The sequence below is a fragment of the Novosphingobium rhizosphaerae genome (assembly GCF_050920675.1).
GTDB lineage: Bacteria > Pseudomonadota > Alphaproteobacteria > Sphingomonadales > Sphingomonadaceae > Novosphingobium > Novosphingobium rhizosphaerae.
In genome coordinates, this window is sequence record NZ_CP137861.1 from 3,141,283 (window position 1) to 3,371,968 (window position 230,686).

General features: G+C 65.7%; 195 protein-coding genes and 5 pseudogenes (2 of these 200 running past the window's edge). 112 read left to right on the forward strand and 88 right to left on the reverse strand.

Features of this window, described 5'->3' with window-relative positions; genetic code table 11:
• From R9J51_RS14335 to aguB, 3 genes and pseudogenes are all read left to right on the forward strand, one after another.
• Window positions 1-157 carry the 3' portion of a hypothetical protein gene (locus R9J51_RS14335; RefSeq protein ID WP_246865920.1) on the forward strand. 164 nt of this gene lie to the left of the window's left edge, so the window shows 157 of its 321 coding nt (coding positions 165-321); the start codon falls outside the window, past its left edge; the stop codon is at window positions 155-157.
• Window positions 158-288: 131 nt separating this feature from the next.
• A complete protein-coding gene (locus tag R9J51_RS14340; RefSeq protein WP_218843480.1) occupies window positions 289-1,350 on the forward strand; it encodes an agmatine deiminase family protein in 1,062 nt (353 codons plus the stop codon).
• Window positions 1,338-2,200: pseudogene (aguB, locus tag R9J51_RS14345) on the forward strand (N-carbamoylputrescine amidase). Before R9J51_RS14340 ends, aguB begins: the two are co-directional and overlap by 13 nt.
• Here aguB and R9J51_RS14350 read toward each other — a convergent pair.
• Window positions 2,197-2,667 (reverse strand): Lrp/AsnC family transcriptional regulator, encoded by a 471-nt coding sequence (locus R9J51_RS14350; protein WP_168555064.1) that lies wholly within the window; start codon window positions 2,665-2,667, stop codon window positions 2,197-2,199. The pseudogene aguB and the gene R9J51_RS14350 overlap by 4 nt on opposite strands.
• Window positions 2,668-2,843: 176 nt before the next feature.
• Between R9J51_RS14350 and phhA the strand changes: the two genes are divergently transcribed.
• From phhA to R9J51_RS14380, 6 genes are all read left to right on the forward strand, one after another.
• Window positions 2,844-3,731: a phenylalanine 4-monooxygenase gene (phhA, locus tag R9J51_RS14355; RefSeq protein ID WP_179504838.1), complete on the forward strand. Its 888-nt coding sequence runs from the start codon at window positions 2,844-2,846 to the stop codon at window positions 3,729-3,731.
• Between the two features lie 9 nt (window positions 3,732-3,740).
• A complete protein-coding gene (locus R9J51_RS14360; RefSeq protein WP_179504839.1) occupies window positions 3,741-4,043 on the forward strand; it encodes a 4a-hydroxytetrahydrobiopterin dehydratase in 303 nt (100 codons plus the stop codon).
• 277 nt (window positions 4,044-4,320) lie between these two features.
• On the forward strand, window positions 4,321-7,341 hold the full coding sequence (locus tag R9J51_RS14365) for a TonB-dependent receptor (RefSeq protein ID WP_169474551.1): 3,021 nt from the start codon (window positions 4,321-4,323) through the stop codon (window positions 7,339-7,341).
• Window positions 7,342-7,446: 105 nt separating this feature from the next.
• Entirely contained in the window at window positions 7,447-8,997 is a 1,551-nt protein-coding gene (locus tag R9J51_RS14370) for a tryptophan halogenase family protein (RefSeq protein WP_432787500.1), read from the forward strand.
• Between the two features lie 46 nt (window positions 8,998-9,043).
• Window positions 9,044-9,724, forward strand: a complete 681-nt coding sequence (locus R9J51_RS14375; RefSeq protein WP_432787501.1) for an ROK family protein — start codon at window positions 9,044-9,046, stop codon at window positions 9,722-9,724.
• On the forward strand, window positions 9,715-9,963 hold the full coding sequence (locus tag R9J51_RS14380) for a hypothetical protein (protein ID WP_432787502.1): 249 nt from the start codon (window positions 9,715-9,717) through the stop codon (window positions 9,961-9,963). Before R9J51_RS14375 ends, R9J51_RS14380 begins: the two co-directional genes overlap by 10 nt.
• Window positions 9,964-9,995: 32 nt before the next feature.
• On the opposite strand, the gene R9J51_RS14385 is transcribed toward R9J51_RS14380, so the two are convergent.
• Complete coding sequence (locus R9J51_RS14385; RefSeq protein WP_218843481.1) at window positions 9,996-11,186, reverse strand: ROK family transcriptional regulator; 1,191 nt, start codon at window positions 11,184-11,186, stop codon at window positions 9,996-9,998.
• Between the two features lie 226 nt (window positions 11,187-11,412).
• On the opposite strand from R9J51_RS14385, the gene R9J51_RS14390 reads away from it, so the two are divergent.
• From R9J51_RS14390 to R9J51_RS14405, 4 genes and pseudogenes are all read left to right on the forward strand, one after another.
• Complete coding sequence (locus tag R9J51_RS14390) at window positions 11,413-12,108, forward strand: glycoside hydrolase family 3 N-terminal domain-containing protein (protein ID WP_432787504.1); 696 nt, start codon at window positions 11,413-11,415, stop codon at window positions 12,106-12,108.
• Window positions 12,074-12,595: pseudogene (locus R9J51_RS14395) on the forward strand (glycoside hydrolase family 3 N-terminal domain-containing protein); the annotation flags it as partial. The gene R9J51_RS14390 and the pseudogene R9J51_RS14395, both read left to right, overlap by 35 nt.
• Window positions 12,596-12,834: 239 nt before the next feature.
• A pseudogene (locus R9J51_RS14400) lies at window positions 12,835-13,290 on the forward strand (glycoside hydrolase family 3 protein); the annotation flags it as partial.
• Between the two features lie 44 nt (window positions 13,291-13,334).
• On the forward strand, window positions 13,335-14,012 hold the full coding sequence (locus R9J51_RS14405) for a putative glycoside hydrolase (protein WP_432787505.1): 678 nt from the start codon (window positions 13,335-13,337) through the stop codon (window positions 14,010-14,012).
• Window positions 14,013-14,058: 46 nt separating this feature from the next.
• Here the strand turns inward: R9J51_RS14405 and R9J51_RS14410 are convergent, their stop codons facing one another.
• A complete protein-coding gene (locus tag R9J51_RS14410) occupies window positions 14,059-15,402 on the reverse strand; it encodes a sugar porter family MFS transporter (protein ID WP_432787506.1) in 1,344 nt (447 codons plus the stop codon).
• A gap of 161 nt (window positions 15,403-15,563) precedes the next feature.
• On the opposite strand from R9J51_RS14410, the gene R9J51_RS14415 reads away from it, so the two are divergent.
• Genes R9J51_RS14415 through R9J51_RS14425 form a run of 3 tightly spaced genes read left to right on the forward strand, consistent with a single transcriptional unit; the run spans window position 15,564 to window position 21,213 of the window.
• On the forward strand, window positions 15,564-18,995 hold the full coding sequence (locus R9J51_RS14415) for a glycosyl hydrolase 2 galactose-binding domain-containing protein (RefSeq protein ID WP_179504843.1): 3,432 nt from the start codon (window positions 15,564-15,566) through the stop codon (window positions 18,993-18,995).
• Window positions 18,992-20,455, forward strand: a complete 1,464-nt coding sequence (locus tag R9J51_RS14420) for a carboxylesterase family protein (protein ID WP_179504844.1) — start codon at window positions 18,992-18,994, stop codon at window positions 20,453-20,455. Before R9J51_RS14415 ends, R9J51_RS14420 begins: the two co-directional genes overlap by 4 nt.
• Window positions 20,452-21,213, forward strand: a complete 762-nt coding sequence (locus tag R9J51_RS14425) for a GDSL-type esterase/lipase family protein (protein ID WP_179504845.1) — start codon at window positions 20,452-20,454, stop codon at window positions 21,211-21,213. Before R9J51_RS14420 ends, R9J51_RS14425 begins: the two co-directional genes overlap by 4 nt.
• Here the strand turns inward: R9J51_RS14425 and R9J51_RS14430 are convergent.
• Entirely contained in the window at window positions 21,206-22,297 is a 1,092-nt protein-coding gene (locus R9J51_RS14430) for a zinc-binding metallopeptidase family protein (RefSeq protein ID WP_168555072.1), read from the reverse strand. The two genes, R9J51_RS14425 and R9J51_RS14430, sit on opposite strands and share 8 nt — an antisense overlap.
• Before the next feature lie 161 nt (window positions 22,298-22,458).
• Between R9J51_RS14430 and R9J51_RS14435 the strand changes: the two genes are divergently transcribed.
• A complete protein-coding gene (locus R9J51_RS14435) occupies window positions 22,459-22,719 on the forward strand; it encodes a hypothetical protein (protein ID WP_168555073.1) in 261 nt (86 codons plus the stop codon).
• A 44-nt stretch (window positions 22,720-22,763) separates the two neighbouring features.
• Here the strand turns inward: R9J51_RS14435 and R9J51_RS14440 are convergent, their stop codons facing one another.
• Window positions 22,764-23,207, reverse strand: a complete 444-nt coding sequence (locus R9J51_RS14440) for a hypothetical protein (RefSeq protein ID WP_179504846.1) — start codon at window positions 23,205-23,207, stop codon at window positions 22,764-22,766.
• Window positions 23,208-23,490: 283 nt separating this feature from the next.
• On the opposite strand from R9J51_RS14440, the gene R9J51_RS14445 reads away from it, so the two are divergent.
• Window positions 23,491-24,363, forward strand: coding sequence for a hypothetical protein (locus R9J51_RS14445; RefSeq protein WP_179504847.1), 873 nt, complete (start codon window positions 23,491-23,493; stop codon window positions 24,361-24,363).
• 685 nt (window positions 24,364-25,048) lie between these two features.
• Here R9J51_RS14445 and R9J51_RS14450 read toward each other — a convergent pair.
• Genes R9J51_RS14450 through R9J51_RS14460 form a run of 3 tightly spaced genes read right to left on the reverse strand, consistent with a single transcriptional unit; the run spans window position 25,049 to window position 29,320 of the window.
• Window positions 25,049-27,307 (reverse strand): CHASE2 domain-containing protein, encoded by a 2,259-nt coding sequence (locus tag R9J51_RS14450; protein ID WP_432787507.1) that lies wholly within the window; start codon window positions 27,305-27,307, stop codon window positions 25,049-25,051.
• On the reverse strand, window positions 27,304-28,653 hold the full coding sequence (locus R9J51_RS14455; protein WP_432787508.1) for a FecR domain-containing protein: 1,350 nt from the start codon (window positions 28,651-28,653) through the stop codon (window positions 27,304-27,306). Before R9J51_RS14455 ends, R9J51_RS14450 begins: the two co-directional genes overlap by 4 nt.
• Complete coding sequence (locus tag R9J51_RS14460) at window positions 28,634-29,320, reverse strand: response regulator (RefSeq protein ID WP_168555076.1); 687 nt, start codon at window positions 29,318-29,320, stop codon at window positions 28,634-28,636. The genes R9J51_RS14455 and R9J51_RS14460 overlap by 20 nt, the downstream gene beginning before the upstream one ends.
• Window positions 29,321-29,559: 239 nt before the next feature.
• On the opposite strand from R9J51_RS14460, the gene R9J51_RS14465 reads away from it, so the two are divergent.
• Entirely contained in the window at window positions 29,560-31,056 is a 1,497-nt protein-coding gene (locus tag R9J51_RS14465; RefSeq protein ID WP_179504848.1) for a PAS domain-containing protein, read from the forward strand.
• 47 nt (window positions 31,057-31,103) lie between these two features.
• Here R9J51_RS14465 and R9J51_RS14470 read toward each other — a convergent pair whose 3' ends face one another.
• Entirely contained in the window at window positions 31,104-31,793 is a 690-nt protein-coding gene (locus R9J51_RS14470; RefSeq protein ID WP_248291630.1) for a TetR/AcrR family transcriptional regulator, read from the reverse strand.
• 106 nt (window positions 31,794-31,899) lie between these two features.
• On the opposite strand from R9J51_RS14470, the gene R9J51_RS14475 reads away from it, so the two are divergent.
• The 6 genes from R9J51_RS14475 to R9J51_RS14500 all read left to right on the forward strand — a co-directional run bounded on the left by R9J51_RS14475 (window position 31,900) and on the right by R9J51_RS14500 (window position 39,953).
• Window positions 31,900-33,078: an efflux RND transporter periplasmic adaptor subunit gene (locus tag R9J51_RS14475; RefSeq protein ID WP_179504849.1), complete on the forward strand. Its 1,179-nt coding sequence runs from the start codon at window positions 31,900-31,902 to the stop codon at window positions 33,076-33,078.
• 7 nt (window positions 33,079-33,085) lie between these two features.
• Window positions 33,086-36,256: an efflux RND transporter permease subunit gene (locus tag R9J51_RS14480; protein WP_169474560.1), complete on the forward strand. Its 3,171-nt coding sequence runs from the start codon at window positions 33,086-33,088 to the stop codon at window positions 36,254-36,256.
• A 5-nt stretch (window positions 36,257-36,261) separates the two neighbouring features.
• Window positions 36,262-37,695, forward strand: coding sequence for an efflux transporter outer membrane subunit (locus R9J51_RS14485; RefSeq protein WP_179504850.1), 1,434 nt, complete (start codon window positions 36,262-36,264; stop codon window positions 37,693-37,695).
• A 68-nt stretch (window positions 37,696-37,763) separates the two neighbouring features.
• Complete coding sequence (locus tag R9J51_RS14490; protein ID WP_168555081.1) at window positions 37,764-38,042, forward strand: hypothetical protein; 279 nt, start codon at window positions 37,764-37,766, stop codon at window positions 38,040-38,042.
• Window positions 38,043-38,656: 614 nt separating this feature from the next.
• Window positions 38,657-39,208 carry a DUF2141 domain-containing protein gene (locus R9J51_RS14495; protein ID WP_179504851.1) on the forward strand — a complete coding sequence of 184 codons (552 nt, stop codon included), beginning with the start codon at window positions 38,657-38,659 and terminating at the stop codon, window positions 39,206-39,208.
• A gap of 28 nt (window positions 39,209-39,236) precedes the next feature.
• Complete coding sequence (locus R9J51_RS14500) at window positions 39,237-39,953, forward strand: DUF3313 family protein (RefSeq protein WP_218843483.1); 717 nt, start codon at window positions 39,237-39,239, stop codon at window positions 39,951-39,953.
• A 10-nt stretch (window positions 39,954-39,963) separates the two neighbouring features.
• On the opposite strand, the gene R9J51_RS14505 is transcribed toward R9J51_RS14500, so the two are convergent.
• Complete coding sequence (locus R9J51_RS14505) at window positions 39,964-41,052, reverse strand: Gfo/Idh/MocA family protein (protein WP_179504852.1); 1,089 nt, start codon at window positions 41,050-41,052, stop codon at window positions 39,964-39,966.
• A 30-nt stretch (window positions 41,053-41,082) separates the two neighbouring features.
• On the opposite strand from R9J51_RS14505, the gene R9J51_RS14510 reads away from it, so the two are divergent.
• The 4 genes from R9J51_RS14510 to R9J51_RS14525 all read left to right on the forward strand — a co-directional run bounded on the left by R9J51_RS14510 (window position 41,083) and on the right by R9J51_RS14525 (window position 46,724).
• Window positions 41,083-41,991, forward strand: coding sequence for an aldo/keto reductase (locus tag R9J51_RS14510; RefSeq protein WP_179504853.1), 909 nt, complete (start codon window positions 41,083-41,085; stop codon window positions 41,989-41,991).
• Entirely contained in the window at window positions 41,988-43,049 is a 1,062-nt protein-coding gene (locus tag R9J51_RS14515; protein WP_432787509.1) for an LLM class flavin-dependent oxidoreductase, read from the forward strand. Before R9J51_RS14510 ends, R9J51_RS14515 begins: the two co-directional genes overlap by 4 nt.
• Before the next feature lie 80 nt (window positions 43,050-43,129).
• On the forward strand, window positions 43,130-44,374 hold the full coding sequence (locus R9J51_RS14520) for an MFS transporter (protein WP_179504855.1): 1,245 nt from the start codon (window positions 43,130-43,132) through the stop codon (window positions 44,372-44,374).
• A 64-nt stretch (window positions 44,375-44,438) separates the two neighbouring features.
• Window positions 44,439-46,724 carry a TonB-dependent receptor gene (locus R9J51_RS14525; RefSeq protein ID WP_179504856.1) on the forward strand — a complete coding sequence of 762 codons (2,286 nt, stop codon included), beginning with the start codon at window positions 44,439-44,441 and terminating at the stop codon, window positions 46,722-46,724.
• A gap of 78 nt (window positions 46,725-46,802) precedes the next feature.
• Here R9J51_RS14525 and R9J51_RS14530 read toward each other — a convergent pair whose 3' ends face one another.
• The 3 genes from R9J51_RS14530 to R9J51_RS14540 form a co-directional block, all read right to left on the reverse strand.
• The gene (locus tag R9J51_RS14530; protein ID WP_179504857.1) at window positions 46,803-47,144 is read right to left on the reverse strand and encodes a DUF2322 family protein; all 342 of its coding nucleotides are present in this window, start codon (window positions 47,142-47,144) and stop codon (window positions 46,803-46,805) included.
• Between the two features lie 71 nt (window positions 47,145-47,215).
• Window positions 47,216-47,920 (reverse strand): anti-sigma factor, encoded by a 705-nt coding sequence (locus R9J51_RS14535; RefSeq protein WP_179504858.1) that lies wholly within the window; start codon window positions 47,918-47,920, stop codon window positions 47,216-47,218.
• Window positions 47,917-48,381, reverse strand: a complete 465-nt coding sequence (locus tag R9J51_RS14540; protein WP_168555090.1) for an RNA polymerase sigma factor — start codon at window positions 48,379-48,381, stop codon at window positions 47,917-47,919. The genes R9J51_RS14535 and R9J51_RS14540 overlap by 4 nt, the downstream gene beginning before the upstream one ends.
• A 106-nt stretch (window positions 48,382-48,487) precedes the next feature.
• Here R9J51_RS14540 and R9J51_RS14545 point away from each other — a divergent pair, with 106 nt between their 5' ends.
• From R9J51_RS14545 to R9J51_RS14555, 3 genes are all read left to right on the forward strand, one after another.
• On the forward strand, window positions 48,488-49,375 hold the full coding sequence (locus R9J51_RS14545) for a hypothetical protein (protein WP_432787510.1): 888 nt from the start codon (window positions 48,488-48,490) through the stop codon (window positions 49,373-49,375).
• A gap of 2 nt (window positions 49,376-49,377) precedes the next feature.
• Complete coding sequence (locus R9J51_RS14550; RefSeq protein WP_432787511.1) at window positions 49,378-49,737, forward strand: S8 family serine peptidase; 360 nt, start codon at window positions 49,378-49,380, stop codon at window positions 49,735-49,737.
• Window positions 49,738-49,845: 108 nt separating this feature from the next.
• Window positions 49,846-50,574, forward strand: a complete 729-nt coding sequence (locus tag R9J51_RS14555; protein ID WP_179504859.1) for a hypothetical protein — start codon at window positions 49,846-49,848, stop codon at window positions 50,572-50,574.
• A gap of 72 nt (window positions 50,575-50,646) precedes the next feature.
• Here the strand turns inward: R9J51_RS14555 and R9J51_RS14560 are convergent.
• Window positions 50,647-51,550 (reverse strand): annotated as a pseudogene (locus R9J51_RS14560) (LysR family transcriptional regulator).
• Between the two features lie 139 nt (window positions 51,551-51,689).
• Between R9J51_RS14560 and R9J51_RS14565 the strand changes: the two are divergent.
• The gene (locus R9J51_RS14565) at window positions 51,690-52,832 is read left to right on the forward strand and encodes an MFS transporter (protein WP_168555091.1); all 1,143 of its coding nucleotides are present in this window, start codon (window positions 51,690-51,692) and stop codon (window positions 52,830-52,832) included.
• A 7-nt stretch (window positions 52,833-52,839) separates the two neighbouring features.
• Here the strand turns inward: R9J51_RS14565 and chrA are convergent, their stop codons facing one another.
• Window positions 52,840-54,189 carry a chromate efflux transporter gene (chrA, locus tag R9J51_RS14570; protein ID WP_179504860.1) on the reverse strand — a complete coding sequence of 450 codons (1,350 nt, stop codon included), beginning with the start codon at window positions 54,187-54,189 and terminating at the stop codon, window positions 52,840-52,842.
• Between the two features lie 456 nt (window positions 54,190-54,645).
• Between chrA and R9J51_RS14575 the strand changes: the two genes are divergently transcribed.
• A complete protein-coding gene (locus tag R9J51_RS14575; RefSeq protein ID WP_179504861.1) occupies window positions 54,646-56,121 on the forward strand; it encodes an ATP-binding protein in 1,476 nt (491 codons plus the stop codon).
• Window positions 56,121-57,038, forward strand: coding sequence for a response regulator (locus R9J51_RS14580; RefSeq protein WP_168555094.1), 918 nt, complete (start codon window positions 56,121-56,123; stop codon window positions 57,036-57,038). The genes R9J51_RS14575 and R9J51_RS14580 overlap by 1 nt, the downstream gene beginning before the upstream one ends.
• Window positions 57,039-57,075: 37 nt before the next feature.
• Here the strand turns inward: R9J51_RS14580 and R9J51_RS14585 are convergent, their stop codons facing one another.
• On the reverse strand, window positions 57,076-57,285 hold the full coding sequence (locus R9J51_RS14585; protein ID WP_432787513.1) for a Rid family hydrolase: 210 nt from the start codon (window positions 57,283-57,285) through the stop codon (window positions 57,076-57,078).
• Window positions 57,273-57,599, reverse strand: coding sequence for a hypothetical protein (locus R9J51_RS14590; protein ID WP_432787514.1), 327 nt, complete (start codon window positions 57,597-57,599; stop codon window positions 57,273-57,275). Before R9J51_RS14590 ends, R9J51_RS14585 begins: the two co-directional genes overlap by 13 nt.
• Before the next feature lie 271 nt (window positions 57,600-57,870).
• Between R9J51_RS14590 and R9J51_RS14595 the strand changes: the two genes are divergently transcribed.
• The 4 genes from R9J51_RS14595 (at window position 57,871) to R9J51_RS14610 (ending at window position 64,652) form a co-directional block, all read left to right on the forward strand.
• The gene (locus R9J51_RS14595; protein WP_168555096.1) at window positions 57,871-60,402 is read left to right on the forward strand and encodes a TonB-dependent receptor plug domain-containing protein; all 2,532 of its coding nucleotides are present in this window, start codon (window positions 57,871-57,873) and stop codon (window positions 60,400-60,402) included.
• Window positions 60,403-60,540: 138 nt separating this feature from the next.
• Window positions 60,541-62,505, forward strand: a complete 1,965-nt coding sequence (locus tag R9J51_RS14600) for a tetratricopeptide repeat-containing sulfotransferase family protein (RefSeq protein ID WP_179504862.1) — start codon at window positions 60,541-60,543, stop codon at window positions 62,503-62,505.
• 47 nt (window positions 62,506-62,552) lie between these two features.
• Entirely contained in the window at window positions 62,553-63,008 is a 456-nt protein-coding gene (locus R9J51_RS14605; RefSeq protein ID WP_168555098.1) for a c-type cytochrome, read from the forward strand.
• Between the two features lie 156 nt (window positions 63,009-63,164).
• A complete protein-coding gene (locus R9J51_RS14610; RefSeq protein ID WP_432787515.1) occupies window positions 63,165-64,652 on the forward strand; it encodes a flavin monoamine oxidase family protein in 1,488 nt (495 codons plus the stop codon).
• A 56-nt stretch (window positions 64,653-64,708) separates the two neighbouring features.
• On the opposite strand, the gene R9J51_RS14615 is transcribed toward R9J51_RS14610, so the two are convergent.
• The 3 genes from R9J51_RS14615 to R9J51_RS14625 form a co-directional block, all read right to left on the reverse strand.
• The gene (locus R9J51_RS14615; RefSeq protein WP_432787516.1) at window positions 64,709-65,239 is read right to left on the reverse strand and encodes a GNAT family N-acetyltransferase; all 531 of its coding nucleotides are present in this window, start codon (window positions 65,237-65,239) and stop codon (window positions 64,709-64,711) included.
• Between the two features lie 120 nt (window positions 65,240-65,359).
• Window positions 65,360-67,891, reverse strand: a complete 2,532-nt coding sequence (gene ligD, locus R9J51_RS14620) for a DNA ligase D (protein WP_179504864.1) — start codon at window positions 67,889-67,891, stop codon at window positions 65,360-65,362.
• Window positions 67,892-67,894: 3 nt separating this feature from the next.
• On the reverse strand, window positions 67,895-68,779 hold the full coding sequence (locus R9J51_RS14625; RefSeq protein ID WP_168555102.1) for a Ku protein: 885 nt from the start codon (window positions 68,777-68,779) through the stop codon (window positions 67,895-67,897).
• Window positions 68,780-69,010: 231 nt separating this feature from the next.
• On the opposite strand from R9J51_RS14625, the gene R9J51_RS14630 reads away from it, so the two are divergent.
• Window positions 69,011-69,454 carry a TlpA family protein disulfide reductase gene (locus R9J51_RS14630; RefSeq protein WP_432787999.1) on the forward strand — a complete coding sequence of 148 codons (444 nt, stop codon included), beginning with the start codon at window positions 69,011-69,013 and terminating at the stop codon, window positions 69,452-69,454.
• A gap of 30 nt (window positions 69,455-69,484) precedes the next feature.
• On the opposite strand, the gene R9J51_RS14635 is transcribed toward R9J51_RS14630, so the two are convergent.
• A complete protein-coding gene (locus R9J51_RS14635; RefSeq protein WP_179504865.1) occupies window positions 69,485-70,816 on the reverse strand; it encodes a dicarboxylate/amino acid:cation symporter in 1,332 nt (443 codons plus the stop codon).
• A gap of 394 nt (window positions 70,817-71,210) precedes the next feature.
• Here R9J51_RS14635 and R9J51_RS14640 point away from each other — a divergent pair, with 394 nt between their 5' ends.
• The 9 genes from R9J51_RS14640 (at window position 71,211) to R9J51_RS14680 (ending at window position 78,313) form a co-directional block, all read left to right on the forward strand.
• Window positions 71,211-72,446, forward strand: a complete 1,236-nt coding sequence (locus R9J51_RS14640; RefSeq protein WP_179504866.1) for an MFS transporter — start codon at window positions 71,211-71,213, stop codon at window positions 72,444-72,446.
• A complete protein-coding gene (locus tag R9J51_RS14645; protein WP_179504867.1) occupies window positions 72,439-73,152 on the forward strand; it encodes an SDR family oxidoreductase in 714 nt (237 codons plus the stop codon). The genes R9J51_RS14640 and R9J51_RS14645 overlap by 8 nt, the downstream gene beginning before the upstream one ends.
• A gap of 70 nt (window positions 73,153-73,222) precedes the next feature.
• Window positions 73,223-73,648: an EF-hand domain-containing protein gene (locus R9J51_RS14650; RefSeq protein WP_179504868.1), complete on the forward strand. Its 426-nt coding sequence runs from the start codon at window positions 73,223-73,225 to the stop codon at window positions 73,646-73,648.
• A gap of 36 nt (window positions 73,649-73,684) precedes the next feature.
• On the forward strand, window positions 73,685-74,248 hold the full coding sequence (locus R9J51_RS14655; protein WP_168555107.1) for an RNA polymerase sigma factor: 564 nt from the start codon (window positions 73,685-73,687) through the stop codon (window positions 74,246-74,248).
• Window positions 74,241-74,642, forward strand: coding sequence for a hypothetical protein (locus R9J51_RS14660; RefSeq protein WP_179504869.1), 402 nt, complete (start codon window positions 74,241-74,243; stop codon window positions 74,640-74,642). The genes R9J51_RS14655 and R9J51_RS14660 overlap by 8 nt, the downstream gene beginning before the upstream one ends.
• Entirely contained in the window at window positions 74,639-75,082 is a 444-nt protein-coding gene (locus R9J51_RS14665) for a periplasmic heavy metal sensor (RefSeq protein ID WP_179504870.1), read from the forward strand. Before R9J51_RS14660 ends, R9J51_RS14665 begins: the two co-directional genes overlap by 4 nt.
• Before the next feature lie 74 nt (window positions 75,083-75,156).
• Window positions 75,157-76,575, forward strand: a complete 1,419-nt coding sequence (locus R9J51_RS14670) for a DUF1800 domain-containing protein (RefSeq protein ID WP_179504871.1) — start codon at window positions 75,157-75,159, stop codon at window positions 76,573-76,575.
• A gap of 2 nt (window positions 76,576-76,577) precedes the next feature.
• Window positions 76,578-77,741: a DUF1501 domain-containing protein gene (locus R9J51_RS14675; protein WP_179504872.1), complete on the forward strand. Its 1,164-nt coding sequence runs from the start codon at window positions 76,578-76,580 to the stop codon at window positions 77,739-77,741.
• A 305-nt stretch (window positions 77,742-78,046) separates the two neighbouring features.
• Window positions 78,047-78,313, forward strand: coding sequence for a hypothetical protein (locus tag R9J51_RS14680; RefSeq protein ID WP_179504873.1), 267 nt, complete (start codon window positions 78,047-78,049; stop codon window positions 78,311-78,313).
• 46 nt (window positions 78,314-78,359) lie between these two features.
• Here R9J51_RS14680 and R9J51_RS14685 read toward each other — a convergent pair whose 3' ends face one another.
• On the reverse strand, window positions 78,360-78,737 hold the full coding sequence (locus R9J51_RS14685; protein ID WP_179504874.1) for a response regulator: 378 nt from the start codon (window positions 78,735-78,737) through the stop codon (window positions 78,360-78,362).
• Between the two features lie 380 nt (window positions 78,738-79,117).
• Between R9J51_RS14685 and R9J51_RS14690 the strand changes: the two genes are divergently transcribed.
• The 4 genes from R9J51_RS14690 (at window position 79,118) to R9J51_RS14705 (ending at window position 86,417) form a co-directional block, all read left to right on the forward strand.
• Entirely contained in the window at window positions 79,118-83,482 is a 4,365-nt protein-coding gene (locus R9J51_RS14690) for a chemotaxis protein CheB (protein ID WP_179504875.1), read from the forward strand.
• 316 nt (window positions 83,483-83,798) lie between these two features.
• Window positions 83,799-84,323 (forward strand): lipid-binding SYLF domain-containing protein, encoded by a 525-nt coding sequence (locus tag R9J51_RS14695; protein ID WP_179504876.1) that lies wholly within the window; start codon window positions 83,799-83,801, stop codon window positions 84,321-84,323.
• A 76-nt stretch (window positions 84,324-84,399) separates the two neighbouring features.
• A complete protein-coding gene (locus R9J51_RS14700; RefSeq protein ID WP_179504877.1) occupies window positions 84,400-85,512 on the forward strand; it encodes an OmpA family protein in 1,113 nt (370 codons plus the stop codon).
• A 92-nt stretch (window positions 85,513-85,604) separates the two neighbouring features.
• On the forward strand, window positions 85,605-86,417 hold the full coding sequence (locus R9J51_RS14705; RefSeq protein ID WP_179504878.1) for a transglutaminase-like domain-containing protein: 813 nt from the start codon (window positions 85,605-85,607) through the stop codon (window positions 86,415-86,417).
• Window positions 86,418-86,445: 28 nt separating this feature from the next.
• Here the strand turns inward: R9J51_RS14705 and R9J51_RS14710 are convergent, their stop codons facing one another.
• Complete coding sequence (locus R9J51_RS14710; protein WP_432787519.1) at window positions 86,446-87,534, reverse strand: extracellular catalytic domain type 1 short-chain-length polyhydroxyalkanoate depolymerase; 1,089 nt, start codon at window positions 87,532-87,534, stop codon at window positions 86,446-86,448.
• A gap of 457 nt (window positions 87,535-87,991) precedes the next feature.
• Between R9J51_RS14710 and R9J51_RS14715 the strand changes: the two genes are divergently transcribed.
• From R9J51_RS14715 to R9J51_RS14735, 5 genes are all read left to right on the forward strand, one after another.
• The gene (locus R9J51_RS14715; protein ID WP_179504881.1) at window positions 87,992-88,690 is read left to right on the forward strand and encodes a VIT1/CCC1 transporter family protein; all 699 of its coding nucleotides are present in this window, start codon (window positions 87,992-87,994) and stop codon (window positions 88,688-88,690) included.
• Window positions 88,691-88,870: 180 nt separating this feature from the next.
• On the forward strand, window positions 88,871-89,458 hold the full coding sequence (locus tag R9J51_RS14720) for a TetR/AcrR family transcriptional regulator C-terminal domain-containing protein (RefSeq protein WP_179504882.1): 588 nt from the start codon (window positions 88,871-88,873) through the stop codon (window positions 89,456-89,458).
• A gap of 57 nt (window positions 89,459-89,515) precedes the next feature.
• On the forward strand, window positions 89,516-90,541 hold the full coding sequence (locus R9J51_RS14725; protein WP_179504883.1) for a Rieske 2Fe-2S domain-containing protein: 1,026 nt from the start codon (window positions 89,516-89,518) through the stop codon (window positions 90,539-90,541).
• 66 nt (window positions 90,542-90,607) lie between these two features.
• Complete coding sequence (locus R9J51_RS14730) at window positions 90,608-91,555, forward strand: bifunctional helix-turn-helix transcriptional regulator/GNAT family N-acetyltransferase (protein WP_179504884.1); 948 nt, start codon at window positions 90,608-90,610, stop codon at window positions 91,553-91,555.
• Window positions 91,556-91,560: 5 nt separating this feature from the next.
• Window positions 91,561-92,010: a GFA family protein gene (locus R9J51_RS14735; RefSeq protein ID WP_218843484.1), complete on the forward strand. Its 450-nt coding sequence runs from the start codon at window positions 91,561-91,563 to the stop codon at window positions 92,008-92,010.
• A gap of 73 nt (window positions 92,011-92,083) precedes the next feature.
• Here the strand turns inward: R9J51_RS14735 and R9J51_RS14740 are convergent, their stop codons facing one another.
• The 4 genes from R9J51_RS14740 to R9J51_RS14755 all read right to left on the reverse strand — a co-directional run bounded on the left by R9J51_RS14740 (window position 92,084) and on the right by R9J51_RS14755 (window position 98,673).
• The gene (locus R9J51_RS14740; RefSeq protein ID WP_179504885.1) at window positions 92,084-94,486 is read right to left on the reverse strand and encodes an arylsulfatase; all 2,403 of its coding nucleotides are present in this window, start codon (window positions 94,484-94,486) and stop codon (window positions 92,084-92,086) included.
• 107 nt (window positions 94,487-94,593) lie between these two features.
• On the reverse strand, window positions 94,594-95,841 hold the full coding sequence (locus R9J51_RS14745) for an anaerobic sulfatase maturase (RefSeq protein WP_218843485.1): 1,248 nt from the start codon (window positions 95,839-95,841) through the stop codon (window positions 94,594-94,596).
• A gap of 53 nt (window positions 95,842-95,894) precedes the next feature.
• Window positions 95,895-97,439, reverse strand: coding sequence for a S10 family serine carboxypeptidase-like protein (locus R9J51_RS14750; protein WP_432787520.1), 1,545 nt, complete (start codon window positions 97,437-97,439; stop codon window positions 95,895-95,897).
• On the reverse strand, window positions 97,411-98,673 hold the full coding sequence (locus R9J51_RS14755) for an OmpP1/FadL family transporter (RefSeq protein ID WP_432787521.1): 1,263 nt from the start codon (window positions 98,671-98,673) through the stop codon (window positions 97,411-97,413). The genes R9J51_RS14750 and R9J51_RS14755 overlap by 29 nt, the downstream gene beginning before the upstream one ends.
• A 282-nt stretch (window positions 98,674-98,955) precedes the next feature.
• On the opposite strand from R9J51_RS14755, the gene R9J51_RS14760 reads away from it, so the two are divergent.
• From R9J51_RS14760 to R9J51_RS14775, 4 genes are read left to right on the forward strand one after another with little or no spacing between them, the layout of a single operon-like run.
• Complete coding sequence (locus R9J51_RS14760) at window positions 98,956-100,245, forward strand: LLM class flavin-dependent oxidoreductase (protein WP_432787522.1); 1,290 nt, start codon at window positions 98,956-98,958, stop codon at window positions 100,243-100,245.
• A 17-nt stretch (window positions 100,246-100,262) separates the two neighbouring features.
• Window positions 100,263-100,685 (forward strand): YeeE/YedE thiosulfate transporter family protein, encoded by a 423-nt coding sequence (locus tag R9J51_RS14765; protein ID WP_218843486.1) that lies wholly within the window; start codon window positions 100,263-100,265, stop codon window positions 100,683-100,685.
• Window positions 100,682-101,113, forward strand: coding sequence for a DUF6691 family protein (locus R9J51_RS14770; RefSeq protein ID WP_179504888.1), 432 nt, complete (start codon window positions 100,682-100,684; stop codon window positions 101,111-101,113). The genes R9J51_RS14765 and R9J51_RS14770 overlap by 4 nt, the downstream gene beginning before the upstream one ends.
• Before the next feature lie 14 nt (window positions 101,114-101,127).
• Complete coding sequence (locus tag R9J51_RS14775; RefSeq protein WP_218843487.1) at window positions 101,128-101,400, forward strand: hypothetical protein; 273 nt, start codon at window positions 101,128-101,130, stop codon at window positions 101,398-101,400.
• A 10-nt stretch (window positions 101,401-101,410) separates the two neighbouring features.
• Here the strand turns inward: R9J51_RS14775 and R9J51_RS14780 are convergent, their stop codons facing one another.
• The 3 genes from R9J51_RS14780 to R9J51_RS14790 form a co-directional block, all read right to left on the reverse strand.
• Entirely contained in the window at window positions 101,411-103,147 is a 1,737-nt protein-coding gene (locus tag R9J51_RS14780) for a membrane dipeptidase (RefSeq protein WP_179504889.1), read from the reverse strand.
• 71 nt (window positions 103,148-103,218) lie between these two features.
• The gene (locus R9J51_RS14785; protein WP_168555130.1) at window positions 103,219-103,665 is read right to left on the reverse strand and encodes a ferritin-like domain-containing protein; all 447 of its coding nucleotides are present in this window, start codon (window positions 103,663-103,665) and stop codon (window positions 103,219-103,221) included.
• Window positions 103,666-103,741: 76 nt separating this feature from the next.
• Entirely contained in the window at window positions 103,742-104,350 is a 609-nt protein-coding gene (locus tag R9J51_RS14790) for a DUF4142 domain-containing protein (RefSeq protein ID WP_179504890.1), read from the reverse strand.
• Window positions 104,351-104,662: 312 nt separating this feature from the next.
• Here R9J51_RS14790 and R9J51_RS14795 point away from each other — a divergent pair, with 312 nt between their 5' ends.
• On the forward strand, window positions 104,663-104,920 hold the full coding sequence (locus R9J51_RS14795; protein ID WP_168555563.1) for a GlsB/YeaQ/YmgE family stress response membrane protein: 258 nt from the start codon (window positions 104,663-104,665) through the stop codon (window positions 104,918-104,920).
• Window positions 104,921-105,000: 80 nt separating this feature from the next.
• Here R9J51_RS14795 and R9J51_RS14800 read toward each other — a convergent pair whose 3' ends face one another.
• Window positions 105,001-105,591, reverse strand: coding sequence for a TonB-dependent receptor domain-containing protein (locus R9J51_RS14800; RefSeq protein ID WP_432787523.1), 591 nt, complete (start codon window positions 105,589-105,591; stop codon window positions 105,001-105,003).
• Window positions 105,588-107,105: a TonB-dependent siderophore receptor gene (locus R9J51_RS14805; protein ID WP_432787524.1), complete on the reverse strand. Its 1,518-nt coding sequence runs from the start codon at window positions 107,103-107,105 to the stop codon at window positions 105,588-105,590. Before R9J51_RS14805 ends, R9J51_RS14800 begins: the two co-directional genes overlap by 4 nt.
• 132 nt (window positions 107,106-107,237) lie before the next feature.
• Between R9J51_RS14805 and R9J51_RS14810 the strand changes: the two genes are divergently transcribed.
• A complete protein-coding gene (locus R9J51_RS14810) occupies window positions 107,238-109,613 on the forward strand; it encodes a sulfite reductase flavoprotein subunit alpha (protein ID WP_179504892.1) in 2,376 nt (791 codons plus the stop codon).
• Between the two features lie 60 nt (window positions 109,614-109,673).
• Here the strand turns inward: R9J51_RS14810 and R9J51_RS14815 are convergent, their stop codons facing one another.
• Both R9J51_RS14815 and glpD read right to left on the reverse strand, forming a co-directional pair.
• Entirely contained in the window at window positions 109,674-110,441 is a 768-nt protein-coding gene (locus R9J51_RS14815; protein ID WP_246865925.1) for a DeoR/GlpR family DNA-binding transcription regulator, read from the reverse strand.
• A 51-nt stretch (window positions 110,442-110,492) separates the two neighbouring features.
• Entirely contained in the window at window positions 110,493-112,025 is a 1,533-nt protein-coding gene (gene glpD / locus R9J51_RS14820) for a glycerol-3-phosphate dehydrogenase (protein WP_179504893.1), read from the reverse strand.
• A gap of 368 nt (window positions 112,026-112,393) precedes the next feature.
• Between glpD and R9J51_RS14825 the strand changes: the two genes are divergently transcribed.
• The 3 genes from R9J51_RS14825 (at window position 112,394) to R9J51_RS14835 (ending at window position 116,137) form a co-directional block, all read left to right on the forward strand.
• The gene (locus R9J51_RS14825; RefSeq protein ID WP_168555136.1) at window positions 112,394-113,182 is read left to right on the forward strand and encodes an MIP/aquaporin family protein; all 789 of its coding nucleotides are present in this window, start codon (window positions 112,394-112,396) and stop codon (window positions 113,180-113,182) included.
• 50 nt (window positions 113,183-113,232) lie between these two features.
• Complete coding sequence (glpK, locus tag R9J51_RS14830) at window positions 113,233-114,741, forward strand: glycerol kinase GlpK (RefSeq protein WP_179504894.1); 1,509 nt, start codon at window positions 113,233-113,235, stop codon at window positions 114,739-114,741.
• A gap of 199 nt (window positions 114,742-114,940) precedes the next feature.
• Window positions 114,941-116,137 (forward strand): MFS transporter, encoded by a 1,197-nt coding sequence (locus tag R9J51_RS14835; protein ID WP_179504895.1) that lies wholly within the window; start codon window positions 114,941-114,943, stop codon window positions 116,135-116,137.
• A 48-nt stretch (window positions 116,138-116,185) separates the two neighbouring features.
• On the opposite strand, the gene R9J51_RS14840 is transcribed toward R9J51_RS14835, so the two are convergent.
• From R9J51_RS14840 to R9J51_RS14870, 7 genes are all read right to left on the reverse strand, one after another.
• Complete coding sequence (locus R9J51_RS14840; RefSeq protein WP_179504896.1) at window positions 116,186-116,719, reverse strand: nuclear transport factor 2 family protein; 534 nt, start codon at window positions 116,717-116,719, stop codon at window positions 116,186-116,188.
• Between the two features lie 10 nt (window positions 116,720-116,729).
• Window positions 116,730-117,554: an SDR family oxidoreductase gene (locus R9J51_RS14845; RefSeq protein WP_168555140.1), complete on the reverse strand. Its 825-nt coding sequence runs from the start codon at window positions 117,552-117,554 to the stop codon at window positions 116,730-116,732.
• A gap of 55 nt (window positions 117,555-117,609) precedes the next feature.
• Complete coding sequence (locus R9J51_RS14850; protein WP_168555141.1) at window positions 117,610-118,560, reverse strand: VOC family protein; 951 nt, start codon at window positions 118,558-118,560, stop codon at window positions 117,610-117,612.
• 239 nt (window positions 118,561-118,799) lie between these two features.
• Window positions 118,800-119,642, reverse strand: coding sequence for a fumarylacetoacetate hydrolase family protein (locus R9J51_RS14855; protein WP_432787525.1), 843 nt, complete (start codon window positions 119,640-119,642; stop codon window positions 118,800-118,802).
• Window positions 119,643-119,750: 108 nt separating this feature from the next.
• Window positions 119,751-121,763 carry a TonB-dependent receptor gene (locus tag R9J51_RS14860; protein WP_432788000.1) on the reverse strand — a complete coding sequence of 671 codons (2,013 nt, stop codon included), beginning with the start codon at window positions 121,761-121,763 and terminating at the stop codon, window positions 119,751-119,753.
• Window positions 121,764-122,102: 339 nt separating this feature from the next.
• Window positions 122,103-123,536 (reverse strand): aldehyde dehydrogenase, encoded by a 1,434-nt coding sequence (locus R9J51_RS14865; RefSeq protein ID WP_179504898.1) that lies wholly within the window; start codon window positions 123,534-123,536, stop codon window positions 122,103-122,105.
• A 46-nt stretch (window positions 123,537-123,582) separates the two neighbouring features.
• Window positions 123,583-124,437, reverse strand: coding sequence for a fumarylacetoacetate hydrolase family protein (locus tag R9J51_RS14870; protein WP_169474610.1), 855 nt, complete (start codon window positions 124,435-124,437; stop codon window positions 123,583-123,585).
• Window positions 124,438-124,691: 254 nt separating this feature from the next.
• Here R9J51_RS14870 and R9J51_RS14875 point away from each other — a divergent pair, with 254 nt between their 5' ends.
• On the forward strand, window positions 124,692-125,438 hold the full coding sequence (locus tag R9J51_RS14875; protein WP_179504899.1) for a cytochrome b/b6 domain-containing protein: 747 nt from the start codon (window positions 124,692-124,694) through the stop codon (window positions 125,436-125,438).
• A 250-nt stretch (window positions 125,439-125,688) separates the two neighbouring features.
• Here the strand turns inward: R9J51_RS14875 and R9J51_RS14880 are convergent, their stop codons facing one another.
• The 3 genes from R9J51_RS14880 to R9J51_RS14890 form a co-directional block, all read right to left on the reverse strand.
• A complete protein-coding gene (locus tag R9J51_RS14880; protein ID WP_179504900.1) occupies window positions 125,689-126,687 on the reverse strand; it encodes a hypothetical protein in 999 nt (332 codons plus the stop codon).
• Window positions 126,684-127,406 (reverse strand): HupE/UreJ family protein, encoded by a 723-nt coding sequence (locus R9J51_RS14885; protein ID WP_218843488.1) that lies wholly within the window; start codon window positions 127,404-127,406, stop codon window positions 126,684-126,686. The genes R9J51_RS14880 and R9J51_RS14885 overlap by 4 nt, the downstream gene beginning before the upstream one ends.
• Before the next feature lie 111 nt (window positions 127,407-127,517).
• Window positions 127,518-128,867 carry a helix-turn-helix domain-containing protein gene (locus tag R9J51_RS14890; protein WP_218847410.1) on the reverse strand — a complete coding sequence of 450 codons (1,350 nt, stop codon included), beginning with the start codon at window positions 128,865-128,867 and terminating at the stop codon, window positions 127,518-127,520.
• A 156-nt stretch (window positions 128,868-129,023) separates the two neighbouring features.
• On the opposite strand from R9J51_RS14890, the gene R9J51_RS14895 reads away from it, so the two are divergent.
• From R9J51_RS14895 to R9J51_RS14905, 3 genes are read left to right on the forward strand one after another with little or no spacing between them, the layout of a single operon-like run.
• Window positions 129,024-129,797: a c-type cytochrome gene (locus tag R9J51_RS14895; protein ID WP_179504903.1), complete on the forward strand. Its 774-nt coding sequence runs from the start codon at window positions 129,024-129,026 to the stop codon at window positions 129,795-129,797.
• Window positions 129,794-130,693 carry a peptidyl-prolyl cis-trans isomerase gene (locus R9J51_RS14900; RefSeq protein WP_248290333.1) on the forward strand — a complete coding sequence of 300 codons (900 nt, stop codon included), beginning with the start codon at window positions 129,794-129,796 and terminating at the stop codon, window positions 130,691-130,693. The genes R9J51_RS14895 and R9J51_RS14900 overlap by 4 nt, the downstream gene beginning before the upstream one ends.
• The gene (locus R9J51_RS14905; protein WP_168555149.1) at window positions 130,690-131,907 is read left to right on the forward strand and encodes a HupE/UreJ family protein; all 1,218 of its coding nucleotides are present in this window, start codon (window positions 130,690-130,692) and stop codon (window positions 131,905-131,907) included. The genes R9J51_RS14900 and R9J51_RS14905 overlap by 4 nt, the downstream gene beginning before the upstream one ends.
• Window positions 131,908-132,271: 364 nt before the next feature.
• Here R9J51_RS14905 and R9J51_RS14910 read toward each other — a convergent pair whose 3' ends face one another.
• The 9 genes from R9J51_RS14910 to R9J51_RS14950 all read right to left on the reverse strand — a co-directional run bounded on the left by R9J51_RS14910 (window position 132,272) and on the right by R9J51_RS14950 (window position 139,687).
• Entirely contained in the window at window positions 132,272-132,784 is a 513-nt protein-coding gene (locus tag R9J51_RS14910) for a DUF6644 family protein (protein WP_168555150.1), read from the reverse strand.
• Between the two features lie 28 nt (window positions 132,785-132,812).
• The gene (locus R9J51_RS14915) at window positions 132,813-133,298 is read right to left on the reverse strand and encodes a DUF6644 family protein (RefSeq protein WP_169474616.1); all 486 of its coding nucleotides are present in this window, start codon (window positions 133,296-133,298) and stop codon (window positions 132,813-132,815) included.
• A 162-nt stretch (window positions 133,299-133,460) separates the two neighbouring features.
• Complete coding sequence (locus R9J51_RS14920; protein ID WP_179504904.1) at window positions 133,461-133,979, reverse strand: nuclear transport factor 2 family protein; 519 nt, start codon at window positions 133,977-133,979, stop codon at window positions 133,461-133,463.
• The gene (locus R9J51_RS14925; RefSeq protein WP_179504905.1) at window positions 133,976-135,007 is read right to left on the reverse strand and encodes a hypothetical protein; all 1,032 of its coding nucleotides are present in this window, start codon (window positions 135,005-135,007) and stop codon (window positions 133,976-133,978) included. The genes R9J51_RS14920 and R9J51_RS14925 overlap by 4 nt, the downstream gene beginning before the upstream one ends.
• A 32-nt stretch (window positions 135,008-135,039) precedes the next feature.
• Window positions 135,040-135,768 carry a hypothetical protein gene (locus tag R9J51_RS14930; RefSeq protein ID WP_179504906.1) on the reverse strand — a complete coding sequence of 243 codons (729 nt, stop codon included), beginning with the start codon at window positions 135,766-135,768 and terminating at the stop codon, window positions 135,040-135,042.
• A gap of 10 nt (window positions 135,769-135,778) precedes the next feature.
• Entirely contained in the window at window positions 135,779-136,183 is a 405-nt protein-coding gene (locus tag R9J51_RS14935; RefSeq protein WP_168555155.1) for a DUF6152 family protein, read from the reverse strand.
• A 287-nt stretch (window positions 136,184-136,470) separates the two neighbouring features.
• Window positions 136,471-137,820 carry a hypothetical protein gene (locus tag R9J51_RS14940; RefSeq protein ID WP_179504907.1) on the reverse strand — a complete coding sequence of 450 codons (1,350 nt, stop codon included), beginning with the start codon at window positions 137,818-137,820 and terminating at the stop codon, window positions 136,471-136,473.
• A gap of 51 nt (window positions 137,821-137,871) precedes the next feature.
• Complete coding sequence (locus R9J51_RS14945; RefSeq protein WP_218847409.1) at window positions 137,872-138,522, reverse strand: YceI family protein; 651 nt, start codon at window positions 138,520-138,522, stop codon at window positions 137,872-137,874.
• 271 nt (window positions 138,523-138,793) lie between these two features.
• On the reverse strand, window positions 138,794-139,687 hold the full coding sequence (locus tag R9J51_RS14950; protein WP_179504909.1) for an acetoacetate decarboxylase family protein: 894 nt from the start codon (window positions 139,685-139,687) through the stop codon (window positions 138,794-138,796).
• A gap of 461 nt (window positions 139,688-140,148) precedes the next feature.
• On the opposite strand from R9J51_RS14950, the gene R9J51_RS14955 reads away from it, so the two are divergent.
• On the forward strand, window positions 140,149-142,350 hold the full coding sequence (locus R9J51_RS14955) for a TonB-dependent receptor (protein ID WP_432787531.1): 2,202 nt from the start codon (window positions 140,149-140,151) through the stop codon (window positions 142,348-142,350).
• A gap of 214 nt (window positions 142,351-142,564) precedes the next feature.
• Here R9J51_RS14955 and R9J51_RS14960 read toward each other — a convergent pair whose 3' ends face one another.
• Genes R9J51_RS14960 through R9J51_RS14995 form a run of 8 tightly spaced genes read right to left on the reverse strand, consistent with a single transcriptional unit; the run spans window position 142,565 to window position 148,594 of the window.
• Entirely contained in the window at window positions 142,565-143,422 is an 858-nt protein-coding gene (locus R9J51_RS14960; protein WP_179504911.1) for a hypothetical protein, read from the reverse strand.
• On the reverse strand, window positions 143,419-143,931 hold the full coding sequence (locus tag R9J51_RS14965) for a DUF6152 family protein (protein WP_168555161.1): 513 nt from the start codon (window positions 143,929-143,931) through the stop codon (window positions 143,419-143,421). The genes R9J51_RS14960 and R9J51_RS14965 overlap by 4 nt, the downstream gene beginning before the upstream one ends.
• Window positions 143,931-145,568 carry an FAD-binding oxidoreductase gene (locus R9J51_RS14970; RefSeq protein ID WP_179504912.1) on the reverse strand — a complete coding sequence of 546 codons (1,638 nt, stop codon included), beginning with the start codon at window positions 145,566-145,568 and terminating at the stop codon, window positions 143,931-143,933. The genes R9J51_RS14965 and R9J51_RS14970 overlap by 1 nt, the downstream gene beginning before the upstream one ends.
• A gap of 2 nt (window positions 145,569-145,570) precedes the next feature.
• On the reverse strand, window positions 145,571-146,107 hold the full coding sequence (locus R9J51_RS14975; protein WP_179504913.1) for a hypothetical protein: 537 nt from the start codon (window positions 146,105-146,107) through the stop codon (window positions 145,571-145,573).
• Entirely contained in the window at window positions 146,104-146,541 is a 438-nt protein-coding gene (locus R9J51_RS14980) for a c-type cytochrome (protein WP_179504914.1), read from the reverse strand. The genes R9J51_RS14975 and R9J51_RS14980 overlap by 4 nt, the downstream gene beginning before the upstream one ends.
• A gap of 1 nt (window position 146,542) precedes the next feature.
• Window positions 146,543-147,190: a nuclear transport factor 2 family protein gene (locus R9J51_RS14985; protein ID WP_218847408.1), complete on the reverse strand. Its 648-nt coding sequence runs from the start codon at window positions 147,188-147,190 to the stop codon at window positions 146,543-146,545.
• Window positions 147,191-147,222: 32 nt separating this feature from the next.
• Complete coding sequence (locus R9J51_RS14990; RefSeq protein ID WP_179504915.1) at window positions 147,223-148,104, reverse strand: hypothetical protein; 882 nt, start codon at window positions 148,102-148,104, stop codon at window positions 147,223-147,225.
• Between the two features lie 16 nt (window positions 148,105-148,120).
• On the reverse strand, window positions 148,121-148,594 hold the full coding sequence (locus tag R9J51_RS14995; protein ID WP_169474629.1) for a DUF6152 family protein: 474 nt from the start codon (window positions 148,592-148,594) through the stop codon (window positions 148,121-148,123).
• Between the two features lie 311 nt (window positions 148,595-148,905).
• Between R9J51_RS14995 and R9J51_RS15000 the strand changes: the two genes are divergently transcribed.
• The 5 genes from R9J51_RS15000 (at window position 148,906) to R9J51_RS15020 (ending at window position 155,221) form a co-directional block, all read left to right on the forward strand.
• Window positions 148,906-149,910 (forward strand): fumarylacetoacetate hydrolase family protein, encoded by a 1,005-nt coding sequence (locus tag R9J51_RS15000; protein WP_179504916.1) that lies wholly within the window; start codon window positions 148,906-148,908, stop codon window positions 149,908-149,910.
• A 16-nt stretch (window positions 149,911-149,926) separates the two neighbouring features.
• Complete coding sequence (locus R9J51_RS15005) at window positions 149,927-150,589, forward strand: TetR/AcrR family transcriptional regulator (protein WP_179504917.1); 663 nt, start codon at window positions 149,927-149,929, stop codon at window positions 150,587-150,589.
• A gap of 101 nt (window positions 150,590-150,690) precedes the next feature.
• Complete coding sequence (locus R9J51_RS15010; protein WP_218843490.1) at window positions 150,691-153,675, forward strand: molybdopterin-dependent oxidoreductase; 2,985 nt, start codon at window positions 150,691-150,693, stop codon at window positions 153,673-153,675.
• Complete coding sequence (locus R9J51_RS15015; RefSeq protein ID WP_179504918.1) at window positions 153,672-154,517, forward strand: 4Fe-4S dicluster domain-containing protein; 846 nt, start codon at window positions 153,672-153,674, stop codon at window positions 154,515-154,517. The genes R9J51_RS15010 and R9J51_RS15015 overlap by 4 nt, the downstream gene beginning before the upstream one ends.
• A gap of 41 nt (window positions 154,518-154,558) precedes the next feature.
• Window positions 154,559-155,221 carry a VOC family protein gene (locus R9J51_RS15020; RefSeq protein ID WP_179504919.1) on the forward strand — a complete coding sequence of 221 codons (663 nt, stop codon included), beginning with the start codon at window positions 154,559-154,561 and terminating at the stop codon, window positions 155,219-155,221.
• An 8-nt stretch (window positions 155,222-155,229) separates the two neighbouring features.
• On the opposite strand, the gene R9J51_RS15025 is transcribed toward R9J51_RS15020, so the two are convergent.
• From R9J51_RS15025 to R9J51_RS15035, 3 genes are all read right to left on the reverse strand, one after another.
• Window positions 155,230-155,916 (reverse strand): TetR family transcriptional regulator, encoded by a 687-nt coding sequence (locus R9J51_RS15025; protein WP_168555171.1) that lies wholly within the window; start codon window positions 155,914-155,916, stop codon window positions 155,230-155,232.
• A 503-nt stretch (window positions 155,917-156,419) separates the two neighbouring features.
• Window positions 156,420-156,560, reverse strand: a complete 141-nt coding sequence (locus R9J51_RS15030) for a hypothetical protein (RefSeq protein WP_184117312.1) — start codon at window positions 156,558-156,560, stop codon at window positions 156,420-156,422.
• A 131-nt stretch (window positions 156,561-156,691) separates the two neighbouring features.
• Window positions 156,692-157,441 (reverse strand): Crp/Fnr family transcriptional regulator, encoded by a 750-nt coding sequence (locus tag R9J51_RS15035; RefSeq protein WP_179506497.1) that lies wholly within the window; start codon window positions 157,439-157,441, stop codon window positions 156,692-156,694.
• 261 nt (window positions 157,442-157,702) lie between these two features.
• On the opposite strand from R9J51_RS15035, the gene R9J51_RS15040 reads away from it, so the two are divergent.
• Window positions 157,703-159,925, forward strand: a complete 2,223-nt coding sequence (locus R9J51_RS15040) for a catalase (protein WP_179504920.1) — start codon at window positions 157,703-157,705, stop codon at window positions 159,923-159,925.
• Here R9J51_RS15040 and R9J51_RS15045 read toward each other — a convergent pair.
• The 4 genes and pseudogenes from R9J51_RS15045 to R9J51_RS15060 all read right to left on the reverse strand — a co-directional run bounded on the left by R9J51_RS15045 (window position 159,897) and on the right by R9J51_RS15060 (window position 162,743).
• On the reverse strand, window positions 159,897-160,850 hold the full coding sequence (locus tag R9J51_RS15045) for an NAD(P)/FAD-dependent oxidoreductase (protein WP_432787536.1): 954 nt from the start codon (window positions 160,848-160,850) through the stop codon (window positions 159,897-159,899). The genes R9J51_RS15040 and R9J51_RS15045 overlap by 29 nt on opposite strands.
• Window positions 160,851-160,913: 63 nt before the next feature.
• Entirely contained in the window at window positions 160,914-161,444 is a 531-nt protein-coding gene (locus tag R9J51_RS15050) for a hemerythrin domain-containing protein (protein WP_168555176.1), read from the reverse strand.
• Between the two features lie 193 nt (window positions 161,445-161,637).
• Window positions 161,638-161,931 (reverse strand): annotated as a pseudogene (locus tag R9J51_RS15055) (bifunctional methylenetetrahydrofolate dehydrogenase/methenyltetrahydrofolate cyclohydrolase); the annotation flags it as partial.
• 104 nt (window positions 161,932-162,035) lie between these two features.
• Window positions 162,036-162,743 (reverse strand): helix-turn-helix transcriptional regulator, encoded by a 708-nt coding sequence (locus R9J51_RS15060; protein ID WP_179504922.1) that lies wholly within the window; start codon window positions 162,741-162,743, stop codon window positions 162,036-162,038.
• A gap of 103 nt (window positions 162,744-162,846) precedes the next feature.
• On the opposite strand from R9J51_RS15060, the gene R9J51_RS15065 reads away from it, so the two are divergent.
• The gene (locus R9J51_RS15065) at window positions 162,847-163,458 is read left to right on the forward strand and encodes a glutathione S-transferase (RefSeq protein WP_179504923.1); all 612 of its coding nucleotides are present in this window, start codon (window positions 162,847-162,849) and stop codon (window positions 163,456-163,458) included.
• Between the two features lie 86 nt (window positions 163,459-163,544).
• On the opposite strand, the gene R9J51_RS15070 is transcribed toward R9J51_RS15065, so the two are convergent.
• On the reverse strand, window positions 163,545-164,486 hold the full coding sequence (locus R9J51_RS15070; RefSeq protein ID WP_432787538.1) for a GlxA family transcriptional regulator: 942 nt from the start codon (window positions 164,484-164,486) through the stop codon (window positions 163,545-163,547).
• A gap of 122 nt (window positions 164,487-164,608) precedes the next feature.
• Here R9J51_RS15070 and R9J51_RS15075 point away from each other — a divergent pair, with 122 nt between their 5' ends.
• Both R9J51_RS15075 and R9J51_RS15080 read left to right on the forward strand, forming a co-directional pair.
• Window positions 164,609-165,403, forward strand: a complete 795-nt coding sequence (locus tag R9J51_RS15075) for an SDR family NAD(P)-dependent oxidoreductase (RefSeq protein ID WP_179504924.1) — start codon at window positions 164,609-164,611, stop codon at window positions 165,401-165,403.
• A 39-nt stretch (window positions 165,404-165,442) separates the two neighbouring features.
• Window positions 165,443-166,207, forward strand: coding sequence for an SDR family NAD(P)-dependent oxidoreductase (locus R9J51_RS15080; RefSeq protein WP_179504925.1), 765 nt, complete (start codon window positions 165,443-165,445; stop codon window positions 166,205-166,207).
• Window positions 166,208-166,281: 74 nt separating this feature from the next.
• On the opposite strand, the gene bdcA is transcribed toward R9J51_RS15080, so the two are convergent.
• Window positions 166,282-166,995, reverse strand: a complete 714-nt coding sequence (bdcA, locus tag R9J51_RS15085) for an SDR family oxidoreductase (RefSeq protein WP_179504926.1) — start codon at window positions 166,993-166,995, stop codon at window positions 166,282-166,284.
• A gap of 145 nt (window positions 166,996-167,140) precedes the next feature.
• Here bdcA and R9J51_RS15090 point away from each other — a divergent pair, with 145 nt between their 5' ends.
• The gene (locus R9J51_RS15090) at window positions 167,141-168,037 is read left to right on the forward strand and encodes a LysR family transcriptional regulator (protein ID WP_179504927.1); all 897 of its coding nucleotides are present in this window, start codon (window positions 167,141-167,143) and stop codon (window positions 168,035-168,037) included.
• Between the two features lie 26 nt (window positions 168,038-168,063).
• On the opposite strand, the gene R9J51_RS15095 is transcribed toward R9J51_RS15090, so the two are convergent.
• Complete coding sequence (locus R9J51_RS15095; protein WP_179504928.1) at window positions 168,064-169,263, reverse strand: cytochrome P450; 1,200 nt, start codon at window positions 169,261-169,263, stop codon at window positions 168,064-168,066.
• Between the two features lie 92 nt (window positions 169,264-169,355).
• Here R9J51_RS15095 and R9J51_RS15100 point away from each other — a divergent pair, with 92 nt between their 5' ends.
• On the forward strand, window positions 169,356-170,321 hold the full coding sequence (locus tag R9J51_RS15100; protein WP_218843491.1) for a LysR substrate-binding domain-containing protein: 966 nt from the start codon (window positions 169,356-169,358) through the stop codon (window positions 170,319-170,321).
• Between the two features lie 16 nt (window positions 170,322-170,337).
• Here the strand turns inward: R9J51_RS15100 and R9J51_RS15105 are convergent, their stop codons facing one another.
• The 4 genes from R9J51_RS15105 to R9J51_RS15120 all read right to left on the reverse strand — a co-directional run bounded on the left by R9J51_RS15105 (window position 170,338) and on the right by R9J51_RS15120 (window position 174,540).
• Entirely contained in the window at window positions 170,338-171,159 is an 822-nt protein-coding gene (locus R9J51_RS15105) for an amidohydrolase family protein (RefSeq protein WP_179504929.1), read from the reverse strand.
• Window positions 171,150-172,139, reverse strand: coding sequence for an aldo/keto reductase (locus tag R9J51_RS15110; RefSeq protein ID WP_179504930.1), 990 nt, complete (start codon window positions 172,137-172,139; stop codon window positions 171,150-171,152). Before R9J51_RS15110 ends, R9J51_RS15105 begins: the two co-directional genes overlap by 10 nt.
• Window positions 172,136-173,464 (reverse strand): L-fucose:H+ symporter permease, encoded by a 1,329-nt coding sequence (gene fucP / locus R9J51_RS15115; RefSeq protein WP_179504931.1) that lies wholly within the window; start codon window positions 173,462-173,464, stop codon window positions 172,136-172,138. The genes R9J51_RS15110 and fucP overlap by 4 nt, the downstream gene beginning before the upstream one ends.
• Window positions 173,465-173,529: 65 nt before the next feature.
• Complete coding sequence (locus R9J51_RS15120; RefSeq protein WP_179504932.1) at window positions 173,530-174,540, reverse strand: zinc-binding alcohol dehydrogenase family protein; 1,011 nt, start codon at window positions 174,538-174,540, stop codon at window positions 173,530-173,532.
• Window positions 174,541-174,925: 385 nt separating this feature from the next.
• On the opposite strand from R9J51_RS15120, the gene R9J51_RS15125 reads away from it, so the two are divergent.
• Both R9J51_RS15125 and R9J51_RS15130 read left to right on the forward strand, forming a co-directional pair.
• Complete coding sequence (locus tag R9J51_RS15125) at window positions 174,926-177,838, forward strand: TonB-dependent receptor (protein WP_432787542.1); 2,913 nt, start codon at window positions 174,926-174,928, stop codon at window positions 177,836-177,838.
• Window positions 177,839-177,906: 68 nt separating this feature from the next.
• A complete protein-coding gene (locus tag R9J51_RS15130) occupies window positions 177,907-179,418 on the forward strand; it encodes a tryptophan halogenase family protein (protein ID WP_432787543.1) in 1,512 nt (503 codons plus the stop codon).
• A 7-nt stretch (window positions 179,419-179,425) separates the two neighbouring features.
• On the opposite strand, the gene R9J51_RS15135 is transcribed toward R9J51_RS15130, so the two are convergent.
• Both R9J51_RS15135 and R9J51_RS15140 read right to left on the reverse strand, forming a co-directional pair.
• Entirely contained in the window at window positions 179,426-179,755 is a 330-nt protein-coding gene (locus R9J51_RS15135; protein WP_179506503.1) for an L-rhamnose mutarotase, read from the reverse strand.
• A gap of 26 nt (window positions 179,756-179,781) precedes the next feature.
• The gene (locus R9J51_RS15140; RefSeq protein ID WP_179504933.1) at window positions 179,782-181,428 is read right to left on the reverse strand and encodes a DUF5597 domain-containing protein; all 1,647 of its coding nucleotides are present in this window, start codon (window positions 181,426-181,428) and stop codon (window positions 179,782-179,784) included.
• 215 nt (window positions 181,429-181,643) lie between these two features.
• Here R9J51_RS15140 and R9J51_RS15145 point away from each other — a divergent pair, with 215 nt between their 5' ends.
• From R9J51_RS15145 to R9J51_RS15155, 3 genes are all read left to right on the forward strand, one after another.
• Window positions 181,644-183,221: an alpha-L-fucosidase gene (locus R9J51_RS15145; RefSeq protein WP_179504934.1), complete on the forward strand. Its 1,578-nt coding sequence runs from the start codon at window positions 181,644-181,646 to the stop codon at window positions 183,219-183,221.
• A gap of 33 nt (window positions 183,222-183,254) precedes the next feature.
• A complete protein-coding gene (locus R9J51_RS15150) occupies window positions 183,255-185,342 on the forward strand; it encodes a beta-galactosidase (protein WP_179504935.1) in 2,088 nt (695 codons plus the stop codon).
• Between the two features lie 74 nt (window positions 185,343-185,416).
• Window positions 185,417-186,199, forward strand: a complete 783-nt coding sequence (locus R9J51_RS15155; RefSeq protein ID WP_248290342.1) for an IclR family transcriptional regulator — start codon at window positions 185,417-185,419, stop codon at window positions 186,197-186,199.
• Window positions 186,200-186,247: 48 nt separating this feature from the next.
• On the opposite strand, the gene R9J51_RS15160 is transcribed toward R9J51_RS15155, so the two are convergent.
• Window positions 186,248-187,138 (reverse strand): LysR family transcriptional regulator, encoded by an 891-nt coding sequence (locus R9J51_RS15160; protein WP_179504936.1) that lies wholly within the window; start codon window positions 187,136-187,138, stop codon window positions 186,248-186,250.
• Between the two features lie 119 nt (window positions 187,139-187,257).
• On the opposite strand from R9J51_RS15160, the gene R9J51_RS15165 reads away from it, so the two are divergent.
• Window positions 187,258-188,013 carry an SDR family oxidoreductase gene (locus tag R9J51_RS15165; protein ID WP_179504937.1) on the forward strand — a complete coding sequence of 252 codons (756 nt, stop codon included), beginning with the start codon at window positions 187,258-187,260 and terminating at the stop codon, window positions 188,011-188,013.
• A 63-nt stretch (window positions 188,014-188,076) separates the two neighbouring features.
• Here R9J51_RS15165 and R9J51_RS15170 read toward each other — a convergent pair whose 3' ends face one another.
• Together R9J51_RS15170 and hisD are read right to left on the reverse strand one after the other, a co-directional pair.
• On the reverse strand, window positions 188,077-188,862 hold the full coding sequence (locus tag R9J51_RS15170; protein ID WP_179504938.1) for an SDR family oxidoreductase: 786 nt from the start codon (window positions 188,860-188,862) through the stop codon (window positions 188,077-188,079).
• Window positions 188,859-190,190, reverse strand: coding sequence for a histidinol dehydrogenase (gene hisD / locus R9J51_RS15175; RefSeq protein WP_179504939.1), 1,332 nt, complete (start codon window positions 190,188-190,190; stop codon window positions 188,859-188,861). The genes R9J51_RS15170 and hisD overlap by 4 nt, the downstream gene beginning before the upstream one ends.
• Before the next feature lie 207 nt (window positions 190,191-190,397).
• Here hisD and R9J51_RS15180 point away from each other — a divergent pair, with 207 nt between their 5' ends.
• Window positions 190,398-191,447, forward strand: a complete 1,050-nt coding sequence (locus R9J51_RS15180; protein WP_169474654.1) for a LacI family DNA-binding transcriptional regulator — start codon at window positions 190,398-190,400, stop codon at window positions 191,445-191,447.
• Window positions 191,448-191,468: 21 nt separating this feature from the next.
• Here R9J51_RS15180 and R9J51_RS15185 read toward each other — a convergent pair whose 3' ends face one another.
• Window positions 191,469-191,951: an Lrp/AsnC family transcriptional regulator gene (locus R9J51_RS15185; protein ID WP_168555199.1), complete on the reverse strand. Its 483-nt coding sequence runs from the start codon at window positions 191,949-191,951 to the stop codon at window positions 191,469-191,471.
• Between the two features lie 125 nt (window positions 191,952-192,076).
• On the opposite strand from R9J51_RS15185, the gene R9J51_RS15190 reads away from it, so the two are divergent.
• The 9 genes from R9J51_RS15190 (at window position 192,077) to R9J51_RS15230 (ending at window position 206,483) form a co-directional block, all read left to right on the forward strand.
• Entirely contained in the window at window positions 192,077-194,422 is a 2,346-nt protein-coding gene (locus tag R9J51_RS15190; protein WP_179504940.1) for a transketolase, read from the forward strand.
• Between the two features lie 255 nt (window positions 194,423-194,677).
• Window positions 194,678-197,632, forward strand: a complete 2,955-nt coding sequence (locus R9J51_RS15195; RefSeq protein ID WP_218847407.1) for a TonB-dependent receptor domain-containing protein — start codon at window positions 194,678-194,680, stop codon at window positions 197,630-197,632.
• 81 nt (window positions 197,633-197,713) lie between these two features.
• On the forward strand, window positions 197,714-199,009 hold the full coding sequence (locus R9J51_RS15200; protein WP_179504942.1) for an FAD-dependent oxidoreductase: 1,296 nt from the start codon (window positions 197,714-197,716) through the stop codon (window positions 199,007-199,009).
• 40 nt (window positions 199,010-199,049) lie between these two features.
• Window positions 199,050-200,432, forward strand: a complete 1,383-nt coding sequence (locus tag R9J51_RS15205; RefSeq protein WP_179504943.1) for an MFS transporter — start codon at window positions 199,050-199,052, stop codon at window positions 200,430-200,432.
• A gap of 10 nt (window positions 200,433-200,442) precedes the next feature.
• Window positions 200,443-202,149 carry a dihydroxy-acid dehydratase gene (locus R9J51_RS15210; protein WP_179504944.1) on the forward strand — a complete coding sequence of 569 codons (1,707 nt, stop codon included), beginning with the start codon at window positions 200,443-200,445 and terminating at the stop codon, window positions 202,147-202,149.
• A gap of 8 nt (window positions 202,150-202,157) precedes the next feature.
• Window positions 202,158-202,871 carry a MarR family winged helix-turn-helix transcriptional regulator gene (locus R9J51_RS15215; protein ID WP_168555205.1) on the forward strand — a complete coding sequence of 238 codons (714 nt, stop codon included), beginning with the start codon at window positions 202,158-202,160 and terminating at the stop codon, window positions 202,869-202,871.
• A gap of 74 nt (window positions 202,872-202,945) precedes the next feature.
• A complete protein-coding gene (locus R9J51_RS15220; protein WP_218843632.1) occupies window positions 202,946-204,235 on the forward strand; it encodes an aconitase X in 1,290 nt (429 codons plus the stop codon).
• Complete coding sequence (locus R9J51_RS15225; protein WP_168555206.1) at window positions 204,232-204,678, forward strand: aconitase X swivel domain-containing protein; 447 nt, start codon at window positions 204,232-204,234, stop codon at window positions 204,676-204,678. The genes R9J51_RS15220 and R9J51_RS15225 overlap by 4 nt, the downstream gene beginning before the upstream one ends.
• 215 nt (window positions 204,679-204,893) lie before the next feature.
• Window positions 204,894-206,483: a carboxylesterase family protein gene (locus tag R9J51_RS15230; protein WP_179504945.1), complete on the forward strand. Its 1,590-nt coding sequence runs from the start codon at window positions 204,894-204,896 to the stop codon at window positions 206,481-206,483.
• 55 nt (window positions 206,484-206,538) lie between these two features.
• Here the strand turns inward: R9J51_RS15230 and R9J51_RS15235 are convergent, their stop codons facing one another.
• Complete coding sequence (locus tag R9J51_RS15235) at window positions 206,539-208,689, reverse strand: TonB-dependent receptor domain-containing protein (protein ID WP_179504946.1); 2,151 nt, start codon at window positions 208,687-208,689, stop codon at window positions 206,539-206,541.
• Between the two features lie 9 nt (window positions 208,690-208,698).
• On the opposite strand from R9J51_RS15235, the gene R9J51_RS15240 reads away from it, so the two are divergent.
• The 3 genes from R9J51_RS15240 to R9J51_RS15250 are packed head-to-tail and all read left to right on the forward strand — an operon-like array spanning window position 208,699 to window position 211,754.
• Window positions 208,699-209,199: a hypothetical protein gene (locus R9J51_RS15240; protein ID WP_179504947.1), complete on the forward strand. Its 501-nt coding sequence runs from the start codon at window positions 208,699-208,701 to the stop codon at window positions 209,197-209,199.
• Window positions 209,200-209,217: 18 nt separating this feature from the next.
• Complete coding sequence (locus tag R9J51_RS15245; protein ID WP_432787553.1) at window positions 209,218-210,495, forward strand: MFS transporter; 1,278 nt, start codon at window positions 209,218-209,220, stop codon at window positions 210,493-210,495.
• 8 nt (window positions 210,496-210,503) lie between these two features.
• On the forward strand, window positions 210,504-211,754 hold the full coding sequence (locus R9J51_RS15250) for an arsenic transporter (RefSeq protein ID WP_179504948.1): 1,251 nt from the start codon (window positions 210,504-210,506) through the stop codon (window positions 211,752-211,754).
• Between the two features lie 24 nt (window positions 211,755-211,778).
• Here R9J51_RS15250 and R9J51_RS15255 read toward each other — a convergent pair whose 3' ends face one another.
• From R9J51_RS15255 to R9J51_RS15265, 3 genes are read right to left on the reverse strand one after another with little or no spacing between them, the layout of a single operon-like run.
• A complete protein-coding gene (locus tag R9J51_RS15255) occupies window positions 211,779-214,715 on the reverse strand; it encodes a TonB-dependent receptor (RefSeq protein ID WP_179504949.1) in 2,937 nt (978 codons plus the stop codon).
• 49 nt (window positions 214,716-214,764) lie between these two features.
• On the reverse strand, window positions 214,765-215,703 hold the full coding sequence (locus tag R9J51_RS15260; RefSeq protein ID WP_179504950.1) for a FecR domain-containing protein: 939 nt from the start codon (window positions 215,701-215,703) through the stop codon (window positions 214,765-214,767).
• Window positions 215,700-216,251 carry an RNA polymerase sigma factor gene (locus tag R9J51_RS15265; RefSeq protein ID WP_179504951.1) on the reverse strand — a complete coding sequence of 184 codons (552 nt, stop codon included), beginning with the start codon at window positions 216,249-216,251 and terminating at the stop codon, window positions 215,700-215,702. The genes R9J51_RS15260 and R9J51_RS15265 overlap by 4 nt, the downstream gene beginning before the upstream one ends.
• 220 nt (window positions 216,252-216,471) lie before the next feature.
• On the opposite strand from R9J51_RS15265, the gene R9J51_RS15270 reads away from it, so the two are divergent.
• The 4 genes from R9J51_RS15270 to map all read left to right on the forward strand — a co-directional run bounded on the left by R9J51_RS15270 (window position 216,472) and on the right by map (window position 221,729).
• Window positions 216,472-219,279 (forward strand): TonB-dependent receptor, encoded by a 2,808-nt coding sequence (locus tag R9J51_RS15270; RefSeq protein ID WP_432787554.1) that lies wholly within the window; start codon window positions 216,472-216,474, stop codon window positions 219,277-219,279.
• Window positions 219,280-219,375: 96 nt separating this feature from the next.
• Entirely contained in the window at window positions 219,376-220,638 is a 1,263-nt protein-coding gene (locus R9J51_RS15275; RefSeq protein ID WP_179504952.1) for a histidine-type phosphatase, read from the forward strand.
• 91 nt (window positions 220,639-220,729) lie between these two features.
• On the forward strand, window positions 220,730-220,936 hold the full coding sequence (locus tag R9J51_RS15280) for a ParD-like family protein (protein ID WP_169474669.1): 207 nt from the start codon (window positions 220,730-220,732) through the stop codon (window positions 220,934-220,936).
• A gap of 1 nt (window position 220,937) precedes the next feature.
• A complete protein-coding gene (gene map, locus R9J51_RS15285; RefSeq protein ID WP_179504953.1) occupies window positions 220,938-221,729 on the forward strand; it encodes a type I methionyl aminopeptidase in 792 nt (263 codons plus the stop codon).
• A gap of 34 nt (window positions 221,730-221,763) precedes the next feature.
• On the opposite strand, the gene ftrA is transcribed toward map, so the two are convergent.
• Window positions 221,764-222,729, reverse strand: coding sequence for a transcriptional regulator FtrA (ftrA, locus tag R9J51_RS15290; protein ID WP_179504954.1), 966 nt, complete (start codon window positions 222,727-222,729; stop codon window positions 221,764-221,766).
• A 90-nt stretch (window positions 222,730-222,819) separates the two neighbouring features.
• Between ftrA and R9J51_RS15295 the strand changes: the two genes are divergently transcribed.
• From R9J51_RS15295 to R9J51_RS15315, 5 genes are all read left to right on the forward strand, one after another.
• On the forward strand, window positions 222,820-223,428 hold the full coding sequence (locus R9J51_RS15295) for a glutathione S-transferase (RefSeq protein ID WP_179504955.1): 609 nt from the start codon (window positions 222,820-222,822) through the stop codon (window positions 223,426-223,428).
• A 135-nt stretch (window positions 223,429-223,563) separates the two neighbouring features.
• Window positions 223,564-224,184 (forward strand): glutathione S-transferase family protein, encoded by a 621-nt coding sequence (locus R9J51_RS15300; RefSeq protein ID WP_179504956.1) that lies wholly within the window; start codon window positions 223,564-223,566, stop codon window positions 224,182-224,184.
• Between the two features lie 67 nt (window positions 224,185-224,251).
• Entirely contained in the window at window positions 224,252-226,279 is a 2,028-nt protein-coding gene (locus R9J51_RS15305; RefSeq protein ID WP_179506507.1) for a pyridoxamine 5'-phosphate oxidase family protein, read from the forward strand.
• A 33-nt stretch (window positions 226,280-226,312) separates the two neighbouring features.
• On the forward strand, window positions 226,313-226,777 hold the full coding sequence (locus R9J51_RS15310; protein ID WP_179504957.1) for a nuclear transport factor 2 family protein: 465 nt from the start codon (window positions 226,313-226,315) through the stop codon (window positions 226,775-226,777).
• Window positions 226,778-226,875: 98 nt separating this feature from the next.
• On the forward strand, window positions 226,876-227,787 hold the full coding sequence (locus R9J51_RS15315) for a LysR family transcriptional regulator (protein WP_211184737.1): 912 nt from the start codon (window positions 226,876-226,878) through the stop codon (window positions 227,785-227,787).
• 48 nt (window positions 227,788-227,835) lie between these two features.
• Here R9J51_RS15315 and R9J51_RS15320 read toward each other — a convergent pair whose 3' ends face one another.
• Window positions 227,836-228,738, reverse strand: a complete 903-nt coding sequence (locus tag R9J51_RS15320) for a LysR family transcriptional regulator (protein WP_179504958.1) — start codon at window positions 228,736-228,738, stop codon at window positions 227,836-227,838.
• A 94-nt stretch (window positions 228,739-228,832) separates the two neighbouring features.
• Here R9J51_RS15320 and R9J51_RS15325 point away from each other — a divergent pair, with 94 nt between their 5' ends.
• Window positions 228,833-229,708 (forward strand): oxidoreductase, encoded by an 876-nt coding sequence (locus R9J51_RS15325; RefSeq protein ID WP_179504959.1) that lies wholly within the window; start codon window positions 228,833-228,835, stop codon window positions 229,706-229,708.
• Between the two features lie 7 nt (window positions 229,709-229,715).
• Here R9J51_RS15325 and R9J51_RS15330 read toward each other — a convergent pair whose 3' ends face one another.
• Window positions 229,716-230,686, reverse strand: partial view of a LysR family transcriptional regulator gene (locus R9J51_RS15330; protein WP_169474676.1) — the 3' portion only. Its footprint extends 16 nt past the window's final position; only the last 971 of its 987 coding nucleotides appear in the window; the start codon falls outside the window, past its right edge — the gene reads right to left on this strand; its stop codon occupies window positions 229,716-229,718.

Here is a 230,686-nt window from a genome sequence, read left to right on the forward strand (position 1 = left end):
GCCGATGCCGCTGGCCGATCCGCGCCTGGAGGCAGTGCGCCGGTTTGCCTGCGCTACCCGTGCGGGCAAGGCCCCCGATGGCGCGTTGATCGGCGAGTTGCACCAGCGCGGGCTGGATGATGCCGAACTGGCCGCGATTGCCCGGTTTGCCGCGTGACTTGGCGTGAATCCTTTTCACCAAAAGCGTGAAAAGGTCGCGTTTGGCAGCCGGGCTGCCTTGCGCCATGATGGCGATGCACCGGGCCGATAAGCGGCCCTGATGCCATCAACGGCAAGAAGGCAAACCCCATGCGACTGGATATGTCGCCCTATCTTTCGCAAAAATTCCTCATGCCAGCGGAAACCGAACGCCACAGTGCCTGCTGGATGGCGTGGCCTGTCCGTACGGAGCTGTGGGGTGGCCGCCTCGCCGAAGCGCAAGCCGATTTCGCCGCAGTGGCCCGCGCCATCGCCCGGTTCGAGCCGGTCGTCATGGTCTGCCGGGACGCCGACGTGGCGCAAGTGAGCGCATTGTGCGGCGATGCTGTCACGCCGTTCGTGGCGCCGATCGACGATAGCTGGATGCGCGATTCCGGGCCCACGTTCGTGCGGGGCAGCAAGGGGGGCCTGGCCGTGGTCAATTGGGCGTTCAACGCCTGGGGCCAGAAGTACCATCCCTATGCCGCCGATGCCGCGCTCAAGCGGACGATTGCCGAGCATCTGGGCCTGCCGCTGGTCACCTGCCCGCTGACGGCCGAAGGCGGGGCGATCCTTTCGGACGGACAAGGCACGGTGCTGACAACCGAGAGTTGCCTGCTCCACGCCAATCGCAACCTGGGGTTGACCCGCGCGCAGGTGGAGGCCGAATTGCTGGCCGCACTGGGCGCGGAAAAGATCGTGTGGCTGCCCGGCGATGCCGGTGAAGTGGAAACCGACGGCCATGTCGATTGCCTGGCCGCGATCGTGCGGCCCGGCGTGGTGATGATGGAAGATCCGGCCACCGCCAGCGGGCGGCGGGCGGAGACGCTGGCGGCCAACCGCGCCGCGCTTCTTGCCCAGCGCGACGCGCGGGGACGGCCCTTTGCGATCGTGGACTTGCCCGCCGCGCCGACGATCGATGCGCAGGACGCGCGCCACCAGCCATCCTACGTGAATTTCTATATCGCCAATGGCGCGGTGATCATGCCCGGCCACGGTGTGCCCCAGGATGCTGCTGCCTGCGCCGCCGTGGGGGCCGCATTTCCCGATCGCACGGTGGTTCGGCTGGTGTTGCCCACCCTGCCTTATGGCGGCGGCTCGATCCATTGCATCACCCAGCACCAGCCCGCCCCGTACTTCCTGCCCGATGGAGGCCAGCCATGCCCCCAGTGACCGTTGCCGCCACCCAGTTTGCCTGCACGTGGGATCTTGCCGCCAATCTCGACCGCGCAGAAGCGCTGGTACGCGAGGCTGCCGACGAAGGCGCCCAGGTGATCCTGTTGCAGGAACTGTTCGAGACGCCCTATTTCTGTGCCGACGAGCGACCCGGGCACTTTGCCCTGGCCCGCCCATGGGCGGATCACCCGGTGATCGCACGGTTTGCCGATCTGGCGGCGGAATTGGGCGTGGTCTTGCCGATCAGCTTCTTCGAGCAAGTGGGATCGGCCCATTTCAATTCGTTGGCCATGATCGATGCCGATGGCAGCGAGCTTGGCCTCTATCGCAAAAGCCACATTCCCCAGGGCCGGGCTATCGCGAAAAATACTTCTTTGCGCCCGGCGATACCGGGTTCCAGGTGTGGGACACCGCGTTTGGCCGCATCGGCGCGGGCATATGCTGGGACCAGTGGTTTCCCGAATGCGCGCGTGCCCTGGCGCTCCAAGGGGCGGAACTCATCCTCTATCCCACCGCGATCGGCAGCGAACCGGCCTTTCCCGGCTATGACAGCCAGCCGCATTGGCAGCGTGTGATGCAAGGCCATGCCGGGGTCAACATGGTGCCGGTCATCGCCTCCAATCGCGTGGGGTTTGAAACCAACGAGGATGGCGACATCACGTTCTACGGCTCATCGTTCATCGCCGACCAGTTTGGCGCGCTGGTCGCGCAGGCCCCACGGGCGGGCGAAGCCGTGGTCACCGCCACGTTCGACCTGGACGAGATTGCGCCACAGCGCGCGAGTTGGGGGCTGTTCCGCGATCGCCGGCCCGATCTCTACGGGATCATCGGCAGCCACGGCGGCTAGACTGGCAACTGCGTGGTGGCCTTGATCCGCTTGAGCGCGAAATGCGAGGCGGACGTGGCCACCGCCGGATGGCGCAGCAGGGCGTGCATCAGAAAATGCTCGTATTGCGCCATATCGTGCACCACGATGCGCAATTGATAGTCCCACTCGCCTGACATCGAGAGGCATTCCAGCACCTCGTCCCGGTCCATCACGAACTGCTCGAAACTGCCGCGCGCCTGGGCATCATGGGATTTCATCCGCACCTGGCACACGGCGTCGAGCGACAGGCCCACGGCAGCAGGGTCGAGCAGCCGCACCGCCGGCCCGAGGACGCCTGCATCCTCCAGCGCCTTGATCCGTCGCCAGCAGGACGCCGGCGAAGTGCCGACCACTTCGGCCAAAGCCGCGTGGCTGAGATCGGCCTGGCGTTGCAACGCCTGAAGCAGGCGGCGGTCGAGACTGTCGAGTGCGAGCGGGGCGGTCATGCCGGATCTTCAACATCATGTACGGGTCGAATCATGCGGCACATTTTGCACCGCAGCGAACTTTCCGATAGAAATTTATCATAAACACCAGCTTATCGAAATAGATGCTTCATTGCCTCGTAATCGCAGCGGGAATATGAAAGGACATTGCAGGCACGCTGCGTCACACTGCTGCGATGGCCAGCGATCTTCCCACCACGCCGCCGCCTGGCGCCGCCGCAGATTGGACCGTTCCGCAGGATTGGGCGAGCTACACCGCCGCCGACCATGCCACGTGGGACACCCTGTTTGCGCGGCAGGTGCAGATGTTGCACGATCGTGCCGCACCCGAATTCCTTGCCGGCGTGGACATGCTGCGGTTGTCGCGGCCCGGCATTCCCGATTTTGCCGAACTTTCCGACAGGCTTCATCGCGCCACCGGCTGGCAAGTGGTCGCCGTGCCCGGCCTGGTGCCCGATGCGGTGTTCTTCGATCACCTGGCCAACCGGCGGTTCGTGGCGGGGCGATTCATCCGGCGCCCCGACCAGTTGGACTATCTTTCCGAACCCGACGTGTTTCATGACGTGTTCGGCCATGTCCCGCTGCTCGCCGATCCGGTTTTTGCAGATTACATGCAGGCTTACGGCGAAGGCGGCCTGCGCGCGCAGGGGATGGACGCGCTCACCAACCTCGCGCGGCTGTACTGGTATACCGTGGAGTTCGGCCTGGTGCACACGCCCCAAGGCTTGCGCATCTATGGCGCGGGCATCGTATCGTCCCATGGCGAAAGCCTGTTCGCGTTGGACGATCCCTCGCCCAATCGCCTCGGCTTCGACCTGGCGCGCTTGCTGCGCACCGACTATCGCATCGATGCCTATCAGCAGAGCTATTTCGTGATCGACAGCTTTGCCCAATTGCTCGACCAGACGCGCAACACCGACTTCGCCCCGCTCTATGCCGCTGCGGCCGGTGCGCCGGTGCTTGCCCCCGAGACAGTGATCCCGCAGGATCGCGTGTGGCACCGTGGCAACCAAGCCTACGCCCGGCAAAACCGCACGACGGCCCAGCCGCAACCTGCCGTTTGAGGAATCTGCATGCCCCTCGCCCGAACCATCGCCGCGCTGACCGAGCCCGAACTGGCGCAGGCCCTGGCGCTCCTGCCGCAATGGCGGCATGACCCTGCGCGCGCCGCGCTGCATCGGCAGATCGTCCTTGCCGATTTTCCAGCCGCCATGGCGTTCATGGTGCAAGCGGGCTTTGCCGCAGAGCGGATGGACCATCACCCTGAGTGGGCCAATGTGTACAACCGTATCGACATCTGGCTGACCACGCACGACGCTGGCGGCATCAGTTCGCGCGATGTGGCGCTGGCGCAGGTGATCGACAGCCTGGCCTGACAATCTGCCCCAGGACCAAAGACCGCGCCCTCCGGAGTGATCCGGAGGGCTTTTTTGTGCCTGTGCACGGACGCCTGCAACGAATCGAGATTTCGTTGACCGGCGTCGAACGCACCGCGTTATCGCGTCCTATACCTTTGATTCACAATATGAAATTTCGCTTCATTTCAGAAATGTTCAGAAAGCGTTTGACGCAAACCGCATGAGCGGGCAAATAGATAAAACAAAATTGTTTAATCGTAAGCAAAGCCTACGATCTTCAGGAGAGGAAACTTCGATGCGATCCTTTGCGTCTCGTTCCCGCGTGCTGTGTCACGCGGCATCGGTTATCGCGCTCGCCGCGCCAGCGCTGGCATCGGCACAGTCGACCGATACCGCTGCCGCTGCTGACAGCGCTGCCGCCACGCCCGAGGAAGCGATCATCGTCACCGGCATTCGCGCCTCGATCGCCCGCGCGATCGACGTGAAGCGCAACAGCGCCAGCGTGGTGGACGCCATTTCCGCGCAGGACATCGGCAAGCTTCCCGACGTGACGATCTCGGACTCGCTGCAGCGCATTCCCGGCGTGCAGATCCGCCGCGACGCGGGCGAAGGTGCCGGCGTCAACGTGCGCGGCCTGCCCCAGGTCCAGACCCTGCTCAACGGTGAAGCCTATTTGGGCGCCAACTCGATCACCACCACCCAGCCCAATTTCACCGACATCCCCTCGCAGCTGTTTTCCGGCGCGAACGTGATCAAGTCGCCCACCGGCTCGCTGATCGCGTCGGGCATCAGCGGCACGATCGATCTGCTCACGCGCCGCCCGTTCGATTTCAAGCAGGGTCTTTCGGGCGCCGCCGCCGTCGAAGGCTCCTATGGCGACAAGGCCAAGAAGTGGAACCCTTCGGTCAACGGCCTGCTCGCCTGGCGCGGCGATGACGTCGGCTTCCTGGTTTCGGCATCGTACTCCAAGGTTGACCTCTCGAACTCCTATTCGGGCATCCAGCGCGACTACGGCGGCCGCCTCGCCAATGAATCGATCGGCGACGCCACGAGCTATGGCGGCTTCCGCTTCGACGATCCCACGCGCGGTACGTCGATCCTGTCGGGCGGCAACGTCACCGGCGTGGACGTGAACGGCGATGGCGATGCCAACGACACCTATTTCTCGCCCCAGGCGCACACGGGCTGGAACCGCATCACCTCGCGCGAACGCTTTGGCCTCAACGGTTCGTTCCAGGCCCACCTGAACGACAAGCTCGACCTGGTCGCCGACGGGTTCTACACCAAGCAGACCCAGTACGATCGCACCGCCGGCTTCCAATTCCAGGCGGTGAACTGGCAGGCGGCCGATTTCGTGCCGGGCCATTCGCGCGATACTGGCGTGAAGATCAATGGCTACAACTTCAACGTTGTAGACCAGTACAACTACACCCTGCAGAACTTCGACAGCTATTCCGAAACTGGCCGCACCAAGTCGGACTCGATCAACCTCAACCTGGAACTGCGCTATAACAGCGGGCCGTTCAAGGCGACGTTACGCGGCCTTTACGGCAAGGCGCACAAGAACTTTGACGACAGCTATTTCCAGCTCAGCCTGTCGAACGGCAAGCAGTGGTTCAACGGCGTGGGCCACTATCCGGCGGCGCTGGGCGGTGATCGCACGTTCAACCCGCTGGGCTATACCTATAACACCCTGCCGGCCACGATCGACTATCGTGGCGACATGCCCAACTTCAACCTGCCGAGCGCGCTGGCGAGCAACCTGTCCAACCAGGCTGCCTATGGCTTCAAGACCACGTCTTCGGAAAACAACTACCGCTCCAATTCCGACCTCAAGGTCGCGCGCTTCGACGCCAGCTATGAGTTCTCGCCCGATATCTCGTTCGATTTCGGCGCGCGCTATGGCGAACGCGGGGCGGAAGCCTATTACTTCGATCGTGCGGCCCCGCTTTACGGCGGCCAGGGTGCGTCCGACGCGAACGGCTGCTATGTGAAGTGGAAGGCGTTCGACGTCCAGATGAACAACAGTGGCTGTTCGGCGGGCGATGCCAACGGGTTCTACACCGCTGGTCTGACGCGCCTGGGCAATGACGCGACGATTTCCAAGTACCTCAAGAAGTACAACGTGCCCGTAGGCGGCGTCGGCTCGTTCTACGCGCTTGATCCGCACGCGATGGACGATGCGCTCTCGTTCCAGAACAGCTTCTATCCCGGCAACAAGGAATTCGTCATTCCGGGCCGGTCGTACTCGATCAACCTGCACCAGAAGTCTGCCTATGGGCAGCTCAACTGGAACACCGAGATCGGTGGCATGGCGCTGCGCGGCAACGCCGGCCTGCGCGTGATCAACACCACGTTCAACGTGCGCCAGAACATCTCGGGCCCGGGCCAGCCCTACGGCCTCCCGGCCAGCGACGTGGGTGACATCTATACCCACCGCTCGTTCACCGACTGGCTGCCGGCGCTCAACGCCTCGCTCGACGTGACCGAAAAGTTCCGCGTGCGCGCCGCGTTCTCCAAGAACATGACCCTGCTCGATCTGGCGCAGTGGGGCGGTGGTCTTGACCTGAACTATGCGATCGACACCACGTTCAACCCGCCGATCTTCCGCGTTTCGGGTGGCAATTCCAACGGCAACCCCGCACTCGACCCGTGGCGGTCGACCAACTACGAACTCTCGTTCGAATATTACCTGAACCGCACCAGCCTGGTGAGCTTCGGGCTCTATCGCATGGACATCAAGAGCTTCGTCAAGACTGACACCGTGAAGCGGACGGACCTGCCCGATCTTGATGGCGTGGTGCGCAGCACCGTGTTCATCAACTCGCAGGTCCAGGGCACCGGCGGCTATCTCCAGGGCCTGGAAGCGGGCGCCAAGATCGGCTTCGACTTCCTGCCCGGCGCGCTGAGCGGCTTTGGCGTGGACCTGAACTATACGCTGTCGGACTCCAACGCCGGCGGCACCGACCTGACCGGCAAGAAGCTGCCGTTCCAGGACAATTCCAAGCACCAGGTCAACGCCGCACTGTGGTTCGAAAAGTATGGTCTGCAGGCGCGCGTCGCCTGGAACTATCGATCGGCCCGCGTCGAACAGACCAACTTTGCCGGTGTCACCGGGCTTACGCTGATGCAGGCGCCGACCAACTATGTCGACGCATCGGTCTCGTATGACTTCAGCAAGCGCCTGACGATCTATGCGCAAGGGTCGAACCTGACCGGCGAACACGAGCGGTACTACCTCTCGTTCCCCGACCAGAAGGCCTTCAACAACATCTATGAACGCCGCTTCCTGATCGGGGCGCGGACCAAGTTCTAATCTGCTTGTCACACGAGGCTTCATAACCGAACCTCCCGACTGACCCGCCGTCCACTTCCTCCCCGGACGGCGGGTCTTTTCGCTTCAAGCCCACAAGGTGTTGCCATGATCGACATGCCAGCCGCGCAACAAGCCCAGCCAATTCGCCAGATCGTGATCGCGGGCGGCGGCACGGCCGGGTGGATGGCGGCGTGCTATTTCGCCGGGCGTCTGGCGCGCCAGGGCGTGGGCATCACCGTGGTGGAATCGAGCGCGATCGGCACGGTGGGCGTGGGTGAAGCCACGGTGCCGGGCATACGCGACTATTTCCGTGCAATCGGCGTTTCGGAAATCGACGTGCTGCGCGCCACCGGTGGCACGGTCAAACTAGGCATCGAATTCCAGGATTGGGCGCACCCCGGCCACCGCTTCTTCCATCCGTTCGGCTTGTACGGCATGCCTTCGCGCGGTGTTCCGTTCCATCAATACTGGCTCAAGCTGCACCATGCCGGCCAGGGCCATGACCTTGGCGAATACAGCCTGTGCACCCAGATGGCGGCGCGCGGCGCGTTCATGCTGCCGCCCGAAAAACCGGTCAACGATCTGGCGGTGTTCGACTGGGCAGTGCATTTCGATGCCAGCCGTTTTGCCGCGATGCTGCGCGGCCGCGCCGTGGCCCAAGGCGTTCGGCATATCGACGACGTGATCGTTGACGTGGCGCTCGACGGCGAGAGCGGCCATATCGCCCATCTGGTCACGCAGGATCATGGCACCATCGACGGCGACCTGTTCATCGATTGCACCGGCTTTCGCTCTTTGCTGCTGGGCAAGGCGCTGGGCGTCGAATGGAACGACTGGACGCACTTGCTGCCGTGCGACCGCGCGGTGGCCATTCCCTGTGCGGCCGATCCATCGCGCGATTGGCCCTATACCGTCAGCACCGCGCGCGAGGCCGGCTGGCAATGGCGCATTCCGCTGCAGCACCGCGTGGGCAACGGCTATGTCTATTCCAGCGCCATGCTTTCCGACGACGAGGCGACCGCCAAGCTGCTGTCCCGCCTGGAGGGCGAGGCGCTGGCCGAGCCCAACCTGATCCGCTTTGGCGCCGGGCACCGCGCGCGTTTCTGGGCGGGCAATTGCGTGGCGATGGGGCTGGCGGCGGGCTTTCTCGAGCCGCTGGAATCGACCAGCATCACCCTGATCCAGACCGCGATCGAGCGGCTGGCCGATTTCTTTCCCGATGCCCATTTCGATCCGGCGCTGGCTGACGAATTCAACCGTGCGACGCGGCTGGAATATGCCCGCATCCGCGATTTCCTGATCCTGCATTACCTGGGCAACCGGCGCCTGGGCGAACCGTTCTGGGACCGCCTGCGCGATGCCGAGGTGCCCGAGATGCTTGCCCACAAGCTGCGCCTGTTCCGCGCGCGCGGGCGGCTGGTGCGCTATGAATGGGAAAGCTTTCTCGATCCCAGTTGGCTGTCGATGTACGCCGGCTTCGATTGGCTGCCCGCCACGCACGATCCGATGGCCGATCACTTTACCGACGAAGAAATTGCGCAAGCGCTGCGCCGCATGCGCGAAACCGTGGCTTCGGCTGCGGCCAGCGCACGGCCCCATCGCGATTTCATCGCACATATTGCCGCAGGAGAGCCTGTCAGCCCGATTGCGGCCTGACATGGCCCACCGGCGCCCTCCAGCTTGTAAAAAGGACGTTTGAGACATGGTTGAAGTGCGCCTTGCCGGAATCGAATTGGGCGGCACCAAGTGCATCGCCAGCCTGGCCAGCGCCGATGGTACTATTCTCGAGCAAGAGACCCTGCCCACCCTGGCACCGGAACAGACCCTGCCACCGCTTGCCGCCCTGCTGGCCAAGTGGCGCAGCGCCAGGCCGCTGGCGGCAATCGGCGTTGCTTCGTTCGGGCCGGTCGAACTTGATCCCGCAGCGCCCAACCACGGGCATATCACCAGCACGTCAAAACCCGGTTGGCGCGACACCGACGTGCTGGGCGCACTGCGCGCCGGGCACGATGGCCCCTGGGGTTTCGATACCGATGTAAACGCGGCCGCCGTGGCCGAAGGCCGCTGGGGCGCCGCGCAAGGGCTGGCCGACTATGCCTATGTCACCGTGGGCACCGGGGTGGGCGTGGGGCTGATCGTCAACGGCCTGCCCACGCGCGGCCTGGCCCATTGCGAACTGGGCCACATTCGCGTGGCACGGCGCAGCGGTGATGCCTGGCCGGGCGCATGCCCCTATCATGGCGATTGCGTGGAAGGGCTGGCATCGGGCCCGGCGATCAAGGCCCGGCTGGGCGAGCGCGCGATCCACGCCATCGCATCCGATGATCCGGTGTGGGACGAAGTGGCCCACCCTTGGCGCAAATGTGCCACACGATGCTGTTGACCACGGCGCCGCGTCGCATCCTGTTCGGTGGTGGCGTGATCCAGGGACAGCCGCAATTGATCGGCATGATCCATGCGGCCCTGCGCGAAAGCGTGGCGGGATACATGACGGTGCCGGAAGCTGCGGATTTCTGCTGCGCACCGGGCCTGGGCGACAAGGCCGGGCCGCTCGGCCCCGTGGCACTCGCGCTGGCAGCGCTCGACCATCATGCCCAGGCAGGAGCGCGGGTGGCAGCGTGACTCTGCCGGCAGGTATCGCCCGGGCCGGCGCGTCAATCCGCCGCGTCGGCCGTCCACAGCACCCGCGCGGCGGGCAGCAGGAAATGGCTGAACGGCAGGATCGCCGCGCCCACCGCCGGGGCATCTTCGGCCAGAAGCGCGCGTTGCACCGGAGACAGCACGGGAACATGCCGTCCGCGCTGTTGCAGCAAATGGTTGAGCCGATCGGCCAAGGCATCGACCCATCGCGCCGGCAGGCGGCCACCCACGAAAACCGCGGCCGGATTGATCAGGCAATTCACCGCGATCAGCGGATCGCACAGTTCTTCGGCGGCGCTTTCCACCCAGGCGGTCATCGGCGCATCGAGCCGCGGATCGTCGGGATTGCCGCGCAGGTCGCTTACCGCAAGGCCGGCGGCATCAAGCGCCCGGCGGACGCCGGAAAGCGAGACGGTATCCTGCACCTGGTGCGGGGCCTGGCCTTCTGCCCGCGCCAGCAGGAAACCGATTTCACCGCTACGCCCGTTGGCACCGCGGAAATAGGCCCCATCCACGACCAGGCCGCCGCCCAGGCCCGACGACACCAGGATGTAGAAGAAGCTGGAACAGGTTTGCCCATGGCCGAGTTGCTGTTCGCCCATGGCAGCGGCTGCCGCATCGTTTTCCACGAAGATCGGCAGATCGAACGGCCCCTGGAAAACCGCAGCGAGGTCAGTCGTTTCCCAGCAGGCGAAATCGGCGGGGCGGCCGGGCAGATCGACCAGGCCGAAATCGTCGGGCTTGGCCACGCCGACGCCGACCAGACGCTTTGGATCGACGCCAGCCTCGTCCAGCAAGCGGTGGATCGATCCACAATAGAGCGCGCGCACATCGGCGGGCATGGGAAAGGCGATGTCCTGAGTCACGCCGGCAACCACGGCACCGGTGAAATCCACCAGAACGAGCGTGATATGATCACGATCGATGTTGACGCCGATGGCATAGCAAGCGGTGCGGTTGATAACCAGGCGCGTGGCCGGCTGTCCGCGACCGCCGCGCCGCTGGCCAGCGTCTTCGATCAGGCCGTCTGCCATCAGGCGCTTGGTGATGTTGGCGATGGCCGGGGGCGTCAGCCCCGTGATCCGCGCCAGATCGATGCGGGTGAGCGGGCCGTTGACGCGGATGGCGTGCAGCGTGACGCGCTGATTGTGATCGGCCGCCCGTTCGAGATTGGTGCCGGACAGGCGGATTTGATCGCCCGCCATTACGCCCGGCCCTGCCGCAAGGCTGCCATCCGGGGCGGTTTCAACCTGATCATCGTGCCTCGATCCCATTTCCGTCTAATGCCACGCGCCGCCCGCGACACAACGTAGAAACGTACGCCCACGTGCCAAAATCGCGCCAGCTGGTCTTATTCTGGTCATTACTGGCATAGCCCGGCGCAGAAAACCAAAAAATTATTTCAACTTTCTTTAATTAAGGATGCCTAGAATGGTCCGTTCCCTGCTCCAACCCGGCCGGCACCTGCCCAACCGCCAGCGGCCGCTTCGCGCGAACCGTATCGGCACGCACACCGCCGTGGCCGCCCTCGCCCTGGCTCTCGTGGCCGGCACCGGCACACCTGCCGCCGCGCAGGCGGCGCCTGCTGCCCCAACCGACGCGGCGGCCAAGGCGCATCCCGATCTCTGGCCGCGCGCGCAATGGCCCTGGCGCGCCGACCCAGCCATGGAACGCCGCATCGCTGCCCTGGTCAAGCGGATGACCTTGGAAGAAAAAGTCGGGCAGATCCTCCAGGCCGACCTTTCGACCGTCACGCCCGAAGACGTGCACCGTTATCATCTGGGCTCGGTGCTCAACGGCGGAAATGCCGGGCCGGGCGGCAACGATTATGCCCCGGCGCCGGAATGGCTCAAGCTGGCCGACGCATTCTACGATGCCTCGGTCGACAAGAGTGACGGCGGCGTGGCCATCCCCGTGATGTGGGGCACCGATGCCGTGCACGGGCACAGCAACATCGTGGGCGCCACGCTGTTTCCGCACAATTCCGCACTGGGTGCCACGCATGACCCGGCGCTGTTGCAGAAGATCGCCGCCGTGACTGCCGCCGAAGTGCGCGTGACGGCATCGACTGGACCTTTGCCCCACGATCACTGTGCCGCAGGATACCCGCTGGGGCCGCGCCTATGAAGGCTATTCCGAAGATCCGGCACTGGTGGCCAGCTATGCCCGGCCCTTCATCGAGGGGCTTCAGGGCAAGCCCAATTCCGGGCCAGTGCTGGCCGGGCCGCACGTGATTGCCACCGCCAAGCACTTCCTGGCCGATGGCGGCACGTTCGAGGGGCGCGACCAGGGCGATGCGGTGATCGACGAAGCCACGCTGATCAAGGTGCACGCCAAGCCCTATGTCAGCGCGATCGATGCCGGTGTCCTGTCGGTCATGGCCAGCTTTTCAAGCTGGCACGGCGTGAAGATGGCCGGCAACAAGAGCCTGCTGACCGATGTGCTGAAAAAGCGGATGGGCTTTGCCGGGCTGGTGGTGAGCGACTGGAACGCGCACGGCCAGGTGGCTGGTTGCAGCAACGCCTCTTGCCCGCAGGCGGTAAACGCCGGGATCGACCTGTTGATGGCGCCAGACAGTTGGAAAGCGCTGTATCACAGCCTGATTGCCCAGGTGCGGGACGGCACCGTGCCGATGGCCAGGCTGGACGAAGCGGTGGGTGCGGTGCTGCGCGTAAAAATGCGCGCGGGCCTGTTCGAGGCGGGGCGCCCCTCTTCCCGTCCGCTGGCCGGCAATTCGATCTACTGGGCAGCGCCGCCCACCGCGCGGTGGCGCGCCAGGCCGTGCAGGAATCGCTGGTCCTGCTCAAGAACCAGGGCGGCCTGCTGCCGCTTTCGCCCAAGTCCCGCATCCTGGTGGCCGGAGACGGCGCCGATGACATTGCCCGTCAATCGGGCGGATGGACGCTGTCCTGGCAAGGCACGGGGCTTGATCCCAAGCTGTTTCCCGGCGCCACCACGCTTTGGCAGGGAATCGATGCAGCGGTGCGCACGGCCGGTGGCACGGCCACGCTTTCGCCCGATGGCAGCTTTGCCGGGCCAAAGCCGGATGCGGCGATCGTGATCTTTGGCGAAACGCCCTATGCCGAATTCCAGGGCGACGTGCGCAGCCTGCAACTGAAGCCGGACCAGCGTGCCCCGTTGGAAACCATGCGCAAGTTGAAGGCGGCCGGCGTGCCGGTGGTGGCTGTGATGCTCACCGGGCGGCCACTTTACGCCAATCCGTTCCTCAACACGGCCGATGCCTTTGTGGTGGCGTGGCTGCCCGGCTCGGAAGGCGCGGGCCTCGCCGATGGACTGCTGCGCAAGGCCGATGGCAGCGTGGCCCATGATTTCACCGGTCGCCTGCCGTTCCGTTGGCCGATGACGGCGGTGCCCGGGGGCCCCACGCTCTATCCCTCGGCCATGGCCTTTCGCTCAAGACGCCGGTGGCAGCATGGACGCCGCTGCCCGAACAATCGGGCGTGGACGACAGCGCGGGCAGCACCACCGAATATTTCCAGAAAGGCGTGCCGACGCCGGGCTGGTCGTTGGAAATCCAGAACCCGGCCAGCGGCGGGATCACCCGGATCACCAGCGTGCCGGCCAACGTGGCCGATAGCGGTGTGGCGATCACCGCCACCGATTACCAGGTGCAGGAAGGCGCGCGCACTTTTGCCTTTTCCGGCACCAAGGGTGAGGCTGCCCTGGCCTTGACCACTCACGCGCCGGCCGATCTTTCGCGCGAGACCAATGGCGAAATGATGCTGGTGGCCACGATCCGCGTGGACACCAAGCCGACCGCACCGGTGACCCTGGCCATGCGCAGCGGCGCACAGACCGCGCGCCTGCCACTGGGCACGCTGGACATGCTGCCGCGCGGTAGCTGGACCACGCTGGGCGTGCCGCTGCAATGCTTGCGCAAGGCCGGCGCCAGCGTCGGCGCGGTGGATGCGCCGCTGATCCTGTCCACGCCCGGCGCCATGACCGTGAGCCTGGCGCGGGTGAAGCTGGGCATGGACGCGCAAGTGCGTCTGGATTGCGCCACGCATTGACGCCAATGGCGGGCGGGACCAGCCAAGGCCCCGCCCGCCCCATCAATCAGTGTGAGAGACGCGTGGCCAGCTCTTCCAGATCGACCCCGCGCGTTTCGGGGAAGAACCGCCAGACCACCACGGCCTGCACCGCCATCGCGACCGCGAAGACCACGAAGGGCAGGCTTTGCGTGAACTGCGCCACCACCGGAAAGGCGAAACTGATGGCGGCATTGAGCACCCAGTGCGTGGTGCTGCCCAGCGCCTGCCCGCGCGCGCGGACCGGCGTGGGGAAGATTTCCGACAGATAGACCCAGATGACCGCGCCTTGCGAAAAGGCAAAGGCCGCGATGAACAGCACCAGCAGCGGCAGAAGGAACTGCGCCCCGCTGCCCGTGGCATAGATCGCGGCAACGCCGGCCAGCGCCACCGTGGTGCCGACCGCACCGGTGAGCAGCAACGGGCGGCGGCCGATGCGATCGATCACGGTCATGGCCACCATCGTGGCGATCAGGTTGGTCAACCCGATGGCAACCGCCTGAAGATCGGCGGAAACCCCGGTGAAGCCGGCAGCGGCGAAAATGTCGTTCAGGTAATAGAGGATGGCGTTGATGCCCGACAACTGGTTGAACGCGGCAATCGCCAGGGCCAGAAGGATCGGCCGACGGTGGCGCCGCCATTCCAGGCGAGCGTGGCCCTGATCAGCCGAATCTAGCGCCAGCGCTTCAAGTCCAAGCCGCTTGGCTGCCGCTTGTGCGGCCTGCGCCCGGCCCTTGGTGGCCAGCCAGCGCGGGCTTTCGGGAATGCCCGGCATCATGGCCACGAAGAACAGCGCCGGAAGCGCGGCAATGCCCAGCTTGGCGCGCCATGCCAGGTCGGCCGGAAGGGACAGCGCCAGCAGCCAGTTGCTGCAATAGGCGAGCAGGATGCCGGCGACGATATTGAACTGGAACATGGCGACCAGGCGCCCGCGCCGCGCCGCCGCGCTGACTTCGGAAATATAGACCGGCGCCAGCACCGATGATCCGCCGATGGCGAGGCCACCCAGGAAGCGGAACGCCACGAACACGCCCATGCCGCCTGCCAGGGCCGAACCGATCGCCGAAATCAGATAGGCGACGCCAATCCAGATCAGCACGCGGCGGCTGCCCAGGCTATCGCCCAGCCGCCCCGCGACGCTGGCCCCGACCAGCGTGCCCCACAGCGCCGAGGAGACGGCGAGGCCCAAGCCCGTTGCCGAAAGTGCGAAATGGTGGCGCAAGGCCTCAGTCACCCCGGAGATCACCGCGGTATCGAAACCGAACAACAAACCGGCAAGACTGGCGGCCACCGCCGCCTTGAGCGCGGCACCGCGCATGGGCTGGAGCGTCGCTCCCCCTGCGCCAGCACCGCCCTGGACATTTGCGTGCATTGCTCTCTCCCAATGAATAATTCAATTTGACTTATTAATTCGGTTTGCGTCAAAAAGGAACCGACGATGATGGGATGGCAGGCCGCACGATGCCGCATGCCATACACCGGCGGGCACGCCCGGCCAAGCGGGCGGCTTGCGGATTTGGAGAGGGATTTTCGATGCGTTTTGCCACAAGCCTGCTTGCTGCCACGATCCTGGGCGGAGCAATGGCTCCCGCTGCCATGGCCGCGCCGGTTGCCAACGGCGGCCCATGGAACGCCGCCGTGCTTCAGGGCGGCATCGGCATTGCCCGTGATGTGCCCGTCGATGCACCGCTGCTGGCCCCGCGCGCGCCGACCGGCTTTGCCGCCTGGGTGCGACCGCAGGCGAGCCAAGCCGGCAGCGTGGTCTTGCTGGCGTTGGGCGAACCGGCGGGTGCATGCCGCTGCTTGCTGCTGGTCGATGGCAAGCCGGCGCTGCGCGTTGGCGGCGCCGTGCTGAGCGCGCCGCGCGCGCTGGCGGCGGGCCGCTATGCCCATGTCGCGGCCAGTTGGAACGGCAGCGAGGCGGTGCTCTATGTCGATGGGCAGGAAGTGGCGCGTGGCGCGTTGGCCGATGCCGGCGTCCTGGCGCCCCGCCTGGCACTGGCGCCTGCCCTGCCCGGCAGCCCTCATTTCGGCGGCGATCTGGTCGACGCGCGGATCGAGGATGGCGTCCTGACGGCCCCTGCCGTGCAAGCACTGGTCGCAGCGCGCCCGGATTTCGATCTGGTGCAGATGTGGCATGTGGGCGTGGGTTGGGAATTCCAGAAGACCGCCAACACCGGCTATTGGCGCCAGCAAGACCCATGGACCCTGCCGCAGGGCAAGGGCGGCTTCTCCGCGCCCGTGGCCAAGCCGGCGCCCGCGCTGCCCGCCGCACAACCCGTGGCGCCGGGCCTGTGGCGCATCAACGGCTGGCAACTGGCCGGCGCGCCCGATGTGCCGGGCGCCGATGGCGCTGCGCTGTCGCGCCCCGGCAGCCCCAAGGGCACCTGGCGCGCTGCCACCGTGCCGGGCACGGTGCTGACCACATTGGTCGATCGCGGGGTCTATCCCGATCCCTATTACGGCCTCAACAACATGCGCATTCCCGAAAGCCTGGCGCGGCAGGACTGGTGGTATCGCACCAGCTTCACCGTGCCGGCCGAGGCGGCGGGCAAGCGGCTGACGCTGAAATTCAATGGCATCAACTATGCCGCGCAGATCTGGGTGAATGGCCAGCAGGTGGGCCAGACCAAGGGCGCCTTTGCCCGTGGCGAGTTCACCCTGGTGCCGGTGGCCGGCGAAAACGTGATCGCGGTGCGCGTGTCCCCACCGCCGCACCCCGGCATTCCGCACGAACAGTCGATCAAGGCGGGCGTCGGCGAAAACGGCGGGCAACTGGCCATCGACGGCCCTACTTTCGTGGCGACCGAAGGTTGGGACTGGATCCCCGGCATCCGCGACCGCGACACCGGCCTGTGGCAGGACGTGCAACTGGAAGCCCATGGCGATGTGCGCCTGCTCGACAGCCAGGTGGTGACCGACCTGCCCCTGCCGCGCACGGACAGTGCCGACGTGCTGATCACGGTGCCGCTGCGCAACGATGCCGATACCCCGCGGACCGTGACGGTGCGCGCCGCGTTCGATGACGTCAGCGTGGAACGCACGGTGACTTTGGCGCCGGGCGAAGGCGAAGTGCGCTTCACCCCCGCCGATTTCCCGCAATTGCGGGTGAAGAACCCCAGGCTGTGGTGGCCCAATGGCTATGGCGAGCAGGCGCTGCACCCATTGCACATCACCGCCGCGGTGGATGGCGCCGTGTCTGACCGGGCGGAAACCCGCTTCGGCATTCGCGAAGTTTCCTACGATCTTTCGCTGATGGACCATGCCGGCGTGCTGCGCCGGGTGAACGTGCAGACCACCGACGGGCGCCTGGCCGGGCAGAAACTGATCGATGTGCGGCATGAGGCGATTCTGGAAACCCCGCGCGGCTGGGTGGAATCGCTGACCGCAGCGGGCGAGACGTCGCCCGCCGTGCAGGCGCTCGGCGCGGCCGATACCCTGCCCGAGCCGCACCTGACGATCCGCGTCAACGGCGTGAAGATCGCCGCGCGCGGCGGCAGCTGGGGCATGGACGATGCGATGAAGCGCGTCTCGCGCGAGCGGCTGGAACCCGCGTTCCGCCTGCACAAGGACGCCCATCTCAACATCGTCCGCAACTGGATGGGCAACAATTCCGAGCCGGAATTCTATGACCTGGCCGACGAATACGGCATGATGGTGCTCAACGATTTCTGGCAATCGACCCAGAATTTCCAGGTGGAACCGCAAGACCCGCAACTGTTCCTGGCCAATGCCGCTGACGTGGTGAAGCGCTATCGCAACCACCCCTCCATCATCATCTGGTTCGGTCGCAACGAAGGGGTGCCCTACCCCGCGCTCAACGAAGGGCTGGACGACCTGCTGTTCAAGCTGGACGGCACGCGCTGGTTCACCGGCAGTTCCAACACGGTGAACCTGCAAGGCTCCGGCCCCTACAACTATCGCCAGCCCGAAGGCTATTTCACCGACCTGGCCACCGGCTTCTCGGTGGAGACCGGCACGCCCAGCCTGGCGACCGCAGCGGCCATTGCGCAATATGTGCCCGAGGCCGACCGTTGGCCGCTGAGCGACACGCTGGCCTATCATGACTGGCATTTTTCGGGGAATGGCGACACCAAGACGTTCATGGAGAGCCTCAACCGCCGGTTCGGCGCGGCGACCAGCTTTGCCGATTTCGAACGCAAGGCGCAGATGATGAACCTGGAAACGCACCAGGCCATGATCGAAGGGTTCCTGGGTCACTTGTGGACCAAGAACAGCGGGCGCCTGTTCTGGATGACGCATCCGGCCTGGACGTCGAACGCCTGGCAGATCTACAGTTCTGACTTTGACACGCACGCCGCCTATTACGGCGCGCAGCGCGCCGCGCGGCCGCTGCATGCGCAGCTCAACCTGCCCGACAATGCGCTGGTGCTGGTCAACACCACGCGCGATGATGTGCGCGGGCTGACAGTCACCAGCACGGTGACCGACCTTGCCGGGAAGGTGCTGTTCTCTCGTCGTGACCGCGCCGATGCGTTGTCCAATCGCGATACCCCGCTCAAGGCCCTGCCGCTCGACGCGATCTTTGCCAAGGTGCCGATGGTCCTCGTCACCCTCAAGGTTGCCGACAAGGCGGGCAAGACGCTGACCGACACGGTCTATTGGCGCGGCAAGGATGAAGATGCCTATCGCGCGCTCAATGCCATGGCGCCTGCGCCGCTGGCGGTGAAAACCACGGCGGCACGCAGTGTGGGGGCAGAGCAGGAAGTGGCCGTGACGCTCACGAACAGCGGCACCACGCCGGCGCTCAACGCGCGCGCCACGCTGGTGGACGCGGAGGGCAAGCGCGTGCTGCCGGCCTATTACAGCGACAACTATGTGGCGGTGATGCCTGGCGAAAGCCGCACGATCACGGTGCGCTGGCCGGCAAGCGCGGGCACGCCCGCAGCGGTGACGCTGGAAGGCTGGAACGTGCCGGCTGCCAGCAGCGGCCTGGCGCAGTGAAGGGGCGGTGTTGGCTGGCAGCGCTGGCGCTGGCCGGCGCGCCGGCACTGGCGGCCCCGCCGCCGGTGGCGCAGAGCCAAAGCGGCCCGCTTGTCGGTACGGCGGATGCCAATGGCGTGCTGCGCTTTCGCGCCGTGCCCTATGCCGCGCCGCCGCTGGCTGCCTTGCGCTGGCAACCGCCGCAGCCCCCCGCCCGGTGGACAAGCCCACGCGACGCCACCCATGAGGGCGCGTCTTGCCTGCAGAACGACTATGGCTGGAACCACGCCGATTATGTGCGCGGCAGCGAGGATTGCCTGACGCTCGACATTGCCACGCCATCGCTGGCTGGAAAGCGCCCGGTGATGGTGTGGATCCACGGCGGCAGCAACCGCGCCGGATCGGCCGGCGGCACGGTCTTGAGCGATCCGCCGCACCAGGGCGCGGTACTGGTGGCGATCCAATATCGGCTGGGTATCTTCGGTTTCCTGCCGCATCGCGCGCTGGCGGCAGAGCAAGGCGGCAAGGCGGGCAACTATGGCCTGATGGACCAGATTGCCGCGCTGCGCTGGATCAAGGCCAATGTGGCCCGCTTTGGCGGCGATCCCGACCGGATCATGATCTTTGGCGAAAGCGCCGGGGCCGAAGACGTCGGCTACCTGCTGGCCAGCCCGCAGACGCGGGGGCTGTTTGCCGCTGCCGCGCTGCAAAGCGGCACGCCCGGCTTCGGCCTGCCGCCGCGCCCTTTGGACGAGGCGCTGCGCCTGGGCGACCAGCTCGATGCCGTGCTGGGCACCGATGGCAGCGCGGCGCCCTTGCGTGCGGCATCGCCCCATGCCCTGCTCGAGGCGGACAAGGCGCTGCACGACGGCGCGCTGGAAAGCGATGATTTCATGTGGTTGCGCACCACCATCGACGGCGCCGTGCTGCCCGCCGCGCCCGAAGCGCTGCTGGCCAAGGCATCGCCACGGCCGGTGATCGTGGGATCGAACCGCGCCGAATTCGGCCTGCCTGGCGGGCGGCCGCACCGCGATGGCAACGTGGCCCTGGCGTTCGGGCCGAACGAAGCGCAGGCGCGTGCGTTCTATCGCCTGGATGAGGGCGATCCGCCGGAAGACCCGCGCCTGGGCAGCCGCGACTTGCGCATTGCCACCGATATCCTGTTCCGTTGTCCGTCGGGGCGCATGGCCGATCTGCTCGCCGCGCATGGCTGGCCGGTGTGGCGCTATGAGCTGGACCTGGCTCCGGGCGGCGCGCGCAGCTTCCACGGATCGGACATCGGCTATGTTCTGGGCAAGGCCCCCCTGCCCGATGGCAGTTCGTTGCAGGCGCACTGGCTGTCGCTGGCCGCCACGGGGGCGCTGCTGTCCACCTGGCCCGGCTATGCCCCCGCGCGCACCCATGTTGCAATCAGCCCGCAAGGCGTCACCACCGGCCAGGCGCTGGCCGACATTCCCTGCCGTTGGAGCCGCTACCTGTGACCACTCCTGCCAATCGCCGCCATGTCCTGGGCCTGATCGCAACCGCTCCGCTGGGCGTGGCGGCCGCATCGCAAACGGCCAAGGCGGCCGACCTTGCCGCAGCGCCCGCTGCTCTGAGCGATGAAGAACGCCGCCGCCTGACCGATTTTCCCTGGCTGGGGCGCTATGCCGCCGACAATGCCCGCGTGATCGCCTCGGGTACGCGCGTGAACCTGGTGTTCATGGGCGACAGCATCACCCAGGGCTGGCCCGACAAACGCCCGGCCTTTTTTGCGCAAGGGAGCCGCGTGGGGCGTGGCATCGGCGGGCAAACCACCCCGCAGATGGTACTGCGCATGATGGCCGACGTGATCGCCTTGCGCCCCCGTGCCGTCCACATCATGGCCGGCACCAACGACATCGCCGGCAACACCGGCCCGATGACCGCGCAACAGACGCATGACAACCTGGCGGCCATGGCCACGCTGGCCCAGGCCAACGGCATTGCCGTGCTGCTGGGGTCCGTGCCACCGGCCGCCAACTATCCCTGGCGGCCGGGGCTCGACACGGTGACGCCGATCGCGGCTGTCAACCAATGGCTTGCCGCCTATGCGGCGCAACACGGGCACACGTTCGTGGATTACCACACCGCGTTGCAGGATGGCACCGGCGGCATGCGGCCGGGCCTGGCCTACGACGGCGTGCACCCCACCGAAGCCGGCTATGCCACGATGGAGCAGGTGCTGGAGCCGATCCTGGCGGCCAAGAGCCTCAGTTGACGCGGCCTGGGTCGGTCCGCGCGGCCTGCACCGTTTCCTGAATGAAACCCAGCTTGGCCACGATCACCTCGGACAAGTGGAACGGGTAGAGATCGGACTGCCCCATCGCGCGGTTCAACGCGTTCATGGCAAAGGACACCGGCGCCATTTCCGTGGCGAGCGCGGCTGCATCGGCGCGATAGGGGTCGAACTCCACCGCCACCTGGCCATCGCCGTCGTGCCCGCCAAAGGCCGTGAGCGACAGGTCGAAACCGCGCGCCGTGGCCAGCACGTCCACGATGTGGAGGTAGTGCGCGAAGGTTTCGGCAAAATCCTCCCACGGGTGGCTGGTGGCATAGACGCTGACGAAATCCTCGGTCCAAGGCTGCGCACCGCCGTTGTAATGCGCGGCCAGGGCGGCGGCATAATCGATGCGCTCGTCCCCGAACAGCGCGCGGAACCGCGCCAGACGGTCGGGATCGATCGCCACCAGGCGTGACCAGAAGTGATGGCCCACCTCGTGCCGGAAATGGCCCAGCAGCGTGCGATAGGGCTCACCCATGTCGAGCCGCACCCGCTCGCGATGGGCGTCGTCGGCTTCGGCCACGTCCAACGTGATCAGGCCTTCGTCGTGCCCGGTGATGATCTTCTTTTCACCGCCCCCGACCGCGTCGGGATCGTACAGAAAATCGAACGCCAGGCCCTGGACACTGTCGGTCTCCTCCGCCTTGGTTTCCAGCGGCAGACCCAGGCGGATCAAGGTGTGGAACAGGCGCCGCTTGGCTTCCTCCACCCGCGCCCAAAGCGGCGGCACCGCCGGATCGGCCAGATCGGGGATGGTACGGTTGTGGCGGCAGGCCCGGCACATCCCGTCGTCCACATCGGGTGTGGTCAGCCAGTTGCAGATGCCGAAATCGTTGTTGTTGGCGCAGACCACCAGGTCCGCAGCATCGCCATGGCGATCGCGCCAGGTGGTGCCATTGTCGGCAAGATAGCGAAACCGATCGATGGCCGGATCATAGCCCAGCGTTGCCGTGCAATCGGGGCAGACCCGAACTTCGAAATGATTGAGGCGCAGGCAATTGGGGCAGGCAAAGGGACGCATCGGGACGGCTCCGGCTGGGAAAGGCGGCAGGGTGGGCGGCCAAGGCAGTTGGCGTGGGTGACTACGCCGCGTGCGCTATCCTGTTCCTATCCAGATAGTCCCATTGCCGGGGCGTTGCGCGGTTGCAGCACCGATCGCGATTGGGCACAAGCCCGTACGCCATGAAGAAAAAGCGCCGCTACCTTACCGCCACCATGCCCGATGGCTATGTCAAGACGATCGGGCCGACGACCGATACCTTTACCCATTACTGGCGCATCGTGGCCCAACTGGAAAACGGCAAGACCGAGGTGTTCTGGGGCCACACCCGATCTTTGGCGGAGGCGCGGCGCAAGGAAGCCCCCGCGCGCGAGGCTGCGCGCATGCGCGGCTGGCAAAGCCACGTCTTTGAGATTGCCGAACTCGTCGAAACGCCGGGCTGAATGCATGCCCGGGGCAACAACCGCTGCCCCTGGCATGCCAATTGTTACTTGAGCACGGCTTCACGCAGGAGCGTGGTGGAGAGGATCGTGCGGATCGACGCGCGCGAGGCCTGGCCCTGGTTTGCCTGGGCGATCGAACCGAAGATTTTCTTTTGCAGGGCATAGCCATCGGCCACGGAGCGATCGAAGGCCGCCATGTTGGCATATTCCACCGCCAGGATCACGTCGCCCTCGCCTTTGCGCGGCGCGCCGACCAGCAGGACCTTGTAGCTCTTGATCACCCCCGCTTTCTTGAGGGCTTCTTCCTGGGCTTTCCATTCGGTATCGAGCCACTGCAGGTAATCGTCGAAATGCCCGTCGGTGGTGGCAATTTCGGAATATTCCCACACAGTTCCGTTTTCGAACACGGGCGCCTCGGGATCGGTGGCGGCAAGTGCAGGCGTGGTGGACAAGGCCAATCCGGCGGCGGCGACGAGAACAGAGCGCATCGAAAATCCCCCCATCAAAGCATGTGGCAATATCCGCGCCGATCACAAGGCATGTTGCGATCAAGGCCATAGTCAACAACTGCGGACCTGCAGAAAATTGACCGAGGGATTGGCCATTCACAACTGAAAAAATTTGATCTGTGCGCCGTGACAATGTAATCGTTTCACCTGGGGACGACGGCCGGGCGACCGGCCAACGATCCGATCCCGATGCCGGCGCGCTCCACCGGCGCATGATTGGCATCGGGCATCGGTTGTGATGGGGGGACAGGCCATCGACACCATGAACTGGCCGCCGGCCTGGCGGGCCGTGCTGGCACATCCGGCGTTCGACAGCGCCGGTCGGCAACTGGTTGGCAACATGCTGCTCGTTTGCGAGGAAGACGAGCGGATGGGCGCGGTGTGCAAGGACGCCGGCCGCTATCTTTGCGCGATGTATGCGATGCATCTCGATCCGCGCGGGGGCATCACGCAATCCGCGCTCAAGGCCATTTGCGCCGCATCGGGCTTTCTCAGCGCGGGGCGCGCACGGTCTTTGCTCGCGTTCCTGCAACATCTCGATTTCCTGCGCGCCGCCACGCCAGGCGCCCGGCCGATGCGCTATCACCCCACGCCGCGGTTCATGGCTGCGTGGCGGCGCCATCTGGAACTGGCGCTGCGCGCGGCCGCCTTGCTGGCGCCGGAACTCGATGGCCTGGCAACGCAGTTGACCGACGACACGCTTTTCCGCCGTTTTCTCGACGTGCAGATCACCCGGCTGCACCAGGCCGCGCTTGGCCCAGATCCGGCGCCGTTGGTGCGCGGCTTGTTTCTGCATCCCTATGCCGGCTCGCAACTGCTGTGGGCGCTATCGGGGCATGGGCAAGGCGACGCACCGTTTCCCCCGCGCGAGCCGGTGCCGATCGTCTTGAGCCACCTCGCCAAGCGCTTTGGCGTCACCCATGTGCATCTGCGCGGTCTTTTGCGCCAAGCCCATGCGCAGGGCATGATGGTCCGGATCGACCGTGGCCGGGTGGAGTGGTCTGCGCCGGGACGCGCCATGGTTCGCGCGCATTTCGCCGCGCAACTGGCCGAATTGATCGACGCGGGCCGCGCGGTTCTGCCGCCCGCGCCCGACACCACCACCGCCAGTCAGTTGCTGGAACCCACCGGCTAGGGCGACAACCAAGCCGCCAAGACCAATCGCAACCTGTTTGGATATTGTTGTGGGGCGTTAGCTCCGAAATTGACATTCCTTTACAGGCCAAGGCGCGGGCGATGTGCGAAGGGGGAAGCATATTCGCTTCGGGACTTGGCTCGTGACCACAAACGCCCACCATCAGCACTGGCAGCACCCGCATTGGCGCATGGCGCCTGACATGCCTCTCGGTCGCGACCGTGGCTTCAAGATGGCGTTTATCGTGGGCATCAACAGCGCGCTGTGGGTCGCGATGCTCGCAACGGCCTGGTTCCTCACCCACGGTTGAAGCGCCAGCGCGGACGCATCGCCCCCCTCTGTGAGCTCACCCTAACTGTTGCGCCATCTTGTTGCGCATGCGCCGTGGGTGCGGGATTCAGCCTCATCATCGGGGGATCGTCGATCCTGAAGGTGAGGCTGCAGCGCCCGTACAAGCGGCTGGCAGTGGCCATTAGGCCTAACCCCTCCACCGGGGGGCCTGATCGGGCGGGGTGCCTGATCGGCATATGATCCACACCCTTGGACCGCCCGTACATGCCCTTGGCCGAACACCCCAAGCGCAGACAAAGCGTGGTACTTGCGTACAGCGCCTGGGTCGCGGCGCGTGGGCCCTCGTGCGATGCGCTCCTGACCGCGCTGCGCCAGAACCTGCAACGCTTGCGCTTCAACCCTTGATCGGTAACGCCAATGTGAATGTCGTGCCCCGCCCCGGCGCGGTTTCGCAGGCAATGGTGCCGTGATGGCGGACCATCACCGTGTGCACGAAACTGAGGCCAAGGCCCGCGCCGCTGGTCTTGGGGCCGAGCCCGACCGGGCCACGCAGGAAGCGCTCGAACATTCGCGCACGCAGGTCTTCATCCATGCCGCAGCCCTGGTCTGCGATCGAACATAGGGCCCAGTGGCCGCCATCGGCGCGATCCTCGCGCGTGAGGGTGCACGTGATGCGCGTGCCCTCCGGGCTGTATTTGATGGCATTGCCGATGACGTTGACCAGCGCGCGGGTGAGCAGTGACCGTTCGCCCAGCACCAGCATCGGCTCTTCGCCCTGCGTGACGATCTCTATCGCCTTGGCATTGGACTGCGGCCACAGATCGTCGATCGCGTCGATGAGCATGTCGCCCAGGTCAACCTCTTCCAGCGCGTATTCCAGGTATTCGGCGCGGGCCAGTTGGACGAAGCCATCCGCCAGGCGCAAGGTCCGCTCGGCATAATGGCGAATGGCACCCGCTTCCACCGGATTGATCCGGTCGGGCGCGGCTGTTTCGAGCACCGCCAGGATCGACGCCTGCGGCGAGCGCATGTCGTGCGTGAGCAATTGCACCACATCGTCGCGCTGGCGTTGGGCGGCCTTTGCCTCGCTGATATCGACAAAACGGATGATCCAGCCGGCGCGCTGGCCATCGGCCTGGGTCTGCGGAGCGATGCCCACCAGATAGAAATGCGCCTGGTCACGCTGTACTTCGTGCGTGGCTGGCGCGCTCGCTTCTGGCGGGAACGGCACCGCCACGCCGCTGCCAGCCAGGCGCACCGCTGCAAGCAGATCGCTTGCCTGGGTAACGCCCGCCTCGATCCTGCGGTCGAAGCTGGCAAACAGCCGATGTGCCGCGGCGTTGGCCAACACGATGCGGCCGGGCAGATCGGCCACCAGCGTGGCATCGGGCAACTGGTCCAGCCGGTCGGCCACGAAATGGCGCATCTCGCGGTTGCGGGCGATGGCGGCGTGAAGCAAGGCAATGGTATCGGCCATCCCGCGCCGTCCCGGCCGCGACAGCACCACGCGCGGCAACAGCGATGGCTCTTCATTCAGGCGCTGCAACTGCGCGCGCATGAACTGCTCGATCACCGCCAGTTGCCGCCAGCCCCACAGCGGATAGGCCACCGCCAACCCCGCGAGCGCCGCACCCGGTGGCAGCCACAGGCGCAGCACCAGCAAGCACAGCGCGGAAACCGCCACCACCGCTGCGCTGCTCAGCCCCACGACCACCAGCGCCGGTGCCCGGCCCAAGGGGCCCAGGCCGATCATCAAGGCCCACAGCGGGACAAGCCCCAGCGCAAGCAACGCAATCGGCCCGGCCGGCCGGATCATCGCGCGATTGATCAGGCCCTGCAACAGGTGCGCCTCGATCTCCAAGCCCGACATCACCCGCCCGGTGGGCGTGGGATAGCGGCTGCCCAATCCGGTGGCGGTGGCGCCCACCACCACCACGCGATCGCGCAACAGTTCGGGCGGCACTTCACCAGCCAGGACGGCGGCGGCCGAAACTTCGGACCAACGCCCACCACCTGCACCAAACGGGATCAACCGCGCGCCCACGGGGATCTGCGCCGCCGCGTCCGGCTGCGCGCGGCGCAGCGCGGCCTGGGCCGCCAGCGCCATGAGATGTTGCGGCTGCCGTGTTCGCGACGCCACGGTGGCCGTGCGCACCACGCCATCGGCATCGGGATCGACCGAGGCATAGCCAATGCCCGTCGCCGCCTGGCGCACCGCCTCGATCGGCAGCACCGGTTCGGCCATGGTGCCGGCGGCACCATGGGGCGGCGGCAACATCGGCAGGAAGATCGGCCCGGCAGCAGCGATCGCCTCGCCCAACCGGGCATCCACGGCGGGATCGCCGGGCTCGGTAAACAGCACGTCATAGGCAATCGCGCGCGGATTTCCGGCCTTGATCCGATCGATCAGCGCGGCGTGGGTCGTGCGGTTCCACGGCCAGCCCCCCATGCGCGCGATGCTTTCGTCATCGATTTCCACCAGCAGCACCGATTGGCCCGATGCGGGCCCGCCCAGCTGCAACAGGTGATCATAGATCGCATTGTCGAACCGCAGCATCGTGCGGTCGAGCGTGAGCACCAGCACCAGCACACTTGCCGCCACCAGGATCAGCCACCACTGCGTCCGCAGTTTCAGCTGATGGCCCAGGCTCACCAGGAAGCCTCGATCCGCACGTCCTGGTAATCGCTCCAGTGCGACACCGTGGTGCCACCCACCACTTCATCGATCCGCACCCGCCAGCGATAGCGCCCCGCGGGCAGCGCCAGGCCCACCAGCATATGGCTGGAAAGGCCGGGGCGATCGATTTCGGGACGATCTTCGCGGCCGGGCCTGGCCAGCTGGAAGTGGAACGTTGCCTGGCTGTCGTAAGCCGGGTCCCAATGGAACACATATTGCCGCACCGGGCCGTTCCAGCTTTCTTCCACCGAAAGGCGCAGGCTGTTTTCCAGGCGTCGGTCGAACTGCGCGATGGCAGGCTTGCCTTCCAGGCCGTGGTCGTCGATCGCGGTGGCGCGCACGAAATAATGGCCATCCGGCTGGGCGGCAAGCTGCGCCGTGGTTTCGGCCCCCACCGTCTCGTCCAGCACTTTGACGAACTCGGCATCGGCAGCCAATTGCACGTGGTAGCCCCGCGCGCCGGGTTGGGCTTGCCAGGCAAAGCGCAGCTGCGGGCCGGCCTGCGGGCTGCCGGCATCGATCCATTGCGGCGCGGGCAGCAGTGCCACCGGCTCGTCAAGATCGCTGGCCGATCCAAAGCCCGCTGGCAGCACCTGCGCCGCGCGCCCGCTGGGATCGAAACCCACTTTCCCTTCCAACACCTCGCTGGTGGCGCGGTGGCTTTGCGCGTCATAGCTCATGCGGAAGTGCGTGCCGCGCACTGACGTGACCGCGCCGGGTGTGGCGAACTGGAACGTGCTGGCCGGATCGGTCATCGGGGTGACGGCAGCGCTGGCGTGGCCACGCTCGATCGCGAAGAGGCGCTCGACATGCGCGTCGAGCACCACTTTGCGCAAGCGGCGCACGCGCACGGCCGATTGCGATGGCAGGGCAATGCTGGTGGCATCGGGCAAAGTCACCGTCACGAAAGACTTCTGCCCGGTTTCCAACAGCATGCCTTCGGCCACCGGCATGCCGTTGGCCGCCGGGCGGCCATCGATGCGCACCGCGCCACGCCAGCTCAGCACTGTACCGCGCACCGTCTCATGCTTGAGCAGCACGCGCGGGATCAGCAAGGTCTTGCCGATCGGCAGCCGCAACGGATCGGCGACGTGGTTGATCTGCTGCACCTGCCGATAGGTTTCGGGGCGAATCAGATAGTCGCTGGCCAGGCGGAACAGGTTGTCGCCGGGACGGACCAGATAGCGAACCATGTCATCGGGCGCCGGGGTAAACGCACTGGCCCCTTGGGGCGGGTTCGCGGCCAAGGCCGGCGCCGTGCCGACGGCAGTGAGCAACAGGCCCAGCGCCAGGGCCGCGGCTTCAGGACGCAAGCGCTTCAAGGCGATATCCGTAGGCATAGATCGGCACCAGTTTGAACCCGTTGCCCGGCCGCAGGTTTAGCTTGGTGCGGATGTTGGAAATATGGGCATCGAGCGTGCGCGTGGGAAGGTCGGGATTGCGGCCCCACAGGGCCTCGAAGATATAGGCCCGCGACAAGGCGCGGTGCATGTTGCGGAACAGCAGGAGCGCGAGTGCGAATTCCTTGGCGGTGAGCGCGATGCCCTGCCCGGCCAGTTCCACCGTGTCAGCACGTGTATCGAACTTGTAGGGACCGAATTGCTCGACCATCGGTGCCGTTGCCGGATAGGCACGGCGCACCAGCGCGTTGACCCGCGCTTTGAGCACGGCGGGGGTGACCGGCTTGATCACGTAATCGTCTGCCCCGGCCGACAGGCCAGCAACGATGTCTTCCTCGGCCGAGCGACTGGTCAGCATCAGCGCCGGTGGCGGCACTTCCAGGTTCCCGCGCGTCCATTCGATAATGGCCAGCCCGGTCATGCCCGGCACATTCCAATCGAGAATCAGCAGGTCATACGTGGCGCGATGCAGGGCACGCGTCAGCACCTGCCCGTCGCCGAACACCTCGCACGTGTGCCCCGCCTCGGCCAGGGTCATTTCCACCAACCCCGCCAAGGCCACGTCATCTTCCAAAATCGCTATGCGCACGTCGGCCCTTCTGCGCCCGCAATTCCGGGCGATCTCTCGCCTCCATAGCAATGCACGCGCGCATTGCGAGATAGCGCATAAACCCTTTGCAATGTTTTACAGCAGGGCAAAAAGAAACAAATCTACGCAACAGATACCAATTTGGTGCATTCCCGAACGCCGTAAAGTCTGGCATCAAGGTGTGCACAGCGGGCGAAGAGCCCAGGCGGAACGCTGTGCCGAACGCACGAGGGAACGGCATGGACCGCACGGATGAAGCCAAACGCCTGACGAACCTGGACTATGGCGATATCGCCATCGTCGATGGCTGTCTGGGCGGGCTGATTGGCGTGGCCCCCAATGCCTACGTACTGATCCGACCCGACCTGACGATTGCCGGCTGCAACGATGCCTATGTCGCCGCGGTCGGTCGCTCGCGCAACACCTTCGTGGGCATGGGCATGTTCGAAGCCTTTCCGAGCCCACCCGACAGCGAAAGCTATCGCCTGCTGCGCCATTCGCTCGAGCGGGTGATCCATACCCACAAGACCGACCATATCGCGTTCATCCCCTACGCGGTGGGAGATCCCGGGACGGTGCCGACCATGCGCTATTGGAGCGCGACGCACGTTCCGATCATGGCCGCGCCGGGACAGTTGCGCTATATCCTCCAGCATACCGCCGATATCACGGCCTTGCTGACCCAACCCGACGATGCCGGGCGCAGCGCGATCCTGGAAGCCGGCATCCTGATGCGAGCCAACCAGGTTCAAGCCGAAAGCGAGCGCCTGCGCGACCTGTTCGACCAGTCCCCCGGGTTCGTGGGCATTCTGCGCGGGCCCGATCACGTGTTCGAGATTGCCAACACCGCCTATCGCCGCCTGGTGGGTGACCGGCCCCTGCGTGGCCTTACCGTGCGCGAAGCCCTGCCCGAAGTGGTGGAGCAAGGTTTCATCGACCTGTTGGACAAAGTCTATCACACCGGGCAGCCCTATATCGGCCGGGGCGTGTCGATCATGCTGCAGCAGGCGCCGGGCTTGCCCCAGGAAGAGCGCTTCGTCGATTTCGCCTATCAGCCGCTGCGCGATTCCAGCGGCGCGATCCATGGCATTTTCGTGCAAGGCGTGGACGTTACCGAACAGCACCGCACCGAACTGCGCATGGCCACGATCATGCGCGAGAGCGTGCACCGCATCAAAAACACGCTTGCGATGGCCCAGGCGGTGGTTTCAGCCACCTTGCGCACGGCGCAAGACGTGCCCGCGGCCCGCCGTGATATCCTCGCCCGCCTCAGCGTGCTGGCCGTGACTCAGCCAGCGCTGATCGAAGGCCGCGTGGCCCCGTCCGACATTGCGCTGATCGTGGCAGCGGTGATGAAATTGCATGTCGATCTGTTCGGGCGGATCACCATGCAGGGCCCGAACGCGGACATCGAACCCGCTGCGGCGCAGGGCCTGGCACTGATTCTCCACGAACTGGCGACCAATGCCATCAAGTATGGTGCGCTGTCGAACGACACGGGCACGGTGTCGATCAACTGGGCCGTGATCGAGCCGGAAAACCGCGTGGAACTGCTGTGGCAGGAACGTGGCGGCCCGGCCGTGCGCCAGCGCGAGACCAAGGGCTTTGGCACCACTCTCATCGAGCGCGCATTGCCCCGTTCGACCGGCAATCATGTGGACCTGACCTTCGCCCCGCTGGGGGTCGAGTGCCGTATCAGCGTGGCCTTGCGCCGGCCCGAAGCCGCGCGGAATTGAGCCAGGGCCGGTTGGCCTGGCAACGCGCCTTCAGGACGGCAGCAGCATCAGTCAAACGGCCCAAGACTGCCGCACAGCTCGCAAGGCCCCGCCGCTTCCTGCGCATTCTTGCCCGGCATCTGGCTGCGAAAGGCCAGGATTTGCGTGCGGATCGACGCAAAAGCAACATCGGCCAGCCGCCGTGCCTCGGTTTCGCCGCGGATAAGGTCGTGCTGCAAGAGGCCGAGGGATAGCATCAGCATCATGTCGGCCATGGTGCCCCGCGCCTCGGCCATGGCCGGCCCTGGCAACAGCACTTCCAGCGCCTGAAGCAGCGCGCCATGCACTTGCTGGTGGCACCCGTCGAAAATGCCGGCCACTTTCGGGTTGCGCGCCGCTTCGGCCACGATGTCGGCAATCAACACGTTGGTGCAATCGGGATCGGGATCGAGAAATTCGCGCAGCCACTGCCACACGGCCGCCTCGTCGCCATCGGCCACGCTGCGCACGATGTCGCTCCCGATCAGGAATTCGCTGCTGTCCTGGGCAACGATGGCGGCGATGATCGCCTCCTTCGAGGCGAAGTCGCGATAGAGCTGGCCCACGGCAACGCCCGATTCCTTGGCGATCTGCGCCACCCCCGTTGCGTGAAAACCGTTTTCGATAAACAGCTTGCGAGCCGCACTTATGATCTTGTCGCGCCTTTCAGCCGCCTTGCCGCCCGTCCTCAGGCATGTTGGCATGTAGTCAGTCACCATGTCTAATCTCTCTACCCGTATTTTACTTCTTGACCACTGCCCCCCGGCGCAGTAGCGGAATTGTGAGTGATCGTTCACTCTCATACACTGATCGGCAGGATTTTGCATGACATTTTTGCGGCACGTGACACCGGCCCTGGCCTTGGCCCTTGCGGCATGTGGATCGCACACCCCTGGCGCGGGTGAACCTGGCGGTGCTGGTGGCAACGCGCCCCCGCCAGTTTCGGTGGTCGCCGTTCGCGAGGAGCCACTGTCGATCAGCGCCGAATTCCCCGGCCGCACGGTTGCCTATGAAACTTCGGACGTGCGCCCCCAGGTCAACGGCCTGATCCAGGCGCGCTTGTTCACCGAAGGCGAATTCGTGCGCGCCGGCCAGCCGCTCTATCGCATCGATCCCGCGCCTTATCAGGCCCAGGTTTCGAGCGCGCGTGCCGCCTTGACCAAGGCCCAGGCAACCATCGCCTCGACCGAGGCGCTTGCCCGCCGTTATGGCGAACTGGTCAAGATCAACGCGATCGCGCGCCAGGACTATGAAAACGCGGTTGCCAGCGCCGGCCAGGCCCGCGCCGATGTTGCCGCGCAGCAGGCTGCGCTGCGCACTGCGCAGATCGATCTGGGCCGCACCACCATCCGGGCACCGATCAGCGGGCGCATCGGGCGTTCGCTCACCACCACGGGCGGGCTGGTTTCGGCTTCGCAGACCACGGCGCTGACAACCATCCAGCGTATCGATCCGGTCTATGTCGACATTCCCCAATCGAGCGCCGACCTGCTCAAGCTGCGGCGCCAGATCATGGACGGCAAGCTGACCAAGGACGGCAAGGCCAAGGTGCAACTCATCCTGGAGGACGGCAGCACCTATCCGCTGGAAGGCGACCTGCTGTTCACCGACGTCACGGTCGACCAGGCCACCGGTTCGCAAGTCCTGCGTGCGGTGTTCCCCAATCCGCGCAGCCTGCTGCTGCCGGGCATGTTCGTGAGGGCAAAGCTGGTCCAGGGCACGGTGCAAAACGCCATCGCCCTACCCCAGCAGGCTTTGACCCGCGATGAACACGGCGATGCCGTGGCCATGGTCGTGGGCGCACAGAACAAGGTCGAACAGCGCCAGATCCAGACCGGCGGCACGCAGGGCGACAAGTGGATCGTCACGGGCGGTCTGCGCAGCGGCGACAAGGTCATCGTCGAAGGCGGGATGATGCTGCAACCGGGCATGGCGGTAACCCCGCAGCCGTGGAACCCCAACGCGCCAGCGGCACAGCCCGCGGCAGCGGCCAAGGGAAAGTAAACCCGCCATGTCTCGTTTTTTCATCGACAGGCCCATCTTCGCATGGGTCATCGCGATCGTGCTCATGTTGGCGGGCGTCCTCGCCATCCGCTCGCTGCCGATTTCGCAGTTCCCCGCGATCGCCCCGCCGGCGGTTTCGATCACCGCCACCTATCCGGGCGCTGACGCAGAAACGCTGGAAAAGACCACCACCCAGATCATCGAACAGCAGATGAAGGGGCTGGACCACCTGCGTTACTTCTCGTCCTCGTCGTCCTCTGCGGGCACGGTGACGATCACGCTGACGTTCGAACAGGGGACCAACCCCGACATCGCCCAGGTGCAGGTCCAGAACAAGCTGCAGGCAGCGACGCCGCTGCTTCCCCAGGAAGTGCAACAGCAAGGCCTGCAGGTGGCCAAGGCCACACAGAACTTCCTGCTGTTCGTCGGCATCTACTCGGAAAACGGCGCGCATTCCGGCGCCGACCTGGCCGATTATCTCGTTTCCAAGCTGCAGGATCCGCTCGCGCGCGTTTCGGGCGTCGGCGACACACAGATATTCGGGTCGCAATATGCCATGCGCGTCTGGCTCGATCCGCTCAAGCTGAACCAGTACGGCCTGTCGGTCGCCGATGTCACCGCCGCGCTCCAGGCGCAGAATGCCCAGGTCTCGGCCGGGCAGATCGGCGCGCTGCCGGCACCGGGCACACAGATGCTCAACGCCACCGTGGCGGTGCAATCGCGCCTCTCCACGCCCGACGAATTCGCCAAGATCCGTCTCAAGACCGGCAGCGACGGCGCCGTGGTGCGCCTGGGAGACGTTGCCCGCGTGGCGATCGGCGCGGAAAACTATGGCTTTGATTCCAAGTGGAACGACAAGCCCGCCGCCGGCCTTGGGATCAAGCTGGCGCCCGGCGCCAATGCGCTGAACACGGTAGACGCCATCAAAGCCCGCGTGGCCGAGCTTTCGGGTCAGTTTCCGCCCGATATCAAGGTCATCTATCCCTATGACTCCACGCCGTTCGTGCGGCTGTCGGTCGAGCAGGTGGTCCACACCTTGATCGAAGCCGTGGTGCTGGTTTTCCTCGTCATGTTCCTGTTCCTGCAGAACTGGCGCGCCACGCTGATCCCCACCATCGCCGTGCCCATCGTGCTGCTTGGCACCTTTGCAGTGATGGCGGTCGCCGGCTATTCGATCAACACGCTCACGCTGTTCGGGATGGTCCTGGCGATCGGCCTATTGGTGGACGACGCGATCGTGGTGGTCGAAAACGTCGAGCGCCTGATCGTTACCGAGCACCTCAGTCCCATAGACGCCGCGCGCAAGTCGATTGACGAAATCTCTGGCGCGCTGATCGGTATCGCCATGGTCCTGGCGGCGGTGTTCCTGCCGATGGCCTTCTTCGGTGGATCGACCGGGGTGATCTATCGCCAGTTCTCGATCACCATCGTTTCCGCCATGGTGCTCTCTGTGCTGGTCGCCCTGGTGCTGACCCCGGCGCTTTGCGCCACGATCCTCAAGCCGCACACGCCCAAGGACCAGGAAAGCAATGGCCCGCTGGCCCGCTTCTTCCGCTGGTTCAATGATAAGTTCGATGCCGGCCAGCAGCGTTATGAAAAGGGCGTGCGTTCCACCGCGCGCAACTGGAAGCGCTCGATGGTGATCTACGCCCTGATCGTGGGTGGGCTGGCGCTGCTGTTCGTTCGGCTGCCAGGCGGCTTCCTCCCCGATGAGGACCAGGGCGCGGTGATCGCGCTGGTGCAAGGGCCGGCTGGTTCCACCGCCGCACGCACCGAAAAGGGCCTGTCCGCGATCCGCGAACATTTCATCAACAAGGAAAGCGGCAATGTTGTCGGCGTCTTCACCGTCAACGGCTTCAGCTTTGCCGGCTCGGGCCAGAACAGCGGCCTGGCGTTCATCCCGCTCAAACCGTGGAGCGAACGCTCAGGCAGCGCCAACAACGCCCAGTCGATCGCCGGGCGCGCGATGGCCAGTTTTGCCGCCTACCGCGACGGGTTGATCTTTGCGATCACGCCGCCGGCCGTGCAGGAACTGGGCAATGCCACCGGTTTCGACCTGCAACTGGTGGACCAGGCAGGTCTGGGCCATGCCGGCTTGCTCAAGATCCGCAACATGATGCTGGGCATGGCCATGCAGGACAAGAGCCTGGTGGGCGTGCGGCCAAACTCGCTCGACGATGCGCCACAGCTCAAGGTGACGGTCGACCAGGACAAGGCCGGCGCGCTCGGCGTTGACCTTGCCACCATCAACAGCACCATCGCCACGGCCTGGGGCGGCAGCTACGTCAACGATTTCGTCGACCGCGGCCGTGTGAAGCGGGTCTATGTCCAGGCCGATGCCCCCTATCGCATGGCGCCAGAGGACATGGACAAGCTGTTCGTGCGATCGAGCAACGGCAGCATGACCCCGTTCAGCGCCTTTGCCACGCTCTCGTGGGAAACGGGACCGGTGCAGTTGACCCGTTATAACGGCTTGCCTTCCATGGAAATCCTGGGCGCCCCGGCACCGGGCGTGTCCACTGGCGACGCCATGAAGGCAATGGAAGCGATCCACGCCAAGCTGCCGCCAGGCACCGCGCTGGAATGGACGGGCCTTTCGTATGAAGAACGCCTTTCGGGCGGTCAGGCCCCGGCGCTCTATGGCCTGTCGTTGCTGATCGTCTTCCTGTGCCTTGCCGCGCTGTACGAAAGCTGGTCGGTGCCGCTGTCGGTGATCATGGTCGTGCCCTTGGGCGTGATCGGTGCACTGCTGGCTGCCACGCTGACGGGCCTCAACAACGACATCTACCTTCAGGTGGGCCTGATCACGACGATCGGCGTCTCGGCCAAGAACGCGATCCTGATCGTGGAATTTGCCGAAGAGCGCATGCGCGATGGCCTCGGCCCGTTCGAGGCGGCGGTCAGCGCGGCGCGGCTGCGGCTGCGGCCGATCCTGATGACCAGCCTTGCCTTCGTGTTCGGCGTGCTGCCGCTTGCGGTGGCCACTGGCGCCGGTGCGGGCGGGCAGAACGCCATCGGCCGTGCGGTGGTGGGCGGCATGCTTTCGGCAACGGTGCTGGCGATCTTCCTCGTGCCGATGTTCTTCGTGGTGGTCTACAATCTCTTCGTCGCGCGCAAGCAGGCGAACCGCCCCCTTATCCAAGACGACGAGGGCGCGTCCGCGCCCCAGGGAGTCTGACAGTCGTGATCAAATCCCCCATCGCCCTTGCCGCTGTGCTGCCAGCGCTGCTGCTGTCAGGGTGCAACATGGCGCCGCGCTATGCCCGGCCGGCGCCCGCGGTGCCGCCTGCCCTGCCCCAAGGGCAGGGCGTCTATCCCGCCGCCGATACCGCGCAGGCACAGGACCTGGCGCGCATCGGTTGGCGCGAATTCTTTCGCGACGACCGCCTGCGCCAGGTAATCGAACTGGGCCTGGCGCATAACCAGGACCTGGCCCTGGCGGCGGCCAACGTGCTCCAGGCACGGGCGCAGTACCGGGTGCAGCGCGCCGACCTGTTCCCGGCGATCACCGCCAGCGGATCGGGCACGTATACCAACACCGCCTCGTTCGCGGCGAGCGCGGGCGGATCATCGACCTCGGGCGTGGCCGATATCCAGTACTTCACCGGAAACGTCGGTCTCTCTTCGTACGAGATCGACCTGTTCGGCCGGCTGCGCAACCTGAGCAAGGCAGCGCAGGAGCAGTACCTGGCAAGCGAGGAGGGCCGCCGCGCCACCCGCGTCACCCTCATCGGTGAAATCGCCTCGGCCTGGCTCACCCTGGCGGCCGACCGCGACCAGTTGGCCACGTCACAAAAGACGCTCAAGGCCTACGAACAAAGCCTTGACCTGACCAAGGCGCAGTTCCGCATTGGTGTAACCTCTGCCCTGGAAATGCAGCAGGCCGACACCAGCTATCAATCGGCGCGCAACGACATTGCCGTGTTGCAGACCCAGGTGGCGCAAGACCTCAACGCGTTGCAACTCCTGACCGGCGCGCCGGTGCCGGAAACGCTGCAACCCCACAGCCTGAATGCCGCGCCGGCAACGATCGACGCGCTGCCCGGCAACCTGCCGTCCGACGTGCTGCTGCGCCGGCCAGACGTGTTGCAGGCCGAACACCAGCTGATCGCGCAGAACGCCAACATCGGGGCGGCCCGCGCGGCCTTTTTCCCGACCATCTCGTTGACTGCCACAATCGGTACGATCAGCTCCACGCTGAGCAACCTGTTCTCGGCCGGGACCGGCACCTACACCGTGTCGCCATCGGCCAGCGTGCCCTTGTTCAACTTCGGGCAGAACAAGGCGAACCTGGATTATGCCAAGGCTTCGCGCGATGCGGCCGTGGCCACATACCAGAAGACGATCCAGACCGCGTTTCGCGAAGTGGCCGATGCCCTGGCACAGCGCGGCACGATCGACGAACAGGTGGCCGCCCAGACGGCGCGGGTCCAGGCCGCCAGCCAGGCCGCGATGCTGTCTGACGCGCGCTATCGGGCCGGCGTGGAATCCTTCCTCACCGCACTCGATTCGCAGCGCACCGCCTACTCCGCACAGCAGCAGTTGGTGACCACCCGGCTCAATCGCGCCAACAACTTGGTCACGCTGTATCGCACCCTGGGCGGTGGCCTCGATTGATTCGCTTGCCAAATCGCCAGACTAAAATAGGATGTGCCACATAACATATATGTGGAAGAGGTCTGGCGATGAGCGAAGGGATTCGTGAAGGCGTAACCGATGCAGGCGATGAAAGCCTCATCATCCTGGAATCGCTGCTGTGCCTGATGCGGGAAAAGAACCTGCTGACGCGCAGCGACATCGAACTGCTTTGTGAAAAGGTGGAACGCCGGGCCACGGGCACGAGCCGCAACCCCCTTCCCTGCAACAACGGCAGCGCCACCGAGGCGGTGGGCTATCTTCGGCGCCTCTCGGCCTATCTGGGCCAGCGCTATGGCGGCAAGCACATGCGGCGCGCCGCCAACTGATTGCGCATCGGCGGGGGTCGCCAGTCGCCTCCCGCCCTGCCCTGTCCGGGTTGCTTGCGCTGCCCAGGCGATCTTCGCCAGCCTGATTTCCCGGATGGGCAGTTTTGCGCCTGGCGCCTGCCTGCTCGGCCCGCGTTGATACGATAGCCATCATCGCAAGGCAGCAAAGCCAAGGCAGCGCCGCACCTTTTCACGGCCCGCGCGCATCTCGATCATTTCTCGATCGAACCTGCAATGACCATGGATCGCCCTGCGCCATATCCCGGATGTCGCCCCGGCCATTGCAGCCGGCGTTGCTTCCAAAGGTTTCGCGCAGATGGATCACACCACCCCGATCGCCGTTTTCCAGATCCTTCCGGGTCGCATGCCAGGATTGCCCGCAAGGTGCACCCTGGCCCGGTAAGGCCTGCCGGCCGGCGGCGTGGCGCGCGATTCCGGTCGCCCCTGCGCGGCTCCCTCTCGGGCCAAGCGAGGATGCGCCACACCGCCGGCCGGCGCACTGTCGGGCCGGCGCCCCCTCGGCCAGGCGCCTCATACCCACCGCCTGGCCCATCATCACAACGCCGCGCCGGCCCGACTTCTTGGCCAGGCCCCAGCCATCCAGGATTTCCACCATGTCTTCAGGCGCCACGCGGGCACTTGCGGCCCTGGCTACTACCGTGCTTGCCCTCGGCCTGGTATCCATCACCTGCGCCGCATCAGCGCCCGCCCAGATCGATGCGCAGCACCCCGAAAGCTGTGCCATGCAAAACGGGCCGGGCTTTCTCGTAAAGGTGGATGGTCTCAAGGATCGCTCTGGCCGCCTCGTTGCCCAGCTATACCCCGCAGCGCCCGATGATTTCCTGAAGGGCGAGGATGACTTGCGGCGCGAAGGCAAGGTCTTTCGCCGCACCATCACGCTGCCCAATCCGCGCGGGCCCAGCGTGGTTTGCATCGATGCGCCCGGCCCCGGTCGCTTTGCCCTGGTGGTCATTCACGACCGCGACGGCAAGTTCAAGTTCGACATCTGGAGCGATGGCCTGGCGCTGATCGGCAACAGCAGGCTGGGTCGCCGCCGCCCTGCCGTTGCGGAAGCCACGGTCACGGCCACCGCCACGCGCCAGACGCTGGAAATGCACATGCAATACATGCGCGGATTATCAGGGTTCGGGCCGACGACCGGCTGACCCCGGCGCACAATCAAGGAAACCCACCATGAACGAACGCCCCATTTCCCCGTGGCTGGCGGCGATGGCCGCCGTGCTTGCGGCACTCTCGCTGGCCGGTTGCAGCGGCCCACGCCCGATTGCCTATTCACACCTGGGATCCACGCCCTATTTGCGCCCCACGCCTGACGACGCCAACGGACGCACACCCTATGTTTTTGCCGTTCCGGTCAACTGGCGCCAGTATCACCGCGTGATCATCGACCCTGTCGAGATCTACGACGGACCTGATGCGCAGTTCGGCAAGATTCCTTCGCAGGGACAAGCCTATCTCGCGCGGGTGATGCAGCAACGCTTCACCACCCGGCTGGCCCGCGATTTCACGATCGTGACGCAACCTGCCCCCGATACCCTGCGCATCCACCTGACGCTGACCGGCGCCAGTGCCACGCCGCCGGTGATCGGCACGCTCTCGCACTTCGATCTTGCCGGAGGGCCTTACAACGCCTTGCAAGGGCTGCGCGGCAAGCCAGGCATAGTTTCTGGCGCGGTGGTCTATGCCGTGGAAATTCGCGACGCCCGGTCGGGCCAGCTGCTGCGCTCCGAAGTGACCCGGCAATACCCCGCGGCCATGAACATCGGTGCCAGTTTCGGCCCGATGAAAGCGGCCGAGAAGGGCATCGAAAAGGGCGCGGAAGCGCTCGCCCGGCGCATCACCGGAAACGACGAGGCGATCGCCCCCACCTTCCGCGCTCCGCAGCCCTGAACCGCAGCCGTCAGCCCAGCACTTCGGCCATGTCGACCGCACGGTGTTCGCGGGCGCTGATTTCAGCAGCGGTGCCGATGGCAACGGCCATCAACCCATCGTGCGCGGTGACAAGAACCTCGCCCTCGCCGCGCACGGCGCGGGCAAAGGCCTGATGCTGGTAGAACGTCGACCCGTGGTGGGAGCCAGCAGCCAACGCCGTTTCGTCCACGGCCACGTGACGGCGTTCCACCGCCTTGGGCCCCGGCCACGGCACGCGCGGCGACCACACCAGGTCCCCCGGCGGGATCAGCACGTCGAGACGACCCTTGTCGCCCGTGGCGCTCATTTCCTCCTGGTGCTCGGCCCCTTCGGCAAACATGCACAGGTCCAGGATGGCGCGCGTGCCATTGGCGAAGTCGACCGTGGTGAAGCTGTTGTCGATGATATCGGGGCAGGCGCCGTCATAGCGCTCGTCCACGTGGTTCACGTCCATCGCGCCCGAGCAATAGACACGCACCGGTTCGCTCTGCGTGATCAGGCGCATCAGGTCGAAGAAGTGGCAGCATTTTTCCACCATCGTGCCGCCGGTCTTGGCCGAAAAACGGTTCCAGTCGCGCACTTTGACAAGGAACGGAAAGCGATGCTCGCGGATCGAGAGCATGCGCAGGCCCCCCACCTGCCCGCCGTGGATCGCGTCGATGAAGGCAGCAGCGGGCGGCATGAAGCGGTATTCCATGCCGGTCCAGAACGGCGCGCTGCGGGCAGCGGCCTGCTCCACCACCCAGCGTGCATCGGCCATGGTGGTGCACAGCGGCTTTTCGCACAGAATCGCCGCGTTGCTGGCCAAAAGCGGCTCCAGCACGGCGCGGTGGGTGAAATTGGGCGAGGCGACGACGACCGCATCGAGCCCACCTGCCGCAATCAGGCTGGCCGCATCGGCGTGAACGGCCACGCCATCGGCCTTCTCGCCGAGCGCCTGGCGTGCCCAGTCGATCGAGGTTGCTTCCGGGTCGGCGATGGCCACGATTTCGGCGTCGGGCAACAGCTTGATATTGTGGATATGCTCCACCCCCATCATGCCGGTGCCGACCAAGCCGTAACGCAGTTTCTCTACCATCCGAAAGCTCCTTGTGCCATGGCGCCATCCATGACGAACCTCAGCCTAAAGACCGAACCCGTCGCGCTCGGCAAGAGCGGACTTGCTGTTTTTCCGATCGCCTGGGGCATGTGGCGGCTGGCCAGCCCCGATGGCCAGGATGATCTGGGCCTGATTGCCGAGCGCGTGGAAGCCGCGCTGGAAGCCGGCGTCACGCTGTTCGACACGGCCGACATCTATGGCTGCGATGCGCCCGTCGGGTTTGGCGGGGCAGAGGCCCTGTTCGGCAAGGCGCTGGCCGCCAACCCGCAGTGGCGCGCGCGCATGGTGATCGCCACCAAGGGCGGCATCTGGCTGGGCAAGCCTTATGATTCGACACGCGACTACCTGCGCAGCGCGATCGACGCCTCGCTGTCCCGGCTTGGCCTGCCCTATGTCGATCTCTACCAGATCCATCGCCGCGATTTCCTCACGCATCCGCGCGAAGTGGCCGAAGCGCTGGTGGAAATGGTCGAAGCGGGCAAAGTGCGCCACGTGGGCGTTTCCAACTACAGCCCGGCCGAAGTCGATGCACTCCAGGCGTTCCTGCCCTTCCCGCTGGTTTCCACCCAGCCGGAATATTCGGCGGCGCGCTTTGCCCCGCTTTATGACGGCACGCTGGACCAGGCGATGGCACGCGACATGGCCGTGCTGGCCTGGTCGCCGCTGGGCGGTGGGCGACTGACCGATGCGACGCACCCGGTGGGCAAGCTGCTGGCAGAGCAAGGCGCTGCCCATGGCACCGATGCCAGCGCGGCTGCCTTGAGCTGGATCATGGCGCATCCGGCGCGAATCGTGCCCATCGTCGGATCGCAGCAACCGCGCCGCATTGCGGCCCTGCGCGATGCGTTCAAGGTGAACTGGACGCGCGGGGAATGGTACGCGGTGCTGGCAGCCTCACGTGGGGAACCGATGCCGTGACACAAAATCCGTGCGAAATCAGCTGGTTTTCAGCGCTTTGCGATGACGATTACGAATACCTGGGTCAGAGCGACCCCATGCTGCAATCCAGCTGGGAGCATTGCCGCAACATCGTGATGGGTGCAGAGGAAGGCGGGTTCGACAACGTCCTGCTGCCCTCCGGCTATGCCCTGGGCATCGACACCACTGCCTTTGCTGCCGCGATCGCCACGCAAGTGCGCCGCATCAAGCTGCTGATGGCGGTGCGCGTGGGCGAATTGTGGCCGGCGCAACTGGCGCGGCAGATCGCCACGATCGACCAGATCCTGGGCGGCCGGTTGACGGTCAACATCATTTCTAGCGACCTGCCGGGCGAGACGCTGGATGGCGCGGCCCGTTATGAACGCACCGATGAAGCGATCGCGATCCTGCGCACGCTGCTGGCCGGGCAGCCGCTCGATCACCAGGGGCGGTTCTGGAACCTGAAGCTCGATGCACCGCGCATGCTGCAACAGGCGCCGCGGGTGCCCGCGCTCTATTTTGGCGGTCTGTCCGAACCCGCGCGCGAAACGGCGGCCAAGGGCTGTGACGTCTATCTGATGTGGCCCGACCGGATGGACGCAGTGAAAGAGACTGTGGCCGACATCAAGGCCCGCGCCGCGCGCCATGGCCGCACCATCCGCTGCGGCTATCGCGTGCACGTGGTGGTGCGCGAGACCGAAAGCGAAGCACGCGCAGCCGCCGACCGCCTGCTGAGCAAGCTGGACGCAGCGCAAGGCGCCGCGATCCGCGCCAAGTCGCTCGATTCGCAATCGGTGGGCGTGCAGGCGCAGGCCGCCCTGCGCGAGGCATCGGCCAGCGACGGCTATGTCGAAGACAACCTGTGGACCGGCATCGGCCGGGCACGGTCGGGCTGCGGCGCGGCCATCGTGGGCGATCCCGATCAGGTCCTGGCCAAGCTCAATGCCTATCGCGCGGCGGGAATCGAGGCTTTCGTGCTCTCGGGCTATCCCCATGCGCGCGAGGCGGACCTGTTTGCCCGCCATGTGCTGCCGCATATCGACCATGCGCCGTTTTAATCTCTACTTCAAAAGTTGAACTTTCTGGCACTCCCTTGCCACAGCCCCTAACAGGCTTGGCAAAGGAGTGCCGCCCGCCAATGACTGCCCTGCTCAGCCCTCGCCGCCGCCAGCTGCTGTTCCTCCTGGCGCTGACGGCCGGCATTCTCAATCTGGTCGATCGCCAGATCATCGCGGTGTTGAAGCCCACGATCGCGGCCGACCTGCATTGGACCGACGACGATTACGGCACGCTGGCCGCGCTGTTTCAGGCCGGCGCCGCGTTTGGTTTTCTGGCGGCCGGCTGGCTGGTCGATCGGCTGGGCGTGCGGCGGGCCAATGCCTTTGGCGTGGCGGCGTGGTCGCTTGCGGCGATGGCCCACGGCTGGGCGCGCAGCTTTGCCGGGTTCATGGCCTGCCGCATTGGCCTGGGCATGACCGAGGCGATGGGCACGCCGGCCGGGATCAAGACCATGGCCGCGATCTTTCCGCCCGAGCAACGCTCCACCGGCATTGGCCTGTCCAACGCGGTCAATTCCATCGGCGCGATCCTGGCGCCGCTGGCAATCCCGCTGGTCGCCGCGCTGTGGGGCTGGCGCGCGGCCTTTGTGGTCGCAGGCGGCCTGGGCCTGGTCTGGGCGCTGGCCTGGTGGCTGGCAACGCGTGGGGTCGATTTCGACGATGCGCCGCGCATGGTGGCTGGCGATGCTGATCCCTTGCCTGTGTGGCGCGAGGCGCGCACCTGGACGATTGCTGGGGCCAAGGTGTTGTCCGACGCCACATGGTTCCTGATGCTGTTCTGGATGCCCGACTATTTCCACCGCGCGTTCGGGCTGGCCGGCACCGAACTGGGTCCGCCGCTGGCGCTCGCCTATGCCGGGGCGGCATTGGGTTCGGTATTGGCGGGCACGGTTTCCAGCCGCTGGATCGGCGCTGGCAAGCCGATCGACAAAGTGCGCAAGCAGATCATGCTGGTTTCCGCGCTGGTGGTTGTGCCCGTACCGCTCGCCTTGCTGATGCCGGGCGCCTGGGGCGCGGCAGCCGTCCTGGCCCTGGCGCTGGCCGGGCACCAAGGCTTTTCCACCAGCCTGTTTGGCCTGATCGCCGATGTGACACCGCGGGCACGCGTCGGGCGCGTGACCGGCTTTTCCGCATTTTGCGGCAATCTGGGCGGCACCGCGATCACCAAGATCGCCGGCCTAACCTTGGCTGCGGGGCTGGGATATGGCCCGCTTTTCGCCTTTGCCGCCGTCTCTTACCTGCTCGCGCTGGGCTGGATCAGCCTGACCATGCCGCGCATCGTGCCGGTGGAGAACGGCGAAGCGGGCATTGCGTTGGGGCACTAAAGAAAAAGTTTCTTCTCTACCTATTCAGTTGAATATAGCGCGGCGGCGTTCAAGGGAGAAATCAATGCCCCAGTTTTCCGTGTCGCATCGCCGCGCCCTTTTGCTGGCCGGCGCACTGGTCGTGCCGTCCGCCGCCGCCTTTGCCCAGGATGCCGCCCCGGCGCCAGCACCGGCAGAAGCCAACGCCCCGGCGCCTGGCGAGATCGTGGTTACCGCGCGGTTTCGCAATGAAAGCCTGCAACAGGTTCCGATCGCGATCAGCGCGGTCAGCGGGCAATCGCTGAACGATCGCGGCATCCACAACCTGCAGGATCTTTCGGCCAGCGTGCCGACCGTGGATTTCCGTAGCGGCGCCTCGAACAAGGACCGCACCGTGTTCATTCGCGGCGTGGGCACGATCACCACCTCGCCGGGCGTCGAATCCTCGGTTTCCACCGTGCTTGATGGCGTCGTGCTCAATCGCCCGGGCCAGGCCACGCTCGACGTGGGCGAAGTGGAGCGGATCGAAGTGCTGCGCGGGCCCCAGGGCACGCTGTTCGGCAAGAACGCCTCGGCCGGCGTGATCAACATCGTCACCGCCGCGCCCAGCCAGCAGTTCCACGCCTATGTCGAAGGCGGTGCCACCACCGATGCGGAATACCGCGTCAAGGCGGGCGTGACCGGCGGGCTGACCGACACGGTCTCGGCGCGCATCGACGGGCTCTATGCCAACTACAAGGGCAACGTGTGGAACGCCGTCACCAAGGACAAGGTCAACGGCTATGAGCGCTATGGCCTGCGCGGCAAGATCGAGGCGCGCCCGAGCGACGCCTTGACGCTGACGCTCGCCGGGGACTGGCTGCACAGCTACGACACCACGTCAAACGGCGTCTATGCCAACACCAGCCAGATCGCCTATCCCACCAACGCGGTCACCCCTTCGCCCACGCTGGTCGGCATCCTCAATGGCTATGGCATTACCGCCGGCCCGGCCAACCGCACCGCCGCAACCAGCTTCAACACCGACGTGCGCGACGAGAATTTCGGCGCTTCGCTTACCGCGGATCTTTCGCTGGGCGATTATAAGCTGACCTCGATCACGGCCTGGCGTGGATGGAAGAACCACCAGCACCAGGACCTCGATGCCACGCAGGCGAGCCCCGCCGTGCAGGCCCAGAGCGAGGACCATGGCGACGTCAACACCAACCAGTACTCGCAGGAACTGCGCCTCACGTCGCCCAAGGGCAAGCTGATCGACTATGTCGTTGGCGCTTATGTTCTGCGCGCGGAAACCGACGAGCGCTATCAGCGTGATCTGACGCGCACCTCGGGCGTGACGACGGGCGTGGCCGACTATGGCATCCGCGCCAACAACTACGCGCTGTTCGGCGAAGCCAACCTCAACTTCACCAGCAGCTTCCGCGCGATTGCCGGCTATCGTTCCACCTGGGACAAGCTCTCGTACTACCACGTTCGCACGTCGACTAACGATCCGAACAACACCGGCAACAGCGCGCTGGCCGTGTCGGGCATCCGCGCCTATCACAACAGCAACGGCTCCACCTCCACGCGGGGCGATTCCTGGCGCCTGGGCCTGCAGTGGGACGTGAGCCCCCATGCGCAGGTCTATGGCACCTGGTCGCGCGGGTACAAGGGCCCGGCCTACAACGCCTTCTTCAACATGCAGGCGACCGACGAAATCGCGCTCGCGCCCGAAACCTCGGACTCGTTCGAAGTGGGCATCAAGGGCAGCACGGCCGACCGTTCGGTCCGCTATGCGATCGCCGCCTATACCACCACGTTCAAGAACTATCAGGCGAACGTGGCCGATCTGGTCAACGGCACGTCGGTGACGCGCCTGATCAACGCCGGCAAAGTGCGCTCGCAAGGCATCGAGGCCGACGTGACGCTGGTCCCGACCAAGGGCTTCACCGTCGATCTGTCGGCCGCCTATGACGATGCCAAGGTGGTGAACTTCAACTGCCCGGCCGGCCTGCCCGCCAGCTGTGACATCAATGGCAAGCCGCTGCCCTTCGCGCCCAAGGTCAAGCTGTTCGCCAATGCGGCCTATCGCTTTGCCCTGACGCAGGCGGTGGACCTGGAACTGCAGAGCGACATCGCCTTCAAGAGCGAAACGCAGTACCAGCTCACGCAGACGCCCGGCACGATCCAGCCGGCCTATGCGATCTGGAACGGCAGCGTGGCCCTGCTGGGCAGCGACGATGGCTGGCAGGTGCGCGCCTATGTCAAGAACATCACCAACACCCACTATGCCAGCTACCTGGTCAATGGCGGGGTGGCCGGCATCGTCCGCTATGTGCCGCGCGACGACGTGCGCTATGGCGGGGTGACGCTGCGCAAGACGTTCTGATCGCAGCCATCCTGGCGAAATGCCCGCCTCGCGCCATGTGCGCGGGGCGGGTTTTTGCATGGAAATCCCTTGCCGCGGTCAGGCGGCAGGGATGGCGACGATGCCAAGCGGCGCGCCACCGGCGGCAATCGCCAGCAGACGATCGACATTGGGATGCGCGCCGGGATTTTGCCGGGCATCGCTGGTGTGTTCGGCAAACAGCGCCAGGCCATGGGCCGCGGCCGCCTGATCCAAGCCGCCGAACACTTGCCCAAGATAGTGATAGATGGCGAGCGAGCCCTGCTTGCCGGGCAGGTTGGGGATGCTGTCCACCACCGCGCCGGCGGCGTCGATCAGGTCGACCCGCTCCACTCCGGTGATCGGCGGCAGCAGGGCGAGGTTATCCTTGAACGTGGTGGCCGGTTCGATCGGGCGGGGCATGGTGCTTGGTCCTTGTTGCATCGCGGCCCCCATAACGCGCTTTGCCGGGGCGGCAACCCGCCGGGCCCGCGTCAGCGTTGCTGCCACCCTTTGGCCCGCGCCGCCTGCTCGGCTTGCGCATCGAGCGCCGGGCCCTGTGCCATGTCTTGGGCCAAGGCCATCAGGGCCGCGTCGGCGCTGCCCGCCTGGCGATAGGCGGCATCGCCCGCGTCCGCACCGCCTGGCGCGCCGCCTACCTCCCGCGTCACTTTCCATCCGCGCGTATCGTGGCAGGCAATACCGCTGCCCTGCCCACCGGCATAGCCACGACACAAGGCGCCGCTGGCATCGGCAAAGCTGATTACCACCCGAAACCGCGCGCCGGCCGGGGCCTGGCCTGACAGCTGGGTGTCCAGGGCGCTGGCCAGCGGGCCACCGGCGTAGCCGGGTAACGCACCATCCCCACCGCCGCGCGGCAAGACCACCGCCAGGGTTAGCGAGGCCGCAAGCGCGAGGCCGGCACCCCAGCCCAGCCACCGCTTGCGCCGGGCGCGCGCGGCGGCAAGGTCTGCCACGGGTGCCGGGCTTTGCGCCAAGGCCGTGAGCAAGGCATCGGGCAGCGGTGCTGCCATCACCGGGGCATAGTGTGCGGCCAGCCGGTCCTTGAGCGCGCGGTGCCGCTCCACCTGGCGGGCCAGATCGGGATCGGCCAGGACGGCGCGTTCCACGTCTGCCCGTTCGGCGCCCTGCAACTGATCGTCGGCATAGGCCGCCAGCGTTTCGGGCGAGACGTTCATTGCCCGTCGTCCAGCATCGCCAGCAAGGCGTCGCGCCCGCGCACCAATCGCGAATTGAGCGTGCCGACCGGGCAGCCGACGATCTCGGCCGCTTCCTTGTACGACCAGCCTTCGACCATCACCAGCAACACCGCCTCGCGCTGTTCGTCGGGCAGGCGAGCCATGGCGCGGTCAATGTCGGAAAGCACGGCGCGCGCTTCCTGGCCGCCGTCCGCGCCCACGGCCAGGCCGGCATCCTCGTCCACAAAGGTCTGCCCTCGGCGCGTTTCGGCGCGGGCCTCGTCAATCCACAGATTGCGCATGATCCGATACATCCAACTGTCCATGCGGCTGCCCGGCTGCCATTGCTGGCGGCTGCGCAGCGCGCGTTCCACGGTCATCTGGCAAAGATCATCGGCCCGCGCCGCATCGCGCGCCAGGCCTGTGGCAAACCGGCGCAGCCGGGGCAACAGGGCCAGCATGTCGGTTTCAAAGCGGTCGGCCAGCGTTCTTGCCTTTTTCCATGGATAGAACGAACGATGTCGCTCGTTTCATCCATAGGCACTTCCGCCCAGTTGGGAAACTCTCTTGCGCCCGATCGTCCCTGCCCTGTTCTGTGCACTCGCCCTGTCGGCGCCGCTGGCGACCCCTGCGCCGGCCCAGGTGGCACTGCCCGGCATCGGCAACACGCTCGATCCGCTGGCCGATAGCGCGCGCCGGGGGCTGGAGCGCGTGCCCGGCGCGCTGGACGGTACGCTCGACGATGTCGGCGCTTCCGTTGCCCAGACTGTTACCACGCTGGCCCAGGCCAGGGTCGATCGGGTTGCCCGCCTGCTGCGGCAAAACCCCACGACCGTGGAACGCGATCTGGACGGCAACCCGGCGCGCAAGGGCGAGTTGCTGGTCATGGCGCCCGATCCCGCGATGCTGGAAACGGCGCGTGGCCTGGGCTTTGCGGTGCTGGGGCAGGAACGGCTGGGCGCGCTGGACCTGGACGTGACGCGGCTGGCCGTACCCACCGGAATGCCGTTGGCGCGCGCACAGGCGATGTTGAGCAAGGCACTGCCCGGCGCCAGCATCGCCAGCGATGTGCTTCATTTTCCTGCCGCATCGGCTGCGCCAACACGCGCCAGCGGCGGGGCGCCGGCGTTGCCGCCCTTGCAGACCACGGTGGGCATGATCGACGGCGCCCCCGCCCAACCGGTGGATGCACTGCAGGGCTTTGCCTTCGGCGCACCGGCGTCATCCGATCACGGCAGCGCGGTCGCCGGGCTGCTGGCCCGCGCGGGCGTGCGCCATGTGGCGGCCGCCGACGTGTATGGCCGTGGCCCGGCGGGCGGCAATGCGCTGGCCATTGCCCGGGCCATCGATTGGCTGATCGGGCGGCAGGTGCGCGTAGTGACGATCAGCCTGGTGGGACCGGCCAATCCCGTGCTCGGCCGGGCCGTTGCCGCCGCGCTGCGCCAGGGGCGGTGATCGTGGCGGCAGTGGGCAACGACGGCCCCGCCGCGCCACCCGCCTATCCGGCAAGCTATCCCGGCGTTTTGGCCGTGACCGCCGTTGACGCGCGCAATCGCCCGCTGATCGAGGCAGGCCGCGCGCTGCACCTGGACTACGCCGCACCCGGCGCAGGCATGCGCGCGCCCGACGCGCGTGGCCGATGGGTGCCGGTGCGCGGAACGTCGTTTGCAGCGCCACTGGTGGCCGCACGCGTGGCTGCGGCGCGCGATGCCCGTGCGGCTTTGCCCCAGGCGCTGGATCGCGAAGCGATCGACCTGGGCCCACGTGGCCCGGACGCCCAATACGGCCGGGGCCTGTTGTGCACGATTTGTCGGTAATGCGAAAAAATTTGCAGGCGATGGATTAAATCCAATCGGGGGTCCGTTTTCAGGACAAAGGGATCGTACGGAGCACCGGCGATCTCGCAGTCAGGAAAGGATCTCACCATGCGCAAGATTTTTGCCACTTCGCTTATCGCTTGCACGCTCGTGGCCATGCCGGCCCATGCCCAGTTGCTGGGTGGCGGGGGCGGCCTTGGCGGTGGCCTGGGCGGAACCGTCGGCGGCGTGATGGGCGGCACCATTGGCGGCGGCATGCTGGGCAATACGCTGGACGGCGCGTCCACGCTCGACAGCGTCCGCTCCACCACCACCGGCAGCGGCAATGCCACGGGCAGCACCAGTGGCCATGCCAAGGTGAACCGCCATAATGGCCAGGTTCATGCCGATCGCACCGCCAGCGGCAGCGCCAACGGTTCGGCAAGCCAAAACCTGACCGCCCCCGCCGGCTCGGTTGCCGGGTCACTGACCGGCAGTGCCAGTGGCACGCTGGGCGGCAGCGCCGACGCGCAGGCGATCGGCACCGACCAGGTGAGCAGCGCGGCCCGCACCGCAACCACGCGCGCCCAAAGTGCCGCGAGCACGACCGCCAGCCGCGCCACCGACACCGCCACTGCTGCGCGTGACACGGCGACCCAGCGTGTGGCGCAGGCCCGCACCACCGCCGGCAATGCCGCTGCCAACGGTGCCAGCAAGGCAAAGGGCGCGGCCAGCACCGCTTCGAGCACGGCGCGCAACGCCGCGAACCAGGCGACCTCGGCCGCTTCGCAAGTGGGCGGCTCGGCCAGTGGTAGCGCCAGCGGGTCGCTCACCGGCTCTGCTTCGGCCAACCGCTAAGCGAACCGGCCTTAACCACCTGGCTAACGATCCCGGCGTGCGCCTGCACGCCGGGATTTCGCGCGTCTGCTTTCATCGCGGAGAGCGCAGGCTTTCCACCAGGTAATCGACAAACACCCGCACCCGCGCCGGCGTGGCCCCGCCGCCCACGAAAATCGCGTGGATCTGCTCCTCGTCGCCGGGATTGAAGTCTTCCAGGATCGGCACCAGCCGCCCTTCGGCCAGGGCCTGCGCCACGCTGAACGTGCCGACGCGGGCAATGCCGATGCCGGCCTGCGCCAGATCGCCCAGCGTCTCGCCATTGTTGGCCACGATCGTGCCGTGCACTTCCAGCGCGAAATCGTGCGCCATGCCATCCGCCATGATCCGGCGGAATGGCCAGGTCGGTTCTGCCCGGCGGAAGTTGAAATTGAGGCAGTTGTGCGCCAGCAGGTCTTCGGGCACCTGCGGCATGCCCTGTCGCGCGAGGTAATCGGGGAAGCGACGATCACGCGGCCATTCGCCCCCAGCTTGCGCGCGGTCAGCGTGCTGTCGGCCAGGGGCCAAAGCGAATGGCCACGTCGGCCTCTCCGGCGGCGACGTCAACCAGCGTGTCGGTCAGCGCAATGTCCACCAGCACATCGGGATAGCGGCGCACGAAGCCGCCCAGCACAGGCACGACGCACAGGCGCCCGTGCGACAGCGCCGCACTCACCCGCAAGCGACCGCGCGGCGTGCCGCGATCGGCGATCTGCTGCTCGGCCTCGTCCAGATCCGCGAGAATGCGACGCGCCGCGCGCAGATAGGCCAGGCCTTCGGCGGTCATCGTCAGGGCGCGGGTGGAGCGCAGCACCAGCCGCACGCCCAGCCGCGCCTCGATCCGGTCGACCGCCCGGCTGACCGCCGATGGGCTGAGCCCAAGCACCCTGCCCGCACCCGAAAAGCTGCCATGATCGTGCACGGCGGCAAACAGCGCCATCTCGCGCGCCCGGTCCATTCCAGCACCGGCCTCGATCTTTGCGTTCAATGCACAAATCCTTCGCGTGGGCACGCTCTAAACAGAGCCGCTACTCTGGTCCATCTGTGCATCTGTTGGCAAGGCGCCCGCGCGCCGCAAAAAGATCAGGATCACCGCGATGAAATGGAATGCCGGGCTGATGGCCCTGGCCCTGGGTGCGTTTGGCATCGGGGTCACCGAATTTGCCCCCATGGGCCTGCTGCCCGCAATTGCCACGGGGCTTGGCGTATCGATCCCTGCCGCTGGCCTGCTGATCAGCGCCTATGCCATGGGCGTGGTGGTGGGTGCGCCGATCATGACGCTCTCTACCGGCCGCGTGTCGCGCCGCACGCTGCTGGTTGGCCTGGCGGGCATCTTCACCCTGGGCAACCTGCTGGCCGCGCTGTCCACCAGCTATACCATGATGCTGGTGGCGCGGCTGGTCACCTCTTTCAACCACGGGGCATTCTTTGGCGTGGGATCGGTGGTCGCGGCCAGCCTCGTGCCGCCGCAGCGCCAGGCCGGTGCCGTCGCCACGATGTTCATGGGATTGACCATCGCCAACGTCGTGGGCGTCCCGCTCGCCACCTGGGCGGGTGAAAACGTGGGCTGGCACACGCCGTTCTGGGCGATCGCCGCACTCGGCCTGGCGATGATGGCCGCGCTGCGCTTCACCCTGCCACCCCTGCCGGCCGAGACCGACGGCAACGCCATGGCCGAACTGCGCGTGCTGATGCGTGGCAAAGTGCTGGGCGCACTGGCGCTGACGGTCGTGGGATCGAGCGCGATGTTCACCGTGTTCACCTATATCAGCCCGATCCTGCGCAACGCCACCCACGCCTCGCTGGGCTTCATCACTGCCATGCTCGTCACCTATGGCGTGGGTCTTACCGTGGGGAACTGGCTGGGCGGCAAGTTTGCCGATCGCTCGGTCGATCGCACGCTGATCGTCACGCTGGCGGCGTTGACCGCCGTGTTGATCGCCTTTGCCCTGCTGATGCCCTTTGCCTGGCCCACGGCGGTGATCGTGTTCCTGTGGGGCGTGGCCAGCTTTGCCCTGGTGCCGCCTTTGCAAGTGCGGGTGATGAGCGCAGCGGCCGATGCGCCGCACCTGGCCTCGTCGGTCAACATCGGCGCCTTCAACCTGGGCAATGCCCTGGGCGCGGCGCTGGGTGGCGGGGTCATCGCGCTGGATCTGGGCTATCCGGTGATCGCGCTGGCCGGCGCGGCCACCTCGGCGCTTGGGCTGGTGGCGATCCTCTTCACCAGCCGCAAGCGCTGACGCCCGATCAGGGCAGCATGCCCAAGGCAAGGCCACCCGCCGCGCAGGCCAGCAGGACCGTCATCACGCTCCAACGCCGGCGGAACAGCAGGTAGGCCGCCAGGGTCCCCAGGGCGGCGGCGCGCCAATCCAGGCTGGCAAGATCGGGCAAGGCGACCGACACCGTGCCCAGCCGCGCCGCCGTGCCTCTGGTAAACAGCACGTGCAGCCCGAACCACAGTGCCAGGTTGGCGATCACGCCCACGATCGCCGCCGTGATCGCCGCCAGCGCGCCCTTCAACCGGCGGGCATGCTCCAGCCGTTCAAGCCATGGCGCCACGGCGAAGATCCACAGAAAGCACGGCACGAACGTGACCCAGGTGGTAAGCAGCGCGCCCAGGATACCAGCCATGACCGGGCCGAACGGGGCTGGCGCCCGGAACGCGGCGAGGTATCCCACGAACTGCGTGACCATGATCAGCGGACCCGGCGTGGTTTCCGCCAGTCCCAGGCCATCGGCCATTTCCCCGGCGGAAAGCCAGCCATGGCCGGTGACCGCCTGCTGCGCCATATAGGCCAGCACCGCATAGGCACCCCCGAACGTGACCACCGCGAGCCGGGAAAAGAAGGCGCCGATCTGCCACAGCACATGCCCCCGGCCCAGCGTTGCCAGGATCAGCAGCATCGGGGCGGCCCATGCCGCGGCGCCCACCACGGCCGCCGTCACGCTGGCCCGCCACGGCATCGGCGTGTGCGCCATCGCTGGCGATGCCGGCTTGATCGCCAAGAGCGCCGGCCGCCATGCCGCAACCATCGCGCCGACCAGCGCTGCCAGAGCGACCACCGCTGGGAAAGGCGCATTGCCGAGGGCCAAAGCCAGGAACGCGGTGAACGCGATACCCCGTTTCAACCCGGTATCGAGCGCGCGCGCCGCCACGCGCCACAGCGCCTGGACCACGATCGCCAGGACCGCAGACTTGATCCCCAGGAACAGCGCGGCAAACCACGGCACGCGCGCGGCAAAGCCATAGACCATCGACAAGGCAAGGATGACCAGCGCGCCGGGGATCACGAACAGCAACCCGGCCGCCAGCCCGCCACGGACGCCGTGCAGCTTCCAACCGATCCAGATCGCCAGTTGCTGTGCCTCAGGACCAGGCAGCAAATGGCACACGTTCAGCGCATGGAGGAATTGGGCCTCGTCGATCCAGCCCCGCTCGTCCACCAGTTCGCGGTGCATCAGGGCGATCTGCCCGGCTGGCCCGCCAAAGCTGAGGCAACCGATACGCGCGGCCACCCGCACGAGTTCGCCGAACGTGGGTGTACCCGGCAAAGCGGCCTCCTCGCGCGCAGCCACCCCGTCATGCCGTATCGTCATCGCTTTCCCCAAACGCCATCGCGCCCGCCAGCGGCAGGCAAATAATGGCAACGCTTGGGCTAGCGCCTGTCCGGGAGGCCCGCCCCAGTCCCGGTATGCCGATTTAACCGCGTAATCGGCGGCATGACAAGCCGGGATGCAACCGCTTCAGCGACATTGTGACGCGCGCGCCGATCGCGGCAATGCCCTTGCCCGCCAAGTACTTCGCCGCAGACTTGCTGCACTGCGTCGAAAACCATCCGTTCCGACCTACGATCGGCCTTGATAGCGGATATCTTCCAGTGCAGACTTGGCGGAGCGGCGCAATCGAACACGAAGCGTGCTGGGGGTCGTAAACACAATGTCGAACTGGCTTTCGCCTGAACCGGTTTCTCCGGCACGCCTTTGCTGCGCTGCGGGTGGCAAACGATTGTACCCGAACGGGACGCAAGGCCCGCAGCGATCGGCAACGCCTTGATGGCACAAACCGCCCGTCATCTGCGCAAGCCGCCGACCGCCGCCCCGCAAGACACCCGCAGCCATGCCGAGTTGGTGGCCAACCTGGAGCGCGACTGTGACGCGGCCCGCGCGGCCGACGCGGCCAAGAGCCGCTATCTCGCCAACGTCAGCCACGAAATTCGCGCGCCCCTCAACATCATCTATGGCTATGCGCAACTGATCGAGCGCCGATCCGGCGTCGATCCGCGCGAGGCGGCCAAGGTGATCCTGCGCAGCACCGAACACCTGATCGATCTGGTGGAAGGGCTGCTCGACATCTCCCTGGTGGAAAACGGGGTGACCCGCGTGGCCCGCGATGTGGTGCGCCTGCCGGCCTTCCTCGACCAGCTGGTCCGCATGTTCGAGCCAGACGCCAGAGCCAAGGGTCTGGCGTTCCATTACGAAGCGCCGCAGGGCCTGCCGGAATTCGTCCGCACCGACCAGAAACGGCTGCGCCAGGTGCTGATCAACCTGCTGGGCAATGCCATCAAGTTTACCGACCGTGGCCGGGTGGTGCTGCGTGTCGTGCATTCGGGCGAGGTCGCGCGTTTCGAAGTGGAAGACAGCGGCCCCGGGATTTCCGCCGAAGAGCGCGAGCGGATCTTTTCGCCATTCGAACGCGGTGTGGCCCAGGCCGGATCGACCAATGGCTTTGGCCTGGGCCTGCCGATCACGCGCGCAATCGTCCATATCCTGGGCGGTGATCTCGACCTTGTCAGCACGCCGGGCGCAGGCAGTTGCTTTCGCGTGCGGATGATGTTGCCCAAGGTGTGGGTGCCTGGTGACACGGGGCCGCGTCCGGGGCGCATCACCGGTTATACGGGGCGCCGCCGCACCATCCTGGTGGTCGATGACGATCTGCAACAGCTGGCTTTCGTGCGCCAGGCGCTGAACGACGTGGGCTTTGAAGTGGCGGTGGCCCCCGGCGGCGAAACCGCGCTGGCGCTCTGCAACGGCCAGCGCTTCGATCTCGTGCTGCTGGACGTGCAGATGCCGGGTTGCTCGGGCTGGGAAACTGCGGCACGGCTGCGTGACCGCTTTGCTGATGCCGTTCGGATCGTCATGCTTTCGGCCAACGCCCACGAACGGCATGGCCCGGATGGACAGACCGCCAGCGATGCGGCCGCCCCGCATGACCTTTTCCTGGTCAAGCCGGTGGAAATCGGGCGGTTGATCGACGCCATCGGCCAGGAACTGGGCCTGGAATGGGAACGCGAGGATATCGCACCCACCCTGCAGCGCCGTGCACCCGCCACTGCTTTGCCGTCGGCAGCCCAGCCCCACGTCGAACGCCTGCGCGAATTCCTGCGTATCGGCCATGCCCGCGCCATTGCCGGAGAGATTGCCGCGCTGGAACGGGCAGCGCCCGAAGCCGGAGACCTCATTGCCAGGCTCTATGCCCGGCTCGACCGGTTCGACATGGCAGGCCTTGCCCGCATGCTGGACGAATACTGATGGAGCACCAGCAAGTCCGCCGCGACACCGTGCTGGTGGTCGATGACGAGCCGGCCGCCCTGCACCTGTTGACCGACACGCTGGAAGCCGGCGGCATCCAGGTGCTGGTCGCCACCGCAGGCCAGACCGCGCTCGACCTATTGCAACACATCACGCCTGATCTGGTGCTGATGGATGCAATCATGCCGGGCATCGATGGTTTCGAAACCACCGCGCGCATCAAGGCCAATCCGCAAACAGCGCACGTGCCGGTGATTTTCATGACCGGACTGACCGAAAGCGAGCACGTCATCGAAGGGTTCGAGGTGGGCGGCGTGGATTATGTGCGCAAGCCCATCAACGTGCACGAACTGCTGGCGCGCGTGCGCGTGCACCTGGGTCATGCCCGCGCGGTGCAGGCCAGCACGGCCAGTCTGGATGCCACCGGGCGCTTGATGATGGCCACCGATACCAGCGGCTTCCTGCTGTGGTGCACGCCGCTGGCGGAACAGGCGATCAACCGCATCGCGCCGGGATGGCGCCGCGATCAGCCGGAATTGCCCGACGAACTGCGCCAGAGCGTCGGACGCCTGCTGGCCAAGACCGAAACCGGCAGCAGCCTGCGTATCGAGCAGGGCGAAGGTGCGCTCGAACTGGTGCTCATCGCGCACTATCGCGAAAACGAAGTGCTGATCCGCCTCAACGAACTCAATCCCCAGGTCGATGCGCGCCAGTTGCAGACCCGGCTGGGCCTGACCGAGCGAGAAGCCGAAGTCCTGCTGTGGATCAGCTATGGCAAGTCGAATGCCGATATCAGCCAGGTTCTGGTGATCAGCCCGCGCACCGTGCAAAAGCACCTGGAGCGCATCTATGAAAAGCTGGGTGTCGAAACGCGCGCGGCGGCCGCGGCGATCGCGATCAAGGCCCTCACGCCCTGATCGCGAACCACGCGCCGGCACGCCGCGCCGCGTGCGCTTATTTCTTGCGCGCAGCGATCCCCTCGATCTCGATCAGGAAATAGGGGCCGGCCAGCGCCGCCACCTGAAACGTGGATCGCGCCACGGTGGTGGGATTGTCCGCCGTCTTGAAGAATTGCTTGAAGCCTTCGTTGGCGCCGGCAAAATCCATGTGTCCGGTCTTGGGATCGGCTGCCACGAACAGCGTCAGCTTGATCAGGTCCGACATCTTGTAGCCCGGCTTTCCAGCAGGGCCTTGATCTTGGTGAGGACGCTGATCGTTTGCGTCTTGGTATCACCCAGATCGTCGACGGATTTCACATCGGCAAAGGTCTTCTTCGGATCGACCGGCGCGGCCAATTGCCCCGACAGGAAGAACAGGTCGGTCCCGGCGGCAACCTCTGCGCCATCGAGAATCAGTGCCTTGGGGTCGGCCTGGAGCTTGGTGACCTGCGCGTGGGCCGGGGCCATGGGGGCCAGCACCGCGGCGGCAAACCCAAGGGCGGCAAGGGCGCGCGTGCGAAAGCCGGGGGAAAATGACATGGCATATCCTTGCAAGAAGTGATGGCGTGCCAGGGGCGGCTGCCCCCTACCGGGCGCCATCCTAATGCCTGCCCGGCAACGCGTGATACGACAATCAGCGTATGGGCAATCCCGCTGATTTGCCTTCCATTGCCGCGATCAAGCCCGGCAGCTGCAAAAAGCGGCGCCGGCAAGCGAGGGCAGCACGACCGGACACAACCCGGATCAATCCGTGCGCCCCGCCCCTGGGAGGGGGTGCGGGAGGAGGGCTCGTTTCCATGGGGGCAAAGATATGTCAGCCTATTCCCGAATTGCATTCGCATCGCTACTTGCATCCACCGCACTGCCGTCCATCGCCATGGCGCAGGATGCACCGGCCGCCGAACCGCCGGTTGGCGAAGATATCATCGTGACCGGGACGCGCGTCACCGGCATGCGGGCGGCCGACAGCGCCGCGCCGGTGCAGGTGGTCGGCACCCAGGCGTTCCAGTCGGTGGGGCAGCAAGACCTCACGCAGGTGCTGGCGCAAACGCTGCCTTCGCTCAATTTCCAATCGTTCGGCGGCGATACCGCCAACCTGACGTTGACGGCCGCCCTGCGCGGGCTTTCGCCCAACGACACCCTGGTGCTGGTGAACGGCAAGCGCCGCCACTTCACCGCCAACCTCGCCGTGCTGGGCGGCAGCCCCTATTCGGGCGCGGCCACCACCGATCTCAGCTTCATTCCGACCAACGCCATCAGCCGCATCGAAATCCTGCAGGATGGCGCCGCCGCACAGTACGGGTCCGATGCGATCGCCGGCGTCGTCAACATCATCCTGAAAGACCAGTCTTCGGGCGGTCTGTTCACCACCACCGGTGGCCAATACTACGAAGGTGACGGCAAGACGTTTTCCACCGCGCTCAACTTCGGCGCCAAGCTGGGCGACAACGGCTTCATCAATGTGACCGGCGAATACAAGTTTCACGATTACACGCAGCGTGGTGGCTGTGACCGCCGCTATTTCACCCAAAACTGCACGGTGCGCACCGATATCAGCGCGGTGGACCAGGCCGGCGTGAAGGCCAACCCCTATTACCCGCGGGTCAACAACATCAACGGCGACGCGCGCTATTCGCTGTACAACATCATGGTCAACGCTGGCTATGATATCACCGACAGCATCCAGGCCTATGCCTTTGGCAGCTATGGCAACCGCGTGGCCAAGGCGTTCGAAAATTATCGTCGCGCCAGCCGCGTTTCGGGCACCACCAGCACCGGCACCACGGTCTATCCGCTGCCCGCCGGCTTCAACCCGCAGGAAAGCCTGCGCGAGGAAGATTTCTCGGGCACGTTCGGCTTCAAGGGCGACATTTCGGGCTGGGCCTGGGATCTTTCGGCCACCTACGGCCGCGACGCCGTGGCGCTCTACACGCTCAACTCGGCCAACCCCACGGTCTATGCGATGCAGCAATCGCAAAGCGCCACCGCCATCGGCCTGCAACGCAACTTCTACGATGGCACCCTGGTCAACAGCGAATGGTCGGCAGACCTGGGCGTGACCAAGGACTTCGAAGTGGGCATGGCCAAGCCGCTCACTTTGGCCTTCGGCGGTCAGTGGCGCCGCGATGGCTATGCAATCCAGTCGGGTGAATTCGCCTCTTACTATGGCGGCGGCGCCCAATCCTATCCCGGCTTTGCCCCAACCGACGCGGGCTCCTACAGCCGCCGTGCCGTGGCCGCCTATATCGATGCGGCCGTTGATCCCGTTACCGGCCTGCACCTCGATCTTGCCGGGCGCTATGAACACTATTCCGATTTCGGCAACGTGTGGAATGGCAAGGTCACCGCGCGCTATGATTTCAGCCCGGCTCTGGGCATTCGTGGCACCGTCTCGAACGGCTTCCGCGCCCCGACCCTGGCCGAATCCTACTATTCCTCGGTCAACGTGGGCCCCGGCACCACGTTCGGCCAGCTGCCGCCCAACTCGTCGGCGGCCAAGGTCCTGGGCTTCGGCAACCTCAAGCCCGAAAAGTCCACGTCGTTCTCGGCGGGCTTCGTGGCCCATCCGGGCGGCGGCGTGCAGCTCACGGTCGATGCCTATCAGATCAAGCTGAAGAACCGCATCGTGCCTTCGGCGGCGATCTTTGGTTCGCAGGGCACGTCGGTGGTGTCTCAGGCGGTGCTCGACGCCCTTACCGCGCGCGGCGTCAGCCTGGCCGATGCCACGTCCTATGCGGGGATCAACATCTTTACCAACGGTGCCGACACCCGCACCCGCGGCGTGGAAGCAACCGCAGACTATACCAGCGATTTCGGCGGCGGCGCCAAGGTCGCGTGGACGCTCGGCTTCAACTACAACCAGACCAAGCTGCTCAAGGTGTATGCCTTGCCCTCGCAGGTGGTGAACACCGCTTTCAGCCAGACCTCGCTGCTGGACCCCAACTCGATCGACGGGCTGACCACGGCCACGCCGCGTGTGAAGGTCATTGCCAACGCCCTGTTCACGCTGGGTTCGTTCTCGTTCAACCTGCGCGAGACGATCTATGGCTCGGCGCACCAGCGCACCAGCTATTCGGGCAGCGGCTATGCCAACGCCGATGGCTACACCGTCTTGCGCACCGGAACCACGGGGATCACCGATCTCAACGTCGGCTACAAGGTGACGCCGGCGTTCCGCCTCGATGTTGGCGCCAACAACCTGTTCGACAAGAAAGCACCCACAGTGCCCAATGTCGGCGGGCGCCCGGCCAACGGCAGCAACAACTACGATACGCCCATCACCTTTGCGCCATGGGGCATCAACGGCGGATATTACTACGCCCGTGCCACCGTCACGTTCTGACGCAATGGCTGCCGTCGTTTCCGGGTGTGATCGCCACGATCAGGCCCGGGGCGCGGTGGATCGACCGGGACGGGGGGCTGCCCACGCGGCGGCTCCCGTCCTCCCTGCCCAGCACCGGAACAGGCCGGCCACACCAAGATGCTGCACGTGACCACCGATCCCCTGGCCGAAGCGGCCGAAGCCCTGGCCGCCAACCCGGCCAAGGCCGAACGGCTGGCCCGCACCCTGGCGAGCCGCGATCCGGCCGATCCCCGCCCTCGCTTGATCCTGGCATCGGCGCTGCGGCGCCTGGGCCGTCCGGCCCATGCCCTGCCGATCCTGCTCGACCTGGCCCGCGCCTGGCCCAAGGCGGCGCGCACCCGCTATGAACTCGGGCTCGCCCTGTGCGGCGTTGGCCGGGGCCAGGAGGGCGACCAGCAGCTCGATACCGCGGTCTCGCTCGACCCACGCCATGCGGAGGCATGGCGCGCGATCGCCGACCGCGCCTTTGCCTGCGGCGCCGTGCAACGCGAGCGTCGGGCGCTGGCCGCGCTGGCCCGTCTCGATGCCGATCATCCCGATCTGGGCCGCGCAGCCGAACTCGTGGCGCTCGACCGCCATGACGAAGCCGATCCCATTCTGCGCAGCTTTTGCCGCGCCCATCCCCATCACGCCGAAGGGGCGCGTCTGCTTGCCGCCTGCCACATCGCGCATCGCACCGTGCACGCGGCCGAAACGCTGCTGCGCCATGCCTTGTCGCTCGATCCGCAGTCCAAGCGCATCCGCTTCGACCTGGCCCACGCCCTGTTCGCCGCTCGCCTGGCGCAGCAGGCCCTGACCGAACTGGCACCGCTGCTGGCCGCAGAGCCCGACAATCCGGCCTATCTCAATCTCCAGGCTGCTTGCCTCGGCCTGCTCGGCGACGACAAAGCGGCAGAAGCGATCAATGCCCGCCTGGCAGAGGCGTTTCCCGCCAACCCCGGCGTGGCGGTCAACCATGGCCACGCCGCACGGACGGCCGGCCTGCGCGACACCGCGATCCGCGCCTATCGCCGCGCCACGATCCTGGCCCCGCACATGGGCGAGGCCTGGTGGGGCTTGGCCAATCTCAAGATCGGGGCGCTGAGCGACGCCGACGAGGCGCAGATGCGCGGGTTGCTGGGCGGATCGCTGCCAGCCGATGACCGCATGCGCCTGTCCTACGCCCTGGGCCGCCGCCTGGAGGATGCCGGCGATGCCGCTGGCGCCTTTGCCCTCTATGCCCAGGGCGCCGCGCTGGCACGGGTAAAGTTCGGCGGCGCCGATCAGGACTATGCCGCCCAGGCGCACGACGTGTGCCAGCTCTACACGCCCGAATTCCTGGCCGCGCGATCGGGCCAGGGATCACCCGACGCGGCGCCCATCTTCATCGTCGGCCTGCCGCGCTCCGGCTCCACCCTGGTGGAACAGATCCTGGCAAGCCACCCGGCGATCGAAGGCACGATGGAACTGCCCTATATCGGCAGCCTGGTGGGCCGGATCGAGCGCGAAGGTGGCGCCACGCGGATCGCATCGGCCAGCCCTGCCCAGTTGCGCGACTGGGGCGAGGAATACCTGGCCCTGGCCCGCGTGCATTGCCGCCTCGGCCGCACCCATTTCATCGACAAGATGCCCAACAATTTCCGCCACATCGGGCTGATCCGCCTGATCTTGCCAGAAGCGCGGATCATCGACGTGCGGCGCAATCCGATGGCCGCCTGCTTTTCGGGCTTCAAGCAGCTCTTTGCCGAGGGCCAAGAGTTTTCCTACGACCTGGAAGACCTTGCGGCCTATTATCGCCACTACCTGGCGATCGTGCGCCACTTCCACGCCGTGGCGCCCGGCGCGTTGCACACCTTGGTCTATGAAGACCTGGTGGACGATACCGAAGGCCAGGTGCGCGCGCTGCTGGCGGCGCTGGGCTTGCCGTTCGATCCGGCCTGCCTGCGCTTCTTCGAAAACGACCGCGCCGTGCGCACGGTCAGTTCCGAACAAGTGCGCCAGCCGATCTATCGCTCCGGGCTCGATCAATGGCGCAAGTTCGAACCGTTCCTGGCGCCGCTGGCCCAGGGACTGGGCGATGATTGCACCGGCTGGCGCGCATGACCCCGGCCTTGCCTCCCCCCGATCCCGTTGAACCCAAAGAGTATGCCATGACCCGAAAACCGCACTTCGCCGCCCTCGCCCTTGCCGGAATGGCGCTGGTTACCTGCGCCACGCAAGCGACGCCCGGCTTTGCCCAGGACCGTCCGGGACCGGGCGGCAGCACGGTGGAAGTGTCGAACCAGGGGCAGGAAGTCTACGAGCAGATCTGCCAGGCCTGCCACATGGCCGATGCCAAGGGCGGCGGCGAACCGGGCGCCATGATCCCCGCGCTGGCCGGCAACAAGAACCTGGCCGACAAGGACTATCCGATCATCGTGGTGATGAAGGGACGCGGCGGCATGCCCTGGTTCAACGGCGTGCTGACCAAGGAACAGATCGCCGCGGTGATCACCTATGTTCGCGGCCACTTCAACGCCTATCCCGATCCGGTGACCGTGGCCGATATCGACCGCGTGGTGGCTGCCGATCCGCCCGTCCCCGAATGCAACACCTGCGGCCATTGAGCAGCACTTCCCCCCCAAGAACCATATCCCGATTCGACCACGAAGGGTTTGCCATGTCAGACGTTTTCACCCCACCCACGCGCCGTGCCCTGCTGACCATGATCGGCAAGGCCGGCGGTGCCGCCGCGCTGTACCAGGCAATGACCGTGCTGGCGCATGCGGCCGACAGCCAGTTTCACCGGCCCGCCGCGCCTTTCGGGCGCAAAGCCGGGATCGACGGTGCTGGTGCTGGGCGCAGGCCTGGCCGGGATGCTGGCCGCCTATGAACTGACCAAGGCGGGCTACAAAGTGCAGATCCTGGAATTCCAGGGCCGCGCCGGCGGGCGCAACTACACCGTGCGCGGTGGCGACACCATCACCGAGATCGGCTCCAAGCAGCAGGTGACCTTTGCGCCGGGCAATTACCTTAATCCGGGCCCCTGGCGCATTCCCTATCACCACCGCACCGTGCTGCACTATTGCAAGGAACTGGGGGTCCAGCTCGAACCGTTCTTGCAAATCAATCACAATGCACTGATTCATAACCGAAAGGCTTTTGGCGGCAAGCCGCAACCCTATCGTGAACTGATGGTCGATTGGAAGGGGCACGTTTCCGAACTGCTGGGCAAGTCGCTCAACGCCGGCGCCCTCGATACGGCGGTCACGGCCGAGGACAAGGCCCGCCTGCTCGAAGCGATGCGCGAGTGGGGCGTGCTCGACAAGAACATGCAATACACCAAGAGCTTCAAGCTGGGCGAGCAGCGCGGCTGGGAGCGGGCGCCAGGCGGCGGCGTCAACGGCGCGCCGATCCCCAACGATCCTTTCAGCCTGACCGAGACGATCAACAGTGGCGTGTGGCAGACGCTGGGCTTCTTTGCCGAACACGTGATGCAAACGACGATGTTCCAACCCAAGGGTGGCATGGACCACATCGGCAAGGCATTCCAGGCGCGCGTGGCCAAGATGATCCGCTTCAACACCCGCGTGACCAAGATCGCACAGGACGACAAGGGGGTCACTGCAGCCTGGACCGACACCAAGACCGGCGCCACGGGCGAAACCCACGCCGATTGGATGGTCTGCACGATCCCGGCCCCGGTACTCAACCAGATCGATTTCCAGGCTTCTGCGCAAAAGAAGGCCGCCATCCGCGCGCTGCCCTATGGCAACTCGGTCAAGATCGGGTTGGAAATGAAGCGCCGCTTCTGGGAAACCGACCATGCTATCTATGGCGGCATCTCGTTCACCGACCAGGCCATTTCGCTGATTTCCTATCCCAGCGCCGGGTGCTTTACCGATGGCCCGGCGGTGCTGCTGGGCGCCTATCCGTTTGGCGCGGGCGCCTACATGCTGGCGGGGATGACCCCGGAAAAGCGCATCCAGGCTGCGCTCGACCAAGGTTCCGTCTTCCACCCGGCCGAATACAAGGCTGAATTCCTGTCTGGCGCCTCGGTGGCGTGGAACCGGATGCCGTGGATCCTGGGCTGCTGCGCCAACTGGACGGAGGAAAGCCGCGCAACCCACTACCAGAACCTCGTCGCCATGGAAGGGCGTATCGTGCTCGCCGGTGAGCATTGCTCTTATTACGGCTGCTGGCAGGAAGGGGCGTTGCTCTCTTCGATCGATGCCATCACCCGCCTGCACCAGCGCGCCATGGCTGCCTGACGAAGACACCGGTTGCCCTGCCCGCCGCGCTTGCGGCGGGTGGGATAGCCGCACCTTCAGGTCTGCAGGATCAATGTCTTGCCCATGCGTACCATTGGCACTGGCACGCCAGCGGCGATCACCTCGACCGGCTCGATCGGCTGGTAACCGGCGGCCTGGTAAAGCGGCAGCCCGCTCATCGTGGCCATCAGTTCGGCCCTGGCAAAGCCGCTGCGCGCGGCCGCCTGTTCGCAGCCTTGCAGGATACGGCGCCCCACGCCCTGGCGCACGAAGGCCGGGTGGGTATACATCGCGCGGATGCGTGCCGGATCACGGGCGGGATCGAGCAGGCGCGGATTGCGCAAGTCTGCGCTATGGTCTCCGCCATAGAGCGTCGCCCGCCTGCTCCATCCACCACATCCGGCGATCTGTCCGTCGCGCTCGGCCAGCAGATACGTGCCGTCGGCGATCAACTGGGTATCGAGCCCCATGACAGCGTGGCTGGCGGCAACTTGCGCCGACGTCAGAACATCGGCCTGCAAGGTGTTGATTGCCAGGCGAATGAGCTCGCCCAAAGCTGCGCTGTCGGCTTCGTTTGCCCAGCGCATCGCAAAGTCTTCCTGCCCCCCCGTCATCCCACGCGTCTCCTCGGTCATGCCCCGGCGGGCCGATACCGTGGTTGCGAAAAACCGGGCCGCGTTTCAAGCGGATTTGCCAGTGGGTGCCGGTTAAAGCGCGGGCAGGCTCTGTTGTGAAAAGCCCCAGCCCGCCAGCGCGCCCTTGCCCGCGCGCTCGATCAGCGTTGCAGCATCGCCGATGCTGTAGGGGTGTGCATTATCGAACCCGCCAAGCTCGTCCCACGCGATCGGCACTGCCACCGCCGCGCCATCTCGTGCCCGGGCGCTGTATGGCACGATCGCGGTAGAGCCGCGCTGGTTGCGCAGCCAATCAATGAATATCCTACCCTTGCGCTTGGCCTTGCTCATCGTCGCCACGAACCGTTCGGGCTCGGCCATTGCCATCGCTTCGGCAAAGCGGCGGGCGAAGTCCTTGTGCGTCTCCCAATCGTGGCCGGGTGCCAGCGGAACGATCACATGCACGCCCTTGCCGCCAGAAAGCATGGCAAAGCTCACCAGCCCAAGGTCGGCCAGCCGATCGCGAATATCGCGCGCCGCGCGTTTGACGGCGTCGAAGTCCAGCCCCTCGTCGGGATCGAGATCGAAGATCAGGCGATCGGGCTGCTCCACCGCGTCGGCGCGTGCTTCCCAGGCGTGAAACTCGATCGTTCCCATCTGCACGCACTGCAACAGGCCGGCCGCGTCGCTGACGAACAGGTAATCCTCGCTGCCACCATCCTTTTCACGGATCGGCACATGGTGGACGGCGTCGCCAAAGCCACCGGCGTCATGCTTCTGGAAAAAGCAATGCCGGGCGCGTCCCTGCGGGCAACGCACCAGGCTGATCGGCCGGTTTCCGGCAAAGGGCAGCAGCAAGGCCGCCATCGCAGCATAGTAGTCGGCCAGGTCGCCTTTGGTTTGTCCCGTGCCGGGAAAGATCACCCGCTCGCGGTGGCTGATCTCCACGGCGGGCATTGTCACGGGAGCCGCAACGCGCACTTCGGGGGTCACCTCCTTGGCGGGCTTGTCCGCACGCAGGCCAAGGAAGCTGCCATGGCGCACCCGGCCATCGGCAGTGAATTCGGCAAAGGCCACTTCGCCCACCAGTTTCGGCTTGATCCAGTTCGCGCCCCGCGCCTCGACGCGTGGCACATCCACGGGCGCGGTCTTGCGCACGAGTGGCTTCATCCGCGCGGCAAGGTCTTCAAAGCTATCGGTGTCAAAACCCGTACCGACTTTGCCCTTGTAAACCAACCCGCCGCCTTCATGCTGGGCGAGCAGCAACGAGGCAAATGGCCTGGTCCGCGATGTTGACTTGGTCCAGCCCACGATCACGAATTCCTGGCGGTTGATGCATTTCACCTTGACCCACGCCTTCGTCCGCTTGCCGCTATAGGCCGCATCAATGCGCTTGCTGATGATGCCTTCCTGGCCGGAAGAGCACATGGCCTTGAACAGCTTTTCGCCCGCGCCGATCACGTGGTCGGCAAAGCGCACCGGTGGCGGCGCGCCATGCAGCAAGGCTTCCAACCGTTCCTTGCGCTCGATGTTCGAAAGATCGGTCAGATCCTCGCCATCCAGTTCGAGCAGGTCGAACGCGTGCAGTTCCAGCCGATCGTCGGGCCCTTGTGCGCCATGGCCGCGTTTCAGCACGGCTTGAAGCGCGGAAAAGCCAGGATTGCCGTCGGCGGCATAGCCCACGATTTCCCCGTCGATCAGGCAGGCGGGCAGGTGGAGCGCGGCAATCGCTTCGACCAGGGGGGCGAACTTGTCGGTCCAATCGTGGCCATTGCGGGTGTAGATTTTCACGTCGCTGCCGCAGGCGGCCACCAGCGCGCGATAGCCATCGAACTTGATCTCGTGCAGCCAGTCGTTGCCGGCGGGGACCGCGTCGACCAGCGTGGCCAGTTGCGGCGGGCGAAAAGCGGGCAAGCGGGCGGGTTTGCCGGTCTTGGCCGCCCGGCGCGGCTTGGCCTTGGGCACTTGCGCGTTGTGCTTTGCGGCCTTGGCCATCTGGGTGGTGAACGCCTTGTCCTTGCGTCCGGCCAGGGAAAAGGTGCCAGCCTTGTCAGCTGCGATTTCTGCCATCGTGCGGCCGGTCAAGACGCTGACAAGCTCGCGCTCCACCAGCCCGTCGCCTGCCTGGGCGAATGCGTCGCCCACCTTGCGCAACAGCCAGTTCTCGCGCTTTTCGCCCGGACGCGGCTTCATGCGGACGAGGAGCCATTCGCCTTTCATCCGCTCCCCATCGAGCGTGAAATGGAGATGGCCATCATCGATGTCTTTGGCCGATTTGCCCGGCACCGGCGCCCAGGTGCCCCGGTCCCACAACATGACCGTCCCCCCGCCATACTCGCCGGCCGGAATTACGCCTTCGAACTGGGCATAGGCCAGGGGATGATCTTCGGTGCGCACCGCCAGGCGCTTGGCATCGGGATCGAGGCTGGGCCCCTTGGTCACCGCCCACGATTTCAGGACGCCATCCACTTCCAGGCGAAAGTCGAAATGGAGCCGCGTGGCATCGTGCTTTTGCACGATGAAGCCATTGCCATTGCCCGGCGCCCCGGTCGCGCCGGAAGGTTCGGCGGTCTTGGCAAAATCACGTCGGCGCTTGTATTCGGCGAGAGGATCGCGGCGGGCCATGGCTCAGGCCGACTTCCGCGGACGCGCGGCGGCGGCGCGCTTGCGCGGTTTTGCCGCGGTCTTGCTTTTAGCCTTGGGTTTGGTCTTGGCACCCGCGGCACCATCGCTACCGATCGATTTCTTGAGCGCGGCCATAAGGTCGATCACGTTGGACCCGGATTTTTCGGGTTCTTCCACGTCCTCCAGGATCTTGCGGCCCTTCGCCTTGGCCTTGCGCGCAACCAGCGCCTGCAATGCCTCGACATAGCGATCCTCGAACGCGGCAGCGTCGAACGGCGCAGATTTGCGCTCGATCAGCGCCGTGGCCAGTTCCAGCAGTTCGGTGTCCGGCTTCTGGTCGGGAATGTCCTTGAAATAGGACTGCGCCTTCTGCACCTCGTCGGCATAGCGCATGGTTTCCAGGATCAAGCCCTTGCCGCACGGCTTGAGGCTGGCGAGCATTTCGCGCCCCCGCACGGAAAGCTGCCCCAGGCCGACCTTGCGCGCCTGGCGCAGGGCTTCGCGCAGCACGATGAACGCTTCGTCGGCAAGGTCGTCGGCCGGAATGACGTAATAGGGCTTTTCGAAATAGAACACGTCGATCTCGTCCTGATCGACGAACTGGACCAGTTCGAAAGTCTTGCGGCTTTCGATCTTCACCGCCTCGATCTCGTCATCCTCGAGCAGGACATAATTGCCTTTGGAAACCTCATAGCCCTTCACGATGTCATCGTGATCGACCGGGCCGATGCCCTGCACGATCTTTTCATAGGAAATGGGCTTGCCCGAAGGCTCGTGAATCTGGCGGAAACTGATCGAGGCGCCAGACTTGGTCGCCGGATAGATTTCCACGGGGATAGACACCAGGGCAAGGCGGATTTGGCCCTGCCAATATGCGCGTGCAGCCATCGCTCGGTCACCCTTTCGCTGGATAGACCCGCCAGGCCCGCTTCAGTTCCGCGCAGTGCACGTGCGCGGTTTCTCCATCATGGATGAAACGGTGCGCCGGCCTGCTGGCGTGCCCGCGCCGATTGTGTCAAATCGTGTGCAAATCCAACCGCAAGGATCAGAATGCCGATGTTGCCCCGCCTGCCTCGTGCCCTGGCCATGGTGTTCGGCACCTGGCTGACCATCGTGGCCATGCCTGCGCTCGCCAAGGCACCCGTGATCGGGCAGCCAGCCCCGCCATTTGAACTGCGCCTGATCGATGGCACGAAAGTGTCGCTGGCCGATCTCAAGGGGCAGGTCGTGGTGCTGAATTTCTGGGCGACATGGTGCGGCCCGTGCAAGCAGGAACTGCCGCTGCTCGACCAGTACTATGACCTGCAAAAGCAGCACGGGCTCAAGGTATTTGCCATCACCACGCAGGATTCGCTGCCCAACTCCGCGCTCAAGCAGTTGTTTGCCGCCATGCACATTCCCGCGGTCCGCACGCTCAAGGGGCCGTACAGCCCGTTGGAAGGCGTGCCGACCAACTACGTGATCGATCGCGCCGGCGTGGTGCGTTATGCCAAGGCGGCGGCGTTCGATCTCGATGACCTCAACGGCTTGCTCGTGCCCCTGCTGCGCGAACCCGCCCGCTGACCGGAAGACGAACCGCGCACCTGGCAGGCATCAGGGCGCCAGGCTCAGGTCCCCCCGGCTCGGCGCGTTGTACAGCGCCTGGTCCAGCAGGCCTTCACGGCGTGCCACGATCAGCGGCACCAGCATTTGGCCCGTCACGTTCACGGCCGTGCGACCCATGTCCAGGATGGGGTCGATCGCCAGCAACAGGCCCACGCCCTCAAGCGGCAGGCCCAGGGTGGATAGGGTGAGCGTCAACATCACCGTCGCACCCGTTACCCCCGCGGTGGCGGCGGAGCCCAGCACCGAAACCAGTACGATCAGCAGATAATCGGTCGGCACCAGCGCGATGTGATAGAACTGCGCGATGAAGATGGCCGAAAGAGCCGGATAGACCGCCGCGCAGCCGTCCATCTTGGTCGTGGCCGCCACCGGCACGGCAAAGGCCGCATAGGCCGGCGGCACGCCCAGTCGCTCCACCGTCACCGCCTCTGCCACCGGCAGCGCCGCGATCGAGGAGCGGGACACGAAAGCGAGTTCGATCGCCGGCCAGGCCTTGGCGAAAAAGCGCAGCGGCGCCAGGCCATGGGCACGCAGCAGCAGCGGGTAGACCCCGAAGACCACCAGGCCGAGGCCGATATAGAGCGCCACCGCGAACTGGCCGATGCCCAGCAGCGTGCCCCAGCCATAGTTGACCACCGCGTTGCCGATCAGGCCGGCGCTGCCTAAAGGCGCCAGGCGCACGACCCAGCCGAGCAGGCGCCGCACCACGGTCAGGACCACGCCCGCCCCGCGTAGGACGGCGTCACCAGCTTCACCACTGCGGAGCGCGGCAAAGCCCAGCGCCAGGCCGATCACCACCAGTTGCAGGATATTGAACCCGATGGTGGTCTTGGCCGTGCCATTGTCCACTTCGGTCGAGGCAACGATGCCCAGGAAATTGGCCGGGATGAGTCCCTTGATGAAATCCAGCCAGCTACCCACGGTGTGCGGCGCAGCCGCCTGCGCCAGGGAAGCGCCGGTGTTGGCACCCGGCCGCAGGACCAGGCCCAGGGCAATGCCGATCGAAACCGCCAACAGTGCGGTGATGGCAAACCACAGGAGGGTTTGCCCGGCGAGGCGAGCGGCATTGTTGAGATCGCGCAGCCGGCCGATGCTGGCGATGATTGCGGCCAGAACCAGCGGCGGCACCAGCGCCTTGAGCAACTGGACGAAACTGGAACCTACCAGCGACAAGGCCAGTGCCAGCCCGTTGGGCTCACCCGATGCGGCCGGGCCTAGCGAACGCGCGGCCAGGCCGAGTGCCAAGCCCACGGCCATGCCAATCACCACCTGCAGTCCAAACCGGTTGCCCGATCCGCGCGCCGTGCCTGCGCTGGCCATATGCAATTCTCCGTGCTGTCGCGCAGTCTCTGCGGCACATTGTCTATCGGAAACGTAGATAAAAAGGGCAAGTGCGTGATAGACAAGCCCTGCCAAGAAAATTCTTGCCCGTGCCAACCTGGCCTAACGACGCCGTCGATAGGCGATACGCGCGATGATCCCGTTTTCCCGATAGCTGCCCATGGCCAAATTCGATTTGCCTGCCGGCCGGGATAGGGCGCAAGAAAGAGGCGATAAAGCAGGGAGAGAAGAAGCGGCCCATGGTCCGCGTCACCAGGCAGGATCGATCGCCAAGCCGCCGCGGCGCGGCTGCGTTACCCTGTCCCCCGATGCCTTCGTTCGTGATGCGGCCGGTCCAACTGGCGCATGATCCGCCCCGTGACCAGGAGCACCGATGAACCATGATGACCAGCCGGGCGCGATGACCGGCATTGCCCTGCTCTTGCCGATCACCCTTTCGACAATGGCGATCGTCTTGCTGGCACCCGTTCTACCCCGGATGATCCAGGAATTTTCGGGGGTTTCCGGGCACGATTACTGGGTCCCGATGATCCTGACGATCCCGGCCCTGTGCATCGCCCTGCTCTCCCCGCTGGCCGGTGTGCTGGGGGATTACTTTGGCCGCCGGCGCCTGTTGCTGGCCGCCTTTGCGTTTTATGCGCTGGTTGGCGTGGCGCCGGTGTTCCTGCACGATCTGTCGACCATCCTGATCAGCCGCGTGGGCGTGGGCATTGCCGAGGCGATGATCATGGTGCTTTCCACCACCATGATCGGCGACTATTTCCACGGCGCCGCGCGCGACAAGTGGCTGGCGGCGCAAACCGCGTTCGCCTCGATGTCGGCGCTGCTTTTCTTCAACATCGGCGGCCAGTTGGGCAGCTTTGGCTGGCGCACGCCGTTCTGGGTCTATCTTTCGGCACTGGCAATGTTGGTGCTGGTGCAGTTGTTTACCTGGGAACCCACGGGCGATGCCGCCGCGCCGACGCAAGGCGACGAACCCCGCGCCGGGCAACACAGCACCAGTTGGGCCGGTTTTCCCTGGTCACGCATGGCCGTGATCCTGGGCATCACCATCTACGGCGCAATCTTCTTCTACACCGTGCAGATCCAGGCGCCGGTCGGCCTGGCCGTGCTGGGCGTGGCCGATCCGGCACGCGCGGGCTTCCTCACTTCGGTGGCGAGCGTGGGCGTGCCGCTTGGCACCTTCGTCTATTCGCGGATCGGACGCTGGCCGGTGCAGCGCCTGCTGGTCATCGAATTTGCCCTGCTGGCGATCGGCTTCCTGCTGATGGGCCGCGCCCACCAGCCCAGCGGGTTCGTGCTGGGTTGTTTCGTTAACCAGCTCGGGGCCGGGCTTCTTCTGCCCACCTTGCTGGTTTGGGCAATGAGCCTGCTGACTTTCGAAGTGCGCGGACGCGGCGCGGGCATGTGGCAAAGCGCATTTGCCCTGGGGCAATTCCTCAGTCCCGTGGTCGTCACGTTTGCCGCCAGCCTGGCGGGCGGATTGCAGAATGCCTTTGCCGTGCTTTCAGGCGGCGCGGCGCTTGGACTTGTCGCGCTGCTGCTTTGCGCCGGCCGGATCAAGCGGGCACCCGATGCCGCCCTGGTGAAAGTGAGCCTTCATGGTTGATCGCCTTGCGGGCAAGCTGGCAGTGGTGACGGGCGCGGCCACCGGCATCGGTGCGGGCGTGGCCGAAGCGTTTCGCGAGGCGGGCGCGCAGGTTGTCAGGATAGACCTTGCTGGCGCCGATCATGCCTGCAACCTCACCGACGAAGCCGCTGTCGCGGCGCTGTTCGAGCAGATCGGCAAGGCGTATGGCCGGATCGACATCCTGGTGAACGCGGCGGCCTTTGCCGTTTTTGCGTGGATCGAGGACATGTCCTACGCCGATTGGAAGCGCACGCTCGCCAGCGAGCTGGACATCGTGTTCCTGCCCACTCGCGCGGCCTGGCCGCATCTCAGGGCCAGCGGCGCGGCCAGCGTGATCAACTTTGCCAGCGCCAATGCCTATCACGCCTTGCCCGGTTCGGCGGCGCTGGCCCATTGTGCCGGCAAGGGCGGCGTTCTGGCGATGACCCGGCAACTCGCCATGGAAGGCGCACCGCACGCGATCCGCGCCAACACCATTTCGCCCGGCTTCATTCGCACTGCCGCCACCGATCGCCACCTGGCCGCCGATCCGACGCTGGCAGCAAAGATCATCGCCAAGAACATGCTGCCGATCCTGGGCGAGCCGCGCGACATCGCCATGGCAGCCCTATGGCTGGCCAGCAACGAAGCGCGCTATGTCACCGGTGCCGACATCTCGATCGACGGTGGCGCCACGGCCTGGTGAAATTTGCGCGAAGGCGGCGACGGAAAGCGCTGCCTCATGCGTTTCAGGGGCGTATCTCGTGGAGGATAGGATGCGCACCTTGATGATCTTGCTGGCTGCCGTGGCGATGCCGGCCGCTGCCCTGGCCCAGGACGCGGGCCCAGGAATGGGCGCCGCGCGCCAGTCTGCCGGCACTCTTACGCGCGACGCATTCATGGCGCGCCAGACGGCGCGGATCATGGCCGCCGATGCCGATGGCGATGGTCGGATCAGCCGCGCCGAGATGGCAGCCGCGGCGCAGGGCAAGCGCGATCCGGGCCCGCTGTTCGATCGCATGGACACGAACAAGGACGGTTATCTCGACAAGGATGAGATCCAGCATGCGCTTGCCGCCCGCTTTGATCGCATGGACCGCAACGGCGATGGCGTGCTCACGCCTGACGAGCGCATGCACGGCCGGGCCAGCAGCGGTGACGGCGCCAACGCCGATGCAGGCGGCCAGGCGCCTTCGCAATAGGCGCGGCCCCGTTGCGATCCGGCGCGGAACGTCCGCTTGACCGAACACGATCCCGGCGATCCGGACGCCCCTCTCGTGGCGCGCGTCGGTCGTGGCGAGGAAAGTGCCGTGCGCCAACTGGTGGGGGCAAAGCTGCCCCGGCTGCTGGCCTTGGCGGCCCGCCTGCTGCACGATCGGCAGGAGGCAGAGGACGTGGCGCAGGAAGTGTTCCTGCGCGCCTGGCGCCAGGCGCCACGCTGGCGAACCGGGCAGGCGCGCTTCGACACCTGGCTGCACATGGTCACGCTCAACCTGTGCCGCGACCGCTTGCGCCGCCGCAAGCGCGGCACTCTGGGCGATCCGCCCGATCTGCCGGACCCGGCGCCGCTGGCAGATGCCGCACTGGAAGCAGATGCACGCAGCCAGGCCGTGGCCCGGGCCGTGGCATCCCTGCCCGAGCGGCAGCGCGACGCGATCCTGCTGGTCCACTACCAGGAACTGGGCAATGTCGCGGCCGCCCAGGCGCTGGGCGTCAGCGTCGAGGCACTGGAAAGCCTTCTGGCGCGCGGACGCCGCACCCTGCGCCAGCACTTTGCGCGATTGGAGGGCAACGATGACTGATCCCATGACCCCCGAACGCTTTGCCCTGCTGGCGCACGCCTATGGCGGGATCGAGCGTTGGCCCGACCATCTGCAGGCGCAAGGTTGGCAAATGGAGCATGATCCTGCGTGCGCCGCGCATCTGGCCGCAGCGCGCGCGCTGGATGTGCGGCTGGCACAATGGCAGGCGCCGGTGCCCTCGCCCGACTTGCGCCGCACGGTTGCCGCGTCATACCGCCGCCACTGGACCTTGCGCGCGCGGGTCTGGTGGTCGGCGCTCGGCATCGGCACGGCGCTGGCTGGGGCGACCGCCGGCTCCGCACTCGCCTTTGCGTTGGAAACCGGCGCCCCGCCCGCCGGTTTCGAAGCGACCGCATTTGGCGAGATGGGCCAGGTGGGGGAGACAGGCCGATGACGCCGCGCACGCTCAAGGTGGTCTGCGCGGTTTCGGTGCTGCTCAACCTCTTCCTGCTGGCGGCCATCGCCTCGGCCTCGCTATGGCTCAAGTTGCCGCAGGCGCGGATCAACGCGGGCAGCATCCGCATCGCCGGGTCGGAATTGCCTGCAGACGAACGCAAGGCGTTCCGCCACATGCTGCATCAGGCGCGGCACGACATGCGGCCACAGATCCTGGCCGGCCGCGCCGCGCGCCACGAGGCGGCGATCTTGCTGCGGGCCCCCGTGGTCGATCAGCCCGCGCTGCTGGCGGCCCTGCAAAAAGTGCGGGACAGCGACGTTGCCGTGCGTACCCATGTGGAAGCCAAAGCCGTGCCCTTCGTGGCTGCCCTGCCGCTGGCCGATCGCGCGAAGCTGGCCGACGGGCTTGAGCCCAAGGGGCAGACACCGGGAAAATAGGCGCGACGGAAACCGTCTCAGGCGGCGTTCAACGAGGGATAACAACGCGATGCCTTGCAACCGGATGTGTCCCGATGCCCCTATCCACCGAACTTTCCCCTGCGGCGATCGCTCTCAATCGCTTTGGCCTGGGCGCCACGCCGGCCCCGCTGCCGGGCGATCCGCGCCAATGGCTTGCCGCCCAGTTCGATCGCTTTGAAACCACGCCGCCGGCCTTTGCCGCCCTGCCCGATGCCCGCGCCATGCTCACCGCCTATCAAGAGCAGCAGCGCGCATTGCGCAAACAAGCGCCGCCGCCCGCACCGGGCAGCCCGATGCCGCCAGGCAAGACACCCGAACAGAAGCTGGCGCGGCGCGATTTCGGCCAGGATGTGCGCGCACTCTATGGCCAGGCGGTGCAGGCCCGCACGCAAAGCGCGCTGACCACACCCGCGCCGTTCGTGGAGCGCATGGTGCATTTCTGGTCCAACCATTTCTGCGTCTCGGCTGATGACATCCCCGTCACGGCCTTTGCCGGCGCGTTCGAACGCGATGCGATCCGCCCCCATGTGCTGGGCAGGTTCGAAGACATGGTGCTCGCGGTGGAACGCCATCCGGCCATGCTGATGTATCTCAACCAGAACCAGTCGATCGGGCCCAACAGCCCCGCTGCGCTGCGCGCGCAGCAACGCGGCGGCAATCCCCGCAAGCAGGGGCTCAACGAAAACCTGGCGCGCGAAATCATGGAACTGCACACGCTGGGCGTGCGCTCGGGCTATACCCAGGCAGACGTGACCGAGTTTGCGCGTGCGATGACCGGCTGGACCATCGGCGGACCCAACGATGATGCGCCCGGCGATTTCGCCTTCCATCCCCAGCAGCACGAGCCGGGCACGCGCATGGTGCTGGGCAAGGCCTATGCCCAGCAAGGCATGGACCAGGCCCGCGCGGTGATGGCCGACTTTGCCCATGCCCCGGCCACGGCCACCCATGTGGCGACCAAGCTGGCACGCCATTTTGCCGGCGACAACGCGCCGCCGTCGATGGTGACCCGCATGGCCAATGTTTTCCAGACAACACGCGGCGATCTGCCCAGTCTTTACAAGGCCTTGATCGAAAGCCCCGAGGCCTGGCAGTCGCAACCGCTCAAGGCCAAGACGCCGTGGGAATGGACCGTTTCCGCGCTGCGCGCCCTGGGCCGCAACGAACCCGGTGCCTTGCAGATGGCCGCGATCCAGCAACAACTGGGGCAGCCGGTTTGGAAGCCGGGATCGCCCGCCGGATGGGATGATACCGCAGCCAGCTGGATCGCGCCCGATGCGCTGATGCGGCGGGTGGAATTTGCGCAGCGCCTGGTGGCACCGCTCGCCACGCAGATCGATGCGCGCCGGTTGGCCCCGCAAGTGCTTCCCGGCGCGCTCACGCCGGCCACGCAGGAGCAGATCGCCCACGCCGAAACGCCGGCCAGCGCGCTTGCGCTGATGCTGGTCTCCCCTGATTTCCTGCGGAGGTAATCATGTTGCACCGTCGCCACTTCCTCAGCTTTGCCGGCATCGGGGCCGGAACCCTGCTGGTCGCGCCACACATGGCGCTCGCCGCCGTGGAAACGGAACGCCGTTTCGTCTTCATCATCCAGCGCGGCGCGGCCGATGGGCTCAATATCGTCGTGCCCTATGCCGATCCGGCCTATGCTTCGTTGCGCGGCGCGCTGGCAATCGATCCTGCCGCCGCCATCCGGCTCGACGGCACGTTCGCGTTGCACCCCGCGCTCAAGGAAACCGCCGGCATGTTTGCGCAAAAGCAGGCGATGTTCGTGCATGCCATTGCCTCTCCCTATCGCGATCGGTCCCATTTCGATGGGCAGAACGTGCTCGAAACCGGCGGCACCCAGGCTTACCAGGTCAAGGACGGGTGGCTCAACCGCCTGGTGACCATGTTGCCCAAGGCGCGCGACACGGCGATTGCGATTGCCCCCACGGTACCGGCGGCGCTACGCGGGCCGATGCAGGTCACGTCCTATGCGCCATCCGGCCTGCCCACGCCGTCCGACGATCTCATGCTGCGCGTCGGCCAGCTTTATGCACAAGACAGCCAGCTGCATCCGGCGTGGGCGGCGGCGCTCGATGCGCGGCAACTGGCCGATGGCAGCGGCGCCAAGCAGGATCCGGCCAGCCTGGGCCGGTTGACCGCCAGCTTCCTCACCAAGCCGCACGGCCCCCGCATCGCCATGCTGGAAACCGGTGGATGGGACACGCATAGCGGGCAGGATGGCCGCCTTGCCAACCAGCTCAAGGCGCTCGACAGCCTGCTTGCCGCACTGCGCGACGGGCTTGGCCCGGTATGGAACCAGACAACCGTGCTGGTCGCCACCGAATTCGGCCGCACTGCTGCTGCCAACGGCACCGGTGGCACCGATCACGGCACTGGCTCGGTGGCGTGGGTGCTGGGCGGGGCGGTCAAGGGCGGCCGCGTGATCGCCGATTGGCCCGGCCTTGCCAACAATCAGCTGTACGAAAATCGCGACCTGCGGCCCACTGCCGCGCTCGACGCCCTGATCGCGGGGCTTGCGGCCGAAAGCCTGGGCCTCGATCCCGATCGGGTGGCGCGGCGGCTGTTTCCCTCGGCCGGGTCTCCCCGTCCCCTCACCGGACTGGTGGGGGCGTTGCCTGGCGTGGCCTGACGCGAACGGCGCGGTTTGAGAATAATCGTGCCGGGTCAGCGCCTGCCCCATGGTAATTCGCGTTCGAACCCCCATATAGGATTTATCGCGCTTTCTATGCCTTCGAGCATGAGCGTGGCTGAGAGATGGTTCGTGCTCCCGCTCTTTGGTGGAGACGAACAATGTCCTCTGGTTCCAGCACCTTCATACCGCGCCACGCGATGACCCGGCGCCAAGGCACCAACACAGCCATCGGCTTTACGCCAAGCTGCTGAATTTCTGCCGTGGCGATCCCGCCAGCGGCGACCACCACGAAGGATGCCCCAATGGAACTCACATCCACTTTCTGCCGGGGGCAGGAAACCATTCAGCGCGATCGCGCTGCCAATGCCATGCTGCAGAATGTTCGCATCGTGGCCGGCCAGGCGGCCGAGGCATGGCGGATGGTGGCATCTGCCGCCGAAAAACGCGAAGCCTCGCGCGCCAGGGCCCGCACGCTATCCGAAATCGCTGCCTTGCAGAACGCGCCGCGATCGGATGACGCCGACCAGGTGTTCAGCGAAAACCCGGATCGTGGCATGGCAAGCGGCTGACGACGCGTCACCTGCCGCCGTTCAACCGTTGCCGCAAGGCCCCGCTTCAGGGCAGAACATGGGGCCGGGTCGGAACCGCTTGCGCGATCGCCTGCTCCAGCTCTTCCATGTTGAATGGCTTGCACACGATGATCGCCCGCTCCACGCTTTCGGCAATGGCCAGGGTGTTGCCCGTCACATAGACGTGCGGCACAAAGCCTTGCGCGGCCTGGATGCGGCGCATGGCCGAAACGCCACTGCCGCCGTGCAGGCTGCCGTCCACGATCATCAAATCCGGGCGACACAGGCCGGCGGCCTTGACGGTTTCGCTCTCGCTGTGCGCGATGGCGCAAACATCGTGCCCCATCGCGATCAGCAATTCTTCAAGATACATGGCGATCAGCGCGTCGTCTTCGGCGACGACGATCCGCAAGGGCGTGCTCATGTCGCGTCCTCGCCCGCGCCGCCTTCGTTGACCCAGACCGCGATGGAGGCGCCCTGGCCCTCGCGCCGGCGGAGGGATCGGGCGGTCGCTGGCAGCCGTGGCTTGGGCTTGGCAACAAACGTTGCAGCAGCGGCTGGCAAGGCCGGTAACGATGGCAGGGTCGGCATGACTGAGGTCTCCACACTGCGTGGGTGGCAAGGCAGCGCATTCCTGGGTGAATCCGACAGCCACCAGGGTGGCTTTCGCTGCCTGCCTAAGCGCGCAAGCGCAGGTCAGGCAGGATCGGAAACTACCCAGCGGGCGCCGCTCGAGCGGTAAAGCCATTATCAATGCGAGGTTTAGGGTGCGCCATGGTAGAAGATGGCCACAAGGGGGCGACAATGACACGACCTGCGCGCGGCAAGACCCCTTCGAGGCCAGGCGGCGGCTCGCCTGGGCCTGGACCAGACCTGGTTTCCACGGGATCGACCGGGACTATTCCGATCATCGCCATCGGCGCCTCTGCCGGCGGGCTCGACGCGCTGTCACGGCTGTTCGATGGACTGCCCGCTGATAGCGGCGTGGCCTATGTGCTGGTGCAGCATCTCGATCCAAGCCACAAAAGCCTGCTTGCCGACCTGCTCTCCGATCGCACCACGATGCCCGTTGCCGAAGCGAGGGAGGGTGAGACGCTTGGCCCCGATCGTGTCTATGTCATTCCGCCCGGCCGCTACCTGTCGGTGCGCGGCGGCGCCTTGAGCCTGTCTCCCGTCGATGCGCAACACGGCGCGCGCCTGCCGTTCGATTTCCTGCTCAAGTCGCTGGCAACCAGTTGTGGGCCACAAACAGTCGCCGTGATCCTGTCTGGCCATGGCGCCGACGGCAGCGGCGGCCTGGCCGCGCTGAAGGCTGCCGGCGGCAAGGCCGTGGCGCAGGATCCCGCAGAAGCGGAATATCCCGGCATGCCGCAAGAGGCGGTTGCCACCGGGCTGGTCGATGAAGTGGCATCTCTCGCCGGCATGCCGGCGATCCTGGCCCAGTTGGCCCATGCCGCACGGCAACGCGGGGCTGGCGATGCTGCCCCGGCAAGCGGCAGCCCCGGCGCGATCCTCGCCTTTCTCAAAGCGCAGACGGGCCATGATTTCGAGCATTACAAGCCCGGCACCATGGCGCGCCGCATTGCCCGGCGGATGGGGCTGCTCGCCCTGCCGACCGGCGATCTTGATGCCTACCTGGCGTATCTCAAAGCCGACGCGGCCGAATGCGATCTGCTGGTCGGCGACTTGCTGATCAACGTCACCAGCTTCTTTCGCGATCCCCAGGTATTCGAAGCGCTGGAAGCCTTGGTGATCCCCGAACTCATCCAGCGCCTGGCACCAGGCTCCCCGCTGCGGGTGTGGGTGGCGGGGTGCAGCACCGGCGAGGAAGCCTATTCCATCGCCATGGCATGCAGCGATGCCATTGCCGCGGCCGGGCGCACCATCAAGCTGCAGATCTTCGCTTCTGATCTCGATCCGGTTGCCGTGGCCATTGCCCGCGAGGGATTTTACGCGGCTGACATTGCCGATACCATGTCGGCCGAACGACTTGCCCGCTATTTCATCCACGAGGAAGCGGGATACCGGGTGGCGCCCAATCTGCGCGCGCCGGTGGTCTTTTCGGTGCAGGACGTGCTGGTCGATCCGCCGTTTTCACGCATCGACCTGATCGCGTGCCGCAACCTGCTGATTTACCTGACCGTCGCGGCACAGGCAAAAGTGATCGCGCTGTTTCATTTCGCCCTGCGCGAAGGGGGCGTGCTGCTGCTCGGCACGTCGGAAACGATCGCCCGCGCCGAAGGCCGGTTCGAGCCGGTGGCCAAGGCGGAATGCTGCTTTCGCCATGTTGCGCAAAGCCGGCCGGGGGAAGCCGGCTTTCCGTTCAGCGTGAGCGAGCGTTTGCCCCTGCTGGCCACCAGTGGGCCCGCGCCCACGGCCCGCCAGGTGAGCCTTGCGGATCTGTCCCGGCGCGCCGTGCTTGCCGCCTATGCGCCGGCCGCCGTACTGGTCAACCGCCGGCACGAATGCCTGTTCACGCTCGGCCCGATCCATCGCTACCTGCGGCTTTCGACCGGCTATGCCACGCTCGACCTGCTGGCCATGGCCGCGCCGGCACTCCGGGGCAAATTGCGCCTGGCTATCGCCCGCGCCGGCAAGGCAGTGCCGAAGGTGGACGGCGGCCGCGCCCGGGCGATGGTCGATGGGGCGGCGGTGTGGTTCCGCATCGAAGTACAGTGCCTGACCGAGACCGACGAGGAACTGCTGCTGGTCTGCTTCCTCGAAGAACCGATCACCGAGGCCGGTTCGTCAGCCACGCTGCGCCCGGCAGACACCGCCCGCATTGCGGAACTGGAACAGGAGTTGGTGGCAGCCCAGGCGGAATTGCACACCGCGCTGCACGAGCGCGCCGTGGCCGACCAGGAGCAGAAGGCGATCAACGAGGAAGCCCTTTCGGTCAACGAGGAATTCCAGTCCACCAACGAGGAACTGCTCACGTCGAAAGAGGAACTGCAGTCCCTCAACGAGGAACTCACCGCGCTCAACAGCCAGTTACAGGAAACGCTGGATCGGCAGCGCATGGCCTCGGACGACCTGCAGAACGTGCTCAACAGCACCAATGTGGGCACCATGATCCTCGACGCCGGGCTCAACATCCGCTTTTTCACTCCGGCAATCAGCCCGCTGTTCAACGTGATTGCCAGCGACATCGGCCGCCCCCTGGGCGATCTGCGGCCGATGGCCGACGATCCGGACCTGCTGATCGATGCCGCGCGTGTTCTTGTCGCCGAAACGGTGATCGAACGCGAAGTGATCACCCAGGACAAGGCCTGGTATCTGCGCCGCATCTTTCCCTATCGCGCGCATGACAGCCGCATCGAAGGCGTGGTGATCACCTTTGCCGACATAACCGAGCGCAAGCACAACACCAGCGCGCTCGAAGCCGCCAAGCTGGAAGCGGAGCGCGCCAACGCGGCCAAATCGCGTTTCCTTGCGGCCGCCAGCCACGATCTGCGCCAGCCGATGCAAGCCCTGACCCTGCTCAAGGATTTGCTGAGCCGGTCCACCCAGACCGAGCGCGGGGCCACGCTGCTGGTGCGCTTCGATCAGACGCTGCGCGCGCTTTCGGGCATGCTCGACGTCCTGCTCAACATCAACCAGATCGAAGCGGGCGTCATTCACCCCAAACGGGCGGTCTTTTCCGTGGCCGACCTGCTCAATCGCCTGCGCAACGAGATGACTGCCCTCGCCCAGGCGCGCAAACTGACGCTGACGATCCTGCCGTGCTCGGCCATGGTTGAAAGCGATCCGCAACTGCTTGAACAGATGGTGCGCAATCTTTTGGGCAACGCCATCAAATATACCCACCAAGGCAAGATCCTGCTGGGGTGCCGGCGTCGCGGCGGGCAATTGCGCATAGAAGTGTGGGATACCGGCATCGGCATCGAGCCCGACCAGTTGCACGCGATCTTCGAAGAGTTTCACCAGGTCGACAACCCCGCGCGCATGCGCAGCCAGGGATTGGGCCTGGGCCTGGCGATCGTCCAGCGGCTGGGCGCTTTGCTGGAGCACGAGGTCGATGTGAAATCGCGGCCGAAAAAGGGCTCGGTCTTTGCCATCAGCGTGCCGCGCGAGGCGCGCGAGGCGCCCGTCGAGCCGCGATCAGCGCCGTCATTGCCCGCCCCCGTGGCCCTCCTGCCCGACGCGGCCGATCACCCGCGCGCGCAAGTCATGATCGTGGAAGACGATACGGATCTGCGTGAGCTGCTCGCCGAAATGCTGCGCTCCGACGGCTTTCTGGTAACCAGCGCAGCCAATGCGGTTGAAGCGCTCGACCTCATCGTAACCGCGGCCGTGCGGCCCGATGTCGTACTGACCGATTACAATCTGCCCGATGGCGGCAATGGCATCGAACTGCTCGCTGCCCTGCGTGCGCGGCTAGGCGCAGACCTGCCCGCGATCGTGCTGACGGGCGACATATCAGCCAAGGCCATGGCGGACATCGGGGATGCGCATTGCCAGCACCTGAGCAAGCCGGTCGATGCCAAGCAACTGGTGCAACGCATTGCCCGTCTTTGTGCCGGCGCGGCATCGGCCGCACCAGCCATCCCCAAGCAGGACGCCAGCTTGGCCGGCGTGACCTATGTGGTGGACGATGATCCACACGTGCGCACCGCGATCCGCGATCTGTTGGCCGGGCATGGCTTGGCCGTGCAGGATTTCGACAGTGCGGAAGCGTTTCTGGCCGCCTACAAGCCGGGCGGTACGGGATGCCTGCTGGTGGACGCGCACCTTCCCGGCATGAGCGGGGTTGCCCTGCTTGCCCAGTTGCGCACCGGCGGAGACCACTTTCCCGTGATCTTCCTGACCGGCGACGGCGATGTGGGCCTTGCTGTGCAAGCCATGCGCGCGGGCGCCTGCGAATTCATCGAAAAGCCGGTTGGCCAGGCCGATCTTCTCGCCAGCATTGCCCGCGCAACCGACCAGTCGCACGACAGCCGCGTGGTCGATGCCGCCCATGCCGACGCGCTCGCCCGCATCGCCAACCTGACGACGCGGCAGAAACTGGTCATGGACATGGTGCTGGCCGGCCATCCAAGCAAGAACATCGCCGCCGACCTTGGCATCAGCCAGCGCACGGTCGAAAATCATCGCGCGGAAATCATGCTGCGCATGAGCGCCAAATCGATTCCTGAATTGGCCCGGATCGTGCTGCTGGCACAGGATTAGCACCCAAGTATTGGCAGCGGTGGAAAGATTGCCATTGCTGTCTGGGTATATTCCGAGGCTGTGCCCACCCTGAACCAGCCCGTAGACATCGGACCGATGCTTGCCATTCGGCATGCTGGTCCTGCGCTGCCCGGTCTTTTTGGGCAAGGCTCGCATCCGGACCGGCTGCCTATCGGCAAACAGCCGATGCCCAACGGGTGGCAGTGACTGCACAAAACAAGGCGTGCCGTCGCCACCAAAGGCCGATCGAGCCGGTGGGCATCTTCAGGAGGATACACCAATGACGCCCTTATCCCGAACATGCGTTGCAAGCGCCGTGGCCCTGGCCACGATCGGCACGCTATCGGCCCCTGTCGCCCAGGCGCGCAGCGCGGCCCAGATCGCCGCGCAGGGCCGGCTAACCCTGGCCCAACTCGAACATAGCGAGCCTAGGGCGCGGCGCCTTGCGGCACAGGCGCGGGGCATTCTCGTCTTTCCTGCGATCTACAAGGCCGGATTGCTGATCGGCGGGGAAAGCGGCAATGGCGTCTTGTTCGTCAAAGGCCGGCCCACGCGGTACTACAACCTGTCCGGCGGAACCTGGGGCCTGCAGGCGGGTGCCCAGAAATTCAGCTATGTCCTGCTGTTCATGAATGAGTCCGCGCTGCGCTATCTGCACAAGAGCGATGGCTGGGCCGTGGGCACAGGGCCCAGCGTCGTCGTCGTCGACAAGGGCGGCAGCGCCGAAGCCAACAGCACCACCCTGGCCAAGGACGTTTATGCCTTTCCGTTCAACGGCAAGGGCTTGATGGCCGATCTTACCCTTCAGGGCACGAAGATCAGCCCGATCCACCCACGCTGATCGCTGCCGTCGGCACGATCATCCCGCGGTTGCCACAAGCCGCCTCCTGCCTCCTTATCCCAAGATCGGAAACGTCATGAAAACGCTCCTCATCGCGACAGCGCTGGCGACAAGCGCGCTTGCCACCACAGTCCACGCCCAGGATACCGGCCCCTACGTCACCGTGGAAGGCGGCGCGGTCAAACAGGAACGTGCCAATGTCCAGGGCCCGGCCGGATACGAACACACCGACCGCTTCAAGACGGGCTGGGAAGCCGGTGGCGCGCTCGGCTACGATTTCGGGCATTTCCGCCTGGAAGCCGAAGGTTTCTACAACCGCTCCACGCTGCGCGAGCAGGACCGCCCGACCGGCACGCCGCTGCCCAACGGCACGTATACCAGCGATGATGGCCTGAACGGCCGCACCACCACCGTCGCCGTGATGGGCAACGCCCTGATCGGGCTGGGCCATTGGGGCGGGATCAAGGCCTACGTCGGCGGCGGCGCAGGCTATGCCCGCACGCGGCTGTATGAAGCGCTGCCCAGCGCCGGCCATATCGACGATCACGATCGCGGCTTTGCCTGGCAGGCGCTGGCGGGGCTGACCGTGCCACTGGGGCGCAATGTCGATCTGGGCGTGCGGTACCGCTATTTCCGCCCGGATGGCGCGGATCACTTCACCCATTCCGACGGGACCGACCGCAAGGTGTCGCTGCGCTCGCACGCGCTGCTCGCCACCTTGACGTTCAACCTGGGCGGACGCGCCGCGGCGCCGGAAGAAGCACCTCCCCCGCCCCCGCCACCGCCCCCTGCACCGTTGCCGCCGCCTCCGCCGCCTCCGCCGCCCGTGGCCGCCACTTGCAACCACGGCCCGTACATCGTGTTCTTCGATTGGGCCAAGGCCGACATTACGGCCGAAGCGGCCAGCATTCTCGACAATGCCGTGCAGGCCTATGGCAATTGCGGCGGCGTGGCGATCACGCTGGCAGGCTACACCGACAGTTCGGGCTCGGCCCGTTTCAACCTTGGCCTCTCCGAGCGCCGGGCCGAAGCGATCCGCCGCTACCTGTCCAGCCACGCCATCGCCGATAGCGTGATCACCAGCCATGCTTATGGTGAAGCCAACCAGCGGGTGCCCACCGCCGATGGGGTTCGCGAACTGCAAAATCGCCGGGTCGAAATCACGTACGGCCCTGGCGCCGGATACTGATCCTTCGCGCAAAGGCATGCGATCGGGCCCCCGCCCGATCGCATGCCTTTGCATCCCGCCCCCGCGCGCTAATCCTTATTCTGCGAGGCACCATGCTTATCCGCGCCGGCTATGATATCGGCTTCCGCTGCGAACAGCCCGTCCCCATGCTGGCAAACCTGAGTGTTCATGCGTCGCGCAACAAGGACTTGCGCAGCGTGCAACGCATCTTCACCACCCCTGAAGTGCCGCTCTATGATTATGCCGACGGCTTCGGCAACATCTGCACCCGGCTGACCATGCCGGCCGGCGGGGCAACGTTGTCGTGCGGCTTCGTCATCGAAGACCCTTTCGAGCCCGATCCGGTGGATATTCACGCGCAGCAAGCCGCGCTGGTCGACCTTCCCGACGACGTGCTGCTCTATTTGCGCGGCAGCCGCTATTGCGAAACCGATCGGCTGCTGGAAACGGCTTGGCGCCTGTTCGGCCACTGCCGCCAGGGATGGCCCTTGGTCCAGGCGATCGTCGATCATGTCCACGCCTCCATCCGGTTCGACTATGCGACGGCGCGCCCCACCAAGACGGCATGGGAAGTGTTCCATGAAGGCAGCGGCGTCTGCCGCGATTATGCCCACCTTGCCGTGGCCCTGTGCCGGTGCATGAACATCCCCGCCCGCTATTGCACCGGTTACCTGGGAGACATGGACCTGGCCGAACCTGGCGGGCCGATGGACTTTTCGGCCTGGTTCGAGGTGTGGCTAGGCGGACGCTGGTTCGTGTTCGATGCCCGCCACAACTATCCCCGGCGCGGGCGTGTGCTCATGGCGCGCGGGCGCGACGCTGCCGATGCGGCGCTTACCACCACGTTCGGCCCGGTCGAACTGGTCCGGTTCGAAGTCTACACCGACAAGGACATGCTTTCCTGATCGGTGCCCGGGCGCACGGCAGGACGCACTAGCGCACCAGGCCGGTGGCGCGCAGCGCGCCTTCGACAATCCGTGACAGGCGACGCAGCGGACGCGGTATCACCGGAGCATTCGCGCCGCTGTCCGCCCGTACCGATACGGCAGTGTCAACCGCGACACTGTCGAGCAGGCCCCAGAAATGGCAGATGTGGCGCGTGGACGAAATCGCCGCCTCCAGCATGTACGGGCCCGGTTCACCGCGTCCCTGCGGCCCCAGCGTTGCCAGCGGCGTGCCATGCCCCATGCCCGTGATGGTATAGGCCTCGATCACCACGCGTCCTGCGCTGTCGCGCCAGCGTTGGCAGGGGTAGCCATCGACAGCCTCGATGGTGCCGCTGGCCAGGTCGATACCATGCAGCGGCGCCCACTGCTCCACGATGGCATCGGCGTTGGACGGGTTCACCGTGGCATCGGCGCTCCCTTGCCAGACGGACACGATCGGCCAAGGGCCACCGTAGTCCGACGCTTCTCGCACCATGGCCGAAAGCCTGTGGGCATCCGGTCCGCCGTGGCCGCGCATACGCATGATCGCCTGCGACATGGTATCGGCACAGCCGAACGGCAGGCCGGCGATGATCGCGCCGCCGGCAAAGACATCGGGATAGGCCGCCAGCATGGCGCATGCCATGGCGCCCCCGGCCGACAGCCCGGTCACATAGATGCGCGCTGGATCGAGCCCGTGCTGTTCCACCATGGCCGCAATCATCTGTCGGATCGAAAGCGCCTCCCCCGCGTCGCGGCGGCTGTCATCGGGGCGAAACCAGTTGAAGCAAAGGTTGGCATTGTTGAGCCGGCGCTGTTCTGGATAGAGCACGGCAAAGCCCAGTTCTTCGGCCATTTGCGCCCAGGCCGCGCCGCGATCATAGGCACGGACCGTCTGCTTGCATCCATGCAGCACCACCACAAGCGGCATGCTCCCACCCCGGCGCTGCGGTACGTAACAACGCCCACCCAGGTTGCCGGGATTGCTGCCAAAGCCGCGAAGCGCCGAAAGGGTGGGCCCTGGTTCGGCATCGGTCAGGGCGCGAAGCGTGACCTTGCCGAACGCAGCGCCAGGCTGCGAATGCGGAACATTCAAAACGGCGAACCCTGGCGGGGTAGCACGAAAACGCCCATGATCGATCTCCTGGAAAACGACCTGAACCCGTTCAGATTGCTAAAATCCCTGCAATTCGAACGACTGAGTTATTGCCATGTTCCTCAATTGCATCGGCAAATCCCTGTGAAAAATACCTATTATCTGCATTAAGCCGGTTTATTGCCGGCGCATTCACTTGCCAAATCATCACCCGCACCATGCCATTTCGGCAGGATCGCGCGCCAGCATTCTCATAAATGCATCCGCGCGCGTTGGCCCGTGCCTGACACCGCCGTTATCCATGCAATCTGACAGCGCCAAGTCAAGGCGCGGACCGAACCTGGCAAGTCGCAGCCGGATTGCATCACGCGGCGTGGTTCGCGCATAGGTGATTTCCGAACCTGCGGCTGGCACAGGTGGATGGCTATCGCCATTGCGGAACGAAGGTCCCTGCCCGATGACACGCCCACGCAACGCAGAACGCCATCTTATTGCCAGGGTCGGTTGGCTGCGCGCGGCGGTGCTCGGTGCCAACGACGGCATATTGTCGACCTCCAGCCTGATCCTTGGCGTCGCCTCGGCCGGGGGCACCCGTGCGAGCACGCTGGTTGCCGCAGCCGCGGCGCTGGTGGCCGGCGCGATGTCGATGGCTGCGGGCGAATATGTCTCGGTCAGTTCCCAACATGATACCGAGCAGGCCGATCTGGCGCGCGAGCGGCGGGAACTCAAGACGGACATCGTGGGCGAGCAGGAGGAGCTGGCGCAGATCTATCGCGCGCGCGGCCTCGACGCAGCGACCGCGCAGATCGTCGCGCGCGAACTGATGGCCAAGGACGCCCTTGACGCACATGCCCGCGATGAACTGGGGATCACGCCCGCCACCATCGCCCGGCCGATCCAGGCCGCCTTCACATCGGCGGCAACGTTTTCCTTCGGCGCGTCGCTGCCGGTCCTGATCGCCGTGCTGTCCCCAACGGCCATGCTGATCGCGGCGGAAACGATCGGCGCGCTCCTGTTCCTTGCGGTGCTCGGCGCGATCGGCGGCACAGCGGGGGGCGCCAACGTCTGGCGCGCAACGGCTCGCGTCACATTCTGGGGCGCCGCCGCGCTTGCCGTGACGGCGGGGATTGGGCGTCTGGTGGGAACGGTTGTGTGATGGGCCTGCCATCATAACCACGGTCAGACCGGGCGATGCGTGCATGGTGAAACCGCCTGCGCCCTTGCCCCGCCGCTGGCTTGGCGGCTAGCTGTGCCGATGCCAGACCTTGCCCCGGCCGCCACTCCTGCTCCAACCGCATCGGCGAAACAGCGTGCCGCCCGCGCCCGCTGCGATGCAATGATCCACCACGCTCGCGCGCAGATCATGGCGGTGGGCGTCGATCGCTTCAGCGTCAACGAGGTCCTGCGCCTGTCGGGCGGATCGAAAGCCACGCTGGTCAAGTACTTCGGCGATCGCACCGGCCTGATCGCGGCGGCGATCCGCGCCGAGGCAGAAACCACGCTGGCCGCACTGGCACTGGAAAACGAGGAAAGCCGCACGTTACCGCTGGCCGCCGCGTTGCACCGAATGCTCCTGGGTGTGCTGCGCTTCTACCTGACACCGGGGGCCCTGGCGCTGTACCGGGCGGTGATCAGCGCGGCTGCGGACAACCCCGCTGGGGCCATCGCATTTTACGAGCAAGGCCACCGCATTATCGCAGGCGCTCTGGCGGCGTTGCTGCAAGCGCGGCAGCCCGACGAAGTGCGGCCCGATGTCGACTGCGCCCGTGCGGCCGACATAGCGCTGCATGCGATCCGCGCCGGGCTTTACGAACAAGTCCTCATCGGGCTGGACGTGGCACAAGACGATGCCGCAGTGACCGGCCAGGTCGAGGCCACGGTGGCGCTGTTGCTACCCGGTCTGGCTGCTGCAAAAAGCGCTTGAAGCCGCCTTCCCTCCATAATATGTACCAACGGTACACATAATCATGGAGAGGGCATCATGCAATTCCTGCGCAAGGCGTGGTACATGGCCGGCTGGGCTGACGAGATCGGCGAAGCGGGCCTCGCGCGGCGTATCGCCGGTCGGCCGACTTTCCTCTATCGCCTGGCCGACGGCAGCATCGCGGCCCTGCTCGATCGTTGCCCGCATCGCTTCGCGCCGCTGTCCAAAGGCACTCGCGATGGCGACAGGGTGGTCTGCGGCTATCACGGCCTGGCCTTTACGCCCGATGGGCATTGCGCCCACAATCCGTTCGCCGCGCGGATTCCCGCTGGCTCCGATATCCCGGCCTTCGCCGTGGCCGAACGCGACGGCATCGCGTGGGTCTGGGGCGACGAGCCTTCGACGGCCGATCCGGCCCTGATCCCCGATTTCGGCTTCATTCCCGATACTGCCCACAGCCGCACCGTGCGCGGCTACACGCTGATGCAGGCGAACTACGAATACGGCACCGACAACCTGCTCGACCTTTCGCATATCGAATTCGTCCACAAGGGCACGTTCGCGGGCCAGGGCGTGATCTTCGCCGGCCAGCACAGCGTTACGGTGGAAGCCGATACGCTGCACTCCAACTGGTGGATGCCCGACATCGCCCCACCGTCAGTGGCCTATGGCATTTTCCCGCCCGACGCCAAGGTCGATCATTGGCTGGACATGCGCTGGAACGCCCCGGCTTCCATGCGCCTGTATGTTGGCGTCGCGCCCCACGGTGCCCCGCGCGAGGCGGGGTTCGAAGTTCCCCAGGCGCACATCCTAACCCCCGCCGACGAGCATTCGACGCATTACTTCTGGTCGACCACGCGCTTCAACGATCTCGATGATGCTGGCGTGGATGCCATGCTCAAGGCCCTGTTCGGCGAGGCTTTCGACCTGGAGGACAAGCCGATGATCGAAGCGGCATACGACAACGTGCGGGGCCGCGATTTCTGGCAGGAAAAACCGCTGTCGCTGGGGATCGACCAAGGCGGCACGCGCGCGCGGCGGATCTTGGAAAAGATGCGCGCGCAGGAACGCGCGACTGGTTGAGCCTGCAGGCTTGACCTGTAATGGCATACTCCATATCACGTTATATAACATGATATGGAGTATGCCATGGCCGACGTGATTGCCGATATGGGGCCCGCGTTTCTGGGAAGCCGGCTGAAGCGCCTGGCCGAACGCATGCAGGCCGGCGCGATGAGCGTCATTGCCGAAGCGGACCTGCCGCTCCAGCCCGGGCACATGGCCGTGCTCGCGGCGTTGCGGGGTGGGCCGATGACGGTGGGGCAGTTGGCCGATGCCATCGGGATCAGCCAACCCGGCATCACCCGCAGCGTTGGCCAATTGGCCCGGCTGGGCATTCTCCGTGATGCCCATGCGGCCGATCAGCGCACGCGATTGGTAGAATTGACGGAGAATGGGCGGGCCGCTGCAGACCAGGCCGCCGCCGATCTGTGGCCCCGCATCGGCATGGCCGCCGAAGAACTGCTGGCCGGCCTTTCCGGCCCGTTCCTGGCCCAGATCGCCGCGATCGAACGCGCCCTCGACCAGGCATCGATCGCTGATCGCGCGGCGCGCGCGCAGCCTGGCGGCCTGACAATTCGCGAGTTCGACGACAGTCTTGCCCGCGACTTCCACGATATCAACGCCCAGTGGATTTCCGCCATGTTCGCGCTGGAAGCGACGGATATCGAGGTGCTGGAAAACCCGCGTGCGCGGATCATCGAACCGGGCGGCACGATCCTGTTCGTCGAGGCGCCCGGCCTGGGCGTGGTCGGCACCTGCGCCCTGCAGAAGACCGGGGCGACAAGCTTCGAACTGACCAAGATGGGCGTGCGCGAAAGTGCCCGCGGCCTCAAGGCCGGGGAATTCCTGCTGGCCGCAATGATTGCGCGTGCCCGCGCGATGGGCGCAGACCCGCTCTACCTGCTCACCAACCGCAAGTGCGCCGCTGCCATCCATCTCTACGAAAAGCTTGGCTTTGCCCACGATGAGGCAATCATGGCGCAATATGGCGCGCGCTATCAGCGGTGCGATGTCGCCATGCGCTACGCCGGCTGATAGTCTTGGCGTGGATCATCGCGGCAATGCTTGAGGAGGCAGAACACGTGAAAGCAACGGACAGGCAGCTACGCGGTTCGTGCCTGTGCGGCGAGGTGTCGTACCAGGTCCTCGATGCGTTCGAATATTCGCTCTACTGCCACTGCTCCAACTGTCGCCGGACCACCGGGGCGGCTTCGAAACCCTTTGCGGGGATCGGGTCGGAACATCTCACCATCGTGCATGGCGAAGCGCATATCCGCCGCTTTGGCGAGGCACGCAGCCACAACGCGCTATGCCAGCGTTGCGGGTCCTTGCTCTACTCCCTGGTGCGCGACGGTCGCTATGTGCACGTCACGCTGGGAACCTTGATCGATACGCCATCCATCGCGCCCACCGCGCATATATTCGTCGGCTCCAAGGCCGCGTGGGATATCATCAACGACGGCCTGCCCCAATTCGCGGAATTCCCTTGATGATTGCCGATCAGGTCCAGATCCTGGCGCACCCCCCGATGCACCAGGACCTGGGTCTGGTTACCGGCCAGGGTCAGGGAAACGTAAGCGTCACCTGATCCAGCGTGCCTGAAAAGGGTTGCCGCGCCGCCGGCTCCTTGCTGACCTGCGAGTTGCGATCCACCCCGAAATCGAGCGTTTCGGAAAAGGCCGCGGCGTGGGTCGGGTAATAGGCAACGTTGCCTTGGGCAACGACCTGGCCATTGACGAGCAGCCGGATCGTACCGCCGCCCACCTTGGGCAGCAGCGCGCCCAGCCCTCCTGCGCCCCCGGCAACCGGCGCGGGTTCAAAGGCAAAGCCAACTTTCACCGGGCCTGCCGGCAAGGGCGAAGGCGCCACGATCACCTCGTGGGTCTGGTTGTAGGCATTGTTTTCGAACGCGAGCCGCCCGTCACGCTCATAGAGGACATAGCCGCCCAGGCGCCCACCTTGCGCGATCAGCACGCCCGTGCCAGCCGCAGCGTTGCTGCTGATCGCCACTTCGAAACGATGCGCCCGCGCCACCAGTTGCGGTTGCGCCGACGGCGGCAGCCCGCCGGTTCCGGCCCGCCAGGTAAAGGCCTTTTGCCGCGGATCGACCAGCGTGGGCGCGCCAAGCGGCAGCGGGATCAGCGGGAACACCCCGTTGCGCGTGCCTTCCTTGACGAATTCGGCCTTCAGTTCCGCCAGCTTGGCCGTATTCTTGGCCGCAAGATCGTCGCTTTCGGAAAAGTCCTTGGCCACGTTGTACAATTCCCAGCGATCCTGGTCGGTGGTGTCGGCATAGATCTTGCCAACATCCTTGAGCAGATCCCACGGATTGTACGGGCGCTTGGCCGCCGCCACCCAGCCATCCTTGTAGATGGCACGATTACCGAAGATCTCGAAATACTGTTCGGTGTGCGCTTCGGGGGCGGCAGGATTGGTAAAGGTGGGCACCAGGCTCTTGCCCTCGAACGGCAGCTGCGGCACGCCATCGACTTGCGCCGGAAGGGTGATCCCGGCAGCGTCAAGCACCGTCGGGGCAATGTCGTTGACGTGGCCGAACTGGCTGCGCACCACGCCGCTTTGTGCGGTGTGGCCCGGCCAATCGATGATCAGCGGGTTGCGCGTGCCGCCAAAATGGCTGGCAACCTGCTTCATCCACTGGAACGGCGTGGTCGTCGCCCAGGCCCAGCCTGCGGCATAGTGGTTGGCCAGTTCGGGGCCACCCAACTGGTCGATGTGCGCCAGCTCGGTCGCCACATCGTTGGGCGCGCCGGCGCCCTTGGCGGCTTCGTTGGTGATCGTCCCTTCCAGGTCGCCTTCGGCACTGCCACCATTGTCGCCCACGATGTAGACGACCATCAGGTTGTCGCCACCCGGCCGCTGGCGCAACTGGTCCACCAACCGGCCCACTTCCGCGTCGGTCTGTTCCAGGAACGCGGCATAGACTTCCATCTGGTGGGCGTAGAGCTTCTTCTCGTCGGCCGAGAGGCTGTTCCACGCCGGCAGCCCGGCCGGCCGGGGGGTGAGCTTGGCATCGGCAGGAATGATGCCCAGCTTCTTCTGCCGGGCAAACGCCTGCTCGCGATAGGCATCCCAGCCAGCGTCAAAGCGGCCCTTGTTGCGCGCAATCCATTCCTGCGGAACATGATGCGGCATGTGCACCGCCCCTGGCGCAAGGTAGAGGAACCACGGCTTGCCGGGCACGACGGCGTTGTGGTTATCGACCCACCCCAGCGCCTTGTTCACCAGGTCGGTGGTGAAATGATAGCCGGTTTCGGGCGTGCCGGGCAGCGGCACGGGCGTGGTGTCGTTATAGAGCGAAGGCTCCCACTGGTTATCATCGCCAGCCATGAAGCCATAGAAGTGGTCGAAGCCCAGGCCGGTGGGCCAATGGTTGAACGGACCGGCCGCGCTCACTTCCCAACGCGGCGTGTTGTGCCACTTGCCGAATGCGGCGGTGGAATAGCCGTTGAGCTGGAGAATACGCGGCAGGCTGGCGGTTTCCTGCTTCCAGATCGAATTGTATGCCGGGAAGCCGGCGGCGATGTCCGCCAGGTTGCCAAAGCCCACCTGGTGATGGTTGCGCCCGGTCAGCAGCGCGGCGCGCGTGGGCGAGCAGATGCCCGTGGTGTGGAAGCGGTTGTAGCGCACCCCTTCGGATGCCAGGCGATCGAGATTGGGCGTCGGCGCCCCGCCGCCAAAGGTGGAAGACGCGGCAAAGCCGGCGTCGTCGATCAGCACCAGCAGCACGTTGGGCGCCGCCTTGGGGGCCTGCGCCTGATGCGGGAACGCCGGTTGCGAGGTGGCGCGCGTGGCGCCGATCTTGCCGGTAAAATCCTCACCCGCCGGCACACGCTGCGCCATGGCAGAGGCGGGCAAGGCCGTGCCGGCCAGCAGCAGGGCTGCCTGGGCCAGTGCGCGGCGCAAGGCCGGCCGGGCAGGGTTCAGGGGATGGCGTATGGTCGTCATGGGTCCGTTTCTCGGGCTGGGCGGCGCTGGCTGGCGCGGCCCGGTGACAGGGAAACGGCCCTGACGTGGTCGCCTCGGGCCGGGTTTGGTAAAAGGATCAGTGCCGATCAGGCCGGCAAAGGTTGCTCCAGGCGGGCGATCGCCGCCGGATCGCGGCCTTGCCGCACCAGCGTGGCAAGCGTTGCCATCCACGGCGAAACCGCGCTAAAATAGTGGGTATAGCCCTCGCAGAGGTAGTTCAGCCCCGCCTCGCCATCCACGCTCGTGGCAAAGCGATGCTTGGGGCAGCCGCCCCAGCACGCCGCCAGATGCGGGCAGCGGCGGCATTGGGCCGGCAGCGTTTCGTGCTTGGCCCGGCCGAATGCCTGCGCGGCCGAGGAATCGACCATCGCCGCAAGGCTGTCCTGGCGCAGATCGCCCAGGCGATATTCCGGATAAGCGAAGTGATCGCAATTGTAGACGGCGCCATCGTGCTCCACGATCAGCGCACGGCCGCATTCGCGCTGGTGATGGCAAACGCCGCCCGGCACGCCCATGTGATCGGCCAGGGTCCATTCGAAATTCATCACGAAGACCTCGCCCACGTCGTGGCGGCGCCATTCCTCGAACACCGTTGCCAGGAAGCGGCCCCAGGCCTGCGGCCGCACCGAGAAATCGGCTACCGGCGCATCGCGGGCCTCGCCCGGACCGTTGAGATCGAACCCGCGCGCCTTGTCGGCCGCGCCGGCCAGTCGCTCCACCACCGGGGTGAACTGGATGAAGCGGGCGCCGATCCCGCGCAGATAGCGATAGACCTCCAGCGGCTGGTCGCCGCTATGAGAGTCCACGCAGGCGAGGATATTGACCTCTGCCCCTGCCGCCGCGAGCAGGCGCCAGGCGGCCATGACCTTGTCATGGCTGGGCTGGCCATTGGCGTAACGCCGGGTGCGATCGTGGATGTGCGCCGGACCATCGAGGCTCAGCCCCACAAGGAAGCGGTGCTCCGCCAGGAACTGCGCCCACTGTGCATCGATCAGCGTGCCGTTGGTCTGGAAACTGTTCTCGATCGCCCGGCCGGCGCCATAGCGCCCCTGAAGCGCCACCGCCTGGCGATAGAAATCAAGGCCAAGCAACGTCGGCTCACCCCCCTGCCAGGTGAACTGCACCGCATGGCCGGGCGGGGTGGCGGCGATCGTCTGTCGCACATAGGCGTCGAGCACCTGGGCCGACATGCGCCGCGTGCCCTTGCGATCGAACAGGGCCTCCTTGTCGAGATAGAAGCAATAAGTGCAATCGAGATTGCACGCCGGGCCACTCGGCTTGGCCATGAGGTGGAACCCATCGGCCGCCGCGCCCAAACGCTCTGCGCTGTTCATGCTGCCCCCATCGTTCGCCCCATGATCTCTACCTATTCAGTCGAGATTGTAGGTCAAGACAGGCGATCCACATGCCGCACAAGCAAATCTTTGGCCTCGCCCGCCGCGAAGGGATGTGTTGCGCCACCAGCGATGCCTTGCAGGCGGCGCAGGAAATCGCGGCGGCTGGGCGCATCGAAATAGAACATGTGCCCCGCGCCATAGCGAGCCACGGTCACCTGGCCCGGTGGCAGCGCAAGGCGCGCCGCCAGTGCGCGATCAGCGCCATAGCCACCGACGCTGTCGAACACACCGCTGGCCAGCAGCAGGCGCGCGCCCGATTGGCGCAACACGGTGCGCAGGCGATCGGCCAGGGCAAAGCCGCGCCCGGCCACTGCCGCATCGCGCTGCCAGGTGCGGCGGACCGCCGGATCATAGAGCACATAGGCGCTGCCATCGACCGGAGAGCGCACCAGCCCGAGGAGGCGGGCGTTGTACCGCACCATGGCATCCCCCAGTGCGGCAAGGTAGGGCACAAGCGACGGATCGCGCCAGCCGCGTGGATCGTCGAGCCGCGCCGCGCGGCGGCTGTCATAGAGGCCCAAGGCCATGCCCTGCGCGTGCAGCATGACCAGGCGGGCCTGCTGCCGGTCCACCGCCATGCCGCCGGTGGCGAGCGTCGTGCGATCCAGCCCGGTCACAGCGGCCAGATCGGCAGCGAGGCTTTCGGTGGAGCGCGCGGACGCCCGGTCGCCATGGCGCAGATGGGCCAGATAGGCGCCCTCGCCCAGCCGCGCGGCCGCATCGGCACAAGCCAGCGGATCGCGCGCCGTGCCGCGCGCCCGGCCATAATGGCAGGCGGTTGCCGCCACCGTCGGCAGGCCCATGGCCATGGCCAGCGCCGGATCGGTAGCGCGCAGATCGGTTTCATTGAGCACGGTTTGCGACAGCATGGCGATGCCGGCCAGCCGTACGCCAGTCGCCTGGCGCTGCCAGGCCTCGGCCACGGCAACCGCCCGCTCCGCCCCGAAACTTTCGCCCATCAACACCACCGGCGCGCCCAGGCGGCCATGGCGCGCCAGCCAAATCGCCACGGCGCGCGCCAGATAGTCGCCATCGGCCTGCCAGCCCCGCACGCGCGAAGGTTGCACGCCGGGCGCACGCCGGCTGAAGCCTGTATCGAGTGGATCGACGAACAACACGTCGGCATGGGCCGCAAGGCTTTCGGCCGGCGCCGCCAAGATGGGGGCGCGCGGCACGGCCGCATCGGCCCGCGTGGGCAGCACCACCTGCAGCGGGCCAAGCAGGCCCAGTTGCAGCCATCCCGACGAAGCACCCGGCCCGCCATTGAACACGACCAGGACCGGGCGAGAGTGACCCGGTGGCGAGGGGGCCATCAGCGCCGAAACCACCAGCGTGCCCAGCGGCCGGCCACGATCGTCGCGCGCCGGGACGGTTTCCCAGGCCAGGCGCACGCCTGCCACCGGATGTTCAAGGCCCGGCAGGCTGCCCCCCAGCAGCGTGAGCAATGCGATCAGCAGCGGCAGGCGGCCCAGCACCCTGGCCGGCCTCGTCCCGCTGCGTGCCCCGTCAGAGCGGGAAACCGAACGAAAGGCCAACCGACGTTTCCCCCAGCCTGACATCGGCCTCACCCCCGCCAAAGTTGGCCGGGATCGAATTGACGCCGCGCACCGTCTGCGATGGCGCATGCATCGCAAAGACAGTGATTTCCGGCCCTGACGCAGGCGCCCAGGTGGCGCCCAGCGTGAAATGATCGCGCACCACGCCGGGCGCGAGGATGTTGAGCAGCGTTTCCGACGCGGGCACGGGATTGCCCGAGCGTCCATAGCCGGCCCGCCAGGCCCAATGCGGGCTGCTGCGATAGGTCAGCCCCAGTTTGACCACCGAAATGCTGCGCCAGCCAAAACCGGGGCCATCGGTGCTGCCAAACGGCTGGCCGGCAAACAGGCGCGCCAGCGGATTGCCGACCGAGGCCACCCCGCCATATTCGATCCGCTTGAAATCGGCCGCCAGCGTGAGCGCGGGCACCGGGTCCACCGCAAAGCCAAATCCCCAGGAGGCCGGCACAGCAAAGCTGCCCTGCCCGGCAAACAGGCCGGCATATTTGTCGAAACGGCCGGGCACGATCTTGGACTGGTAAAAGGCACCGGCGCGCACCGCGTGTCCGAAATGGCCCAGCCAGCCAACCCGCACGCCAAGACCGGCCGCCCAATCGGTGCCCCGATCGGTGAAATGACCCGGATCGGCCGAGGCGGTGGCAAAAGGCTGGATACCCGTGGCGCGAAACGTCTGGATCACGATGACCGGGGAAACTCCCAGCGATTGCCCGGCTCCCACCCTGACCGCCAGCGTGGGCGAAACGAAGATCTGCTTGAGATCCACCCCGGCAGCCCCGCTTGCGCCAAAGGCAGCGAAGGGATTGCGCTTGTACGTGGTGTTCATCCCGCCATTGCCGTTGATCGCCAGGGCCAGCGACACCGTGCCCGAAAGCGGGCGCACATAGCCCAGCTCGGGCAACACAAAGGGATTGGCACCATTGCCGCTGTAGGTGCCGTCAAGCCCTGCGCCATTGCCGTGGATCCGTGCCCCCCGATCGGGCACGAACAGTTCCACGCCGGCATCGGCCCTTGCCCCGATCGCGGTGGCCGAAGCGGGATTGGCCGCAATCGCCAGGCTGTCTTGCGGATCGGCGATTTCCGCCCCACCGGCGCCCTTAGCCTTGGCACCCACGCCGTTGAGGAAATAGCCATCGGTGGCATGGGCCATGCCGCCCACGGCAAAACCCGCTGCACAGCCGGCAACCGTCAAAACCCTGTGAACCCTGAAACGCATGAGCCCCCCTGCCCGATTTGCAAGTCACGTGATGGGCAACGCATCCAGCGCAGGGTAGCGGAACCGGCATGAACCCATGCCTGCATTGTCTATCTTAAAAGTAGATAAAGCGCGCAAGAGCGGGCTGGGCCAGGCGCGCCAAGAAAATCCATGGGGTGGTCAAGCACGAGTTGCCGCGCGACCGTTGAAAAACTCTCATGACGCACATGGTTGAAATGGGGCGCCTGCCAGCACACCTTGCCGGGCATGACAGCAAGCCGGCAGCTTCACCTTGGTGCGTTCATGCGCCCGATCTCCATCCACACGGGCGCCTGGCGCTATCCCGGCGCAGCGCCGGATGCCAATTTCAACTTGGGGCTTCAGGTGGAACTGGTACGCCGCCTTGAGGCTGCCAAGTTCGACGCGTTCTTCATGGCCGATCACCTGGCCGTGCTCAACATGCCGATCGATGCGCTCAAGCGCAGCCACACGGCCACGTCGTTCGAGCCATTTACTCTGCTTTCGGCCCTGGCCATGGTGACGCAGCGCATCGGCCTGGTTGCCACCGCGTCGACCACGTATGACGAACCGTTCCATGTCGCCCGGCGCTTTGCCTCGCTCGATCACATTTCGGGCGGCCGCGCCGGCTGGAACATCGTGACCACCGGCAATCCGGAAACCGCGGCGAATTTCGGGCAGGACGATCACCTGGAACACGCCACGCGCTATGCCCGCGCGCGCGAGTTCCACCAGGTGGTCACCGGCCTGTGGGACAGTTGGGCCGACGATGCCTTTCTGCGCGACGTGGAGAGCGGGGTGTTCTTCGATCCGGCAAAGGTTCACACCCTGGACCACGCGGGGGAGTTCCTGCGCGTAAAAGGCCCGCTCAACATTGCCCGCCCGATCCAGGGCTGGCCGGTCATCGTCCAGGCGGGCGCTTCGGAAGCGGGCCGTCAACTGGCCGCCGAAACCGCCGAAGTGATTTTTGGCGCGGCCGACAGCCTGGCCAACGGCCAAGCGTTCTATGCCGACGTAAAGGGCCGCATGGCCGCGCTCGGCCGCGATCCTGACAGCCTCAAGATCCTGCCGGCCGCTTTCGTGGTCGTGGGCGAAAGCGAAGCCGAAGCGCAGGACAAGCGCGCCCTGCTCGACAGCCTGGTGCATTACGACAGCGGCATCCGCTCGCTGTCGATCATGCTGGGGCACGATGTTTCCGGTTTCGATCCCGATGGTCCGCTGCCCGACATTCCCGAAACCAACGCCAGCAAATCCGGGCGCGAGCGCACCATTGCGCTGGCCCGCCGCGAAAACCTCACGATCCGCCAGCTTGCCGCGCGCGCGGGCAGCTATGCCGGGCTGGCCTTTGTCGGCACACCGCGTACAATCGCCGATGAAATGCAACAATGGCTGGAAGAGCGCGGCTCGGACGGCTTCAACGTGATGTTCCCGTTCGTGCCCCAGGGCCTGTTCGACTTCACCGACAAGGTCGTGCCCGAATTGCAGCGCCGCGGCGTGTTTCGCCACGACTATACCGGCACAACCTTGCGCGATCACCTGGGCCTGGCGCGGCCCGCCAACAGCTTTTTCGCCTAATCCAGGAAGGGTTCCGCTTGAGCATCATCACCCCCGCCATTGGCCCGGCGCTGGCCGGCGGTGCCCTGATTGGGCTTGTCTGCGGCACGATGTGGCTGGTCCATGGCCGCATTTCTGGCATTGCCGGCATTGCGCGGCTGGCGCTTCAGGGCCCCGATCGGGTCTGGCGCTTGTGGTTCCTGGCCGGGCTGTTTGCCGCCGGCCTGATCGCGCGGCTGGCCTGGCCGCATGACCTTGCCCCCGGATATGCCAGCCTTGGCTGGTTGCAGCTGATCGTGGCCGGCGCGCTGGTGGGCACCGGCACGGCCCTTGCCAATGGCTGCACCAGCGGCCACGGCATCTGCGGCCTGTCGCGGCTGTCCTCGCGATCGTTGGTGGCGGTCGTCACGTTCATGGCCGTGGCCGCGATCACCGCATCGATCGTGGCGGCCCTGGCATGAAGCCGGCCAACGCACTGTTCGCCGGCCTGGTCTTCGGCCTCGGCCTGCTGATTTCGGGCATGGCCGATCCGGCCCGAGTCCTGGGTTTCCTGACGCCGTTGCAGGGGTGGAACCCCACGCTCGCCTTCGTGATGGGTGGCGCGCTGGCCGTCGCCGCACCGCTGTTCGCGCTTGCGCGCCGGCGCGGCAAGGCGCTGGATGGCGGGATCCTGCCCGATCTGCCCCGGCGCGGCGTGGATCGCGCGCTGATCGGTGGCTCCGTCCTGTTCGGACTGGGCTGGGGCCTGGCCGGAATTTGCCCCGGACCGGGCATCGTCGGCCTGGCGCTCCATCCGCTTCAAGCGTTGGCCTTCCTCGTGCCGATGGCTTTGGGCCTGGTGCTTGGCCAGCCGCGCCAGGATGGCGCATCGGGCAAGAAAACCCGCTGAAAACGCAAGTTTCCATGCATCTGGCCCGGTTCGTCACCGCCGATGGCATTCACCACGGCGGCTGGCGCCATTCCGCCGCCAACCGACGCCATCCGTGGCGGAGACTTTCGCCACACGCTGCGCGAAAGGGCAGGCTGGCCACTGAGCAAGTTGGGCCGCTGGGCGCCGACCGCTTTTTCGCCGATGTCGTCCCCATCCTGCAACGGCGCGGGCTGGTCTGCAGCGCCTATGTCGGCCCAACCTTGCGCGATCATCTCGGCCTGGCGGTGCCGTCCCCAGCGCGATAGGTGGCCGCGATCAGCGGGGCGTGGTGCGCCTCGCCTCTGCCGCCTGCCACACGCGCAGGAAATTGCCGCTCCACAACTTGGCGATCGCGGTAGGCTTGTACCCGCGCCGCACCAGTTCAGCCGTGACGGCCTGGGCCTGGCTTTCATCCTCCCAGCCGACGATGCCGCCGCCATGGTTGAAATCGCTCGACAGGGCGACATGGTCGATGCCGATGCGCCGCACCGCGTGATCGACTGCATCGACCAGATCCTTGACACTGGCACGCGGCTCTTCGGCGCGCAGCGCGTGATAGCGCCGGTCGTATTCGGCGGCCTTTGCCGCAGGCAGCGTGGCCTTGCCATCGGCAATGCCGAATTCCTGCTGCAGGGCCACGATGCGCTGGGCAAAGGCCGGATCGCGTGGGCGCAGATAGGCGCTGAAGGCATTGATCGCGATTACCCCGCCCTTGGCCTTGAGCGCGTCGAGCTGCGCATCGGTAAGATTGCGGGTGTTGTCCACCAGGCTGCGCAAGTCGGAATGGGTGGCGACCACCGGCGCGGTGCTGAGCGCCAGCACATCGGCAAAGGCTGCGTCGCTCAGTTGCGAGACATCGACGAGCACGCCAAGCTGGTTGAGCCGCGCCAGCACCCGCTTGCCCGCAGGCGACAGCCCACCCCAGCGTGATACCCCTTCCCCACGCACCAGTGCGGGGCGCGAGCTGTCGGCCAGCGCATTGTGCCCGGCGTGAACGAAGCCGAACACGCGCACGCCGCGCCGCACCCAGGGATCGACGTCGTCCGCATCGCGCACAAAGGCGCCGCCGTTGACCACGCTTTCGATCACCGCAAGCCGGCCGCTTTTGGCAATGCGGCGGAAATCTGTCGGGGTGAGCGCCCGCGCGGCGCGATCGGGATAGGAACTGGCCAAGGCATCGATGATCGTATGCTTGCGCAGCGCACCGGCTGTGGCAGCGGCCTGGGCCGCCGGGCTATCGTCTCCTTGCGGCACGAAGACCGCGATCACCGCCCCTTTCAACCCGCCCTGCCGCGCCTGGGCCAGGCTGAACTGCCCCTGCCCCGACGCATCGGCGCGGCCCGGATCGAACGTTTCGGGCAGATCGAGGTGCGCGTCGATGGGCAAGGCGCCGGCATGGACGCGGGCGAGTGCAACCGGTGCCGCGTGGGCTGGCGCCAGTGTCGCCATGGCCAAAAGGCTACCAAGAGCGGCGCGGATGGGCTTGGGCATGATCGAGTTCCCCTGTCTGTCTTGCCCTTGCCTGCGCCCAACCGCCCGCGTTGGCCAACGAGCATTGCTGATAGACTTATTGCCCCTTGCGCAGCGACGCCGCCTGCCACGGCCGCCCAGGCGCCGACCGCTTAGAACGCGACGATATCGGCCGGCGGCGCGATAATAGTCGGTCACGCGTCGGCCATAGGCGTCGTCGAACAGCGGGGCGGAATCGGGGCGGAAGCTGGGTGCCCCCTCGAGCAGCCGCTTGTCGATCGCAGTCACATAGCCGCTTTGGCCGTCGTCGTACTGGAAGGCAGACCACGGAACGGGGTGATAGCTTTGGCCAAGGCCAAGGAAGCCACCGGTGGAAAGGATGATATAGGCGATCTGCCCGCTGCGTTCGTCCAGGACCAGCTTGGCGATGGTGCCCAGCTTGTCGCCGTCGCGGCCGTGCACGGCCTTGCCCCGCAAGTCATCGGCAGAAATCAGGGCAATCGAGCCGGCAGGTGCGGCAAGAGGTTGTGCATCCAAAGCCATGGCCTTGATCCTTTCGATGAAAGCGGGCGGCTGGCAGCGTAAATCCGCCAGCCGTCGCGCCCCTGGCCCGTTCATTCGCGTCCGTGCTTGAGCGCGCTGGCCTGGTCATGCCCGGCCTGAACGGAGAGGAACGCTTCGCGAACGGCGTCGCGCGTGCCCGATTGCAATTCGGTATCGTCCAGCGCGTATTCGAACTTGGCCTTGATATGATCCTCGCCACGCTCGACTTCCTCGATGATCGCCTGGTCGTTGCGACCGAGCAGCGCCTGCTTGAGATCCATGAAGCCGCGATGGGCTGCCCCCAGCAAGGTGGCGCCATCTTCAGGATCGCCACCCAGCACGCGGACCTGCGCTTGAAGCGCCTGGGCCACCTGGGTGCGTTCTTGCGCAAACTTGGCGAAAATCGCCGCATAGCGCGTGCTATCGGCATGTTCGGCGGCATCGTCGAAGCCCTTGAGGCTGTCGAAAGTCGTCGCGATCAGCCCGTTGAGGACCGAAATATCGTGTTGGTTATCCATGTCAGTCTTCCCGCTTGGCATGAGGGCAGATGGTGCGCCCGGCCCTCTGGGGATCAGGCCGGGCGGCTAAGGCCGGTCAGTGTGCGGCGAGCGCCGATGGCAGCAGCGCGTCGCCCTGCGTCAGTTGCTGCTCGATGATCGGCACGCCGTTGCCGGCAACCTGCTTGAGCGACTGGTCTGCGCCGTCGGCAGCATAACCCTTATAGACAGCCCAGTTGCCTTGCTGGACCTTGGCCGACTGCGTCAGGTACATATTGTCGAAGCCGCTGCGCGGGGTCTTGCGCAGCATCTTGAGCATTGCGGCGCGATTGGCTGACAAGCGGGTGGTCGGCTTGGCGATCTTGCGCTGATCGTTGTTGAGCGAAGCGAGCAGCGTGTCTTGCGACGTGCCCGCCTCGGCAATGATGCGCCGGGCATAGGCCTGGACATCGCTGCGTTGCGAACGGGTCAGGCTGAGGCGGCTGGCCGCGATCTGGAACAGGTTTGCGTCAGAAGCCGCGGCGGAAAATGCCGGCCCATCCAGGCCCTGGACCGGCGAAACACCCACCTGCGTGCTGGAATAGCTGCCAGTGGTGGCCGGCGTGGTGATCGAGGGGGAAATCTGGGCCGCAATCTGGGCTTGGGCGAGCACGGGAACGCCGAGCATGGCCGTCGAAAGTACGACGGAGACGATTGCACGTTTCATGGTGTTGTTCCTCGCAAACCCGCACCGGCTGGGCATGCCGGCGAACGTCTGCACATTGGCTGCAAACGCCCTGACCAGGTTGGGCAAGTGTCGCTTGGAGCAACCAGACAACGATCGCATGATTTTATCGTTGCATCAGCACGGATTTATATTTTCAGTTCCGTAAATACTCCCCGAAATATCGCGGCGTTTTATTTATTTCTGCAAGGCGATTTAAAACAGGAACATCGCAACCGGCCTGGGGTTCATCTTGGCTACCATCGTGATCAGGCAAAATGGCCCGATCGCCTGAAAAAGCGCAGGAGAACGATTATGGGAATTATCATGTGGCTCGTCGTCGGCGGCGTCATCGGCTGGCTGGCAAGCGTGATCATGCGCACCGATGGGCAGCAGGGCATCGTCCTCAACATCGTGGTGGGCATCGTCGGCTCATTCCTTGGCGGCCTGATCCTGGCGCGCGGCGACATCAACGATGCGCCGCTTACCGTGACCACGTTCCTGGTGTCGCTGGCCGGCGCAGTGGTGCTGCTTGCCATCGTCAACCTTTTCCGCCGCGGTTCGATACGATGATCGGATCGACCGTGTGAACGGGCCGATCCTGTCGCGGCGCCAAACCGGCGCCGCAACGGATCGGCCGCCACGCGGCTGGATCAGAAGTCCATGCTCGCCGAAAAGCGAACCTGCCGGGCAAGGCCCACGTAGAAGACCGAGCCACCGGTTGCCCAATAGCGGGTATTGGTGATGTTATCGCCGTTGACCCGCAGTGTCAGCGCCCGGCCCTGGGGCAAGCGCAGCTTGTAATCGGCGCCCAGGCTATAGGTGGTATAGGCCGGCATCACATACAGGTTCTGGGCATCGGCATAGCGCTTTCCGGTGTAAAACAGACCTGCACTCACGCCCAGCGCCGGCAAGGCGGCCGGGCGATATTCGACAAACGCCGAGCCAGACCAGCGCGGTGTGTTGTCCACCCATTTGCCATCCTGCGCTGCACTGCCCGTTTCACGCTGGACCGCGCGCAGATATTGCCCCGCCAGCGATACCGAGACGGTGCGCGTCAACCGGCCCTGCACCGATGCTTCCACCCCTTGGTGCACTGCGCGCCCATTGGTGACGTATGTGCCCGGCGATCCGCTGGAAAGGTCGGTGTAGGACAGCCCGCGATCGATGTGGAACCAGGCCAGGCTGGCAAGGGCGCCAAGCACCTCGACGCGCGCGCCCGCTTCATACTGGCGGCTGATCACCGGGGCATGATTTCGCCCTGGTTCGTCGTACCATCGGGTGCGGTGCCGGCGCTTTCCAGTCCTTCGATATAGGTGAAATAGAGGCTCGACCGCGGCGTCGGCTTGAACACCACGCCACCGGTCGGGGTCCACGCCGTCATCCGATAACGGCCGCTGCCGTCCAGATTTTCAGTGTCGTAGAGCACGCGCCGCACGCCGCCGATCAGCAGCAACCGCTCGCCCACGTGCGCGGTATCGAGCACATAGAAACCGGTGTCGATGTTGACGCTCCCGGCCGCAAGCCGCGTGGTCGTGAACGTCAGCGTGTCGAAGCTATACGACGGCGCGACATAGAAATTTTGCGCCGCGCTGGTATAGCTTTGCTGGTGCTGGTCATCCTGCACCTGGCGATTGCGCGCCGCCCCCAGCAGCAATTCATGACGGATGCCCAGCGTTTCAACCGAACCGGCCACTTCGCCGCGCAAATACTCATTGCGATAGCTTTGGTCCGGGGTGTAGTTGCCCGCGATCCGCCCAGCCCCGCTGGCCACCGTTGCCGCACTGGTAAAGCTGAAATCCGCGCGTGCGCGCTGCCGGCGCGAGGTGGCAAGGCCGCTTTCAACCCGCACCGACCAATCCCCGGCAATCGCATAGTCCGCGCGCCCCAGCACATTGGTGGACCAGGTGCGATACGGCGCGTTCACCGGCGCATACCGGGCATGAGGATCGGGAACAGTCTTGAGCAGTTGGAACGCGGCCAGCGAAATGCCGCCCGGCTCGTCGGTTGCGCGACGATAGTGTTCCACATCGAGCTTGAGCGCGAGCCGGTCGCTCACTTGCCAATCGAATGCTCCGCTGGCGAGATAGCGATAGCCGTTGACGCCATTGATCGGGGTTTCGATGTGGCTGCCATACGCGTTGAGACGAACGCCGAATTGTCCCTCGGCACCGATCTTCCGCCCGAAATCAACGCCTGCACCAACGCTGCCTTCGGCATCGCCGTTGATGGTCAGCGTGTTGATCGGCTGCGTTCCGGCGCGCTTGGTTACGACGTTGACGATGCCCGAAGGCGTGGAAATGCCATAATAGAGCGCCGAAACGCCCTTGAGCAGTTCGACCCGCTGCTTGTTCTCGATCGGCACCGGGCTGAGGTTGATGACCTGCAACCCGCCGTTGAGGCGGTAATTGGTGCGCGCATTCATCAGCACGCCGCGCGAAACGAAATTGTTGCTGGTGGTGGGGCTGGTCGCCTGCTGCGTGACGCCGGGGGTGTTACGCAGCGCCTCTTCCAGCCCGATCGCACCCTGCGCATCGAGCAGCGCGCGCGGGATGACGGCCACTGTCGCTGGCGTGTCGAGCACGGACTGGTTGCGAAACGCGCCAACCTGCACGACCTCGGTCTTGAATGAGGGGCGTTGCCCGGTGACGACGATGTCTTCGTCCAGTTGGCGCTCGCCGCGCTGGTCGCCAGGGGCAGCCTCGGCGCCGCCGGCGGCCATGGTGGCAGCCGATGCCGCGATCAACCAGATGCTCATGTATGTCCCCGATGCTGTGACGTGTCGCCGGCCCGATACTAATAATGATAATCGGTTGCAATTGCATTTTTGCCGAGCCTTGCTAGAGCGGCGCCATCGGCGCGCATCGGGCGTGCCCTGACCGGGGTTGTCGTGACCAAGCGCATCGTGTTTCAAATCCACTGGCTGCTGGGGATTACGGCTGGGTTGGTCCTGGCGCTGATGGGCGTGACCGGCGCGATGATGAGTTTCGAGGACGAGATTCGCGAAGCGGTCGACCCGGCTTTGTTTGCTCCGGGCGTTCCTGCCGCCCCCGATCTTTCGCCTGACCAGCTCATCGCACGGATCGAAGCGGCCAAGCCCGGCTATCGCGTGACCCGGTTGGACTGGCAAATGCCGCGCACCCGGTCGCACAGCGTCCGCCTCAATGCCGCGAGCGGCCAGGGCCGCCTGGAAGGCCAGGTCGATCGCGCCACCGGGCGCTGGCTGGGGCCGGGGCGTGCGGATGCCGTGTTCGAAACGATCGATCATCTGCACCGCTGGCTGGCCCTTCCCGGCGGTGGCAAAGGGCCGGGCCGGCAAATCACCGGATTCAGCGCGCTTGCCTTGATCTTCTTCGCGCTGTCGGGCCTCTATCTGCGCTGGCCGCGGCAGGCGTCAGACTGGCGGGCCTGGCTGGTGCTCGACCGCCGCAAGACCGGCCGCAATCTGTGGCGTGCGCTGCATGCGGTGATCGGCACGTGGATGCTCGCGTTCTATCTCCTCAGCGCGCTCACCGGCCTGTGGTGGAGCTATGACTGGTATCGCCAGGGCGTGACGCAGGTGATGACCGGCAAAGTAGGGGCCGACGACGAGCCGGCCGGCAAGCGGGCGCCAGGATTGGCACCGCGTCCGCCGGTCGACCTCGCCTGGGCACAGTTCCGCGCAGCGACCGGCGATGACTATGCCTGGGTGCGCATTGCCCGCCCACCGGCCGATCGCCCGATGAAGAACATCCGCTTCGAAGCGCGCCGCGCCGATGCCCGGCATCTGCGCCAGACGGATATCTTTACCTACGATCCGGCCGCGAGCACGCTGGTGAAGCGCGATCTCTATGCCCGGCGCCCGCTTGGCACGGTCATCACGCAAAGCATGTTCGAATTGCACCGGGGCGCGTTCTTCGGCCTGCCCGGGCGGATCGTGATGCTGGTCACCAGCCTGGCCATGCCGCTGTTCGCGGTTACCGGACTGTTGCTTTACCTTTCGCGGCGCCGGCAGAGCCGCGCGGCCAAGGCCCTCGCCCGCGTCGCGCCCGAGGCCAATGGTGGTCCGGACGCGATCCTCATCGCCTATGCCAGCCAGACCGGCTTTGCCGCCGCGCAGGCCCATGCCGCCGCCCATGCGCTGGCGCAGGGCGGCGTGGGCGCCAAGGTGGTATCCATGGGCCGGCTCACCGCAGCGGACCTGGCGCAGGCAAGCCGCGCACTGCTGGTGGTAAGCACATATGGCGATGGCGAAGCGCCCGATGCGGCGCGCGGCTTTGCCCGCCAAGTCATGCGGGGGCCGCGGCCCGATCTTGGCGATCTGCGCTATGGCGTCCTGGCGATCGGAGACAGCGAATACGGCGCGTTTTGCGCGTTCGGCAGCGAGGTGGATGCCTGGCTGTCTGGGTGCGCGGCACGGCCGCTGTTTCCGCTGGTTGCACTCGACCGCCGCGCTGGCGATGGCGCGCAAGGCTGGCAGGAAGCGCTCAAATCCCTCGGCGCGGCGGACATCGCGAGCGGCGAAGCGCCCGCCTTTGCCGAGTGGCGACTGGTCGATCGCACGGTGCTCAATCCGGCGAGCACGGCGGCCCCGGTCTTTCATCTGCGCTTCCAGCCGCCGCGCGGTCATTCCGCCGATTGGCAGGCCGGAGATATCGTGGAAGTGCACGCAGCCGCACCCGGTGCACCGGTCCGCAGCTATTCTGCCGCGTCGATCGGCGCGGACGGCACGCTCGATCTGGTCGTGCGCCAGGTCATCAAGCCCGATGGAACGCTCGGCGTGGGATCCGGGTGGCTGACGGCAACGCTGCCGCTGGGCTCGACCACCTCGGCTCGCTTGCGCCGCAATCCGTCATTTCATGCCGCCTGCGACGGGCAGCCACTGATCCTGATCGGCAACGGCACCGGCATCGCCGGCTTGCGCGCCCATCTGCGCGCCCAGTCCCTGGCGGGCTGCAAAGGGCACTGGCTGCTTTATGGCGAGCGCACGCAAGCGCACGAGGCGTTTTTTGCCGAGGAACTGGCGGGATGGCTGGGCGATGGCACCCTTACCCGGCTGGATCGCGTGTTTTCGCGCGATCCCGATTGCGGCCGCTATGTCCAGCATCGCGTCAGCGAAGCGGCCGATGCGATCAGCGCCTTTGTCGCAGCAGGCGCCACTATCCTGGTCTGCGGCAGCCTGGAGGGCATGGCCAGCGGGGTGGACGCGGCGCTCCAGGCGATCCTGGGGGAAGAGCAGTTGCAGGCGCTGGCAGAAGCCGGGCGTTACAAACGCGACGTCTATTGACCTGGCGCCCAGGCCACACGCGTTTGCCAGCCGCCGCCAGGGCCTAGCCTAGCGCCTGCATCACGATGCCAGAACGATTTCCACATTGTGGCGCTGGACCAAGCCGGCGCGCTGCTCGGGCGGCATACTGTCGGTGACGAAAAGGTCGATGTCGGAAAGCGAACCGATCCGTGCCGGGGCAAGCCGCTCGAACTTGGTCGCGTCGGCCACCAGCATGACTTTGCGGGCCTGGGCAATGATCGTCTGGCTAACCGTGACTTCGTTGATGTCAAAATCCAGCAGATCGCCATCGGCGTCGAGCGCACTGGTCCCGATGACCGCGTAATCGACCTTGAAACCCTTGATGAAATCGACCGTCAGGCTGCCGATGACGGCCCGGTCGTTGGCGCGCAGCCGCCCACCTGCCACGATCACCTCGATGCGGCTGTTCTGGGCCAGGATATCGGCGACGTTGAGGTTGTTGGTCACCACCAGCAGATGCTCGTGATCCAGCAGGTTGCGTGCCACGGCTTCGGTGGTGGTGCCGATGTTCAGAAACAGCGAGGCATTGTTGGGCAGGAGTTCGGCCGCCTTGCGCCCGATCGCATCCTTGGCATGGGCGGCAATGGCGCGGCGGGTGGAATAGCCGATGTTGTCGAGCCGGGATTCCAGCATGGCGCCGCCCCGCACCCGCGTGAGCAGATGGCGGCTGGCGAGCAGATCAAGGTCCTTGCGGATGGTCTGCTGGGTGACGCCCAGCACGCCGGCCAATTCTTCAACCCCGGCAAACCGCGCACCCTGCAGGTATTCGATAAGGCTCCTGTGCCTGATCGCAGCAAGATCGGCCAAAATCGCAACTCCAAGCCTTGGCCGCACCATGCGGCCGGATCGAACGTGGCCTTACCCTTGGCGCGCTTCCCGCCATTGGGCAAGCCAGGCATCGATCCGCGGCCACGCCTCGGGCGCAAGGCGCAGCAGCAACTTGCTGCGCCGCGCCACCACGTCTTCGGCATTCACGGCCCATTCGTGTTGCGCCAGATAGGCCAGTTCGGCGGCATGAAGCCCGCCCCCGAAATCCTCGCCAAGATCGGCAATGCTGTGTGCCTGGGCAAAAAGCTGCCGCGCATTCGTGCCGTATGCGCGCGCCCAGCGGGTAAGCAAGGCACGCGGCAGGCCCGGCCGCTCGCGGCAGAACGCGTCCACCAGTTCGCCGAAACCCTCGGCGGGGAAGTCGCCTCCGGGCAGAGTGGCGCCGCCCGTCCATGCCGGGCCGGCCTGGGGAAATGCCGCTTCCAGCTTTTCCAGCGCATGCTCGGCCAGCTTGCGGTAGGTGGTGATCTTGCCCCCAAAGACGCTGAGCAATGGCGCCTGGCCCTCGCGCTGGTCCAGATCCAGCACGTAGTCGCGCGTCACCGCCGAAGCGTTGCTGGCCTTGTCGTCATAGAGCGGGCGGATGCCCGAATAGGTCCAGACGATATCGGCCTCGCCCACCGGGCGGGTGAAATGGCGGCGCACCACATCGAGCAGATAGTCGCGCTCCGCGGTGCTGATCGTGGCGCGGCCCGGCGCCTGGCCCCAAACTTCGTCGGTGGTGCCGATCAGGGTGAAATCCTGCTCATAAGGAATGGCAAAAACCACGCGTCGATCATTGTTTTGCAACAGAAATGCGTGATCCCCGTCATAAAGGCGGGGCAAAACGATATGGCTGCCCTGAACCAGGCGCATGGCGCGATCCTGCGGCGCGCCGGCAATCCGGCCAAGCACTTCGGCCACCCAAGGACCGGCGGCATTGACCATGCCCCGCGCCTGCACCTGGCGCTGCTGCCCGTCGCTGTCACGGATCGTGGCAAGCCAATGGCCATCCTCGCGATGGGCCGCGAGAAGGCGGGTGCGCGTCAGCACGGTGGCACCGCGTGCGCGCGCATCCATGGCGTTAAGCACCACCAGGCGGCTGTCTTCAACCCAGCAATCGGAATAGACGAAAGCACGGCCCTTGACCGCGTCGACCAGTCCCTGCCCCAGCGGGCCGCGCGCAAGATCGACCGAGCGCGTTGCGGGAAGACGCTTGCGCCCGCCCAGATGATCGTAAAGCCACAAGCCCAGCCGCACCATCCAGGCCGGGCGCAGGGCCCCGCGCTGGGGCAGAACGAACGAAAGCGGCCAGATGATGTGCGGCGCCATGGCCCACAGCCGCTCGCGCTCCATCAAGGCCTCGCGCACCAGACGGAATTCGCCGTATTCCAGATAGCGTAGGCCGCCATGCACCAGCTTGGTGCTGGCCGACGAGGTGTGGGCCGCGAGATCGTCCTGCTCCACGAGCAAGACCGAAAGGCCGCGCCCGGCAGCGTCGCGCGCAATGCCGGCGCCGTTGATACCGCCGCCGACGATCAGCAGGTCATACGAGTTCAGGAGCGGATCGCGCGTCATGGTCATGCCTTTGCCGCCTGCCACGCAGGCCATCGGTGGCAGGTTGATAACCGATTCCGGCGCGAAGATCGAGCACTTTCGCGTCTTTTCGCACTTTTTCGAAATTACACTGCGCGCGTTAGCGCACAAAGCCCCGCCACACCCACAATAGGCAATGCTTCGAAAACTCATTTTAAATTACTGTTTTTATTGAATTATAGATGCGTTCTTATAAATTCCACCACCTCAGCACCACAGTCTACATCGCGCCTCCAGACAGGAAATGCGCGAAAACGAACTTTTCGTTTGACGCGCCGGTCAAAGCGATTACCACCTTGGCTCGGTAACGATGGGCCTTGCAAAAGCGGCTCGCTCAACCCGCACAGAGGATCGCCATGAGCCCGCGCAAACGCCTGGTCGGAGAGTTGCTGTCCGAATTCATTGCGGTGATGATCATCATCACGCTGGGCGATTCAGCAGCAGCGATGATCACGCTCTATGACCCAAGCCCTTATGCCACCGCCTATTGGGGCGTGTGCATCGCCTGGGGCCTCGCCGTTACGCTGGCGATCTATGTCACGGGCGCCGTTTCGGGCACGCATGCGAACCCGGCGGTCACCCTGGCGCTCGTGCTGTTCCGCGGGTTCGAGGCACGCAAGGCCCCGCTCTATATCGCGGCCCAGATCGCCGGCGGCTTTGCCGGCGCGGTGCTGGTCTACCAGTTGTTCCAGCCCGTGATCGACCATTACAACGCCGTCCACGGGCTGACCCGCAGCGCGGGCGGCGCGGCTGGCGTGTTCTTTACCCACCCCGGGCAATTCATTACGCCGTTTCACGCCTTCTGGGATGAAGTCATCCTGACCGCGATCCTGCTGCTCGGGATTTTTGCCATCACCGACCAGGCCAATACCCAGGCGCCCATGGCCAATTCCGGGGCGCTGGCGATCGGCTTGCTGGTGGCGTGCATCGGCGCCTGCGGCGGTTTCCTTGAAGCCTGGCCGCTCAACCCGGCACGTGACCTGGGGCCACGCCTGTTCTGCTTCGTCGCCGGCTGGGGGCCGGCCGCCTTCCCCGCGCCCGACAACTATTGGTGGATACCGATCGCGGCGCCCACGTTGGGCGGGATCATCGGTGCCGGGCTCTATCAGGCCGCGATCCGCCCATTCCTGCCAGCCTCGGCCTGACCCTTCCCCGCCTTTCGTGCCGATCGCGGCGCCTCACAGGACAAGACCCCATGACCCAACCCCGCCATATCCTTGCGATCGACCAAGGCACCACGTCCACCCGCTGCATCGTGTTCGATGCCGATGCCCGCGCCTGCGCGACCAGCCAGCGCGAATTTCCCCAGCATTACCCGCAGGCCGGCTGGGTCGAGCATGATCCCGAGGACATCTGGCGCGATACGGTGGAGACCGCGCGCGAAGCGATTGCGCAAAGCGGGCTGAAAGCGGCCGATATTGCCGGCATCGGCATCGCCAACCAGCGCGAAACCGTGGTGATCTGGAACCGCGAGACGGGCCGTCCGGTCTACAACGCGGTGGTCTGGCAGGATCGCCGCACGGCCGCGGCCTGCCAGACGCTCAAGGACCAGGGGCTGGAAGACATGGTGCGCAGCCGCACCGGCCTGCTGCTCGACCCCTATTTTTCGGGCACCAAAGCGGCCTGGATTCTCGACAACGTGCCCGGCGCGCGCGCCGATGCCGAGGCCGGCCGCCTGGCGATGGGCACGATCGACTGTTTCCTGCTGTGGCGGCTGACCGGCGGCGCCGTGCACGCCACCGATATCACCAACGCCTCGCGCACGCTGCTGTTCGACATCCACCGCCAGCAGTGGGACGAAGAACTGTGCCAGCTGCTGCGCGTGCCGATGGCGATCCTGCCGCAAGTGACCGACAACAGCGGCATCTTTGGCCACACCGCGCCCGATCTGTTCGACACGTCCATTCCGATCGCGGGGTTGGTGGGCGATCAGCAGGCGGCGCTGTTCGGCCAGGCCTGCTTCGAGCGGGGCATGGCCAAATCCACCTATGGCACGGGCTGCTTCATGCTGCTCAACACCGGTGAAACCGCGCCGGTTTCGCAAAATCGCCTGCTGACCACGCCGGCCTATCGGCTGGGCGGCAAGACGACCTATGCGCTCGAAGGGTCGATCTTCGTGGCCGGCGCGGCGATCAAGTGGCTGCGCGATGGGCTTGGGATCATCACTCATGCCCGCGAAACCAACGACATGGCCACCCGCGTGCCCGACAGCCATGGCATCTACATGGTGCCAGCGTTTGTCGGCCTGGGTGCGCCGCATTGGGACCCTGACGCGCGCGGCGCAATCCATGGACTGACGCTCGATGCCACGCCCGCCCATCTTGCGCGCGCCGCGCTCGAAGCGGTGGCCTATCAATCGTGGGACCTGCTTGAAGCGATGGCGCGCGACAGCGGCGCAGTGCCGGCCGCCATGCGCGTGGACGGCGGGATGACGGCCAACGACTGGCTGTGCCAGTTTCTGGCAGACATGCTGCAAGTGCCGGTGGAACGCCCCCACAACCTGGAAACCACGGCGCTGGGCGCCGCGTTCCACGCCGGCTTGGCGACCGGGGTGTGGAGCGGGCTTGCCGATCTTTCCCGCACCTGGACCGGGCGCGACGTGCAGCGCCCGGCCATGCCCGCAGCGCACCGCCAGCCCTTGATCGATGGCTGGCGCAACGCCCTGCGCCGCACGTTGACCCGTCCGGCCGACGTTCCGGCCTGATCGCCGGGCAAGGATCAGGCCCACGATGCGCCCGGCATGCAGTGCTGCCGGGGCGCATCGTGGGCTTATCCGCAAATCTGTACACCTAACTCGGCACCCGTCCCGGCTCTAGAGTCTGGCGATCGACTGTCTGCATGCCGCCTCGCGGCTGCGACGGCCCGCGCATCGTATCCAGATTTCGCAAGGGGAGCCAAAACCAATGACCGTCGCTGGACGCCAAGCCGGCACGCTGCAGGGCATCTTGCTCCTGCTGCCCATCACCATGGCGGTGATGGGCCTGATCGTGCTCGTCCCGGTGCTGCCGCAGATCATGGCGCACTATCACGCGGTACCCGGGGTCGAATACCTGGTCCCGCTCATGCTCACGCTGCCGGCGCTTTGCGTGGCGCTGCTGTCGCCCGTGGCGGGGGTCGTCGTCGACTTCTTCGGCCGGCGCAAGACCTGCATCGGCGCGCTCGTCGTCTATTCCGTGGTAGGGATGGTGCCGATCTTCGTCGACAGCCTGATGACGATCATCGCCAGCCGCGTGGTGCTCGGCGCGATGGAAGCGCTGATCGTGATTTCCAGCACCACGCTGATCGGCGACTATTTCCACGGGCGCGAGCGCGAGAAATGGCTGGCCAACCAGACTGCGGTTGCCTCGGTCGCGTCGATCGTGCTGGCGCTGCTTGGCGGGGCATTGGGCAGCTTTGGCTGGCGCGGTGCGTTCGCCGCCTATGGCGTCTCGATCGTCTTCGCCCTCGCCCTGGTGATCTGGACCTGGGAACCGAGCCGCAACGACGAGCCGGCTGCAGAAGCCGCAGCGCCGGGCGTGCGCTTTCCCTGGAAAGCGATCGTGCCGATCTCGCTGCTGGCGATCTTTGGCGGGACGATGTTCTTCACCATGCAGATTCAGGTGAGCGCGATGCTCAGCGAATACCACGGGGTGACGTCGGCCAGCGCGCTCGGCTTGTTCAGCGGGTTGGCCGGGCTGTCCGTGGCCGCCGGAACGCTGCTTTATCGCCGTTTCACCGCGCGGCTTGCGCCGGCGACACAATTGCTGACCGCCTTTGGCCTGCTCGGCGTGTCCTACGTGCTGATGAACCATGCCCCGGCCACCGGCGCGTTCACGCTGTGGCTGGTCGTCAACCAGGTCGGCTCGGGGATGTTGCTGCCGGCGCTGGTGGTTCTGGCGATGGGCAGCCTGCCGTTCGAAGTGCGCGGCCGCGGCACGGGCCTGTTCATGAGCGGGTGGTGGATCGGCCAGCCGCTGAGCACCCAGGCCATTGCCTTCATGCGCGGGTATCACGATGGAAGCCTGCCGGCCGCGCTGCAAACGCTCGGCCTGCTTTGCCTTGGCGCCGCAGCGCTGGCACTGGTGAGCCAGTTGCGCAGCCGCGCGCGCGCAGCAGCCTGATCCCGCAGTTCGAACGTGGGGCCGGCCAAACCCGGCCGGCCCCAAGTTTCAGCCAGCGGAATGCCAGGGTTCCAGGATTTCCGGCGGGGGACCGCCCACCGCGGCAATCTGCCCGGCGGCATTGAGGGAATAGAGCAGGCACCCGCGGATCACCTGGCGCTCCCCCGCGCGCAACGCGCGGCCGAACAGGCCATGATCATCACAATCGCGAATGCAGCGGATTTCGCTGCGCACTTGCGCAGCCGCACCGTGGGCGTCTGCACAGAAGAACAGCACGTCCAGCCGTTCGCGCACGAAAGGCTGCTGCCGCTGATAGAATGCGCGAACGTCCGCCCTGCCACGGATCCCCATGACGAAGCGGACGTCGTCGGCATAGTAATCGACGAAGCGCAGGTCGCCCGCGTTCATCAGCGCGATATAGCGGGCGTAGGCGGCACGATCGAAGCGGCCCCGGGACGGCCGGCCGGGTGATTGAGAGGACTCACCCGCAGCCACCCCGGGGCCTGCCCCAAGGGCCACGCCCAATCCCGCCGCGAGCACGGTGCGGCGGTTCGGCGCAGGCCCCCGGAGCCGGTCTTTCATTGGCGCCCCTTCAACCCTGTCCGGTAAGATGCAGGGCGATCTTTTCGAGCGGGGCAAGCGCTTCGAGGATCGGTGGCAGGATCGGCACGACTTCTGCCCCCGCAAGGTAGCGCAGGCGCGGATCGGGATCGGTGGCCGCAGCGATCGCAGCCTGGACCACCGGGGTCAGGTCTTCGGGTGCCTTGGCTTCCAGCGCGTCGAAATTGGCGTTGAAGCGCGCGCCGGTCTCGGCATAAGGCGCGCTCGGTTCCCGATCGAGGGACTTGGCGGGCAGCGCGGTCTTGAACGGCCCCGGCATCACGCTGACCACGCGCACGCCAAAGCTGCGCGCCTCTGCATTGAGCGCCGCCGTGGCGGTATCGAACGCGTGCTTGCTGGCGCAATAGGCCGCCATGAACGGCGTTTTCATGATTGCCGCAACCGACGTGACGTTGACGATGCGCCCGCTGCGCTGCGCGCGCATGATCGGCAGTACCTGGCGGACCAGTTCGAGCGGCCCGAACAGGTTGGTGTCGAACATTGCGCGCCATTGGCTGTCAGGCGTGTCTTCCACCGCCCCCCGCGCGCCAACGCCCGCGTTGTTCACCAGCAGGTCGATGCGCCCGAACCGCGACAGCGCGAGCTGGACAACCTCCTGGCGCTGGCGCGCATCGGTCACGTCGAGCGGCGCCAGCACGATATCGGCGGGCCGTTGCACGGCAAGTTCCAGCAGGCGCGCGGGCGCCGCTTCGGGCCGTCGCATAGTGGCCACGACCTGGTAGCCCTGTTCGGCGAATGCCAGGGCCATGGCCTCGCCAAAGCCCGAACTGCACCCGGTGATCAGTGCGACTGGCATTGCAATTCCTCTCGTTTGGCCGGGATCGACGCTCAACGGCGCGCCCGACGCGTTGTTACTTCATCAGTTCCTTGATCACCGGATTGGGCGGCCCCCACTGCCCGCCGAGCAGTTCTTCCAGCCCGGCGATGCCGCCGCCATCGGCCGCACGCAGCTGGTCGCCGTCGGTCCAGTGCTCGATCTCGTGGCCCCAGGGATCGTTCCAGTAATCAAACACCTGGCTGCCCAGGATATGACGCCCAACGCCCCAGTGCGAATGCCACCCGGCCTGCATCAGGTAATCATGACCGGCCATCAGGTCGTCGACATCGGCCACTTCGAAGGCCGAATGCATGAACTGCGGCGGCGCGCCGGGGCGGCAGAACAGGAACACCGTGTGATGGTCGCAAGGTTCGTCGCCGCGATCGGCCCGCATGAATGCGCCGATCGCCACGCCCGGCTCGGGCTGGATCTCGTCAGACGTCACGAAGCCGAAGCGAGTCTTGTACCACTCTTCCGAGCGGCGGAAGTCCGACACCCCGAACACGCAATGCCCCAGGCGCATGACATGCGATGGCCCCTGGCGCACCCGGCGGAACCGCCCAACGCGCGGATATTCCCCGGCGTGGTTCCAGGCATCGGGATAGGGCGCCCGGCGATCGACCGGCGGCAGGGCTTCCTGTTCGGCCACGGCCTCGATGCAGAAACCGTCGGGATCGGTCAGGCGCACCACCAACCCGCCCCCCGGCGCGTCGAGCGGTTCAACCTCAAGGCCGTCATGCGCCGCCAGCGCTTCAAGATCGGCGCGATCGCGCACCCAGATACCAAGGGCGGCAAAGCCGGGCTCCCCGCGCTCGGTGGCATGAAGGAACGGTGCGCGCCCGGTGCCGCGCATGAACAGGCGATCGGGTTCCTGCTCGGCCACCGAATCCGCCATGCCGAAATCGAGCAGGAACGCCCGCATCCTGTCGAGGTCGGGCGCGCGAAAGCGCACATAGGCGACGTCGTAGGCTTTGGCGATGCTCATGATATCTCGCTCCGCGATGGGCCGGCCGAGACCCCGCGATCGGGCGGCGGGCCAGGGATTGCCCGGCTGACGGTGTCCGCGCCGGACTTCAAGTTAATTAAACTATATAGTCATTTTTGACCAATCCGGTCAATACGCCATTGGCGGTGCGTCCCCCCGAATGCACCGCCAATGGGTTTCTGCCTGCGTCCGCACCTGCCGGGGTGCGCATGGCGCGTGCGGGCCACAGGCAGAACCGGTCAATCCGGAGTACAAACGCCTTCGATATGGCCAAGGCCGGCGATCTCGCAGCGGCAAACATCGCCGGGCGAGAACATCGCCTGCGGACGCCGGGCCCAGCCCACGCCGCCGGGCGTGCCGGTGAAGATGATATCGCCCGGCTCCAGCGTCATCGCCTGCGACAGATACTCGATCTGCGCCCACACATCGAACACCAGGTTGCCGGTGTTGGACGATTGGCGCACTTCGCCATTCACCGTGCAGGTGATCGCGGCCCCATGGGGATCGGGCATCTCGTCGGCCAGGGTAATCCACGGACCAAACGGCGAATGCCCGTCGAACGACTTGGCAACCGACCATTGCGGGGAATGGCCCTGCCAGTCGCGGACGCTCACATCGTTGCCAACGCAATAGCCAAAGACGGCGGCAGGTGCGTCTTCGCGGCTGATGTTGCGCCCGCCCTTGCCGATCACAGCGACCAGCTCCACTTCATAGTCGACGCTATCGGGCGACGCCTTGGGCAGCGGGATCGGGTCGAACGGGCCCGAGGTCGAGCTGGACGCCTTGAGAAACCACATCTGCTGTTCGGGCCGCGGACGGCCGGACTCGGCAATGTGGTCGGCATAGTTGAGACCGATGGCGAGGATCTTGCCAGGACGGCGGATCGGCGCGAGCAGGCGCACCGTGTCGAGCACGATCCACCCCGTTTCCGAAGCCTCAAGCGCGCGCAGGCGATCCTGCCAGGCGTCGAACCCGGCGATCAGGTCGATCATGGCCGGTGCCCCGGGAACGGGCAGGATCGCCCCGTCCTTGACGATGCCCACGTGTTCGGCGCCGCCGGCCTCGAATGTTGCGAGTTTCACTCTGGTCTATCCCTCTGCTCGAACCAGCCGCGACACGCACCACGCGTCGCGGCGGCTTGCCTGTTTCATTGCCCTTTCAGCGCGGGCGATGTTAGGTGCCTCAATCGGTCAGAAATGAACGCGAACGCCCATGCGCAGCGTGCGCGGCTCGACGACGCGGCTCAACCGCCCCTCGACCGGGGCAGCATCGAAGCCGGGAATATAGGACTGGTACCAATAGGCGATGTCCTTGTCCTTGCTGGCCAGGACGTTGAGCACTTCGCCATAGACCTGGAAGGCGCCGAAGGTTCGTGCCGCACGGACGTTGACGACGTTGCTGCCCTTGTCCCGCTGGGAATTGTCCTCGACCAGCGGATAGGGCCCGAGATGGCGCAACCGCACGCTGGCTTCCCACGGCCCATCGACGACGGAAATACCCGCCGAGGCAGCGTTTTCAAAGGCATTGGGAATGTATTGACCGTTGTCGTAGCGGGCATGGCTGGCGGTGTAGTTGCCATCGAGCGCAAGCCACGGCACCGGGCGCCAGAACGCCACCAGTTCATAGCCGCGTCGACGGCTGGCAGCGGTGGGTTCCACGGCATTGGAATCGCCCACGAACTTCAATTCGCTGCCAAGGTCGAGCCACCAATAGGTTGCCGTCAGGCTGAAATGCCCGAGCTGGAAGCGCGCGCCCAGTTCCTTGCCCGTTCCCGGCACCAGCACGGGCACCGGCGTGGTCGTTACTGCACCACGCACGTCGTTGGAGTGGAAGCCGCGCCCCCAGCTGGCATAGAGCTCGACGTGGGGGCCGACTTGATAGGCCACTTGCAGCTTGGGCGAGAGGATCGCGTCGTTCCCCCTTCCCTGCCCCAGGGCCACGGCCTCGGGATCGAGCGCATGGACCGAATAGTGGTAGTAGTCCCCGCGCAGGCCACCAATGACGCGCAAGCCCGAAAGGGGACGCCAGGTGGCCGAAGCGTAAAGCGCTGCCGACGCTTCCTCCACCGAATAAGTGCCCTGCGACGCAACGAGGCGACGGGCATCGGTGTGCAGCACGCCGACGCGACCGATATCGTCATAGCGGTTTTCGGTACCGATGGTCAGCGCGAGGCGATCGGAAACGGTCCAGTCCCGGCTGCCGGTCAGGCCGTAGATCTTGCGCCGGTCGACCTGGTGGATCTGTGCGCTCTGCCCGGCCGCATCATAGTACTCGGGGTTGGAGTACATGTTCCAGTTGTAGTACTGGAAATAGGCATTGGCGCGCCAGTCTTTGCCGGTGTAGCCAACATTGCCGATCAGGCGGGTGGTTTCCCCCGTCGCGGTGGGATCGGGCGAGCAGTAGGCATTGGCACAAAACGACGAGCCGATGATCCGCTCAGGGATCTGCTCGGTCGGCCGCCAGGTGCCGCGATAGCCATGCAGCGTCACGTCGAGTTCGCCGGCGCCAACGGGCCGGACATATTTGACGAAGCCGGCATAGTGGCGCAGCCGCTCGGGCTGTTGCCACGGCCCGTCATAGACCCGGAAATCGCCAACCGCGGTGAGCAGGCCGCCATCACCGGTCTTGAGCGTGCCGCCCGCCGCAAGCCGGCGATGCCCATAGGAGCCGATCTCCGTCGAAATCCACGGGGCATCGTACTTGCGGATTGTGGTCATGTAGGCCGCGCCGGCCATGGCAAAGTCGCCGCCATCGGCGCGGTAGGGCCCTTTGCGGAAATCTTCGCGCGCAACGATTTCCGGGATCAGTCCATTGAGGTCGAGATAACCCTGGCCGTGGCCGTGGGTGCGGACGTTCATCTGCACGCCATCGATGTAGGTGGTGAAGTCCGAGCCGTGGTCGAGGTTGAAGCCGCGCAGGAAATACTGGTTGGCCTTGCCGCTGCCCGAATGCTGCGCGGCGACCATGCCAGGAACGGCCTCGAGCAATTCGGCGGTGCGCAACAGCGGCCGCACCAGCAAGTCCGAACCGCTAATCGTCCCTTCGCTCGCCGATTGCGCCGTGCCGATCTTCAGTTCGCCGCGGCCGAACACGACGATGTCGGCGCCACTGGTCCCAGCCTGTGCGGACGCTGCATCCGGGGCGGGCGTTGCATCCGGGGCTGGCGTTGCCGCTTCCTCGGCGAAGGCCGGCATGGCGGCCATCGGCATCATGGCGAGGACCGCGACCGATGCGACGCGGCGAGGCAAACAGGTGTGCAAGACTTCATCCCCTCAGGTGTTCTTTGACGGCGTGGCCGGCGTGCCTGTGCGGCAGCCGCGGCGAACACCGTCGGTTGGTAGGCATCGCCTTGGGGGCAAGTTATCGGGAACGCATGCACTTTACCGTTGCGATCGACGTTTTGTAACGCAATCCTCGTTCTCGTAACTATCTATGGAATATGAATTTTATTCAAAAGACATTGATAGCCCCGAAACGACGAACGCCGCCCCCACCTAGTGGCGGGGACGGCGCTTGTCAGCCAGGATCGCGCGACGCGGCGATCAGATCGGATAGTGGCCCGGTTGGGTTTCCATGGTGATCCAGCGCAGCTCGGTGAAGCTGTCGATCCCGGCCTTGCCGCCAAAGCGCCCATAGCCAGACGCGCCGACACCGCCGAACGGCATCTGCGCTTCATCGTGCACCGTCGGGCCGTTGACGTGGCAGATGCCCGACTTGATCTGACGCGCCACTTTCAGGCCGCGTGCAGTATCGCGGGTAAAGACCGCAGCCGAAAGACCATATTCCGTATCGTTGGCCAGTTCGATTGCTTGGGCTTCGTCGCGGGCACGAATTACGCCCACGACCGGACCAAAGCTTTCATCGCGGAACAGCTTCATGCCCTGCGTTACGCCATCGACGACATGCGCGGGCATCAGCACGTTGTGGGTGGTTTCGCCGCCGACCAGCAGCGTGGCGCCCTGCGCCAGCGCGTCGTCGACCAGCGAGCGACAATGCGCCACGGTCTTGGCATCGACCACCGCGCCCAGCGGGGTCTTGCCCTCGCGCGGGTCACCCACGGCCAGGGTTTCGACCTTCGCCTTGAAGCGCTTGGCAAACTCTTCGGCCACGGCTTCGACCACGATGATCCGCTCGGTGCTCATGCAGATCTGTCCCTGGTTCATGAACGCGCCAAAGGCCGCGGCCTTGACCGCTTCATCCAGGTCAGCATCTTCCAGCACGATCAGCGGCGCCTTGCCGCCCAGTTCGAGCAGGCAGGGCTTCAAGTGGCCGGCCGCGCGGGTGGCGATGATCTTGCCAACGGCGGTGGAGCCGGTGAAATTGATCCGGCGCACGGCCGGATGGTCAATCAAGGCACCGACGATTTCTGCGGCATCCTCGGGCGCATTGGTCACGATCTGCACCGCCCCGTCCGGCAGGCCGGCAGCCTGAAAGGCTTCGACGATAAGGGCGTGGGTGCGCGGGCACTGTTCGGAAGCCTTGAGCACCACGGTGTTGCCGCAAGCCAGCGGCATTGCAATCGCGCGCACGCCCAGGATGATCGGCGCGTTCCATGGCGCGATGCCAAGCAGCACGCCGACCGGCTCGCGCACGGCCATCGCGATGCACCCCGGCTTGTCGCTGGGGATCACTTCGCCGCCGATCTGCGTGGTCATCGCCGCGGCCTCGCGCACGATGCCCACGGCCAGCATGAGGTTGAACCCGGCCCAACCCTCGGTTGCGCCGATCTCGCCCATCATCGCGGCGATGAAGTCGGGTGCGCGCGCTTCGAGTTCGGTGGCCGCGTTCAGCAGCAACGCCCGGCGGGCATTGGGGCCAATCGCCGCCCAGGCGGGAAAGGCGGCCTGGGCCGCATCGCAGGCCGCTTGCGCATCGGCAACCGTGGCCGCGGGGGCTAGGGTGGCAACGTCACCGGTCACCGGGTTGCGCCGCGCAAAACTGCGCGGCGCCGGGGTTTCGATCTGTGCAACGCTCATCGTGCTCTCTCCCGTTGTGCAGTCGTGCTGCATTGCTTGGCCTGGTTCAGCCAGCGTCGGCAAAGCGGTTTTCGATATGGCCCAGGCCATCCACGGCAACGCGCACCACGTCGCCCGCCTTCATGAAGCGATGCCCCGCGATGCCAACGCCGGCCGGCGTGCCGGTGGCAAGCAGGTCACCCGGCTCAAGCGTCATGACCTGGCTGAGATAAGCGATCTGGTCGTAGATGTCATAGATCATCTCGCCGGTCGAGGCACGCTGGCGCTCTTCGCCATTGAGTTCGAGCGTGAGCGTGAGCGCGTGCGGATCGGCCACTTCGTCGTCGGTAGTGATCCACGGACCGATCGGGCCGTGCGTGTCGAACGACTTGCCCAGCGTGAAGGTTGGCGAACGGAACTGCCAATCGCGCGCGGTAACATCGTTGCACACCACGTAACCGGCGATGACCGATCGGGCGTCCTCGCGCGAGACATGGCGGCAGCGCTTGCCGATCACGACGCCGAGTTCGGCCTCGTAGTCGACCATGTCGGGCGCAGAGCGCGGCACTTCCACTTCGGCATAAGGCCCGTTGATGCAGGTCACCTGCTTGTTGAACCAGATCTGGGTCTTGGGCGCAGTCACGCCCGCCGCTTCGGCTTCGTCGACATGCGACTGGTAGTTCATGCCGATCGCCAGGTACTTCTGGGGATCGCCGATCGGCGCTTCGAGAGTCACGTCAGCCAGCGGGAACGAAGGTTCGGACAGCGCATCGATTGCGCTGCGCAGCGCATCGAAATCTTCCAGCAGGGCGCGCATCGAATCCCCGGCACCGGGCGCGGCCGCGCTGATATCGACGACATGGTCGCCAACCACCTTGCCAAGGCGGGTGCGGCCATCAACGGAAAACCTGGCAAGTTTCATCGTTCGCAGTCCTTTCAGATCATCGTCCCAGAGCGGTGGCGCAGCCTTGCCGCAGGCGGCCGCGGCGGATCGCGCCCGGCCTTGGCGGCGGGAACGTCGCGCCTTGCTTTTGGCTGACTAGTTTGTACAATGATGACTGTCTAGTTCATTTTTAGCGCCAAGACGGCCAGGACAGGAACGATCCTGCGCGGCCCTGGGCACGACGAACCAAGGCCGGAAACGGCGCTCATCAATCACGGGACGGAGGATAAGGAATGGCAGCGAACGCCGCCGAGGATGGCCAGCGTTATACCCGCGTCGCGATCGTGCTCCATTGGGCAATCGCGATCCTCATTATCTACAACCTGGTCAGCGGCCTGCTGGTCTGGGACATCGGCCGGGCCTGGTTCAAGGCACACAAGCCGTTCTATGCGTTCGGCATCACGTCGCACTTGTCCTCCGGCCTCACCGTGCTCGCGCTGACGATCGTGCGCATCGTCTGGCGCCTGATGCACGAGCCGCCCGCGCATGCGCCTGGAACAAAGACATGGGAGCGGCACGCCGCCCATCTTGCTCACTTCCTGCTTTACGCCGGGATGGTGCTGATGCCGCTGTCGGGCTGGGCGATCCTTTCGGCCCATCCGCCGGTCGGGTCGGAAGGCGCCAAGGTCGCGCGGATGGCGATGGGCGCATCGCCGATGGCCGCACCGGCCCCGGGCGCAGCCAAGGCTCCGCCGCCCCCCGGCCCCGGCGCACGTCCCGGCGGTCCGCCGCCGCCTCCGGGTATCTGGTGGCTGGTGCCCCTGCCCGCGATCACCCCGATTGCCGAGATCGGCCGCGAACCCGGCGGCGTGAAGCCGCAGATGGAACTGCACGAGGAATTCGCCGCCTGGCACAAGGTGGGCGGATACCTGATGCTGGCGCTGTTGTTGCTCCACATCGGTGCCGCGCTCAAGCACCAGTTCCTTGATGGCCAGGCCGAATTGCAGCGCATGAGCCTGCGCCGCCGGCGCGACGCCTGATCACCCACCCGCAAGAATGAAGGGCCGCCGGGACATAAATCCGGCGACCCTTTTTGTGTCTAGGTGGTGAACCACAAACGGCGAGCATATCGGGCGGAAGCGAACGCCGCGAAGACTGGCTGCCTTTGCAAGGGGCACTTCGGGCTGAGATAGAAGCCATTTCGGCGTCCCGTCGGGATTTGAACCAAAGCCCCCGTCGCAACGCGGCCTTTGGCCTCAAACCTCGGGGCGCCATTCATGAATTCACACTCTAGTCCACGCCAGGCGCGTAGACCTTATGGCAGGCGTTGCAGGCATCGTTAATTTCCATGCCGGCGGCCATATAGGTATCGTCGTTGCGGCGCCCCGTGGTCTCGGCAACGCGCAGCGCCGCGGCACGCAGGCGAAGTACCGCTTCGGTCCACGCGGGCTGGTCCACGCGGCGCCCAGGGATGAGCAGGACATTGCTCAGTTCGGCCAGCATCTGCGCATCGTTGCGCGCTTCCTGCCACTCCTGGTCGGTGCGGGGAAACAGCGAGCGGAGGCCCTTGTCGTCCGAGACATAGCCCTGTCGCTTCCATGTCTGCTGCGCAGCGTGGCTCATCACCTCGGCCATGAAGCGCTTCATCGGCAGGCGCGTGTCATAGGGCGTGGCATCACCAACCGTTCCAGACGCGGCGGCGGTGGTCGCCCCGGCAGTGGGTCCGCCAAGCGGCGCGAAACGCTCGACAGGGCCGCGCACCGTCGCGGTGATCACCACCGGGCTGGTGCCCGTGTTCTTCCAGAACCAACCGTGACGCCCGGTAAATCCGGCTGTGAAGCGACCTTCGCCATGCGATGCCGTCCCGCGGGCATAGGAGGTGTAATCGCCCGGCCTTGCCGGCCGTTCGGGATCGCCGTGGAATTCAAACTCGACCGGCTGGCCGTCGGTTGCCCACTGATAGGTCATTGCCACGCCGGCGGCCATCACCGCCTTGGCCTCGCGCCCTCCATAGGGGCCGATCGCCATGCGCACTTGCCGCGCGCCATCGGGCAAGGTCGTCACGCTGTCACCCGCCGTGGCAGTGGCGGCAAGCCCGGCTCCATCGCGCTGGGCAAACTTCATCGCCCCCATCTGCGTCAGGCCCAGCACGCGGCCCAGCCCGGTGACGTCGATCCCCCGCTCTGCGGGCAGCACCGCCACCACGAGGATCAGGGCGGACATACCGACGGCGGCAGCCACGGCGGTATTGAGACCACGCCGCGATAGCGGCTCGGGTGAAACGGTCACGCGGCACCTCCTGCGATGAGACCGGCAATCTGCTGGCCGAAAAGAACAAGACCCGCCGTCATCAGGGCGACGTTGGCGACCAGCGCCTGGCGAGGGAAACGGGGGCTGCGGCGCCACCACGACATCACCAGCACGATGGCGCCCAGCGCCATCAGCTGGCCCGCCTCGACCCCCAGGTTGAAGGCGACGAGATTGACCACCAGCCCGTCCCGCGCGAGGCCGAGATCCTGCAGCTTGGTGGCAAGACCCAGGCCGTGGCACAGGCCAAAGCCGAGCACCATCAGCCGCGGGTCGGGCCGCCACCCAAACCAGCGGGCGAAGGCATCGAGATTATCGAGCGCCTTGTAGACGATCGAAAGCGCAATGATGGCGTCGACGGCGCGCGGATCGACCGGCAGCGCCAAAAGCACGCCGAGGATCAGCGTAGCGCTGTGACCAAGCGCGAAGAGCGATACGTAGAGTGCGACCTGCCGCCAGCGAAACAGGAAGAACACCACCCCCACCAGGAACAGCAGGTGATCCGTGCCCGTCACCATGTGTTTGGCGCCCAGATAAGCGAAGGGACCCGGCTGGATGCCATGGGTCAGCGCCAGGAACCCACGATCGCCTTGGGCCACATCGTGCGCCAGCGCCGAGCCCGCCAGGTCGAGGAAGGACGCCAGGGCCATCACCCCAGCGCACCCGGCCCGCAGCGCCACCGAAAACCGCCTGCCGTCCATCGCTCTCCCCTGCCTCGTTTGTGCAGAAGGTCTGCGCTAGCGGGATCGGGTCACGCTAGTTTCGTACGGTGACGAATAAGATGAAACGCGCTTTTCGGGGTTGCCGCTGCTTCATCTTGCGCTGGCGGCGGGGCGTGGCGGCGTGGCCGGCACAGGGCTCGACGGCGCGATGTCCCCAGGCTGCCAGATCCCGCCGTCGCGGATGGGCCGGGCAAGGACAAGCGAACTGCCCAGGTTGAGGTTGCCCTGGGTGCGCACTTCGAACAGCGCCTCGAAAGCCCCATCGCCGGTGCGCGTGTCGATGGCATCAAGCTGCGCGCGATCGGCGGCGATCTCGGCCATTTGCACCACTGCCGCGTCGCGCGTGCCCGCCACGATGACGATGCGATTTCCGGTTGGCCCGATCAGGCTGGCGATATAGCCATAATCGCGTTGCGGCACCTTTCCGGCCGCAACCAGGCTCCAATCAGACCGGAACCGTCTGCCGCTAGCCTTGTCGACCAGTTCGTCGAAATCCTCGCCCAGCCGGAAGCCCGAGGCGCGGAACAGCGGATCCTGCAAGGGGCCAAGGCCGCTGAGGAAACCGATGTAGACGATGTTGGCGGCCTTGAACACGTCGGGCTTCACGTCTGACATGGCTTCTACCGGCGGCCGCTCGGAACTGCGCATGGCTGCGGCATTGACCGTGGGGAGAATGCTGCGAAGCGCCATCCCGGTGCTGACCGGCAGGTAATGCAGGTCAAGGTCCATGTTCTGGCCGACCTTGTCGGGATTGAGTAGCAGATAGGCATCGAGATCGGCGCGCGAATTGATCGCGAAATCGCGTACCAGGCGAGTCACCACGATCCCGTCGCTCGCCTCGCCATAGACATAGTAATCGCCCAGCACGACCATCATCGGCCGGCGATTGTCGAGCAGCGGCTTCCACAGCTTGTTGAGCACCGGGCCAGCCCCAACGGGCGGCCGCGTGCTGTAGATCGCCCAGCAGACAAGATTGAGCAGCACCAGGCCGATCACAAGCGCGACGAAGGGCCGATCGGCCAGCCGCCGACGCCAGCCGGGCTGTGGCGCTGCATCGACAGGAGACGCGGGGGCCAGGGCAGCCGGTGCCGCGGCGGCCGCCTCGGCGTCTTCGGGCGTGGCCAGGACAAGGCGGTATTCACCCAGCGGGATCGACAGCCGATCGCCCGCTTCCGTCGCACGCGCATAGTGTTCGCCCAGCTTGCGCCGCAGCCGGTGGATATAGACCCGCACCGATGCGTCGAGCATGACGTCGAAATCTTCGCGCTTGGCAAACACCTCCTGCGCGATCTCGATCTCGCGCGGGGTTTGCCCCTCGAGAGAGCGGGCAAGCAGGTAGTCGAACAGGCGGATCAACGGTTCCGACCGGCCCAGGTCGCCGCTCTCGCGGACGCGGGTCGCCTCGGCCGCGAGCCGTTCGCCATACGTGGTCTCGGCCAAGTTCATCCCCCCTCGCTACCAAGCCTGCCGACACGGGCAAGCGCAAAGTGCATTTGGCCGCTTACCGCCCGGCTCGGGCCCGTTACGCAAGGTGTAACCTGAAGATAACTGTACGTTGCTGGACGCAAGACTGGGGAAAAGCCACCCGACTGTTCGATGACCGCACCATCTTCGAAAGCCGCGCCGCCGCGCGCGCGCCGCCTGCTCTTCATCTTGCCGCTGGTCGCGCTCGGCACGTTGGCGATCGCCGTCGCCATGTCGCACGGCGGCAAGGCTGCCGGCGTGTTGCGCGCAGACCCTGAGACGATCCTTGACGATCCCGCGCTGCGCGAAACCGCGCTCAAGGCCGGGAAAGAGGTTTTTGCGCAGCATTGCGCCGCGTGCCACGGTGAAAACGGCAAGGGTGACACCCGTATCGGCGCGTCCGACCTGACCGACCGCGACCGCCTTTATGGGGATGGCACGGTGTCGCAGATCGAGGACATCGCACGCTATGGCATCCGCGCCGGCAACAAGCGCGGCTGGAACCTTGCGGTGATGCCCGCCTATGCCTCGCCCGTGCCCGACAAGGCCGAAGCGCTGCCGCCGCAAAAGCCCGCCGACATCGAGGCGCTGACCCAGTTGCTGCTCTCGTTCACCGCGCGGGCCACCGACGAAGCCGCCGTCGCGCGCGGGCGGCTGGTCTATTCGAAAGCCGGCTGCTGGGACTGCCACGGCCGAGACCTGGGCGGCGATCCGGCAATCGGTGCACCCAACCTTACCGACGATGTGTGGATCTACGGCGGCCGCGCCGACGATATCCGCCGCTCCATCTCGCATGGCCGCGCCGGCACGAGCCCGGCATTCGGCCGCACCCTCACCCCCGCGCAGCTGCGCAGCGTCGCGGTCTATGTGGCCTCGCTGTCGCGAACCGAACAGGACGGGAAATGACCAACCAGATTGCCTCACCCGACGGGCCTCGCGCCTGGACCCGCGACCTCGACAAGCCCATGGCGCGACGCTCGCTACTGCTCGCCGCAGCCGGCGCGCTCATCGGCCTGGGCATCGCCGGCTATGGCCTGTTCACCGCGCAAGGCACCCGCACGGCATCGGTGCCGGCCGAAGACGCCGCGCTGGTCAATAATGTGCCGGTGCTGCGCGCCGACCTGATCGCCCAGACCACCGCGCTCCACGGCATTCCTTATGCGCAGGCAAGCCAGGCCCAGCGCAAGGCCGTGCTCGACGGCATGATCCGCGAAGAGCTTTACGTCCAGCGCGGGATCGAAATGGGCCTGGCCAACGACGATATCGATGTGCGCCAGGCGCTGGTCCAGGCCACCGAGGGACAGATCGCGCAAGATGCCGCCACGGCCAAGCCGGCCGAGGACGAATTGCGCCATTGGTATGACACCCATCGGACCCAGTATGCCAGCGAAGGCATGATGACGCTGCACGAATGGCTTGCCCCGCGCGGGACCGATGCGGCGCGGCTCGTTGCCTCTTTGCGCGCCGGGGCCACGCCCGCCTCGCTCGGCCTGCGCACGACCGGCCGTGTCGACGATGGCGAGGAATTCTACTTTGCTGCCGAGGAACACCTGGGCAAACCGCTGTTCGCCATTGCCAGGACGATGGCCGATGGCGCGGTTTCCGACCCGCAACCGGCGCCCGATGGGATGCATATCCTGCAGATGGTGCGCAACCGTCGCCCGGTGCCGACCGCGTATGATGCCGTGCGCGACCAGGTTTTGCGTGATTTCATCGCCGACAAGGTGGCTCGCCTGCAGGATGGCAACAACCGCTTCCTGCGCAAACGGGCCGATATCAAGATCGCGGCCGATCTCAAATGAGCCCGCGCCCCCTTGCCCGGCTACTGCTGGCCCTGGCCGCTGCGCTGTTTGCGCCGTTTTCTGCCGCAAGCGCGCACACCCGCTCGGAATCGCATTCGACCTGGCTGGTCGATGGCAGTTCCGTCCACTTGACCTTTTCGGTGGCCGATCTGGAAGCGCGCCGGCTGACGCCCGACGGACGCCCACCCAACAACCCGCAGCTGATCGGCTACCTCCTGCCGCGGGTGGGTGCCACCGCGGGGGGCAAAGCCTGCCCCCTCGCCGGCAAGCCCCGCCCGGTTGCCGCGGCAACCGGCTATCGCCGGGTCGAATTCTTCTACGATTGCCCGTCGAGCGAAGGCATCGTGCTGCACGACACCGCATTTTTCGAAATCGTGCGAACCCACGTCAACATGGCGCAGATCCAGACGGCGAAGGGCGATTTCGCCGAAGACGTGCTGACCGCCGAGTCGACCGAGATCGACATGACCAGCGCACAGGGCGGCGAGATCGAGGGCGCCGGGTTCTTCACGTTCGTGAAGATGGGCATCATGCACATCTTTACCGGCGTCGATCACATGAGCTTCCTGCTCGGCCTCGTGCTGATTTCGCGCCGATTCAAGGACCTGATCTTCGTGATCACCGGGTTCACCATCGGTCACAGCCTCACTCTGGCGCTGGCGGTGACCGGGATCATCCGCCCGCATGCCGAATTCATCGACGCGCTGGTGGCGCTGACGATCGCGCTGATCGGCGTGGAAAACCTTGCCGTGCAAATCCGTCGGCCCGGCCTTTTCGCGCTGTGGACCGCCGGTGCGCTGTTCGGCATGGCCGTGCTCAAGCTGCTGGGCATAGGCCTGCTGCCCTTTACCCTGCTGTTTGGCGCCGGGCTTTTTGCCTCGAACTATCTGATGGTGGCCGGCCATGTCCGCGATGCCGATCGCCTGCGCCTTGTCGTCACGCTGGTGTTCGGTTTGATCCATGGCTTCGGCTTTGCGGCCGACCTGCTCAACGAATCGATCCCGCCAGCCAAGCTGGCCGAGCTGCTGGTCGGGTTCAACCTGGGCGTGGAAATCGGCCAGTTGACGGTCGTCTCGTCGCTGGTGGCCGTGGTCACCGTGCTGCGCCGCTATCGCCTTACGCTGCCGCGCCCGATCACCGTTGACTTGTGCGCCTCGTTTCTCGTGCTCGAGGGCGTCTACTGGTTCGTCAGCCGCAGCTACAGCCTGAGCTGACCACCGCTGTTCCCTGCCCCACCCGGGGCGCTTCCCACCTGCGCCCTTCTCTTCGGAGAAGGGCGTTTTTTTTTGCGCCCAGCGCCGCGCCAGGCGCAGTGCCACGCCACCCGTGTGGCACCCCATTGGATACGCACGCCGTGCCGCTGCTGCGCCCGGCATTCGCCTCGGATCGAGCTTGCGCGCAGGACGGGCACAGCAACCCTCGCCCTGCCCAACGCCGATCAGGCGGCAACCCAACGTCCACGCCAAAGGACCCTGCCGTGCTGCACACCACCCCTGCGCAATGCTGCACGCAAAAAAGCCGGGCCGACCCCTTGAAGGATCGGCCCGGCTCGTTCGGGCAATGCATTGTGCCAGGCGATCAGGCCAGCGGGTAGGCGTAGCCGATCCAGCGGCCAAGGAAGATGATCACCAGCCACAGCGTGAGCGAGGTGACGCCGGCAACGCGGGCGCTGATGGGCGTGGGCAAGCGATCGTCCCACTCGCCGATCTTGCGATAGGCGGTCATGTGGAACACCGCCATGTTGATCCCGGCAATGGCGATCGCCACAAGCTTGAGCCGGAACGGAATGCTCTCGGCATAGCCGGTGGCGTTGGACACGAACAACAGCGAGCCGGTGATCGCCGCGATCACGAACGCAACCCAGGTAAAGGGCAGCATATCCATGATCAGCTGGCGGGCGCCACGACGATGCGAGGCAAAGCCCAGCAGGCGCAGGTCGACGATCACGATGGTGCCGACCACGACGGCAATCATCAGGACATGGGTGCTTTCGATCCACGGAAACAGGGTGCCGCTTTCGCGGATGGCCGTGGCGATCGACGAATCGTAGAGCGCCTGAAGCAGGCCGCCTTCGGAGCCATCGGGTTCCATCTCTTATCCTCCAGACAAATTTCGTTTTTTACAGGTAGGCGATCCAGCGGCCGCAGAAGATCACCACGATCCAGATGGCCAGCGAAGCCCAGGCCAGCGGCTTGACCAGCGCAGCGGCGCGGGCGTGCTCGGCCCGGTATTCGGGGTGCAGGATCGGATAGCGGAACAGCAGGGTGAGCACGAAGCCGGTCAAGACCAGCGCCATCTTTGCCCAGAATGCAGTGTTGGTCAGCACGCGGTAGGGTTCGGCCATGCCGAGCACCAGGCCGCTGCACAGCAAGATCGCCAGCGACGTCCACATCCATGGCAGATGGCGGCGGACCACTGCCTGGGGCGTCTCGTCGGTGGCGAGCACGCCGGCAAGGCGCAGGTCCATCACGATCGCCGAGCCGACGACGCCGGCAATGGCGATGATGTGGATGCTCTGCACCGTGGGGATGATCCAGGTGGCTTCACGGATGCTCGTGCTGAGCTCGGAGCTATAGAGATTGCTTGCGAACTGTTCGACGGACATGTCGGTGGGTTCCTCGGGATTGGCAGGCAGTCGGCGTTCATCGGAAGTGCCAGCGGCGCGAGCGGCCGGGATGCACCTCCACGCATGCAGCGATGACCGAGTCTGCGGGACAACGCTTGTTATTTACGGTTCCAGGCAACAAAGCCCGGCGTAACAAGCACGTTACGGTTGCGCCGGGGCGGGTGCACCGCCGCCTGCGGGCGGCATCGGCGTTCCAACGTCCCAGTGCTCGACCAGTTGGCCATGAGCGATGCGGAACATGTTGAAGATATAAGTGGGTCGCGGGCGGCCGTCGGGGCCGGGCAGGTCCCGTGCGGTCAACAGCATGACGCGGTCGCCTTCGGCCATGACCGCGACGGTGCGCGCCGGGGGCATGCCCTTCATTGCCGGCATCGCCTCGAACATGGCAATCAACTTGTCCCGCGCGCTGCCCGGTCCAGGCAGGTCTGCCAGGCCTGCAGCATGCTGCACATAGTCGGGCGAGATGAAGCGCTCGGCAATGCCCCGGATGCGCTCGCGGGTCGTGCCAGCGGCATCCGCCTCGTCAAGCGCGCGATAGAATTCGAGCACCAGTTGCTTGTTCGCAGCCTCGGCCGGCGCCGGGTGGGCACCGGCTGAAGTCACGACTGCGAACAGGCCCGAAAGCGCCAGCGCCAGGGCGCCCTTGCGGAGCGGGCTCATTCCTGCGGCTCGGGAACAAGGCCCGCATCGGGGCTGACGCTGGGATCGCCGACCTGCTCCTCGCAGTTGTATTCGGCAAAGACGGCCTGGTGCGGAATCCAGCCATAGCTGCGCACGATCGTCCACGGCGCGGTATAGTACGTCGGGTCGACGATGGTGGTGGCAATTTCCAGGAAGGGAACATGGCCGCCATCATCGACCTTGCGGATGCGCTGGATCAGCTTGCCTTTGGCCGACAGCGGCGTGCCATCCACGTCGAGCCAGATCGCCTGGCGGAAATCGCTGCTCTCGACCACCAGCGTGTTGCCATCCCAATGCCCGACCGAGCGCCCCATGTATTGCTTGGCGGCCGGCAAAGGCGCGCGCTGCGGATCGAGCGAAATGTACCAGCGTCCGTGGTACTCCTCGAACACGAACTCGACGTAATCGCGCGTCTGGGTGATCAGGAACGGGAAATTCAGGTCCCGCTGCCACTGCGGGCCAGGCGGCCGGCAGATCGCGGACGCATTGATGAACGGCGTGCCTGCTGCCAGCGACTTGACGCGCCGCGCCAGCACTTTGGCACCTTCCATCGTATAGGGCGCCGGAGCGCCATAGATATCCTTTTGCGAACGGAACTGCAGCGGCTGGTTGTTGAACCAGGTGCCCTGGAAATCGCGCGGGTCCGACGCCGGCATGGCAGCATCGGCCGGCAGCGGCGGACGCGGCGGCAGGACACCGGGCCCCGGCGGCGGCAGTTCGGCCACCAGCTTCTGTGCCGGGGTCAGGACTGGCCCGGGGGGCGGGCCCGCAGCGGGCGGGCCGGCCGAAGCGCCGGGTGGCAGGCGAAGCTGGCCACCTTGCGCGGGCGGGCCATCAGCACCGCCGGCCGGCGGTGCCTGGGTGGGGGAAACACCCGGCGGTGGCCCGGCAGGCAGTTGTTGGCCTTGGGCCAGCGCCGGGGCGGACGCTGCCGAGAGCAGCAACGCGAGCGCGGAAGCGACCGTGCCGCTCCTCCGCCCGCCCGGAAACGGAAAGGGGATCGTCATGCAGACTTGCTCCAGATCGGGTGGCAGGCGCCTCAGCCGGGGAATGCCGGCTTGTGGGCGGTGATGCGGTCGAGGCAGACATCTTCGGGGAAGATCGCGTCGGGCTGGCGCTTGTAGGTCACCACCGCTTCCCAGGGATGGGTGAAGTAGGCCGGATCCTCGATCGTAATGCGATCCTCGAGCGTGTCGGCATCGAGCAGGCGATAGCGCTCGGTCACCTTGAGGTCGTATCCGTGCGGGACAAGATCATCGATCAACGTGCGGTCGGAAGCGCCTTCCATCACCGAAACCAGCGTATCGCCTTCCCAGTGTCCCTTGGACTTGCCGGTGGCAGTGGGCACCAGGCCCTGCCCCAAGAGATCGGGCTGGGGCGGCACACCCACGTTGATCTGGCGCAGCGCGCGGTTCCATTCATAGTCGAACGTCACCACGCCCTGGCGATACCAGATCTTGAAACGCATCGGCGACAAGGCCAGCCGCGGCACGCCAGGATTGGAGCAGCGCGACAGGGTGATGTCATAGTCGTCGATCTTGTTCTGCGCCCGCAGCTTGCGATTGGCCTCATAGGCCTTGCGGCCCTCGGCGGTAAACGGCACGGCGCCGGCAACAGGCTTGAGCGTCGTGGTGGGTGCGGCGATCTTCCACACCCCCTCGATCGCTGGCGTGGCGGGCTGGGCTGCGGCCTGGGCAGCGCCGCCCAGCAGGACAGCCGCCAGCAAGGCGCGCAGCGCCGGGCGCGCGCGGGTGGTTTCGATCGCCATGTCGGATCCTTCAGTTGCCGCCCGCGCGGGCGGCTTCGACGTCGGAAAAGGTCTTGCCACTGGGCAGGCGCAGGCTCGCCATGGCCCCGCCGGGCTGGCCGCTGATGTTCGGGTGGAACACCACCTTGACCTTGTCACCACGGCGGAAATCGCGGGGCGTCAGACCCTGCTTGGAAAACATCAGCGGGCTGCCGGCCACGATCGACATCTGCCGCTCCTGCCCCTTGTCGATGTAGATCAGCACCATCGAGGAGTGCGGCGCGCCCCAGCGGAATTCCTTGAGCGTGCCATCGACCGACACCGTGCGGTTCATGTCGTAGGCCGCAAAGGAGTGGTGCGCCAGCGCCGGTGCGGAAAGGCCGAGGGCCACCGCCGCAAGGGGCGCCGCCAGCCGTGCTCTTTTCAACGTGATCATTATGTTACTCCAAACGGGCGGCCCCGGATGGACGGCACGGACGATGCCTTTCCGGCGCGTCCCTTCATAACGGCGGCACAGCTGCGCCACCGCCAGGATCGGCCGGTCGCTTGCGCAGGTCATGCAAAGTCCGCAATCGGACTGGCGCCTTGCAGGCAGGACCGGGCCGTTGGCTCGTCGTGCGGTTCCATCCTTGCCCCCACCCCATGACGGTGAGCGTCAGGTTGACCGCATGCTAGATCGCTATGCCGCAGAAGTTAGATGAATCATCTCGTTGGCAGGAGCGGTCAGGCCACCGCGCGCAGAACCTCGGGCAAGGGCTGCATGACATCGAGCTTGAGCTGGGCAAGCGCGTCGGCAGCGGCAACATCACCGGCCTGGATCGCCGCGAGAATGCGCCGGTTGAGCGCAATCACGTCACCGCGATCCACCGGGGGCATCGGGTCTGCCGCCAAGAACACGCTCGCCACGCCCAGCGAGCGCACGACCATGGCCAGCAGGGCGTTCCCGCTCAAATCGAGCAACAGGTTCTCGAGCGTCAGGGCCTCGAACGCATCGTGCTTGGGCACGGCCAAGGCCGGGGCGACAAGGCGGCCGGCAAGCTGCCGCGCCGCAGCCAGGCCCGGCGCTCCGCTCACCAGCAGGGAGATAGCCTCGCGATTGTCGCGCGGCGAGGTGGCGCTGGCCATGAGGCAGGGCGCCAAAAGGCGGATCACCCCAGTCGGCGCGGCCGGCGGCGCCAGTTCGGCGCCCTTGCGGCCCTGGCGGCAGCGCACGATGCCGAAGTCCTGGAGGATGCGGCGCGCCTGGCGAACCACCGCGTCGGTATAACCCAGGCGCATCGCGGTTTGCCATTCGGCTTCCTGGCTGGCGGGACTGCCGCTCAACTCGCGGGTCAGCCGCGCGGCAAGCGCCATGGCAGACTTGCGGCCAGACAGCGAAAACGCCCGCTCCGCGATTTCCAGCGAAATGATCGGTGACGCCGCCTGGTCGCTTGCCCCCAGCACATCGAGCCTGGCGATGGCCGCGGCAAGATTGCCGTTGCAAACCGCTTCGGCAAACACCGCATCGTCATCCGGCGCCTCTCGCCCGGCGGCCGTGCGCACCAGCATTTCGGCAAGCCGTGCCAGCAGAACCATCGTCGTGTTGCCGGTCTGTTCGGCCAGCGCCACGGCAAAGCCGTGCGAAGCGCCCGGCGTGGTGGACGCCAGCGGCGCGATCCGCCGGCGGATCGCCGCGCTGGCAACCATGCGCCACACCAGTTTCCGGAATTCCTCGATCGCCGCGCGCGTTTCGCCGGCCAGCGCAAGATACATCAGCACCGCGCCGACAATATCTTCGAGCGCGGGCGCAGCCACGAACAACCCGCCACCCGGCCCGCGCCGCACGTCGAGCAGGCCACGCGCTTCGAGAATGGTGATCGCCTCGCGAAAGGCGGGGCGGCCAAGGCCAAGGCGCTTGCGCACGTCGGGCAGCGCGCCGAGCGACTGGCCCACCGGCCAGCCCTGTCGCAGCAGGCCCATCTCCATGTCGTGCACCGCCTCGTGCGCCAGACTTGCCGGATCGAGCGCTCCAAGCATGCAGGCGCTGATGCGCTGGAGTTCGTCCGCGCCGCCTGCCCGCGTAAGGTCAGCCATAACCACTTTCCGCCTTCTCCCAAGGTCCTCTCGCGCCGGCCGATTTTCGGCTCAGCCCTTTATGAATTCTGCGTCGAGGACGACCGTGACCTTGCCCACCATGCGCGACATTTGCGTCTGAGTAAATTGGGTGGTGTCGATAACCATCGAGCCCGTAAAGCCTGCCGTTGGCGCCCCTTCCATCGAGCGACCGACGCCGACGAGTTCTGCCTCGATCGTAGCGGGCTTGGTCACGCCCATCAGCGTCAGGTCACCATCGATCAGCGCATGGCCGGGCGTGGTCTGGCGCACGCTGCGCGACACGAACCGAGCCTCGGGATAGGCGGCAACATTGAGCGATTGCGCGCTTTCCGGGGGAATCTTGTAGACGATCGGAGCGTAGAAGGGCTTGGCGTCAACCGTCACGTCCAGCGCGATGGCCCCGGCATTGGCGGGATCCCACTGCAAGGTGCCCTGGCGCACGCCAAAGCGCAGCACGTTGTAGGACATGCCACGGTGCAGCACGCGTGCAACCACCGACGAATGTTCCAAGTCGACGTTATAGCGGCCCGCGGGCGCCGCGGCCGGATCCTTGCTGGCCGGGGCCATGGCCACGGCCGGTGGCATCGGCGCGGTGGCCGGCGCACCCTGCGCGTGAACGAAACCGGCGATGCCTGCCGGAATGGCGGCCATGGCGATCAATCGTCCCCAGGTCATGCCCATCGTGAACTCTCCCGTTTGCGGTGCCGGAACCGACCGGTCTTCCGTTTGGCGCCGCAATGAAACGCGGCCGCCACGCGCCGGCCCATGCCGGCAGAAACCTTGGCCACGGGCCAGAATCGGTGCAAAACTGCCGATGCCGCCTGCGACTCCGAATTATTTGACCTATTTAGTCATATTTGAACATTACGGTCAAGTAAGGCAAAAATAGCGCTGCGGCTTGGGGCGGACCCTGGATACCAGGCCCCGCCCCGCGTCACGCCGTAGAGATGCCTCAGGCCGGCTCGACCGCGCGGTGGGCATTCATCGCCACGCCGATGCCAGGGCCGCTGAACGCCACCATTTCGGCATCGACATATTCGATGATGTCGAGATCGGCGATGCCGTTGACGATGTGGGACGAAAGCGGCAGCTGCTCGAACGTGGCACGGTGCCAGTTGACCGCACCCTTGCCCGTCCAGCGACGGAACTCGAATTCGTCAAAGCTGATATTGACCTGCGCACCGCCACTGCCGGCCGGCGCCGCCGAGGTGGTGACATAGGCCAGGTCGGCGCCTTCGCTGCCATTCGGGCTCGTGCGGGGCATGTACTTGTAATACATCTGCGCCCCGCCGTTGGAGCCAGGCAACTGCTTCACCGGATTGGCTTCCTCCACGAGATTCGACATCTCGATATCGAAGAAGGTGTGTTCATACCACGAGGCTTCGCACGTGGCGTGGCCCGCGGCCTCGTCCCAGGCGATGTCGGTGAAATTGGCGAACATCTTGGGGAAGCCCAGTTCTTCGCGACCAGTCATGATCGCGTCGGGCGCGCCTTCCCAGATGATGGGGCACAGTGCCCCGTCGAGCCGCTCGGTCTTGCCCTGATACGTTACCGGGAAATCGACCGAGAGGATGCCATAGCCACGGCCGGCCAGCCAGTAGAGGTCCTTGAACCAGGCGCAGCTGACCGACACGATCGGTTCGCCACGCAGGCTGAAACCGACCGGCAGTAGCTTCTCGAGCTTGGCAGGATCGGTCCGATAGGCAACCTTCATCCATTGCGCGCGCATCCGCCCTGCTTCCTCGGCCGTCCACATGCGACCTTCGGGATGCTGGCGCGGACCGGGCGCAGGGCCGAACATGATCGGCATGCGATAGCGCGAAGAGGGATCGGGAATAAACGTCATGTCGATGCTTCCGTTCGTGTTGGAGTGAATAAAAGGTGGTGATGGCCCTGCCCCTGCCCGGCCATGAAACCGGTGGGCACGGCCGAGTCGGCCCAAGCCGGCGAGGCGAGAGGCGTCGATCTGTGAAACTGGATGCAGGTGCCGGATGCGCGTTGTGCACGTCCACGCAACCCGTGCCCCGTCAGGCGTGCTCTCTCCCGTTCATGCTCATTTCTGGACTATAAAGTCATATTTGAACCAAGTGGTCAAACTCAAACTCGCTGTCTGTCCCAAAGGGCAGGACACCGCATGTGCGAACATGACAAGAACGCAATTCATGCATCTATCTTGTCCGCCACCGCTTGCTAGGCCCATGTCGATAGTGGCGCGGCAAAGACGACGCCCAGTCCTGCCCAACAAACAAGTCTGACACGGGGAACGTCAGGAAACGTGAGGGGAAGATAATGAAGCGAATCCCATATATGATGTCGACGTCGCTGCTGGCGGCACTAGCGGCTGCGCAGCCTGCTTTCGCCCAAGAAAGCACGCCTCCCGCTCCAGAGCATGCGGCCAGCGACACCGGCAACGCCGGCCTTCAGGAAATCATCGTCACGGCCGAGCGCCGCTTCAACACCGCGCAACGCACGGCCGCCGCGATCAGCGTGCGCACCGGCGCGGATTTGCAGCTCCAGGGCCGCTATGAACTCAAGAACATCCTGGAAGACGTTCCGGGGGTTTCGGGCGGCGCCTCGTTCGGGGTGAACACCTCGCAGGCCGGCGGCACCGACAATGCGGCGACGGGCCTGGTGTTCCGCGGCATCCAGTCGAACTCGGGCGTGGGTGGCAGCGCCACGTCGACCGCGGCGGCCGCAGCGATCTATGTCGACGATGTCTACAACGGGATCGGCGGCGGCTACGACATCGGCCGGGTCGAGGTTCTGCGCGGTCCGCAAGGCACGCTCTATGGGCGCAGCGCCACCGCCGGCGTGGTGGCGATCCACACCAACGATCCCGATTCCAAGGCGTTTGCGGTCAATGCCACGGCCGAAATCGGCAATTACAACCTGCGGCGTTTTTCGGGCGAAGTGAACCTGCCGCTTGTCACCGACAAGCTGGCGCTGCGCGTTTCGGGCAACCACTTCGAACGCGATGGCTATTATACAGCCCAGGGCGACGCGCGCCGCAGCACCAGCTTCCGCGGCAAACTGCTGTGGACACCCACCGAAAACTTTTCGGCGCTGCTGGGCTATGCCCAGGAATTCAACCAGACCCGCTCTGGCGGTGTCGCGGTCAGCCAAGGCTCTTCGCCCACCGATTTCGTCTTCGTGCCCCAGGCAGTGGGCACCGGTCGCAATCACTTCCGGCAGTACTGGGCCAACTTCAACCTTGATCTTGGCGCCGTGGCGGTGACGTATATCCCGGCCTATCGGACCTGGTACCAGAACGCCACGACGATCGCGCGCAGCGCCCCTCCTGGACCGAACATCGACAACTTCGTCTATGTTCCCAAAGACAACTTCATGACCCACGAGGTCCGCATCCGCAGCACGGCGACCGACAGCAAGCTGCGCTGGCAGGCCGGCTTCATGTACTATCGCAACGCGCTGAGCGAGACGAACAACCTGTTCAATCTCGACCTGCCGCCGGCCGGCGCCTATCTGTTCAAGTCGAACACCCACAAGGTAACGACGGCCGAAGGCGTGTTTGCCGAAGCGACCTATTCGTTCACGCCCGACACCCGCCTGACCGCGGGCCTGCGCTATGACCACACCAAGATCGAAGTGGACCAGGACTACACCGGGTTCACCGGCATCACGGCGTCGCTCAGCGGGCCGCAGCGCGTGGCCGCGTTCAACAACGTGACCTACAAGGCGCGTCTCGAACACGACGTGACGCCGCAGAATCTGGTCTATGCCTCGATCTCCACCGGCTTCTCGCCGGGGGACACCTCGCTGACCCAGGACCTTGCCGGCGTGCCCCAGGTCCAGGTGCTCAAGGCGCAGACCCTCACCGCCTATGAAGTGGGCACCAAGAACCGCTTCCTCAACAACCGCCTGCAACTCAACCTTGCCGGGTTCTACAACGACTATGGCGGCTATCAGACCGCAGGCATCAACGTGGCGCCTCCGGGTCCGCTGCGCATCTTCCAGACGATCACCGTGCCGGTGAAGACCTATGGCTTCGAGTTCGAACTGCAGGCGCGGCCCTGGGCGCGCGGCACGTTCCAGCTCAACGGGTCGTACACCCACGCGCGCTATGGCGACTTCGGGATCTATGCGGCGTACTTCTCGACGCACGAAGTTTCGCCCTCGCCGCCGTGGCAGGTTGCCGCTTCGTACGATCACCGACTGAACCTGGGCGACACGACGTTCGTGATGCGCGGCGCGCTGCGCTTCGTTTCGGCCCACGACAGTTCGCGCATCACCGTGCAACAGGCGCTCGACGGTGCTTCGCCCTATATCCGCGTGCCCACAGTGCTGTTGGCAGACCTCAACGCCAACTGGATCATCAACGATCACCTGTCGATCGCGGGGTATGTGCGCAACCTCACCGACAAGCGCTATCTGCCCGACAACTGGAACGTGGCACAGGTGACGGCGGGCAATCCGCCGGTCGTGACAGTTTCGGCCAACTCGCTGAGCGAGCCGCGCACATTCGGGATGCTGGTCGACGTGAAGTTCTGACCAGCCCCACCGGCACCAGCCAACGCAACGGCGCTGCCCGGCCCCAGCCGGCAGCGCCGTTTTCGTTGGCGAAATTGCCGGGCGCTCCGCCGCCCCACGTTGCGGCGCTCCGCAGCGGTGCCAACGGCAAAAGGCCGGAGCGGGTTTGTCCCGCTCCGGCCTTTGCTGCGTCATGGCTGTCAGCCGGCGCGCTGACGGCGCGCCGACCAGATCGTCAGCGATCCTGCGCCTTGTCCTTGACGTTCACCTCGAGCTTGCCCGTATCGGGATCGAGATAGTCGCGGTTGTCGGTGCAGGCCCATTCCTGCGGCTCGTTGCGCCGCTCGATGCCGCGGATGAACTTGCGCGGCGGAAGGGCATAAGGGCTCTTGAAGATCGTATCGTCGTAGATCGTCGTCTGGATTTCGAGCGTGTTGAAATCCAGCAAGCGCATCCGCTCCACCAGGCGCAGGTTCGGGCCATGCGGACCGAACACCACGCCCGCCAAGGGCGAGTGATCGCCCTGCACCCGCACGTCGTTGGTCAAGCGGCCGATCTGGAACACCGTATCGGGCGCGAGGCCGGTGGTATCGACCACCAGCGTCCCGCCTTCCCAATGCCCGATCGATTCCCCCAGGTATGAAGGATTGAGCATTTCACTGTGCTGGCGCCCATCGGTGTGGATGAAGCGCGTCATCCCCGACGTCTCGATATAGAGCGCGATCATGCCGGGCGACTGGAAGAACTTCATCGGCATGCCACCGATGTTCTGCACGAACGGCATGCCGAGCGGCTTGCAGTTAGTGAACGGGCTATCCTCGGCGGGCTTGTACTTGGCGATATAGTCACGCGCGAACGGCGTGTAATCAGGCGGCGTGGAGAAATCATCGGCGATCGGGTTGATCGACTGCCAGGTGCCTTGCCAGAAATCGGGCTGGCGGGCGATCTCCTGCCAGGCCGCAGCCTGTTGCTCGGGCGTGCGCGCCACGGCCGGTGCATCATCGGCGCGGGCTGCGGGGGCGGCAAGTGCCAGGGCCGACAGCGCGACAAGCGCGCCGGTGCGAAGCTGGCGATGAACGCGGTTGGGGCTCATTTGTAGGGTTGTCCCTGCGGCTTGGTGGGAACCTTGACCGGGCCGCCGGCCAGGGCTTGGCCGTTGGAGCCGGCCGGATCGACCAGGACCTTGCCCTTGGCCAGGAACACGTTCTGGATCGAACCGATCGGACGCCCATCAAGACCGGGGTGCACATCGACCACGATCTTGTCGCCAGACTTGATGTCGCCCGCGTTCCAGCCCCAGCGCGCCATCATGTTGGGGCTCGATCCAACCAGCGACCATTGCTCGGTGCTGCCATCGGCCTTGCGCACCACGACGATGAGCCAGGTATGCGGATTGGCCCAGGTGAACTCACGCACCGTGCCGGTCAGCGTGGTCAGCTTGGCCATGTTGAACTTGGCGAAGGAGTGGTGCGCGTCGGCGTTCTGGGCCCAGAGCGCGGCCAGCGCGGCAAGGGCAAACTTCCATTTGCCGTGTCTTTTCTGCGGTACGTCCATGGTGACACTCTCGCTATGCATAAGGTTCTGCCAGTAAATTGCGCGCATCAGCCGGCCGCCTTGGCCGCCCGCGCGCGGATCGCGTAGCGCCCGACCGACATGATGCCGTTGGGATCGACCGCGTCCTTGATCGTTTCCAGGAAATCGCGAAGCGCGTGGTCGTTGTAGGAATAGGTGCCCATGATCAGTTCGTAGAACGCAGGGGCGGTCCGGTATTCGCCCCAGCCACGCTCTGCGGCCACTGCCACCAGTTCCCGGAAAATCGCACGCACCTTGGCATTGACCTCGGGCGAGCGCGTCACCGGCAGGCCCATGGCGAACAGGAACGCGCGCTCGAAGATCGCCGAGGGGAACTGCAGTGGCGGGCCAGGCAGCTTGTACTTGCGGCCGATCCGCGCAAACACGTCCATCGCCTCGATCGCGGCCTCACCCGTGCGCGGAATGACCGGCGAGAAGAAGATGTGGCCGACGACCTCTTGGTCCTCGTAGGTGTACATCGGGCCCAGGCTGAACGTGCGCAACGAGGGAATGCCGAGCGGACCTGGATCGAACATCCGGGCGACGTCCTCGGCCGGCAGCGGCAGGGCACGGACCGGGTTGAGCGTGAATTGCGCGCCGGGAATGGCGGAAACGGCCTCGCGGATGCACTCCCACTGCGCCTCGATGAACCGCGCCGGGCCATAGAGCTGGAATTCGCAAGACCAGAACGGCAGGCCGGCCGCCTGCGCCGCCGCTTCCAGCTTGGTCATGTCGGCGCCCGCCGGGTCTTCAAGGATCACGCGGATCGCGGGATCAATCGCTGGCGGCCCGCCGAAATGGGCCGCATCGCCACGCGTCCCGGTCGTCGGGCTGGACAGCGTCCACAGCCCCTGCACGATCTTGCCCTGCTCAAGCCGGCCGATGATATCGACCAAGGGGATGATGTCGTGGAACCGCGGCACCGTCAGCACGCCGGTGGCGTGGCTTTCGGGCTGGGGCATCAACCAGAACCCCATCTTGGTGACCACGCCAAAGTTGGACTGCTTGAACAGGCCATCGATGCGCGGGCCAAAGCCAGGGCGGAACTGCTGCCATGTCTTGGCGCCGGGCATGGCCCCCATGCCGGTGCGCAACACGCGCCCGTCGGGCAAGACCACTTCCATCCCGCATTGCGCATCGAAATGGTTGCGATAGGGGGCCAGGGTCACGCCCACCCCGCCATCAAGGGCGTTGCCGATCAGGCTCCCCCAGCCGGGACTGGGGCAGTCGATCCACAGCTTCAGGCCCTTTTCCTGGATGTAATTGTACAGATCGAAATAGCTGACCCCAGGCTCGACCACCACGTAACCGTTGCGTTCGTCGATCTCGATCACGCGGTTCATCCGCTTGAGATCGAGGACGACGCTGCCGGCCACGGCCGGGGCGGCGCCACCATAGCCCAGGTTCTTCCCCGTCGAGATGGGATAGACCGGGATGCGATAGCGATTGGCGATCCGCACCAGCGCGGCCACCTCTTCGGCGCTGGCGGGGGCGACGGCAGCCGCTGCGCGCGGTTCGTCAGCCTCTCCCCACAACACCGAGTAGGAATCGCGGTAGAGTTCGAGATCCTCGTCGCTGGTGAACAGCCAGTCGGCGCCGACCACTTCGGCAAAGGCCCGCAGCGCGGCCGCAAAATCGGCCGGGCTGACGTGGGGGGGCACGTTCACGGTCAACTCTCCTGTCGAGCGGCGCGCAAGGGGGCGCCGGCTCGCTTGTGCATGGTCCACACGTGCAGCCGCCCGGCCTCGCACGATCGGTTGTAAGTGGCGCGCCCGGCTTGCATGGCCGGCGCGGCGGGCGCGATGGCCCCCAGCGCGGCGCCCAGGTCGCGGCTGCAGGCTGGATCGCCGGCGGCATGGCAGGCATGGCCGGTGAGACGGAAACCATGATCCGCGGCGATCTGCTCAAGGCAGAACAGCGTTGCACCCGACGTCACGCCCGAAACCGCCTGGCTGTCCGCAAACATGCGCGCCATCGCGGCATAGCCGGTCACATCAGGGGTGAACTGCAGCACCGATGCCGGCGCGGCGGCGAGCCTGCCGGACAGCTCGCGCGGCAAAGGCGCCCTGCCGTCGATGACGACAGCATCTATCGGCCGCCAAGCCATCCGCGCTTGCGCGCCAGCACCCAGCCCTGCGCCACCTGCCAGCGCCAGCGCTCCGCCGAGCATGGCACGCCGGGTGCAGACGGGCGTGAGCGAGCTCATGGCTTGCCCCCGCCAGACCGGCGGCGGGCCGGCGGCTTCGTCAGGTAAGTGGCAACAGCCGCCAGTTCGGCGTCGCTGATCTCGGTCTTGCGGAACGAAGGCATGAACGAAATGCCTTGGCGCACCACCTGCCGCACATAGTCGGGCGACAGGTCGCTGCGCTGCTCGAGGATTGCGGGCACGGCGCCCTGGTACTTGCGCTGGAGCGCCAGGCTGCCCGGCCCGGTGGGCGTGGCATGGCAATCGGCACACCACTTGCGATAGACCGGCAGCGCTGCAACCGCCGCTGTGGCCACGGGCTTGCCTGGCGCAGGCGCGGGCGCGGGCCGGGCCTGCCCGATGGCAGCCCCCGCGCCCAACGCCAGAACGGCGGCCAGCACAACGGGGACGCGGGTTACGGCCCCGCGCCGATCCACGCCCGAATTGCCCTGCATGTTACTTCGCTCCGATGACCGTCTTGCGCTGCAGAATCCGCCACTCGCCGTTGCGCTTCTCCAGCACGTCTTCGTAGTGCCCGGGCAGGCCGACCGTGGTGATCTTGGTCGCAAGATCAGGATAGACGCTCACGAAATAACCGTAGTGCGTTGCCCGGGTGGCACTCTGGAACTCGAAATGGTGGCTCAGCGACAAGTGCCACGGCGGATTGCCGTTGCCGATGGCATTGACGCGCGGCATTCCTGCCGGCGCGGCGCCAGGACCAGCCGGTGCGCCAGGCGCCCCAGGGCCACCCGGCCCACCAGGCGGCGGGAACCCGGGTGGTGGCGATCCGGGCGGACCACCGGGCGCGCCACCCGCCGAAGGCGGGGGCATCGCCGCCGCGCGATAGGGCATCGTAAAGCTCTTGCCGGGTTCGGGCTCGGCGATGATCGTTGCTTCGGGCCAGAATGCCCGGTCGAAGCGCGCCATATCGTGCTGCTCAAGCCCGAGCGTGTAGTTGTCGACCGCATCGTTCACGCCGACCCAATCGTCCACGGTCGGATGATAGGCCGCAGCGGCGGGCGCCGTCTGGGCCTGCGCCCCGGCCGCGGCGGCGAACGTCAGGACGCTCCCCGCCAAGGCCATTGCAAGTTTCATATCGCGCATCACGTCCGCTCCCCGGCAAGGCTCGATGAACCTTATTTGTTGGCTTCGTTTTCCTTGAGCTTCTTGAGAACCGCTTCCGGATCTTCCATCACCGTCGCATTGGCATTGGGATCGAAGTTGACCGGATCGTCGGCGGTTCCGCAAACCCACTCGGCGGGCCAGCCGGCTTCGCCGCGGTTGCGCTTGAAGATCTGGGGATCGGCCTCGTAGGGCTTGGTCCAGATCGTGTCGTCATAGATGGTCAGGCGGATTTCCATCGTATCGGGATCGAGCAGGCGGAAGCGTTCCACCATGCGCATGTCCGGCCCGTGCGGGCCAAAGATGGAATCCGGCGGCAGGACCAGGCGCCCCGTGCCCTTGCCCGGGAAATTGGTGTACTGCGTCAACACGTCATCATGGAAGCTGATGCTGTCGACCACCAGCGTATCGCCTTCGAAATGCGCGACCGATTCACCCAGGTAGCTGGGGTTCGGCCGGTCCGAATGCTTCCCGTTGAGACGCAGGAAGCGAGTCATGCTGCTGTTTTCGATATAGATCGCGATCATGCCCGGTTCGTAGAAGAACTTGAGCGGCGACCCGAGGCGCTGGATGATCGGCATGCCGGGCGTCTTGCAGCCTGCCCCGGCGAACGGAATGTCCTCGATCGCCTTGAACTTGTCGGCATGGGCCTTGGCCTGCGGCGTCAACGGCGTGCCATTGGCCTTGTCGAGGAACGAGGTAACGCTCTGCCAATTCCCGGTGAAGAAATCCGGCATCCGCGTCACGTCACCCCAGGCCGAACCCAGTGGCTGGGCGCCGGCCGGTGCCGCGGGCGCAGCAGGCGTGGGCGCTGCAGGTTGCGCCACGGCCAAGGTCGTCGCGATCGGCATGGCAGCGCATAGCGCGGCTGCAAGCACGGTCTTGGAATGAAACATCGATCGACCTTTTCGCTTAGCGGGGGTGCGGGGCAGAACCGGGGCCGCCAGGGCCGCCAAGGCCGCCGCCGGGCGCAGCGCCAAACCCCGAACCGAGCACGCGGCCAGTGGACAGGCGCACTTCGTTGATCAGGCCCACCGGCTTGCCATTGCGGCTAGGGAAGCCCGAAACGGTGACTTTGTCACCAGCCTTCATGTCGTGAGAATTCCAGCCGCTGCGGGCCAGCATACCGGCGCTGCCGGCCTCAAAGCCCCAGATCACCTGGGTGCCGTCGGGCTTGACCGAACGCAGGTAGAGCCACGAATGCGGGTTGGACCAGACCCACTTTTCCACCGTGCCACTCACGACGACCTTCTTGGTCATGTCAAACGGGGCGGCCGAGTGGTGGGCCGACGCCGGCGCCGCGACCAGGGCAAGAGCCGGGCCACCAGCTACGATCAGCGCGGTTTCCAGCAGGCCGGGGAAGCGAGGTAAACGAAACACTTTCACCGCAGTCACCTTTCGAAGTTTCAGGCACGCCTCTCCAACGGCACGCCCCCGCTGGCCCCATTGTGCCGGCGGTTGTCCCATTATGTGCGCCCAGCCGCGTCCGAAAGCTAGGTGCCACAATTAGATGTCCGCGCCGGGCACTGCCGGGCAATTGGCGGGAAACTGCGAATTTTTGCACCTAACTCGGATCGGGCCAAACGATACGATCGGCCTGGCATGCAGCGCGCCGGCCGGTCTCTTCCGCCGGCAAGCGCATGCGGCGGGCGCCGCTTGCCCGCCCTTCCCGTTCCTGACCAAAAGGGCCCCATCGCGTGAAGCTCGCGACCATTCGTAATGCCACGCCCGACGGCGCGCTCCACCTTGTCTCGCGCGATCTGTCGCGCATGGTCCCGGCCGCGCCGATCGTGGCGACGCTGCAGCAGGCCATCGAGCAGTGGGCGCTTGTCGCGCCGCGCCTGGCCACGCTTGCCCAGCAGCTCGAACTTGGCACGGCACCTGGCACGACGCCGTTCGAGCCCAGGCTCGCCGCCGCGCCGCTGCCGCGTGCATGGCAGTGGCTCGACGCCTCGGCGTTTCACGCGCATGGCGACTTGCTTGAAACGGTCTTCGGCATCGATCCGCCCCCCGAAAAACGCACCGTTCCGTTGATGTACCAGGGGGCGGGCGACGACCTGCTGGGCCCCTGCGACGATATTGCACTCCCCAGCGCGGACGATGGCATGGATTTCGAAGGCGAAATCGCCGTGATCGTCGACCGCGTGCCGATGGGCACGCCGGCCGATGTGGCCCACCGACATATCCGCCTGCTGATGATCGCCAACGACACCAGCTTGCGCGTGCTGGCCGGGAAGGATCTGCGCACCGGGTTTGGCTTCCTCAATTCCAAGGCTTCGACCAGCTTTGGCCCCGTGGCGGTAACGCCCGACGAACTCGGGCCGGCCTGGCGCGACGGGCGCATCCACCTGCCGCTGCAGGTTCATTGGAACGGCACGCTGTTCGGCAGGCCGCATTGTGGCGCGATGGGCTTTTCGTTCGGCGAACTCATCGCCCACGCCGCGCGCACCCGGAACCTTGCGGCGGGCACGATCATCGGCTCGGGCACCATTTCCAACGACGATTTCCGCACCGTCGGTTCGGCCTGCATCGCGGAACGGCGCGCGATCGAACTGATCGATGAAGGACAGCCGCGCACGGCCTACATGGCGTTCGGGGACAGGGTCCGCATCGAGATGCTCGACGAAGCCGGGGCATCGATCTTCGGCGCAATCGACCAGACCTATGTCCGCGCCGCGCCGCCGGCCCTGCCCCACGCCTAGCCGAAGGAAACGAACGGTGACGGGAAAAGCCCTGCCTCCGCCGATGCCAAGGATCGACCGCCGGCGCGTGCGCACCCGCAGCGCGCTGATCGGGGCCGGCCAGAAGCTGTTTGCCGCGCGATCGATCGACGGGGTGACGATCGACGACATCGTCGCTGCCGCCGACGTTGCCAAGGGCAGCTTCTACAACCATTTCGACGACAAGGAGACGCTGGCTGAAGCCATCGTCGAACTGGTCCAGGGTGACTGCGAGCGCGAAGTGCAGCAGGCCAACCACGCGATCCAGCATGCCGCCTGCCGCATGGCGCGGGCCATGGCGGCGCTTATCCGCTATGCCGAGCGCCATCCCGATCGCTATCGCGCGATGGTCAACCTGTCGAAGCGACGCGCCCAGATGGACGCACCGATCAACGCGGGCCTGCGGCACGACATCCGGACCGGGCTCGCCAATGGCGAGTTCTCGGCGCTCTCGGTCGAAGGCGGGATGCTCACCGTATTCGGGTTGGTGGCCACCGCCGTCGATCATCTCGTGGTCGCCACACCGCGGCGCGAACCCTCTGAAGTTGCGCGCGAAATGGCATTCCTGCTGCTGCGTGCGCTGGGCGTGCCGGGCGAGCGCGCCAGCCCCATCGCCGAACGTGCCGCGCAAGAGGTCTTCGCCGGCAGCGACGGCTGCTGACCTGCACCATGGGGCAGGCGGCGTGCGAAAAGCTGCACCGAGAAGTTGACTACTTCGTATAATAGTGGGATACATAGGGCAGATGGTGAGGATGACGATTGGTGGATATCAAGGCACTGCGGCTGAAGGCGACGCTGTTCGCGCTTCCCAAGGTTTTTGCGCTTAAGGCAAAGGGCAGCCCGCAGTTCCGGGCCTTTCTCGAACAGAAGACCTGCGTGGTGCAGATCCGCCTGGCGGACGGCAGCATCGCCCGCCACTATGCCTTCGACCGCGGCAGGATCGTCAGCCGCAAGGGGCTGCACCCCAGCCCCGACGTGGTGATGCAGTTCAAGGACGTCGATACGGCCGTTGCCCTGACCACCCCGCCGATCAACTATGCCGAGGTGATCCACGCCGGTAAGAACTTCCGCGTGGCCCTGATGGGCGACGAGGATCTGATCGCATGGTTCACCCAGCTCGCCTCGCGCCTTGATTCCGACGGTTGGAAGATGGGCGAGCCCATGCCCGACGGCAGCACGCGCTATACCCAGATGACCAACGGTGGCCCGCTCCACGTCTACGTCAAGGACGGCAGGATCGTGCGCACCGCAATCATCGAATTCACCAAGGACGATCCCGAGACCTGGACGATGGAGGCCAGGGGCAAGCGCTTCACCCCGCGCCGCAAGGCTTATGTCGCGCCGCATTCGCTCGCCATGAAATCGATCGTCTATTCCGAAGACCGCCTGCTCTACCCGATGAAGCGTGTCGACTTCGATCCCGACGGCGAACGCAACCCGCAGAACCGCGGCACATCGGGTTATGAGCGGATCAGCTGGGACGAGGCGCTCGATATCGTCTCCAAGGAAATCCTGCGGCAAAAGCAGGTCCATGGGCCGGGCGCGATCGCGCTTGCCCACCCTTCCCACCACCAGTGGGGCAATGTCGGCTATTACCTGTCGGCGATGATGCGCTTCGGCAATACCGTGGGCGTCACCCGCGTGATGCTCAACCCGGACAGCTGGGAAGGCTGGTACTGGGGGGCGATGCACCACTACGGCAATTCGATGCGGCTTGGCGCGGCTGCCGGCTATGGCGGCCTGGAGGATGCGCTCAAGGAAGCCGAGCTGATCGTCTACTGGTCGAGCGACCCGGAATCGCAGTTCGGCGCCTATGGCGGCACCGAGGCCAGCGAGCGGCGGCTTTGGGCCAAGGAACTCGGCATCGAAGCGATCCACATCAACCCGCACTATTCGCCCACGGCGGCGTTCACCGGCGGCAAGTGGCTGCCGATCCGCCCTGGCACCGACACCGCCCTGGCCCTGTCGTTGATGTATGTGTGGATCCAGGAAGATCTCTACGACCGCCATTTCGTCGAGAACCGGTCTACCGGGTTCGACGAATGGAAAGCCTATGTCATGGGCGAAACCGACGGCGTGCCCAAGACCCCCGAATGGCAGGAGGAAGAAACCGGCATCCCGGCGCGCGAGGCCCGCGCACTGGCGCGGCTATGGGGCCGCAAGAAAGTCTACCTGGGCTGCGGGGTCAACGGTGGCGGCTTTGGCGGCGCGTGTCGCAATGCCAGCGGCATCCAGTGGGCGCGCGCCATGGTCATGCTCATGGCCATGCAGGGCTGGGGCCGCCCGGGGGTGAACTTCGGCAATCTCACCAACGGCACCCCGGTCAATCTCGAATTCTATTTCCCCGGCTATGGCGAAGGCGGGATTTCGGGCGAACTGATGGCCACTGGCTCGGCCACCAACAATTACGTTCGCATGCCGCACCTGCTGTCGATGAACCCGGTTCCCCAGATCGTCCCGCGCCAGAAGCTGCCCGAGGCGATCCTCGAAGGCTTCGCCGAAGGCTACCTGCTGGAGCCGACCAGCATGGAAATCCAGTTCCGGCCCTACTTCTACCCGGCGCCGGGCTGTTCCAAGATTCACATGCTCTATCGCTATGGCGGCTCGTCGATGGGCACGATCGCCAGTTCCGCGCGCTTTGCCGAAATGTACCGCTCGCCCGAACTGGAATGCGTGGTGGCGCAAGGCATCTGGAACGAAGGCGAGACCCGCTTTGCCGACATCATCCTGCCTGCCTGCACCCAGTTCGAGCGGCATGACATCGGCGAATGGTCGAATTCTTCGGGCTTCGGGTATCACTGGCAAGCCCAGCTCAACCACCGCGTCATCGCCATGCAGCACAAGTGCATCGAGCCGCTGGGGGAATCGAAGTCCGACTACCAGATCTTCTGGGACATCTGCAAAAGGCTGGGTCTGGGCAACTATTACTCCGAAGGCTGCTCCGAGCTCGACTGGGCGAAGCGCGTGTTCGACTCGTCCGACCTGCCCAAGCACATCTCGTGGAAGAAATTCCTGCGCAAGGGCTACTACGTGGTGCCGCCCGAAAAGCCCGAGACGCGGGTGGCGGTCGATATGCGCTGGTTCTATGAAGGCCGTCCCAAGGACGTGCCCGAGCCCTTCCCGCTGCCCGCCGGATATAGCCACAAGTGGCTCCATGGTCTTCAGACCCAGTCGGGCAAGTTCGAATTCGTGCCCAACTCGCTCAAGCGGTTGCAGCCCGAACGCCCCGACCGCCCCGCGCTGATGCGCTATACCCGCCCGTTCGAAGGCGCGCGCGAGGGCGAGCGGTATCGCCGCTATCCCATCCAGTTGCTCACGCCGCACCAGCGCTTCAGCTTTCACACCGCGCAGGACGGCAAGGGCAGCGCGATCAGCGATCTTGCCGATCACCGCGTCTGCGTCGATGGGCACTATTACTGGATCGTGCGGATCGCCGAAGACGACGCGCGGCGGCGTGGGATTGCCCACCATCAGCTGGTGCGCGTGTTCAACGATCTTGGCAGCGTGATCTGCGCGGCGGAAGTGACCAACCGCCTCGCCGCCGGCGTCGCCCATTCCTATGAATCGTCGGCGAGCTACCAGCCGCTCGGCGAGCCGGGTGCATCGCCCGATATCGGCGGCTGCATGAACATCCTCACGCCCAACCGCATGCAGGCCGACGGCACCGTCGCCTCGGCCGGATCGCTGTGCCTTGTCGAAATCGAGGCCTGGTTGGGCACGTCCACGCTGCAGGAAGCCGCCGAATGAGCAAGTACAACCTGATCTTCGATGTCGCGCGGTGCAACAGCTGCAACAACTGCGTGCTGGCGACCAAGGACGAATACCTGGGCAACAGCTTCCCGGGCTATTCCGAACCCGCACCGCGGCTGGGTGACCTGTGGTTGACGCTGGCCCGGCACGAACGCGGCGCCGCGCCGATGATCGACGTGTCGCACTATATCGAGACGTGCCAGCAGTGCGATAATCCGCCGTGCCTGACGCCCGAGACCAGCGATGTCGTCTCCAAGCGCGCCGATGGGATCGTGGTGATCGATCCGGTCAGGGCCCGTGGCCGCAGGGACCTGGTGGGCACCTGCCCCTATGGCCAGATTCACTGGAACGAGGAATTGCAGCTGCCGCAGAAGTGGTCGATGGATGCGCATCTGCTCGACAACGGCTGGAAAGAGCCGCGCGCCGTGCAGTCTTGCCCGACACAGGCCCTCACATTGGCCAAGCTGGACGACGCGCAGATGGATGCGCGCGCAAACGACGAGGGGCTGGTTCGCCTCCACTCCGAACTCGGCACCCGCCCGCGCATCTGGTACCGCAACTTCGACCGCGTCAGCCACTGCTTCCTTGGCGGTGCGCTGGTTCGCCGCGAGACCGGGCGCGAGGATTGCGCCGCCGGCCTGCGGGTGCGCCTGCTACAAGATAACAAGGTCCTGATGGAACAGGACAGCGATCCTTTCGGCGAGTTCAAGTTCGAACCGCTCGAGGGTCGGGGAGAAGTCTACCGACTCCAGGTGGCCCATGCCACCGGCGCGGTCGTCTTCGAAACGGACGTCACCTTGTATGACAACACCTATCTCGGAGTGATCGAAGTCCGGTGAGCCATCGGGTCGGTGTTTCCACCGACAAGAAGGACTTACCCATGGCAATATCCGAAGAAAACGGCCGCGAGGAGATCCTGGCCCGCAGCGACATCCGCCCTTCGCAATTGGCCCATATCGTGCTGCGCACCGCGCAGTTTGCGGTCATGCGCGATTTCTACCTGGCGTTCCTGAACGCCCGGGTGGCCTATGAAAACGCCTTTGCCAGCTTTCTGCGCTATGACGAGGAACACCACCGCGTGGTAATCATCGCCATGCCCGGGCTGGCCCCGGTCCAGCCCCGCGCCTCCGGCCTGGAGCACTATGCGTTCAGCTATGCCTCGCTCGGTGGCCTGCTCGCCACCTACCAACGGCTCAAGGCCTTGGGGATCAGGCCGGACTGGTGCCTCAACCACGGGTTCACGATGTCGATCTACTATCGCGATCCCGATGGCAATCAAGTCGAAACCCAGTTCGACACCATGGCTTGCGCCCAAGCCGACGCCTACATGCGCAGCCCCTATTTCGACATCAATCCGATCGGCGTCGACTTCGATCCCGAAGTGCTGCTCGCCCGCTATCTGCGCGGAGACCCGATGGGCGAACTGATCCGCTTTGGCTCGGCGCCCTACCCCGATGGCGCGCCCCATATCCGGCCAGGCGGCGTGCCCGATTACGACTTTGACGGCGCCCTGTTCGCCAGCACGTCGGCGCCAGCAGGATAGGTCACGATCTAGATCGCACCGCCGAGGTGATCGTCTTCGTCCGCCGGCTCGGGAAACAGATCGGCGACTGCCTTTTCGGCAATCGACTGCGCACGCCGGGTGCTCACGCCCAGCGCGCGCAGCAGGATGAACGCCATTTCGCGCGCGATTTCGGGCGGGGCGCTGCGCGCGCGGGTGGCTGAAAGATACTCCACGGCGGTGGCGATCAGCCCGAAGACGGTGAGCATCCCGCCCTGCAGGGTGATGCCGCTGAATTGGCCAACATCGAGCCCGGCGGCGATGTCGCGGCGCAGCCCGGCGTTGATCGGGGCCTCGATGTTGGTGCGCCGCTTGGACAGGCTGACCATCGAGCGATAGCGATCCGGGTGCGCACGGGCGTAGCGGATCAACGCCGCCATGGCCCTCGCGACGCGACTGGCCGGATCGGTCACATCAAGGTTGGCACTGGCCACCTCGCGTTCGCAATCGCCCTGCACCAGATCGACGATCGCGCCGGCCAAGCTCTCCTTGTCGTCGAAATGGTTATAGAAACTGCCTTTGGCGACATCGGCTGCGGCGACGATATCGTCGATCGTCACACCGTCGATCGAACGCGCGGCAAACAGGCGCTGCCCCGCCCCGATCAATGCCGATCGGGTACGCAGGCGCCGACGGTCTACCTTGACCTCGTTGGCGTCATTGGTGGGTTGCGACACGGCGAGTCTCCGGCAGGCTGGGCGTCCATGCGATCCACCGCAAAGCCCGAATGGCATGCGGCAATTTGACTGCGCTATTGCACAAAACGGGCGATGAGCAACCCCCTCAGCGGCGCGGCCCATTGCCAATGCGGGTGGCCAAGGGCGAAATACGCCTGTTCCAAGCGGCAAGGTATCGCCCAGGGCACCGCGCTCTCCATTCAGGCCATGGCTGGAACCGCTGGCGTCAGGCGCGCAGGCAGTTCCAGCACGCTGGCGAATTGCGCGATCGCTGCCGTCAGCGTGGGCATCATCATTCCGCGTTCCGTGCCAAGTGGCGCGTGACGCGGGCGCGCGGCGACCCAACCCATTGCCGCTTGCGCCAGTGCCTCGATCTGCCCCGGTCGGAAGGTTGAGCGCGGTGGCCAGGTCGACGGCGAAATCGGCCCACGACACGGCGCCAGCATTGGCAAGATGCCACAGGCCCGTTTCGCCATCGATGATGAGATCGAGCGTCACGCGCGTCAGATGGGCACATAGGTGGGCGACGTGACGCAGTCCGCCGCGGCGGCAAAGCTGCGGCCGGCATCGGCCAGGGCAACGGCACCGACATGGTTTGCCGCCAGGCAGGCAGCGGGGTGGGCTTCGGCGTCATCCACCCGCACCAGCCCGCGGCATTGATCACCGCGCAACCGGCCGGGTGGAATATCGGGTTCCTGCCAGCGGCCGCCTGATCTTGAGCTGGGACTGAGCGGCAACGCGGCCAACCTCGCCAAACCACTTCGCCTGGCGCCGATCATCTTGATCGGGCGTTCGCCACCGATACCGGCGACAACGACTGGGCGATATAGAGATAGTCCGGATTGAACTGGCCCCGCGCGGCCAGGCGATCGGGATCGGGAATATCGACGAGCGACGAGCGGAATACGCACAGCCGCTCTTCGCGCAACTTGCGCATCACCCGGTTGACGTGAACATTCGTCAGGCCGCAAATTTCGGAAAGATCGGCCTGGGTCAGCGCCAGGGTAAAGCGGTGGCCATCGCTCAACCCCGCCGACACCAGCCGCGCGTTGGTTTCGCAGAGGAAATGCGCGACCCGCCCCATGGCATCCAGCCGGCCCAGGCGGAACAGCCAGGCACGGTGGATGGCCGCGTCAATCAGCGTGGCAAACCACAACTTGCGCATGAGGTTGGGCCGCTCCACCAGGATGGCCTCAAGTGCGGAATGCGGGATCGTGGCGGTCTTGGCCGCGGTGACAGTCTGCACATCGTGGTCCAGCTCTCCCAAGGGAAAAGCATGCAGATCAACGAAATCGCCGGGAAAATGCACCGCGACCAGTTGCCGCAGCCCGCGGCGATCATCGATGTAACGAGACACGATGCCTTCAATCAGCAGCGTGCTGTAATCGAGTTTCACCCCGGCGCGCACGATCGTTGCTCGCGGCGGCAGCGTGTTCACCTCCACGACCGCTGATTCCAGGGCCGCGCGTTCATCGTCATCCAGCCTGACGCCGCGTTTGCCGCGTAGAAACCTCTCGGTGAACATGCACGCTCTCCTCTCACGTCGCGCGTATGCCCGTTGCCGCACCACCAAGCAGGTGCGCGGCATGCGGACGGTAAGCTGCCATCAATCGTATCAACGCAGGTTAGTTTGATCCGCGTTCCTGCAACTTCCCTGATCCCCTGGGGTTCCGGTCGAGACGCTGCGCGTAACTTACGACGCCATCATGCTTTTGCTGGCGGCGCCGGCACCACCGCTCGCTGCGATCAATCCAGCTGACAATCCGCTCACCGACAAGGACAGGACATGGCGATCAAGCCCGAGAACACGGAATCTTTCGCACCACCCCCCGGCATTTTGGCGCCTGCGCAGCTTTCCGGAACAGACCTGGGCGGAGAGACGCCAGCAAAGGCATCGCCCGTGCCCGGCGATGCCGACATCAGCTTTTCATTCGACGAACCGCTGGGCGATGGCGGCGAGACGCACCAGGTTGCCGATGGCGACGTGGCAACGCTTACCACGCAGCAAGGCATTCCGGTGTCCGATGACCAGAACAGCCTGCGTCAGGGCGCGCGCGGCCCATCGCTGCTGGAAGACTTCCATTTCCGCGAAAAGATCTTCCATTTCGACCATGAACGCATTCCCGAACGCGTCGTGCACGCGCGCGGCTATGGCGCGCATGGCTATTTCGAACTGACCGACAGCCTGGCCGACGTATCCCGCGCCGACGTGTTCCAGCGGGTGGGCGAACGCACGCCGGCGTTCGTGCGGTTCTCAACGGTTGCAGGCTCCAAGGGCTCGTTCGACCTTGCCCGCGACGTGCGCGGGTTTGCGGTCAAGCTCTATACCCAGGAAGGCAACTGGGACCTGGTGGGCAACAACATCCCGGTGTTCTTCATCCAGGACGCGATCAAGTTTCCCGACCTGATCCACGCCGCCAAGCCCGAGCCGGACCGCATGTTTCCGCAAGCGCAGACTGCCCATGACAATTTCTGGGATTTCATCAGCTTGAGCCCGGAAAGTTTCCACATGATCATGTGGACCATGTCGGACCGCGCCATTCCGCGCTCCTTCCGCACGATGGAAGGCTTTGGCGTCCACACTTTCCGCCTGGTCGACGGCGAGGGCAAATCGACCTTCGTGAAATTCCATTGGAAGCCCCGCCAGGGCCTGCAATCGGTCGTGTGGAACGAAGCGGTCAACATCAACGGGGCCGATCCCGATTTCCACCGGCGCGATCTGTGGGATGCCATCAACGCCGGCGATTTCCCCGAATGGGATCTGGGCGTCCAGCTGTTCGACGACGCGTTTGCCGATAGCTTCGATTTCGACGTGCTCGATGCCACCAAGCTCATTCCCGAAGAGCTGGTGCCGATCCGCATCGTCGGCCGCCTCGTGCTCGATCGGGTGGTCGACAACTTCTTTGCAGAAACCGAACAAGTTGCCTTCTGCACGCAAAACGTGCCGCCGGGCATCGATTTCTCCAACGACCCCCTGCTCCAGGGCCGCAACTTTTCGTACCTCGACACGCAAATCAAGCGCCTGGGCGGCCCCAACTTCACGCATATCCCGGTCAACGCGCCGAAATGCCCGATGGCGCATTTCCAGCAGGACGGCCACATGGCCATGCGCAACCCCAAGGGCCGCGCCAACTATGAGCCCAACAGCTGGGGTCCCACCCAGGGCGGCCCACGCGAAGACCCCGCCCGCGGGTTCGTCACCCACGCCGAAACTGCCGACGGGCCCAAGCAGCGGGTGCGCTCGGAAAGCTTCGCCGATCACTACAGCCAGGCCCGGCAGTTCTATATGAGCCAGGCGGCGATCGAGCAGAAGCACATCGGCGATGCGCTGGTGTTCGAGCTGTCGAAAGTGGAGCGGCCGGACATTCGCGCACGCACTGTCTCGCACCTGCGCAACATCGATGAAACGCTGGCGGCCACCGTGGCCGATGGCCTTGGCCTCGCGCTTCCCGAGGCGGCCGTCGCGGCGCGCGAGACGATGACGGACCTGCCCACGTCCGACAAGCTCAGCATCGTCAAGAACAACCCGGAAAGCTTCAAGGGTCGCAAGCTCGGCATTCTGGTCAGCGACGATGCCGATGTCGATCTGGTGCTGGGGCTGGTCGATGCGCTTGAAGCCGAAGGCGCGGTCTACGAAATCGTCGCGCCCAAGATCGGCGGCGTCACGCTGTCGGACGGAACGACGCTTGCCGCCAAGCACAAGATCGACGGCGGCCCGTCGGTGCTGTTCGATGCGGTGGCGATCGTGGTTTCCACAGATGGGGCAGACCTGCTGGCGCGCGATGCGGCAGCCAAGGACTTCGTCACCGATGCCTTTGCCCACTGCAAGTTCATCGGCTTTTCGGCCCAGGCCGAAACGCTGCTGGTTGCCGCCGGCGTTGCCGGTTTGCTCGATGAAGCCTGCCTGCCGCTTGACGCGACCGAGGATGCAACCGCGTTCATCACGGCCTGCCGCACCTTGCGCTATTGGCCGCGTGAACTCACGGTCGATCTTGACGCGCAGAGCTGAACAGGAATGAGGGGTTTGCCGCAGCCAGATCGTTACGGATCGTGGTTGCGGCAACCCCCGCCTCCCCCATGGCATGGGTGATCTGGTCCAGACCAAGCACGACATCGCCGGCCGCATAGAGACCGGGCAGCGAAGTGCGCTGGTGGCTATCGACCAGCACGCATCCTTCGGCGGCAAGGTCGGCGCCCAGGTGCTGGGCAAGTTGCGAGCGCACCGTCGATCCGAGCGCGGGGTACAACGTGTCGAAGGCGCACGTTTCCCCCTCGATATCGAGTTCGATCTTGTCGAGCCCCAGCCGCATCGCATGGCACCGCCCGGCCAGGGCAACACCCGCACCGGCGAGGCTACCTAAAGCTGTGGCGTCCAGGTCGTGGCCCGATGCCGGGGCGACAAGGGTGATGCGCGAGGAAAAGGACCGCAAGAACAGCGCTTCGCCGCAGGCTCTTTCACCCGTGCCGAACACGGCAATGTTCAATTCGCTGGCTTCATGGCCATCGCAGACCGGGCAATAACGGATCAGCCCGCGGGCAACGCCTTGGTCGTGGTCCGCCTCGCGCAACAGTTGAGGCCGATGATTGACGACACCGGTTGCCAGCAGCACGGCCTGGGCCCGAATGGTGCTTTGTGCCGTGCTCGCGACGAAGCCAGGGCCGCTTCGGACAAGCCCGGTTACCTCGCCCCGCCGCAGATTGGCACCAAACCCGCGCGCTTGGCGGCGCATGCGGTCAAGCAGTACCGGCCCGGCGATCCCATCGGGAAAGCCGGGCGTGTTGTGCGACATGGGGATCGATGCCGCCCGGCTTTGGGCGCCATCGACGACGGTGACGGAAAGATTGAACCGTGCGAGATAGATCGCCGCGGTCAGGCCCGCGGGCCCACCACCGATCACCAGGCAGTCGCAATTCGTGCCTGCCCACTCATCCACGCGGCAGGCCCTGCCGATGGAGGACGCGCCGGCGATCATCCGGCGATCGCCGGCGCATCAGGGTCATTTGCTCGCCTGGGCCATCAGTTCGGCCTTGCGCGCGGCAAGCTGTTCACCAAGCTTCTGAAGGTCGAGATCGCTGTCCTTGCTTTCGGGGAACATCTCGCCTTCTTCTTCCTCGACGTGGTGGTTGATATATTCGCCCAGCACGGTCACCTTGGCGTCGAACAGGCGGTCGCCTGCCTTCATCGCCTGGATTTCGGCGATCAGTTGCTTGGCGCTGGCGTGCTCCACTTCGGCCTCGTCGAGCAGATCGTCGTCATCGATCGCCTCGCGCGTGGCGGGATAGTAGATCTCTTCCTCGATCTGGGCGTGGACGATCAGGGCAAGGCAGATCTTGTCGGCCAGCGCCTGCTTTTCGGCATCGTCTTCCAGTGTTTCGTACTTCTTGAAGAAGTCCTTCACTTCCTTGTGATCGTCCTTGAGCAGCTTGATCGCATCGCTCGGCTTGGACGCGGCGCGCGCGGTCTTGCGGGCGGTCTTGGATGCGGGTGCCGAGGCCTTGCCCTTGGTGGTCTTGGTGGTTGTGGTCATGCGGAGGTCCTCATCACGATCGCGGATAGCCCGCGCGTTTCCACATGAACGTTCGGCAGAGTGAACGGCGCCGGCGGCGGCCTGAAAACTAACCTCGATCAAAGCGAATTTGAATGCCGCCAGACCGGCTGCATGAACATCGCACACGATGCGGCAAAGCTTCCGTGTCCATTACGGCTGCCAAAACGCGCGTTCATGCGGGCGTTAGGCCCCCTGCTTGCGCGGCCTTGATCGTGTTCGACAGCAGGCAGGCGATGGTCATCGGTCCAACGCCCCCCGGCACCGGCGTGACTGCGCGCGCATGGTCCATTTCATGGATCGCGGCATCACCGACCAGGCGATCCTTCTGCCCCGCACTCCCCGCCAGTCGCGTGATGCCGACATCGATGACCACCGCGCCCTGCTTTACCCAGAATCCACGCACCAGCGCGGGCGATCCTGCCGCGGCAACGACGATATCGGCCTGGCGCGCGATCTCGGGCGCTCCAGCTGGCTTACGAGCAGCGGATCATCCCGCGCAAGCTGAGCCTGGACGAGTTGTTCGATCCGGCGATGCAGGCGCTCAACTGACGGGAGAGCCTTTGCGGCCGGTCATGGCGGCGTGGCGGCGGCATTGCGCCGTTCCATCATGTCGCGCTTCCACCGCTGGCGCAGTGCGGCCGGCCGGATGCCGTGCAGTTCCTCCAGGAAACGCGCGGCGAGGATACGATCGGCCCGGAAATGCCGGAAATCCTGCCGCAGCTCGCACCACGCAGCCAGCATCCGGGTTTCGTCCAGGAAGCCGACGATGACCGGCCAGACGACGCGGCAGGTCTGATAGCCGTGCTGGTCGAGATAATCGATCTCGATCTTGCGGCCGGCGCGGATCCATTCGCGCGCGCGGGCAAGGTTGATGCCATCGGGCGCTGGCGTGGTGATCGACCGCGTGCCGATGGCCGGATCGGCGATAAGGGCACGCAACTGGTAAGGCACGACGCGGGTGATCTTGGCGATCAGGTCGCGCGCGGCGTTGGCAAGCACCGGGTCACCGCGACTTGCCACCCACTGGGCACCCAGCACGGCTGCCTCGATCTCGTCGGGTGTCAGCATGAGCGATGGCATGTCGAACGCATCGTCGAGGATATAGCCGAACCCGGCCTCTCCCTGCACCGGCACGCGCTGGGCGATCAGATCGGCCACGTCGCGATAGACCGTTCGCTGCGAAACCTCGAGTTCACGGGCGATCTCTGCGGCAGTCACCGGCCGCGACGAGCGACGAAGGATCTGGATGATCTGGAACAATCGATCCGCTCTGCGCATGATGGCATCTCCTGCTGACAGAATGCTGTCAGCAGGGTTGGTGTACAAGGTAAATCGTTCTGCACACCGGTGCATAACCCCTTGCCTTGAGAGGAACAGCTCGATGATCACCCTTTTCCACGCGCCCAAGTCGCGCTCATCCCGCATGATCTGGCTGCTTGAAGAGATCGGCGTTCCCTATGAAATCCGCCCGGTCTCCATCTTCCGGCCGATGACCGGTGACGGGCAGCCCGACCCGGCCAATCCCCATCCCGACAAGCGCGTGCCCGCCGTCGTCCATGATGGAAGGCTGCTCGCGGAATCGGTTGCGATCGTGCTCTATCTGCTCGACGCCTTTCCCGAAGCGAACCTTGCCCCGGCCCAGGCCGATACGGGCCGCGGCGATTACCTCACGTGGATGGCGTGGTACGTTGCCGAACTGGAACCCGCGCTGTTCGCTGCCCAGGCTGGCGACCTTGCTGGCTCGGCGCAGAAGCAACGCGGCCATGACGCGGTCGTCGCGCGGTTGAGAAATGCGCTCGCCGCGGGCCCTTATGTCATGGGAGACGCGTTCACCGGGGCTGACTTGCTGATCAGCAGCGCCATGACGTTTGGCCGCGCGGCCTTTCCGGCCGACGCCCTGTTCGATGCCTATCTCGAAAGGTGCCGCAACCGCCCCGCCGCCATCCGCGCACTTGCCCTCAACGATCAGGCGGGCCCCCAGCCGGCGGCCTGACGCCGGCCGCACGATCCGCAGCAAGGCCTGATCAGCACCGTTGCCACGGCGTGCCCCGCCGTGGCGCGGGGTTTATCGCGCGTCCATCACGCCGCCCGGGCAAGCCGGCGCAGGGTTTGCGGTGGCTGCCCATACTGCCGCATGAAGGCTTCGCGCATGCGGCGCAGATCGACAAAGCCGCTTTCCTGCGCGATCTGGTCCATCGGGTGGCGCGTTTCCTCGATCATCAGGCGCGCGGCTTCCAGGCGGATCTGCTCCACCGCCTTGGCCGGCGTCTGGCCGGTTTCGGCGCGGAAGGCGCGGCTGAACTGGCGCGGGGAAAGTGCCGCAACCTCGGCCAGCTCCTCCACGGTGAGCGGATTGGCGAGATGCGCCTTGGCAAAGATCAGCGCCTTCTGGATACGGTCACTGCTCGGCGAAAGTTCCAGCAGTTCCGAATGCTGTGATTGTCCGCCCGCGCGGCGATGATGCATGACAAGCCGGCGGGCGACTGCCGATGCCACATCGCGGCCGAGATCCTTTTCGATCAGGGCCACTGCAAGGTCGAGCCCCGCGGTCAGCCCTGCCGATGTCCAGACCGGCCCCTCATTGATGAAGATGCGGTCATCCTCCACCCGCACATCGGGAAAGGTTGCCCGCATCTCGCGCGCGTAAGACCAGTGGGTGGTCGCCCGCCGGCCATCGAGCAAGCCCATCTGGCCCAGCAGGAATGCCCCGGTGCAAAGCCCGGCCACCCGGCGCGCCTCCTTTGCCATGGCGCGCAGCCGTTGGAGAACCGCCTCGTCCTGCTGGGGCGGCGGCACCAGGCCGGCCAAGAGCAGCAGTGTGTCGATCGGTCCAACATCATCAAGCCGGGCGGTGGGAACGGCAAAGCCACTCGACGACATGATCGGCCCGCCATCGACCGAGGCAATCGACAAGGTGTAATAGTCTTCGCCCTGCAGACCGTTGGCGAGTTCGAAGGCCGCCTGCACGCCCAGCGCGAGAAACTGAAATCCTGGCGTCAGCACCATCGAAACATGTGGCACGGGGGGTTCCGATATTATGTCCTGAAAACGTACTTTCTACGTCATACCAGACATCGCGCATCAGGTCCATAAGGTCCGTGTCGAGAGCAAGCACGCTCTCTTGCCGAACAAGGACCAAGGCCATGAACACCAAGGGTACTGCACTTATCACCGGCGCCTCCACCGGGATCGGCGCGATCTATGCCGATCGCCTGGCCGCGCGCGGCCACGATCTCATCCTGGTGGCGCGCAACAAGGACAAGCTCCAGTCGCTCGCCGCGACGATCTCGGACAAGACGGGCCGTGCGGTGGAAGTCCTGGCCGCCGACCTTGGCAATACTGCCGATCTGGCGCGGGTCGAAACGGTGCTGCGCGAAGACGCGAGCATTTCGGTGCTGGTCAACAATGCCGGCATCGGCACCCACACCACGCTGCTGGAAAGCGATGTGGAGCGGATGGAAGCCATGGTGCGCCTGAACGTTACCGCGCTGATGCGGCTGACTTATGCCGCGGTGCCGGGCTTCGTGGCGCGCGGAGGCGGCACAGTGATCAACATCGCTTCGATCGTGGCCGTGGCGCCCGAACTGCTCAACGGCGTCTATGGCGGCTCCAAGGCTTTCGTCCAGGCCTTCACCACCTCGCTCAACCACGAACTGTCCGCACAGGGCATTCGCGCCCAGGCGGTGCTGCCCGGCGCAACCCGCACGGACTTCTGGGCGCTTGGCGGCCTGCCGGTGGAGCATCTGCCCAGCGAAATCGTGATGCAGGCCGAAGACATGGTCGACGCCGCGCTGGCCGGGCTCGACCAAGGCGAGACCAGCACGATCCCGGCACTGCGCGACGTGGAACTGTGGCACGCCTTCGAAGCGGCGCGCCGCGCCCTTGGCCCGCAGCTGTCGGCGACCCAGTCCGCCCCGCGCTTCCACGCCGCGGCCTGAACCCGTCCCCACCCTCACCAAGCAGACAGGATTGAACCGATGAAACTGACCGGCAACACCATCTTCATCACCGGCGGCACCAGCGGCATTGGCCGCGGCCTTGCCGAAGCGCTGCACAAACTTGGCAACAAGGTGATCATCTCGGGCCGGCGCACCGCGCTGCTGGCGGAAGTGACCGCAGCCAACCCGGGAATGGCCGCCATCACGCTGGACGTTACCAGCCTCGACAGCATCCAGGCGGCGGCACGCGAGCTGATCGAAAAGCACCCCGATCTCAACGTGGTATTCAACAACGCCGGCTTCATGCCGTTCGACGATGTTTCCGGCCCGGTGGACGACGCGCTGACGCAGGACCTGATCACCACCAACCTGCTGGGCCCGATCCGCGTGACATCGGCCTTGATCGAGCACCTCAAGACCAAGGCGGACGCCACCGTGCTCTATACCAGCAGCGTCCTGGCCTTTGTGCCGATCGCGAGCAACGCGGTCTATTCGGCCACCAAGGCGGCGCTCCATTCCTTCGCGCTGTCACAGCGCTTCCAGTTGCGGAACACCAATGTGCGCGTGCAGGAAATTGCGCCGCCGTGGGTGGATACCGATCTGATCTACAAGAGCGGAGACCCCCGCGCGATGCCTTTGCCCGATTTCATCGAGCAGACGCTGGTCGCCCTGGCGACGGACGATCCCGAAGTGATCGTCGAGGCCATCCGCCCGTTGCGCGACAATCCGGGCGCCAAAGAGCATGCCCTGTTCGACGCGTTCAACCAGAGCCTGGTGGAAAACCCGATCCCGGTCGGGGCCTGACCGCCCCGCGGCGGGAGAGGCGCAGCGTCGGCCGCCCCTCTCCCGCGCAGGCACGGCGCATTCTTGCGGGCCGATCAGGCGCCAAAGCCGCCATCGATGGTCTGCATCGAGCCGGTGATCATGGCGCCATGTGGCCCGGCAAGGTAGGCAGCCAGTTCGGCAATCTCGTCGCCCCGCGCGTGGCGCTTGATCGCCATGAAGCCGTGCATCATCGCCGCCATCGGCCCTTCGGCCGGGTTCATGTCGCTGTCGGTCGGCCCAGGCTGGATGCTGTTGACCGTGATCCCGCGATCGCCGAAATCGCGCGCCAGCCCCCGCACCATGCCCTGCAGGGCCGCCTTGGTCATGGCATAGGCGGCGCCGCCGGCAAAGGGCATGCGATCGCCATTGACCGAGCCGATGACGATGATCCGGCCATCATCGTTCATGCGTCGCGCCGCTTCTACGGCAGCATGATAAGGCGCCCGGATGTTGACGTCGATCATGCGATCGATGTCATCGGCATCCAGGTCCAGCGGGTTGCCCAGCACCAGCGTGCCGGCATTGACAACCAGGACATCGAGCGCGCCGCGTTCGGAAACGGTGGCAATGAGCGCTTGGCGGTCGGCGCTGTTCGCCTGGATCGCCTTGGCGCCCGTCTCGGCGGCTATCGCGTTGGCCGCGTCGTGCGAGCCTGCATAAGTGAAGGCAACCGAAGCGCCAGCCGCGCTGAAGCGGCGAACGATTGCAGCACCGATGCCCCGGCTGCCGCCGAGGATCAGGACATTCTTTCCGGCAAAATCACGCATGATCAGTCTCCTGTGAATCGATTTCCAGCAAGAGCGAACCTTTTGCGTGTCAGGCCCTTCCCGCTGTCTGGACCTGAAGATGCCAATGATGCATCGTTCGAACTAGCCATACAATTCCGGAACTGCATGACGGAAAATCCGAACAATGATGAAAGTTGACGGTATTGCCGCATTCGTCGCCACGGTTGATGAGACGTCGATCAGCGCGGCATCACGGCGGCTTGGCCTTGCCAAGTCGGTGGTCAGCGAACGGCTGGCCGAACTGGAACGATCGCTGGGCGTGACCCTGATCCAGCGCTCTACTCGCAAGCTGACCCTGACGAGCGCGGGCCAGGCGCTGCTCCCCCGCGCACGGCGCATCCTGCGCGAAATGGAAGAGGCCATGACCGAACTCGACGCCAGCAGCGGCAAGCTGGCGGGACCGCTGCGCATCTCTGCCCCAGTGGGATTTGGTACGCTGCACCTTGGCCCCGCCATTGCCCGCTTCCTGCACGATCATCCCGGCATCGAGATGGCCCTCGAACTGGACGACAGCTTTGTCGATGCCGCAACCGGCGGGTTCGATGCGGTCTTGCGGCACGGCGCGATCGGGGATGGCCGCCTCATCGCGCGGCGCCTGGCGCGCAGCCGGCGGTTGCTGGTTGCCTCACCAGCCTATCTTGCCTTGCACGGCGTCCCTGCCTCGCTGTCCGATCTCGAACGCCATCGCGGCGTGCTCTATGCCAACCGGGCGGGCGACTGGCGCTTTGCCGTGGGTGCGGGCTGGTCGGTGGTCAGGCCCAAGGCGCCCTTGCGCGTCAACAACGGCCTCGTGATGCGCGACGCGGCCCTCGCCGGCCTGGGATTGGCACTGCTGCCCTCTTTTTTCGTGCACACGGAAATCCGCAATGGTGCGCTGGTGGAAATCGACGTCGGCGCGCCGGCGGAAGGCGCGGAACTGTTCCTGACTTATCCGCGCGATCACGGCGCGGCGGCGAAAATCCAGGCCCTGGGCGAAAGCCTGCGGCGCAGCTTTGGCGACCCGCCCTATTGGGAAGCCTGACGGCACCGCGCCAGTCATGGTGGCGCTCAGGCCAGCTCAACTTCCAGCGGCAGGTTCGCCAAGGCATAGAGCGTGTTGTTGATCCGGCGCGTGGGCGGCGCGGCCAGGCGCAGCGCTGCGACGCGATCGACCAGCGCGTCCAGCACGATTTCCGCCTCCTGCCGGGCAATCATCTGCCCCAGGCACTGGTGAATGCCGAACCCGAAGCCGACATGGCCACTCGTCTGCCGCGTGATCACGAATTGGTCGGGATCGTTCCATTGCCGCGGATCGCGGTTTGCCGCGGCCAGTAACGTGACGATCTTTGCGCCTTCAGGAAGGGAAACGCCGCCAAGCTCGACCGCGCGCGTGGTCGTGCGGAAGAAGACCTGTGCGGTCCCTTCCCAGCGCAGCGCTTCCTCGAACGCGCGCTTGACCAGCGATCGATCGCTGCGCACGGCCGCCCAGGCTTCGGGATGCCGGGCAAAGGCGTGGATCATGTTGCCGATGCCGTTGATCGTGGTGTCCACGCCGGCGGACAACAGCGAGCGAACCAGCAGCTCGCATTCCGGCTCGGCGAGACCGGCTTCGCGTCCGAAATCATGGACATCCCGCCCCCACCCGCCCGGTTGCAGGTTCTGATAGCGGCAGGCATCGGCTATCCACGCCTGCGCCGCCTCGATCCCCACCAGGCATTGTTCGAACACGGCGTTGCGCGGGCCAAAGGCGTTGAAGACCGACGTGGCATAGGCCAGCAGGTGATCGCGCCCGTCAGGCGGCAGGCCGACCATGTCGGGGAAGATTCGCAGCGGAAACAGCTCGGCAAGCTGGGTGACAGCATCAAACCGGCCGCGTTTCACCGCCGCTTCCACCAGTTCCGCCGCCACTGATCGCCATCCTTGGGCCAAGGCCTTGAGCCGCGGCAGGGCAACCACCTTGTTCATCACGCTGCGGGTTTGCCGATGCAGCGGCGGATCGCGTTCGAGCAGCAGCGAGGGCGTGCGGAACGGCGTTTCGCGCGCGAAATCGGCCAATCCCACCCCCCGGCTGGAACAGAATGTCTGCCAATCGGTGAGCACCTGCTGCACTTGCGCATGGCGCGCGACGCCAAACACGCCATAGCGCGGGAACCACAGCACCGGCCCTGCTTCGCGCAGCGTGGCGTGATGGGCATAAGGATCGGCCAGGAACGCCGGGCAGAACGGGTCCAGCGCAATGCTTGCCGGTTCGCTCGTCGTGACAGTCATGGCCCCTCCTTCCACCGCTTGCTTGTGTGTCCGGCATAGAGGGGCAACGTCACGCTGTTTACCTGATAACCTCGATAGCCTAAATCCAGAATATGGATATCTCCCGCCTCGACATGAACCTGCTGGTGGTGCTCGACGCCTTGTTCGAAGATCGCACCACCACGCGCGTGGCCGAGCGGCTGGGGATGAGCCAGCCGATGGTCAGCTATGCCCTGGGCAAGCTGCGCCAGACCTTTGGCGATGCCTTGTTCGTGCGCAGCGGCAACGCCATGGCCCCCACGCCGCTGGCCGAAACGTTGCGCGATCCGATCCGGCGGGTCTTGCAGACCGTGCGCGGCGAAATCCTCAAGGAAACGCGGTTCGCGCCCGCTACGGCCCAGCGACGCTTCACCATCTGCCTGTCCGATATCGGCGAACTGGTGTTCCTGCCCCGCCTTGTGGCGAGGCTTGCCCAGGCTGCCCCGCTTGTCACGGTGCGCAGCGTCTCGCTTTCACCGCGAGACATCCGCGCAGGCATCGCCGATGGCACGATCGACCTTGCCCTGGGCTATTTCCCCGATCTGACCGACGGCGCGACCTATCAGCAAACGCTGTTTACCCATCCGTTTGCCGTGATGATGCGGCGCGGGCACCCCTTGCTCGCCACGCGGTTGACGCTCGATGCGTTTCTTGCCGCCGACCATGCGGTCGTCTCGCAGGAAGGGCGAAGCCAGGAAATCTTCGAAACGCACATGACAGAGCTGGGGCTATCGCGGCGCGTGGTGATCCAATCACCCCACTTCCTCAGCCTGCCGCTCCTGATCGCGCAGTCCGACGTGATCGCCACGGTGCCGCAAGCGGTGGCACGTGCCTTTTCCCACATGGCGGCGGTCACCAGCGTCGATCCGCCGCTTGCCATTCCCGCCATCGTGCTCAAGCAATTCTGGCACCGGCGGGTGCACGACGATCCTGCGGTCCGCTGGCTTCGGGGCGTATTGGCCAGCCTGTTCCTGGGGCGCGACCCGACGCTGGAAGAAAGCGACCCGATCTTTTCCAATCCTGCCCGCGCCGCACCCTGATGGCGGGAAGGTGCGATCAGACGCCGTAGAAAGCCCGGGCCGCGTCCACGAACAGCCGCTGCGGTGCCAGCCCGGCTGCGGCAGCCAGTCGCTGCGCCGCTGTCAGCCAATCGGCATAGCGATCACCGGCAAGATGCAGCACCGGCCAATCGCTGCCCCACAGCAACCTGTCGCCAAAACACCGCGCCAGATGTTCGACATATGGCGCCAGCGCTTCGGCGTCCTGATGTGCAGCCTGCTCGGTCCGCAAGCCTGACAGCTTGCACCACAGGCCGCGATCAGCCAGGCGCGCCATGTCGTCGCGCCACGGGTCCAGTTCATTGCGCGCAGCAAAAGGCTTGGCCGCGTGGTCGATCACGATCGGCAAATCGGGCCAACGCCGGGCAAACGCTTCCAGGATCGGCAGGTGTCGCGGCTGGACCAAGGCGTCGAAGCGCAAGCCATGCGCCAGCATCGCCTCGAGCGCGGGGGTCAGCGCGTCACCCAAGATCCACGCGCTCTCCGCGATGGACTGCAGCATGGGGCGCAGGCCCCGCAGCTTGCCGTGCCCGGCCAACGCAGCAACCCTGGCTGCCGCACCCGGCGCCGCCAGATCCACCCAGCCAACCACGCCCAATACCCATGGTGTCGCATCGGCGAGCGCCAGCGTCCAGTCGGTATCGGTATCGCTGGGTTGGGACTGGACCAGGATCGTCCCGGCAAGCGGCACCGCCGCCGCTTCCTGCAACAGATCGGCCGGGCCGAAATTGCGGTGGATGGCCGCTTGGGCCGGCGTCGGCCATTCATGGCCAGGCGTTGCGAGGTCCCAGAAATGCTGGTGGGCATCGATCACCCGCATGATGCGTCTTCTCGCAACAGGCCTTGCGCTTTCAATTCCGCCCAGAAATCGGCGGGAATGGGCCACTTCAACCAGGCGATGGCGCGCTCCACCTCGGTGGGGTGGCGAAAACCCGCGATCACCTGGGCCACGGCCGGATGATGCAACGGGAACTGCAATGCGGCGGCAGGCAAAGGCACGCCATGCCGCGCAGCGACCGCGTTGATCCGGCGCACCTTGGCCACGAGTTCGGGCGCAGCGGGGGCATAGTCATAATAGGGCGTGCCCGGCCCGTCCGGCCCCGTGGCCAGGATGCCCCCATTGAACGGCGCGGCCAGCCAGACTTGCGTGCCCGCCTTGAGGCAGGCCGGCAACAAGGCATCGAGGGCCGATTGGTCGAGCAGGGTATAGCGGCCGGCGATCAGGATGGTATCGACCTGCGTTTCCTGCATCAGCGAGAGACAGACGGCCGTTTCGTTGACGCCGAGGCCGATGCCGCCGATGCAGCCATCTTCCCGCAGCCGTTGCAGCGCGCGCCAGCCGCCACCCTGCAACAGATCGTGCCAATGCCCGCCATGATCGGCGCCGTGGGTCTGGCTGCCGATATCGTGGACCAGGAGCCGGTCGATATAGGCCAGGCCCAGGCGGTGCAGGCTGGCCTCGTGCGAGCGCAGGATGCCAGCGGCCGAATAGTCGTAACGGGCGCGGAACGGCATGGGCGAAACGAAGCCATCGTGCAGGCCGGCCCTGCCCATGGCAGTATCGGGCTCAAGCACCCGCCCCGCCTTGGTCGACAGGGTGAAGCCGGTGCGAGCGCGCAAGGCATCGCCCAGCCGCCGCTCGGCCAGGCCGCGCCCATAATGCGGGGCGGTATCATAGTGGCGCAGGCCCAGTTCCCAGGCCTTGTCCACAGTGCTGGCAGCGTCCTCGGCCGAAACCGGGGCCATGAGATTGCCCAACGAACTGCCGCCGAACCCCAGGCGCGTGGCAAAGCCGGTCATGCCACGGCCACCCTTTCGCCCAGGCGGCGGGCAAAAAACGCCACGCCGGCAAAGCACAGCAACGGCAGCACCAGCGCCGGATGCAGCGACCCGGCATGAAGCGCGATCTGTCCCATCAGCGGAGGAACAACCGCGCCGCCAACGACCGCCATGACAAGGCACGACGCACCCAAGGGCATCAGCGGGCCCAGATCCTCGATGCCGAGGGCAAAGATCGTGGGAAACATGATCGACATGAAAAAGCTCGACAGGATGAGCGCCACAACCGCCACCGTGCCGCCCGACAAGACGGCCAGCGCCATCAGCACCATGTTCACCACCGCATAGCCCACCAGCAGCACCGCCGGGCGAAACCGGATCATCAGCGCCGCGCCGGCAAAGCGCCCAAGCATGAAAAGGACCAGGCTGAACGACAAGAGGTATGCCGCCTCCCGCTCGGTGATCGTCGGCAGGGCATCCTTGGCAAAATCGATGAAGAAGCTCCAGATGCCCACCTGCGCGCCGTTGTACAGGAACTGGGCAATGACTGCACTGCGCAGCTTTGGGCGCGCCAACAGGCGGCGCGCGGCACCGGCTTGCAGGGGCGCCGCCGCGCCGGTCTGGAGCCTGGGCAGCGGGGCAAAGACAAAGGCAAGCCCAACCAGCAGGACCGCCAGGCCGAGCACGAGGTAGGGCACCTGCACCGTCTGCGCCTCGCTCGCCCGATAGGCCGCCCGCTGCGCCGCGCTCATCGCCGCCAGCGCGGCGCTGGAATGCTCCACGCCGGAAAAGATGAAGAGCCCGCCGATCAGCGGCGCCACGACACCGCCGATCCCGTTGAACGCCTGCGCCAGGTTGAGGCGCTGCGACGCGGCAGCCGGCGCACCAAACGCCGCAATGCAGGGGTTGGCGGCGGTTTCCAGAAATGCGGCGCCCGCCGCGATGGCATAAAGCGCGGCCAGGAACAGGGAAAACGTCCGCGCAAGCGAGGCAGGATAGAACAGGAAGGCGCCCACGGCATAGAGCGCCAAGCCCACCAGGATGCCCGCACGATAGCCATAACGGCGCATGATCATGCCGGCCGGCAAGGCCATGGTGAAATAGCCGATGTAGAACACGAACTGGATGAACCCGGCTTCTGCCCGGTTGAGGCCCAGCGCCTTCTGGAATTGCCGGATCAGGATATCGTTGAGATTGTTGGCCAGGGCCCAAAGGAAGAACAGGCTGACGACCAGCGCGAACGCCACGCCGAAGCCCGGAAGGATGAACCCGCCCGCGCCGGAATGCCCCTCGTCTGCAGGCCCTGCCTTGGCCGGGTCACTGCCGGCCTGCGGCGCAGTGTGCATCAATCCTTCTCCTGTTGCTTGTCTTATCAACCCGATCTGCGCCGGGGCCTAACACACCGTATCGGTCAGACTTCCACAATAGCTTTCAAGATCCGGTCGGCATCGGCGATCAGAATGGCCATCTGATCGGGCAGATCCGCCATCTGCACGCTGTGGGTGTGCAGCGCCGCCACGGGGATGGCCCCGCTGCGCATCGCCGCGATCACCCGTTCGAAATCCGCCTTCAAGGCATTGCGGCAGGCAAGCAGCGTGGTTTCGCGCTTGTGGAATTCCGGATCTGGAAACACGAGGTCGTCCTTCACCACGCTGACCAAGGCGTAAGTGCCGCCGTGCGCCACGAAATCCAGGCCCCGCTGCATCGCCGCGATGCTGCCGGTGGCATCGAACACCACGTCATAGAAATCGCCGTTCGTGCGAGCGGCCAGGTTGGCGTTGAGATCCGCATCCACCAGCAGCACATCGGCAAAGCCGAGCGCATCGCGGGCATAGTCCAGGCGGGCGGCGCGCGTATCGAGCAAAGTCACCAGCGCGCCATCGAGTTGGGCGAACAGGGCAACCGCCACACCGATCGGCCCAGCGCCGGCAACCAGCACGCGATCGCCTGCGGTAACACCGGCCCGCGCAACGGCATGGGCGCCGATGGCCAGGAATTCGATCATCGCCGCTTCGTCGAACGACAGGCCATCCACGTCCATCACCGCTTGTTCGGGCACGGCGATCCATTCGCACAGCCCACCATCGGCATGGACCCCCAGCACCGCGATGTTGACGCAACAGTTGGGCTTGCCGCGACGGCAGGCAACGCATTTGCCGCAGGGTAGGTAGGGATTGATCGTCACCGTCTGGCCGGCGCGGAACGCGGAACCCGCCGGCGCTTCCACCACTTCGCCCCCCAGTTCATGGCCGATGACACGCGGGTAGCTCAGGAACGGCTGGTTCCCGGTGAAGATGTGATAATCGGTGCCGCATAGCCCCACGCGCCGCATCCTGACCAGCACCTCGCCTTCCCCGGCGCCGGGCGAGGCCCGGTTGGCCGCCGAAAGTTCAAACGGCTTCTGGCAAACGATCGCTTTCATGGAATGGCCTTGCACGCGGTTGCGGAATTGATTGCAAATATGAAATGCAATTATCGTTTATGCAATGACGGATTTCGTTCGAGACTCGGACGAAGGCCATGAGGCTGGCAATCGGCATCACGCGAGGCTGATAACAAGGGCGGTTCCCCGCGCGGGCAGGCCAAGCAAGATACGCCGAGAGCGCGCCACCAGCCGAATTTTATTTATTTGTATTCAATATTTTAAGTTCACCTTCACGCCTCACCTTCCGTCGCCTCGATCACCGCAAAGCACCTCAATAATTTTCACATATGCATTTGTATTTTCATTTGTGGCAAGTTGCACTATGATACCGCTCACAACGCAGATGCCGCGATGCGCGGCCTGGATCATGGGAGGGCAATTCGTGATTGCGATCAGACAGGTTTTCGGTGGGGCGTCGACACTCGCATTGGCGCTGGCGTGCAGCCATCACGCAGTGGCCCAGACCGCAGCGCAAACCGACGCGACGGCGCCCCAAACGCCGCAATCCACCGTCACCACCACCACCACCGGTACACCGCCAGCCAACGCAGACGATGATAGCACCACCCAGGGTGCCATCGTGGTCAGCGGGCTGCGGCAGAGCCTGGCGACGGCCCAGGCGATCAAGCGCAACGCCAGCCAGTTGGTCGACTCGATCACGTCGCAGGACATTGGCCGCCTGCCCGACACCAACGTGGCCGAAGCGCTGCAGCGCATTTCGGGGATCCAGATCCAACGCAATCGTGGCGAAGGCAGCGCGATCGCCATTCGCGGGCTTACCGAAGTGCGCACCGAACTGAACGGCCGCGACATCTTCTCGGCCAACGGCGGGCGCGGCCTATCGCTGGAAGAAATCGGTCCCGATCTGCTTTCGGGGGTGGATGTCTACAAGAACCCGTCGGCCGAACTGATCGAAGGTTCGCTGGGCGGTACGGTCAACCTGCGCACGCGCATGCCCTTTGATTCCAAGGGCCAGGTCGTGTCTTTGACCGGCAGCACCACGAACTACGATTTTGCCAAGAAGCAGCATTTCGGCGCTTCGGGCCTGTACAGCAATCGCTGGGAAACCGGGCTGGGCGAGATCGGCTTCCTGGTAAACGCCTCGTGGCAGCAAACCGCGTTCCGCCAGGATGCGGTTCAGATGGAGCCGTATTACTACCATGGCCCCAACGCCATGTCGGGCGCCACGGTGCTCGACTCCCTGGTGCCGGGCTATGAAACGCAGAACGTGCAGGTGCCGGGAGGCGGCGGCTTCAACGATGCAGTGGGTGACCGCAAGCGCTTCAGCGCCGCGGCCGCACTGCAGTGGAAGCCTTCAAGCAACCTGGAAATCTACGCGCAGTTCCTGACGGCGCACTATCGCTATCACGACTATGGCCTGTCGTTCTTTGCCTATGGCAGCGACCTGGCGCCAACCCCGGGATCGACCTACACGGTCGACAACGGCGTGGCGACTTCGGGTTCGTTGCAAGATCCCAACGGGGCTGCGGTTGTCTATCAAGGCAATCGCAAGACCATGACCAACGATTATTCGGCGGGCATGAAGTGGGAACTGGCCAGCAACCTGCATGCCTCGGTGGATTACCAGCACATCCATTCGACCGCGCAAGTCCAGCAGGTCAACCTCACGATGACACTGCTGACGCCGGCGCAATCGGGCCAGCATTACAATCTGCTGTTCGATACCCGCGGCAAGACGCCCTCGCTGTTGATCGACACGCCAGGCTATCTCACCGATCCGGCCAACTATGCGTTTACCGCGATCCAGCCCTATGCCGAAGACAACAAGGCCGATGCCGACAGCCTGCGCGCCGATCTCGATTGGGACTTTGGCGAAAGCGGCCTGCTGCGCAAGATCACCGTGGGCGCCCGCTATTCCAACAAGCGCGCGATCAACCGCAATACGACCTGGGGCACATGGACGGCGATCGATGGCTCCAATTGCCCCAATTCGGTGTGCACCGGGGCCGATTTCCCCGAATTCGTCGAGGCCAATGCGCTGCAAAGCTCGCTGCTGCGCGGCCAGGCCGCAAGTTCGGTGTTCGGCAAGGTCTTGCAGTGGCGGCTCAGTTCGGCGGCCAATCCCAGCCAGGCCTTTGCCGATGTGAAGGCCATTTCCGGCCAGAACATTGCGTTCCGCTCGTTCGATTCACCCGACGCGTTCAACGGCCGCGTCACCGAAAAGACCACCTCGGCCTATATCCGCGCCATGTTCGGATCCACCGTGCTGGGCATGGACTGGGACGGCAACGCGGGCGTGCGCTATGTCCAGACCAAGCAGACCGGCGTGGGATCGAGCGTGCTGAGCTATCGCACCGACAGTTCGACCTCGGCCGTCACCGTGGTCGAGCCCTATACCGGTGGGCAGGACTATACCAAGTGGCTGCCCAGCGTGAACCTGCGCCTGAAAATGACGCCCACGCTCCAGGCTCGCTTCGCGTTTTCCAAGAACATCAACCGTCCTGATTTCACCCAGCTCAACCCCAGCTATTCGCTGACGCCAACCTACAACGGCACCAGCACCACGCCGACCACCGTCAACCCCAGTCTGCCCTATGACGCCCAGACCAACCCTTATGCCGGCACCGGCACGGTTGCGGGCAATCCCAACCTGAAGCCCGAGCGCGTGACGTCGTTCGATGCCTCACTGGAATGGTATTTCTCGCCCACCGGCTATGTCTATGCCACGCTGTTCAAGAAGAACCTGCGCGATCTGGTCGATAACCGCACTTATTCGATGACGCGCGATATCGAAGGCGTGGGCAACGTCGAATTCAACGTGACCACGCTGGTCAACGTGTCGAAGGGCGGCGTAAAGGGTTTCGAAATCGGCGCACAGCGCTTCTTCGATTTCCTGCCCGGCTGGCTCTCGGGCTTCGGGGTTCAAGCCAACTACACGCTGGCAGACAGCAACGCCGGCGTGATCGCCCAGGGCACGGCAGGCAGCACCAACCAGGTGGCGGTGCCGCTGATCGGCCTGTCGAAGCACAGCTTCAACCTGATCGCGCTCTATGACAAGTTCGGCTTCAACTTTCGCCTGGCCTATAATTGGCGCAGCAAATACCTGCTGACCACAACCGGCGTGGGCACGCAGACGCTGCCCGAATTCGTCCGCCCCTATGGCGTGCTCGATACATCGGCGAGCTATGATTTCAACGAGCACCTCTCGCTCACGCTCGATGCCTCCAACGTCACCAACACCGCCTATCGCAGCTATCTTGGCACTTCGGCCAATCTGCGCGATTTCAAGTATGATGATCGTCGGCTGTCGGCGCGCGTGCGCGTGCGCTTCTGACCGGTTGCGGGCGGGCCGCTTTGCATGGCCCGCCCGCTCACCATGCTATCGACGGCAAGGCCGGAGGAATGAAAATGGGCCAGAGCGCGGTGCGCCATGTCACGATCGTGGGCGGCGGCACGGCCGGTTGGATGGCCGCCGCCGTTTTGGCGCGCAGCCTGCCGCCGGGCCGCGTGACGATCACCGTGGTGGAATCATCGGCCATCGGCACGGTCGGCGTGGGCGAGGCAACGATCCCGCCGATCCTGCGCCTCAATGCGCTGCTCGGTGTTGACGAAGATGAACTCGTCCGCCGCACCCAGGCCACCTACAAGCTGGGCATCGAATTTCGCGATTGGCGCGCGCAGGGCCACACTTACTTCCACCCGTTCGGCACCCTGGGCGCAGACCTGAACGGGGTGGATTTCCACCACTACTGGCTGCGCACGCGCCAGGGCGAACTGGCCGACTATTCGCTGCCGGCGCAGGCCGCGCACGCCGGGCGGTTCGCCAGGCCTGCCGATGACCCGCGCAACGTGCTCTCGCGCATGGCCTATGCGCTGCATTTCGATGCCACGCTTTATGCGGCCCTGTTGCGCGACATCGCCGTGCAGCACGGCGCCGTGCATGTGGACGGCCGCATCGTGGATGTTGCCCTGCGCGATGACGATGGCTTTGTCGAAAGCCTGCGCCTGGAAGACGGGCGCGCGATCGGCGGCGACCTTTTCATCGATTGCTCGGGCTTTCGCGGGTTGCTGATCGAACAGGCGCTGTCGACCGGTTATGAAGACTGGTCACACTGGCTGCCGATGAACCGGGCCCTGGCGATCGGCACCCGCACGCACCAAGCACCCCGGCCCTTCACGCGGGCAACCGCGCAGGATGGCGGCTGGATCTGGCGCATTCCGCTGCAGCGTCGCGTGGGTAACGGCCATGTCTATTGCAGCGACTTCATCAGCGACGAAGCCGCGCATGACACGCTGATCGGCCAATTGGATGGCGAAGCACTGGGCGAAGCGCGCCCGCTGCGCTTTGTCACCGGGCGTCGCAAGCAGGCATGGAACCGCAATGTCGTGGCGCTGGGCCTGGCGTCGGGATTTATCGAGCCGCTGGAATCGACATCGATCCACCTGGTGCAGCAGGGCGTGACGACGCTGTTGTCCCTGTTCCCCGCCGACCGCATCGATCCAGTCGAAGTGGCCCAGTACAACCGCCTGGTTCGCCGCGATTTCGAAACGGTGCGAGATTTCGTGATCCTGCACTACAAGCAGACACACCGCCGCGACACGCCGTTCTGGCGCCATGTCGCGGCGATGGAGGTGCCCGAAAGCCTGCGCGATCGGATGGCGCTGTTCGCCGCCAACGGGCGCCTGATGATCGAGCCGGGCGAACTGTTCACGCAAACCAGTTGGGCCGCCGTCATGCTCGGCCAGGGGCTGATCCCGCGCGGCTATGATCCCCAGGCCGATCTGGTTCCTGCGCCAGAGCTTGAAGCGCAGCTTGGCCGCATGCGCGGGTTGATCGCCCGGGGGTGGACGCCCTGCCCGCGCACCTCGATTTCATCAGGCACGCGGGCGGCCTGGCGGTTTCAGCCTGAATAGCGCACGGTCAGGGCTGCTCGGCCAGGCTATAGATCCGTTCCGCGGGCACCCATTTCACCTCCGCCGGCGCAAACGGCAGTCGGCGCTGAAACTGGTCCATCAGCGTTTCCCAGGCACGGACATCGGGATCGGTGGCATCGCGCTGCGCCTTGGCCGCGGCCGAAAAGGCCGGCCCGGTTTCCATGATCATGCACAGCCGGTCGCCCACCTGCCAGATTTCCAGCGCGCGGATATCGCTTTCGCGGATCGAGCGGGTGACGGCCGCCGGCGGGCCGCCGGGCCGATGCCACATGCGATAGGCGCGGATCGCCTCCGCCTCGTCATGGAGATCGAGCATCAGCACGTGCCGTTCGGTCGGCGTGCTCACCGGTAATGCCCCATGGTCACTTTAAGCACCTGCGGGCGATCGGTCAGGTTCAGGCCATAGTCGGTCTGATCGCCGTTCCAGATGCGTGTCATCACCCACTTGCCATCGACCATGCGGCCTTCTTCGGCGCGCAGCATGATGCCCTTGCCGGGCGAGCCGGCCGCCGGCGCGAAATTGACCCGCACGTGGTCTCCGATCAAGAGAAACTCATCGTCCGAAAGCTGCATCACGGCAAAGCCACCAACCGGCTTGTCGGCGGCCGGCGTGGGATCGGCCTTGAAGAACGTCCATTCCTTCATGCCAAACTGCCACTCGCCCCAATCGCCGCTGATGGTCCAGTTGCCCATGGTGGTGGAAATCGGCTTGCCGTCATCGGGCTTGGCCCCGCCCCAGGTGGGGCGAGACACCGCCAGTTTGGCCCAATCGCGCATCATCTGCGCCAGCATGCTGTATGGCAGGGCAAAGGCCCCCAGGGTCTTGTCGTCGAGTTCCTTGGCGCCCAGCGGGTAGTTCATATAGCCGCTCAGATCCATGCCGAACGGGGAAAAGCCGATTGCCCCACGCCCCAGCGCCGGATAGAAATAGCGGCCGAACAGCACCGAATTGCCGATTTCCGGCACCATCAGAGCGTTATCCGGGCGGTTGTACTTGTCCATATAGAACAGCACGTTGTCGCTTTTTCCGTCATAGATGTCGGGCGCGGCCAGGTCGATCGCGGGCGCGGCGGCCTTCCACACGTCGATCACGTCCTGCTGCGGTCCGCCGCTGGCCACGCCATCGGGATCAGGCAGGTTCGATGGCCCGGCCAACGCCGCGTTGACATACATCGGCAGCGGCTTGATCGCCTTGCCGGCCCGGGCGATCTCGTTGACGTAGCTGGCGGTGTACCAGGTGTTGAAATAGCGATCGGCCTGCGCCCCAAACGCCTGCGACCAGGTGCCGGTGCGGCCGGTTGCTCGCGCCAGGGCCGTGGGAATCGGCTGGGCAAACAGCCGCTCGGCTTCCGCGCCATGGTCACGGGGCAAGCGATAGCTGCCGGTTTCGTTTTCCACCTGCACCATGATCACGGTATTGCGGGCGTCGTGCGCGCGGATGTATTCCATCAGCTTGACGAAGGCGCGCTTGTCGCTGGCCAGGGTATTGGCGCCATGCGCGCTCAGCACCTGGTGGTCTTCACCGTCCTTGCGCTTCATGCGTGGGAAACGCCGGTTGTCCAGCTTCACCCAATCGGGTGTATAGCTGTAGTTGGTGTTTTTCCAGGTGCCAAACCACAGCAGCACCAGCCGCTTGTCATGCTGGCGCGCCTGATCGAGCAGCGTGCTGAGGTAGGAGAAATCGAACTGGCTTTCGACCGGTTCGATCTGCTGCCAGGCAACCGGCACCTCCAGCGTGTTGGCGTGGATGCGATCGAGCACGGGCCAGATGGTATCGAGATAGGCCGGGTAGTTGACCGCATTGTTGGCTTGCGCACCAAGCATGAAGAACGGCGCGCCATCGACGATCAGCGCGTGACGGCCGTTGCGCGTCTCGATCCGGGGCAGCGGCGTGGCGGCATCGGCCGCCGGGCCACCCGCCGCCCATGCCGAGGCTGGGCTCACCAATGCCAGGCCGATAGCCGCGATCAAACTCTTTTGGTGCTTCATGACCTCTCCTCGCCTGGGCTTGCGGACGCTTGATCCTGTCACAAGCAGGCCGCCTTATGTTAGCGCTATCTACATCGCGCCGGCAAATCTGCAAATCTGTCGATTCGCCTGCCAATGATGTTGCATTTTGAAAATGCATTTGCAAATATGGTAATACAGCAAGCACGGACGCAGGCTTTCACGCCTTTTGCCGCCGCGCGCCAGGGGAGGTAGAAATGGACGCAATCACCAAGCGCGATCTGCTGCGAGGATCCGTGGCCACCGCGCTGGGCCTTGGCGCCGCCGGTGCGAACGCCGCTGCGCTGGGTCAAAGCGCCGGCCAGCAGGACACTGCCCCCGAACCCGGCCTGCCGCCGATTGCCAAGGGGCGTTTCGATTCCAGCGTGGCGTCGCTCAAGACCTATCAGACGCCCGACTGGTTCCGCGACGCCAAGTTCGGCATCTGGTCGCACTGGGGCGTCCAGGCCGTGCCCCGACAAGGCGATTGGTATGCCCGCTTCATGTATGTGCCGGGCCATCCGCACTATGACCATCACCGCAAGACCTATGGGCACCCTGCGGAATCCGGCTACAAGGATATCATCCCGCTGTGGAAGGCCGAGCGTTTCGATCCCGAAGCGCTGATGGATCGCTATGCCGCCGCCGGCGCGAAGTATTTCGTGTCGATGGGCGTGCATCACGACAATTTCGACCTGTGGAAGTCTACCCATCACCGCTGGAACGCGGTCGCGATGGGGCCAAGGCGCGACATCGTGGGCGAATGGCAGCGCGCCGCCCGCCGCCGCGGCCTCAAGTTCGGCGTGTCTGAACACTTGGGCGCAAGCTATACCTGGTGGCACCCCAACGGCCTTTACGACCAGTTCTGGCCCAAGCTGGGCGTGGCCTATGACGGCGCCGATCCGGCCTATGCCGACCTCTATCATGGCAACCATGACGAGCCGTTCCGCAACACGCCGGAAAGCTGGTACACGCAGAAGACGGCCTACCACCGCATGTGGCTGCGCCGGTTGCGCGACCTGGTCGACAATTACGAGATCGACCTGCTCTATTCCGACGGCGGCCTGCCGTTCGGCGAGATCGGACGCTCGCTTGTCGCGCATCTTTACAACACCAGCATCGCGCGCCGCGGGCGGCTCGACGCAGTCTATACCTGCAAGGATTCCGGCTCGGGCGAGTTCCACAAGGAAGCCTGCGTGCAGGATGTAGAACGCGGCGTGATGAACGGCATCCACCCGCTGCCCTGGCAAACGGACACCTCGAACGGCGACTGGTTTTTCGCCGAAAATTCCGATTACAAGACGGCCCGGCAGATCATCGCCATGCTGGCCGATATCGTCAGCAAGAATGGCAACATGCTGCTCAACGTGGTGCAATATGCCGATGGCAGCCTGCCGCCGCAGTCAGACCAACTGCTGGCCGATCTGGCCGCCTGGATGAAGATCAACGCCGTTGCGATCCACGGCACGCGGCCCTGGCACGTCTTTGGCGAAGGGCCCACCGAAACCGCCTCGGGCATGTTCAAGGAAAGCGGCGACTACACCGCGCAGGACATCCGCTTCACCACGCGGGGAGAAACGCTTTACGCGCTGACCCTGGCCGAAGCGACCGGCCCGGTGGCCATTGCTGCGCTGGCGCAGGGCAATCCCCATGAACGCCGCCAGGTTCGGCGCGTGCGCATGCTGGGCCATGGCGGCCGGGCTTCGTTCCGGCAGACCGACCAGGCGCTGGTAATCGATTTGCCCACCGCCAGCCCCACCCGCCAGGCCACCGCCTTCGAAATCACCTTCGCCTGAATTCATCGCGTTTTGCCAAGGATCATCAGACCCATGCCACGCCGCTCCACCGCTTTCGCCCGCGCCGCCCGCACGGCTGCCACCCTGGGCCTGGCCATCGCCCTGCCCGCCATCGCCGTGCCCCAACAGGCCGCCGCGCAAAGCGCACAAGGGCATCCTGATTGGCCCGGCGCCGGCGATCTGTTCGTCGGCACGTGCTACCAGCCGATCGATCGCTCGCCCGCGCAGATCAAGCAGGACATCGCGATCATGAAGGCGGCCGGTTTCAACATGGTGCGCATGGGCGACCTGTCGTGGGATTCGTTCGAACCGGAAGAAGGCCGCTTCACCTTCGAATGGTTCGACGATGTCATCGCGCAAATGCACAAGGCCGGCATCAAGGTGATTGTCGATATCCCCGGCCAACCCGCGCCGATCTGGCTGCACAAGGCCTATCCGGGGGTGGACCTGGTCAACCAGGAAGGCGCCCGGCTGCATCCGGCCACGCGCTATTGGGACAATATCAGCGATCCCGATTACCGCCGCCTGATGCGCCGCATGGCTGAAAAGATCATGCAGCGCTATGCCCACAATCCGGCGGTCATCGCGCTGGGTTACACCAACGAGATCGGCAATGGCCAGATGTCGTTTTCCGAGGCGGACCGGCAGCGCTTCATCACCTGGCTCCAGCACAAGTACGGCAGCATCGAAGCCTTGAACAAGGCCTGGGCAACCCAGCGTTGGTCGCGCCGGATCAACAGCTGGGATCAGGTCGACTTGCCCTATCTCCACGGCCCCGGCCCCAACGAACGCTATCTCGACCTGCACCGCTATTGGTCGGATGACACGGTGGGCGCGCTGCGCGAACTGGAAGCCGTGCGCAAGCAGTTTGCCCCCAACCTGCCCGTGGCATCGAACTTCTGGCCGACCGCCTGGGGCAAGGGCTTCGACTATCTGCGCGCCTGGGAAGGCATTTCCACATATGGCGCGCAAGGGTTCTATCCCGGCGAACCGGTGGGCGCGGCGTTCGAGGTGATGATGAACAAGGCGGGCCACACCACCCCGGTGTGGTTCAACGAATTCACCGCCGGCGGGGGCGGTTTCTATGGCACACCCGGCCGTTCGCGCATGTGGGCCTATTTCGGGCTGCTCTATTATTCGCAGACGTTCCTGGCCTGGACATTCAATTCGCATAGCGGTGGCGAGGAACAAGCGCTGTTCGGCCTGGTCGACCACGATGGGCGGCCATCGTGGAAAGTGGACGAATTCGCCACGATCGCCCGCGAATTCAAGGCGATCAAGGCGCTCGGCTTCCCGCGCTATCACACACCGCAAGTGGCCCTGCACTATTCCTTCGACACCAACTGGCTGACCTCGCCACCCGAGGGGCCCAACACCATGCAGGAATACTTCAAGGGCAAATACCAGGAACAGGTGAAGGCCGGCTTCGAACCGTTCTACCGCGACAATATCGACACCGCAGTGATCGACATCGGCCACGATGCCATCGACAAGTACAAGCTGGTGGTGCTCTCCAGCGCCTATGTCATGGACCAGGCCACGTCAGACGCAATCCGCAAGTATGTTGCCAATGGCGGCACCGTGATCATGACCGGCTATTCCGCGAAAGTGGACAGCACGGCCAAGTGGTTCGAAACGCCCCTCCCCGGCGGCTTGACCGATGTGTTCGGCCTGCGCACCAACGAATTCTATCGCGCGCCACAGCCGCTCAAGGTCTCGTTCGCCGGGCAGGCGCTGACCGGCACCGACGACTACTATGAAGTCCTCGAACCCTCTACCGCGCAGACGCTGGCGACGTTCGAAAACACGCCCAAGCGCAGCCCGGCAATCACCGTCAACCGCTTTGGCAAGGGCCGCGCGATCTATCTTGCCACCGCGCCGCAGGCGGCCCTGCTCGGCCCGCTGGTCCGCTCGCTCTATGCCCAGCTTGGCATCGCGCGCGGCCCGGAAACGCCCGAAGGCGTCGTCGCGCGCGAGGTCGATGGGCGCACGCTCTACGTCAACACCACGCCCGCCCCGATCACCGTGCCCATCGCGGGTTCCAAGACCGGCGCGATCAGCAAGCAACGCTACACCGGGCACCTGGATCTGCCGGGCTATGGGGCAGAGATCGTGGAGTGAAGGAACCGCCGTTTGACTGCCGCCATATCTCATATAATGCAAATCCGCCCTGAACCAGGACGGACGGAGCATTGATGCGAACAGGTCCCAAAGCGAGTTATGCCGCGCCCGCGGTGGAGAAGGCTTTCGAGGTGCTGGAGCTTTTCGCCAGCCGCCCCGATGGCGCCTTGATCAGTGAAATGGCGGTTCAACTGGGCCGATCCGTGGGCGAGATCTTTCGCATCGTCATCGTCATGGAAAAGATGGGAATCCTGCGCAAATCGCACAAGGATGATCGGTATTCGGTGGCCTACAAGTTCCTCGATCTGGCCTACCGCGTGACCCATGCCAAGGATCTGGTCGAAACCGCAAAGCCGGCCATGCGCCAATTGGCGCTGGATACCGCGCAATCCTGCCATCTGGTGGTGATCAACGACAGCGCGGGCATGGTGATCGCCCGCGAACAGAACCCGGGCACGCGCGGCTTCTCGCTGCGCCTGGGGGCTGCGGTGGATATCCTCAACAGTTGCTCGGGCCAGGTCTTGCTGGCGTTTTCACCCGAGGAACTGCGCGATCACGTGATCGAGCAGGCATCCCGCCTGACCCCGCAACCACCATCGCGCGCAACGTTGGACAAGCGGTTTGTCGCCATTCACCGACGCGGCCACGAACAGCGCAAAAGCCCGATAACCCGCGGCGTGACCGACATCAGCTATCCGGTGTTCGGGCCCGATGGCATGGCCGCCGGCGCGCTGACGATACCCTTTCTTGAACTGATCGACGGATCGCAACGCGTGGACATGGAAACCGCACGGCAAATGCTCGACCGGGCCGCCCAGGAGATTTCCATCTCGCTTGGCCATACGCCCAGGCCTTGACGCGCTAGCGCGGCCGACAGCGGTGATACCGCTTCAAGCGCACTGGCGCTATTTCGGAAAGGCCGCCGCCAGATAATCGATCAGGGCGCGCACTGCCGGCGGCAGGCCGCGCCTGGTGGTGAAGACAAGGTGCACGATCCCCGTCTGCGCCCGCCATTCGGGCAGCACGTGAACGAGCCAGCCATCGGCCAGGGCGGCTGTGCAGACATGATCGGGAAGCAACGCCACGCCAAGGTCATCAATAGCTGCCGCGCGCACCGCGGTAAAATCGCTGCACGTCATGCGCGGTTCGTGGCGGAGACGATGCGCCTCGCCACTCTTGCGTTCAAGCACCCATTCCACTTCGCCGATCTCGTCGGACGTGCCCAACGTCGGCACTTTGGCTAGCGCGGAAAGATCGTTGCCGATGCGGTTGGCCACCTGCGGGCTGGCAACCAGGATGCGCGCCGATGTGCCGAGCGTGCGCATCGTCAGCGCGGCATCGCTGGTCAGCGCCACGCGCACGCGCAGGGCCAGGTCGATGCGCTCCTCGATCAGATCCACGGCCCGGTCCGTGGCGACAAGCTGCAACCGCACCCGCGGATGGCGCGCTAGAAACCCCGGCAGGATTTCCGAAAGGATTTCGACCAGGCCGGTGGGGCAACTGAACCGGACGCGCCCGTGCGGCTCGGCCTGCGCTTCGGCAACCAGTGCTGCGGCCTGCTCCGCTTCGGCAATCATCGCGCGGCAGCGCTCATAAAAGGCCTGGCCCACATCGGTAACGCGAAAGCGACGGCTCGATCGCTCGATCAGCCGCGCGCCAAGCCGCGTCTCAAGCGCAGCGATGCGGCGACTGAGCTTGGACTTGGGCTCTCGCAGTGCCCGGCCCGCCGCGGCAAAGCCACCGTGGGCGACCACTTCGGCAAAATAGGCGTAATCGTTGAGATCGGCGCGCATCATCGTTCCCCTGATGGAACGATATGTATCATTTCTGCAGACTACAGCCAAGATCGTTGCAGGTTCATATCCCTTTCCAGCGGCGCAGGAACGCGCCGACCATACAATCAGGAGCATGAACCATGACGCAGGATTTCAACAACAAGGTGGTGGTGATTACCGGCGGCACCTCGGGCATAGGCCTTGCCACGGCGCAGGCCTTTGTGGCAGCGGGCGCATCGGTGTTCATCACCGGCCGCCGCCAGGACACGCTCGACGCCGCCGTTAAAGCCATCGGTGGGCGAGTGACCGGCGTGCGCGGCGACATGTCCAACCTGGCCGACATCGATCGGCTCTATGATGCCGTCCAGCAGCAGCATGCCCAGATCGACGTGCTGTTCGCCAATGCCGGGGGCGGCAGCTTCGCCCCGCTCGGCGCGATCAGCGAGGAACAGTACCAGCAGACCTTCGACACCAACGTGAAGGGTGTGCTGTTCACCGTGCAAAAGGCTCTGCCGCTGCTGCGTGACGGGGCTGCCGTGGTCATGACCAGTTCGACCGCCGCGGTTACCGGTACGGCCGCCTTCAGCGTCTATTCTGCCACCAAGGCCGCCGTGCGCAGTTTCGCGCGCAGCTGGATTCTCGACCTCAAGGACCGCAAGATTCGCGTGAACGCCGTAAGCCCCGGGCCGATCGAAACCACCGGCCTCGTCGAACTGGCTGGCCCCGATGCCGCCGCCCAGCAGGGCCTGCTCGACATCCTGGCCGGGCAAGTGCCGCTCGGTCGCGTTGGTCAGCCCCAGGAAGTGGCCAAGGCCGTGCTGTTCCTCGCTTCGGACCAGGCGAGTTTCGTCAATGGCATCGAACTCTTCGTCGATGGCGGCATGGCCCAGATCTGACGCGATCGGTGCCTGGCGGCGCTGTTCGCTTGTCGAGCAGCGCCGCCAGGCCTGCGCCATCAATCAGTCCGCGGTCCAGCCACCATCGACAACCAGACTGGTTCCGGTGATCAGGGCCGAAGCATCGCTGGCCAGGAACACGACCGCGCCCATCAGGTCTTCCACCGTGCCCAGGCGGCCCAGCTTGATCTTGGCGAGCACGCTTTGACGGAACGCCGCGTCTTCGAAAAACGGCTTCGTCATCGGCGTTTCGATGAACGTCGGGGCGATCGTGTTGGAACGGATGCCATGCGGCGCCAGATCCAGGGCGAAAGCCTTGTTAAGCCCCTCGATCGCCCATTTGCTGGCACAATAGAGACTGCGGTTGGGCCCACCGACATGGCCCATCTGGCTGCCGATGTGGATGAGGCTGCCCCCTGCGATCCCTTCGGCCAGCATGGCCTTGACCGCGGCTTGCGCGACAAAAAACGCCGACTTGACGTTGAGATCGAGCACGGCGTCATAGTCTGCCTCGCTCACCTGCCACAGCGGCATGGGGCGATTGGTGCCGGCATTGTTGACCAGCACGTGGAACGCCGGCCGTGCGGCAAAGAAGGCGGCCACCGCGGCCGTGTCGCTCACGTCGAGCACGGCCGCCTGGGCCTTCCCGCCGGCAGCCACGATCGCCGCAGCGCCCGCCTCGATTTCCGCAGCGGTGCGGGCAACCAGGGTCACCTCCGCGCCGGCCTGGGCCAGGGCAGCCGCCATGGCCAGGCCGATACCCCGCCCCGCCCCGGTGACGAGCGCGCGCCGCCCATCGAGCCGGAAGCTGGGCGTTTGCGGCAGCGCGCTGATGCTCTCCCCGCTCATGCCCTGGTCAGTTCCGAAGGTTCTGCCTGGCCGGCATAGGGCACGTTGCGCCCGCCAAAGCGGCGCACGCGGATATTGGCCTGTTCGCCATGGCCGGCAAAGCCTTCCAGTGCGCACAGACGGCTGCAATATTCACCCACCAGCGCGCTTGCCTCGTCGGTCAAGACCTTTTGGTACGTGCAGGTCTTGAGGAACTTGCCCACCCACAAGCCGCCGGTATAGCGCGCAGCCTTCTTGGTCGGCAGGGTATGGTTGGTGCCGATCACCTTGTCGCCGAACGAAACGTTGGTGCGCTGGCCCAGGAACAGGGCGCCATAGTTGGTCATGTTCTTGAGGAAATAGTCGGGATCGGCGGTCATCACCTGCACGTGCTCGCTGGCGATATCGTCGGCGATGCGCACCATCTCCTCGTAGCTATCGGCCACGATCACTTCGCCAAAGCTTTCCCACGCCTTGCGGGCGTGTTCGGCCGTGGGCAGGATGTCCAGCAGGCGGTCGATTTCAGCCATGGTGGCGCGGGCAAACTTCTCGCTGTTGGTCAGCAGGACGCCGGGGCTGTCGGGGCCATGCTCCACCTGACCGAGGATGTCGGTCGCGGCCATTTCGGGGTCGCAGCCGATCTCGTCGGCAATGATCAGGGTTTCGGTGGGGCCGGCAAACAGGTCGATCCCCACGCGGCCGAACAGCTGGCGCTTGGCTTCGGCGATAAAGGCATTGCCCGGGCCAACCAGGATATCCACCGGATCGATGCTCTGCGTACCAATGGCCATGGCACCGATCGCCTGGATGCCCCCCAGCGCATAGATTGCATCGGCGCCGGCCATGGCCTGCGCGGCAACAATGGCGCGCGCCGGCTTGCCCTGGAACGGCGGCGCGCAGGTGATCACGCGCGAAACCCCGGCAACCTTGGCAGTGATCACGCTCATGTGTGCCGAGGCGAGCAGCGGATACTTGCCGCCCGGCACATAGCAGCCGGCCGCGTTGATCGGCACGTTCTTGTGACCCAGGATCACGCCAGGCAGCGTTTCGACTTCCACATCCTTCATGGAATCGCGCTGGATCTGGGCGAAATTGCGGACCTGCGCCTGGGCGAATTCGATGTCCTTGCGCTCTTGCGGCGAAAGGCTGTCGACCGCCGCATCGATCTCAGCCTGGCTCAGGCGGTAATCGTCGCGATCCCAACCGTCGAACTTGATGCTCATCTCGCGCACGGCCACATCGCCGCGCTGCTCGATATCGGCCAGCGCCGCCTCAACGATATCGCGCACCTTGCGGTCGGTCGCTGCCTTCACGTCTGCGGCCGCGCCGCGCTTGAGCCATTGGGCCATCTGCGAAAATCTCCCTGGCGATCGGTCACTCCCGTCGCTTCACCCACCAATGAATACATATTCACGAAGAATTTGGAATATGCAATTTTCGATAGAGATAAATTCGCTTTTTTGATTTGAATGCATATTCACCGATCGGCGCATGCCAGGCGCTCATCGCGCTGATCTCCGTTTGACCGCCTGCCTGCCCAACGATAGGAACCAGGGATGGTTGATCCGTCCGACGCCAATCTGCCCCCTGCCGATACCGCGGCGCCGTCCGTCACCGTGCACGACGTGGCCCGAGAGGCTGGCGTCTCGCAATCGGCCGTTTCGCGCGCCTTCACACCGGGTTCCAGCCTCGCCGCGGACAAGCGCGAACGTATCATCGCCGCGGCCGCGCGGCTTGGCTATCGCCCCAACCCGCTGGCACGATCGTTGATCCGGGGCAGATCGGGCATCGTCGGCGTGGGGGTGGGCAATCTTGCCAACCCCTTCTTCGTCGAGACGCTGCAGTTGCTGTCGGATTGCCTGGACAGGACCGGTCTGCGTCTCATGCTGTTTCCGGCACAAGGCGAACCCTCGATCCAGGACGTGCTGCATTATCGCATCGATGCGCTGGTGCTGTTGTCGGTAAGCCTGTCGTCCATGCTCGCCACGGAATGCCGGCGTGCAGGCGTCCCGATCATCCTGTACAACCGCACCACCGACCAGCGTGAAACCTCATGCGTTGTGGGGGACAACGCGATCGGTGCCCGATCCGTTGCCGCGCACCTGCTGGCCGGTGGCCACCAAAGGCTCGCGTTCATGGCAGGCTCGCCCGACGCGTCGACCAATATCGAGCGTGAGGCCGGGTTTACTGCCTATCTGGCGGAACAGGGCCATCCCGCGCCGCTGCGCGAATGCGGCCATTTCGCGTTCGACGCTGCCATGGCCGCCACGCGCCGCCTGCTCTTGCGGCCCGATCGACCGGACGCGCTGTTTTGCGCGAACGATACCATGGCGCTGGCCGCCGTGACCGTGGCAAGGCACGAGTTCGGGCTCGATGTCGGCCGCGAGATTTCGATCGTCGGCTATGACGACGTGCCGATGGCCGCGTGGCCCGGCTTTGCGCTGACCAGCTATTCCCAGCCGGCGTCGCTGATGGTCGATGAAACCGTGCGCCTGATCCACGCCCTGCGCCAGTCTCCCAAGAGTCATGAAGCCGTGGTCTGCCCCGGCACCCTGGTCATCAGGGGCAGCTCGCGCCCGGTGCGGGTGGAGCAATTCACCCGCTAGGCCGGCGCAGGGTGGCAGCGGTCAGGCCCCGCCCTTGCTGACTGGCAGCGCGGTCTTGTAGACAACGGGCCGCAATGCGAAACTGGTCGTCACCTGAGACACGCCCGCCACTTTCGTCAGCTTGTGGCGCAGGAAATCCTCGAACTCGCTCAACGAGCCGACCAGCACGCGCAGCTGATAATCGGCCTCCCCGGTCATCAGGTAACATTCCATCACTTCCGGGAAGTTGGTGACCGAGGCTTCGAACAACGACAGGCGCGTGTCGTCCTGCTGCTCCAGCCGGATGCGCACGAATGCGGTAACGCCCAGCCCAACCGCTTCGGGATTGACCAGGCCGACATAGCCCTGGATGACCCCGCTGTCCTCCAACTGGCGCACCCTGCGCAAGCAGGGGCTGGGCGATAGGCCCACGGCATCGGACAACTGCTGGTTGGTGATTCGACCATCGGCCTGGAGGCGCTCCAGGATCCGCAAGTCAATGCCGTCTAACCGGTCGATTGGCATAAAATTGCTCCAAGCCCGCTCTAGCAGCAGATCATGCTAATATACTGCGCAACACGCGCAATCTTTGCAATGACCTCTTGGGCCATGGTTGGCTAAATTCACGCACAGCAAATCAGAGGATCGCCATGGCCATCGTTGCACAACAGCAAGACCTGCAGGACAACGTTGAGGCGATCGAAGCGCTCGATACGCGCCTGCGCTGGCTTTCGGCCTGGACCGTCCACAATGCCAATCACGTGCGCAAGAAGCGCGACGGGATGAAAGTGGGCGGCCACCAGGCCAGTTGTGCCTCGATGACGACCATCATGTCCGCGCTCTATTTTCATGCGCTGCGCCCGCAGGACAAAGTGGCGGTCAAGCCACACGCCGGGCCGGTCCTGCATGCCATCCACTATCTGCTGGGCAACCAGAGCCTGGACCAGTTGCAGCGCTTTCGCGGGCTGGGCGGCATGCAAAGCTATCCTTCACGCACGAAGGATCAGATCCCCGTCGATTTTTCGACCGGGTCGGTTGGGCTGGGCGTTGCCATCACCGCCTTTGCCAGCCTGGTGCAGGACTATCTGATCGCCCATGGCCAGTTGCCTGCCGACAAGGCCGGCCGGATGATCGCCCTGATGGGCGATGCCGAGCTCGACGAAGGCAACATCTACGAATGCCTGATCGAGGGCTACAAGCACGAAATCCGCAATTGCTGGTGGATCGTCGATTACAACCGCCAATCGCTCGACAGCACGACGGCCGATCGCATGTTTCGCCGTTTCGACGATATCTTCGAAACCTGCGGCTGGCGCGTGCTGACGCTGAAATATGGCAAGCTGCAGCGCGCCGCGTTCAGCCAGCCGGGTGGCAAGAGCCTGCAGGATTGGATCGACAACTGCCCCAACGCCGACTTTGCGGTGCTTACCTACCAAGGCGGGGCCGCCTGGCGTGACCGCCTGATGGCCGACATCGGCCACAAGCCGCACGTCAAGGCGCTGCTCGGCGGGTTCGACGATGCCACGCTGGCACAGGTCATGACCAACCTGGGCGGCCATTGCGTGGAAACCCTGCTGGAAGCGTTCGCGGCGGCCGATGACGATACGCCCACGATGTTCATCGCCTATACCATCAAGGGTTACGGCCTGCCGCTCGCCGGCCACAAAGACAATCATTCGGGCATGATGAACCCGCAGCAGATCGCGCAACTGCGCGAAAGCCTGAACATTGCCGAGGGCGCGGAGTGGGAGCCTTATGGCGGCCTGGGCAACAACGTGGCTGCCGCGCTGCGCGACTTTGTCGGCCGCAGCGGCTTTGCCGCAACGCCGCCCGAGCACAAGGCCCCTGCCGTGCCAGTGCCGGCGCGCCTGCCTGCGCCCGACGGCCAGGACCAATCAACCCAGTCTGCGTTCGGTCGCATCCTCATGGACCTGGCCAAAAGCGGCGATAGCCTTGGCGATCGCATCGTGACCACCGCGCCCGACGTGACGCAGACCACCAACCTGGGTGGCTTCGTCAACCGGCGCGGCCTGTTCCGCCGCAGTGAATTGCAGGACGTGTTCCATGCCGCCAAGATCCCGTCGGCCCAGCGATGGTCGGGGCATGCTGCTGGCCAGCACATCGAACTGGGCATTGCCGAGAACAACTTCTTCCTGATGCTGGCGGCCCTTGGCCTTGCCGCCCCGCAATTCGGCACGCGCCTTCTGCCCGTGGGAACGGTTTACGATCCGTTCATCGCCCGTGGCCTCGATGCGCTCAACTACGGCTGCTATCAGGACGCGCGCTTCCTGCTGGTGGGGACGCCATCTGGCCTGACATTGGGGGCCGAAGGGGGCGCCCACCAATCAATCAACACGCCGCTGATCGGCATGGGCCAGCCCAACCTCGACTATTTCGAGCCCGCCTATGCCGATGAAGTGGCGATTTTGATGCGCCACGCATTCGAGCACATGCAGAAGCCTGACGGCAGTTCGGTCTATCTGCGGCTCAGCACCCGCTCGATCCCGCAGATCGAACGCACCGACGACGCGTGGGAAGCCGATGCGATCCGCGGCGGCTATTGGCTGCGCAAGCCAGCGCCCGATGCCGAAGCCGCCATCGTTTTCACCGGCGCCATCGCGCCCGAGGCGCTTGCCGCATGGGAAGCCCTGGTGGAGGACATGCCTGGGCTGGGCCTGCTCAACGTCACGTCGCCCGATCTGCTTCATCGCGGCTGGTCGGCCCGCCGCGCCGCGCGCTGGACCGGTGGCCCGATCGTACCCAGCCATGTCGAGCATCTGCTTTCGGGGCTGCCCGCCACGGCTGGGCTCATCACCGTGATCGATGGCTCGCCAGGCGCGCTATCCTGGCTGGGAGGCGTCAAAGGCATGCGCGTGAGCCCGCTGGGTATCGACCGCTTTGGCCAGACGGGCGATCTGCCCGATCTCTATCGGGCGTACCGACTGGATGTCGATGCGATCATCGACGCCGCATCGGAACTGTTTCTGGACGCTTGACGCGCCCTAAAACCCAAACATCGTAGCGCATTTAGTGCGGCAGGGCCAGGGACGCCACCATCTTGGCGGGGCCGGGCCCTGCCGTGTCCGCTTTCACCAGCACGCCCAAGCCTCCGCCCGGTTGTGACGCGCACGCGTTTCGTTGCGCTTGCCAAACCGACGCCATTCGAAACTCTAATAAAGTACCTTGCTATCTAAAATCACATTAGGTAGCTTGCGACCCAACGGGAAGATACCCGACGAGAGGATCGACATATGAGGAAGGCGTCTTGTGACCAGCCTGCGCGCAGGCTTGTTTCCATCATCGCTCTGGCCTGGACGACATTGCCGACGATGGTCCTGGCCCAATCGCTCCCCAGCGAGCCGCGCACCCCTGCCGCCCAGGCAGACGATGGTGCCGCCGAGGAGAGCACGACCGCTTCGGGCGGCCCCATCGTGGTTACCGGCACGCGCATCGCCAGCGGATTCGATGCCCCCACCCCGGTTTCGGTCATGGGCGCTGAGCGCCTGGCCGAGCGTGGCGCCGGCAACATCGGCGACGCTCTGAACGAACTGCCCGCCTTCCGCTCGACACAGACGCCGGCGTCCACCGGCCTGTCGGCTGCCGCCGGTTATGTGGGTGGGCGCATCCTCGACTTGCGCGGTCTTGGCTCGGTGCGCACGTTGACGCTGGTGGATGGCAAGCGCTTCGTGCCTTCGACCACGCAGGCCACTGTCGATACCAACATGATCCCCTCGATCCTGCTGCAACGGGCCGAAGTGGTCACCGGCGGCGCTTCTGCCGTCTATGGGTCTGACGCGGTGTCCGGCGTGGTCAACCTGCTGCTCGACAAGAAGCTGACCGGCTATCGCTTCAACGCCCAGGCCGGCGTTTCGAAATACGGCGACGCCAGCACGCGCCAGATCGGCATCGCGGGCGGCTGGGCGATCGGCCAAAGCGCGCATCTTATCCTCGGCGGCGAATACGAGACCAACGATGGGGTAGAGGCCTGCCGCGTGCGCGAATGGTGCGCCAACGGGCAGATCAACTGGGGCCGCAATCCCGGCCAGACCGGCCTTCCGGCCAACAACATCCTCAGCAATGTCCATCCCTGGTCGGCCTCGTACAATGGCGTGACCACTCCGCCCTCCTCGGCTTACACCGGCAACGCGGTTCCCACCCTGCGCCCGATCGACGGCATCACCTTTGGCCGCGATGGCACCCCGCGCCGCTTCCAGTTCGGCTCGCTGGTCAATTCGCTCTACCAGGTGGGCGGCGAAAGCGATGGGCCGGGCGAGAACATCTACTTCGATTTCCCGATCGTCTCGCCGACCAAGCGCTACAACGCCATGGCGCACCTGACCTGGGAGGCGAGCCCTGCCCTCACGCTCGAATTCACCGGCAACTATGGCCATGCAGAAGGGTGGCACCGCGCGGTCGCCTATCGCAACACCGCGCTCACGATCCGCGCCGACAACGCGTTCCTGCCACGCTCGGCCGACCCGACGCTTGACATCCCGACGATCCTGGCCGCCAGCGGGCTGACCAGCTTCACCCTGGGCAAGGGCTTCGACGATATCGGCCCCGGCCAGATTCACGTGCGCAACAACGTGATCCGCGCTGTCGTCCAGGCGCGCTATGACCTTGGTGGCGGATGGAAGGCCGATGCCTACTACCAATTCGGGCGCAACAGCTTCCGCAGCGACCTGACCGGCGGCACCGTCACCTCGCGGCTGCTCAACGCGATCGATTCCGTCTCGGTCAACGGCACGCCCACCTGCCGGATCAACGCCGACGCTTCCACCGCCAACGACGATCCCGCCTGCGTTCCGCTCAACCCGTTCGGCTACGCCAACGGGTCGACCTTCGCCGCTGCCAAGGCCTATGTCACTGCCAACGGCTATCAGACCAACATCACGACCGAGCATGTCGCCGCGGCCAACGTGACCGGTTCGCTGTTCAATCTGCCGGGCGGGCCACTGGGCGTGGCGGTGGGCGGCGAATACCGCAACGATGCGGTCAAGGGCGATGCCGACCTGCTCTCGCAAGGCAACCGCTTCTTTACCGGCGGCGGCTCGCTGATTTCGGGCCGCATCGCCGTGGCGGAAGGCTATGGCGAAATCGAGGCGCCGATCCTGCGCCATGTTCCCTTCTTCGACGAACTGGGGCTCAACGGCGCGATTCGGCGCACGCACTACAAGCGTTCGAGCGACTTCTTCCCCTCCAGCTCGCTGAGCGTGACCACCTGGAAGTTCGGCGGCACCTGGGCACCGATCGAGGCGCTGCGCCTGCGCGCCACCCGCTCGCGCGATATCCGCGCGCCCAACGTGTCCGAACTGTTCGGCCCCACCACGCAGACGCAGGGCATCCTCACCGACCCGCAGCGCGGCGGCGTGCAGACCGTGGCGCCGATCACGCAAGGGTCCAATCCCAATCTCCAGCCCGAAAAGGCCGACACTTTCACCGTCGGCGCGGTGATCCAGCCGCGCGGCGGGTTCCTCGGCCGCTTGCGCGCCTCGGTCGACTATTACCGGATCGAGATCAAGGATGCGATCAGCACGCTGGGGCAGCAAAACATCGTGACCCGCTGCTTCCAGGGCGATCCGCTCAGTTGCTCGCTGGTGACGCGCGACTCCTCCGGCGCGATCACCAACATCGTCGATACCCAGCAGAACGTGAACAAGCTGATCGCGCGCGGCTTTGATATCGAGGTGTCCTACCGCCAGCCCCTGGGTGGCGACGCCAGCCTCAACACCCGCGTGCTGGCCAGCAACGTGATCGACCTCATCACCGTCGACGCGGTTGGCCCCACCGAGCGTGCCGGGCAGACTGGGCTGCGCGCGGGCACGCCGCCGGGCATTCCCGACTGGACGGTGGACGGCATGGTCACGCTCGACCTGCCCGACCGGTTCAGCTTCTCCACCCATGTCCGCTGGATCAACAAGGGTTTCTACAACGCCGCCTTCATCGGCCCGGATCAGGATGGCTATGCCATCACCGCGCCGACCAGCTCCAACACCAACAGCGTGCCATCGAAGACCTACGTCGACCTGCTCGCCACCTTCCGGGTGCGCCAGCAGGGTGCGCAGAAGTTCGACGTGTTCTTTGGCGTAGACAATGTCTTCAACACCGATCCGCCGCGCGTTCCCGGCGCCAACGGCTCGGGCAACAACGTGCTGTTCAACCCGGTCGGCCAGTCCTTCAAGGCCGGGGTCCGCGGCACGTTCTGATCACTCCCACTTGCCCCGGGGCGCTTCCTCCTCCCGCGCCTCGGGGATTTTTCTCCCTTGCTGACAATGGATTGTGCCAAGATGCTCGAACGCCCCTTCGACCCTGAGACCCGCATCGTTTCCCGCCGCGACGCGCCCGGCCTGATCGAGCGCGAATGCGATATCTGCGTGGTCGGCTCCGGCGCATCGGGCGCTTCGGCGGCGATCGAGGCAGCCCGCGCGGGCAACCGCGTGATCCTGGTCGACGGCTTGCCCTCGCTGGGCGGACAGGCGGTCAATTCGATCATCGGCATGTTCTGCGGGCTCTATACCCCCGGTCTGGATGGCCGCCAGCTCACCCACGGCATCGCCGACGAGATCATCGCCGAGCTGACCGCCAATGGCGACGCCCACATTATCCAGGGCGGGGTGATGAAAGTGGTGATGTACAACGAAGTCGCGCTCGGTCGCTGGGTGGAGAAGGCCGTGATCGCCGCCGGTGTCCAGCCTTTGACCGGGGCGATCATCCGCCAGGTCCATGTCGAAAGCCGGCGGGTTACCGCACTCGACATCGCCACGCGCCACGGCGATGTGCGCATCCGCGCGCAAGGCTTCATCGATGCCTCGGGCGACGCGGCGCTGACCTGGCAGGCCGGCTTCGATTGCCGTGTCCAGGCCGAAGGCCAGATCTACGGCTCGCAGATGCTGATCGTCGAGGGCATCGACGACGCACACAAGCCCGATTGGGACACGATGGCCCGCCGCATCGCCGAGCGAGGCGAGCAATATGGCATGATGCGGCGCGACGGCTTTGCCGCGACATTCCCCGGCACCGACATCGCCATGGTCAACATGACGCACATCGAAACGCCGCTCGATCCGTTCGAAGCGGCCGAGAAGCAGATCGATGGCAAGGAGCAGGCCGACCGCACGCTGGTGTTCCTGCGGGCCGAATTTCCCGAGGCTTTCGGCAAGGCGCGGGTACGGGCCTATGGCCTGCCCGGCGTGCGCCAGACCCGCTGGATCGTGGGCACGCACCATCTCACCACCGCGGAAGTGCGCGCCGCCACGTGCTTTGACGATGCCATCGCGCGCTGTTCCTGGCCGCTCGAGCAGCACCACAACCGCGAGGGCTATGTCTGGGAAACCTTCGGACCCGACCATATCCACACCGTACCGCTGCGCTCGCTGGCGGTGGCCGGTGCCGACAACCTGCTGGCCGTGGGGCGCTGCATCGATGCCGATTCCACCGCGCTGTCATCGGTGCGGGTCATGGGGCCGTGCATTGCCATGGGGGCCGCCGCCGCCCATGCCCTGACGATCGCGGGCTCGGGATCGGTCCACCAGGTCGACATGGGCTTGCTCCGCCAGAAGATTGCAGCAAATCTCGAAGGATAAGGTCGCGCACCAAGCCGGCCAGCCGGGAAAGGATCCCTGAATGGGAAAGGCCAGCAGGACCATCGACGTTGCCCGCGTGATCGACGCGCGCGGCCTTGGTCCGTTCAATTACCGCCTGATCGCGCTGTCGTGGCTGATCACCGTGTTCGACGGCTTCGACATGATGATGATCAGCTTCACCGCGCCCTACATGCGCGACGAACTGGGACTGACCAAGCCCATGCTGGGCAATGTCTTCTCGGCCGGGCTGCTGGGCATGATGATCGGCGGCTTCGTGCTGGCCTGGCTGGGCGACCGGCGCGGCCGGCGCCAGACGATCGCGCTGGCGGCGGTCGCCTTTGGCATCCTCACCGCCGCCACTGCGCTAGCGCGGTCCTATGAAGCGCTGCTGGTGCTGCGCTTCCTCGACGGTTTCGCGATCGGCGGCATGCTGCCGCTCGCCTGGGCGCTCAACATCGAATACGTGCCCACCCGGCTGCGCTCGACCGTCGTGACGGTGATCATGATGGGCTACAGCCTCGGGACCGCGCTGGCCGGGCCGGTCACGGTGTGGCTGGCGCCGCGCTTTGGCTGGGAAGGCGTGTTCGTCGCGGGCGGCGCCGCGACTTTGGTGATCGCCGCCGCGCTGTTCGTCTGGCTGCCCGAATCCGTGCGGTTCCTGGTGGCGCGCAACCGTGATCCGGTGCGCCTTGCGGCCACGCTCAACCGCATCGATCCCGCGCTCGGCGCCACGCCCAGCGACCAGTTCGTGCTGGGCGACGAGGCCCGGGTGGCGGCGGGCAACTTCCGCGTCGGCCAGCTTTTTGCCGGGCCGCTGCGCTGGATCACCCCGCTGCTGTGGCTGGGCTATATCGCCAGCACGCTGGCGGTCTATTTCAAGGCCAACTGGGGTCCGATCGTTTACGAGGACCTGCATTTCCCGCGCGACCTGGCCGCCTATCTCTCGTCGTTCTCCGGCATGATGGGTGCGGTGCTGGGCCTGCTCCTGATGCGCTTTACCGATCGCAAGGGCGCCTTGGCCGTCGCCTTCTTCCCGGCGCTCGCCGCGCCGGTGCTGCTGCTGATCGGGCTCGTGCCGTTGAGCCCCATGGCCTTCCTCGTGCTCTCGGTGATCTCCACCAGCCTGGTCGGCGGGGCGCATTTCGGCATCCTGTCGATCGCCGGGATCTATTACCCGACCGCGATCCGCGCCAACGGTTCGGGCTGGGCCACCTCGGTCGCCAAGATCGGCGGCATTGCCGGGCCCATCCTGGGCGGCCTCGTGCTCGCCTCCGGCCTGCCGGTGGTCACCAGCTTTGCCATCCTTGCGATCTGCCCCGTCGTGCTGGCGCTCTCGGCGTTCGGCATCGCCTTCGCCGTCGGCCGCGAACAGCGCGCCAGCGCAGCCTCCGCCCCTGCCCCCTCGTTCTCCCCCATATCCTGAAAGGCCGGCTATGACCGCTCCCGATCCGCAGACTCAACGCCCCCTGCGCAGCCTTGCCGCCAACTCCCCGGTTCGTCAGGCCCACTGGCGCGCGCTTGGCCTGACCGACGCCGACTTGCTCAAGCCCAAGATTGCCGTGGTCAATTCCTCGTCGGAACTCGCGGTGTGCTTCGCCCACCTCGATGGCGTGGCCAAAGTGGTCAAAGACGCGATTCGCGCCGCGGGCGGCGTGCCGTTCGAAGTGCGCACCACCGCCCCTTCCGACTTCATCACCGGTGCCGGGCGCCAGGGGAGCTACATCCTGGCCGCGCGCGACCTCGTGACCAACGATATCGAGGCCCAGGTCGAAGCGGCGATGCTCGACGGCATGGTCTGCCTCACCAGTTGCGACAAGACCCCGCCGGGCCATCTGATGGCGGCGATGCGGCTGAACATCCCCACGCTGCTGGTGATCGGCGGCTACCAGGCCTCTGGCACGGTCGACGGCGATCCGGTCGATATCGAGGACTTGTTCTCTGGCGGGGTCGGCGCCAGCCTCGGCAAGCCCGGCAAACATGCGATGGAAGACGTGACCCGCAATGCCATTCGCGGTCCCGGCGTTTGCGCCGGTATGGCCACGGCCAACACCATGCATTGCGTGGTCGAGGCGCTGGGCATGTGCATCGCCGGTTCGGCGCCGGTGCGCGCCAACAGCGACAAGATGTTCGACGCGGCCCGCGCGGCCGGCGCGCGCGTCGTCGAGATGGTTCACGAGGACCTGACCCCGCGCCGGATCATGACGCCCGGCGCGTTCCGCAACGCTGCGGCCATGGTCCTGGCCGTTTCGGGTTCGATCAATGCGATCAAGCACCTGCAGGCAACAGCCACCGAAGGCGGAGTGGACGCCGATCTTTTCGCCATCTGGGATGACATGGGCCGCAAGGTCCCCACGCTTTCGGCGGTGCGCCCCAACGGCCCGGTTCGCATCGAGGGTTTCGAGGACGCCGGCGGCGCCCGCGCGATGCTCAAGCAGTTGGAGCCGCTGCTCGACCGCGAGGTGCTGGTGGCATCTGGCCGGACCATGGGCGAGGATCTGGCCGACGCGACGATTGTCGATGCCGAGATCATCCGTCCGCTCGACCGCCCCGTATCCGAGGGGCCGTCGATCGCGATCCTCAAAGGCTCGCTCGCGCCCGAAAGCGCAGTGGTCAAGCTGGGCATCCGCGACGGCACCCGGCCCGAGGCTTTCGAAGGCACGGCCCGTGTGTTCGAGGATACTGCCAGCGCCATGAAGGCGATCGCGGCGGGACAATTGCAGAAGGGCGACGTCCTGGTGCTGCGCGGCCAAGGGCTGAAAGGTGGGCCGGCGATGGGTGGCGGCGCGTCGATCGTGCTGTTCGCCATCGACGCGGCGGGCCTCGCGCGCGATGTCGCCTTCATCACCGACGGCCAGCTTTCGGGCTTGTGCCTCAAGGGCCTGACCATTGCCGAAGTCGCGCCCGAGGCTGCGGTCGGCGGCCCGATCGCCCGGGTGCGCGACGGCGACCGCATCGAGATCGATGTCGCCACGCGGCGCCTTGATCTTGCCGTCCCGGCCGACGAACTGGCGCGGCGGCCAGCACCGGGCAACGCCTTTCCCGTGCCGGCGGATGGCTGGCTCGGGATCTATCGCCGCGATGTGCAACCGATGGCAACCGGCGCGGTGCTGCTCGACCTGCCGGTCGGTGGGCGAGGCTGACTTCGCTCATGGCCCCGCCCCGGTCACGCCCGGCCGCGCCCGCTTCGGTAGCAGACTATACAATCCCGCCGGCCTCGGGCATGGTGGCGCCGATGGACGATACCGACGGCAAGGCGCGAACGCGCGACCGCACCGACCACAAGCGTGGCCCCAAGGCCGCCCCGCCCAAGGCGCCGGCACAGGCGCGCCCTGGCCGCCGGCGCGAGGAGATTGCCTTGCCCGGTGGCTTTGCCACTGATGAATCCGAACGCCACCTGATGCGCTACCGCCGCGCCAGCGGCGATAGCACCGACGACGGCCTGTTCCGCGTCACCCGTGCCATCGTCGTGGCGGGACGGTTGTGGCGCAAGGTTGCCAACGACCGCATCAAGGCGCTCAACCAGACGATGGCGCGCTGGGAAACGCTGTTCCACGTCGCCTATTCCGATGCGGCGTTGACCCAGGGCGACCTCGCCCGGTTGATCAGCGTTGAAGGGCCAACGATGGTGCGCATGCTCGACGCGCTGGCCCGCGACGGACTGATCGAGCGCGAGCAGAGCACCGAGGATCGGCGCGTCACGCTCAATCGCATCACCCCGGCCGGGCAAAAGGCCATCGAGGACATCATGGCGATCACCAATGAACTGCGCGGCGACGTGCTGGCCGGGATCGAACCGGAAAAGCTGGCCGTGACCGTCGAAGTGCTCACGCGCATTCTCAAGCGTCTCGATTCGATGCGCTAAGCACCATTGAGCGCCCCCGATACCGGGGGATTTTGCTGAAATAGATAGCTTGCTACAAGATGGAGAGGATCGACATGGTGACGCTCACCACGCAAGAAAAGGCGATGCTCGATGGCGCGCAGGGGCCGGCGGTGGCCCGCGCAATGGCGCTGCTGGTTCGCTATGCCGAGGCGTTAGGCGCCGAGGATTTCGTTGAAACCAACAATGTTGCCGGGGTGCCGGGCTCCGCCTCGCCGTGGATGAAGGAATATTACGCAGCTGACGGCGGCGACTATCGCGCGGTGTTCTCGCGTTTCGATCTCGATTCCGATGACGTCGTCGACGTGCCGCGGATGAATGCGTTTTCGTGCCACCTCCAGGGCGGCATGGACCCCGAACTGTGGCGCGAACAGGGCATGACCGAGGCCGCCAATGCCAACTTCCGCTCCGACGAGGCAGAAGTGGCGGCCCATGGCATCCAGTTGCTCAAGACCTGCACGCCCTATCTTGCCGGCAACGTGCCGGTGATGGGCGAGCATTGCGCGTGGATGGAATCGAGCGCGGTGGTCTTCTGCAACTCGGTGGTCGGCGGGCGCACCAACTGCGAGGGGCGTGAATCGACCAGCGCCGCGATGCTGGCAAAGCGTATTCCCAACTGGGGCTTTCACCGCGATGCGTACCGCCTGGGCCAGCACGCCATCGACGTGCAAGTGCCGGTAGACGATGTGTTCGACTGGGGCCTGCTCGGCTATTTCACCGGGGCGGCAGTGGAGGACACGATCCCTGTGCTCTCAGGTGCCATCGCCAACCCTTCGCTGATCCGCCACAAGCACTTCGGCGCGGCGGCGGCCTCTTCGGGCGGGGTGGAGATGTACCACATGGTCGGCATCACGCCCGAGGCGCGCGATCTGGAGACCGCGTTCGGCGGGGCCCCGCGCGGCGAGCGCTTCATCTATGATGCAAAGGCGCGGCGGCGCACCTGGGAATCGCTCAACAGCGTCGGGCAGAGCACGGCAGTCGATTTCGTCATGCTCGGCTGCCCGCACTACTCGATCGAGCAGATCGCCGAGGCTGCGCATCTGATCGAGGGCCGCCGGGTTCACGCCAACTGCGCCCTGTGGATCTTCACCAGCCGCGCGGTGAAAGCCGTGGCCGATGCGGGTGGCCACACCGCCACCCTGCGCGCGGCCGGCGCCCTGCTGATGACCGACACATGCTCGGCAATCAGCCAGGCGATCCCGCCCGGCACCCGCGTGGCCGCTTTCGACAGTGCCAAGCAGACGCATTACCTTCCGGCGATGATGGGGATCGAGGGCTGGTTTGGCACCACCGCCGAATGCATCGATGCCGCCTGTACCGGCGTCTGGCGTGGAGACCTCGCATGAGTGCCGCCCCGCTCCCCACCCGCACGCCCGATTATGTGATCCACGGGCGTTGCGTCGTTCCCGGCGTCATCGTTGGCGAAGCGCTGGTCACGCGCGACACGATCTCTGGCTGGGGCGGTGTAAACCCCATGGCCGGAACCGTGATCGAAAGTCGGCATGAACTCAACGGGGTAAGCTTTGCCGGCAAGATCCTGGTGTTCCCCGGCGCGAAGGGATCGTCGGGCTGGTCGTCGATCTTCCATATGACGCGGCTTGCCGGCACCGCCCCGCTGGCCCTGCTGTTCAACGTGACGACGACGAAAGCGGCGCTGGGCGCGGTGGTGCTGCGGGTACCGGCCCTTACCGATTTCGACCGTGACCCGCTCGATCTGATCGCCAGCGGTGACCTGCTGCGTGTGGACGCGGGCGAAGGCCGCGTGGAAGGCTGGCGCGCGCTGCCCTAAGGCGCGCAGGCGCTATTCCACCGGCGAGGCCGTGGACAAAGCGCCCGCTGCCCGCGATCGGTGCGCGGCGGATCGGCGTTGCGAATTCGGGCACGCGCGCGTGCGGGATGGGCTACAGACCCAAGGCGGCCGCCTGCTCAGGCTTTGCCGGCTGGCGTGCCTGTTTCTCAGGATGGTTCGCAGGACCGGGGCGCCAGAAAGAAAGGCACGGTTCCATGTCCACGCTTGATCGTCGCAGCTTCCTTTCTGCCGGTGGCGCCGCGCTTGCCGCCACGGCCGCATCGGCCCACACGCCAACGCGGCGCCCGTCCGTCGTCACGGTGACGGGCGGCAAAGTCGCCGGCCGTGCAACCGCGGTGCCTGGTGTGACGGCCTGGCTCGGCATCCCTTACGCAGCGCCACCTGTCGGACCTATGCGTTGGCGCCCGCCTGGGCCGGTTCAGCCGTGGCGGGGGGTGCGGCCGGGCGATCGCTTCGGCGCCAGCCCCTGTGCCATGCCGCAATCCTTCGATGGCCCTGACCAGCGCGTGCCGGGCATGTCGGAAGACTGCCTCACGCTCAATGTCTGGGCTCCGCCCCGCGCGGACAAGCCGCGACCGGTGATGGTGTGGATCTACGGCGGCGCCTATGTCTCGGGGACGACGGACGATCCACGCTATGACGGCGCGGCGATGGCCGGCCAGGACGTGATTTTCGTCAGCATCAACTACCGCGTCGGCATCCTGGGCTTTTTCGCCCATCCGGAATTGGCAAGTGAGTCGCCCGATGGCGTTTCGGGCAACTATGCCCTGCTCGACCAGATCGCCGCGCTGCGCTGGGTCAAGGAGAACATCGCGGCGTTTGGCGGGGATCCGGGCAATGTCACGATCCTGGGCCAGTCGGCCGGCGCCTTCAGCGTCGCCTATCACCTGGTCCTGCCCCAATCGCGCGGCCTGTTCCATCGCGCCATCGCGCAAAGCGGCGCGCCGATGGGCCAGGTCAACGGCCTGTCGATGATTGCCGATCTGGCCCCGATGGAGCAGGCCGGCCTGGCCTTTGGCGCAAAGGTCGGCGCGCCCCGCCTGGCAGACTTGCGCAAGATGGACGCCATGGCGCTGGTCAGGGCCTATGACGGATCGTGGAATTTCCAACCGGCGCTCGACGGGCACGTGATCCCCGCCCACCCCTTTGCCATGATCCGCGACGGCAACCACGCCCGCGTGCCCCTGCTCGCTGGCTACAATGCCGACGAAGGCGCGATCTTTGCGCCGATGGGCGGAGGCACGGTGGCCGGCCTGGACGCAGCGCTGACAGAAACGTTCGGCCCGCTGGCGGCCAAGGCGCGCGCGGTCTATCCCGCGCAAACCGCGCAGGAAGCCGCCGCGCGTGGCGCGGAAGTGTTCGGCGACCTGATCTTCAACTGGAACACCGCAGCGCTCGCCTCTGCCATGGCCCGGTTCGGCAGCGATCCGGCCTATCTCTACCATTTCACCTATGACGGCATGCCACGCCTGGGCAACGGCACGCGTCGTTGCGCCTTCCACGGGGCCGAGATCGGGCTGGTGCTGCGCACCCTGGGCGCGCGGGGCGAGCCGGTCAGCGCCGAACAGCGCGCGATCAGCGCCATGCTATCGGGCTATTGGCTGGACTTTGCCCGGCAGGGCGATCCCAACGGCGGGGGGCGCCCTGTCTGGCCCCGGTTCGTGCCCGGAACCTCCAGCGTGTTTCATCTTGAAGGGCTGCAGCCACGCGCGGGAGAAATCCCCTTCGCGCGCCGCATGGCACTCATCGGCGAAGCCTGGGCCAATCCGATCCTGCAAGCCTGAACGCGAAAGGGCAGCGGGACGGGCAAGCGCGCCCGCCCCGCTGCCCCGCGTTCAATCAATAGCGATACTGCAAGGTCGCGCCGATCGTGCGCGGGCGATAGGTCTGGTTGAAGTACAGATAGCTGCCCACGCCGTCGTGATTGCGGGCCAGGAGGTCGCGCGAGTTGGTGAGGTTGTCGACGAACAGCGAGGCATCGATCCCGCCCATGCGACCACCGAACCGCAGTTGCAGGAAATTGGTGCCGCCCAGGGCATAGAGGCCCGGGTCATACCCATAGGCGCCCTTCACCGTATCGAGCGCGCTGCTGCTGGCAAAGCTGTAATCGAGGCGCAGGTAGCCGTCGATCGCAGCGCTCACCGGGCGTTCCACCGTGGCGTAGAGGTGGCCGCTCCAGATCGGGCCACTGATGCGCTGTCCAGCGGCCTTGAGCAGCAGCCCGTTGCCGCCATAGACGTTGTCGTCATAAGTCAGGTTGGTATAGCCGATGTTGCCGCCCAGCACGACGCCCTTCGCCGGCTTGACTTCGATCGCCGCTTCCACGCCGCGGCCGGTGGCGTTGCCCAGGTTATCGATGAACGAGAAGCTGCAGGTGGGCAGGCGGATCGACTGCTGCATGTTGCGCCACTTGAGCAGATAGCCGCCGACATCGAAGTTGAGCAGCCCAGCCAAGGCCTTGCCCTTCGCTCCGGCCTCGTATGACCACAGCGAGTCCGACTTGTAGGCGGAGGGGACGTTGGTCATGCCCAGCGTTGCCAGATCGCCATCGCAGGCTGAGCTATAGGTCGAAGGCTGTGCGCCGGCCGGGCGGAAACCCTTGGTGGCAGAGGCATAGAGCATCGTGGTGGGCGTGACCTGGAAGTCGATGCCGAACTTGGGCGTCCAATCCCCTTCGGTGTTGTGCGCGGGCGAAACGATGTCGGTACCGCCGGTATAGGGCCCCTTGACCGTATCGACGAAGTTGAACACGTCGTGGGTATAGCGCAGCGCGGCGGTGATCTTGAGGCGATCGACCGGCTTGAAATCGACGCTGGCAAAGCCGGCCACCTGGGTGTCGCGCGCCTCGACGAGGTTCACATAGCTGTAAACCCCTTGATATTGCGGGCTACCAAAGACCAGCGTCCCCTCGACGAGGCCGGACTGGGTGAAATTGCTGAACGATTGCTTGGTCTTGGAGAAAAATCCGCCCACGCTCCAATCGAGCGTCTTGTTGCCATAGGACTGGACGCGCACTTCCTGGGTGAAGTTGCGCTGCTTCATCGTCAGGAAATCCTGGCTGTTGGACGGATCTTCGTCCGCGTATGTGCCGAATGGATCGCCGGTGTTGATGAACCCGAAATAGGTTCCGTAGCTCAAGGTCTGCTGCTGATCGCGCGCGAAGTACGACGTGGTCGAGACCACTTCGAGCGTGCCATGCTGCCAGTCGAGCGTCAGCGACGGCAACCAGAACTTGTCGGTGGTGGGGTCGGCTTGCGGTGTCCCGGTGACGTAGTTGGACTTGGCCGCATTGCCGTAGCCTTCCCAGTAATCGTCCCGGCTGTTCTGGCGGGTACGCTGGAAGAACAGCTTGGGCGTAACGGTCAGGTCCGGGGTGGCTTTCCAACCCAGCGCCAGGCGCACCGAATAGTTGTCCTGGTAATTCACGTCCTGCTGCTGGATGATCCCGGTGGTGGGCGAAACGCGATCGACATAGCCGCCGACATGCTGGTACCAGCCACTGGCCCGGAATGCGAGGGTCGGGGTGATCGGCGCGCCGACCGCAAGCCCCGTCTCGAAACTGGGCGAACCGTTCTGGGTGAACGAGAGCTGCGAGCGCGAATAGACCGAAAGCTTGTCGAAGTTCGGGCTGGTGGTGATGAACCGCACCGCACCACCTTCGGCACTGGCACCAAACTGCGTGCCTTGCGGCCCGCGCAGCACTTCAACGCGTTCCAGGTCGAACACGCGTGGATAGGGATTGCCGCCGTAATAGCCCACGTTGCGCATCTGGATAGGGGTATCGTCGATATAGAGGGCCGTGGTGGCCGAGCCGACATCGGACTTGAGCCCGCGAATGGCGATGTTGGAGCCGTTGTTGCCGGTGACGCCCGCCGTGGTCGAGAAGTTCAGCGCCGGCGTGAGACGGGCGATATCATCGATCGAGCGGATGTTCTGCTGGTCCATCAATTCCTGGGAATAGGTCACGATGGACAGCGGAACCTTGCTCAAGACCTCGTTATGGCGCTGGGCAGAGACGACGATCTCATCATCCGAGGCAGTCTGATCCGCCGGGGAAGCCTGCGCCAATGCCTGGTGGCCAGTACCGATCGCTATCAGGATTGCAGCCGCACTCGACAGGCTTCTTATACGCGCATTCTGACGTGGCAAAAATCCAATAGCTCTATCGCACATCAACATTACACAACCCCTCATTTTAATGACTTGATGGTTTCGATATTTTGCGAACGCTGGATTTTTATATCGGCCTATTTGCCGGGATTTTTGCCCTGGCGATCAGACTGCCGCAGCGTCGCGGCAGACAAGCCCGATGGCTATTGCATTTTAGGCACCGCGGTGTTGCCATTGTCACCGCCATGGGCCGCACGAAGGGCGCCTGTGGTCGCTGCGACCGATCCACCTTTGCGAGCGCGCGCACCTGTCAGGCGCGTGCAGGCAGGGCTATCTGCCCACATTGCCAGGGAAACATTGCCCAGCGCCGGGGTTGAACTCGCCGCGTAATGGAAAAAGGCGGCAGGCGTGGGCGCAACAGCAGCAGATGCGATCGATCGTGGCCAGCGGCCGTCTGCCACCACGGACCAGCGGCGCGCTGCGCGCGCGCTCCAGGCGCTCAATTTCTTCATGGCAGACATGCAGGCCGGCATCGGGCCGTTCCTGGGCGTGTTCCTGCAACAGCGTGGTTGGCAGACCGGCCCGATCGGCACGGTGATGACCGCCGGCGGCATTGCCGGCATGGCCATGACCGTTCCGGCCGGCGCGTTCATCGACCACACCCCGCACAAGCGCTGGGTGGTGGTGATCACCGGCATCTGCACCGTGCTCGCCTCGTTCCTGCTGCTGTGGTCGCAATCCTTCGCAGTCGTGGCAGGCAGCCAGGTGGCCACCGCGATCGCCGGCGCCGCGATTGGCCCGGCCGTTGCCGGCATCACCCTAGGGGTAGTTCGCCAACGCGGGTTCAACGCGCAGAACGGGCGTAACCAGGCGTGGAACCACGCCGGCAACATGGTTGGTGCCGGGCTTTCGGGCTGGCTGGGCTGGCGCTTTGGCATGCCGGCGATCTTCTTTCTGGCCGCTGCGTTCGGGGTCCTGGCGATCGCTTCGGTTCTTTCCATTCCCGAACGCGCGATCGATCACCGTGCCGCGCGCGGGTTGGAGCATCACGACCAAGCCCAAGACAATGGACAGGCCGAAGGCTTTCGTGAACTGCTGCGGCACAAGCCGCTGATGATCCTGGCTGCGGCGCTCGCGTGCTTCCACCTGGGCAACGGGGCGATGCTACCGCTTTATGGCATGGCGGTGGTCGGCATGGGCAAGGGTGACCCGGCGATGTTCACCGCCACCACGGTGATGGTGGCCCAGGCGGTGATGATCGTGGCCAGCCTCGTGGCGATGAAGCTGGCGCAAGGACGTGGCTATTGGCTGGTCCTGCTGGTTTCGTTCGCGGCGCTGCCGCTGCGCGGCGTTCTGGCCGGCACCTTCATCGAACATTGGGGCGAATGGCCGGTCCAGGCGCTCGATGGCATCGGCGCGGGCCTGCAGAGCGTGGTGGTGCCCGGCCTGATCGCCTGCCTGCTCGATGGCACGGGCCGGGTCAACGTGGGCCAGGGCGCGGTGATGACCGTGCAGGGCGTGGGCGCCAGTCTTTCGCCCGCGATCGGCGGCTGGTTGGCGCAGATGCTGGGCTATCACGCCACGTTCCTGATCCTGGGCGGCTTTGCGCTGGTCAGCCTGGCGCTGTGGATCGGCTTTGCCGCTACGCTGCGGCCGGCTTGCGCCGTGGGCGATAGACGGCCATGAGCGCGACGATGTCTTCTGCCACCGGCGCCATCTGGGCGATTGCCAGCCTTTCCACCGCCGGGGTGATTGCCCGCCCGATGCGCTGGCCGGAATGGATCTGGGCGGTCAGCGGCGCAGCCTTGCTGCTGGTCACCGGGTTGATGCCACTGGCGGCGGCTGGCTCGGCCGTGGCCAAGGGGCTGGACGTCTATCTGTTCCTGACCGGCATGATGCTGTTGAGCGAGGCGGCGCGCCAGCACGGCGTGTTCGACTGGATCGCCGCCGCTGCGGTCAATCACGCCAGCGGTTCGCGCGCACGGCTGTTCACGTTGGTCTATGCCACCGGCGCGGTGGTCACGGTGTTCCTGTCGAACGACGCCACCGCCGTGGTGCTGACCCCGGCGGTTTTTGCCGTGGCACGCAAGGCCCGAGCCGAACCGCTGCCGCTGCTCTTTGCCTGCGCGCTGATTGCCAATGCGGCCAGTTTCGTGCTGCCGATTTCCAATCCCGCCAACCTGGTGCTCTATGGCGGGCATATGCCACCGCTCGGCCCCTGGCTGGCGGCCTTTGCCCTACCCTCGATCGCCGCGATCGGCGCGACCTACGTTGCGCTGCGCTGGTATTTCCGGCGCGACCTGGCCGGGCAATGCGCAACCGTGGTGGAGCGCCCCGCCCTGTCGCGCGCCGGCCAGGCGGCCCTACTGGCCATCGTGCTGACGGCCGGCGTGCTGATCGCGGCCTCCGCGCTCGATCGCCCGCTGGGCCTGCCCACCGCGCTGGCCGGTCTTGCCTGCGCCATAGGCGTCTCGCTGCAGGCCCGACAATCCCCGCTGGGGCTGGCGCGGCACGTGGCATGGGGCGTGCTGCCGCTGGTCGCGGGCTTGTTCGTGATAGTCGAAGCAGTGGCTCGCACCGGTGCGATCGGCGCCGTGGCCAACATGCTGACGCAGGCTTCGGCCCATCCTGCCAGTGCGGCCCTGGCATCGGGCACGGTGCTGGCACTGGTGTCCAACATCATGAACAACTTGCCTGCCGGGCTGGTCGCCGCCAGCGCGGTGGCCCTGGCGCACCCGCCCCGCGTGATCGTCGATGCGCTGCTGATCGGGGTCGATCTGGGCCCCAACCTGTCGATCACCGGCTCGCTCGCCACGATCCTTTGGCTCCAGGTGATCCGGCGCGAAGGCGAAAACGTGGGTTTTGCCACGTTCCTCAAGGTGGGCCTGGTTGCCATGCCGCCAGCGCTGCTTTTGGCACTGCTATGCCGGATCATCGCTGGCTAGGCAGCATTTGGGCTGATTGCCGCGTCAAAATCCGGCGGACCACGTCAACAGCAGTTGCCGCCCGCCCAGGATCGTCTGCGGCACGGCGTCGCTGTAGCGGCCGATCGTGGCGCGATAGGCTGTATCGCCCAGCCCATTGCGCAAGGCGAGGCGCAGCGTCTGGGTGCCCCAACTGCGCGCCATGGCGAAATCGATCTGCCGCGAAGGCCGCACCCAGGTATCGAGCGCGCTGCCCGAAAGCGGCGAGGTGCCGGCAAAGCTCGGCACCTCGATGCCGTATTCCTGGATATAGGCGCCGGTCAGGCGGCAGGCCGCATCGGCCGAGAAACGACCATCATCATAATGCAGCCGCAACAAGAGGTTGCTGGCCGGGGCATATTGCGTGCGCTCCACCCTGTCCAACGCAGGGTTTTCCAGATGGACGGCACTGTGCAGCAGCGTGAGATCGCCGGCCAAGGCAAAATGGCGCAGCGCCCCGGCCACGAGGCCAAGCGGCAGGGCCACGCTCGCCTCTGCGCCCAGGATCGTGGCGGTGCCACCGTTTTCGGGGCGGATCAGGCGAACGGCGCGATATTGCATCACGCTGGCCGGATTGTTCAGGTCATTCCCGGTATCGTTGAGATAGCGGGCTAGGCGCTTGGCAAAGGCGCCCAGTGCGAGATGAAGCCCCCCCGGCCCCTGCCAGGCCAAGCCCAGATCGAGGTTGGTCCCGCGCACCGCCTTGAGATCGGGGTTGGACACCTGGATTTCGGTAACGCCCTGGTTGTCGCGCGTGGCGCTGCCACCGCCGGTCAACTGGAAGGGCGATGGCCTGGTCATGCTGGTCCATAGCGCGGCATCCGCAGTCCATGGCCCGGCGCTGCGCCAGTGGAGCGTCACGCTGGGCAGCAGCGCGGCATAGCGCGCCGCAAGCCGGTTCCAGCCATAGGCCACCCCATCGGCCGGCACACCATCGTTGCCCGCCAGCCAATAGCGGCCGCCGATGTGCGACCATTCCCCGCGCAGGCCCAGCGCCGCGTCCAGCCCATCGGCCAATGGCCGGCCCACCACGACATAGGCCGCAAGCCGGTCTTCCTGCACGGCATAGGCATTGGCATTGCTGTCATCGATCGTGCGCGGTTGGACCTTGGCGCGGCCGATCGCGCGCAGCAGGGCGGCATCGGAAATGGTCGGGATGGTATAGTCATAGATCCCGCGCAGAACGGGGCCGATCTGTCCGTCCACCAACCCGCTGTTGCCCAGCGTGGTGCCCGCTGGCAGCGTATCGGCATAGAGGAAATGCGCCGTTGCGCGGCTGCGCCATGATAGCACCGCCAGGCCGCCGATCTCCCCATGCCAGGCCGCATCGTCTGCCAGGCGCACCCGCCAATCGCCGCCCAGGCGATGGTCCTGGCTCGTCTCGCTCTCGCGCTCGCCCTGGTTGTGCACGGGAAAGGCCAGCGGATTGGCAACCAACGCGGCATCGCCGGGATCAAGCCGGAGCACGGGAAAGCCGCGCACATAGGCGGTGCGCACCCCGCCCGAAAGCCGCGTGGCATCGGAATCCCAGAACGAAATCTCGATATGGTCGGGTCGGTCGGTGCGTCCCAGCGCGCCAAACACCCGTGCCTGCGCCTGCACGCGCCCGGCGTTCCATGCCAAGGCCAGTTGAGCCATGCCCAGCCGGTCGCGCTCGGGGTTGGTCTCGAACCAGTAATGCGCATCGGCGCGCACGCTTTGCGTTTGCAACAGGCCAGCCGACGTGGCCGTCTGGGCAAAGAACCCGGCGGCGCGGCCGCCCTGCACGCTCACCTGGTACACGTCCTGCGCAATGGCGCGGCTGGCCCACATCGCGCTGGCGGTCACCGTCAACCGGTCGTCGGCGCGCCAGCCCAGCGCCACGAAGGCGGTTTCCTCGTGCGCGGTGCCGCGCGTTACTTGCGCGTTGACCGAGGCGAGCAGGAGATTGGCCGCAGGATCCAGCCCCGGCGCGCTCTGGCCCTGCGCGTCGGTCAGCGCATAGGCAAGGTTGCCCGACTGATAGGTCTGCTCGACGCTGGCGAAATGCCGCCGGCTCAACGCCGCGCTGGCCGTCAGCGCCAGCCGCCCGTCGGGCGTCTGCCAGCCGAACCCGGCATTGGCGCCCCAGGTGCCGGCGTTCTGGCCAAAGCGCCAGGCCTGATCGTCTGCCCCGGCGGTCAGGCCCAGCCGCAGGCCTCGCGCCTTGGCGGCAAAGGGGGCCAGGTGATCGATATCGAGCGTTCCGGCAATCGCCTCGCCCGCCAAGCGGGCATCGAGCACGCGGTGCACCTGCAGGGCCATGTCGGGCGCCAGCGCCATCAACCCCAACTGCGTCCCCCGGCTATAGGGCAGGCTCTGCGGGATTTCGAAGCCGTCGATCCGCGTTTCCACATAAGTGCCCGGCAGGCCGCGCATCGCCACGAAATCGCCGGTGGCGCGCCCGGCATGGTCAACCCGCCCCATCGCCCCTTCCAGCGAGGTGGCCAGCGTGACGATACCGGGCAGGCGGCCCAATGCCTCGGCAATCGTGCGGTCGGGCAGCCGGCGGATCTGCGTGCTCGCCAGCGCATCCTGCGGCCGCACCGCGTCGCCCGCGGTCCAGGCCCGCGCAGCCAGGCTGGCTTCCACCACGATCGCCGTGCGATCCTCGATCGTGGGCGGAACGGGTGGGGCCACCATGCGGCGGGGTACGGCCGGGCGGACGCGTGGCGCAGGGAATTGTGGCCGGCGCAGGCGCACGGCGCCGCCCGCCAGGCGCGTGGCGACCAGGCCATTGCTGCGCGCCAGGATTTGCAGGGCATGGTCGAAATCGCGGGCGCGGATGGCCGGCGCCTGCGCCCCGGCCACGTCGCTCGTCGCAAACAGGATATTGCGCCCGGTCTGGCGCGCCAGGGCCAGCAGGGCATCGCCCAGCGGCATCGCCGGCAGGACAACGCGCGCCGCCACAACTGGCGCCGCCATGGCATGGGCCGGGGCGAGCGCCAGGCAAAGCGCACCCAGCCAAGCGGAGCTAGCGGCGGAAAACCTCATACCCCTGCTCGGTCCGGCGCCAGGCCACGGGATAAAGCGCCCCAAGGGCATCGAGGAACTGGGGCACGTCGCCGATGCGATAGGTGCCATAGACATGCAACGCACCGATCGTGGGATCGTGCAGCACGATCGGCATGCCGCTGAGTTGCGCCAGCCGCGCTGCCACGGCTGCCAGCGGTTGATCCTCCACCACCAGGCGCCCTTCGCGCCAGGCCAGCGCCGCATCAGCATCGACCGGCGCAATCGTTGCGGTATCGCCGGCCAGCGAGACCTGCTGCCCCGGCCGGGGCGTGGCGATCAACGTGCCATTGCGACTGTCTTCGATATCGATCGCGCCGCGCGCCAGGATCACGGCGGTCTGGCCATCGCGGCGTGCCACCGAGAACAGCGTGCCGCGATCCACTACGCGCGCCTCGCCAGCCGTCACCGCAAATGGCCGTCGCTCGTGCTTCACGTCGAACGTGCCCTCGCCATCCAGGCGCACCGACCGGTCGAGCAACGTGGCGCGCAGCGTCACCGCGCTGCCCGGTGTCAGCCACACCCGGCTGCCATCGGCCAAGGCAAAGCTGGCCGTGCGATCAGCCGGCGCGGCCAGGTGCTGCTCGTGCAGGTTGAGCGTCCACGCTGCCACCGCCGCCAGCGCGGCCAAGGCCGTGCCCAGCACCGGGACCGCGATCTGCCAGCGCAACCGGGCCGGTGCCACTGCCGCACCGCGTGCGTGCAGGCCCTTGGCCGCCACTGCGTGCGGCGCGGCGCGCCAGGCGCGCTCGACAAGGTCCATCGCCGCCAGGTGTTCCGGCCTTTCCCGCAACCAGGCGCGAAACGCAATGCGGTCTTCCTCGCTGCCGCTGCGCGCACGCTCCAGCCACTGCGCGGCCTGTGCCAGCAGGGCGCTTTCCCCAGAGTTGGGCGCACTCATCGGGCGCTGCCCTCCTTCAGGCGTTCGGCCATGCGGGCCAGCGTGCGTTCCACATGATGCGAAACCGCCTTGGGCGTGATCTTCAGCCGTTGCGCGGCTTCCTTGTGGCTGAAGCCTTCCACGCGCACCAAGAGGAACGCATCGCGCGCCACCGGCCCGATCGATTCCAGCGCATCGCCCAGCAGCGCCAGTTCCTCCCGGCCCGATGCGATGCGGTCGGGCGCCAGGGCACCATCATCGACGATATGCTCGTCCAGCGTGATATGGTCGTCGGACAAGCGGGCAGCCTTCCTGCGGTAGCGGTCGATCAACAGGTTAGACGCAACCCGGCGCAGAAATCCCCGAACATTGCCCACCGGGCCGGCTTCGGGCGCTGCCAGCACGCGCAGATAGACGTCCTGGACCATGTCATCCAGGTCCTGCCCCTCGCGCATGCGCCGCCTGAGATAGGTACGCAGCGCCGCCATTTCGTTCGCGCTGGTCGCCGCCTCCAGCGGCCCGGGCGCCAGGCTCTGCGGCGCATGACAATCCCCGTCGATGCTCCGCATGTGTGACCCCGTTCTTGCCATGACAGCCCCTTGCGGCACCCGGCCCATCCAGACGGGAACGATCGCCCGCAGGCGCATAGCCGGGCGCCCTAGGGGCCTGCCGTGACAGCGGCGTGACACTTGTGCCGTCAAATTTTTTCGGGGAATCGCGGGGTGTGTCTGCGTCCTTCCGGGCAGACCCGCCCACTGCGGCCGGTCGTGTTTCTCGAAGGGGGAAAACATGCCAGTTTCGTATCTGCGCCCGGCCCTGCTGGCCAGCGCACTCCACACGATGATCGTTCCGGCCGTGGCGCAACAGGCGCCGCAAGCGCTGCCTTCGGCCGATGCCGATGCCGCGCCCACGCAGGACGAACGCGCCATCGTGGTGATCGGCACGCGCAAGCAGGCCGCCGATATCCAGTTCCAGTCCTCCCACCCGATCTCGGTGCTGTCGGAAGAAGACCTGCGCCACACCGCCGTGCACAACGTGGCCGAAGCGCTGGGCCTGTTGCCGGGCGTCAACGTCGTCAACACCGGCTCCTCGTTCATCGGCGGCGTCGATGGCGCCTCGCGCGGGGAAGGCATGTACGTGGCCATCCGCGGCCTCAATTCCGAATACAACGTCAACCTGATCAACGGCGTCAACGTCGCCCAGGGCCAGCCCTATAGCCGCGGCGTACAGCTTACCCTGCTGCCGCCCACGGGCCTCAACACCATCGTGCTCAACAAGGCCTCGCGCGCCGACATGGATGGCGATGCGATCGGCGGCACCGTGGATTTCCGCACGCCCTCGGCTTTCGATTATTCCGATCGCCTGCACGGCAGCGTGACCGCCTCGGGCCGCCTCGAAACCCGCGCCCGCACGTATGGCGACAGCGGCCTGGGCGGCGGCGTGGCGGCAGAATTTTCGTCGCGTTTTGGCCCCGGTCACACCATGGGCATCTACGTCAGCGGCTATTACGACAAGCGCACGTACACCAACAGCGAGATCCGCGGCGCGCAATCGGCGCACGATGATGGCAGCTGGGGCTATCTCAATGCGTCCAACAGCTCGGGCACCAGCTATCCCGGCCTCGATCCCGAACGCAATGCCGCGCTCACCGGCTTTGACGCGGGCGTGTCCAGCGGCAAGACGCGCCGGTTTGGCGGCAATGCCTCGCTCGACTGGCGCCCCGACGATACCACGCGCGTCTATCTGCGCGGCACCTATGCCAAGGCGCTGACCGAGCAGGATTCCACCCTGGCGCAGTATAACGGTGGCACCAAGGCCTGGGTGCTTTCGCCCGGCACCGATCGCTATGTCCTCACCGTGCCTTCGGTCTCGGTGCGCAACTACTTCGAAACCAACCCGGAGACCGCAATCCTCGCCACCGCCGCCTTTGGCGGGGAAAAGCAGCTTGGCGCCTGGAAGATCGCGCCCGAAGTGTTCTACAGCGAAGGGCACAACAACCGCCCCAACCATATCGAGGCCTCGGCCCGCATCAACCAGTCCGACAAGTATACCAGCGGCTCCAAGATTCCGCTGGGCGGACAATCGGTTGGCTATAGCGACAACTACCCCGTCGCGCTCTATAACCAGGCCATCTTCGACGCGTTCGACAATTCCGCCAGCGTCCTGCCCGCGCGCCGCGCTGGCCAGCTTACCGAACAGTTCAGCGGCCAGCGCAAATGGGGCGGCCGCATCGACGTGAGCCGCGAATTTGCCGATGACAGCCTGCTGCACAGCATCGCCTTCGGTGCCAAGCTGCAAAGCAGCAAGCGCAACGTGACCAGCCGCGACTGGACGACCGACTACGTGGCCAACTACCTGGGCCACAGCACGACCTGGGCGCAACTGGGCCTGACCAACGGCACTTATGCCCACACTTATCCGGGCCTTTATGACTGGTCGCTGCCGCGCTTCAACAAGGCCGCGTTGTTCAATTTGTTCTACAAGTACCAGTTCGCCAACGAAGCCGATGGATCAAGCTACAACAGCTTCGACACGTGCGGTTCGCTCTATGTGAACAACTACAATTGCGGCACGCTGTCGGGCCGCGAAACGGTGGCGGCGGGCTATGCCACGGCCACGCTCAAGGCTGGCAACCTGGAAGTGATCCCCGGCCTGCGCTTCGAACACACCACGATCAACAACACCTACTGGGTCATGGCCTATTCTGCCGGGGTCGAACAGCCTGGCGCCTTCTCCAGCAACCGCACCACGTATGACGTGCTGCTGCCCAGCCTGTTTGCCAACTGGCGCCCCAACGACAAGATTGTGGCGCGCGGCGACGTGTGGTTTTCCTATACCCGCCCACCGTTCTTCCAGCTGGGCGGCAGTTCCACCGCCCGCGCCGGCGACGATGGCAAGACGACGATCGTGGAAGGCAATCCCAACCTGAAGCCGATCCGCGCGATCAACGTCGACACCTCGGTGGAATGGAACTTCGCAGCCTCCGGCCATGTCATGCTGGGCGGCTATTACAAGCGGCTGACCAACTACCTCTATGACAGCGGCACCACACTGCTCAACACCGCCACCAGCGACGGCACCGGGCAAACCTTCGTCACCCGCCCCCTCAACGGCGGCAGCGGCAATGTCTATGGCGTGGAATTCCAGGTGCAGAAGACCTTCGTCGAACTGCCCGGTGCGCTGCGCGGTTTCGGCATCGGCGCCAATCTCACCCGGCAGTGGACCAGCGTGGACATCGGCAACGGCGTGATCCGCAATATCCAGAACGCGCCCGACGTGATGGGCCAGGCCCGCGTGTTCTATGCGCTCGGTGGTTTCTCGATCGACGCCATCTACAACTACACCGGCGCCTATCTCGAATCCTACAACTACCTGGGCCAAGCCACCCGCTGGGACGATCGCTGGGTGCGCCCGGTCAAGCGGGTCGACCTCCACGCTGGCTACGATTTCGGCAATGGCCTCAAGGCCGACATCTCGGTGGCCAACTTGTTCAACAACTACACCTATTGGGCGCACATCGGGCGCCATTCGCTGGCCATTTCCGACATCGTCAACTCCGGCACAACCGGGCTGGCCAGCATCAAGTATTCGTTCTGATCGATCTCTGATCCTTCACTGGTCCCTCACCTGGGGCGGCGGCCGTCATCGTGCGGCTGTCGCCTCCCTTTCGTATTTCGCAGGTAACCGTCCGCCATGCTCCGTCCTGCCCCAATCGCCCTGTCCCTGCTGGCCGCGCTGCTGCCGGCCATGGCCGTCGCCCGCCCTGCGGCCCATCACTCGGCCCCAGCCCCCTCGGGCTACCGCGTCGATCGCGTGGTCCTGCTCATTCGCCATGGCATCCGCGCGCCGCTTGATGGCGAAGCCGCGGCGGCGCCCTTGGCAGACCAGCCTTTTCCCCAGTGGGACACGCCCCCCAGCCAGTTGACGCCGCATGGCGCCCAGGCCTTGGCCCTGGTTGCCGGCTATACGCGCACGCGCCTGATCGGCCAGGGCCTGCTTCCGGCGCGCGGCTGCCCCCTGCCCGGCCACGTGGCCCTCTGGACCAACAGCAAGTCGCGCACGATCGCCAGCGGCCAGGCCCTGGCCCAAGGCCTGGCGCCTGGCTGCCCGCTACCGGTCGACCATCGACCAGAGGGGATTGCAGATCCGCTGTTCGATGCCTTGGAAGCGCAGGCGGTGCCGTTCGATGCGCCGGCCGCTGCAGCCAGCATCAATGCGCAGCTCAACGGCGGCGCGGCGCTGATGGCCGGCATGGACAAGGCCGTGGCCACGATGACGCGCGTGCTCGGCTGCCATCGGCCTTGCCCCATCGCCACGCTGCCCAATCGTATCGTGCCGTCGGCCGACGGCAAAGGGTTGAGCCTGACCGGCCCGATCGACCTTGCCTCGGGCACGGCGCAAGTGTTCCTGCTGCAATATGCGCAAGGCATGCCGCTTTCCCAGGTTGGCTGGGGGCGCGCCAACGCGGCCGACATTGCCACGATGTCCCCGCTCCACGCCCGGCTGTTCGATGTCTTCGCCCGCTCGGCCTATATGGCTCCGCGCGTGGGCGGCCTGATCGCGCGGCGGATCGCCACAACGCTCACCGTGCGCGAGGCACCGGATGTCACGGTCCTGGTGGGCCACGACAACACCATCGCCGCCGTCACCGCGCTGATCGGCACGCAATTCCAGCTGCCCGGCTATGGTCGGAACGATCCGCCGATCGGTGGCGGCCTGCTGTTCGAACGCTTGACCGAGCGGCACACGGGCCGGCACCTGTTGCGCCTGTCGTACCTCGCGCAAACGCCCGATCAGGCCCGCCAGCTTCGCCCCTTGCCGCAAACCGGCACGGGCCAGCCCCTGCACCGGCTGTCACTCGGCCGATGTGGCACCACCTGCACGCCGGCCAGGTTTGCCGCCCTGATCGCCCGCCAAACCGCAGCGCTGCCGCCCGCTCCCGGGATGGACCGCTGAATACGGTGAATGGCAACGAGCCCATGCTTTCCTTGACCAGCGCCGCCATACGAAGCATATACGTTTCATATATCGGAACGGAGATTGCGGCATGGGTATCGTCAAAATCGAAGACAATCTGCACGAGGAAGTCCGCAAGGCGAGCGCGGTCATGTGCCGATCGATTAACGCCCAGGCCGAATTCTGGATGAAGGTGGGCATGCTGGCCGAAGCCAACCCCACGCTCTCGTTCAACCAGATCGTCAAGGCGCAGCTGGAAGCGGCGCAGGTCCATATTCCCGAGGCGGCCGCGGCCTGACATGGTCAAGACCCCCGATGAACTGGCGTTGATGCGGATTTCCGGCCGCTTGCTGGCCCGCGTCTTTGAAATGCTGGATCAACAGCAGTTGGCGGGCATGACCACGATGGCGGTCAACGACCTGGTCGAGCGCTATATCACCGAAGAGCTTGCAGCCCGCCCGGCCAGCAAAGGGCAGTATGGCTTTGCCTATGTGCTGAACTGCTCGATCAACGATGTGGTCTGTCATGGTGTGCCGGACGGTTCGGCGGTGATCGGTGACGGCGATATCATCAATCTCGACATCACGCTCGAAAAGAACGGATATATCGCCGATTCCAGCAAGACGTACCTCGTCGGCGAAGTAGCGCCTGCCGCCAGACGGCTTGTCCGCGTGGCGCAAGAGGCGATGTGGCAAGGGATTGGCCGCGTCAGACCCGGTGCGCGGCTGGGCGATATCGGCCACGCCATCGAACGCCACGCCAAGAAGCATGGCTATTCGGTTGTGCGCGACTATTGCGGCCATGGCATCGGGCGCGAAATGCACGAAGAGCCGCAGGTTCTCCATTTCGGCAAGCCGGGCAGAGGCCTGCCGCTGCACGAAGGCATGGTCTTCACCATCGAACCCATGATCAACCAGGGCACCTGCCGGACTTTGACAAGGGACGATGGTTGGACGGTGGTAACCGCCGATGGGAAATTGTCCGCGCAGTTCGAGCATACCATCGCCGTGACCAGGGACGGGTTCGAAGTGCTCACCTTGCGCAGCGGCGAAAAGCCCGCGCTGGCAGCGCCAGGCTTACGGTCGGCCTGACAACGCCCCCGCGGGCAAGCCTTGCTGGCTGGCATTACGATCCACGGCGTCCGAAACTTCGCCGATAGGCCGTGGGCGCAAGCCCGGTCGCGGCACGGAAATGCTGGCGGAAATTGGCGGCGGTGCCAAAACCGGCGCGCTCCGCAATTGTTTCGATCGACTGGTCTGTCTCTTCGATCAGCATGCGCGCCAAGGCGATGCGCTGCTGCTGAAGCCATCCGCCCGGCGTCAGCCCGGTCGCGCCGAGCACATGGCGATGCAGGCTACGCGGGCTCAGATGCGCCGTGGCTGCCATGCGCTCGACGCTCCAGTTCTCGTGAAGGCGTGCCTGCACGGCGGCAAGAAGGCCGGCAAGGCGATGGCCCGCCGGCGGCGGCACGGAACGCTCGACGAACTGGGCCTGCCCACCCTCGCGGTGGGGCGCAATCACCAGGCGCCGTGCCACGCTGTTCGCCGCCTTCTGGCCAAAGTCCTTGCGCACCAGATGCAGGCAAAGATCGAGGCCGGCGGCGCTGCCGGCCGAGGTCAGGATGTTGCCTTCGTCGATATAGAGCACATCGGGTTCCACCACCGCTGCGGTGGCCTGCCGGGCAAGCGAGGCCAGATGGCGCCAATGGGTGGTGGCGCGCCGGCCATCGAGCAGCCCCGCCTGGGCCAGCACGAAGCTTCCCCCGCAAATGCCCACCAACCGCGCCCCGCGCATGCTGGCGCGTTTGAGCGCGGCCAGCAAAGCGGCGGGCGCTGGCTCGTGCGGCCCCCGCCATCCCGGAATCACGATCGTATCGGCTTGGTCGAGCAGGCCCAGATCGCCATCGGGCACCACGTGCAACCCTCCGTTGGCGCGCAAGGGGCCAGGCTCGCCCGCAGCGGTAAGGCAGCGATACCAATGGGGGCCCATCTCCGGTCGAGCCAGGCCAAAGACCTCGTAGGCGCAGCCGAACTCGAAGGTGCAAAGGCGGTCATAGGTCAGGATGACGACCAGGGGATTGGCGTTTGGCATGATCCTTTCGATAGTTGTCATCCCTGCCAGTGGCAACGGCGGCAACGCGGTTTTATCGTGGGCAGGCAAACCGCAACGGGGAAGATTGTGATGAAACTGATCGGCATGCTGGATTCGCCCTATGTGCGGCGCGTCGCTATCTCGCTGCGCCTGTTGGGGCTGGATTTCGAGCATCAGGCTATCTCGGTATTCTCCACGTACGATGCCTTTGCCGCGATCAATCCGGTGGTGAAAGCGCCCACGCTGGTGACCGACGAAGGCGTCGTCCTGATGGACTCCGGCCTCATCCTCGAACATGCAGAGCGCATGGCCGGGCGTACTTTGTCACCTGCGGACCTTGCGGCGCATGCCCGGTCACAGCGGATCATCGGCCTGGCCTTGGCCGCCTGCGAAAAGAGCGTGCAGATCGTTTACGAACAGCTGCTTCGGCCCGAAGAAAAGCGTCATCAGCCATGGCTTGATCGCGTTCGCGGCCAGTTGGTCCAGGCCTATCACCTGCTGGAGCAGGAAGTCAGCCTGGCACGGCCGTGGTGCTTTGGCGACCAGCCGCTTCAGGCGGACATCACCAGCGCCGTGGCCTGGCGCTTTACCCGCGAAATGGTGCCCGAAGCGCTTGATCCGCAGGCCTTGCCAGCACTCAACCGTCTGTCGCAGCGGGCCGAAGCGAGCGAGCCCTTCGTGGAATTTCCCTTCCACTGAGCCAGATTCGCGGCGCTGGCATTGCATCCCAGGCAATGATGTCGTGCCGCGAATGGGCATTATCGCTTGGGCGGTGGAGGCGCATCTTTCGGGTGCGGGCCGGATGCGGCCTTCGAACCACGCAGGAGCACTTCCATGAAGCTGTACCATCATCCGCTCTCGGGCCATTCGCATCGTGCCCGGCTCTTCGCATCGCTGCTCGGCCTCGATGCCGAGCTGGTCGAAGTCGATCTCCTTGCCGGCGAACACAAGCAGCCGGCATTCCTGGCCCTCAATCCGCTGGGGCAGGTTCCCGTGCTGGTCGATGATGAAGGCACGGTGGTTGCCGACTCCAATGCCATCCTGGTCTACCTTGCTCGCAAGCATGGCCGCACCGACTGGCTGCCGGAAGATGCTGTTGGCGAGGCCGCCGTGCAGCGCTGGCTTTCCGTCGCGGCAGGCGAGCTTGCCTTTGGGCCGGCCGCCGCGCGCCTCGTCACCGTGTTCGGTTCGCGCCATAACCCGCAGGAAGTGATTGCACGGGCCCACGCCCTGCTGGCCAACCTGGAGCGCCATCTCCAACACCGCGACTGGCTGGTTGGCAATAGCCCGACCATCGCCGACGTTGCCCTCTACAGCTACCTGTCGAGCGCGCCGGAAGGGAACGTCGATCTCGCCGCCTACCCCCGCGTTCGCGCGCTGCTGTTGCGGATCGAGAACCTTCCCGGCTTCGTGCCTTTCGTCGAGACGGCCGCCGGCCTTCGCGCCGCAGCCTGACGCGTGACCGGTGGTTTGCGCAACGTCCCGCAGGCAAACCACCGGTGCCCTCATGATGGAGGCAACCATGCCCGAAGCCGCTCCGATCGAGCCCCAGGCCATCTGGCACGAGGGCGAGCGCGCCATCCAGGCCCATGTCGGCGCCGTGGCCCGCATGGCCGAACTGGGCGCTCGGGTGATCCGGCCGTTCATGCCCGACCAGCATCGCACCTTCTACGCACAGCTTCCCTTCGCAATCCTGGGCAGCGTCGATGATACCGGCGCGCCTTGGGCAACCGTGGTGGAAGGCGCGCCTGGCTTCCTCTCCTCGCCCGATCCCACCAGGCTCGCGCTGGCCGCCTTGCCACATAGCGGTGATCCGGCGCTGGGCGGCATCTATGATGGCGCGGGATTGGGTCTGCTGGGCATCGAGCTGCACACCCGCCGCCGCAACAGGGTCAACGGAACCCTGCGCCAGACCAGCGATGGCGCGTCGGTGCTGGAAGTCGGGCAAAGCTTCGGCAATTGCCCGCAGTATATCCAGCAGCGTGACGCAACGCTGTCGCGCCCCCCAGCCAGTGCGCCAGCGCAGCCTGCGCAGGCCCTGGACGGGCTGGACCCTGCGGCGCGCGCGATGATTGCAGCGGCCGATACATTCTTCGTCGCCTCCTACGCCGATCGGCCGGGGATCGGCCGCCAGGTCGATGTGTCGCATCGCGGCGGCAAGCCCGGCTTCGTGCGGGTGGACGCGCAAGGCGTGCTCACCGTGCCAGACTTTTCGGGCAACCTGTTTTTCGCGACGCTCGGCAACATCATGCTCAACGGGCGCGCTGGCCTGGCGTTCATCGATTTCGAAAGCGGCGATCTTCTGCAGATGTCCGGCACGGCGCAGGTCCTGCTGGATTCGCCAGAGATTGCCACGTTCGCCGGTGCCGAGCGGCTCTGGACATTTACCCCAGACCGCATCGTGCGACGGCCCGGTGCCCTTGCGCTGCGCTGGGCGTTTCGCGAACAGGGCTGGTCACCCACCACGCTCGCCACCGGGCAATGGCGCAAGGCTTCGGACTGGCACAAGATGCGTGTTGTCCAGGTCGTGCAGGAAAGCGCCAGCATCCGCTCTTTCCACTTGCGCCCCGTGTCACCCGCGCCGGCTTGGCAGCATCGCGCCGGCCAGCACCTGCCGATCCGCATCAACCTGCCAGGTGCCGACCGGCCGCTGGTCCGCACCTACACGCTCTCGTCCGCTCCCTCCGATCCGCTCTACCGGATCAGCGTGAAGCGCGAGGGGGCGGTCTCGTCCTGGCTGCACGATCACCTGCACGAAGGCGATACGATCGAGGCCCGCGCCCCGGCAGGTGGTTTCGTTGTCGACGCCGATGCGCCCCGGCTGGCGGTGCTGATCGGCGCCGGGATCGGCATAACCCCGATGGTGTCGATGCTGCGCGAGCTGGTCAGCCGTGGCCATGGCGGCAAGCCGGCGCGCCCGGTCGTGCTGATCCAGTCTGCACGATCCCTGGCAGAGCGCGCGTTCGCGGCGGAACTGGGCCAAGTTGGCAAGGGCGTTCGGCTCGTGCGCGTGTTGGGCGATACGTCCGGCGCGCAAGACGGCGCCGATTACGATGCTGCCGGGCGGATAGACCTACCGCTGCTGGCACGCGTGCTGCCCTTTGGCGACCATGACTTTTACCTGTGCGGGCCAGGCGGCTTCATGCAGGCCATCTACGATGCGCTGCGCGGGGCCAACGTGCCGGATCACCGCATCCATGCCGAGGCATTCGGCCCCTCTGCCCTGCAACGGCGAGGCGATAGCCAGGCTTTGGCCGCGCCCGCCGTGTTGCCGGCCACCAAGCCGCTCCCCGTTCTGTTCACCGCCTCGCTCAAGGAGGCCCGGTGGGCGCCCAAAGATGGCACCTTGCTCGAACTGGCCGAAGCGCGCGGCCTGACGCCGGCATTCGGCTGCCGCAGCGGATCGTGCGGATCGTGCAAGGTCAAGCTGGTCGCTGGTTCGGTCGCCTATCCGCGCGCGCCTTCGGCCAGCGTTGGCCCGGACGAAGTCCTGCTATGCTGCGCCGTGCCGGCGCAGCAAAGCGAGCAACCCCTGCAAATCGAAGCCTGACACTCTCCCCTCTCTCTATCGAAAGGACATGCCATGACCCGCCCACCTCTGCCCCCGTTCGACGAAGCCAGCGCGCGCGAAAAAGTGCGCCTGGCAGAAGACGGCTGGAACAGCCGCGATCCTGCGCGCGTCGCGCAGGCCTATACGGTCGATAGTCGCTGGCGCAACCGTGCCGAGTTTTTCACCGGCCGCGACCAGGTCGAAGCCTTTTTGCGCCGCAAATGGGATCGCGAACTGAATTACCGCCTCATCAAGGATCTCTGGGCGTTCGGCGGCAACCGCATCGCGGTGCGCTATGCCTATGAATACCACAACGACAGCGGGCAGTGGTTTCGCGCCTATGGCAACGAGAACTGGGAGTTTGCCGCCGACGGCCTGATGCACGTGCGCCATTGCAGCATCAACGAGCATCCGATCCGCGAAGAAGACCGCCGGTTCCACTGGCCGCTCGGCCGTCGCCCCGACGACCATCCCGACCTCGAGCACTTCGGGTTCTGATGCGCGTGCGGGCGGATGACCTCGGGACATTGTTCGATCGGGGGGCGGCAGCCTTGCGCGAAACGCTCCCCCGCTTACTCTAGGGCGGAAAGGAGACGATGGTGGACCGCTGGCAATCGATGCGCATCTTTGCCGAAGTGGCCCGGCATGCCAGCTTTGCCGAGGCGGCGCGGCGGCTGCACATGAGCGCCCCCGCCGTCACGCGCGCCGTCGCCACGCTCGAGGAGCATATCGGCACCCGCCTGCTGGTCCGCTCAACGCGCTCGGTCAAGCTCACCGAGCCGGGCGCGCGCTACTATGCCGATTGCCAGCGCATCCTTGCCGATATCGCAGAGGCCGAGGCGACGGCAGCCGGATCGTTCGCCACGCCTTCGGGCACGCTGACCGTTACCGCGCCTGCGATGTTCGGCCGGATGTACGTCCTGCCTGTGCTGACCGAGTATCTCGACCGCTACCCGCAAGTGGTGGGGCGCACATTGTTCGTCGACCGGCCGGTCAACCTGATCGAGGAAGGGGTCGATCTTGCGGTGCGCATCGGCCACCTGGCGGATTCGGCGCTGGTGGCAACGCGCGTGGGCTCTTCGCGCATGGTCGTCGTCGGCGCGCCAGACTACCTGCGCCAGCACGGCACGCCAACCAGCCCGGAAGATCTGCGCCGCTTTCGCATCGCTGCATCGACGGCAGCCTGGGCCTCGCCCGAATGGCAGTTCGCCAATGACGTGCGGGTGCGCATCGAACCAGCCATGCTGTGCAACACCAACGACGCGGCGATCAACGCCGCCCTCGCCGGCTGGGGCCTGACGCGCGTCCTGGACTATCAGGTTGGCGCTGCGCTGGCCGATGGGCGATTGCAGATCCTGCTCGAAGACCACGAACCGCCTGCCTTCCCCATTCACGTGCTCCACACCGGCGGCTCGCATGCCCCGGCCAAGGTCAGGGCCTTTATCGACCTTGCCGTGGCCAAGCTGCGCACCAGCCGCTTGCAGGCCCGCGAAGCGCCACACCCATGAAGCAGCCAAACGCCACGCAGCCCTTTCGCTAAAACGGGTGCCTGGCTTTCAGCCAAAGCCGTGCCGCGTAAAGTCGATGAAGGCGCGCAGCGGTGGCGGCACGTGCCGGCGGCCGGAATAATAGAGCATGGGGCCCGAAAACGGCGAACTCCAATCCTGCAACACAGCCTCTAGCGCGCCGCTGTCGAGATATGGCGCGAGCCAGTCTTCGAACAGGGCGATCAATCCAAGTCCCGCCACGGCCGCGCTGATCAGCAGATCGCACGCCATGCCAGGCCGGACCAGCAGGCGCGTGGGTGGATCGACGCGCACGATCTCGTTGTCTTTTTCGAATTCCCATTCGGCCGGCGCGCCGCTGGAAAAGCGCAACCCCAGGCACGCGTGCGCCAGCAGGTCGCGGGGATGCGCCGGGCGCCCTTGCGATGCCAGATACGCGGGCGATGCAGCCACCACGATACGCTGGGTTCGCGGCCCGATCGGCAGCGCGATCATGTCCTGCTCCAACCGTTCTTCATAACGGATTCCGGCATCGGCCCCGGACGCCAGAATATCGACGAAGCTGTCTTCGACCGTCACCTCCACCCGGATCTTGGGGTGGGCCAGCAGAAATGGCGGAAGAATGCCGGGCAGCACCGTGCGCGCGACGTTGGCGGGCACATTGAGACGCAACGTGCCCGCTGGTTCGTCAGTCTGCGCCTGCACGCCTTCCAGCGCGGCACCGATTTCCGCAAGGGCCGGAGATAGCCGCTCGAACAGCCGGGTTCCGGCCTCGGTCAGCGATATGCTGCGCGTGCTGCGGTGGAGCAGGCGCACGCCAAGCCTGCCTTCCAGCCTCCGCAAAGCTTCGCTTAGCCCGGACGCGGAAACGCCGGACATGCGCGCCGCCTCGCGAAAGCCGCCGGCGCGGGCCACGGCCGCAAAGGCAGAGAGATCATCCAACTCTATAGGCATTGTGCGAATTTCCGTACAGACCGTTTGGAATGGGCTAGCTTATCGATCATCGACGCCAGGTCTATATCCTCGCCATCGCTAGAGGAGATTTGCCATGACCGTTGCAGCCAAGGCCGGAAGCTTTCGTTTGGGCACCCGCATCGTAAACAGGATGGGCTATGGCGCGATGCAGCTTGCCGGGCCCGGCGTGTTCGGTCCGCCGCGCGACCGCCAGGAAGCGGTGGCCGTGGTGCGCGCCGCCGTGGCCGCCGGCGTCAACCATATCGACACCAGCGATTTCTACGGTCCGCACATCACCAACCAGATCCTGCGCGAAGCCTTGCACCCCTATGGCACCGACCTGACGATCGTGACCAAAGTGGGCGCCGTGCGCGGGGACGATGCATCGTGGCTGCCTGCGCAAAGCCCCGCCCAGCTTACCCAGGCGGTTCATGACAATTTGCGCAACCTGGGGCTGGAGCGGCTGGACGTGGTCAACCTGCGTCTGATGGGCGATGTCCATGCGCCCAGCGAAGGGTCGGTGGAACAACAATTCTCGGCGCTGGCCCGTCTGCAGGACCAGGGCCTGATCGCGCATCTGGGCCTGAGCAACGCCACGCCCGCACAGGTGGCGCAAGCGCAGGCCATCGCCCCGATCGCCTGCGTGCAGAACCATTACAACCTGGTTCACCGTGGCGATGATGCGCTGATCGATGAATTGGCAGCCCAGGGCATCGCCTATGTCCCGTTCTTTCCCTTGGGTGGTTTCAGCCCGATCCAGTCTGACGCCCTGTCCGCGCTCGCGGGCGATCTTGGCGCCACCCCCATGCAGGTTGCACTGGCCTGGTTGCTGGCCCGCTCACCCAACATCCTGCTGATTCCCGGCACGTCGCGCACGGCCCATCTTCATGAAAACCTGGCAGCGGCCGAACTGAACCTGCCCGCGCCGGTGCAAGTGCAGCTTGATGCGATCGGTGCGGCGCCGCGTTGAAAGCCGGTCAGACGACCGCCAAGGCGCGCCGCGCGGCAGTGGCATCGGCGCGGTAATGGTTGGCAAGGAAGTCTGCCGCAATCTGCAGCCGGCGATCGGCACGGGCGCGTGAGGTCAGGACCAGCAGGGCCTGCGGCGATGGCAGGTTGAAGGCCAGGTCTAGCATCTCCAGGCGATGCGTGATCGCATCGAGCGCCCGCGCCTCGGCAAACAGGCAGGCGACGGCGCCATCGCCCACGACGCTGGCAAGGATCGCGTTGTAATCATCGGTTTCGACATCGTACCGCATCGCTTGCAGCCCCGCCCGGTGCAGCGCGGCATTGACCACCTGGCGCAGCGGGTGTGGCGGCGACAGGCCGGCCAGCGGCCAGGCCATCAGGTCCTCTCGGGTGATCGCCGGGCGCCCGGCCAGCGGGTGATCGTGGGCGACGAACATCGCCAGCGGCTCGTCGATCACGCCTGCCGCGGTGACGGCCTGGCCAGCGCCAAGCTCGGCAAAGCCCAGCCCCTCGTCTGGCTCGGCAAGTTGGTCGGCAATCACGATGGCAAGGTCGAGCGTGCCGCTGCGCACGTCGGCCATGGTCTGGGAGGCGGTCAGGTCGGTCGAATGCAACACGATCTGGCATTCGGGAAAGCGGCGTCGCAATTCCCCCACCCGGTGCGCAAGGTGGCGCAGCGCATAAGGCGCGATGCACACATGCCAGACGCTTTCCCCGGCCTGGACATGCGAACGCGCGTCGTCCTCAAGCCGCGCGATGGCCAGCAAGACGTCTTCGGCGCGGATGACGATTTGCTCCCCCAGGGGCGTCAATGTCGGCACCATGCCCGGGCGCCGCAGGAAAAGCGGCCCGCCCAGCCTGGCTTCCAGCGCCCGCACATGCTCGCCCACCACAACCGGCGCGAGGTTGAGCATCGCCCCAGCCGCGCGAAAGCTGCCCAGCCGGGCGACAGCCAGAAATATCTCGAGTTGGCGCAAGG

Bases quoted from the DNA above. Each gene is read 5' to 3' on its own strand.
- R9J51_RS15130 (WP_432787543.1), top strand. From the start codon at position 177,907: ATGAAAATGGGCCAGAGCGCGGTGCGCCATGTCACGATCGTGGGCGGC.
- R9J51_RS15315 (WP_211184737.1), top strand. From the start codon at position 226,876: ATGGTGGACCGCTGGCAATCGATGCGCATCTTTGCCGAAGTGGCCCGG.
- R9J51_RS14475 (WP_179504849.1), top strand. From the start codon at position 31,900: ATGACATTTTTGCGGCACGTGACACCGGCCCTGGCCTTGGCCCTTGCG.
- R9J51_RS14905 (WP_168555149.1), top strand. From the start codon at position 130,690: ATGAGCCCGCGCCCCCTTGCCCGGCTACTGCTGGCCCTGGCCGCTGCG.
- R9J51_RS15060 (WP_179504922.1), bottom strand. From the start codon at position 162,743: ATGCGCAGAGCGGATCGATTGTTCCAGATCATCCAGATCCTTCGTCGC.
- R9J51_RS14715 (WP_179504881.1), top strand. From the start codon at position 87,992: ATGACACGCCCACGCAACGCAGAACGCCATCTTATTGCCAGGGTCGGT.
- R9J51_RS14950 (WP_179504909.1), bottom strand. From the start codon at position 139,687: ATGACGTTTATTCCCGATCCCTCTTCGCGCTATCGCATGCCGATCATG.
- R9J51_RS14500 (WP_218843483.1), top strand. From the start codon at position 39,237: ATGAACGAACGCCCCATTTCCCCGTGGCTGGCGGCGATGGCCGCCGTG.
- R9J51_RS14600 (WP_179504862.1), top strand. From the start codon at position 60,541: ATGCTGCACGTGACCACCGATCCCCTGGCCGAAGCGGCCGAAGCCCTG.
- R9J51_RS15180 (WP_169474654.1), top strand. From the start codon at position 190,398: ATGGTTGATCCGTCCGACGCCAATCTGCCCCCTGCCGATACCGCGGCG.
- R9J51_RS15040 (WP_179504920.1), top strand. From the start codon at position 157,703: ATGGCGATCAAGCCCGAGAACACGGAATCTTTCGCACCACCCCCCGGC.
- R9J51_RS14435 (WP_168555073.1), top strand. From the start codon at position 22,459: ATGAAGAAAAAGCGCCGCTACCTTACCGCCACCATGCCCGATGGCTAT.
- R9J51_RS15220 (WP_218843632.1), top strand. From the start codon at position 202,946: ATGGTGACGCTCACCACGCAAGAAAAGGCGATGCTCGATGGCGCGCAG.
- R9J51_RS14850 (WP_168555141.1), bottom strand. From the start codon at position 118,560: ATGAGCATCGCCAAAGCCTACGACGTCGCCTATGTGCGCTTTCGCGCG.
- R9J51_RS15225 (WP_168555206.1), top strand. From the start codon at position 204,232: ATGAGTGCCGCCCCGCTCCCCACCCGCACGCCCGATTATGTGATCCAC.
- R9J51_RS15135 (WP_179506503.1), bottom strand. From the start codon at position 179,755: ATGCTCGATCTCCATGACGAGGCGGAGGCGATCCGCGCCTATCGCATG.
- R9J51_RS15300 (WP_179504956.1), top strand. From the start codon at position 223,564: ATGAAGCTGTACCATCATCCGCTCTCGGGCCATTCGCATCGTGCCCGG.
- R9J51_RS14720 (WP_179504882.1), top strand. From the start codon at position 88,871: ATGATCCACCACGCTCGCGCGCAGATCATGGCGGTGGGCGTCGATCGC.
- R9J51_RS14965 (WP_168555161.1), bottom strand. From the start codon at position 143,931: ATGCGCGCAATTTACTGGCAGAACCTTATGCATAGCGAGAGTGTCACC.
- R9J51_RS14340 (WP_218843480.1), top strand. From the start codon at position 289: ATGCGACTGGATATGTCGCCCTATCTTTCGCAAAAATTCCTCATGCCA.
- R9J51_RS15295 (WP_179504955.1), top strand. From the start codon at position 222,820: ATGAAACTGATCGGCATGCTGGATTCGCCCTATGTGCGGCGCGTCGCT.
- R9J51_RS15075 (WP_179504924.1), top strand. From the start codon at position 164,609: ATGAACACCAAGGGTACTGCACTTATCACCGGCGCCTCCACCGGGATC.
- map (WP_179504953.1), top strand. From the start codon at position 220,938: ATGGTCAAGACCCCCGATGAACTGGCGTTGATGCGGATTTCCGGCCGC.
- R9J51_RS14760 (WP_432787522.1), top strand. From the start codon at position 98,956: ATGCGCCCGATCTCCATCCACACGGGCGCCTGGCGCTATCCCGGCGCA.
- R9J51_RS14675 (WP_179504872.1), top strand. From the start codon at position 76,578: ATGTTGCACCGTCGCCACTTCCTCAGCTTTGCCGGCATCGGGGCCGGA.
- R9J51_RS14520 (WP_179504855.1), top strand. From the start codon at position 43,130: ATGACTGCCCTGCTCAGCCCTCGCCGCCGCCAGCTGCTGTTCCTCCTG.
- R9J51_RS14495 (WP_179504851.1), top strand. From the start codon at position 38,657: ATGTCTTCAGGCGCCACGCGGGCACTTGCGGCCCTGGCTACTACCGTG.
- R9J51_RS14490 (WP_168555081.1), top strand. From the start codon at position 37,764: ATGAGCGAAGGGATTCGTGAAGGCGTAACCGATGCAGGCGATGAAAGC.
- R9J51_RS14870 (WP_169474610.1), bottom strand. From the start codon at position 124,437: ATGAAACTTGCCAGGTTTTCCGTTGATGGCCGCACCCGCCTTGGCAAG.
- R9J51_RS14370 (WP_432787500.1), top strand. From the start codon at position 7,447: ATGATCGACATGCCAGCCGCGCAACAAGCCCAGCCAATTCGCCAGATC.
- chrA (WP_179504860.1), bottom strand. From the start codon at position 54,189: ATGACGATACGGCATGACGGGGTGGCTGCGCGCGAGGAGGCCGCTTTG.
- R9J51_RS14625 (WP_168555102.1), bottom strand. From the start codon at position 68,779: ATGGCTGCACGCGCATATTGGCAGGGCCAAATCCGCCTTGCCCTGGTG.
- glpD (WP_179504893.1), bottom strand. From the start codon at position 112,025: ATGACCATGACGCGCGATCCGCTCCTGAACTCGTATGACCTGCTGATC.
- R9J51_RS14785 (WP_168555130.1), bottom strand. From the start codon at position 103,665: ATGGATAACCAACACGATATTTCGGTCCTCAACGGGCTGATCGCGACG.
- R9J51_RS14365 (WP_169474551.1), top strand. From the start codon at position 4,321: ATGCGATCCTTTGCGTCTCGTTCCCGCGTGCTGTGTCACGCGGCATCG.
- R9J51_RS14575 (WP_179504861.1), top strand. From the start codon at position 54,646: ATGGCACAAACCGCCCGTCATCTGCGCAAGCCGCCGACCGCCGCCCCG.
- R9J51_RS15105 (WP_179504929.1), bottom strand. From the start codon at position 171,159: ATGCGGGTGATCGATGCCCACCAGCATTTCTGGGACCTCGCAACGCCT.
- R9J51_RS15190 (WP_179504940.1), top strand. From the start codon at position 192,077: ATGGCCATCGTTGCACAACAGCAAGACCTGCAGGACAACGTTGAGGCG.
- R9J51_RS14980 (WP_179504914.1), bottom strand. From the start codon at position 146,541: ATGCAGGGCAATTCGGGCGTGGATCGGCGCGGGGCCGTAACCCGCGTC.
- R9J51_RS14440 (WP_179504846.1), bottom strand. From the start codon at position 23,207: ATGCGCTCTGTTCTCGTCGCCGCCGCCGGATTGGCCTTGTCCACCACG.
- R9J51_RS15205 (WP_179504943.1), top strand. From the start codon at position 199,050: ATGGGAAAGGCCAGCAGGACCATCGACGTTGCCCGCGTGATCGACGCG.
- R9J51_RS14920 (WP_179504904.1), bottom strand. From the start codon at position 133,979: ATGAGCCCGCTCCGCAAGGGCGCCCTGGCGCTGGCGCTTTCGGGCCTG.
- R9J51_RS14915 (WP_169474616.1), bottom strand. From the start codon at position 133,298: ATGTCCGTCGAACAGTTCGCAAGCAATCTCTATAGCTCCGAGCTCAGC.
- R9J51_RS15090 (WP_179504927.1), top strand. From the start codon at position 167,141: ATGATGAAAGTTGACGGTATTGCCGCATTCGTCGCCACGGTTGATGAG.
- fucP (WP_179504931.1), bottom strand. From the start codon at position 173,464: ATGCACACTGCGCCGCAGGCCGGCAGTGACCCGGCCAAGGCAGGGCCT.
- R9J51_RS15275 (WP_179504952.1), top strand. From the start codon at position 219,376: ATGCTCCGTCCTGCCCCAATCGCCCTGTCCCTGCTGGCCGCGCTGCTG.
- ligD (WP_179504864.1), bottom strand. From the start codon at position 67,891: ATGGCCCGCCGCGATCCTCTCGCCGAATACAAGCGCCGACGTGATTTT.
- R9J51_RS14635 (WP_179504865.1), bottom strand. From the start codon at position 70,816: ATGGCCAGCGCAGGCACGGCGCGCGGATCGGGCAACCGGTTTGGACTG.
- R9J51_RS14530 (WP_179504857.1), bottom strand. From the start codon at position 47,144: ATGCCCCGCCCGATCGAACCGGCCACCACGTTCAAGGATAACCTCGCC.
- R9J51_RS14930 (WP_179504906.1), bottom strand. From the start codon at position 135,768: ATGGCGATCGAAACCACCCGCGCGCGCCCGGCGCTGCGCGCCTTGCTG.
- R9J51_RS14795 (WP_168555563.1), top strand. From the start codon at position 104,663: ATGGGAATTATCATGTGGCTCGTCGTCGGCGGCGTCATCGGCTGGCTG.
- R9J51_RS14780 (WP_179504889.1), bottom strand. From the start codon at position 103,147: ATGGCTTTGGATGCACAACCTCTTGCCGCACCTGCCGGCTCGATTGCC.
- R9J51_RS15230 (WP_179504945.1), top strand. From the start codon at position 204,894: ATGTCCACGCTTGATCGTCGCAGCTTCCTTTCTGCCGGTGGCGCCGCG.
- R9J51_RS14975 (WP_179504913.1), bottom strand. From the start codon at position 146,107: ATGAGCTCGCTCACGCCCGTCTGCACCCGGCGTGCCATGCTCGGCGGA.
- R9J51_RS15215 (WP_168555205.1), top strand. From the start codon at position 202,158: ATGGCCCCGCCCCGGTCACGCCCGGCCGCGCCCGCTTCGGTAGCAGAC.
- R9J51_RS15325 (WP_179504959.1), top strand. From the start codon at position 228,833: ATGACCGTTGCAGCCAAGGCCGGAAGCTTTCGTTTGGGCACCCGCATC.
- R9J51_RS14730 (WP_179504884.1), top strand. From the start codon at position 90,608: ATGGCCGACGTGATTGCCGATATGGGGCCCGCGTTTCTGGGAAGCCGG.
- R9J51_RS14725 (WP_179504883.1), top strand. From the start codon at position 89,516: ATGCAATTCCTGCGCAAGGCGTGGTACATGGCCGGCTGGGCTGACGAG.
- R9J51_RS14630 (WP_432787999.1), top strand. From the start codon at position 69,011: ATGCCTGCGCTCGCCAAGGCACCCGTGATCGGGCAGCCAGCCCCGCCA.
- R9J51_RS14445 (WP_179504847.1), top strand. From the start codon at position 23,491: ATGAACTGGCCGCCGGCCTGGCGGGCCGTGCTGGCACATCCGGCGTTC.
- R9J51_RS14535 (WP_179504858.1), bottom strand. From the start codon at position 47,920: ATGAACGTCTCGCCCGAAACGCTGGCGGCCTATGCCGACGATCAGTTG.
- R9J51_RS14470 (WP_248291630.1), bottom strand. From the start codon at position 31,793: ATGGTGACTGACTACATGCCAACATGCCTGAGGACGGGCGGCAAGGCG.
- R9J51_RS14680 (WP_179504873.1), top strand. From the start codon at position 78,047: ATGGAACTCACATCCACTTTCTGCCGGGGGCAGGAAACCATTCAGCGC.
- R9J51_RS15270 (WP_432787554.1), top strand. From the start codon at position 216,472: ATGCCAGTTTCGTATCTGCGCCCGGCCCTGCTGGCCAGCGCACTCCAC.
- R9J51_RS14555 (WP_179504859.1), top strand. From the start codon at position 49,846: ATGCGCAAGATTTTTGCCACTTCGCTTATCGCTTGCACGCTCGTGGCC.
- R9J51_RS14410 (WP_432787506.1), bottom strand. From the start codon at position 15,402: ATGCACGCAAATGTCCAGGGCGGTGCTGGCGCAGGGGGAGCGACGCTC.
- R9J51_RS15110 (WP_179504930.1), bottom strand. From the start codon at position 172,139: ATGACCGGCTTTGCCACGCGCCTGGGGTTCGGCGGCAGTTCGTTGGGC.
- R9J51_RS14540 (WP_168555090.1), bottom strand. From the start codon at position 48,381: ATGCTGGCCCTGTTGCCCCGGCTGCGCCGGTTTGCCACAGGCCTGGCG.
- ftrA (WP_179504954.1), bottom strand. From the start codon at position 222,729: ATGCCAAACGCCAATCCCCTGGTCGTCATCCTGACCTATGACCGCCTT.
- R9J51_RS15185 (WP_168555199.1), bottom strand. From the start codon at position 191,951: ATGCCAATCGACCGGTTAGACGGCATTGACTTGCGGATCCTGGAGCGC.
- R9J51_RS14840 (WP_179504896.1), bottom strand. From the start codon at position 116,719: ATGAAAGACCGGCTCCGGGGGCCTGCGCCGAACCGCCGCACCGTGCTC.
- R9J51_RS15310 (WP_179504957.1), top strand. From the start codon at position 226,313: ATGACCCGCCCACCTCTGCCCCCGTTCGACGAAGCCAGCGCGCGCGAA.
- R9J51_RS14805 (WP_432787524.1), bottom strand. From the start codon at position 107,105: ATGAGCATCTGGTTGATCGCGGCATCGGCTGCCACCATGGCCGCCGGC.
- R9J51_RS14565 (WP_168555091.1), top strand. From the start codon at position 51,690: ATGAAATGGAATGCCGGGCTGATGGCCCTGGCCCTGGGTGCGTTTGGC.
- R9J51_RS14825 (WP_168555136.1), top strand. From the start codon at position 112,394: ATGAGCCCGCGCAAACGCCTGGTCGGAGAGTTGCTGTCCGAATTCATT.
- R9J51_RS14790 (WP_179504890.1), bottom strand. From the start codon at position 104,350: ATGAAACGTGCAATCGTCTCCGTCGTACTTTCGACGGCCATGCTCGGC.
- R9J51_RS14465 (WP_179504848.1), top strand. From the start codon at position 29,560: ATGGACCGCACGGATGAAGCCAAACGCCTGACGAACCTGGACTATGGC.
- R9J51_RS14990 (WP_179504915.1), bottom strand. From the start codon at position 148,104: ATGTTTCATTCCAAGACCGTGCTTGCAGCCGCGCTATGCGCTGCCATG.
- R9J51_RS14350 (WP_168555064.1), bottom strand. From the start codon at position 2,667: ATGACCGCCCCGCTCGCACTCGACAGTCTCGACCGCCGCCTGCTTCAG.
- R9J51_RS14700 (WP_179504877.1), top strand. From the start codon at position 84,400: ATGAAAACGCTCCTCATCGCGACAGCGCTGGCGACAAGCGCGCTTGCC.
- R9J51_RS14645 (WP_179504867.1), top strand. From the start codon at position 72,439: ATGGTTGATCGCCTTGCGGGCAAGCTGGCAGTGGTGACGGGCGCGGCC.
- R9J51_RS14960 (WP_179504911.1), bottom strand. From the start codon at position 143,422: ATGAGCCCCAACCGCGTTCATCGCCAGCTTCGCACCGGCGCGCTTGTC.
- R9J51_RS14665 (WP_179504870.1), top strand. From the start codon at position 74,639: ATGACGCCGCGCACGCTCAAGGTGGTCTGCGCGGTTTCGGTGCTGCTC.
- R9J51_RS15210 (WP_179504944.1), top strand. From the start codon at position 200,443: ATGACCGCTCCCGATCCGCAGACTCAACGCCCCCTGCGCAGCCTTGCC.
- R9J51_RS14775 (WP_218843487.1), top strand. From the start codon at position 101,128: ATGCATCTGGCCCGGTTCGTCACCGCCGATGGCATTCACCACGGCGGC.
- R9J51_RS14705 (WP_179504878.1), top strand. From the start codon at position 85,605: ATGCTTATCCGCGCCGGCTATGATATCGGCTTCCGCTGCGAACAGCCC.
- R9J51_RS15035 (WP_179506497.1), bottom strand. From the start codon at position 157,441: ATGTTCACCGAGAGGTTTCTACGCGGCAAACGCGGCGTCAGGCTGGAT.
- bdcA (WP_179504926.1), bottom strand. From the start codon at position 166,995: ATGCGTGATTTTGCCGGAAAGAATGTCCTGATCCTCGGCGGCAGCCGG.
- R9J51_RS15200 (WP_179504942.1), top strand. From the start codon at position 197,714: ATGCTCGAACGCCCCTTCGACCCTGAGACCCGCATCGTTTCCCGCCGC.
- R9J51_RS14510 (WP_179504853.1), top strand. From the start codon at position 41,083: ATGACGAACCTCAGCCTAAAGACCGAACCCGTCGCGCTCGGCAAGAGC.
- R9J51_RS14360 (WP_179504839.1), top strand. From the start codon at position 3,741: ATGCCCCTCGCCCGAACCATCGCCGCGCTGACCGAGCCCGAACTGGCG.
- R9J51_RS15150 (WP_179504935.1), top strand. From the start codon at position 183,255: ATGCCACGCCGCTCCACCGCTTTCGCCCGCGCCGCCCGCACGGCTGCC.
- R9J51_RS14860 (WP_432788000.1), bottom strand. From the start codon at position 121,763: ATGGCCGCCATGCCGGCCTTCGCCGAGGAAGCGGCAACGCCAGCCCCG.
- R9J51_RS14650 (WP_179504868.1), top strand. From the start codon at position 73,223: ATGCGCACCTTGATGATCTTGCTGGCTGCCGTGGCGATGCCGGCCGCT.
- R9J51_RS15265 (WP_179504951.1), bottom strand. From the start codon at position 216,251: ATGCGGAGCATCGACGGGGATTGTCATGCGCCGCAGAGCCTGGCGCCC.
- R9J51_RS14985 (WP_218847408.1), bottom strand. From the start codon at position 147,190: ATGCGCGATATGAAACTTGCAATGGCCTTGGCGGGGAGCGTCCTGACG.
- R9J51_RS14935 (WP_168555155.1), bottom strand. From the start codon at position 136,183: ATGATCACGTTGAAAAGAGCACGGCTGGCGGCGCCCCTTGCGGCGGTG.
- R9J51_RS14745 (WP_218843485.1), bottom strand. From the start codon at position 95,841: ATGAACAGCGCAGAGCGTTTGGGCGCGGCGGCCGATGGGTTCCACCTC.
- R9J51_RS14690 (WP_179504875.1), top strand. From the start codon at position 79,118: ATGACACGACCTGCGCGCGGCAAGACCCCTTCGAGGCCAGGCGGCGGC.
- R9J51_RS14835 (WP_179504895.1), top strand. From the start codon at position 114,941: ATGACCGTCGCTGGACGCCAAGCCGGCACGCTGCAGGGCATCTTGCTC.
- R9J51_RS14375 (WP_432787501.1), top strand. From the start codon at position 9,044: ATGGTTGAAGTGCGCCTTGCCGGAATCGAATTGGGCGGCACCAAGTGC.
- phhA (WP_179504838.1), top strand. From the start codon at position 2,844: ATGGCCAGCGATCTTCCCACCACGCCGCCGCCTGGCGCCGCCGCAGAT.
- R9J51_RS15170 (WP_179504938.1), bottom strand. From the start codon at position 188,862: ATGAGCGGGGAGAGCATCAGCGCGCTGCCGCAAACGCCCAGCTTCCGG.
- R9J51_RS14945 (WP_218847409.1), bottom strand. From the start codon at position 138,522: ATGGGCATGACCTGGGGACGATTGATCGCCATGGCCGCCATTCCGGCA.
- R9J51_RS14685 (WP_179504874.1), bottom strand. From the start codon at position 78,737: ATGAGCACGCCCTTGCGGATCGTCGTCGCCGAAGACGACGCGCTGATC.
- R9J51_RS14480 (WP_169474560.1), top strand. From the start codon at position 33,086: ATGTCTCGTTTTTTCATCGACAGGCCCATCTTCGCATGGGTCATCGCG.
- R9J51_RS14865 (WP_179504898.1), bottom strand. From the start codon at position 123,536: ATGAGCGTTGCACAGATCGAAACCCCGGCGCCGCGCAGTTTTGCGCGG.
- R9J51_RS15195 (WP_218847407.1), top strand. From the start codon at position 194,678: ATGAGGAAGGCGTCTTGTGACCAGCCTGCGCGCAGGCTTGTTTCCATC.
- R9J51_RS14385 (WP_218843481.1), bottom strand. From the start codon at position 11,186: ATGGCGGGCGATCAAATCCGCCTGTCCGGCACCAATCTCGAACGGGCG.
- R9J51_RS15320 (WP_179504958.1), bottom strand. From the start codon at position 228,738: ATGCCTATAGAGTTGGATGATCTCTCTGCCTTTGCGGCCGTGGCCCGC.
- R9J51_RS14895 (WP_179504903.1), top strand. From the start codon at position 129,024: ATGACCGCACCATCTTCGAAAGCCGCGCCGCCGCGCGCGCGCCGCCTG.
- R9J51_RS14640 (WP_179504866.1), top strand. From the start codon at position 71,211: ATGAACCATGATGACCAGCCGGGCGCGATGACCGGCATTGCCCTGCTC.
- R9J51_RS14580 (WP_168555094.1), top strand. From the start codon at position 56,121: ATGGAGCACCAGCAAGTCCGCCGCGACACCGTGCTGGTGGTCGATGAC.
- R9J51_RS14755 (WP_432787521.1), bottom strand. From the start codon at position 98,673: ATGCGTTTCAGGGTTCACAGGGTTTTGACGGTTGCCGGCTGTGCAGCG.
- R9J51_RS15160 (WP_179504936.1), bottom strand. From the start codon at position 187,138: ATGATGCGCGCCGATCTCAACGATTACGCCTATTTTGCCGAAGTGGTC.
- R9J51_RS14615 (WP_432787516.1), bottom strand. From the start codon at position 65,239: ATGCGCTGGGCAAACGAAGCCGACAGCGCAGCTTTGGGCGAGCTCATT.
- R9J51_RS14590 (WP_432787514.1), bottom strand. From the start codon at position 57,599: ATGTCATTTTCCCCCGGCTTTCGCACGCGCGCCCTTGCCGCCCTTGGG.
- R9J51_RS14925 (WP_179504905.1), bottom strand. From the start codon at position 135,007: ATGACGATCCCCTTTCCGTTTCCGGGCGGGCGGAGGAGCGGCACGGTC.
- R9J51_RS15100 (WP_218843491.1), top strand. From the start codon at position 169,356: ATGGATATCTCCCGCCTCGACATGAACCTGCTGGTGGTGCTCGACGCC.
- R9J51_RS15095 (WP_179504928.1), bottom strand. From the start codon at position 169,263: ATGACTGTCACGACGAGCGAACCGGCAAGCATTGCGCTGGACCCGTTC.
- R9J51_RS14390 (WP_432787504.1), top strand. From the start codon at position 11,413: ATGGTCCGTTCCCTGCTCCAACCCGGCCGGCACCTGCCCAACCGCCAG.
- R9J51_RS14610 (WP_432787515.1), top strand. From the start codon at position 63,165: ATGCGGCCGACAGCCAGTTTCACCGGCCCGCCGCGCCTTTCGGGCGCA.
- R9J51_RS14585 (WP_432787513.1), bottom strand. From the start codon at position 57,285: ATGTCGGACCTGATCAAGCTGACGCTGTTCGTGGCAGCCGATCCCAAG.
- R9J51_RS15165 (WP_179504937.1), top strand. From the start codon at position 187,258: ATGACGCAGGATTTCAACAACAAGGTGGTGGTGATTACCGGCGGCACC.
- R9J51_RS15240 (WP_179504947.1), top strand. From the start codon at position 208,699: ATGGCGCTGGGCAGAGACGACGATCTCATCATCCGAGGCAGTCTGATC.
- R9J51_RS14740 (WP_179504885.1), bottom strand. From the start codon at position 94,486: ATGACGACCATACGCCATCCCCTGAACCCTGCCCGGCCGGCCTTGCGC.
- R9J51_RS15155 (WP_248290342.1), top strand. From the start codon at position 185,417: ATGCGAACAGGTCCCAAAGCGAGTTATGCCGCGCCCGCGGTGGAGAAG.
- R9J51_RS14595 (WP_168555096.1), top strand. From the start codon at position 57,871: ATGTCAGCCTATTCCCGAATTGCATTCGCATCGCTACTTGCATCCACC.
- R9J51_RS14955 (WP_432787531.1), top strand. From the start codon at position 140,149: ATGATGTCGACGTCGCTGCTGGCGGCACTAGCGGCTGCGCAGCCTGCT.
- R9J51_RS14900 (WP_248290333.1), top strand. From the start codon at position 129,794: ATGACCAACCAGATTGCCTCACCCGACGGGCCTCGCGCCTGGACCCGC.
- R9J51_RS15080 (WP_179504925.1), top strand. From the start codon at position 165,443: ATGAAACTGACCGGCAACACCATCTTCATCACCGGCGGCACCAGCGGC.
- R9J51_RS15065 (WP_179504923.1), top strand. From the start codon at position 162,847: ATGATCACCCTTTTCCACGCGCCCAAGTCGCGCTCATCCCGCATGATC.
- hisD (WP_179504939.1), bottom strand. From the start codon at position 190,190: ATGGCCCAATGGCTCAAGCGCGGCGCGGCCGCAGACGTGAAGGCAGCG.
- R9J51_RS15255 (WP_179504949.1), bottom strand. From the start codon at position 214,715: ATGGCGGCGCCAGTTGTGGCGGCGCGCGTTGTCCTGCCGGCGATGCCG.
- R9J51_RS14875 (WP_179504899.1), top strand. From the start codon at position 124,692: ATGGCAGCGAACGCCGCCGAGGATGGCCAGCGTTATACCCGCGTCGCG.
- R9J51_RS14380 (WP_432787502.1), top strand. From the start codon at position 9,715: ATGCTGTTGACCACGGCGCCGCGTCGCATCCTGTTCGGTGGTGGCGTG.
- R9J51_RS14770 (WP_179504888.1), top strand. From the start codon at position 100,682: ATGAAGCCGGCCAACGCACTGTTCGCCGGCCTGGTCTTCGGCCTCGGC.
- R9J51_RS15050 (WP_168555176.1), bottom strand. From the start codon at position 161,444: ATGACCACAACCACCAAGACCACCAAGGGCAAGGCCTCGGCACCCGCA.
- R9J51_RS15145 (WP_179504934.1), top strand. From the start codon at position 181,644: ATGGACGCAATCACCAAGCGCGATCTGCTGCGAGGATCCGTGGCCACC.
- R9J51_RS15305 (WP_179506507.1), top strand. From the start codon at position 224,252: ATGCCCGAAGCCGCTCCGATCGAGCCCCAGGCCATCTGGCACGAGGGC.
- R9J51_RS15260 (WP_179504950.1), bottom strand. From the start codon at position 215,703: ATGAGTGCGCCCAACTCTGGGGAAAGCGCCCTGCTGGCACAGGCCGCG.
- R9J51_RS15140 (WP_179504933.1), bottom strand. From the start codon at position 181,428: ATGAAGCACCAAAAGAGTTTGATCGCGGCTATCGGCCTGGCATTGGTG.
- R9J51_RS14910 (WP_168555150.1), bottom strand. From the start codon at position 132,784: ATGGAACCCGATGGCTCCGAAGGCGGCCTGCTTCAGGCGCTCTACGAT.
- R9J51_RS14525 (WP_179504856.1), top strand. From the start codon at position 44,439: ATGCCCCAGTTTTCCGTGTCGCATCGCCGCGCCCTTTTGCTGGCCGGC.
- R9J51_RS15250 (WP_179504948.1), top strand. From the start codon at position 210,504: ATGTCTTCTGCCACCGGCGCCATCTGGGCGATTGCCAGCCTTTCCACC.
- R9J51_RS14940 (WP_179504907.1), bottom strand. From the start codon at position 137,820: ATGGCTGACCTTACGCGGGCAGGCGGCGCGGACGAACTCCAGCGCATC.
- R9J51_RS14605 (WP_168555098.1), top strand. From the start codon at position 62,553: ATGACCCGAAAACCGCACTTCGCCGCCCTCGCCCTTGCCGGAATGGCG.
- glpK (WP_179504894.1), top strand. From the start codon at position 113,233: ATGACCCAACCCCGCCATATCCTTGCGATCGACCAAGGCACCACGTCC.
- R9J51_RS14505 (WP_179504852.1), bottom strand. From the start codon at position 41,052: ATGGTAGAGAAACTGCGTTACGGCTTGGTCGGCACCGGCATGATGGGG.
- R9J51_RS15280 (WP_169474669.1), top strand. From the start codon at position 220,730: ATGGGTATCGTCAAAATCGAAGACAATCTGCACGAGGAAGTCCGCAAG.
- R9J51_RS15015 (WP_179504918.1), top strand. From the start codon at position 153,672: ATGAGCAAGTACAACCTGATCTTCGATGTCGCGCGGTGCAACAGCTGC.
- R9J51_RS14670 (WP_179504871.1), top strand. From the start codon at position 75,157: ATGCCCCTATCCACCGAACTTTCCCCTGCGGCGATCGCTCTCAATCGC.
- R9J51_RS15120 (WP_179504932.1), bottom strand. From the start codon at position 174,540: ATGAAAGCGATCGTTTGCCAGAAGCCGTTTGAACTTTCGGCGGCCAAC.
- R9J51_RS15020 (WP_179504919.1), top strand. From the start codon at position 154,559: ATGGCAATATCCGAAGAAAACGGCCGCGAGGAGATCCTGGCCCGCAGC.
- R9J51_RS14885 (WP_218843488.1), bottom strand. From the start codon at position 127,406: ATGGACGGCAGGCGGTTTTCGGTGGCGCTGCGGGCCGGGTGCGCTGGG.
- R9J51_RS14845 (WP_168555140.1), bottom strand. From the start codon at position 117,554: ATGCCAGTCGCACTGATCACCGGGTGCAGTTCGGGCTTTGGCGAGGCC.
- R9J51_RS14430 (WP_168555072.1), bottom strand. From the start codon at position 22,297: ATGCGTCCCTTTGCCTGCCCCAATTGCCTGCGCCTCAATCATTTCGAA.
- R9J51_RS14660 (WP_179504869.1), top strand. From the start codon at position 74,241: ATGACTGATCCCATGACCCCCGAACGCTTTGCCCTGCTGGCGCACGCC.
- R9J51_RS14415 (WP_179504843.1), top strand. From the start codon at position 15,564: ATGCGTTTTGCCACAAGCCTGCTTGCTGCCACGATCCTGGGCGGAGCA.